At 65.3% G+C, this 186,042-nt stretch carries 174 protein-coding genes and 4 tRNA genes (1 of these 178 cut by a window edge); 110 read left to right on the forward strand and 68 right to left on the reverse strand.

Annotated elements, in window-relative coordinates:
• Positions 1-794 carry the 5' portion of a form I ribulose bisphosphate carboxylase large subunit gene (locus tag PSQ40_RS11115; protein ID WP_273951520.1) on the reverse strand. 676 nt of this gene lie to the left of the window's left edge, so 794 of the gene's 1,470 nt are visible here — the first part of the coding sequence; it begins with the start codon at positions 792-794; the stop codon falls past the left edge of the window.
• 105 nt (positions 795-899) lie between these two features.
• On the opposite strand from PSQ40_RS11115, the gene PSQ40_RS11120 reads away from it, so the two are divergent.
• Positions 900-1,847, forward strand: coding sequence for a LysR family transcriptional regulator (locus PSQ40_RS11120; RefSeq protein ID WP_273951521.1), 948 nt, complete (start codon positions 900-902; stop codon positions 1,845-1,847).
• Between the two features lie 472 nt (positions 1,848-2,319).
• Here PSQ40_RS11120 and PSQ40_RS11125 read toward each other — a convergent pair whose 3' ends face one another.
• Positions 2,320-3,402: a porin gene (locus tag PSQ40_RS11125; RefSeq protein WP_273951742.1), complete on the reverse strand. Its 1,083-nt coding sequence runs from the start codon at positions 3,400-3,402 to the stop codon at positions 2,320-2,322.
• Positions 3,403-4,019: 617 nt separating this feature from the next.
• Here PSQ40_RS11125 and PSQ40_RS11130 point away from each other — a divergent pair.
• The 5 genes from PSQ40_RS11130 (at position 4,020) to PSQ40_RS11150 (ending at position 8,936) form a co-directional block, all read left to right on the forward strand.
• The gene (locus PSQ40_RS11130) at positions 4,020-5,153 is read left to right on the forward strand and encodes a cupin domain-containing protein (RefSeq protein ID WP_273951522.1); all 1,134 of its coding nucleotides are present in this window, start codon (positions 4,020-4,022) and stop codon (positions 5,151-5,153) included.
• A gap of 37 nt (positions 5,154-5,190) precedes the next feature.
• The gene (locus PSQ40_RS11135) at positions 5,191-6,102 is read left to right on the forward strand and encodes a fumarylacetoacetate hydrolase family protein (protein ID WP_273951523.1); all 912 of its coding nucleotides are present in this window, start codon (positions 5,191-5,193) and stop codon (positions 6,100-6,102) included.
• A 16-nt stretch (positions 6,103-6,118) separates the two neighbouring features.
• Positions 6,119-7,153 carry a carbon-nitrogen hydrolase family protein gene (locus PSQ40_RS11140; RefSeq protein WP_273951524.1) on the forward strand — a complete coding sequence of 345 codons (1,035 nt, stop codon included), beginning with the start codon at positions 6,119-6,121 and terminating at the stop codon, positions 7,151-7,153.
• Positions 7,150-7,905, forward strand: a complete 756-nt coding sequence (locus tag PSQ40_RS11145; RefSeq protein ID WP_273951525.1) for a maleate cis-trans isomerase family protein — start codon at positions 7,150-7,152, stop codon at positions 7,903-7,905. Before PSQ40_RS11140 ends, PSQ40_RS11145 begins: the two co-directional genes overlap by 4 nt.
• Before the next feature lie 62 nt (positions 7,906-7,967).
• The gene (locus PSQ40_RS11150) at positions 7,968-8,936 is read left to right on the forward strand and encodes a Bug family tripartite tricarboxylate transporter substrate binding protein (RefSeq protein WP_273951526.1); all 969 of its coding nucleotides are present in this window, start codon (positions 7,968-7,970) and stop codon (positions 8,934-8,936) included.
• 83 nt (positions 8,937-9,019) lie between these two features.
• On the opposite strand, the gene PSQ40_RS11155 is transcribed toward PSQ40_RS11150, so the two are convergent.
• Genes PSQ40_RS11155 through PSQ40_RS11165 form a run of 3 tightly spaced genes read right to left on the reverse strand, consistent with a single transcriptional unit; the run spans position 9,020 to position 11,381 of the window.
• Positions 9,020-9,568 carry a V4R domain-containing protein gene (locus tag PSQ40_RS11155; RefSeq protein WP_273951527.1) on the reverse strand — a complete coding sequence of 183 codons (549 nt, stop codon included), beginning with the start codon at positions 9,566-9,568 and terminating at the stop codon, positions 9,020-9,022.
• 8 nt (positions 9,569-9,576) lie between these two features.
• Positions 9,577-10,059: an aromatic-ring-hydroxylating dioxygenase subunit beta gene (locus PSQ40_RS11160; RefSeq protein ID WP_273951528.1), complete on the reverse strand. Its 483-nt coding sequence runs from the start codon at positions 10,057-10,059 to the stop codon at positions 9,577-9,579.
• Positions 10,059-11,381: an aromatic ring-hydroxylating oxygenase subunit alpha gene (locus PSQ40_RS11165; protein ID WP_273951529.1), complete on the reverse strand. Its 1,323-nt coding sequence runs from the start codon at positions 11,379-11,381 to the stop codon at positions 10,059-10,061. The genes PSQ40_RS11160 and PSQ40_RS11165 overlap by 1 nt, the downstream gene beginning before the upstream one ends.
• Before the next feature lie 64 nt (positions 11,382-11,445).
• Here PSQ40_RS11165 and PSQ40_RS11170 point away from each other — a divergent pair, with 64 nt between their 5' ends.
• Positions 11,446-12,402: a PDR/VanB family oxidoreductase gene (locus PSQ40_RS11170; protein ID WP_273951530.1), complete on the forward strand. Its 957-nt coding sequence runs from the start codon at positions 11,446-11,448 to the stop codon at positions 12,400-12,402.
• Positions 12,403-12,468: 66 nt separating this feature from the next.
• On the opposite strand, the gene PSQ40_RS11175 is transcribed toward PSQ40_RS11170, so the two are convergent.
• Positions 12,469-13,173: a GntR family transcriptional regulator gene (locus tag PSQ40_RS11175; protein WP_273951531.1), complete on the reverse strand. Its 705-nt coding sequence runs from the start codon at positions 13,171-13,173 to the stop codon at positions 12,469-12,471.
• A 203-nt stretch (positions 13,174-13,376) separates the two neighbouring features.
• Between PSQ40_RS11175 and PSQ40_RS11180 the strand changes: the two genes are divergently transcribed.
• The gene (locus PSQ40_RS11180) at positions 13,377-14,102 is read left to right on the forward strand and encodes an SDR family NAD(P)-dependent oxidoreductase (RefSeq protein WP_273951532.1); all 726 of its coding nucleotides are present in this window, start codon (positions 13,377-13,379) and stop codon (positions 14,100-14,102) included.
• 96 nt (positions 14,103-14,198) lie between these two features.
• Here the strand turns inward: PSQ40_RS11180 and PSQ40_RS11185 are convergent, their stop codons facing one another.
• The 7 genes from PSQ40_RS11185 to PSQ40_RS11210 all read right to left on the reverse strand — a co-directional run bounded on the left by PSQ40_RS11185 (position 14,199) and on the right by PSQ40_RS11210 (position 24,115).
• The gene (locus PSQ40_RS11185; protein WP_337961827.1) at positions 14,199-14,819 is read right to left on the reverse strand and encodes a flavin reductase family protein; all 621 of its coding nucleotides are present in this window, start codon (positions 14,817-14,819) and stop codon (positions 14,199-14,201) included.
• Positions 14,816-16,015, reverse strand: a complete 1,200-nt coding sequence (locus PSQ40_RS11190) for a dienelactone hydrolase family protein (protein WP_273951534.1) — start codon at positions 16,013-16,015, stop codon at positions 14,816-14,818. Before PSQ40_RS11190 ends, PSQ40_RS11185 begins: the two co-directional genes overlap by 4 nt.
• A gap of 16 nt (positions 16,016-16,031) precedes the next feature.
• Positions 16,032-16,328: a zinc ribbon domain-containing protein gene (locus PSQ40_RS21370; protein WP_409338582.1), complete on the reverse strand. Its 297-nt coding sequence runs from the start codon at positions 16,326-16,328 to the stop codon at positions 16,032-16,034.
• Positions 16,325-17,464, reverse strand: a complete 1,140-nt coding sequence (locus PSQ40_RS11195) for a thiolase family protein (RefSeq protein WP_273951535.1) — start codon at positions 17,462-17,464, stop codon at positions 16,325-16,327. Before PSQ40_RS11195 ends, PSQ40_RS21370 begins: the two co-directional genes overlap by 4 nt.
• Positions 17,461-19,077 (reverse strand): ATP-dependent acyl-CoA ligase, encoded by a 1,617-nt coding sequence (locus PSQ40_RS11200; protein ID WP_273951536.1) that lies wholly within the window; start codon positions 19,075-19,077, stop codon positions 17,461-17,463. Before PSQ40_RS11200 ends, PSQ40_RS11195 begins: the two co-directional genes overlap by 4 nt.
• Before the next feature lie 931 nt (positions 19,078-20,008).
• Entirely contained in the window at positions 20,009-21,916 is a 1,908-nt protein-coding gene (locus PSQ40_RS11205) for a methyl-accepting chemotaxis protein (protein WP_273951537.1), read from the reverse strand.
• Between the two features lie 228 nt (positions 21,917-22,144).
• The gene (locus tag PSQ40_RS11210; protein WP_273951538.1) at positions 22,145-24,115 is read right to left on the reverse strand and encodes an acid phosphatase; all 1,971 of its coding nucleotides are present in this window, start codon (positions 24,113-24,115) and stop codon (positions 22,145-22,147) included.
• A gap of 438 nt (positions 24,116-24,553) precedes the next feature.
• On the opposite strand from PSQ40_RS11210, the gene PSQ40_RS11215 reads away from it, so the two are divergent.
• Complete coding sequence (locus PSQ40_RS11215) at positions 24,554-25,426, forward strand: DUF4394 domain-containing protein (protein WP_273951539.1); 873 nt, start codon at positions 24,554-24,556, stop codon at positions 25,424-25,426.
• 7 nt (positions 25,427-25,433) lie between these two features.
• Here the strand turns inward: PSQ40_RS11215 and PSQ40_RS11220 are convergent, their stop codons facing one another.
• Positions 25,434-27,722 carry a sensor domain-containing protein gene (locus PSQ40_RS11220; protein ID WP_273951540.1) on the reverse strand — a complete coding sequence of 763 codons (2,289 nt, stop codon included), beginning with the start codon at positions 27,720-27,722 and terminating at the stop codon, positions 25,434-25,436.
• Positions 27,723-27,930: 208 nt separating this feature from the next.
• Between PSQ40_RS11220 and PSQ40_RS11225 the strand changes: the two genes are divergently transcribed.
• The 3 genes from PSQ40_RS11225 to lplT all read left to right on the forward strand — a co-directional run bounded on the left by PSQ40_RS11225 (position 27,931) and on the right by lplT (position 31,779).
• Complete coding sequence (locus PSQ40_RS11225) at positions 27,931-28,977, forward strand: LacI family DNA-binding transcriptional regulator (RefSeq protein ID WP_273951542.1); 1,047 nt, start codon at positions 27,931-27,933, stop codon at positions 28,975-28,977.
• Between the two features lie 97 nt (positions 28,978-29,074).
• Entirely contained in the window at positions 29,075-30,406 is a 1,332-nt protein-coding gene (gene gudD / locus PSQ40_RS11230) for a glucarate dehydratase (RefSeq protein ID WP_273951543.1), read from the forward strand.
• A gap of 131 nt (positions 30,407-30,537) precedes the next feature.
• Positions 30,538-31,779 (forward strand): lysophospholipid transporter LplT, encoded by a 1,242-nt coding sequence (gene lplT, locus PSQ40_RS11235; protein ID WP_273951544.1) that lies wholly within the window; start codon positions 30,538-30,540, stop codon positions 31,777-31,779.
• Positions 31,780-31,825: 46 nt separating this feature from the next.
• Here the strand turns inward: lplT and PSQ40_RS11240 are convergent, their stop codons facing one another.
• The gene (locus tag PSQ40_RS11240; RefSeq protein ID WP_273951545.1) at positions 31,826-33,082 is read right to left on the reverse strand and encodes a glycosyltransferase family 4 protein; all 1,257 of its coding nucleotides are present in this window, start codon (positions 33,080-33,082) and stop codon (positions 31,826-31,828) included.
• Between the two features lie 156 nt (positions 33,083-33,238).
• Between PSQ40_RS11240 and PSQ40_RS11245 the strand changes: the two genes are divergently transcribed.
• Positions 33,239-33,847: a hypothetical protein gene (locus PSQ40_RS11245; protein WP_273951546.1), complete on the forward strand. Its 609-nt coding sequence runs from the start codon at positions 33,239-33,241 to the stop codon at positions 33,845-33,847.
• A 6-nt stretch (positions 33,848-33,853) separates the two neighbouring features.
• Here the strand turns inward: PSQ40_RS11245 and PSQ40_RS11250 are convergent, their stop codons facing one another.
• Positions 33,854-35,449 carry an aminotransferase class III-fold pyridoxal phosphate-dependent enzyme gene (locus tag PSQ40_RS11250; RefSeq protein ID WP_273951547.1) on the reverse strand — a complete coding sequence of 532 codons (1,596 nt, stop codon included), beginning with the start codon at positions 35,447-35,449 and terminating at the stop codon, positions 33,854-33,856.
• A 112-nt stretch (positions 35,450-35,561) separates the two neighbouring features.
• Between PSQ40_RS11250 and asd the strand changes: the two genes are divergently transcribed.
• Positions 35,562-36,488: an archaetidylserine decarboxylase gene (asd, locus tag PSQ40_RS11255; RefSeq protein WP_273951548.1), complete on the forward strand. Its 927-nt coding sequence runs from the start codon at positions 35,562-35,564 to the stop codon at positions 36,486-36,488.
• On the opposite strand, the gene PSQ40_RS11260 is transcribed toward asd, so the two are convergent.
• Together PSQ40_RS11260 and metK are read right to left on the reverse strand one after the other, a co-directional pair.
• The gene (locus tag PSQ40_RS11260; RefSeq protein WP_273951549.1) at positions 36,413-38,113 is read right to left on the reverse strand and encodes a glycosyltransferase family 39 protein; all 1,701 of its coding nucleotides are present in this window, start codon (positions 38,111-38,113) and stop codon (positions 36,413-36,415) included. The two genes, asd and PSQ40_RS11260, sit on opposite strands and share 76 nt — an antisense overlap.
• Positions 38,114-38,548: 435 nt before the next feature.
• Positions 38,549-39,730, reverse strand: a complete 1,182-nt coding sequence (metK, locus tag PSQ40_RS11265; protein ID WP_273951552.1) for a methionine adenosyltransferase — start codon at positions 39,728-39,730, stop codon at positions 38,549-38,551.
• A 138-nt stretch (positions 39,731-39,868) separates the two neighbouring features.
• Here metK and PSQ40_RS11270 point away from each other — a divergent pair, with 138 nt between their 5' ends.
• Both PSQ40_RS11270 and PSQ40_RS11275 read left to right on the forward strand, forming a co-directional pair.
• On the forward strand, positions 39,869-40,699 hold the full coding sequence (locus PSQ40_RS11270; protein WP_273951553.1) for a lysophospholipid acyltransferase family protein: 831 nt from the start codon (positions 39,869-39,871) through the stop codon (positions 40,697-40,699).
• Positions 40,700-40,701: 2 nt separating this feature from the next.
• On the forward strand, positions 40,702-41,568 hold the full coding sequence (locus tag PSQ40_RS11275; protein WP_273951554.1) for an LpxL/LpxP family acyltransferase: 867 nt from the start codon (positions 40,702-40,704) through the stop codon (positions 41,566-41,568).
• On the opposite strand, the gene PSQ40_RS11280 is transcribed toward PSQ40_RS11275, so the two are convergent.
• Both PSQ40_RS11280 and yihA read right to left on the reverse strand, forming a co-directional pair.
• Entirely contained in the window at positions 41,562-42,473 is a 912-nt protein-coding gene (locus tag PSQ40_RS11280) for an alpha/beta fold hydrolase (RefSeq protein WP_273951555.1), read from the reverse strand. The two genes, PSQ40_RS11275 and PSQ40_RS11280, sit on opposite strands and share 7 nt — an antisense overlap.
• A 96-nt stretch (positions 42,474-42,569) precedes the next feature.
• Positions 42,570-43,346, reverse strand: coding sequence for a ribosome biogenesis GTP-binding protein YihA/YsxC (gene yihA, locus PSQ40_RS11285; protein ID WP_273951556.1), 777 nt, complete (start codon positions 43,344-43,346; stop codon positions 42,570-42,572).
• A 78-nt stretch (positions 43,347-43,424) separates the two neighbouring features.
• Between yihA and PSQ40_RS11290 the strand changes: the two genes are divergently transcribed.
• The 5 genes from PSQ40_RS11290 to PSQ40_RS11310 all read left to right on the forward strand — a co-directional run bounded on the left by PSQ40_RS11290 (position 43,425) and on the right by PSQ40_RS11310 (position 49,512).
• Positions 43,425-44,063 carry a c-type cytochrome gene (locus tag PSQ40_RS11290; protein WP_273951557.1) on the forward strand — a complete coding sequence of 213 codons (639 nt, stop codon included), beginning with the start codon at positions 43,425-43,427 and terminating at the stop codon, positions 44,061-44,063.
• 102 nt (positions 44,064-44,165) lie between these two features.
• Entirely contained in the window at positions 44,166-46,346 is a 2,181-nt protein-coding gene (locus PSQ40_RS11295) for a cytochrome c biogenesis protein ResB (protein ID WP_273951558.1), read from the forward strand.
• 63 nt (positions 46,347-46,409) lie between these two features.
• Positions 46,410-47,756, forward strand: coding sequence for a c-type cytochrome biogenesis protein CcsB (gene ccsB / locus PSQ40_RS11300; protein WP_273951559.1), 1,347 nt, complete (start codon positions 46,410-46,412; stop codon positions 47,754-47,756).
• A 74-nt stretch (positions 47,757-47,830) separates the two neighbouring features.
• The gene (gene msrP / locus PSQ40_RS11305; protein ID WP_273951561.1) at positions 47,831-48,835 is read left to right on the forward strand and encodes a protein-methionine-sulfoxide reductase catalytic subunit MsrP; all 1,005 of its coding nucleotides are present in this window, start codon (positions 47,831-47,833) and stop codon (positions 48,833-48,835) included.
• Positions 48,835-49,512 carry a protein-methionine-sulfoxide reductase heme-binding subunit MsrQ gene (locus PSQ40_RS11310; RefSeq protein WP_273951562.1) on the forward strand — a complete coding sequence of 226 codons (678 nt, stop codon included), beginning with the start codon at positions 48,835-48,837 and terminating at the stop codon, positions 49,510-49,512. The genes msrP and PSQ40_RS11310 overlap by 1 nt, the downstream gene beginning before the upstream one ends.
• A gap of 76 nt (positions 49,513-49,588) precedes the next feature.
• Here the strand turns inward: PSQ40_RS11310 and PSQ40_RS11315 are convergent, their stop codons facing one another.
• The 3 genes from PSQ40_RS11315 to lptM form a co-directional block, all read right to left on the reverse strand.
• Positions 49,589-50,413, reverse strand: a complete 825-nt coding sequence (locus PSQ40_RS11315) for an oxygen-binding di-iron domain-containing protein (protein WP_273951564.1) — start codon at positions 50,411-50,413, stop codon at positions 49,589-49,591.
• 83 nt (positions 50,414-50,496) lie between these two features.
• Complete coding sequence (gene lysA, locus PSQ40_RS11320; protein WP_273951565.1) at positions 50,497-51,777, reverse strand: diaminopimelate decarboxylase; 1,281 nt, start codon at positions 51,775-51,777, stop codon at positions 50,497-50,499.
• Entirely contained in the window at positions 51,774-52,007 is a 234-nt protein-coding gene (lptM, locus tag PSQ40_RS11325) for an LPS translocon maturation chaperone LptM (RefSeq protein ID WP_273951566.1), read from the reverse strand. The genes lysA and lptM overlap by 4 nt, the downstream gene beginning before the upstream one ends.
• Before the next feature lie 60 nt (positions 52,008-52,067).
• Here lptM and cyaY point away from each other — a divergent pair, with 60 nt between their 5' ends.
• Entirely contained in the window at positions 52,068-52,400 is a 333-nt protein-coding gene (cyaY, locus tag PSQ40_RS11330) for an iron donor protein CyaY (protein ID WP_273951567.1), read from the forward strand.
• Between the two features lie 119 nt (positions 52,401-52,519).
• Here the strand turns inward: cyaY and PSQ40_RS11335 are convergent, their stop codons facing one another.
• Positions 52,520-54,919, reverse strand: coding sequence for a penicillin-binding protein 1A (locus tag PSQ40_RS11335; RefSeq protein WP_273951568.1), 2,400 nt, complete (start codon positions 54,917-54,919; stop codon positions 52,520-52,522).
• Between the two features lie 241 nt (positions 54,920-55,160).
• Between PSQ40_RS11335 and PSQ40_RS11340 the strand changes: the two genes are divergently transcribed.
• The 39 genes from PSQ40_RS11340 (at position 55,161) to tatC (ending at position 91,917) form a co-directional block, all read left to right on the forward strand.
• Positions 55,161-56,240 (forward strand): pilus assembly protein PilM, encoded by a 1,080-nt coding sequence (locus tag PSQ40_RS11340; RefSeq protein WP_273951744.1) that lies wholly within the window; start codon positions 55,161-55,163, stop codon positions 56,238-56,240.
• Positions 56,237-56,836 (forward strand): PilN domain-containing protein, encoded by a 600-nt coding sequence (locus PSQ40_RS11345; protein ID WP_273951745.1) that lies wholly within the window; start codon positions 56,237-56,239, stop codon positions 56,834-56,836. Before PSQ40_RS11340 ends, PSQ40_RS11345 begins: the two co-directional genes overlap by 4 nt.
• Positions 56,837-56,844: 8 nt before the next feature.
• Positions 56,845-57,507 carry a type IV pilus inner membrane component PilO gene (locus PSQ40_RS11350; protein ID WP_273951569.1) on the forward strand — a complete coding sequence of 221 codons (663 nt, stop codon included), beginning with the start codon at positions 56,845-56,847 and terminating at the stop codon, positions 57,505-57,507.
• Positions 57,504-58,040, forward strand: a complete 537-nt coding sequence (locus PSQ40_RS11355) for a pilus assembly protein PilP (protein ID WP_273951570.1) — start codon at positions 57,504-57,506, stop codon at positions 58,038-58,040. The genes PSQ40_RS11350 and PSQ40_RS11355 overlap by 4 nt, the downstream gene beginning before the upstream one ends.
• Before the next feature lie 17 nt (positions 58,041-58,057).
• Positions 58,058-60,199, forward strand: a complete 2,142-nt coding sequence (gene pilQ, locus PSQ40_RS11360; RefSeq protein WP_273951571.1) for a type IV pilus secretin PilQ — start codon at positions 58,058-58,060, stop codon at positions 60,197-60,199.
• A gap of 20 nt (positions 60,200-60,219) precedes the next feature.
• Complete coding sequence (locus PSQ40_RS11365) at positions 60,220-61,905, forward strand: Ig-like domain-containing protein (RefSeq protein WP_273951573.1); 1,686 nt, start codon at positions 60,220-60,222, stop codon at positions 61,903-61,905.
• 98 nt (positions 61,906-62,003) lie between these two features.
• Positions 62,004-62,555, forward strand: coding sequence for a shikimate kinase (locus tag PSQ40_RS11370; RefSeq protein WP_273951574.1), 552 nt, complete (start codon positions 62,004-62,006; stop codon positions 62,553-62,555).
• 64 nt (positions 62,556-62,619) lie between these two features.
• Positions 62,620-63,735 carry a 3-dehydroquinate synthase gene (gene aroB, locus PSQ40_RS11375; protein ID WP_273951575.1) on the forward strand — a complete coding sequence of 372 codons (1,116 nt, stop codon included), beginning with the start codon at positions 62,620-62,622 and terminating at the stop codon, positions 63,733-63,735.
• Positions 63,736-63,737: 2 nt separating this feature from the next.
• Complete coding sequence (locus PSQ40_RS11380) at positions 63,738-64,922, forward strand: deoxyguanosinetriphosphate triphosphohydrolase (RefSeq protein ID WP_273951576.1); 1,185 nt, start codon at positions 63,738-63,740, stop codon at positions 64,920-64,922.
• Between the two features lie 11 nt (positions 64,923-64,933).
• A complete protein-coding gene (locus PSQ40_RS11385; RefSeq protein ID WP_273951577.1) occupies positions 64,934-66,148 on the forward strand; it encodes an MFS transporter in 1,215 nt (404 codons plus the stop codon).
• Between the two features lie 127 nt (positions 66,149-66,275).
• Positions 66,276-66,857, forward strand: a complete 582-nt coding sequence (locus PSQ40_RS11390) for a DUF1415 domain-containing protein (protein ID WP_273951578.1) — start codon at positions 66,276-66,278, stop codon at positions 66,855-66,857.
• The gene (locus PSQ40_RS11395; protein ID WP_273951579.1) at positions 66,854-67,792 is read left to right on the forward strand and encodes a class I SAM-dependent methyltransferase; all 939 of its coding nucleotides are present in this window, start codon (positions 66,854-66,856) and stop codon (positions 67,790-67,792) included. Before PSQ40_RS11390 ends, PSQ40_RS11395 begins: the two co-directional genes overlap by 4 nt.
• A 50-nt stretch (positions 67,793-67,842) precedes the next feature.
• Entirely contained in the window at positions 67,843-68,556 is a 714-nt protein-coding gene (locus PSQ40_RS11400; RefSeq protein WP_273951580.1) for a transposase, read from the forward strand.
• A 191-nt stretch (positions 68,557-68,747) separates the two neighbouring features.
• On the forward strand, positions 68,748-73,475 hold the full coding sequence (locus PSQ40_RS11405; RefSeq protein ID WP_273951581.1) for a glutamate synthase-related protein: 4,728 nt from the start codon (positions 68,748-68,750) through the stop codon (positions 73,473-73,475).
• Between the two features lie 35 nt (positions 73,476-73,510).
• A complete protein-coding gene (locus PSQ40_RS11410; protein ID WP_273951582.1) occupies positions 73,511-74,977 on the forward strand; it encodes a glutamate synthase subunit beta in 1,467 nt (488 codons plus the stop codon).
• Between the two features lie 155 nt (positions 74,978-75,132).
• Positions 75,133-75,957, forward strand: coding sequence for an ABC transporter ATP-binding protein (locus tag PSQ40_RS11415; RefSeq protein WP_273951583.1), 825 nt, complete (start codon positions 75,133-75,135; stop codon positions 75,955-75,957).
• Positions 75,954-76,736, forward strand: a complete 783-nt coding sequence (gene mlaE / locus PSQ40_RS11420) for a lipid asymmetry maintenance ABC transporter permease subunit MlaE (protein ID WP_273951585.1) — start codon at positions 75,954-75,956, stop codon at positions 76,734-76,736. The genes PSQ40_RS11415 and mlaE overlap by 4 nt, the downstream gene beginning before the upstream one ends.
• Before the next feature lie 52 nt (positions 76,737-76,788).
• Entirely contained in the window at positions 76,789-77,277 is a 489-nt protein-coding gene (gene mlaD / locus PSQ40_RS11425) for an outer membrane lipid asymmetry maintenance protein MlaD (protein ID WP_273951586.1), read from the forward strand.
• A gap of 2 nt (positions 77,278-77,279) precedes the next feature.
• Positions 77,280-78,047, forward strand: a complete 768-nt coding sequence (locus PSQ40_RS11430; RefSeq protein ID WP_273951587.1) for an MlaA family lipoprotein — start codon at positions 77,280-77,282, stop codon at positions 78,045-78,047.
• 128 nt (positions 78,048-78,175) lie between these two features.
• The gene (locus tag PSQ40_RS11435; RefSeq protein WP_273951588.1) at positions 78,176-78,823 is read left to right on the forward strand and encodes an MlaC/ttg2D family ABC transporter substrate-binding protein; all 648 of its coding nucleotides are present in this window, start codon (positions 78,176-78,178) and stop codon (positions 78,821-78,823) included.
• A 3-nt stretch (positions 78,824-78,826) separates the two neighbouring features.
• The gene (locus PSQ40_RS11440; RefSeq protein ID WP_273951589.1) at positions 78,827-79,099 is read left to right on the forward strand and encodes an STAS domain-containing protein; all 273 of its coding nucleotides are present in this window, start codon (positions 78,827-78,829) and stop codon (positions 79,097-79,099) included.
• A 107-nt stretch (positions 79,100-79,206) separates the two neighbouring features.
• On the forward strand, positions 79,207-80,151 hold the full coding sequence (locus tag PSQ40_RS11445; RefSeq protein WP_273951590.1) for an ABC transporter ATP-binding protein: 945 nt from the start codon (positions 79,207-79,209) through the stop codon (positions 80,149-80,151).
• Positions 80,148-80,903 carry an ABC transporter permease gene (locus PSQ40_RS11450; RefSeq protein WP_273951591.1) on the forward strand — a complete coding sequence of 252 codons (756 nt, stop codon included), beginning with the start codon at positions 80,148-80,150 and terminating at the stop codon, positions 80,901-80,903. Before PSQ40_RS11445 ends, PSQ40_RS11450 begins: the two co-directional genes overlap by 4 nt.
• Before the next feature lie 61 nt (positions 80,904-80,964).
• The gene (locus PSQ40_RS11455) at positions 80,965-81,207 is read left to right on the forward strand and encodes a BolA family protein (protein ID WP_273951593.1); all 243 of its coding nucleotides are present in this window, start codon (positions 80,965-80,967) and stop codon (positions 81,205-81,207) included.
• Positions 81,208-81,256: 49 nt separating this feature from the next.
• Entirely contained in the window at positions 81,257-82,534 is a 1,278-nt protein-coding gene (gene murA, locus PSQ40_RS11460; protein ID WP_273951594.1) for a UDP-N-acetylglucosamine 1-carboxyvinyltransferase, read from the forward strand.
• Between the two features lie 28 nt (positions 82,535-82,562).
• Positions 82,563-83,204: an ATP phosphoribosyltransferase gene (hisG, locus tag PSQ40_RS11465; protein WP_273951595.1), complete on the forward strand. Its 642-nt coding sequence runs from the start codon at positions 82,563-82,565 to the stop codon at positions 83,202-83,204.
• 28 nt (positions 83,205-83,232) lie between these two features.
• Positions 83,233-84,552, forward strand: a complete 1,320-nt coding sequence (gene hisD, locus PSQ40_RS11470) for a histidinol dehydrogenase (protein WP_273951596.1) — start codon at positions 83,233-83,235, stop codon at positions 84,550-84,552.
• Positions 84,549-85,646 (forward strand): histidinol-phosphate transaminase, encoded by a 1,098-nt coding sequence (gene hisC / locus PSQ40_RS11475; protein ID WP_273951597.1) that lies wholly within the window; start codon positions 84,549-84,551, stop codon positions 85,644-85,646. The genes hisD and hisC overlap by 4 nt, the downstream gene beginning before the upstream one ends.
• The gene (gene hisB, locus PSQ40_RS11480; protein ID WP_273951598.1) at positions 85,643-86,272 is read left to right on the forward strand and encodes an imidazoleglycerol-phosphate dehydratase HisB; all 630 of its coding nucleotides are present in this window, start codon (positions 85,643-85,645) and stop codon (positions 86,270-86,272) included. The genes hisC and hisB overlap by 4 nt, the downstream gene beginning before the upstream one ends.
• Positions 86,273-86,328: 56 nt before the next feature.
• Positions 86,329-86,985, forward strand: coding sequence for an imidazole glycerol phosphate synthase subunit HisH (gene hisH, locus PSQ40_RS11485; RefSeq protein ID WP_273951600.1), 657 nt, complete (start codon positions 86,329-86,331; stop codon positions 86,983-86,985).
• 35 nt (positions 86,986-87,020) lie between these two features.
• Positions 87,021-87,767 carry a 1-(5-phosphoribosyl)-5-[(5-phosphoribosylamino)methylideneamino]imidazole-4-carboxamide isomerase gene (gene hisA, locus PSQ40_RS11490; protein ID WP_273951601.1) on the forward strand — a complete coding sequence of 249 codons (747 nt, stop codon included), beginning with the start codon at positions 87,021-87,023 and terminating at the stop codon, positions 87,765-87,767.
• The gene (gene hisF, locus PSQ40_RS11495) at positions 87,767-88,546 is read left to right on the forward strand and encodes an imidazole glycerol phosphate synthase subunit HisF (protein ID WP_273951603.1); all 780 of its coding nucleotides are present in this window, start codon (positions 87,767-87,769) and stop codon (positions 88,544-88,546) included. The genes hisA and hisF overlap by 1 nt, the downstream gene beginning before the upstream one ends.
• A gap of 73 nt (positions 88,547-88,619) precedes the next feature.
• Entirely contained in the window at positions 88,620-89,009 is a 390-nt protein-coding gene (gene hisI, locus PSQ40_RS11500) for a phosphoribosyl-AMP cyclohydrolase (protein WP_273951604.1), read from the forward strand.
• Positions 89,010-89,015: 6 nt separating this feature from the next.
• The gene (locus tag PSQ40_RS11505; protein ID WP_273951606.1) at positions 89,016-89,384 is read left to right on the forward strand and encodes a phosphoribosyl-ATP diphosphatase; all 369 of its coding nucleotides are present in this window, start codon (positions 89,016-89,018) and stop codon (positions 89,382-89,384) included.
• Positions 89,385-89,418: 34 nt separating this feature from the next.
• On the forward strand, positions 89,419-89,799 hold the full coding sequence (locus tag PSQ40_RS11510) for a DUF4870 family protein (RefSeq protein WP_273951608.1): 381 nt from the start codon (positions 89,419-89,421) through the stop codon (positions 89,797-89,799).
• Positions 89,789-90,148 carry a histidine triad nucleotide-binding protein gene (locus tag PSQ40_RS11515; RefSeq protein ID WP_273951610.1) on the forward strand — a complete coding sequence of 120 codons (360 nt, stop codon included), beginning with the start codon at positions 89,789-89,791 and terminating at the stop codon, positions 90,146-90,148. The genes PSQ40_RS11510 and PSQ40_RS11515 overlap by 11 nt, the downstream gene beginning before the upstream one ends.
• Before the next feature lie 69 nt (positions 90,149-90,217).
• Positions 90,218-90,478, forward strand: a complete 261-nt coding sequence (tatA, locus tag PSQ40_RS11520; protein WP_273951611.1) for a Sec-independent protein translocase subunit TatA — start codon at positions 90,218-90,220, stop codon at positions 90,476-90,478.
• Positions 90,479-90,571: 93 nt separating this feature from the next.
• A complete protein-coding gene (tatB, locus tag PSQ40_RS11525; RefSeq protein WP_273951612.1) occupies positions 90,572-91,027 on the forward strand; it encodes a Sec-independent protein translocase protein TatB in 456 nt (151 codons plus the stop codon).
• Positions 91,028-91,122: 95 nt separating this feature from the next.
• The gene (tatC, locus tag PSQ40_RS11530) at positions 91,123-91,917 is read left to right on the forward strand and encodes a twin-arginine translocase subunit TatC (protein WP_273951614.1); all 795 of its coding nucleotides are present in this window, start codon (positions 91,123-91,125) and stop codon (positions 91,915-91,917) included.
• Positions 91,918-92,257: 340 nt separating this feature from the next.
• Here tatC and PSQ40_RS11535 read toward each other — a convergent pair whose 3' ends face one another.
• Positions 92,258-93,409, reverse strand: a complete 1,152-nt coding sequence (locus PSQ40_RS11535; RefSeq protein WP_273951615.1) for a Do family serine endopeptidase — start codon at positions 93,407-93,409, stop codon at positions 92,258-92,260.
• A gap of 154 nt (positions 93,410-93,563) precedes the next feature.
• Here PSQ40_RS11535 and PSQ40_RS11540 point away from each other — a divergent pair, with 154 nt between their 5' ends.
• Together PSQ40_RS11540 and pdxA are read left to right on the forward strand one after the other, a co-directional pair.
• Positions 93,564-94,313 (forward strand): Nif3-like dinuclear metal center hexameric protein, encoded by a 750-nt coding sequence (locus PSQ40_RS11540; protein WP_273951616.1) that lies wholly within the window; start codon positions 93,564-93,566, stop codon positions 94,311-94,313.
• Between the two features lie 11 nt (positions 94,314-94,324).
• Complete coding sequence (gene pdxA / locus PSQ40_RS11545) at positions 94,325-95,404, forward strand: 4-hydroxythreonine-4-phosphate dehydrogenase PdxA (protein ID WP_273951618.1); 1,080 nt, start codon at positions 94,325-94,327, stop codon at positions 95,402-95,404.
• 45 nt (positions 95,405-95,449) lie between these two features.
• On the opposite strand, the gene mscL is transcribed toward pdxA, so the two are convergent.
• Positions 95,450-95,887, reverse strand: a complete 438-nt coding sequence (gene mscL / locus PSQ40_RS11550; RefSeq protein WP_273951619.1) for a large conductance mechanosensitive channel protein MscL — start codon at positions 95,885-95,887, stop codon at positions 95,450-95,452.
• Positions 95,888-96,110: 223 nt separating this feature from the next.
• Here mscL and petA point away from each other — a divergent pair, with 223 nt between their 5' ends.
• The 6 genes from petA (at position 96,111) to PSQ40_RS11580 (ending at position 100,310) form a co-directional block, all read left to right on the forward strand.
• On the forward strand, positions 96,111-96,722 hold the full coding sequence (gene petA, locus PSQ40_RS11555; protein WP_273951621.1) for a ubiquinol-cytochrome c reductase iron-sulfur subunit: 612 nt from the start codon (positions 96,111-96,113) through the stop codon (positions 96,720-96,722).
• An 11-nt stretch (positions 96,723-96,733) separates the two neighbouring features.
• Positions 96,734-98,143, forward strand: coding sequence for a cytochrome b (locus tag PSQ40_RS11560; protein ID WP_273951622.1), 1,410 nt, complete (start codon positions 96,734-96,736; stop codon positions 98,141-98,143).
• Positions 98,144-98,162: 19 nt separating this feature from the next.
• Complete coding sequence (locus tag PSQ40_RS11565; RefSeq protein ID WP_273951624.1) at positions 98,163-98,948, forward strand: cytochrome c1; 786 nt, start codon at positions 98,163-98,165, stop codon at positions 98,946-98,948.
• Positions 98,949-99,040: 92 nt separating this feature from the next.
• Entirely contained in the window at positions 99,041-99,652 is a 612-nt protein-coding gene (locus tag PSQ40_RS11570) for a glutathione S-transferase N-terminal domain-containing protein (RefSeq protein ID WP_273928022.1), read from the forward strand.
• Between the two features lie 22 nt (positions 99,653-99,674).
• Positions 99,675-100,172 (forward strand): ClpXP protease specificity-enhancing factor, encoded by a 498-nt coding sequence (locus PSQ40_RS11575; RefSeq protein WP_273951625.1) that lies wholly within the window; start codon positions 99,675-99,677, stop codon positions 100,170-100,172.
• A 62-nt stretch (positions 100,173-100,234) separates the two neighbouring features.
• A tRNA-Thr gene (locus PSQ40_RS11580) sits at positions 100,235-100,310 on the forward strand.
• A gap of 43 nt (positions 100,311-100,353) precedes the next feature.
• Here PSQ40_RS11580 and PSQ40_RS11585 read toward each other — a convergent pair.
• Entirely contained in the window at positions 100,354-100,665 is a 312-nt protein-coding gene (locus PSQ40_RS11585; RefSeq protein WP_273951746.1) for a DciA family protein, read from the reverse strand.
• Positions 100,666-100,695: 30 nt separating this feature from the next.
• On the opposite strand from PSQ40_RS11585, the gene PSQ40_RS11590 reads away from it, so the two are divergent.
• From PSQ40_RS11590 to PSQ40_RS11610, 5 genes are all read left to right on the forward strand, one after another.
• A complete protein-coding gene (locus PSQ40_RS11590) occupies positions 100,696-101,646 on the forward strand; it encodes a M23 family metallopeptidase (protein WP_273951627.1) in 951 nt (316 codons plus the stop codon).
• A 165-nt stretch (positions 101,647-101,811) separates the two neighbouring features.
• The gene (secA, locus tag PSQ40_RS11595) at positions 101,812-104,565 is read left to right on the forward strand and encodes a preprotein translocase subunit SecA (protein WP_273951628.1); all 2,754 of its coding nucleotides are present in this window, start codon (positions 101,812-101,814) and stop codon (positions 104,563-104,565) included.
• 134 nt (positions 104,566-104,699) lie between these two features.
• Positions 104,700-105,929, forward strand: coding sequence for a bifunctional glutamate N-acetyltransferase/amino-acid acetyltransferase ArgJ (gene argJ, locus PSQ40_RS11600; protein ID WP_273951630.1), 1,230 nt, complete (start codon positions 104,700-104,702; stop codon positions 105,927-105,929).
• 16 nt (positions 105,930-105,945) lie between these two features.
• Positions 105,946-106,821, forward strand: coding sequence for an ATP-binding protein (locus PSQ40_RS11605; RefSeq protein WP_273951631.1), 876 nt, complete (start codon positions 105,946-105,948; stop codon positions 106,819-106,821).
• A complete protein-coding gene (locus PSQ40_RS11610) occupies positions 106,814-107,251 on the forward strand; it encodes an NUDIX domain-containing protein (protein WP_273951633.1) in 438 nt (145 codons plus the stop codon). Before PSQ40_RS11605 ends, PSQ40_RS11610 begins: the two co-directional genes overlap by 8 nt.
• 88 nt (positions 107,252-107,339) lie before the next feature.
• Here the strand turns inward: PSQ40_RS11610 and PSQ40_RS11615 are convergent, their stop codons facing one another.
• The 9 genes from PSQ40_RS11615 to PSQ40_RS11655 all read right to left on the reverse strand — a co-directional run bounded on the left by PSQ40_RS11615 (position 107,340) and on the right by PSQ40_RS11655 (position 114,920).
• Positions 107,340-107,561: a DNA gyrase inhibitor YacG gene (locus tag PSQ40_RS11615; protein WP_273951634.1), complete on the reverse strand. Its 222-nt coding sequence runs from the start codon at positions 107,559-107,561 to the stop codon at positions 107,340-107,342.
• 65 nt (positions 107,562-107,626) lie between these two features.
• Positions 107,627-108,382, reverse strand: coding sequence for a cell division protein ZapD (gene zapD / locus PSQ40_RS11620; protein ID WP_273951636.1), 756 nt, complete (start codon positions 108,380-108,382; stop codon positions 107,627-107,629).
• Positions 108,383-108,405: 23 nt separating this feature from the next.
• Positions 108,406-109,023, reverse strand: coding sequence for a dephospho-CoA kinase (gene coaE, locus PSQ40_RS11625; protein ID WP_273951638.1), 618 nt, complete (start codon positions 109,021-109,023; stop codon positions 108,406-108,408).
• Between the two features lie 10 nt (positions 109,024-109,033).
• The gene (locus PSQ40_RS11630; RefSeq protein WP_273951640.1) at positions 109,034-109,912 is read right to left on the reverse strand and encodes a prepilin peptidase; all 879 of its coding nucleotides are present in this window, start codon (positions 109,910-109,912) and stop codon (positions 109,034-109,036) included.
• Positions 109,912-111,126 (reverse strand): type II secretion system F family protein, encoded by a 1,215-nt coding sequence (locus PSQ40_RS11635; protein ID WP_273951641.1) that lies wholly within the window; start codon positions 111,124-111,126, stop codon positions 109,912-109,914. The genes PSQ40_RS11630 and PSQ40_RS11635 overlap by 1 nt, the downstream gene beginning before the upstream one ends.
• Positions 111,127-111,143: 17 nt before the next feature.
• Positions 111,144-112,877 (reverse strand): type IV-A pilus assembly ATPase PilB, encoded by a 1,734-nt coding sequence (pilB, locus tag PSQ40_RS11640; RefSeq protein WP_273951642.1) that lies wholly within the window; start codon positions 112,875-112,877, stop codon positions 111,144-111,146.
• Positions 112,878-113,008: 131 nt separating this feature from the next.
• Positions 113,009-113,085 (reverse strand) — tRNA-Pro (locus tag PSQ40_RS11645).
• Between the two features lie 228 nt (positions 113,086-113,313).
• Entirely contained in the window at positions 113,314-113,790 is a 477-nt protein-coding gene (locus PSQ40_RS11650) for a DUF2799 domain-containing protein (RefSeq protein WP_273951643.1), read from the reverse strand.
• A 200-nt stretch (positions 113,791-113,990) separates the two neighbouring features.
• Positions 113,991-114,920 carry a polyprenyl synthetase family protein gene (locus PSQ40_RS11655; RefSeq protein ID WP_409338588.1) on the reverse strand — a complete coding sequence of 310 codons (930 nt, stop codon included), beginning with the start codon at positions 114,918-114,920 and terminating at the stop codon, positions 113,991-113,993.
• Positions 114,921-115,138: 218 nt separating this feature from the next.
• On the opposite strand from PSQ40_RS11655, the gene rplU reads away from it, so the two are divergent.
• From rplU to proB, 4 genes are all read left to right on the forward strand, one after another.
• Entirely contained in the window at positions 115,139-115,450 is a 312-nt protein-coding gene (gene rplU / locus PSQ40_RS11660) for a 50S ribosomal protein L21 (protein WP_273928037.1), read from the forward strand.
• A gap of 12 nt (positions 115,451-115,462) precedes the next feature.
• Positions 115,463-115,723, forward strand: coding sequence for a 50S ribosomal protein L27 (gene rpmA / locus PSQ40_RS11665; protein WP_273951645.1), 261 nt, complete (start codon positions 115,463-115,465; stop codon positions 115,721-115,723).
• A gap of 92 nt (positions 115,724-115,815) precedes the next feature.
• On the forward strand, positions 115,816-116,886 hold the full coding sequence (gene cgtA, locus PSQ40_RS11670) for an Obg family GTPase CgtA (RefSeq protein WP_273951646.1): 1,071 nt from the start codon (positions 115,816-115,818) through the stop codon (positions 116,884-116,886).
• A gap of 55 nt (positions 116,887-116,941) precedes the next feature.
• On the forward strand, positions 116,942-118,078 hold the full coding sequence (gene proB / locus PSQ40_RS11675; RefSeq protein ID WP_409338584.1) for a glutamate 5-kinase: 1,137 nt from the start codon (positions 116,942-116,944) through the stop codon (positions 118,076-118,078).
• Positions 118,079-118,143: 65 nt separating this feature from the next.
• Here the strand turns inward: proB and PSQ40_RS11680 are convergent, their stop codons facing one another.
• Positions 118,144-118,812, reverse strand: coding sequence for an RNA pyrophosphohydrolase (locus tag PSQ40_RS11680; RefSeq protein WP_273951649.1), 669 nt, complete (start codon positions 118,810-118,812; stop codon positions 118,144-118,146).
• A 92-nt stretch (positions 118,813-118,904) separates the two neighbouring features.
• Here PSQ40_RS11680 and PSQ40_RS11685 point away from each other — a divergent pair, with 92 nt between their 5' ends.
• Both PSQ40_RS11685 and PSQ40_RS11690 read left to right on the forward strand, forming a co-directional pair.
• Positions 118,905-120,650, forward strand: a complete 1,746-nt coding sequence (locus tag PSQ40_RS11685) for a proline--tRNA ligase (protein WP_273951650.1) — start codon at positions 118,905-118,907, stop codon at positions 120,648-120,650.
• Between the two features lie 25 nt (positions 120,651-120,675).
• A complete protein-coding gene (locus tag PSQ40_RS11690; protein ID WP_273951652.1) occupies positions 120,676-121,311 on the forward strand; it encodes a lytic transglycosylase domain-containing protein in 636 nt (211 codons plus the stop codon).
• A 49-nt stretch (positions 121,312-121,360) separates the two neighbouring features.
• On the opposite strand, the gene PSQ40_RS11695 is transcribed toward PSQ40_RS11690, so the two are convergent.
• The 6 genes from PSQ40_RS11695 to hemA form a co-directional block, all read right to left on the reverse strand.
• Positions 121,361-122,677, reverse strand: coding sequence for a hemolysin family protein (locus tag PSQ40_RS11695; RefSeq protein WP_273951653.1), 1,317 nt, complete (start codon positions 122,675-122,677; stop codon positions 121,361-121,363).
• Between the two features lie 141 nt (positions 122,678-122,818).
• Positions 122,819-123,814, reverse strand: a complete 996-nt coding sequence (locus tag PSQ40_RS11700; RefSeq protein ID WP_273951654.1) for an AAA family ATPase — start codon at positions 123,812-123,814, stop codon at positions 122,819-122,821.
• A 180-nt stretch (positions 123,815-123,994) separates the two neighbouring features.
• Positions 123,995-124,321: a Grx4 family monothiol glutaredoxin gene (gene grxD / locus PSQ40_RS11705; protein ID WP_273951655.1), complete on the reverse strand. Its 327-nt coding sequence runs from the start codon at positions 124,319-124,321 to the stop codon at positions 123,995-123,997.
• Positions 124,322-124,372: 51 nt separating this feature from the next.
• Positions 124,373-125,215 carry a peptide chain release factor N(5)-glutamine methyltransferase gene (prmC, locus tag PSQ40_RS11710; RefSeq protein ID WP_273951657.1) on the reverse strand — a complete coding sequence of 281 codons (843 nt, stop codon included), beginning with the start codon at positions 125,213-125,215 and terminating at the stop codon, positions 124,373-124,375.
• Entirely contained in the window at positions 125,212-126,297 is a 1,086-nt protein-coding gene (prfA, locus tag PSQ40_RS11715; protein ID WP_273951658.1) for a peptide chain release factor 1, read from the reverse strand. The genes prmC and prfA overlap by 4 nt, the downstream gene beginning before the upstream one ends.
• Before the next feature lie 102 nt (positions 126,298-126,399).
• A complete protein-coding gene (gene hemA / locus PSQ40_RS11720) occupies positions 126,400-127,671 on the reverse strand; it encodes a glutamyl-tRNA reductase (RefSeq protein ID WP_273951659.1) in 1,272 nt (423 codons plus the stop codon).
• Positions 127,672-127,760: 89 nt separating this feature from the next.
• On the opposite strand from hemA, the gene PSQ40_RS11725 reads away from it, so the two are divergent.
• On the forward strand, positions 127,761-128,039 hold the full coding sequence (locus tag PSQ40_RS11725) for a hypothetical protein (RefSeq protein ID WP_273951660.1): 279 nt from the start codon (positions 127,761-127,763) through the stop codon (positions 128,037-128,039).
• Positions 128,040-128,118: 79 nt separating this feature from the next.
• On the opposite strand, the gene ugpQ is transcribed toward PSQ40_RS11725, so the two are convergent.
• The 5 genes from ugpQ to ugpB form a co-directional block, all read right to left on the reverse strand.
• Entirely contained in the window at positions 128,119-128,865 is a 747-nt protein-coding gene (ugpQ, locus tag PSQ40_RS11730) for a glycerophosphodiester phosphodiesterase (protein WP_273951661.1), read from the reverse strand.
• Between the two features lie 11 nt (positions 128,866-128,876).
• Entirely contained in the window at positions 128,877-129,893 is a 1,017-nt protein-coding gene (ugpC, locus tag PSQ40_RS11735; protein ID WP_273951662.1) for a sn-glycerol-3-phosphate ABC transporter ATP-binding protein UgpC, read from the reverse strand.
• Positions 129,894-129,909: 16 nt separating this feature from the next.
• Positions 129,910-130,758, reverse strand: coding sequence for a sn-glycerol-3-phosphate ABC transporter permease UgpE (gene ugpE / locus PSQ40_RS11740; RefSeq protein WP_273951664.1), 849 nt, complete (start codon positions 130,756-130,758; stop codon positions 129,910-129,912).
• 42 nt (positions 130,759-130,800) lie between these two features.
• Positions 130,801-131,682, reverse strand: a complete 882-nt coding sequence (gene ugpA / locus PSQ40_RS11745) for a sn-glycerol-3-phosphate ABC transporter permease UgpA (RefSeq protein ID WP_273951665.1) — start codon at positions 131,680-131,682, stop codon at positions 130,801-130,803.
• A gap of 126 nt (positions 131,683-131,808) precedes the next feature.
• Positions 131,809-133,116 (reverse strand): sn-glycerol-3-phosphate ABC transporter substrate-binding protein UgpB, encoded by a 1,308-nt coding sequence (gene ugpB / locus PSQ40_RS11750; RefSeq protein ID WP_273951666.1) that lies wholly within the window; start codon positions 133,114-133,116, stop codon positions 131,809-131,811.
• A gap of 281 nt (positions 133,117-133,397) precedes the next feature.
• On the opposite strand from ugpB, the gene serA reads away from it, so the two are divergent.
• The 13 genes from serA (at position 133,398) to nudB (ending at position 149,396) form a co-directional block, all read left to right on the forward strand.
• Positions 133,398-134,627 (forward strand): phosphoglycerate dehydrogenase, encoded by a 1,230-nt coding sequence (gene serA, locus PSQ40_RS11755; RefSeq protein WP_273951668.1) that lies wholly within the window; start codon positions 133,398-133,400, stop codon positions 134,625-134,627.
• 116 nt (positions 134,628-134,743) lie between these two features.
• Positions 134,744-138,628: an FAD/FMN-binding oxidoreductase gene (locus tag PSQ40_RS11760; RefSeq protein WP_273951669.1), complete on the forward strand. Its 3,885-nt coding sequence runs from the start codon at positions 134,744-134,746 to the stop codon at positions 138,626-138,628.
• A 39-nt stretch (positions 138,629-138,667) separates the two neighbouring features.
• Positions 138,668-139,654: a Bug family tripartite tricarboxylate transporter substrate binding protein gene (locus PSQ40_RS11765; protein WP_273951671.1), complete on the forward strand. Its 987-nt coding sequence runs from the start codon at positions 138,668-138,670 to the stop codon at positions 139,652-139,654.
• A gap of 79 nt (positions 139,655-139,733) precedes the next feature.
• On the forward strand, positions 139,734-140,147 hold the full coding sequence (locus tag PSQ40_RS11770; RefSeq protein WP_273951672.1) for a DUF971 domain-containing protein: 414 nt from the start codon (positions 139,734-139,736) through the stop codon (positions 140,145-140,147).
• Between the two features lie 50 nt (positions 140,148-140,197).
• Positions 140,198-140,929: a bifunctional demethylmenaquinone methyltransferase/2-methoxy-6-polyprenyl-1,4-benzoquinol methylase UbiE gene (gene ubiE, locus PSQ40_RS11775; protein ID WP_273951674.1), complete on the forward strand. Its 732-nt coding sequence runs from the start codon at positions 140,198-140,200 to the stop codon at positions 140,927-140,929.
• A gap of 172 nt (positions 140,930-141,101) precedes the next feature.
• Positions 141,102-142,169 (forward strand): Tim44 domain-containing protein, encoded by a 1,068-nt coding sequence (locus PSQ40_RS11780; protein WP_273951675.1) that lies wholly within the window; start codon positions 141,102-141,104, stop codon positions 142,167-142,169.
• 93 nt (positions 142,170-142,262) lie between these two features.
• The gene (locus tag PSQ40_RS11785) at positions 142,263-142,817 is read left to right on the forward strand and encodes a ubiquinone biosynthesis accessory factor UbiJ (protein WP_273951676.1); all 555 of its coding nucleotides are present in this window, start codon (positions 142,263-142,265) and stop codon (positions 142,815-142,817) included.
• The gene (gene ubiB / locus PSQ40_RS11790; protein ID WP_273951678.1) at positions 142,814-144,385 is read left to right on the forward strand and encodes a ubiquinone biosynthesis regulatory protein kinase UbiB; all 1,572 of its coding nucleotides are present in this window, start codon (positions 142,814-142,816) and stop codon (positions 144,383-144,385) included. The genes PSQ40_RS11785 and ubiB overlap by 4 nt, the downstream gene beginning before the upstream one ends.
• Positions 144,386-144,454: 69 nt before the next feature.
• Positions 144,455-145,909 carry a sodium:solute symporter family protein gene (locus PSQ40_RS11795; protein ID WP_273951679.1) on the forward strand — a complete coding sequence of 485 codons (1,455 nt, stop codon included), beginning with the start codon at positions 144,455-144,457 and terminating at the stop codon, positions 145,907-145,909.
• Positions 145,910-146,017: 108 nt separating this feature from the next.
• Complete coding sequence (locus PSQ40_RS11800) at positions 146,018-146,365, forward strand: FmdB family zinc ribbon protein (RefSeq protein ID WP_273951680.1); 348 nt, start codon at positions 146,018-146,020, stop codon at positions 146,363-146,365.
• A 12-nt stretch (positions 146,366-146,377) separates the two neighbouring features.
• Positions 146,378-147,001: a DUF502 domain-containing protein gene (locus PSQ40_RS11805; protein ID WP_273951681.1), complete on the forward strand. Its 624-nt coding sequence runs from the start codon at positions 146,378-146,380 to the stop codon at positions 146,999-147,001.
• 29 nt (positions 147,002-147,030) lie between these two features.
• Entirely contained in the window at positions 147,031-148,839 is a 1,809-nt protein-coding gene (gene aspS / locus PSQ40_RS11810) for an aspartate--tRNA ligase (RefSeq protein ID WP_273951682.1), read from the forward strand.
• A gap of 95 nt (positions 148,840-148,934) precedes the next feature.
• Positions 148,935-149,396 carry a dihydroneopterin triphosphate diphosphatase gene (gene nudB / locus PSQ40_RS11815; RefSeq protein ID WP_273951684.1) on the forward strand — a complete coding sequence of 154 codons (462 nt, stop codon included), beginning with the start codon at positions 148,935-148,937 and terminating at the stop codon, positions 149,394-149,396.
• Between the two features lie 77 nt (positions 149,397-149,473).
• Here nudB and PSQ40_RS11820 read toward each other — a convergent pair whose 3' ends face one another.
• Positions 149,474-151,243, reverse strand: a complete 1,770-nt coding sequence (locus PSQ40_RS11820) for a response regulator (RefSeq protein WP_273951685.1) — start codon at positions 151,241-151,243, stop codon at positions 149,474-149,476.
• Positions 151,244-151,383: 140 nt separating this feature from the next.
• Here PSQ40_RS11820 and PSQ40_RS11825 point away from each other — a divergent pair, with 140 nt between their 5' ends.
• The 8 genes from PSQ40_RS11825 (at position 151,384) to PSQ40_RS11860 (ending at position 158,004) form a co-directional block, all read left to right on the forward strand.
• Positions 151,384-152,121 carry an endonuclease/exonuclease/phosphatase family protein gene (locus PSQ40_RS11825; RefSeq protein WP_273951686.1) on the forward strand — a complete coding sequence of 246 codons (738 nt, stop codon included), beginning with the start codon at positions 151,384-151,386 and terminating at the stop codon, positions 152,119-152,121.
• A gap of 1 nt (position 152,122) precedes the next feature.
• On the forward strand, positions 152,123-153,364 hold the full coding sequence (gene clsB / locus PSQ40_RS11830) for a cardiolipin synthase ClsB (protein ID WP_273951688.1): 1,242 nt from the start codon (positions 152,123-152,125) through the stop codon (positions 153,362-153,364).
• 203 nt (positions 153,365-153,567) lie between these two features.
• Positions 153,568-154,263: a GTP cyclohydrolase I gene (gene folE / locus PSQ40_RS11835; protein ID WP_273951689.1), complete on the forward strand. Its 696-nt coding sequence runs from the start codon at positions 153,568-153,570 to the stop codon at positions 154,261-154,263.
• A 65-nt stretch (positions 154,264-154,328) separates the two neighbouring features.
• The gene (locus tag PSQ40_RS11840; RefSeq protein WP_273951691.1) at positions 154,329-154,751 is read left to right on the forward strand and encodes a BLUF domain-containing protein; all 423 of its coding nucleotides are present in this window, start codon (positions 154,329-154,331) and stop codon (positions 154,749-154,751) included.
• Between the two features lie 116 nt (positions 154,752-154,867).
• Positions 154,868-155,749: an EamA family transporter gene (locus PSQ40_RS11845; RefSeq protein WP_273951692.1), complete on the forward strand. Its 882-nt coding sequence runs from the start codon at positions 154,868-154,870 to the stop codon at positions 155,747-155,749.
• Positions 155,749-156,615, forward strand: a complete 867-nt coding sequence (locus tag PSQ40_RS11850; RefSeq protein ID WP_273951693.1) for a DUF429 domain-containing protein — start codon at positions 155,749-155,751, stop codon at positions 156,613-156,615. Before PSQ40_RS11845 ends, PSQ40_RS11850 begins: the two co-directional genes overlap by 1 nt.
• Positions 156,616-156,757: 142 nt before the next feature.
• Positions 156,758-157,726, forward strand: coding sequence for a C1 domain-containing protein (locus tag PSQ40_RS11855; RefSeq protein ID WP_273951694.1), 969 nt, complete (start codon positions 156,758-156,760; stop codon positions 157,724-157,726).
• 98 nt (positions 157,727-157,824) lie between these two features.
• On the forward strand, positions 157,825-158,004 hold the full coding sequence (locus tag PSQ40_RS11860) for a hypothetical protein (RefSeq protein WP_273951695.1): 180 nt from the start codon (positions 157,825-157,827) through the stop codon (positions 158,002-158,004).
• A gap of 65 nt (positions 158,005-158,069) precedes the next feature.
• Here the strand turns inward: PSQ40_RS11860 and PSQ40_RS11865 are convergent, their stop codons facing one another.
• Together PSQ40_RS11865 and PSQ40_RS11870 are read right to left on the reverse strand one after the other, a co-directional pair.
• A complete protein-coding gene (locus tag PSQ40_RS11865) occupies positions 158,070-159,440 on the reverse strand; it encodes a tetratricopeptide repeat protein (RefSeq protein WP_273951696.1) in 1,371 nt (456 codons plus the stop codon).
• Positions 159,441-159,599: 159 nt separating this feature from the next.
• On the reverse strand, positions 159,600-159,998 hold the full coding sequence (locus PSQ40_RS11870; RefSeq protein WP_273951698.1) for a tautomerase family protein: 399 nt from the start codon (positions 159,996-159,998) through the stop codon (positions 159,600-159,602).
• Between the two features lie 110 nt (positions 159,999-160,108).
• Here PSQ40_RS11870 and PSQ40_RS11875 point away from each other — a divergent pair, with 110 nt between their 5' ends.
• Positions 160,109-160,972 carry a LysR family transcriptional regulator gene (locus PSQ40_RS11875; protein WP_273951700.1) on the forward strand — a complete coding sequence of 288 codons (864 nt, stop codon included), beginning with the start codon at positions 160,109-160,111 and terminating at the stop codon, positions 160,970-160,972.
• Between the two features lie 143 nt (positions 160,973-161,115).
• Here PSQ40_RS11875 and PSQ40_RS11880 read toward each other — a convergent pair whose 3' ends face one another.
• The 7 genes from PSQ40_RS11880 to PSQ40_RS11910 form a co-directional block, all read right to left on the reverse strand.
• Entirely contained in the window at positions 161,116-162,243 is a 1,128-nt protein-coding gene (locus tag PSQ40_RS11880) for a serine hydrolase domain-containing protein (RefSeq protein ID WP_273951702.1), read from the reverse strand.
• 5 nt (positions 162,244-162,248) lie between these two features.
• Positions 162,249-163,670, reverse strand: a complete 1,422-nt coding sequence (locus tag PSQ40_RS11885) for an amidase (RefSeq protein ID WP_273951704.1) — start codon at positions 163,668-163,670, stop codon at positions 162,249-162,251.
• Positions 163,671-165,158, reverse strand: a complete 1,488-nt coding sequence (locus PSQ40_RS11890) for an ABC transporter substrate-binding protein (RefSeq protein WP_273951705.1) — start codon at positions 165,156-165,158, stop codon at positions 163,671-163,673.
• A 168-nt stretch (positions 165,159-165,326) separates the two neighbouring features.
• Positions 165,327-166,163 (reverse strand): ATP-binding cassette domain-containing protein, encoded by an 837-nt coding sequence (locus PSQ40_RS11895; RefSeq protein ID WP_273951707.1) that lies wholly within the window; start codon positions 166,161-166,163, stop codon positions 165,327-165,329.
• On the reverse strand, positions 166,160-167,188 hold the full coding sequence (locus PSQ40_RS11900; protein ID WP_273951709.1) for an ABC transporter ATP-binding protein: 1,029 nt from the start codon (positions 167,186-167,188) through the stop codon (positions 166,160-166,162). Before PSQ40_RS11900 ends, PSQ40_RS11895 begins: the two co-directional genes overlap by 4 nt.
• 26 nt (positions 167,189-167,214) lie before the next feature.
• Positions 167,215-168,087, reverse strand: a complete 873-nt coding sequence (locus PSQ40_RS11905; protein WP_273951711.1) for an ABC transporter permease — start codon at positions 168,085-168,087, stop codon at positions 167,215-167,217.
• Entirely contained in the window at positions 168,084-169,034 is a 951-nt protein-coding gene (locus tag PSQ40_RS11910; protein WP_273951713.1) for an ABC transporter permease, read from the reverse strand. The genes PSQ40_RS11905 and PSQ40_RS11910 overlap by 4 nt, the downstream gene beginning before the upstream one ends.
• A gap of 361 nt (positions 169,035-169,395) precedes the next feature.
• On the opposite strand from PSQ40_RS11910, the gene PSQ40_RS11915 reads away from it, so the two are divergent.
• Positions 169,396-169,653, forward strand: coding sequence for a YfhL family 4Fe-4S dicluster ferredoxin (locus PSQ40_RS11915; RefSeq protein ID WP_273951714.1), 258 nt, complete (start codon positions 169,396-169,398; stop codon positions 169,651-169,653).
• 24 nt (positions 169,654-169,677) lie between these two features.
• On the opposite strand, the gene pth is transcribed toward PSQ40_RS11915, so the two are convergent.
• The 7 genes from pth to PSQ40_RS11950 all read right to left on the reverse strand — a co-directional run bounded on the left by pth (position 169,678) and on the right by PSQ40_RS11950 (position 175,946).
• Positions 169,678-170,394 (reverse strand): aminoacyl-tRNA hydrolase, encoded by a 717-nt coding sequence (pth, locus tag PSQ40_RS11920; protein WP_273951715.1) that lies wholly within the window; start codon positions 170,392-170,394, stop codon positions 169,678-169,680.
• A gap of 136 nt (positions 170,395-170,530) precedes the next feature.
• On the reverse strand, positions 170,531-171,148 hold the full coding sequence (locus PSQ40_RS11925) for a 50S ribosomal protein L25/general stress protein Ctc (RefSeq protein WP_273951716.1): 618 nt from the start codon (positions 171,146-171,148) through the stop codon (positions 170,531-170,533).
• Between the two features lie 125 nt (positions 171,149-171,273).
• The gene (locus tag PSQ40_RS11930; RefSeq protein ID WP_273951717.1) at positions 171,274-172,233 is read right to left on the reverse strand and encodes a ribose-phosphate pyrophosphokinase; all 960 of its coding nucleotides are present in this window, start codon (positions 172,231-172,233) and stop codon (positions 171,274-171,276) included.
• 47 nt (positions 172,234-172,280) lie between these two features.
• Positions 172,281-172,357, reverse strand: a tRNA-Gln gene (locus tag PSQ40_RS11935).
• Positions 172,358-172,377: 20 nt separating this feature from the next.
• On the reverse strand, positions 172,378-173,262 hold the full coding sequence (gene ispE / locus PSQ40_RS11940) for a 4-(cytidine 5'-diphospho)-2-C-methyl-D-erythritol kinase (RefSeq protein ID WP_273951718.1): 885 nt from the start codon (positions 173,260-173,262) through the stop codon (positions 172,378-172,380).
• A 321-nt stretch (positions 173,263-173,583) separates the two neighbouring features.
• The gene (locus PSQ40_RS11945) at positions 173,584-174,069 is read right to left on the reverse strand and encodes a lipoprotein insertase outer membrane protein LolB (protein ID WP_273951719.1); all 486 of its coding nucleotides are present in this window, start codon (positions 174,067-174,069) and stop codon (positions 173,584-173,586) included.
• Between the two features lie 113 nt (positions 174,070-174,182).
• Entirely contained in the window at positions 174,183-175,946 is a 1,764-nt protein-coding gene (locus PSQ40_RS11950; protein ID WP_457851492.1) for a tetratricopeptide repeat protein, read from the reverse strand.
• A 20-nt stretch (positions 175,947-175,966) separates the two neighbouring features.
• On the opposite strand from PSQ40_RS11950, the gene mutM reads away from it, so the two are divergent.
• From mutM to mutY, 3 genes are read left to right on the forward strand one after another with little or no spacing between them, the layout of a single operon-like run.
• Positions 175,967-176,782, forward strand: a complete 816-nt coding sequence (mutM, locus tag PSQ40_RS11955) for a bifunctional DNA-formamidopyrimidine glycosylase/DNA-(apurinic or apyrimidinic site) lyase (RefSeq protein WP_273951721.1) — start codon at positions 175,967-175,969, stop codon at positions 176,780-176,782.
• Positions 176,783-176,831: 49 nt separating this feature from the next.
• Complete coding sequence (locus PSQ40_RS11960; protein ID WP_273951722.1) at positions 176,832-178,793, forward strand: dynamin family protein; 1,962 nt, start codon at positions 176,832-176,834, stop codon at positions 178,791-178,793.
• Positions 178,790-179,893, forward strand: a complete 1,104-nt coding sequence (gene mutY, locus PSQ40_RS11965) for an A/G-specific adenine glycosylase (RefSeq protein ID WP_273951723.1) — start codon at positions 178,790-178,792, stop codon at positions 179,891-179,893. The genes PSQ40_RS11960 and mutY overlap by 4 nt, the downstream gene beginning before the upstream one ends.
• A gap of 179 nt (positions 179,894-180,072) precedes the next feature.
• On the opposite strand, the gene rapZ is transcribed toward mutY, so the two are convergent.
• From rapZ to PSQ40_RS11980, 3 genes are read right to left on the reverse strand one after another with little or no spacing between them, the layout of a single operon-like run.
• The gene (gene rapZ, locus PSQ40_RS11970; RefSeq protein WP_273951724.1) at positions 180,073-180,924 is read right to left on the reverse strand and encodes an RNase adapter RapZ; all 852 of its coding nucleotides are present in this window, start codon (positions 180,922-180,924) and stop codon (positions 180,073-180,075) included.
• A gap of 3 nt (positions 180,925-180,927) precedes the next feature.
• Complete coding sequence (gene recN / locus PSQ40_RS11975) at positions 180,928-182,604, reverse strand: DNA repair protein RecN (RefSeq protein WP_273951725.1); 1,677 nt, start codon at positions 182,602-182,604, stop codon at positions 180,928-180,930.
• 2 nt (positions 182,605-182,606) lie between these two features.
• Positions 182,607-183,503, reverse strand: a complete 897-nt coding sequence (locus PSQ40_RS11980; protein WP_273951726.1) for an NAD kinase — start codon at positions 183,501-183,503, stop codon at positions 182,607-182,609.
• Between the two features lie 28 nt (positions 183,504-183,531).
• Here PSQ40_RS11980 and hrcA point away from each other — a divergent pair, with 28 nt between their 5' ends.
• The 3 genes from hrcA (at position 183,532) to PSQ40_RS11995 (ending at position 185,576) form a co-directional block, all read left to right on the forward strand.
• Positions 183,532-184,536 (forward strand): heat-inducible transcriptional repressor HrcA, encoded by a 1,005-nt coding sequence (gene hrcA / locus PSQ40_RS11985; RefSeq protein WP_273951727.1) that lies wholly within the window; start codon positions 183,532-183,534, stop codon positions 184,534-184,536.
• A gap of 80 nt (positions 184,537-184,616) precedes the next feature.
• A tRNA-Ile gene (locus tag PSQ40_RS11990) sits at positions 184,617-184,693 on the forward strand.
• A 235-nt stretch (positions 184,694-184,928) separates the two neighbouring features.
• A complete protein-coding gene (locus tag PSQ40_RS11995; protein ID WP_273951728.1) occupies positions 184,929-185,576 on the forward strand; it encodes a DUF6988 family protein in 648 nt (215 codons plus the stop codon).
• The last annotated feature ends 466 nt before the right edge of the window (positions 185,577-186,042 follow it).

The raw sequence follows: 186,042 nt of genomic DNA on the forward strand, positions 1-186,042 counted from the left end.
TCCTTCGCGAACTCGGCGCGCTCGTACATGTCTTCCATGGTGGCGGCGGTGACGTTCAGGTAGCTGCCCTTGACCTCACCCGTTTCGGCGCTGGCCTTGTTGACCGCGTCCATCACAAAGAGGAAGCGGTCGCGCCAGTGCATGAAGGGTTGCGAGTTGATGTTCTCGTCGTCCTTCATGAAGTCCAGCCCGCCCTTGAGGCCTTCGTAAACCACGCGGCCATAGTTGCGGCCCGAGAGTCCGAGCTTGGGCTTGGTGGTGGCGCCCAGCAGCGGGCGGCCGAATTTGTCCAGGCGCTCGCGCTCCACCACCAGGCCGGTGGGGGGGCCCTTGAAGGTCTTCACGTAGGCCACGGGAATGCGGATGTCCTCCAGCCGCGCGGCCTTCAGCGGCTTGAAGCTGAAGACGTTGCCGATCAGGCTGGCCGTCATGTTGGCGATGGAGCCTTCCTCGAACAGGATCAGGTCGTAGGCCACCCAGGCAAAGTACTCGCCGGCGCGGTTGGGCACGGCTTCGACCTTGTAGGCCTTGGCGCGGTAGCTGTCGCAGGCGGTGAGGCGGTCGGTCCACACCACGGTCCAGGTGGCCGTGCTGGACTCGCCGGCCACGGCGGCGGCGGCTTCCTCGGGGTCCACCCCGTCCTGCGGGGTGATGCGGAACAGGCACAGCGTGTCCGTGTCCTTGGGCACGTAGTCGGGCATCCAGTAACCCATCTGGCGGTACTTGAGCACGCCCGCGCTGTAGCGCTTCTTGGCGTCGGTGATCTCGGTTGATCCAGGGGAGGTGTTGCTCATCGGGGGCTCCAGAAGTGGGGTTTGTCGGGGGTGGAATTGACTGTAGGTTTGGGCTTGGATAAAGTAAATTCACGATTTTTCGAAGTTCGATTAAGGAATTGCTGAATGAAGAACGCCACCTTTCGGCAATTGCGGGTGTTCAGCGAGGTGGCGCGTCACCTCAGCTTTGCCCGCGCGGCGCAGGTGCTGCACCTCACGCCGCCGGCCGTGACCATGCAGGTCAAGGAACTCGAAGGGCACGTGGGCATGCCGCTTTTCGAGCGCAACGGCCGCAAGGTGGCGCTGACCACCGTGGGCGAGTACATGCTGGTCTACGCGAGGAAGGTGCTGGCGACGCTGAAGGACGCGGAGGACGCCGCCGCGCGACTGCAGAAGCTGGAGACGGGCACGCTGGTGATTGGCATGGTGAGCACGGCCAAGTACTTCCTGCCGCACCTGCTGGCCGAGTTCCGACGCGAACACGGCAGCATCGACATTCGCCTGGCCGTGAGCAACCGCGAGCAGTTGGTGAAGATGCTGCACGCCAACGAGGTGGACATCGCCATCATGGGCCGCCCACCCAAGGAACTGGCCACGCGCGCCGAGCCCTTTGCGGCCCATCCCCATGTTTTTGTGGCCCAGGTGAATCACCCGTTGGCGCTCGCGAGCCAGGTGCCGGTGGCCTGGCTGCGAGAGTACGACTTCATCGTGCGGGAGCAGGGCTCAGGGACGCGCGCCGCACTGGAGAAGTTCCTCGACGGCGATCACGTTGAACTGCGCGTGATCATGGAGATGGCCAGCAACGAGACCATCAAGCAGGCCGTCATGGCGGGCATGGGACTGAGCTTTCTGTCCTTGCACACCATCGGGCTCGAACTGCGCAATCAACTGATCTCGGTGCTGGACGTTGAGGGGGGGCCTGTGGTGCGCGCCTGGAATGTGGTGCACACGCAATCGAAACTGCTGTCCCCGGCCGCGGAGGCGTTCCGGTATTTCATGCTGGAGCGCGGCGAGAGCTATCTGGCGGAGAACTTTCCAGCCCCCTTTTCGACCGCCAAATCGGTGTCGAACTAGGCGGGCCAGCTGGGCGTGCCCATCCACCGCCAGCGGCGTGTCCGGCTGCGCCCACCCAGCGACTTGCGCCGCCGCATGACGGCAGTGATGGGCCCATCGAAGCGCAGCGCTGCGAACAACCCGGCTGCGGCTGCGCAGGCGGGGCCTGGCGGGTTGGTGCGCGCTTGCGCGTGGGCAGAGCAGGGCACCGCGTTGACGGCCGTGTTCGGTTGGGTGAAAGGCCGGCCTGCGGTGCCGGCCCGGTTTGCGCTGCCCCACCGAACGACTGCACCTGGTGTCCGGGTGGGCTCTCTGCCGAAGGCCTTGTTGAGGTGAGGCTGGCCGGGTGCGCCGCATCTGAATGGGGCTGAGTGGCGGCGCTGGTCGGGCCTACAAGGCCGTTGCCCGACATCGCGCTTTACACCCGCGATGTCGTCGAGGTCTTCCCCCAAGGTCTCAACCGATCGCTGTGTTGACCCGGTGGATTGACACCTCAGAACGAGTGCCTCAGACCGAAGCGCACGACGCTTTGGTCTCGGCCTGAGGCGCCTCCCAGGATGAAGATGTTGGCTCGCGCATTGGCAGCACCGCCGGCCCGCTGCGTGACCACTTGCGCATAGACGTCGGTGCGCTTGGACAGGATGTAGTCCGCCGTCAAGGCCACTTGCTTGTAGCTGGAATTGAACAGCTTGGTGTTGTTCAGGTCCACCCCGACCTTCCAAGACGCCGTTGGCCGGTAGACAACGCCACCGAAGTAGTTCTTGAAAGTCCCGTTGGCGTTGCTGCTGTTGCCCTCGAATTCGGAGCGGGTGACCATGCCATGCAGCAAGAACTGTTCATTGAGGCGGTAGCTGCCCCCCAGGCCTGCCACACTGTTGCGCTTTCCGCCCAGTGTGTAGGCTTGGCTGGAGCCGACCAGGGACTGAACATTGAGGCTTGCGCCATCGACCTGGGTGTAAGCGGTGCCCAGGCTCCAGTTGCCTTGGGTGTAGTTGGCACCGACGCTGCGCGATGGGCTCGAGCCTTGCGACGTTCCGGGGGTTTGCGAGGGTGCAAACATCGCGCCAAAGGAGAAGCCACTCCACTTGGGACTGGTGTACTTGATCGAATTGTTCAAGCGTTGACCCGCAGTTCGGTCGTTGTCGAGCGGGTTGTTCACGTAACCGCCGCCGAGCTGGGTGGCGTTGGTGAACGGGACCAGAGAGTCCCACATGAAGTCGTATTGTCGTCCCAGGCTCAAGGTGCCAAGGTTGCGGTCCGACAAACCCACCCAGCTCTGGCGGCCAAAGGCCAGTCCTCCCTGGCCAAGTGCGCCAGAGTTCAAAACCAGGCCTTGCTCCAGGACAAACAAAGCGGACAAGCCACCACCCAGATCTTCAGTGCCCTTGAAGCCGAGTCGGCTGCCCTGCATCACGCCGCTGTCGACAAGGGTTTGGCGACCGCCGCCCACGTCACTCGCGTGGGACATGCCGAGGTCCAGGACGCCATACAGGGTGACATTGCTTTGAGCGCAGGCATTGCTGCACATCAATGACAGCGCCAGCGACGGAAGCGCCGCTGATCGGATGGATCGCACTTTCAATTTCGTACTCCTTGCGTGGTTGTGAAGGTAACCTGAAGAATTCGCATCAAAAGTATACTGTATGTAATTTGGTTTTTTAAGGATTTTTGACAGTGATCATCTGGTGGTCTTCTGCACCAATCTGAGGCTTGGAGAGTGAGTTCGGCCAAGGAAGAGTCACTCCTGATCTCGCCTACTACTCACATGTAATACTGTATCCAATTTCATAATGTGGGATGGTGGTGGTTAGGTGGCAGGTGCCCCAGTTTGGGGCGGGGGGGGGTGGTTGGTGTGGTGTGTCGGGGCGGTCGATCAAGTGAGTGCCTCGCTTGGTCGACCCGATTGAGTCCATCGACAGGGATTGCGGTGCTGAGGGGTGGCGTATTTCGGTGAGGGTGGGCTGACTGCGCGGGTGTTGGGGTAGAGGGGGTGGTGTCAGCAGATCTCAAGTGCTTTGATTTTTTGGCATGCATTTTGCTATCATTTGAATCTCATTTGGTATACCGTATTCTTTTTTGGTGAGGTTTCATTCCTTGGCGAGCATTGCCTGTTTGTGTCAGAAGGATTACATTTATAAAAACATACAGTATACTTTTTGTGGTTTGAGGCGGATAAATGAGTAAGGAGCACTGATGACTGAGAAATCGAGCTACGACACCTACCGAGAAGACGTCGCTGGACGTGCCAACGTCGAAGACACCCCGGAGTTGGTTCGCTATTACCGCGATCTGGAGCGTTTCGACGCTGGCGCCTTGTGGACGGTGGCGAACAAGATTGAACCCTGGGAGCCGAAGTCCGAGTCAGTCCCAACCCTCTGGCGTTACCAGGAGTTGCGTGATCATGTGCTTCGCTCTGTGGCGCTGGTCACCCCGGAGAAGGCGGGGCGCCGGGTTATTTACCTGAACAACCCTGGGCGCCACGATGTGTCTGCGGCGGTGGGGTGGTTGTACTCGGGGCTGCAAGTCATGCACCCCGGCGAATGCGCTTCGACTCACCGGCACTCTGCCTCTGCCCTGCGCTTCATCATGGAGGGACGTGGTGCCTACACCATCGTGGATGGGCACAAGATGACCTTGGGTGCCAATGATTTTGTGCTCACCCCGAACGGTACATGGCACGAGCATGGTGTGGACGAGGGGGGCACTCCTTGCATCTGGCAGGACGGGTTGGACATTCCCTTCGTCAATGCGATGGAAGCCAATTTCTACGAGGTGCACCCCGATCTGCACCAACAGGTGGCCTATCCCATCGATGACGCAACCCACACCTGGGGTGCCTCGGCCCTGCTGCCGCAAGGCCAGGCTTGGAGCAAGCCGTACTCGCCCCTTTTTAAGTACGAGTGGGAGCCCACTTACGACGCGCTCAGGCGTTTGGCCAAGGTCAGCAAGGGCTCTGAGTTCGACGGTATCTTGATGCACTACACCAACCCGGTCACAGGTGGCCCCGTGATGCCCACCATTGGCGCCAGCATGCAACTGCTGCGCCCCGGTGAACAAACCAAAGCCCACCGCCACACCGGCAGCTACCTCTACCAGGTGGCCAAAGGCGAGGGCTATTCCGTCATCAACGGGCGCCGCTTTGACTGGCGTGAACGGGACATCTTCTGTGTTCCGTCATGGGCCTGGCACGAGCACGTCAACACCCAAGCCAGTGAGGACGCCTGCCTGTTCTGTTTCAGCGACTTGCCGGTAATGAAAGCCCTGGGCTTGTACCGCGAGGAAGGGCTGAAGACCAATGGCGGCCGCCAGGCACCCGCACCAAATTGATTCCTGATCCACCTAGCCAACCCCACACGGAGAAAACATGCGCCTCGTAACCTACCGCCACACCATTGAAGACGCCGCACGACTGGGTGTCATTCAAGGCGATGACATTGTTGATGTGCAGCGCTTCGGCGCCAGCCAAGGGATCGAGTTGCCGGCGTCCATGCTGGCCTTCATTGACCTGGGCCCCAGCGCTGTCCGCCGACTTCAAGCCTTGCTTGATGCTGTCGCTGGTAACTGGCTGCCCGGTACCTCGGTACCTGGCACCAACGTCCAATTGCTCGCCCCGATCCCACGCCCACGCAAGAACATCTTCGGGATCGGCCTGAACTATGTGGAGCACGTCGCCGAATCTAGCCGCACGCTCGACACCTCGAAGGACCTGCCCAAGGAGCCCGTCATCTTCTCCAAGCCGCCAACCACGGTGATTGGCCCTGGAGAACCCATTCGCCACAACGCCAAGATCACCCAACAAATGGACTGGGAAGTGGAGTTGGCCGCAATCATTGGACGCCGTGCCGTGGCTGTGACTCCGGAACAAGCACTGAGCTATGTCTTTGGCTACAGCGTCATGATCGACATCAGCGCTCGCGATTGCCGCCGTGCGGGTCAATGGATTTACTCCAAGGGTCAAGACACCTACGGGCCCTTCGGTCCCTGCATCGTCACCGCGGATGAGATCCCGGACCCCCAGAACCTGGACCTTTGGCTCACCGTCAACGGGGAGGTCAAACAGAGCTCCAACACCCGTCACATGTTGTTCAAGGTGAATGAGTTGGTGGCTGACATCAGCGCCGGCATCACCCTGGAGCCAGGCGACATCATTGCCACCGGTACGCCCGAGGGCGTGGGTGCTGGGAGAAGTCCGCAGGAATGGTTGCATCCTGGCGACACCGTCGTAGCCCATGTGGCCCAGATTGGTGAGTTGACGCACCCGGTCATCGCTGTCTGAAGAAGGTGATCCCCACATGATCAAACTACCGCACTTCAAGGTGGCGGCGGTTCAGGCCAGCCCCGTTTTCCTGAACACGCCGGCCACCATCGACAAGGTGTGTCGCCTGATCGCCGAGGCCGCCAGCCAGGGCGCCCGCTTGGTGGTGTTTCCGGAGGTATTTGTCTCGGCCTACCCCTATTGGAGCTGGGTTGGTAACCCCATCGCAGGCAGCACCTGGTTCCAAAAACTCTGTGAATCCGCCGTGCAGGTGCCTGGCCCCGAGATGGCGCGTGTGGCGCAGGCGGCGCGCGACGCTGGTGCGTACGTGGCCCTGGGCATTAACGAACTGGCTGCCGGTTCGGTGGCCACCGTTTACAACACCATGGTATTCATCGGGCCACAGGGTCAATTGCTGGGGCGCCACCGCAAACTGGTACCGACCTGGGCTGAAAAACTGACCTGGGCACCTGGTGATGGCGCGGGTCTGCGCGTGCACGCCACTGAGCTTGGCCCAATTGGCATGTTGGCCTGTGGGGAAAACACCAACACGTTGGCGCGCTTCTCGCTGCTGGCGCAGGGAGAGTTGGTGCACCTGGCTAGCTACATCTCGCTGCCGGTTGCACCACCGGACTACGACATGGCCGAAGCCATCAAGACCCGTGCGATTGCACACTCGTTCGAAGGCAAGGTCTACACCGTGGTGTCGTGCTCGACGCTATCGACAGAGACCATTGCCCTGATGGAACAGGCCTTCCCAGGCGCTGCAGCGCTGTTGACCCGTCCAAACAGCGCCTTCTCAGGGGTGATCGGTCCGGATGGCCGCTTGGTGGGTGAGCCCCTGATCGATACCGAGGGCATCCTCTACGCCGACATCGATCTGTCGCGCTGCATTCAGCCGCGCCAGATGCACGACATCACCGGTCACTACAACCGCTTTGATGTATTTGACCTGCGCGTCAATCGCCGCAGTCTACGGCCCGCCACCTTTCAGGATGGCGACTGCGCAGCCCTGCCCGATCTGCTGGATGGCGCGCAAGACTTTGATTTGTCCACTGGAGAGAAAGCATGACGCAGACTTTGTATCGAATCGGGCAGATCGTTCCGTCGTCGAACACCACCATGGAAACCGAGATCCCTGCGATGCTGTGGTCTCGCCAGTCCATTCGCCCCGAGCGCTTCACCTTTCATTCAAGTCGCATGCGCATGAAGAAAGTCGTCAAGGAAGAGCTTGAAGCCATGGACCGCGACAGCGACCGCTGCGCCCTGGAACTCAGTGACGCGCGAGTCGATGTGCTGGGCTATGCTTGTCTGGTGGCGATCATGAGCATGGGACTTGGCTACCACCGCCAGTCCGAGGTGCGCTTGCACCAACGGACCATAGACAACGGCGCACCAGCCCCAGTCGTTACCAGTGCAGGGGCCTTGGTCGAAGGCCTCCACGCCCTGAGTGCCAAGCGCATTGTGGTGCTGTGTCCTTACCTCAGACCTCTGACCCAGTTGGTGGTGGACTACCTTGCCGCTGAGGGCTTTGAGGTGCTTGACTTCTTGGCACTCGAGATCCCTGACAACCTCGAAGTTGGGCGGCATGACCCGCAGAAATTACTTGAACTCTACAAGCGCCTCGATCTGCGAGGGGCGGACGCCTTGGTGTTGTCCGCCTGCGTGCAAATGCCCTCCCTGCCGGTCATTGCGCAGGTAGAGGCCGAAGTGGGCATTCCGGTGGTGTCCGCCGCCGTTTGCACCACCTACATGACCCTGAAACAACTGGGTCTTGAAACCATCGTCCCGAACGCTGGCTCATTGCTGAGCGGCCGGTACTGAGTCTGTTCCGTGCATTCCGTGAAGTTCAAATAATTCAACCCACCCACGCCCGAGCTAACACGATGTCTTTCCTCAAATCCCTCGCTTGTGTCGCCCTCAGTGCCGTCAGCTTGGCCGTTTTGGCCAAAGATCCTTACCCCAGCAAGCCGATCAAAGTCGTCATTCCCTTTCCACCGGGGGGGGCGGTCGATACCTTTGTGCGTACCATGGCGCCCGAGTTGGCTTCCGAGTTAGGTCAGCCCATCGTGGTCGACAACCGACCTGGCGGGGGCGGGCAAATTGGTGCGGCGGCGGTGCTTGGTGCGCCTTCAGACGGCTACACGCTGTTTGTGGCGGAGATTGGCGCCTATGTCATCAACCCGATGATTTACAAAAGCATCAGCTACCTGCCGATGCGGGATTTCGACAACATCACCATGTTGGCCCGGGCCCCGATGGTCATGTACAGCAGCAGCTCAGGTCATCTGAAATCGTTTGCGGTGCTTAAGGACACCATCAAGTTGGGCAAGGAGCTCAACTACGGGTCTTTCGGCCCGGGGACCGCCCCCCACATCCTGGGGCACGCGATGGGGAAGTCCATGGCCGGCAGCAAGCTGGTGCATGTGCCTTACAAAGGGGCGCCACCGGCCTTTCAAGCGATCATGTCGAACGAGATCGACCTGCTGTTTGATGCGGTGCCCGGCACCCTCAACATGGTCCGCAACAGCAAGGGCATCCCGTTGGCGGTGGCTGCGGCTCAGCGCACGGAGTTCCTGCCGAACGTGCCGACTTTTGCTGAGTTGGGCTTTGCCAACCTGAAGATGGACCTCTGGATAGGTGCATCGGTCAAGAAGGGGACTCCGCCAGCCATCGTCAATACGTTGAATACGGCGATCGAGAAGGTGCTCGGTCAGCCGGCCGTCTGGAAGCGCTATGCTGACTTTGGCTACAGCCGGTCTCCAATGAGCCCGGCTCAGTTTCAGGCCTACATTGAGGCAGAGACACTGCGCTACCGCCCCCTGGTGGTGGATACGGGCGTGACCGTCGACTAAGGCGCAGGCGCTGCGGCGATTCTGACCCCAAAGCAGATTTGCAGTTCCGCAAATCTGCTTTTTTTTGCCCACGCAAGGCGGGCTCAGAGGGTTTGGGGTCCGGTGGATGGGGACTTGGGCAGGCGAGTGCGGGCCTGAAAACGGCATATCCCTTCAACGCCAGCTTGACCTTGGCATGCGCAGACCCACTCGACCACGTCGGCAGGCTCAGACCACAGCGCTTGCGCGACGGCCCGCAGCATGCCGACGATCGGGGTGCAGACAGGGTCCGTACTGTTGGGGGTGCCAGCGGCAAACGGGCTATTGCGTACCTCAAGCCACAACTGATCAGGCAGGCGCCGGAACGACCAAACGCCCCAGCCCAGTGAAGCCGAGGCAGTGACCATGGTTTGGAGCAGTGCATCAGCACCGACCTCTGTCAGGTAAGCCCTCACGCTGTCGGAGCCGTGATCGGTCACCGATGCGCCCAGCGCTTGCAGTGCAAGGCGTCGGGGTTCGGGGTCGAGCTTGGCGAATGCACCCATCAGCACATCCGCCCGCATGATGAGATAGCGTCTCGGGCCATCCAGGACTTGGCCTTCGGACAGGTCAAAGGCAAGGCGCTTGTGCAGGGGCCGTGGGGCTTGGCTCATGCGGGCTTTCATGGGAAAAGCTGGATCATTTCGTGGGCTGCGGACGCATTCAGCAGATCGACCCGTTTGAGCACGATCTCGAAGCCTTGGGTTTTGGCGCGCAGTTGGTGGCGCCAAATCCCCGTCAAAGTAGTGGGCACCGTACCGCGGATCTCGGTGTACACAAAGGGGGTGTATACCTCCCAATCTACGCCACCGAGCGGCTGGGCCTGCGGTGTCTGCAGGATGTGCAGGCTGCGCGCGCCAGGCTCCAGTGAATGGGCACGCAAACCCTGCAATCGTTGTACGCGGGTGGCCAGCAGGATGCGGTCCTCGTAAGCCAGCGACACATGGTTCACCGGGTCGGGTTGCTGGGCACCGTGCATGGGTACCCAGTAGTGGCCATCGGCGGCAAAGAGCGCGATCCACTCCGGGTAACGCGCTTCGTTGAGCAGGCGAGCTTCGTCAACCACGAACTGCTGCGCGGCCATCATGGGGTTGCTGTGGGTCATCATGTGGCCTCCGGTGTTTCTTCGGCCATGAACTTGGCCCAGGCTTGAAATTGATTGCGCATCAGCAGCTCGCTGGTGCCCTTGCAGTGGGTGGTGTCGTTCACCATCTCGGCCTGCCTTGTGGCACCGCGGTGCAGGCTGACCCATTCGTTTCCGTCGGCCATCAGGCCTTGTTGGACGCTCTCAAACAGGTGGATGTCATCGTGGGCCACGATGGACATTGGCGAGAACACGAGTCGGTTGTAGGTCATGGCGCGCTCATGCAGCAGGTCAGGAGCCCCGACCGCGCGGAAGCACCAGGCTTCGATCAGCATGCGATCCACCGACAGCGGGCGAATCACTCGCATCACCAACGGGGCGCCCTTGACCGCGATGCTGGGAAACAGCACCGAGTTTTGGGGAGCTCGGCTCAGCACGTTCTGGGCGCGATCTTCACCATGTGCTTGGGTCAGGGCATCAAGGTAGTCCTGGGGGTAAGCGTAGCCGGTATGGGTGCTGAACTTGACGGCCAGCGCACTGTGGCCGTTGGGGTAGACCTCAGCATCGAGTTGGGTAAAGAAGTCATAGCCTGACGCGAATGGCAGCATTTGCTCGACGGAGATCGGCATGGGCATGGATTCGGCTTGCTGCCCCCAGATGGCCTTGGCCGCTTTGCCTGCCGATTCGTGGGTGGATACCGGGTGCACGGTGTCGTTGATGTTCTCGAAATACATCTTCCAGTTGCAGCGGATGACGTTGCGAATCCCACCGCCAAAGACCTCGAGCTTGCCCACAGGGGAGCGGTCGGCCATGTTGTCCAGCCACTGCAGCGAGGCGCCAAAGTAATCTTCAAAGCCAATGCCTTGTTCATCGAGGCGGACGAACACAAAGTCCCGGTAAACCGAGGTGGCACCAACTCGGGTCAGACCTTGGCCCGAGGGGCATTCGGACAGGCGCGACTCGGCGTACTCCTGGCGCAGTGGGATGCCCATCAGTTTGCCGTCAAGGCGGTAACTCCATGCGTGGTAGGCGCACTGCAGTACCCGCCCGGCGTTGCCGCGTTCATTGGTGTAGAGCTTGGAGCCTTTGTGGGCGCAGCGGTTGTAGAACACCTGGATCGACTGGTCCGATTGGCGCACGACCAGCAGTGGTCGGCCGGCCAGGTCAAGGGTGACGTAGTCGCCCGGATGGGGGATTTGGCTGGCGTGGGCAACGAAGTTCCAGGTGGCCGCAAAGAAGCGGCGTTGCTCTTGCTCAAACACGGCTTCGGACAGGTATGCGTCACGGTGGACGCGGTCAGCTTCGACCAGGGTCGATGGCGTATGCGGAGATCGATGGCTCATGGCATCCTCGGAGGAAATTGTATAAACAGTATACTGTATCCTTTTATTTGAAGGAGTTGGGGTTATGAACACCTGTCTGTCGCTTCAGGTTGCCGACAAGCAATCGATTGCTGAGGGCATCGTTCTACTTGAGCTGACTGCACCCGATGATCGTGAGCTGCCGCCATTCACGGCTGGTGCCCATTTGCTACTGCACCTGCCTGGGGGGCTGGTGCGAGCCTATTCCTTGTGCAACGACCCCGCAGAACGTCATCGGTATCAGCTCGCGATCAACCTGGATCCGCAGTCGCGGGGCGGTTCGCGTGCGGTGCACGAGCGGCTCGCCGTTGGTGACCTGGTCTCGGTCCAAGGGCCGAGCAACCTGTTTCCACTCGATCTCGAGGCCCCACATGCCTTGTTATTTGCTGGTGGCATTGGCATCACCCCCGTGTTGTCGATGGCGCGACAACTGCAAGCACAAGGGCGCAGTTGGTCGCTGCACTATGTGACCCGGTCGCCGGAGCGCTGTGCTTTCCGCGAAGCGCTGACCACGGGGCCCATGGCAAGTTCAAGCCGGCTGTACTTTGATAGCGAGACGGTGGATCAACGTCTCGACCTGGCTCGCGCCATTGGCGCAGCGCCGCAGGGGGCTCACCTGTATGTTTGTGGTCCTGCAGGCTTCATTGACGCCACGCTGGCAGCTGCACGCGAGCAGGGTTGGGTGGAGGCGCGGCTGCATTCAGAGCGATTTGCCGCCACGGCTCCTGTGGTTCAGGGGGAGCGGCGCTTCACCCTGAAGCTGGAGCGCAGTGGTTTGACCCTGGAGGTGCCCCCTGATCAGACTGCCATGGCAGTCATGCTGGAGGCGGGCGTGGATTTGCCGTTTTCTTGTGAGCAGGGCATCTGTGGCACTTGTATCACCGATGTCTTGGAGGGGCGCCCTGACCACCGCGACCAATGCCTGGATGAGGAGACTCGCGTCACGTCATTCACCCCCTGTTGTTCGCGTTCGCTGGATGACTGCTTGCGCATCGACCTTTGACAGGCCGCCTCCTTGACGGCCTGCCGTCAGTCGCGTACGTGTCGAACAGGCACGAGTGCTTATCGCTCAGGCGGCTTCAGCGCCCATCAGGGCTTCTTGTTTGGCGTAATACGACGCTGCCGACATGCGCAGGTTATGGGCGACGCGGTCCTTCACGGCTTCGGTATCGCGTTTGACGAAGGCGGCCAGTATTTCCTTCGTGTGGTGCAGGGAGAGTTCACGGAACTCGGTGTCTTGCAACGTGGCCAGTCGCACCACCTGGGCATGGTCGCGCAGGCGATAAATCACTTGAGCCAGGCGGCGGTTGGGCACCATGTCCATCCAAGCGACCCAAAACGCCCAGTTGGCGCTCATGTACCCCAGTACATCGGCCTTGAGGTGGGCTTTCTCGGCATTCTCCACCGCCACCGTCATCTTGCCCAAGCCGTCGACCTTGGAGTTCTGGCAGGCGATGGCCGCTGCGGCAGGTTCGAGCAGCAGGCGCACTTCAAACATATCGGCAATGTCCTCGGGGGTGAACTGCGGCAGGATGAAGCCCCTCGACGTGCCCTCCAGGTAGCCCTCGTTTTTGAGCTGCAGTAGCGCTTCGCGCACCGGCATGCGGGAGACATTGAGTTGGGCCGCCAGTTCGTGATCAACCAAGCGATCTTGGGTCGAGATGTCCCCCTTGTGCAGTCGATCACGCAGCAAGGCGTAGACCTGATCTCGGATGCTCTGCTTGGGTAGCTCTCCCGCAATCAGAAAGGGGGTCTTCAGGGGTGCAGTAGACATGAATCAGTGCCGTTGTCGAGGGCAGTCATTGTGCCAGAAACCATGATCTACCCTCATTTTTGAAATACAAAATACAGTATACTTTTCTGTGGTGGTGTACCTTTTCCTCCCTTCTAATCAGGAGTATTTAGCATGAATAGTCTGTCTGGCGTTGTTGACATCGAGGGTGGCCTGCGGGTCTGCCTGTACCGGTGGAGGGTGGCATGACCCATTCGCTGAAGGGTGCCAATGTGCTGCTGTTGGGCGGCTCCGGTGGAATCGGTGGCGCGTTGGCAAACCGATTGGCTCTGGCCGGTGTGGCCTCTCTCGTCACAGCCTCCCATGCACCATCCCCGTTGACATTGCCGGGCACGCCCTTGCTCAATCTGGTGGTGGACATGACCGATCTGAGCAGTGTGCAGGCGCTGGTGGCACAGGTGCGTGAGCGCGACATTTCGTTCGTGCTGAACTGCGCCGGCGTTAACAGCAACGCATCGGTGCTAGCCCCTGATGCCCGTCTCAATGCCCGCCGCGAGATGGAGGTCAACTATTTTGGCCTGCTCAACGTCGGTTTGGCCTTCGGTCCCCTGCTCGCGGCCCGGGGTGGGGGTGTGATGGCCAGTGTGTTGAGTTTTCTGGCGCATGTCTCGCTGCCCTCACTGGCGACCTATTGCGCTAGCAAGGCGGCGGCCCAAGCCGCGAATCTGGCGCTTCGAGCCGAGTTCAAGCCTCAGGGCGTCAAGGTTTGCGGCATCTACCCCATGGCGGTGGACACCCGCATGAGCACTGACCAGGCTGGTGAGAAGATGTCGCCAAGTGCGCTCGCTGATGAGATAGTCCAATTTTTGTCGGGCCCCTGTGAAGATCTCTACCCGGGCGATGCCCAGCAAGCTTATGAGGCTTGGTTGCGTGACCCCCGCGGTTTCCAGTCGGCCATGCTGGTTGGCTGAGTGTGCTGGATCATGCTGAAAAGCTAGGCGTCCTAGGGCGCCTGCAGGGGTGAATCTCGCTTCGATGTCGACCCCTGGCGGGGTCGTGTCATCCGATCAGTCTGGGCGCCGCATGCGCAGCAGGTTGTCAGCGCCGATCCAGTGGTAGTCGGCTGCACCACCTGCGCGCACCACGGTGCGGGTCTGCCCCCAGTTGAATACACCATCCACAATCAGCGTGCGCTCAATGCTCACCCCGATTACTTCGGCCAGCAAGAAGTGGCTGCCCACCGGATCGTGTTGGCGGTCGCGCAATGGAAAGTCTTCCAGCACCTGACATTCCAGCGAAACCGGCGAGGCTGCCACGCGCGGCGTAGCGATTCGAGTCGAGGGAGCGCTTTCGAGTTGGGTCAGTTCGAACTCGCTGCCGACGATGCTGCTGCTGCTCAGGTTCATGGCTTGCGCCAGGGGCTGCGTCACCACATTGACGACGAACTCCCCCTGCCGTATTGCGTTACGCAGGGTGTCCTTCATCCCTGCGCTGGCAAAGGCCACGATGGGTGGCGCGTAGTTGAAGATACCGAAGAAGCTGTAGGGCGCTAGGTTCAGTGAGCCGTCTTCGCACACCGTCGAGATCCAGCCGATAGGCCGTGGTCCAACGATGGATGCGATGGGGTTGTGCTTCAAGCCATGCCCCTCTCGCGGTGCATAAAAGTAGCGATCCTGCACGTGACTCACCAACTGGTAATCAGGTGGTTGCTGGGAATGCTGTTGTCGGTGATCTTGTCAGCTCCTTCGACGCCCACCACCGGCAGGCCTTGCGGGTTCAGCAGACCTACCTGCACCAGAACGCTGGCCTGGTCCCAGTAAATATGCTCGTGGCATAACTTGTCGCCCTTAAAGCGCACGATGCCAACCAGGCCAAAGCGAACCTTGCGACCTGTGGGGGCCACACCTGGCAGCAGCCAATCCATCTGGCGATCGTGTGTGAAGCTGAAGATGAGCTCATCCACAATCTGGCGCGAGCCTTGGGTTCGCGACACCGACACCTGCATCGTGTCATCTGGGTTGGCGCCAATGAAGTAGTCCTTGTAGAAGCGGCGCAGGTCGGTGTAGCCGACTCCGCCCGTCATCGTCGGAATGTGGTTAACGTAGGGCTGGGCCACCATGGTGCCCATCGTCAGGTCAGCGTCGCGGGTCGTGAACTCGTAGTCCACGTGTTTTTCCCAAAGCGCTTCCAGGTCGTAAGCCGGGCCCACGCGTGGTACCAGGAAGTTCATGGTGCGGTCGTAGGCGAGGCGGGCGTTGTCGGCATTGAAGTGCACCGAGCCTGCGCGTGCAAAGGCGTGATCGCAACCCGGGTAGACATGCACTTTCAGGTCCTTGTGGGCGGCCGCCAGCAGCGTGGCCTGAGCCGTAGGGGGGCAGTAACTGTCGAGTTGAGCCACGTGCACCAGCGCAGCTTTGTCTGCGGGCGGCGCTTGAGACACCAAGGTTTCCAGGCCAACGCCGTAGTACGACACCGATGAGTTCACCTCGGTGTCGTACAGTGCACGGAAAGCCAGACGACCGCCCAGGCAGTAGCCGATGGCGGCGACCGGACCACTGCACTGCCAGTGACTGCGTGCGTATGCGATGCAGTGCTGAAGGTCTTCCATCGCTTGTTGGTCATCAAACTTGTCCAGCATCGCCAGGGCTTGGCTCATGGCGTCAGCTTGCGAGGGGTCGATGTCGAAGCCCACTTGCTGGCGCCAGAACAGGTCGGGGGCTATGGCCAGGTAGCCTTCGGCTGCGAACTCATCGCACAGGTCGCGGATGTTTTGGTTGACCCCAAAGATTTCTTGCAGCACCAGCAGCAAAGGGCCAGTGCCCGTCGCGGGACGCGCCACGTAGGCGCCCAAACCTTGAGGGTGAATGGCAGTCAATTGATTCATAGCGAACGCTCTCTTTTCAACGGGGGGGAATGACAACGGCTCCATCGGCCTGTTGGATAAGTGGGACCAGCGAGTGCAATGTGGGCGGCTCTTGCGCTACTGCCATGACTGTCACACCGGCCTCGGTTTGAAGTTCGACCAAGCAGTGCCAAGGGCAGTCCTCGGGCGCGCGGTGCACGGGCACGACCCCACTCACGCGAGCGGAATCGACGGGCTGATCCAGGAAGCGGTAGCTACCGCAACGGTGGCAGCGCAGCCGTGCCGGAAAGTACGTTGCGCCGCAGTCCGCGCAGACAGACATCAACAGCGTCATGGTGTGGTCTCCAAGATGACGGCATTCGCGCACATGCCGTAGCGGTACTCCACCATGCCGTAGCCCGACACGATGGCGGTTCGGGCATTGGGCTGCGAGCGCGTTCCGCAGCGCCCAGTCAGTTGGCGCACTACTTCCACCAGTCCATGCATTCCCCCTGCGGTGCCGGCTTGACCAGCTGATAGCTGCCCACCCGAGGTGTTGATGGCCAGGCGGTCCTCTGCCACGGTCTCGCGCAGAAAGTGCTGCATGCTGCCGGTGACGAAGCCCAGGTCTTGCAATTGCACCAGTGACATGACTGGGTAGTCGTCGTAAACCGAAATCAGGTCGATGTCATGCGGACGCAGCCCCGCCTGATCGAACAGGCGGCCTTGGATTCGGGCCAGGCCCGTGCTCAGGCCATCGCCTTCTTGTTGGTCCACGTTGTGGCAGGTCTGCATCGCCTTGACTCTCACACCGGGTTGCCCTGGACGCAGCTCGTCTACATGGCGGATCAACAGGGCATTGGCGCCCGAAACGACTGGCACGCAGTCGAAGATGCCCAGTGGGTCGGCTACGAGCGGTGCGCTCAGGTAGTCGTCCAGCGTCATGTCACCGCGGTACAGGGCCTGGGGGTTGCGGCTCGCGTGCCGGCGTTGTGCCCGCACCAACTGGCCGTAGTCGCTGCGCTCCAATCCATGCTGTGCCATGTGGCGCTGGGTCAGTAGTGCAAACAGCGAGTTGGGATTGGCGATGCGCAGCGGCCGCAGCAAGGTTTGAGTCGTGCGGTTGTAGTTGGCGACGAGATCTTGGAAATCAGCCGGCTGGAATGAGTCCCCCGCCAACAAGACGATGTTTCGGGCGAGCCCGCACTCAATGGCTGCCACGGCGTGCTGCAGCAGGTTGATGCCGGATACGCCTCCATTTGCGTCATCCATGAACCATGACAGTTGCAGACCCAGTCGCCACGACAGGTCGACACAGCGGTCTGGTTTGAGTGTGAAAGAGGCCACACCCAAGCCGTCAATGCGGTCTGCGCTGAGCCCCTCTTGTGCCAGCAAGGCCTCAAAGGCTTGACCGAGCCAGGCCGTCGTTGAATCAGGTGAGCGCCGTACATATGGCACCTCGACGGCGCCTTGGAGGATGGCTTTGTTCATCGTTGGATCACATGGCCCGTGGTGGCGAGGTCCCAGGTGTCGGCCGTGCGTCCCTCTGCACGCAGCTTGTACTTTTGTACCTTGCCGTTTTCCGTTTTGGGCAGCTCTTTTTGAAACCGCAGGAACCGCGGGATCGCGAAGTACGGCAGTCGGGGTTCACACCACTGAATCAGTGACATTGGCTCGACGCTCTCGCCTTCGCGTAGTACCACGGCGCACATCACCTCGTCTTCTGCCAGTTCCGAAGGCACGGCAAAGGCGGCGACCTCGGCCACTGCTGGGTGGGCGCTGACCACTTGTTCAACCTCATAGGAGGAGATGTTTTCGCCCCGTCGGCGGATGCTGTCCTTCATTCGGTCTAAGAAGCGGAAATAGCCATCCTCATCGCGCAGCACGCGGTCACCGGTGTGGAACCACAGATTGCGCCAGGCTTCACCGGTCTTCTCAGGCATCTCGAAGTAGCCTGAGGCGAACGCGAAAGGTTCGTCGTTGCGCAGGATCAACTCGCCCGGTGTCCCGTGTGGCACTTCGTTATCGAACTCGTCGACCACTCGGGCTTGGAAGCCCCCAGCCACTTTGCCCATCCAACCTGGGCGCGGCTGGTCCAGCGGTGTGCATATCACGAAATTGGATTCGGTCGAGCCGAAGCCATCGAGCACTTGGATGCCAGTGCGTTCCACAAATTGTTCGTAGTGCAGTGCCAATGCCCCGGGGGCCAAGGCCACCCGAACCCGGTGGGCGCGCTCGGACACATCGGCGTTGCGCGACAGCAGCATGGGCACCATGGCGCCCAGCAAGAAGGTCACGGTGGCCTCCGCGGCGATCAAGTCATTGAAGAAACGGGACACCGAGAACTTGGCCCCGATCACCATCCGTCCGCCCGCGAGCAAGGCTTGGTAGAAGGTGTTCAGTGCATTGATGTGGAACAGCGGCAAGCAGGTGTACAGCACATCCTGTGCGTTCACGCCGATGTTCAGGATGGAGTGGTGTCCCCACCAGTAAAGCTGGGCGTGGGAGCAAATCACACCCTTGGAGGGGCCCGAGGTTCCGGAGGTGTAGATCACTATCGCTGCATCCGTGGCATGGCCCGGGTGGGCCTGCTGCACCGGTGCGCGAGGCGCATCGTGGAATGGCGTCAACTGCGGCAGCGGGCTGTTCGCTTCGCCACCGTCCAGAGACCAAATGGCTTCCAGGTTTTCCAGGCTGGCGGCCTCGGCCATTTGCGCACTGGCGATATGGTTCAACAGGGCCGACTCGGAGATGAACACGCGGGCGCGGGAATTCTTGAGGTAATAGGCGAGTTGTGAACCGCGAGATGCTGTGTTGATGGGTACCAGCACCAGGCCAGACAACGCGCAGCCCACCAAGACCGCGACGAACTCGGGGCGGTTGGCGCACTGCAGCGCCACGCGATCGCCAGTGCGCAAACCCTTGGCACGGAACGCCTGGCTGAACACTCTGCCCGCGGCTAGCAGATCTTCAGCAGTATATTTTTCTTCGCCATGTGCCAGCAGAACAGTGGCCGGCATCGTTTGGATGCGATGCTCCAAAAGGGCGATGAGATGTCGTTGGTCTGGGCTGGGGAGCCAGGAAGGGAGGTTTTTCACGTTCATCCTTCAAAAAGTATATTGTATATTATTCATGATTTTTTTAATCTTTGTGGAGATCGGTGTACCGGATAGTTCAGGCCGGCAGAGTCGCCCTTCTCGCGCGATCTGGTCGTTGCAGCCGCACCCGTTCAGAACGAGCTCGCTCGGCCTCATCGCGGCCTCTTCCATGCAAGGAGGGTGAGATCCAGTGGCTGACCTTCGCGTGATCGATGCAGAAAGCTGCAGATTCAGTGGAGGGGCAGATTGATCAAGTCCCCACCCGTCGAGCCCGTCCGAAATCAGCGAAATCCACCATTTGATGGGAACGCGACGGACCCGAGCACGTGCAGCTTGAGTTAGGAACAGTTCGCTGGAACCGGGAAGTCGCCCGAAGTGGGCTCGCCGATCAGTGGGGGGGGCCGCGCTGGCGACGTGAGTGATGCGACGTTGATGAGTTGCATGTCAAGTTCGGCGGTCTGCAGGCATTTGCAATCCGGCGTTGGCGTGGATTTGAACGCCTGAACGACCAACTCAAACGACGGCTGAGGCTACCTCGACACGCACGCCCTCCAGAGCGCTTTGGGTTATGGCATCACTGGTCAGTAGGTCACGCGCCTTCTGGGCAACGCTGTTTCGAGGATACCCGCAGCCCGTTCTCGTGGGCTAAGACCCAGAATGCCACTGCGGCTCGTTCATGGCGTTCGTCACCCTCTGATCTTGCCTGGTTCTGCCAGGCAGAACGGCTATACCGAGAGTTTCCACGGCGAGTTCTGAGGCAAGCGCCTGAACGAATGCTGATTCGAGACCTCGCATCAGGCGGTGGCGGTGGCCCCGTCCCGACGGCGCACTCAACAGCGGATCAGCCTGACAAGGTGCCACGGAGGGGGGCGAATGGCGCCAGGCTCAGCAGGAGGGGCGTGGAGGTGGGGCGCTTTGTCGTCATCACCGCAGCCGGTCAAAAGGCTTCCCATTGATCGTCGGGTCCACCCGCGGCCGTGTTCTTGCTGCGGGTCTCCGGCTTGGGCAAGGCGGCGGGTGCTGCTGCTTTTTGAGGCGGTCGCTGCAACTGTGCCCTGGCAGGCGCTGCGGCCACCGTGCGCACCGGCTGATGCGGCTGGGACGGCGGCGGCGGGGCGCGGTGGGGCCGCGGCCTTGTTGAATCATCGAGCTTGAAAGAGGCCACGGCCTGCACCAAGTCCTGCGCTTGTGACTTGAGTCCATCGGCGGCCGACGCCATCTCTTCGACCAGGGCCGCGTTTTGTTGGGTCACCTTGTCCATGTCCTCGACCGCAACCCCCACCTCGTTCACGCCGGCAGCTTGTTCGGCGCTGGCGGCATTGATCTCGCCAATGATGTCGCTGACCCGTCGGATGCTGGTGACCACATCGGCCATGGTGCCGCCCGCCTTGTCGACCAGGTCGGTGCCCCGTTCGACTCGTTCGACGTTGGCGGTGATCAGGGATTTGATTTCCTTGGCCGCCTCGGCACTGCGCCCGGCCAGCGATCGGACTTCGCTGGCGACCACGGCAAAGCCCCGCCCCTGCTCCCCCGCCCTGGCGGCTTCGACGGCCGCGTTCAGTGCCAGGATGTTGGTCTGGAACGCAATCGCGTCAATGACACCAATGATCTCGCTGATCTTTCGGCTGGCGTCGTTGATGCCGCGCATGGTCTCCACCACATCCGAGACCACTTGGCCACCCTGCGATGCGATGGCGGACGCGCTTTGGGCCAACTGATTGGCCTGACTGGCCGCGTCCGCATTCTGTTTGACCGCCGCACTGAGTTGTTCCATGCTGGAGGCCGTCTGCTCCAGTGAGCTGGCCTGCTGCTCGGTGCGCATGGACAAGTCGTTGTTGCCCTGGGCGATCTCCGCGGCGGCGGTGGAAACCCGCTCGGCATTGGCGCGGACGTTTGACACCACCTGGGCCAGGCCGGCCTGCATGCTTTGCAGGGCACGCAGCAGCACCGCCGTTTCGTCCTGACCTTGGGCCTGGATGTCGGCCGTCAGATCGCCAGAGGCCACGCTCTCGGAAATCTTCACGGCGCGGGTCAGTGGCAACACAATCGACTTGGCCACCACATAGGCCGCGCCCAATGCCACCAGGACCCCGGCCACCGAGATCGCCAGGGCCAACGTCATCGCCAGGTCCGCAGCGCCATCGGCGTGCTGGCCGTCCGCTTTCATCAGATCTTCCTGGAAGGCCGTGAACGCTGCCACTGCTGCGAAATAGTCGTCCTGTGGCTTCTGGAAGTCGTCGAAGATGTAGATGCCCGCCTCCTCCACCTTGCCGATGGTCAAGAAGGACATCAGGTCGGCTCTGGCCTTGGCGTAGGCCTCTCTTTTGACAATCAGGTCATTCAAGAGCTCGATGGCCTTGGGCTCTCGAACCTCCGCCTTCAGGCGATCAATGATGTCGCCACCGCGTTTCGACTTGTCGTCAATCTGGCGCAACCAGGCCTTCGATTTCTCGGCGTCTTGGGCCGAGATGATCAGGTTGCGCAGGATGCGGGCCTGCTCGTTGATGGTCACTTGCAGTTCCGTCGCTCGGACGATTTTGGGGTACCGGTCTTGGGTGATGGACCGGATGGCTTCCTTGGAGCCATTGATCGAGTGGATCCCGGTGTACGCGATCCCCAGCATGAGCAGGACCATGACGCCGAAGCCCAGCGCCAGGCGAGAACCAATCTTCAGACTTGAGAAAACCATGATGTCCCCGCAATCAAAAAAGCCGCGTTTCGCTGTCGTGACAGCGCCTGATGCTGGCCATGTTAAGGGGGAATGGCCAACTGGGTTGCCCGCTGTCGTGACCCGTCTGAGATCCAGCCTCGCCAGGTGGCGGATGAGCAACGCATGGGCCGGCACGACGGAACATTCAGGACCCGGTCCGGCGGGCCCGGCGGTGCGTCCATCCGCGGCTTGGTGCCTTGGCTGCAGACCGCGCGGCCAGGGGCGCTGCTGCCTTAACTGGGGTCTTCTGGTGGCCCCCGAGGGGGCGCCAGGCCGCGCGGAGGTCCCCGCGGGGCGCGGCCTGGTCAGAGGGCCCTCGAACGAGGCCGGGGCGCGCCCCGCGGCCTCGCAGGGCCAGGGGGCTCAAACGCCGTCCAGACGCACTTGAATGGTGTTGCCTTGGTACAGCGGCGTGACCTTGCTGAAGCCAGCCACAGTGATGCTGTTGAACTGCCCCGATCGTACCCCTGCCGTCAGCACGGTCAGTGTGGTGCCCACGGCAGGGGTGTAACCCGAGAAGCTGATCTTCAGGTCGCCACCCTTGATCACCGCATTGCCCTTCACGGTCAAACCCCCTTGGGAGGCTGACTGCATCTGCAATTGCAGCGTGCCTGCCGCTTGGCTGTAGGCGCCACCGATGGCCAGTGAGCCCGCCGCGGTGCATTCCAGCGTGCCGCCCTTCACAAACACGTCACCGGTGCCGAGGGCGGTCGTCGAGTCAGCGCCCAGCGTGCCTGCGCTCAACACCGTGCCGCCGCTGTAGCTGTTGGCGCCCGACAGGCGCAGGGTGCCGCTGCCCAGCTTGCTGAGCATGCCCTTGCCGGCGATGTCATTGCGCCAACTGTCCAAGGCGTTGAAGCCCCCGAGGCTGGCGTTCATGGTCACGGTCACGTCGCCATTGAATTGACCGTAGCCATCGGCGGCCGCAAACAGGTTGAGGCGGCCCCAACCTTCGGGGTCATTGCCCAGGGGGTAGCCCGAATCCAGCGCGGTGCTCTTCAGCACCACGCGGCGCTGGTCCGCCGTCAGGTAGGGCAGGCGGGTCTCCAGCAAGACCTCTGCCCCCTTGGGGACGGTGCTGGTCAGGCCGACAGGGTTGATCTGGCTGAAACCATAGGTCAGCCGTTGCCGGTAGCTGGCGCGGTTGCTGCTGTGGCTGGCAAACCGGTCGTAGTCCGCGTTGCTGCTGTCGTTTGTCTTGGGAGTGTGGGCGTAGGTGTTGAGCGCGTTGAAGTCGGCACTGCCTGTTTTGCGCTGCAGATAGGTCTGGGCCTGGTTGTAGGCGGCGCTCTTCACGGCGCTGCTGTAGTAGGGCACGCTGGACAGGTTGTAGGCCACGACAGCGGTGGCGTGCACACGGCCACCCATCACATCCAGGGGCGAATGCATGCCTGACAGGATACGGTTTTCACCCATCTCCATGGCCCGTGTGAGCAGTTCCTGGTACCGCTGTGGCACCAGGTAGGCCATCGCCAGGGTGTCGCGCCACGCCTCTGCGGTGTGCCCGCTGGGAAAGCCGCCATCGGTGGCGGGGGTGCTGCTCTTGGCGGATTCCAGGGCCGGCACCACTTTCACATCGCTGCTCCAACGCCAGGGCCGCGCGTATTTGAAGAAGCGTTTGGGCGGCTCGGTCGAACCATCCGCGAGGGCGCCGATGAAGTCCACCGCCAGCCCCAGGTCTGCATTGGTGCTCGAACCCACGCCCAAGTTGTTGCCGTTGTCGTTCACGGGCGCGCTCAAGGGCTGCATCGGATCCACGCTGACGATGGTCGTCGTTTGCTGAGCCCCTTGGCGCCAGAGGCTGGTCAGTGGCCCGAGGCCATCGCTGACGCTGTAACCCTTTTGGCGACGGTCATCCAGGTACGCGGCCAGGGCCTGTGCGGTGGTCCGGTTCTGGGTGACGGTTTTGACGTAGTTGATGTTGCCCGCGTGCACGGTGCTGTTCTTGACCGCACCGTCGGTGCTGTCGCCCGGGATGCCGGTCCACGGCGAGGCCGTGACCGCTGGACAGCCATTCGCTGCCGCCAAGGTCACCCCGGCATCCACGAGCAAGCTGGTGGGCGTCCAGAGGTCCAGAAAGCCTTGCAGCACGCGCACGCCGGCGTTGGTGGCCAAGGTCACATTGCAAGGGTTGCTGCGGCTGTTGGTGCTGCCCGTGTCGGCGTAGGCGGTGACCGAGGGCACTGGCGCCGAATCGGCGGCGCCGATCCCGGTCGGTTCTGCAGGCAGAGGCAGGTTCAGTTCGGAACCACCGCCCCCGCAGGCCAGCAGCAAGGTGGTGGTCGACAGGGCAAGGATCAGGGGGCGCAATGCCCAGGTTGGTTTCAGGCTCATGGCATGCCGTCAGGCTGGAGTTGTGAAAAGCCGGCGAGTTTTTCGAAGTCGCGTGACAACTTGAAGACGGCCTGGCTGACCCTGTCGTGCATGCGACAAGCGCTGCTTGCGTGCTGCGAGGCAGGGGCACTGGGCTGATGGTGGCGGTGGCGCGACCGACCTGACTTCACGGCTTGTGCGCTTTGGAGCTGCGGTGTCAAAGGCTCGGCGTCCGACCGGGGCCGCCCACGATCGCCCCCGTCCTGCAGGGGGCCAGGGTGCCTGTTCCGCTCCCTGCAAGGGTCGATCGGCACGGCCGGGCCAGGCCTCGGCCCCGCCGCCGCCGTGTGAGGCTGCGGCGCCACAACCCCTTCCGAGCGCCTGGACGCGGCTTGATGCCGCCCCAGCGCTGCCGCCAAAATGACACCTTGTGTTCATTGGCTGTTGTGAGGAGCATTCATGATTGATCTGGCAAAGAGGGGCTTGTCCCTGGCGGCGGTGGCCGCAGCGGTGTCGGCCCTGTGGGGGTGTGCCAGTCCTCCCGCAGAGCCCGAAGGCCCCAAGCGGGCTGAGACCTTGCATGTCCTGACCCAGGACCTCCAATTGCTGACCCTCAACGCCGGGCAGCCAAGCCGGGTGCTGGCGCGCCAAACCGTCAAGGGCCTGCCCGCGGGCGACAGCCTGGTGGGCCTCGATTACCGCGTGGCCCGCGGCGTGCTGTTCACGCTGTCGCGCTCCGGTCGCCTCTACACCCTGGACGTGGCGTCGGGGCAGTTGAAGCCCTTCGGCGCGGCGCCGATCAGCCCGGCCCTGGAGGGAAGCGCGTTTGGCGTCGATTTCAACCCGGCCGCAGACCGCTTGCGGGTGGTCAGCAACACGGGGCAGAACCTGCGCCTGGTGCCCGACACCGGGGCGGTGGGGGCGGTCGATCCGGCCTTGCGGTTTGCGCCCGGCGACGCCCAGGCGGGCCAGGCGCCTGAACTGGTGGGCGCTGCCTACACCTACAACAAGAAGGACGACAAGCTGACCACCAACTACGCGCTGGACCGCCGCCAGGGCACCCTGGTGACCCAGGGCTCGGTGGAGGGGCGCCAGCCGGTGGTGTCACCCAACACCGGGCTGTTGTACACGGTGGGGTCGCTGGGCCTGGGGCCGTTGCGCGACGCGGCGTTCGACATCGCGGACGTCAGTGGGGCGGCTTTTGCGGCGCTCAGCACCCCGGCCGACGCACGCACCCGCCTGTACGAGATCGATTTGTCGAGCGGCAAGGCGCGACGGATTGGCACCGTGGCCGACGGGGCACCCATCGTGGGCCTGGCGGTCGAGCCCTGAGCCGGCCTCAGCCGGGCGCGGCCGCTGTGGGCAGCAGGCGTGCCCGCAGCGCATCCAGCGGCAGCGGGCGGCTCAGCAGGTAGCCCTGGATCAGGCGGCCGCCGCAGGCCTGCACCACGTCGAGTTGGGTGGTGGTTTCGACCCCCTCGGTGATCACCTGCAGGCCCAGGTGGCGACCCAGGTCCATGATGGTGGCCAGGATGGCGCGCTCGCTGTCGCGCTGACCCAGTTCACGGACAAAGGCGCGGTCGATCTTCAGTGTGGAGATGGGCAGGTCCTTGAGCAGGGACAGCGCAGAGTGGCCCTTGCCGAAGTCGTCCAGGCTGATGTCAAACCCCCGCTGGCGCAGCCGCGCCATGACCGCCATCACCTGCTCGGGTTGCTTCATGAGCAGGCTTTCCGTCAACTCCAGTGAGAGCTGATCCGGGCGCAGGCCATGGGTCTGGACCAGGGCGGTCAGCTCGTCGGGCAGGGCCTCCCGGGTGAACTCCGGGGCCGCCATGTTGACGTGCACTTTGAGCTGCGGCAGGCCTGCTGCACACAGGCTGGCCAGGTCCCGGCAGGCCTGGGCCACCACCCACTGGCCAATCTGCACGATCAAGTGGGTCTCCTCGGCCAGCGCAATGAACACGTCGGGCGGCACCAACTGCCCGTCCGGACGGCGCCAGCGGATCAGCGCTTCGATCGCGTGCGCCTGACCCGAGCCCTGGTCGAAGATCGGTTGGTAGACCAGAAACAGCTCCTGCCGGCGCAGCGCCTGGTGCAGGTCCTGGGCCATTTGCAGGCGCTGCATGAGGTGGGTTTGCTGCTCGGCCAGCGCGTGGGGGTTGGCTTCAGAGAAGAAGTCGCAACCGTCACGCCCGTTTTGTTTGATGCGGTACATGGCCGCGTCGGCGCTGCGCAGCAACTCGGGTGGCGTGCTGCCGTTTTCCGGGAACAGGCTGATGCCCACGCTGGCGGTCAGGCTCAGCTCCACCCCCTCGTGCAGCATGGGCAGGCGTGCCGCCTGGCGCACCTGCTCGGCGACTTCGGCATAGCTTTGGCTCGGCGCGGCGGGCAGCAGCAGCGCGAACTCGTCACCGCCCAAGCGGCCGGCCACCGCACCCACCGGCGCCAGGCCTTGCAGGCGCTGGCCGAACTCGCGCAGCACGGTGTTGCCCGCATCGTGGCCAAAAGCGTCGTTGATGGGCTTGAAGCGGTCGAGGTCGATGAACATCAGCGCAAAACCCTGGCCCTGGGCCTCGGCGTGGCGGCAACTGGCCCCCAGCACCTCGTAAAAATGGCGCCGGTTGGCCAGCCCGGTCAGGCCATCGACCTGGGACAACAGCAGCACGGTGGCTTGCTGCTCCAGCTTCTGGGCGGTCTGGGCCAGCAACGCGCCGATGGTGGCGGACAGCTTGGGCAGCAGCGCGTCGGGTTGGCGCGACAGGCTGCTGTAGAACTCCAGCACGCCGGGCCGGTGCTCCGAGCCGTCGCCGGTCACATAGGTCACCGGGAACACATAGCCCGACCACAGGCGGTTCTGGCGCGCGCTGGCGCGGCGCAGGAACTGGTGGTCGTCGGCCATGTCGTCGATCCAGCGGCCTTGGCCGGTTTGCCACACCTGGCCCACCAGGCCCTGGCCGGGGCGCATCTTCAGGGCCTGGCTGGCGCTGCTGAAGGCTTTCATGTCGTGGTCGGGGTGGTGCCAGAACTGGTGGCAGGCCAGCTGGGGTTCGCCTTCCCGGCCCGGCTCGAGGGCCCAGTAGGCGCCCCATTCCCAGCCCAGGCTGCGGCACACCAGCTGGATCACGTTGAGGATGGCGCTGCCCAGCGAGTGCGAGCCGATCAGAAACTCGGTCAACTCGAAGCCCAGCCGCTCGCGCACCTGGGCGTGTTTGAGTTCGGTGATGTCCTGCACCACGCCGCGCAGGTGGCCCGGCTGGTCGGGCGCCATCGGCAGGCTGGCCCAACGCAGCCAGCGCATGCCCTGGGTTTCGCTGATGACGCGCAGCTCCAGCTGGAAGGGCAGGGGCTGGGGGTCGTTGAGGCGCGGCAACAGGCGCAGCAGGTCGTCCGCCACCACATGCACCAGGCGCTCGTCGAGCGCCTGGGGCGGGCCTGCGGGGGTGTCCAGGTACTGCGCGGCCATGGGGCTGAGGCTCAGTTGCCGCAGGCGCCGGTCGTAGGCCCACACACCAAAGCCCGCCGCCACCTCCAGCGAGCGGTCAAGCGCGCAGGCCATGGCCCCCTCGGTGGCGGCTTGCAGGGCGCGCGACTCGGGCGGCTGTGGGGGCAGGTGGGCGGACATCGTCATGGCAGCAAAGGGAAGCCAACGCAGCAGGTTTCGTGCCGGTGAGGCGCCATCGGGCCGGCGGCTGCCCCAGGGTAGTGCAATTTGGCTGGGCGATCGCGGATGTGATCTGTTTTGGTGCCTGATTTGGGGTCTGTTGGCTTGCTTGTGGTGCATTGAGCCTTGATTTGGTGCATTCGCCGGTCGGCTGTGGCCCTCCTAGAATCCCTCCATGGTCAAGCCCACCGATTCGACAGCCCTTCCCACGCCCAAACGCAGTCGCCGTGGCAGTGGGGCGGTCACGCTTCACGATGTGGCCCGGTTGGCCGCGGTGGCCCCCATCACGGCGTCGCGCGCCCTGAACACCCCCGACCAGGTGTCCCCCGAGGTGCGGCAGCGCGTGGCCGAGGCCGTTGCGGCCCTGGGCTATGTGCGCAACCACCAGGCGGGCGCGTTGGCGTCGGCGCGCAGCCGCTTGGTGGCGGCCGTGGTGCCCACGCTGTCCGGGCCGGTGTTTGGCCCCATGTTGCAAGCGCTGACCGAGGCCCTGGCGGGGCAGGGCTACCAGCTCATGCTGGGGCAGAGCGGCTATGTCGATTCGCGCGAGGACGCCTTGCTCGACGCCATCATCGGGCGCCGCCCGGACGGCATCGTGCTGACGGGGGTGATGCGTTCGCCCGAGGGGCGCCGTCGCTTGTTGGCCTGTGGCATCCCGGTGGTGGAAACCTGGGACCTGAGCCCCGATCCTCTGGACCTGCTGGTGGGTTTTTCACACGCCGAGGTGGGGCGCGCCGTGGCCCGCTTCCTGGCCGCACGGGGCCGTCGCCAGTTGGCCGTGGTGGCGGGCGATGACGAGCGCTCGCAACGCCGCGAGCAGGCCTTCTGCCGGGCCGCGGCCGAGCTCGGTTTGCCACAGGTCCGGGTGATCCGCGTGCCGGCCCCCACCACCTTGCAAAGCGGACGCCGGGCCCTGGCCCAATGGTGCGCGGAGGGCCCGCCCGTCGAGGCCGTGTTCTGCAGCTCGGACCTGCTGGCGCTGGGCGTGCTGACCGAGGCGCAGGCGCGCGGCCTGTCGGTGCCGCAGGCCTTGGCGGTGGTCGGCTTTGGTGACCAGGACTTTGCCGCCGACCTCAACCCCGCGCTGAGCTCGGTGCGCATCGACGGCCAGGCCATGGGCCGCCAGGCGGCGCAGTGGGTGGTCGACCGCGCCGAGGGGCGGGCCATTGCCGAGCGCGTGGTGGACCTGGGCTTTTCCTTGATCGAACGCAGCAGCACCTGAGGCGACCCCATGGGGACGGATCGCCTGGCTCTGCCTTGACGGGGTCATTTGGTAGCGCTACCATTTGCGCTTTCAAGACCCCATTGACGAGACTTTCATGGCGCACTCCACCCCTGTCATCACCGAACTTCGCGTGATTCCCGTTGCCGGCCGCGACAGCATGCTGCTCAACCTGAGCGGCGCACACGGCCCGTTTTTCACGCGCAACCTGCTGTTGCTGACCGACAGTTCGGGCCGCACCGGGGTGGGCGAGGTGCCGGGCGGCGAGAAAATCCGCCAAACCCTGGAGGACGCGCGTCCCCTGGTGGTGGGCCAGCCCCTGGGCTCGCAGCAGCGCATCCTGCAGCAGGTACAACAGCAGTTCGCCGACCGCGACAGCGGCGGTCGCGGCCTGCAGACCTTTGACCTGCGCACCACCATCCACGCGGTCACGGCCATCGAGTCGGCCTTGCTCGACTTGCTGGGGCAGTTCCTCGAGGTGCCGGTGGCGGCCTTGCTGGGCGAGGGCCAGCAGCGGACGTCGGTGGAGATGCTGGGCTACCTGTTCTACGTGGGTGACCGCCGCAAGACCGACTTGCCCTACGCCAGCGAGCCCGACGCAGACAACGCCTGGTCGCGCGTGCGCCACGAGGCTGCCATGACCCCCGAGGCCATCGTGCGCCTGGCCGAGGCCGCCCGTGAGCGCTATGGCTTCAACGACTTCAAGCTCAAGGGCGGCGTGTTGCGCGGTGAGGCCGAGATCGAGGCGGTGCGGGCCCTGCACGAACGCTTCCCGCAAGCGCGCGTCACGCTCGACCCGAATGGCGGTTGGCTGCTGAAGGATGCCGTGCGCCTGATGCGCGACCTACGCGGCGTGGTGGCCTATGCCGAAGACCCCTGCGGCGCCGAAGAAGGCTTCTCGGGCCGCGAGGTGATGGCCGAGTTCCGCCGGGCCACCGGCCTGCCCACCGCGACCAACATGATCGCCACCGACTGGCGCCAGATGAGCCACGCGCTGGCGCTGCAATCGGTCGACATCCCGCTGGCCGACCCGCATTTCTGGACCATGGCCGGCTCGGTGCGCGTGGCGCAAACCTGCCGCGACTGGGGCCTGACCTGGGGCTCGCATTCGAACAACCACTTTGACGTGTCGCTGGCCATGTTCACCCATGTGGGGGCCGCCGCCCCGGGTCAGGTCACGGCCATCGACACCCACTGGATCTGGCAGGACGGCCAGCGCCTCACGAAGGAACCGCTGCAAATCGTCAACGGCCATGTGCAAGTGCCCCAGAAGCCGGGCCTGGGTGTTGACCTGGACATGGTTGAAGTGGAAAAAGCCCATCAGCTCTACCTGCAGCACGGCCTGGGCTCGCGCGACGATGCCATGGCCATGCAGTACCTGATCCCGGGTTGGCAGTTCAACCCCAAGCGCCCGGCGCTGGACCGCTGAGCGCTGCGGGCGCCGCCCCCAGCGCCAAAACCGCCTGACCGAGGCCATGTCGGCGGGCGCTGGTCATGAGGCCGACACGGACGAGGCTCCCAATGGAGCCTCGTTCGCTTTTGGCCCCGCCCCGCTTGCCCATGCCCGCTGGTTTTTCGCTTTTGATGGCCGCCCAGTTCACATCGTCCTGGGCCGACAACGCCTTGCTGCTGGTCACCATGGCGCTGTTGCAGGAGCAGGGCTGGCCGGCCTGGTGGGCGCCGCTGCTGAAGTTCGCTTTCACGCTCTCCTATGTGCTGCTGGCACCGGTGGCGGGCCCCTTGGCCGACGCCATGCCCAAGGCCCGGCTCATGGCCTGGATGAACGCGCTCAAGTTGCTGGGCGTGATAGGCCTGCTCGCCGGGGTGCACCCCTTGCTCGCTTTTGCCGTCGTGGGGCTGGGTGCCGCGGGCTATGCGCCGGCCAAGTACGGCCTGGTGACCGAGTTGGTCCCGGGCCCCAAGCTGGTGGTGGCCAACAGTTGGATCGAGATCTCGATGGTGGGCGCCGCCTTGCTGGGGGCGGTGGGCGGCGGTGGCTTGCTCAGTGCCTGGTGGTGCGAGGCGACCGCGGTGCAGGCCCTGCGGCAGGGCCTGCGCGACGCCGGGCTGCCGCTGGACTCGGCGTTCACGCCGTCCTTGGTCTTGCTGTGGGGCGTGTACGGCTTGGCGGCGGCGCTGCAATCGGGCGTGCCCGACAGCGGGGCGCGCTACGCGCAGCGGTCCATCCACCCCGTCGCCTTGTGGCGCGACTTTGTGCACAGCAACCGCTTGCTGTGGCGCGACCCCGATGGCGGCTTGTCGCTGGCCGTGACCACCTTGTTCTGGGGGGTGGGCGCGACGCTGCAGTTCGCGGTGCTGCGCTGGGCCCAGGAGGCCCTGACCCTGCCCTTGAACCAGGCGGCCTACTTGCAGGCCGTGGTGGCCGTGGGCGTGGTGGTGGGCGCGGGGCTGGCGGGACACCGCATTGGCCTGCACCAGGCGCGGCGGGTGCTGCCGCTGGGGGTGCTGCTGGGTGGTTTGATTGCCTTGATCGCCTGCACCGACCACTTCCTGGTGGCGCTGGCCTTGCTGGCCGTGGTCGGGGCGGTGGGGGGGCTGTTGGTGGTGCCCATGAACGCCTTGCTGCAGCACCGTGGACACACCTTGCTGACGGCGGGGCGCTCGATTGCCGTGCAGGGCTACAACGAGAACCTGAGCATCTTGGTGATGCTGGCGGCCTATGCGGGGTTGCTGGCCTGGGAGCTGCCGGTGCTGCCTTTGATGGCAGGCTTTGGGCTGACCATTGCGCTGTGCATGGCGCTGCTGTGGCAGCGCTCGCGGCGCCTCAGCGCGACGCACTGAGCCTGTTCAGCGCGTTCAACGCGGGGGCGGTGAGCGAGCTGGCTCCTCAGGGGGCCAGCACGGCCGGGCGCTGCGGTGCGGCCCGGCCTGGGCTGGGGGCGAGGTGGGGGTCCAGACCCTGGTAGATGCCCTCGATGGCGTCGATCACCTGACCCCAGCTGGCGCGCAGTGCGGTGTCGCGCGCGGCCTGGCGCATCGCGTGCAAGGCGGCGGGGTCGTGGGTCAGGCGCACGGCCCCGGCCACCAGCAGGGGCAAGTCGCCCAGCGGGGCGAGCCCACCGTTGTAGCCGTCTTGCACCCATTGGGCGGCGGCCGCGTAGTTGTAGGCCAGCACCGGCAGGCCACTGGCCAGCGCTTCGAGCGTGACGTTGCCAAAGGTCTCGGTCTGGCTGGGGAAGATGAACAGGTCACCGCTCGCGTAGTGCTGGGCCAGTGCCTCGCCATGCTGCATGCCGGCCAGGATGGCCTCGGGGCAGCGGGCCTGGAGGTCCTTGCGTGAGGGCCCGTCGCCCACCATCACCAGGCGAGCCCGCGGCTGGCGCTGGCGCAGGGCCTCAAAAGCCGTGAGCAGGGCCCCCAGGTTCTTCTCGGGCGCGAGCCGGCCCACGTGCAGCACCGCCAGGTCGTTCGGCCCCAGGCCCCAGGACTGGCGCAGGGCCTCGCTGCGTTTGGCGGGATCGAACAGCTGGGTGTCGACCCCGCGTGACACCAGCACCACGTTGCGAAAACCGCAGGCACTGAGCTGATCGCGCAGGCCGGGGTCGGGGGTCATGGTGCACTGGGTCAGGTTATGGAATTTGCGCAGGTAGGCCATGATGGGCTTGTGCAGCCAGCCCATGCCGTAGTGCTTGCTGTAGGCGTGGAAATTGGTGCGGAAGTCCGAGCACACCGGCAGCTTGAGCTGCACCGCGGCTTGCAGGGCCGACCAGCCCATCGGCCCCTCGGTGGCGATGTGCACCACGTCGGGCCGGCGCCGCGCCCAGAGGCTGAGCAGGTTCTTCTTGGAGGTCAGGCCCATGCGCAGGTGCGGGTAGCGCGGGATCGGCAGGCCGCGCATCAGCACCTCATGGAAGCGCAGGTCGTCGCTGGCCTGTTCACCACGCGGCTCGGCCGCGGTTTGCTGGGGCCGGATCAGCTGCACCTCGTGCTGGCGTTCACGCAGCCCCTCCACCACGCAGGCGATGGTGCGGGCCACGCCGTTGACTTCGGGTGGGTAGGTTTCGGTGACCACCGCCACCCGCAGCGAGCGGCGCTGCACCGGGAAGTCATCGACCACGATGGGGGGAGCTTGAAGGCCTGTCATGCCGACCATGGTGGTCGCCGATTGCAACGGTGGCGTGACAGTGAGCGTCACTGGTTTTTCACATTGGCGGGTCACCATTTGGTCACGCACCCGCCGAGTCGGGGCGTTCCCCCTGTGTGCCGGCTTGCCCGGCTTGTCCTGTTGCAAGGAGTGAAGGTGAACGATTTCCTGAGTGCCCTGAGAACCCAGCGGTGGGACGACCACCGCTACTACCACCACAGCCGCATCAACCAGACCCTGCACCTCATCAGTGCGCTGAGTTTTCTGGTGGCGTATGGCCTGTTGTTCATCGATCCGCCCAGCGCCGCCTTGCTGGCCTGGGGCGTGTCGATGGTGGCGCGCCAATCAGGCCATTTCTTCTTCGAGCCCCGGGGCTACGACGAAGTCAACCAGGCCACGCACGAACACAAGGAAGCCATCAAGGTGGGCTACAACCTGCGCCGCAAGGTGGTGCTGATGGCGCTGTGGGTGGCCGCCCCGGTGCTGCTGTGGTTCAGCCCGGACCTGTTCGGTTGGGTGACCCCCGCGGACTCGATGTCCGCGTTCTGGCACCAGGTGGGCTGGGCCTGGCTGGTGGTGGGCGTCGGGGGCTTGCTGTTCCGCACCGTGCACCTGTTCTTCCTGCAAGGGGTGCAGACGGGCCTGGTCTGGATGTGCAAGATCCTGACCGACCCCTTCCATGATGTGTGGCTCTACCACAAGGCCCCGCTGCACCTGTTGCGCGGCGAGTGGGTGGACCCGATGGTCCACGCCCGCAAGCCCTGACGGGGATCAGCCCCGGTGGGCCAGCATCTCGCGCAGGATGCTGCGTTTGATCGAGCGGTTGCTCAATCGCTCGTCCTGCCACCACCAGCCGTCGGCGGCCATGGCCTGGGCCGCGGCGACAAAGCGCTGGCACACCTCCTCGAAATCCGCTTCGGTGTAGTTCAGGCTGAAGATCAGGCGCCCGGTCCCGACCCAGCTCAGGGCCAGGCCTTGTTCGCGCAGGTAGAACTGCAGCATCCAGTTGTAGCGCGACGGTTGGGTGTAGTTGACGGTCCAGATGCTGGACAGGTTGGCCACCCGCACCGGCAGCCCGGCGCTGGCCAGTTGCTGGTTGAGCCGGGCCGCCCGCAGGTTCTGGCGCTGGTCCAGGTCCAGGTACATGAGCTGGGCCTCGGGGGTTTCGAGGTAGTCGAGGAAGGCCTGCATGGCGCCCATCACATAGGGGTGGGAGTTGAAGGTGCCGCGCGCAAAGCACAGGTCAGCGGGGCGGTCTTCGCGGTAACGCTTCATCAACTCGCGGCGGCCGCACACCACACCCACCGGCAAGCCGCCCCCCAGGGTCTTGCCGTAGGTCACCAGGTCGGCCTTGACGCCAAAGTACGACTGCGCGCCCTCGGGGCCCAGGCGAAAGCCCACGAACACCTCGTCAAAGATCAACACGATGCCGCGCTCGGTGCAGACCTCGCGCACCTGTTGCAACCAGGCGGTGTAGGCCGCGCGGTCAAAGCCGGCCTGGCGCGAGCTGTCGACCAGGGTCGAGTCGCCGGGGGCGTTGCGGTTCGGGTGCAGCGCCTGCAGCGGGTTGATCAGCACGCAGGCGATGTCGCGGCGGGTGCGCAGCACCTGCAGGCTGTTCTCGTGCAGGTCGCGCAGGGTGTAGGTCTCGCGCGGGGGCAGGGGGTTGCCCGGCCCCGGCTGCACGTCCTCCCACCAGCCGTGGTAGGCGCCGCAAAAGCGCACCAGGTGGCGTTTGCCGGTGTGGTAGCGGGCCAGGCGCACGGCCTGCATGACGGCCTCGGTGCCCGACATGTGGAAGGACACCTGGTCCAAGCCCGACAGCCGCTGCAGGCGCTGCACGTTCGAGGCCACGCAGGGGTGCAGGCCGCCCAGCACCGGCCCCAGCGCTTGCACATGGGCGGCGCCCCGCGCGATGCACTCGCGGTACACATCGACCCCGAACACATTCACGCCGTAGGAGCCGGTCAGGTCGAAGTAGCGGTTGCCGTCGAGGTCGCTGACGCAGACGCCGTCGGCCGCCTCAAGGAAGGCCCCCACCTGCAGGTGCTGGCGCAACAGGGGGCTGAACTGAAATGGCACCCGGTAGGCGCCCGTGAACTGCAGGTCGGGCAGGCCCTCGCGCGCCTGGGCTGTCAGGGCCAGCGTCTTGGGGCAGCGCTGCACCAGTTGTTGGCCCAACCGCAACAGGGCCTGGCGGCGGCGCTCGGCCACCTCGGGGGGGGCGCCATCGGCGGCAAAGAAGCGCGCCTCGTCATAGGCGTAACCCGGCAGCCACGAGGCCACGCGCTTGGCCATGCGCGAGTGGCCGGCCAGCGACGGGTGCTTGGCACGCGACAGCGCCAGGCGGCGCATCAAGCGGGGCATGGCTGCTGCCAGCGCCGCGCCTCCCAAAGTCCAGAGAGCCAGTGTTTCGTCCATGTGATGAGGTGTCTGGTGAATGGAAAGCTCATCTGTAACTTGCTCGATTGACACCTTGATGAAACCCCGATTTTTCCGCCGCCTGCGCGATCGCCTGCTGCAACAGGAGGACCTCAATTTCCTGCTCACCAACCGGGTGCCACGCCTGGCCCTGACCCGCTTCATGGGCTGGTTCAGCCAGCTGCGCCACCCCTGGGTGAGCGCGGCCTCGATTGGGGTTTGGCGTTTGTTCACCGAGTTGGACCTCAGCGACGCCCGGAAAACGCGTTTCGACAGCCTGCACGACTGTTTCACGCGCGAGTTGCGCCCCGGGGCCCGGCCCTTTGACCCCGACCCCGCTGTGCTGGCCAGCCCCTGCGACGGCATCGTCGGGGCCTGTGGCAGCGCCCTTGGCCTGGAGGTGTTCCAGGCCAAGGGCTTCCCGTACCGGGTCGAAGACTTGTTTGGCAGTGCCGAGCGCGCTGCCCCGTTCCGTGACGGCTGCTATGTGACGCTGCGCCTCACCTCCGCCATGTACCACCGCTTTCATGCGCCGCACGACGGCCGCCTGCGGCATGTGACCCACTTGCAGGGCGACACCTGGAACGTCAACCCGATCGCCTTGAAGCGGGTGCAGGCCCTGTTTTGCCGCAACGAGCGGGCCGCACTGCATGCCCGTCTGAGCGTGGGCGGGCACCCGATTGCGCTGGTGCCGGTGGCCGCGATCCTGGTGGCCAGCCTGCGCCTGCACGCGCTGAACCTGCTCCTGCACGGGCGTTACCCGGGGCCGCATGAGCTGCCTTGCGACGTGCCGTTTGCCAAGGGGCAGGAGCTGGGCTGGTTCCAGCACGGCTCGACCATCATCGTGTTTGCGCCGCCGGGCTTTTCGCTCTGCGAGGGCGTGGTGCCCGGCCAGCGCTTGCGCGCGGGTCAGCCCTTGATGTGTTTGCCGCGTGGCGAGAAATCGCCGCCCTTGGCGGTGGCGGTGCCCGGCAGCACGTCGTAGACCACCCAGGCAAACTGCATCGGCTGCGGGAAACGCCAGCCTGTGCGCGCCGCCGTCACCCAGTGCGGCTGCACCGGCAGGCCCGATTGCTCCAGCCAGGCCTCGGCCTCCAGCTCACAGGCCGTGGTCTTGTGGCGCTTCAGTTCTGGCAGGGGGCCGCGTGGGCAGATCAGCAGGCCGCCTTCCCGCACCCAGTTGGGGTGCGGGGCCAGGGTGGTGGGCCATTCGTCCGGGCGGCCCGGCAAGGCGCGCACGCGGTCGGACACGTAGAAGGCGATCATGGCGTTCTCCGCCCACTCGCCCCCGGTCCAACCCAGGGGGATGTCGGGGTGGCGTTGCTGCCAGCCGGCCGCCATCAGTTCTGCGGCGGGTTCGGTGGCCTCGTAGTAACTGCGTCGGCCTTGCCGCGCCTGTTGGACGGTCAGCACCACACCGACCAGCACCACGCCGATCAGCACCGGCCAGGCGGCGCTGTTCAGGGCGTCCAAGCTGCGCAGGGTCACCGGCGATGGCGCCAGGCTGGGGGCCGGGGTGATCCGGGTCGGGGTGGTGACCCGGCCCAGGTTGCGCAGCCACAGCAGCGGCAGCGCAAAGATGGTCGGAATCGCCCACGGGCTGGACAGCTCGGCCATTTCCGCCACGCCGGCGAGCAGGGTCAGGCCGCCCGGCAGCATGGCGAGCCAGAACAAGGTGTCGTCCCAGCGTTGCGGCCGCCAACTGTGCAGCGCCAGTCGGGGCAACTGGCCCACGGCCCGGCCCAGGCGGCCCCACAGCGGTCGCTCGGCCGTGCTGTCGGTGGCCTGCCAGGCGAACACCCCCAGGGTGCTGAGCCAGGCCACGAGGCCAAAGGTCAGCGGCGTGATGGCAAAGTGCAGGATCGATCGCCAGTCCATGTGGCCGGCGCCTTGGTCCATCGCGTAACGCAGGGTTGGAAAGTCGTTTTGCCACAGCCACCAGGCGTGCGGCGCCAAGCCCACGAACAGGGTGAGCAGCGCCAGGTAGGGGCGGGGACTGCTGAACCAGCGCAGAGCGTCCCGGCGCAACAGAGCGGCCAGGAACAGGCTCAGCAGGAACACCCCGCTGTAGTACTTGCCCAGCATGCACAAGGCCCCCAGCCCACCCAGCGCGACCGAGGCCCACAGGCCCCGGCGGCCGGTGTGGTGCAGGCTGGCCACCCAGGCCACCGCAGTCCAGGGCCAGACCGACAGCAGGACGGCGTTGGCATTGAACTTGGCCGCGAGGGTGGTGTAAGGCAGCGTCCACAGCAGCAACAGCACGGCGCTGCTGGCGTGTCGGCCCAGGCCCATCTGGCGCGCCAGTGCCGCGACGCCCCACAGGCCGATGGCGACATTCACATACGACAGCAGCTTGTAGGCCAGCACGTTGTGGGGCATCAGCGCGAACCAGGCCTGCACCACCCAGACAAACAGCGGCGGGTGCTTGAACGTGCCCCATTCAAAGGTCTGGGCCCAGGCAAAGTTCTCCAGCATGTCGTTGTACGGGTCCAGGTTCGGGTAGGCGAACCAATGGACCAGGGCCCAGGTCAGGCAATAGGCCAGAATCAGCCGCCCCGCCGACAAGGGGGCACGGGAACTGACGCTGGCAGAAGGGGCGACAACAGACACAACAAGGCGCAGGTAAGGGGTCATTGGGGCCCGCGGCGGCGGAGGGCGATCCCGGCTGGCGGGCGGGAGGCATGGGAGGCCGGCGGACAAGGGGCCACAGCAAACGGCGCGTGGCGCCCACCCGGGCGGTGGGCGTTGACCGTGCTTGGGACGGCCGAGATTGTCGCATGGTCAACCGATTTCAGCTGACCGGTCCCTCATTTGGAGTGAGTGGTGTTGCGCTGGCCCGCGACGCCGCTGTTGGGAGGGCGGCGCCCAAGGGCATCAACGCGGGGTACGCAGGCCCCCGAGGGCTTGGGGCGGAAACCCTGCCGGCGCCAGCGAGCCGGCGGGGCAATGGGGCAATGGGGCAAGGTCGGGGGAATCGGTCGAGGGCGGGAGGCACTGCGCTGTGCCCCCGCCGAGAGACCGGGCCGCGGCGCAGCCCGGCAGGCCTTACAGCCCGGCAGCGGCGCGCAAGGCCGCGGCCTTGTCGGTCTTTTCCCAGCTGAACTCGGGCTCTTCGCGGCCAAAGTGGCCGTAGGCCGCGGTCTTTTCGTAGATCGGGCGCAGCAGGTCCAGCATCTGGATGATGCCCTTGGGGCGCAGGTCAAAGTGTTCGTTGACCAGCTTGGCGATCTGCTCGTCCGGGATCACGCCCGTGCCTTCGGTGTAGACCGTCACGTTCATGGGACGGGCCACACCGATCGCGTACGCAACCTGGATCTGGCACTGCTTGGCCAGGCCGGCCGCGACGATGTTCTTCGCCACATAGCGGGCCGCGTAGGCCGCCGAGCGGTCCACCTTCGTCGGATCTTTGCCCGAGAACGCGCCGCCGCCGTGGGGGCAAGCGCCGCCGTAGGTGTCCACAATGATCTTGCGACCAGTCAGGCCGCAATCGCCTTGCGGGCCGCCAATCACAAAGCGGCCGGTGGGGTTGATCAGGTACTTGGTGTCCTGCAGCCATTCCTTGGGCAGCACCGGCTTGATGATTTCTTCGATGATGGCTTCGGTGAAGCTGGCCTTCATCTTCTTGGCGGTTTCGCTTTGGTCGGGGCTGTGTTGGGTCGACAGCACGACGGTGTCGATGCTGTGCGGCTTGCCGTCGACGTAGCGCATGGTGACCTGGCTCTTGGCGTCCGGACGCAGGAAAGGCAGGCGGCCATCCTTGCGCAACTGGGCCTGGCGCTCGACCAGGCGGTGCGCGTAGTAGATCGGGGCCGGCATCAGCTCGGGCGTTTCGTCGCAGGCATAGCCAAACATCAGGCCCTGGTCGCCGGCGCCGGTGTTCAGGTGGTCGTCCGACGCGTGGTCGACGCCTTGCGCGATGTCGTTGCTCTGCTTGTCGTAAGCCACCAGCACGGCGCAACCCTTGTAGTCGATGCCGTATTCGGTGTTGTCGTAGCCGATGCGCTTGATGGTGTCGCGCGCGACCTGGATGTAGTCGACGTGCGCGTTGGTCGTGATCTCGCCCGCCAACACCACCAGACCGGTGTTGGTCAGGGTTTCGGCGGCCACACGGCTCAGCGGGTCTTGCTTGAAGATGGCATCCAGGATTGCGTCAGAGATCTGATCGGCAACTTTGTCGGGATGGCCTTCCGAAACAGATTCGGAGGTGAAAAGAAAATCGTTCGCCATTTGAATAAACTCCACGTTACAGCTACTGGGGCGTTGCCTCAGGCTCGGGAGCTTTGGCGAACGCTTTAGCAGTTTTTTTTAAAGTCGCCCTGCAAGTTGCTCAGTTAACTCGGCGACTTTTTCAATTTTAACCACTTCATGCTCCTCCTGCTCAGGGTTTTGTCCCTGTTTCCCCTTGGGTTGCTCCAGGTCATTGGTTGGCTGCTGGGCTGGCTGGCCTTCCTGGTCTCGCCCACTTACCGTCGCCGTTTTGTGGAGAACGCCACCTTGGCCGGCTGCAGCCGGGGCCAGATGGCGGCCGCAGTGGGCCACGCCGGCTGCATGGTGGGTGAGTTGCCGCGCCTGTGGCTGGGGCGGCCGCTGCCCTTTCGCTGGGACGATGGCGGCTGCATTCAGCGGGCCTTTGACGCGGGGCGGGGCATTGTGTTTTTGACCCCCCACATGGGCTGCTTCGAGTTGTCACCGCAGGCGCTGGCCGCGGACTACAGCGAACGCCAGGGGCCCATGACCATCCTGTACCGGCCGGCCCGCCAACCCTGGCTGGCCCGGGCCATGGCGTCGGTGCGTGAGCGCCCGGGCCTGCAGGCGGTGCCGACCACCCTGGCCGGGGTGCGGCAGCTGATCAAGGCGCTGCGCCAAGGGCGCGCGGTGGGCCTGTTGCCCGACCAGGTGCCGCCCGAAGGCATGGGCGCCTGGTCCCCGTTCTTCGGTCGTCCGGCCTACACCATGACCTTGGCGGCCCGCCTGGTGCAGCAGACCGGGGCCACCGTGCTGCTGGCCTGGAGCGAGCGCCTGTCATGGGGGCGCGGCGTGGCCGTGCATGTGCGCGAGATGCGCGAGCCGCTGTCGGCCGACATGGACACGGCCCTGGCGCAACTCAATGCCGAGATGGAGCAGTTGATCCGGGCTTGCCCGGCCCAGTACCTTTGGGGTTACGCGCGCTACAAGCCGCCGCGTGGAGAGTTGTGAGCATGTGGAGTCGTGTCGGAATTGTGTTCATGCGCCTGATGGCGGTCCTGCCCCTGAGTTGGGTGCGTGGCCTGGGCGTGGTGCTGGGTTGGGTCCTGTACGCCCTGGCGGTGCCCCGCCGTCGGGTGGTGGCGGTCAACCTGCGCCTGTGTTTTCCGCAGGCCACGGCGGCCCAGCGGCGCGCCTGGGGGCGGCAGGCCTTTGTGCACTTTGCCCAGTCCTGGCTGGACCGGGGCTGGCTTTGGCATGCGCCGCGCGAGGTGCTGGCGCGCCGCATCCAGTTGGTGGGCGCCTGGCAGGAATTTGAGGGCGACACGCCGACGATCATTTTTTCGCCCCATTTCTTTGGTCTAGAAGCCGGCGGGATGGCCTTGTCCATGAACGTGAACCGGGTTTTCACCTCGATCTTCACGCCCCAGCCCAGCCCGGAGGTCGATGCCTGGATGAAGGCCGGTCGTTCGCGCTTTGGCGAGGTCACGATGCTGAACCGGTCCCATGGGGTCAAGCCCATCATCAGCAACCTGCGTCAGGGCGGTGCCTTGTACCTGTTGCCGGACATGAACTTTGGCCCTGAGGAGTCGATTTTTGTGCCCTTCTACGGGCACCTGGCGGCGACGGTGCCCAGCCTGTCGCGGTTCGCGCGCCTGGGGCGCGCCAAAGTGGTGCCCGTGGTGTCGCGCCTCACGCCCACCGGCTACCAGGTGGAGGTGATGCCGGCCTGGACGGACTTTCCCAGCGACGATGTCGAGGCTGACACGGCCCTGATGAACCAGCGCCTACAGGGTTGGATCGACACCATGCCCGACCAGTATTACTGGGTGCACAAGCGCTTCAAGACCCGCCCCCCGGGCGAGCCTCCGGTTTATTGAGCGCGGGCCAGAAAGGGTTGGATCTGGGCCGCGACCCAGTCGGGGGCCTCGTGCACGATCCAGTGGCTGGCCTCGGGGTGGCGCTGCACGGTGAGATCGGGCACCCAGTGCTCAAGGCCGTCGAGCAGGCCCGGCAGCAGCGCATGGTCGCCCAGGCCCCACAGCACGAGGGTGGGGCGCTCAATGCGCAGCATGGCGTCGGGCAGTTCGAGGCCCTGCGCCCCCACCTGCGCTTCGTCGGCCGGGCGCAACGGTGACGCCCGGTAGTAGTTGCAGCCACCTCGCAGGCCCTGACGCCAAACGGCGCGGTACTGCGCCTGGCAGGCCGGGGTCAGCCATTCGGGCGCGCTGGCACCGCCAAAGTGCTTGAAGAAGCCCCAAAGCCGCGCAAAGTCGTCCTCGGCCAGCAGGGCTTCGGCGTCGGGACGCACCAGGAAGTTCATGTAGGCACTGGCCGCCTGTTGCGCCGGGCTGTGCTGGAGCTCGCGCAAGAAAGTACCCGGATGGGGCGAGTTGAGGATCACCAGGCGCTGCATCAGGGCCGGCTGCTGGTTGGCCAGGTTCCAGGCCACTGCGCCGCCCCAGTCGTGGGCAATCAGGGCGCCCAGCGGGGCATTGGGGGATTCGAGGGCGATCAGCGCGGCCAGGTCCTGCACCAGGTGCTTGGCGCGGTAGGCGGCCACCTCGCTGGGGCTGCTTGAGTTTTCAAAACCGCGCAGGTTGGGGGCCACACAACGCCAGCCGCCGTTTTCGGGTCGGGCGAAATGCGCCATCAGCCCGTCCCAGACGAAGGCGGCTTCGGGAAAGCCATGGACAAAAAGCAACACGGGCCGGCCGGGCTCGCCGCAGCTGCGGCAGCTCAGGGTGATGCCGTGGGGCAGGGTTTGTGGGTAGCTGTTGACCATGGCGTGGGGGTCTCCTGGGGGCCTCGATCGGCCTGGGGTTGGGGCTTGTCCTGCGTGCACCCACCCGAGACCCCGTCGCCGGGGCGGCTCCGGCGCTCAGTCGGCGGCCGGGGGCTCGGCCTGCGGGTCAACAGCGGCGGGGGCGTCGGTGTCTGGGCGGTCCGGGCTGGCGTCGGCTTGGGGCGGGTGGGTCCACTGCCACAGCAGTTGGGCCGTTTCCTCGAGACCGACGCGCTTGAGTGCGGAGAAGAGTTTGACCTCACCGCCGCCGGCGTTCAGTCGCGCAATCGACAGCGCCTTGGCGCCTTCGGAGCGGGTGAGCTTGTCGGCCTTGGTCAGCAGCACGAGGAATTTGAGGCCTTCTTCAACGCGGGGGCGGATCACCTCGAGCAGGGTTTCGTCGAGCTCGGTGAGGCCCAGTCGGGGGTCGCACATCATGACCACGCCCGCCAGGTTCTCCCGCGTGACCAGGTAGTTGGCCATCACGCGTTGCCAGCGGATCTTGTCTTCCTTGGGCACGGCGGCGTAGCCGTAGCCGGGCAGGTCGGCCAGCACCGCGTCGGTGACGTTCTGGCGCCCGAGCGAAAACAGGTTGATGTGCTGGGTGCGACCCGGCTTCTTGGACGCGAAGGCCAGCTGCTTTTGCTGGGTCAGCGTGTTGATGCAGGTCGATTTGCCGGCATTGGATCGACCCACAAAGGCGATTTCTGGCAGGTCCAGCGCGGGCAGGTGGTGCAGCTGCGCGGCGGTGGTCAGAAAGCGGGCAGTGTGCATCCAGCCGAGCGCTGTTTTGGCGTCCGCTTGGGCGCTGGCAGCAGACGGCGCAGCAGGGGGAATGGCGCGGCCTGAGGCTGGAGTGTTTTGGTTTGTCATCAAAGTAGCAGTATTTCTGAAGCGTCATTGTAGAATCGAGTGGTTTTGCGCCCCCTAAACATCATTGACCCCCTCGATATGAAGTTGCTTGCCACCCTGCTGACCGCTGCCCTGCTGGCGGCCCCCGCTTTCCCGGCTTTCTCTGCTTCAGACAAGCCTGCCGAGGCCCCCAAGGTGGCCAAGCCTGACTTGGTCAAGGGCGAGGCCAGCTATGCCAGCTGCGCCGCCTGCCACGGCGCCGACGGCAACGCGGGCTCGCCTGCCTACCCGAAGCTGGCCCAGCAGCACCCCGAATACCTGGTCAAGCAGCTGCAGGAATTCAAGTCCGGCAAGCGCGCCAACGCCGTGATGTCGGGCATGGCCGCCGGGCTCAGCGACGAGGACATGAAGAACATCTCGTACTGGCTGGCGTCCAAGAAGCAAAAAGCGGGTTTTGCCAAGGACAAAGAGCTGGTGGCCCTGGGTGAGCGCATTTACCGCGGTGGCATTGCCGACCGCCAGATTGCCGCCTGCGCGGGCTGCCACAGCCCCAACGGTTCGGGTATTCCCTCGCAGTACCCGCGCCTGGGTGGCCAACATGCCGACTACACGGCAGCCCAGCTGACCGCGTTCCGCGACGGCGTGCGCAAGAACAGCCTGCAAATGACCGGTGTGGCCGCCAAGCTCAACGACCGCGAAATCAAGGCCGTGGCCGACTACATCGCCGGCCTGCACTGAAAGAGGGTCATGGTTCGTTGAACCAATCCCCTTTGTCACCCCCTAAGCAGGGCGGGCCTCGTGCGGGGCCCGCCCTTTTTCATTTGTCAGAGTCCCTGCGACATGTCCCTTACCGCCCCTGATCCCGCCTCCCGCGTGGCCCCACCCCCGGGGTCGGCCCGCCTGCAGGCCTTGCTTGATCTGCTGGCCTCGATGCGCTTTGCCATCTCGCTGCTGACGGTGATCTGCATTGCCTCGGTCATCGGGACGGTGTTGCAGCAAAACCAGCCTGCGGTCAATTACGTGAACCAGTTCGGGCCCTTCTGGGCCCAGCTTTTTGGGACCTTGAGCCTTTATTCGGTCTACAGCGCGTGGTGGTTTTTGCTGATCCTGGGCTTTTTGGTGGTCAGCACCTCCCTGTGTGTGGCGCGAAACACACCCAAAATACTGATCGACCTCAAAACATTCAAAGAAAACATCCGCGAATCCAGCCTCAAATCCTTCGGCCAACACGCCGAAGCGGGCTTCAGCGAGGGGGCTGAAACGGTGGCCAGACGCCTCGGCGCGGGCCTGGTGCAGGGCGGCTGGAAGGTGCGCTTGCAGCCGCGCGACACCGCGGCGGGCCCGGGCTGGATGGTGGCCGCCAAGGCCGGCGCGGCCAACAAGCTGGGCTACATCGCGGCCCACTCGGCCATTGTGCTGGTCTGCCTGGGCGGGCTGCTGGACGGCGACCTGATCGTGCGCGCCCAGACCTGGTTCAACGGCAAAACCCCCTACACCGGGGCCGGCTTGATCGCCGATGTGCCCGAACAGCACCGCCTGAGCGTGAGCAACCCCACCTTCCGCGGCAACCTGATGGTGGCCGAAGGCACCCAGTCGAGCACCGCCATCCTGAACCAGTCGGCCGGTGTGCTGCTGCAGGAGCTGCCCTTTGCGGTGGAGCTGAAGAAGTTCATCGTCGAGCACTATTCGACCGGCATGCCCAAGTTGTTTGCCAGCGAGATCGTGATCCACGACAAGGTCACGGGGGCCCAGACGCCGGCCCGGGTCGAGGTGAACCACCCGGTCAATTACCGGGGCATCGAGATCTACCAGTCCAGCTTTGACGACGGCGGCTCCCGGGTCAAGCTGCAGGCGATTCCCCTGAGCGGCATGGCCGGTCGGTTCGATGTCGAGGGGGTGATTGGCGGCGCCGCGTCGCTGGAACGCGAACAAGGTGGCGGCCCGGTCAGCCTGGAGTTCACGGCCCTGCGCGTGATCAACGTCGAGAACTTCGCTGGCGCCCAGGGCGGCTCGGGTTCGGGCGCCGATGTGCGCAAAGTCGATCTGCGTGATTCGCTGGAATCCCGCCTGGGGGCGGCCAACAAGACGCAGACCAAAAAAGAGCTGCGCAACATCGGCCCCAGCGTCACCTACAAGCTGCGCGACGCGGCCGGTCAGGCGCGCGAGTTCCACAACTACATGTTGCCCGTGGACATGGGCGACGGCGGTGTGCCGGTCCTGCTGTTGGGCCTGCGCGACAACCCGGGCGACCCCTTCCGCTACCTGCGCCTGCCGGTGGACGACCAGGGCGGGCTCGACGGCTTTGTGCGCCTGCGGGCCGCACTGGACCAGCCCGCGCTGCGCGACCAGGCGGTGCGCCGCTACGTGAAGCTGGCCATCGATGCCTCGCGCCCCGAGTTGGCCGAGCAACTGCGCGCCTCGGCGGCCCGGGCCATGGACCTGTTCGCCGGGGCCGCCCGCGGGCCCGACGGGCAGCGTGCGCCCGCGGGTTTGCAGGCGGTGGCCGATTTCATCGAGGCCCAGGTGCCCGAGGCCGAACGCCCGCGCGCGGGCGAGGTGTTGATCCGCATCCTCAACGGGGTGCTGTTCCAGCTCAACCAGGTGGCGCGCGAACAGGCGGGGCTGGCGCCCCTGTCGAGCGACGAGAAAACCCAGGCCTACATGACCCAGGCGGTGCTGTCGCTGAGCGACGCGCAGGCCTACCCGGTGCCGATGGTGTTTGTGTTGAAGGATTTCACCCAGGTGCAGGCCAGCGTGTTCCAGGTGGCGCGAGCCCCTGGCAAGAGCATTGTTTATTTGGGCTGTGCCTTGTTGATTCTGGGCGTCTTTGCGATGCTCTACGTCCGCGAGCGTCGGGTCTGGGTCTGGGTGCGTCCGCAGGGCGAGGGCAGCCTCGCCACGATGGCCTTGTCCAGCAACCGCAAGACCCTCGACGGCGACCGTGAGTTTGTGCGTTTGAAAGAAAAGCTGTTGGGTCTGTCGCCCACCGAGCCACCGGCGCCGCCTTCGACGCCGGCCTGATCCTGACGATTTTTGCGCTGCCAGAGCCTGAACCCTGATAAGCCCCAGCCACGAGTGGACCCCATGAACACAGTTTCCAGCCCCGCGACCCCCATCACCCTCAGCGAAGGTTTTTTCTCCCGCCGCTCCTGGTGGGACTGGCTGTTTGCGGCCCTGGTCTTGCTGGGGGGGATCACGGTGATGGTGCGCTACGGCAGCAACCTGGACGGCTACGAAACCGGCATCTTGCTGGCCACCGTGCCCACCGCGATCTGGCTGGGCTGGTTGTGGCGGCCCCTGGCGGGCCTGATGGTGGGGGTGGCCGCGCTGTCTTTGCTGGCCATCGCGTCGTATCAAAACGGTGCGGAGGCCCCCACGCTGGCGCGCGCTGAGAGCGTGTTCTGGCTCAAGTACTTTCTGTCCAGTCAGTCGGCCATCCTGTGGATGTGCATGCTGGTGTTCATGAGCACCCTGTTTTACTGGCTGGGGCTGATTGGCGGCGAACACGGCGCCACCATGGAGCTCACAGGCTCCCGCCTGGCCTGGGCTTCGGTGGTCATGGCGCTGACCGGCACCCTGGTGCGCTGGTACGAAAGCTACCTGCTGGGGGCGGACATCGGTCACATCCCGGTCAGCAACCTCTACGAGGTGTTCGTGCTGTTCTGCTGGATCACCACCGTGTTCTACCTGTACTTTGAGGCCCAGTACAAAACCCGCTCCCTGGGGGCGTTTGTCATGTTGGTGGTCAGTGCGGCGGTGGGCTTTTTGCTTTGGTACACCGTGGTGCGCGAAGCCCATGAGATCCAGCCGCTGGTGCCGGCCCTCAAGAGCTGGTGGATGAAGCTGCACGTGCCGGCCAACTTCATTGGCTATGGCACTTTTGCCCTGTCGGCCATGGTGGCTTTTGCCTACCTGATCAAGCAACAGGCGGGCGAAACCCGCTGGTACAAGCTGGCGCCGCTGGGCCTGCTGGGCCTGGTGCTGTGCTTTGAGCCCATTGTCTTCCGCCGTGGCAGCACCGAGGCGGGCAGCAGCTACTGGCTGGTGTACTTTGGGGTGTCGGCCTTGATTGTGGGCGGCATCCTGGCCGCACGCCGGCGCATTGCCAGCCGCCTGCCCAGCCTCGAGGTGTTGGACGACGTGATGTACAAGTCGATCGCGGTGGGTTTTGCCTTCTTCACCATCGCCACCGTGCTGGGCGCCCTCTGGGCGGCTGAGGCCTGGGGGGGCTACTGGAGCTGGGACCCCAAGGAGACCTGGGCCCTGATCGTCTGGCTCAACTACGCCGCCTGGCTGCACATGCGCCTCATGAAGGGTCTGCGTGGCACCCTGTCGGCCTGGTGGGCGTTGGTGGGGCTGGCGGTGACGACCTTCGCGTTCATCGGCGTCAACATGTTCCTGAGTGGCCTGCACAGCTACGGGACATTGTGAAACCTCTGCGAAATTTTCGAATCCTTGAAAGAATCGGGCGCTGAGTGCGACCCATGTCCACCTAAGGAGCTTTCATGCTGATTCACACCCGAGACCACACGCAGGCCACCCCCCTGCCCAGCGAGATCACCCCCCCCGAGATGTATGCGGGGCGGCGGCGCTGGTTGCAACAGTTGGCGCTGACCGGCGCTGGCACCACCTTGGGGGCCTGGGCCGCGCGTGACGCGCTGGCGCAGCAGGCGCCTTACCCCAAGCCGGGCAAGCTGGCCACCTTGGCGGGGGGGCGCTCGGCCGTGCTGGGGGCCGTCTTGATGGAGAAGATCACCGAGTACAAAGACGCGGCCGGCTACAACAACTTCTACGAGTTCGGCACCGACAAGGCCGACCCCGCCCGCAACGCCCACACGCTCAAGACCAGTCCCTGGTCGGTTGAGGTGGATGGCCTGGTCAAGAAGCCTGGCAAGCTGGCGCTTGAAGACCTGCTCAAGCTGAGCCCGATGGAGGAGCGCATCTACCGCCTGCGCTGCGTCGAAGGCTGGTCGATGGTGATCCCCTGGGTGGGGTATTCACTGGCCGAGCTGATCCGCCGCGTGGAGCCCCTGGGCAGTGCCAAATACGTCGAGTTCCACACCCTGGCCGACCCCAAGACCATGCCGTTTGTGGGTTCGCGTGTGCTGGATTGGCCCTATGTCGAGGGCTTGCGCCTCGATGAGGCCATGCACCCCCTGACCTTGCTGGCCTTTGGCATGTATGGCGAGGTCTTGCCCAACCAGAACGGGGCCCCGGTGCGCCTGGTGGTGCCCTGGAAGTATGGCTTCAAGAGCGCCAAGAGCCTGGTGCGCATCCGTTTCACCGAGAAAGAACCGGGCACGGCCTGGAACAAGGCGGCGGCCAACGAGTACGGTTTCTACTCCAACGTGAACCCCGAGGTGGATCACCCACGCTGGAGCCAGGCCACCGAGCGCCGCATTGGCGAAGACGGTTTGTTCGCCAAGAAGCGCAAGACCCTGAAGTTCAACGGCTACGAGGCGCAGGTGGCATCGCTCTACGCCGGCATGGACTTGAAGAAGTTCTACTGATGGCCCGCGCTGCTGTGCCGCCGTCGGCGGGGGGCACGCCGGCCTCGGCGCCCTGGGTTCAGGCCTTGCGGCAAAGCGCGCAGCGCCTGCTGCTGTCACCTTGGCGCCCCTGGCTGCAGACCCTGTTGTGCCTGTTGCCGCTGGCCTGGCTGGTGGTGGGGGTGGTGCTGGACACCCTGGGCGCGAACCCGGCCGAAGCGCTGATCCGCAGCACAGGCGACTGGACGCTGCGCGCCCTGTGCCTGACCCTCGCGGTCACGCCCTTGCGCGTCAGCTTGGGGGTGCCCGCGCTGGCCCGGGTGCGGCGCCTGTTCGGCCTGGCCGCCTGGTTTTATGCCAGCCTGCACTTGCTCTGCTATGCGGCCTTTGACATGGGCCTGGACCTGGGTGACATCTTGCGTGACACGGTCAAGCGGCCCTTCATCTTGGTGGGGGTCACCGCCTGGTTGCTGATGTGGCCGCTCACCCTGACCTCGTTCAACCGCGCCATCAAGGCCCTGGGGGGCAAGCAGTGGCAGCGCCTGCACCGGGTGGTGTATGGCGTCGTGTTGTTGGGCTTGCTGCACTTCTTCTGGATGCGCGCTGGCAAGAACAACTTCACCGAAGTGGCGGTGTACGGCCTGCTGATCGTGGCCTTGTTGGGTTGGCGCCTGCACCGCGCCGTGCGCCGCGGCTGAGGCGCACCCGGCCTGGGGCCGAGGGGCCTGTGTGTCGCACAGGGGGGGGGGCGCGGCCTCCGGGCCGCGCAGGGGCTCAGCGTCCTACCGCGCGCAGTGTCGGCTGGGCGCCGCGCTGCGGGTCAATCTGCAGCGTGGGCAGTTGGTAGGCGCGGTCATCGAACAGGTCGATGCCGCACATCAGGGCTTCAAGCCAGTCAAAGAACTGCTGGATCGCTTTGGCCCCGACGATGGGCGCGCCATGCTGTGGCACCAGCATCGCGATGTCCAGCTGGCGGGCCATGCGCACCCACAGGCGCAGCACCTTGTTGGACACCATGTAGCGCCGGTGAAAGCCCTCCATCAGCGGGATGTGCTCAGTGAGGTCCGTGACCGGCTTTTGGGCCTGGGCGCCGGTGGTCATGGACACCCCGAGGTCGCCGGTGAACAGGATGCGGCTGACCGGGTCGTAGAACTGGAAGTTGCCCTCCGAGTGCATGAAGTGCGCGGGTAGCAGCCACAGGTCATGCCGACCGACGCGCAGTTTGCCGCCGGCATCGGGCACGCCAATCACGCGGTCCTCGGTCTTGCCGACTTTGGCGAAATGGGGCGCGAAACGCTCCCAGATGCGCGAGATCACGAGCTTGGCCCGGGTCGACGTCATCCAGCGGTCCAGCGAGGCAATGATGTCGGGGTCGGCGTGCGAGGCCAGCAGGTAGCTCAGTTTGCTGGGCGGGAAGTGCTTGGACATGCCCAGGAACAACTCGTTGAAGGCCAGGTTGCCTCCGGGGTCGAGGATGGCGCCCGTGCCATCGTCGACGATCAGGAACTGATTGGCCTGCACCGCTTGCCCCCCTTCCTCGATGAGGTCGGTGAACATGAGGCAGGCGTGATCCGCATCACGGTAGAGTTCAATCGGCATGCAGACTCCCAGCTTGACTAAGCCATTTTGGCAGCCTGCACTCTAGTGGCCCTGGCGAAGCGGGCCTTGATTCAGGTCAACCCTCAGGCGGGCAGCAGGTTTTCCAGCGCGAAGGTGTCCTGTGCGGTCTCGCGGCGGCGGATCAGGTGGGGGCCCTGGTCGTCGACCAGCACCTCGGCCAGGCGGCCGCGGGTGTTGTAGTTGCTCGACATGCTCATGCAGTAAGCCCCTGCCGACAGCACGGCCAGCGTGTCGCCCGGTTGCGCTGCCAGGGCGCGTTCGCGGCCGATCCAGTCACCACTTTCGCAGACCGGGCCGACGACGTCGTACAGCGTGGGCGCGGCGGCGCTCTGCTGCACCGGCACGATGTGGTGGAAGGCCTCGTACATGGCCGGGCGCGGCAGATCGTTCATGGCCGCGTCGACGATGCAGAAGTTCTTTTGTTCGCCCGGCTTGAGGTAGAGCACCTCGGTCAGGCACAGGCCGGCGTTACCGACCAGCGAGCGACCCGGCTCAATCATCAGTTGGCGGTCGCCAAAGCCGCGCGCATCGAGCTTGGCCAGCAGGCGGGCCCACAGCGCGTCGGCTTCCGGCGGTGTGTCGCCGTTGTAGTTGATGCCCAAGCCGCCACCAAAGTCGATGTGGTGGATGGGAACGCCGGCCGCCTCAATCGCCTCGACCAGGTCGAGGATGCGGTCCATGGCGTCCAGGTAGGGGTCGACCTGGGTGATCTGCGAGCCGATGTGGCAGTCGATGCCCACCACGCGCAGGCCCGGCAGGGCCGCGGCGTGCTGGTAGGTCTGCACGGCGCGGTCGTGGGCCACGCCAAACTTGTTGCCCTTGAGGCCGGTCGAGATGTAGGGGTGGGTCTTGGGGTCCACGTTCGGGTTGACGCGGATGCTGACCGGGGCCTGGCGTTGCACGCTCAAGGCGACATCGTTGAGCACCTCGAGTTCGGCTTCGCTCTCCACGTTGAAGCAGCCAATGCCCAGCTCCAGGGCCTCGCGCATTTCGGCGCGGGTCTTGCCGACGCCCGAGAAAATCACCTTGCTGAGGTCACCCCCCGCCGCCTGCACGCGGGCCAGTTCGCCGCCCGAGACGATGTCGAATCCGCAACCCGCCTGCGCGAACACCTGCAGGACCGCGAGCGAGGAGTTGGCCTTCATGGCGTAGCAGATCTGGGCCTTGCGACCTGCAAAACCGCGTTGGTACGCGGCCAGTGCCGACAGCATGGCGGCCTTGGAGTACACAAACAGCGGGGTCCCGAATTGCGAGGCCAGATCGGCCGCCGACACGTGGTCAACGAAGAGGGTCTGGTCGCGGTAGTGGACGTGGGGGTGGCCGGGCAGCAGGGCTTGGGTCATGGGGTGGCAGCAGCGGGGGAGGTCGGCGCCGACATCGCGTCGGCGGGCAGTTGGGTGCGGGGCACCGTCGAGGGGGCCGTGTTGGACGGCCGGCGTTCGGGCAGCAGCGAGTCGGGGATCAGTGTCTGCGGTAGCGTGGCACGGCCCTGGGCCGCGGCTTCCTGCGGGAACACCAGCGGACCGCGTTGCCCGCAGCCGCTCAGGGCCAGGCCCGAAGCAGCCGTCAGCACGGTAAGGGCAATCGGTCTGACTAGAATTTGGATTCGACTCAACATCAACGAATTGTAGTAATGACCGACCTCGAATTCATGGACCACGCAGAAGCCTTGCTCAAAGCAGTTGAATTGACCTGCGATGCCCTCAATGACACGACCGAGGCCGACATCGATGCCCAGCGCAGCGGCGGCATGATCACCCTGAGCTTTCCGGGGCGCAGTCAAATCGTCATCAACCTGCAAAAGCCGCTGCATGAAGTGTGGCTGGCCACGCGCTCCGGCGGCTACCACTACCGTTGGGTGGACGGCGCCTGGCGCGATACCAAGAGCCCCACGCTGTTCTTTGATCAACTGACCCAGGACGCCAGCGCCCAGGCGGGACAGCCCTTGCACTTCGCGCCGGCCTGACGGGGACGCGGGCCGACGGGCCGCCGTGGGGCGCGGCGCTGTGCGGCCGGAGCGGCCCATTTGGCCACCGGCGCGTTGGCGGTCGGGGCCGCCGCTGGCCCAGCGCGCTCCACCCGGTTTCAGTTGCGGAACAGGTCCAGGATCTTGGAGCGTTCGTCGCCCCCGGGGGCAGGCGAGGGGGCCGCGGTTGGCGGCGCCGTGCCTGCGCTGCCGCCCCGGTCATCCATGCCCAGGTGGCCCACACCGTTGTTGTGCGAGTACTCGCTGTAGTACCACTCACCGCCCACATTGACGACGCCTTCGGGGGCGGTGGCTTCCATCACGGGCACGCCCTTGAGGGCGCGCTCCATGAATGTGATCCAGACGGGCAGGCTCAGGCCGCCGCCCGTTTCGCGGTCGCCCAGCTTGCGCGGGGTGTCGTAGCCAATCCAGGTCACAGCCGCCAGCGTCGGCTGGAAGCCGGCAAACCAGGCGTCCATCGAGTCGTTGGTGGTGCCGGTCTTGCCATAGATGTCCGGGCGTTTCAGGGTGGCCTGGGCCTTGGCCGCGGTGCCCGAGCGCGCCACCTCTTGCAACAGACTTTGCATCAAGAAGGCATTGCGCGGCGAGATGGCGCGGGTGCTTTCATCCAGGGGGGTGGGTTTGCTCTCCACCAGCAACTTGCCCTTCTGGTCGGTGATGCGCTCGATCACCCAGGGGTTGACGCGGTAGCCCCCATTGGCAAACACCGCGTAACCGGTGGCCATCTGCATGGGGGTGACCGAGCCGGCCCCCAGCGCCATGGTCAAGTAGGCCGGGTGCTTTTCGGCCTCAAAGCCGAAGTGCGTGACCCACTCCTGGGCGTAGCGGGCGCCAATCGATTGCAGCACCCGGATCGAGATCATGTTCTTCGACTTGGCCAGACCCCGGCGCAGCGACATGGGGCCGTCAAAGGTGCCGTCGTAGTTCTTGGGTTCCCAGGGTTGCCCGCCAGTGGTGCCCGCGTCGAAGAACAGGGGGGCATCGTTGACCACGGTGGCTGGGCCAAAGCCTTTTTCCAGTGCCGCCGAATAAATGAACGGCTTGAAGCTGGAGCCCGGCTGGCGCCAAGCCTGGGTCACGTGGTTGAACTTGTTCTTGTCAAAATCGAAGCCTCCAACCAGCGCCTTGATGGCGCCCGTGCGTGGGTCCAGCGCCACAAAAGCGCCTTCCACCTCGGGCAGTTGGGTGATTTCCCAGGTGTCCTTGGGCGTCTTGACCACACGGATCAGCGCACCGCGACGCAGTTTGATGTTGGGCGGTGCCTTGTCCGACAGGCCCGACTGCGCGGGCTTGAGGCCATCGCCTGTGATCTCCAGGGTGTCACCGTTGGGCCGGATCGCGTGGATCTTCTTCGGGGTTGCCTCCAGCACCACCGCGGCCATCACATCGCCGTTGTCAGGGTGGTCGCCAAAGACGTCGTCCAGCGCCTCGTCCTGTTCCTTCGGGGTGTTGGGCAGGGTGATGAACTTCTCGGGGCCGCGGTAGACCTGCCGACGCTCAAAGTCCATGATGCCCTTGCGCAGCGCCTTGTAGGCCACATCCTGGTCCACGGCCGCGATGGTGGTGTACACGTTCAGGCCGCGCGTGTAAGCCGCCGTGCCGTACTGCGCCACCACCAACTGGCGCACGGTTTCAGCCACGTACTCGGCGTGCACGCGCGAGCTGTCGGGCCCAAATTTGACCTTCAGGGGCTCTTTGCGCGCCTGCTCGGCCTGGGCTTCGGTGATGAAGCCGTTGTCTTCCATGCGGTCGATGATGTAGAGCTGGCGAATCCGGGCCCGCTTCGGGTTGCTGATCGGGTTGTAAGCCGACGGCGCTTTGGGCAAGCCCGCCAGCATCGCGGCCTCGGCCACGGTGACGTCTTTCAGGGGTTTGCCGAAATAGGTATCCGCGGCTGCTGAAAATCCATAGGCACGGTTGCCGAGGAAAATCTGATTCATGTAAATCTCGAGAATCTGATCCTTGCTCAGTAAATGCTCGAGTTTGAATGTCAGTAATATTTCGTATATTTTCCGGGTAAATGTTTTTTCGGACGATAAATACACGTTGCGCGCCACCTGCATGGTGATGGTCGACGCGCCCTGGCTTTTGGCTCGACCTAAATTGGCCAGGCCGGCTCGAAAGACCCCGATGTAATCCACCCCGCCGTGTTGGTAGAAGCGCGCGTCTTCGACCGCCAGCACGGCGTCCTTCATGACTTGGGGAATGTCCTTGATCGGGGTCAGGTTGCGACGCTCTTCGCCGAACTCCCCCAGCAGCGCGCCCTCGGCCGAGTACACCCGCAGCGGCAGCTTGGGCTGGTAGTCCGACAACTCAGAAATGTCCGGCAGGTTGGGGTAGGCCATCGACATGGCCACTGCGACCACCATCACCACGCTCAGTGCCCCGGCCACGGCCAAGCCCACCAGCCAGACCAGGGCCCGAAGCAGCCATCGGCTCAGGCCGCTGCGGGGGGCGGCGGTCTTGTCCGCGGGTGCTGAAGAGGGGGGGCTTGCCATGGTGCGATACGAAGTGAATGGCGAATTATAGAAATCGGATCAGCGGGCACTGATTTGGTGTTCGACGGCTGCCCAGCGAGGTATGTAACTTGTTGCAAAATACCGTGAAATCGTATGCTTTTGACAACGAGGTGTGTCCGTGCACGGGCTGAAATTCTTTGCCCGTCAACACCCTTGCTGCTAGCATTCAAGCAAAGTATGAAGTTGAAACGTCCGTCCGGGCGTGTTACGGGGGACCATCTTGATCTCTTTAGGATCATTGTTCAGCCGGCAGGTGGCGCCCCTGCTTGGCATTGACATCAGTTCATCCAGCGTCAAGCTGGTCGAGCTGGGTCGCGATAAGTCCGGAGGGTACGTGCTCGAACGCTGCGCCATGGAGCAGCTCGAGAAGGGATGGATCGTCGACGGCAACATTGAAAAGTTCGACGAGGTCGCCGAGGCCGTGAAGCGGGTGGTCAAAAAGAGCGGTTCGCGCACCAAGAATGTGGCCATGGCGCTGCCGGCATCGGCGGTCATCACCAAGCGCATTGTGCTGCCCGGTGGGCTGTCGGACCAGGAACTCGAAGTGCAGGTGGAGTCCGAAGCCAACCAATACATCCCTTTCTCGCTGGATGAGGTGAGCCTCGATTTCTGCGTGGTGGGTCCGAGTCTCAGTTCCACTGGCGATGTGGATGTGTTGATCGCGGCATCGCGCAAAGAAAAGGTCCAGGACCGACAAGGCCTCGCCGAAGCGGCGGGGCTGAAACCTGTGGTGCTGGACGTCGAAACCTTCGCATCCCGCCTGGCCGCAGGGCGCCTGATCGATAACTTGCCGGGCCAAGGGGCGGGCTTGATGGTCGCTTTGTTTGAAATTGGCTCCATGACCACCAGCCTGCAGGTGATCAAAGACCACGAAGTGCTCTATGAGCGGGATCAGGCTTTTGGGGGCGCCCAGTTGAGCCAGCTGATCGTGCGCCAATATGGGTTCTCGCCCGAAGAGGCTGAAACCAAGAAGCGCTCTGGCGAGTTGCCTGACGATTACGCCATGGCGGTTTTGCGCCCCTTTGTCGAGAGCGTGGCGCAGGAGATTGGTCGCGCGCTGCAGTTTTTCTTCACCAGTACCCCATTCAACCGGGTGGATCACATTTTCTTGGCGGGCGGTTCCTCGGCGCTGCCCGGTTTGGCCGAGGCCGTCATGCAGCAGACTTCTTTTGCCTGCAGCGTGGTGAATCCTTTTGAAGGCATGGCCGTGAACGATTCGGTGCGGCTCAAGAAAATGGCACGGGAGGCCCCGGCTTACCTGACCTCGTGTGGCTTGGCCATGCGGAGGTTCCTGTCATGATTTTGATCAACCTATTGCCGCACCGCGAGGCGGCCCGACTCAAACGCAAGGAAGCGTTTCAGGTCACCCTGGTCGCCTCGGCATTGGTGGGGGGGGCCGTGGTGGCGCTGGTGTATTTGACGTACCAATCGCTGATCGCTGAGCAGCAGGGGCGCAACGAGGTCCTGCGCTCGGAAATCAAGAATCTGGAGACCCAGATCAAGGAGATTTCCAACATCGAAATGGAAATCGCCGCCCTGAAGGCCCGTCAGAAAGCGGTCGAGGATTTGCAGTCCGACCGCAATGCCCAGACCTTCTTGATGAATGAACTGGTGCGCCAATTGCCGGATGGGGTTTACATCACCAGCATGCGGCAGGAAGGTGGAACCATCCTGATTCAAGGGGTGGCCCAGTCCAATCAGCGGGTGTCTGAAGTTCTGAAGAACTTTGCCTCGGGCTCGACATGGTTTGCACGACCCGAGTTGCTTGAGATTCAAGCGGGGTCGGTCAGCTTGAGTTCCCGCGACCAACGCCGTGTCGCCAACTTCGGCATGCGCTTTCAGTTGTTGCGGGCCTCCGAGGTTGAGAAGGCGGCCGAAGCTGCGGCCAAGAAGTGAGTCTCAACATGGCGATCAATAAAAACCTGTCCATCGATGTCGAAGAGCTGTTTGAACAGCTGACTCGGCAGTTCTCTGAACTGGACCCCCGGGATCCTTCGCTGTGGCCGGCGTTTCCGCGTTATCTGTTGTGTGTCGTGATCATGGTCGGTGTGGTCGCGGTGGCTTGGTTTGCGTGGCTGACCGATTTCCAGACCGAGCTCGACACCGAGGTGGCGACAGAGCAGACGCTGAAAGAGGATTTCGGCAAGAAACTCACCAAAGCCGTCAACCTCGATGCTTTGAAAAAGCAGCGCGAGCAGATCCAGCAGTATGTGACCCAGCTTGAAAAGCAATTGCCAGGCAAGGCTGAAATGTCGGCCTTGTTGTCGGACATCAACCAGGCTGGGTTGGGGCGCAGTTTGCAGTTTGAGCTTTTCCGTCCCGGCCAGATGGTGGTCAAGGAGTATTACGCTGAGCTGCCCATTTCCATCCGGGTCACAGGCAAGTACCACGACATTGGGTATTTCGCCTCCGATGTGGCCCATTTGTCGCGCATCGTGACCTTGAGCAACCTGACCCTCACCCCCGCGCGTGACGGGGTGCTCAGCATGGACGCCACCGCCCGCACATACCGGTATCTGGACACCGACGAGATCGCCAGCCAGCGCAAGGCCGGGGGGGTGAAATGACCCACAAAGCTTGGTGGTTGCCTTGTTTGTCGGTGCTCCTGTTGAGCGCTTGTTTCTCGGAGGGTGACGAAATCCACGCCTGGATTGCCGATCAGAAGTCGCAGAGTCGGCCGAAGGTGACGCCGCTCGTCGAACCCAAGAAATTTTTGCCACAAGAGTACGAGGGGGCCACTTCGGTTGACCCTTTCAATATGCAGAAGCTGACCCAGGCACTGAAGCGGGATTCCGCGACGCCGGGCAACATGGCCATCATCGCGCCTGAGATGGCGCGGCGCAAAGAGGCACTTGAAATGATGCCGCTGGACTCGATGGCGATGGTCGGCAGCATGCACAAGAACAACGAGCCTGTGGCCTTGCTGCGGGTGGACAACCTTCTGTACCAGGTGAAGGTCGGTAACCACCTGGGGCAGAACTACGGGCGAGTTCTCAAAATCACAGAAACGGAGATCCAGTTGCGCGAAGTGGTGCAGGACTCTTCAGGTGACTGGATCGAGCGACCAGCCTCATTGCAGTTGCAGGAGCGGGGGAAATGAATATGTTGAAGTCATGGATGAGAACTGCATTGAGCAAGTGGGTGTCTCTGGGCGGTTTATTGGCCTTGTCTGCTTCGTTGACCTGGGCCCAGAATCCGCAAACCCTGCAGTCGGTGTCGATTGCCTCCCAATCGGGCGCGGAGATCGTTCGGTTTGATTTTGCCAACCCGGTGGATTTCAAGCCCAATGGTTTCGGGATCCAGTCACCGGCCCGCGTCGCGATTGACTTGCCGGCGGTGGGCAGTGCGCTCAACAAGAACACCGTGGAGTTTGCCCAAGGCAATGTCCGCTCGGTGAACGTGATTCAGGCCTCGGACCGTACCCGTCTGGTGCTGAACCTCAAGAAATACTCGGCCTACACCACCCAAGTGGATGGCAAGTCCGTTTTGATCACCTTCGAACCTTCGGCCACTGGGGCGCCGGTTGCTGCCGCGTTGCAGAACTCGTTTGCCGAGTCGCGCAATGCCGATGTGATGCCGCTCAAAGACGTCGATTTCCGGCGTGGCACCGACAACGCCGGCCGCGTGGTGGTGAGCCTGCCCAACAACCAGACCGGGGTGGACCTCAAGGTTCAGGGCCAGGGCCTCGTGGTGGAGTTCCTCAAGACCTCGCTGCCCGAGGGGCTGCGCCGCCGTCTGGATGTGACCGATTTCGGCACCCCGGTGAAGACCATCACCTCCAACCAGACTGGCGATCGCGTGCGGGTGCTGATCGAGCCGACCGGCGATTGGGAGCATTCTGCTTACCAAAGTGACGATCAGTTCGTGGTCGAAGTGCGCCCCAAGAAGGTCGATACCAGCAAGCTGTTGCAGGCGCCCAGCTATGTGGGCGAGAAACTCTCGCTCAATTTCCAGAGCATCGACGTGCGCTCCCTGTTGCAGGTGATTGCGGATTTCACCAACTTCAACATCGTGACCTCGGACACCGTGTCAGGCAACCTGACGCTGCGCCTGAAAGACGTGCCGTGGGACCAGGCCCTGCAGATCATCATGGACTCCAAAGGCCTGGGCATGCGCAAGTCGGGCAATGTGCTCTGGATTGCCCCGCGTGACGAACTGGACGCCCGCACCAAGAAGGACCTGGAGGCGCTGCAGGCCATCGAGCGGCTCGAGACCCTGCGCACCCAATCCTTCCAGCTCAACTACGCCAAGGCGTCTGAGATGGTGATCCAGCTGCGCGGTGTCGCGGGGGGGGCGATCGCTGGCAGTGCTGCTGGCGTGACCCGTTTCTTGTCCGAACGTGGCAGCGTGATCGCCGAGCCCCGCACCAACCAACTTTTTGTCACCGACACCGCCAAGAAGCTCGTCGAAGTGCAGGAATTGTTGGCCAAGCTGGACATCCCGGTGCGCCAGGTGCTGATCGAGGCGCGGATTGTCGAAGCCTCGGATACTTTCGGCCGTTCGCTGGGCGTGCGCCTGGGCGGCAGTGATTTGCGCGGGGTGAACGGCGGCAACGCGGGTTACGCACTGGGGGGCGGCAACCGTGTCGCGTTTGGCGGCTCGTACGATGCCGTGTCGTCCACCACCGGTGAGACCGCCAACGTGATGACCACCACCAACACCAGCTTTGTCAACCTGCCTGCCGCGGGGCAGGGGGGGTATTCAGCGTCATCGTTTGCCTTGTCGATTTTCAATTCGGCCGCCAACCGTTTCCTGAACCTTGAAATCTCGGCCCTGGAAGCCGACGGCAAGGGCAAGGTGGTGTCCAGCCCGCGGGTGATCACGGCCGACCAGACCAAGGCCTTGATCGAGCAGGGCACCGAGTTCCCTTACCAGCAGGCGACCTCGAGCGGTGCCACGTCGGTGGCTTTCCGCAAAGCCAACCTGAAACTGGAGGTGACGCCGCAGATCACCCCCGAAGGCAACATCATCCTTGACTTGGACATCAACAAGGACAGCAAGGGTGAGACCACGGCCCAGGGCATTGCGATCAACACGAAGCACATCAAGACCCAAGTCCTGGTTGAGAATGGCGGCACGGTCGTGATCGGCGGTATTTTTGAGTTGACGGAGTCCGATAGCGAGGCCAAGGTGCCGTTGCTGGGTGACATCCCGGTCATGGGCAACCTGTTCAAGTCCAAGACCAAGTCGACCAACAAACAGGAAATGCTGGTGTTCATCACGCCAAAGATGGTGTCTGATCGCGCCACCAATCGTTAATGGGGCTGGAGGGTTTGTTTGTGAATTATTTGAAATACGGTTTCGTTGTGCTCGTTGCGGGCTTGTTGACGGCTTGCGGCGGTGGCGGCGGCAGCGCAGGCACTACCTCGGGTGGGTCTTCCTCGACCTCCAGCGCCACACCCACGGTGGTGGTGACCCTGACGGACACCACGGGCAATGCCCTGGGCGTCCCCGTCACTTTGCAGTCTGGCTCCACTTACCTGGCCCAGGCCCAGGTGTTGGACGCCCGGAGCACCCCGATCGTCAACCAGTTGGTGTCCTTCGCCGGGGACACGTCCCTGGTCACTTTGTCGCCTGCCACGGCCCTGACGGACACCAGCGGCGTGGCCAGGGTTCAGGTTTCTCCGTTGTCGTTGGCTGGTGCGGGCACCATCGTGGCCACCTCGTCCATTGGCGGTTCGTCGGTGACCTCCAACGCGGCGGCTTATCAGGTCGCGGCCAAGAACGTGGCGGCGTCTCTGACCTACGTCTCTGGCACACCCACCGTGGCCGTCATCAGCTCGGCGACCACCGGCGTCAAACAACTGAACGCCAAGTTCCAGTTGCTCAACGAACAAGGGCTGGGCCTGTCGGGCCAGTCGGTGACCCTGAGTCTCAATGCCCAGGCCATCTCGTCGGGCGTGACCTTCCTGGCCAACGGCCTCAACACAACCGCCAGCCAGGTGCTGACGACCGATGCCTCGGGCAATGTGCAAGCCATCCTCAGCTCGGGCACCCTGCCAACCCCGATCCTGGTCACGGCCAAGCTGACCAACAACAGCAACATCCAGGCGAACTCGGTGGGACTGGCCGTGACCAACGGTCGTCCGACCCAACTGCGCTCGTCGATCGCCGCCACGGTGCTCAATCTGGAAGCCTCGGGCGGGGGCACCAGCATCATTCAAGGTGTGCAAACCACCATTTCGGTGCTGCTGTCGGACCGCCTGGGCAACCCGATCCCCGCGGGCACGGTGGTCAATCTGGTGGCTTCCCACGGCCAGGTGACGGGCTCTTGCCTGGTCGATGCCACCTCGGGTTGCACGGCCACTTGGACCTCGGCAGGTGAGCGCCCCAGCAGCGGTTTGTTGACCGTGCTGGCCTACCTGGATGGTGAAGAAGATTTCGTCGATGCCAACGGCAACAACCAATACGACGCGGGCGAGTCCTTTACCGATGTGGGTCAGGTGTACCTGCCCAAAGACCCCAAGGCAGCGGCCTTCAACTCGCTGGTGGACCAACCCATCGCGGGCGGCATGACGGGCAATGTGGCCTGCAACAGTGTGGGCAGCGTGGCCTACCAAATGCCGAACACCTGCGATGGTCTCTGGAGCAGCTCGATCCGCGTTCGCAAGGGCGTCACCCTCAGCTGGTCCAGCGGCGTGGCCTCTTGGGGCGGCGTGAGCAGCAACACGGGTGCTGTTTTCACGGTCACGGTGTCGGATGACTTGGGCAACGCCTTGCCCAACAAGACCGCGCTGTCGGCCACGGGCAACTGCACCACGGGCACGGGCACGGCCACGACCGCGGTGGTGCCGGCACTGGTGGTGTCGCCCACGACGGTGCCCAACACCATCAGCCCGACCGTGGTGTCGGTCGCATTGACGCCGACCAGCACGCTCACTTCCTTCTCTGGTGGTGCTTGCACCATCAACCTGACGGCCACGTCGCCAGCGGGTCTGGTCACCACCCGCCGCTACTCGTTCTAAACTCAGGGTTTTGACGACGACCGCCTGGCAACTCGGTTGCCAGGCGTTTGTCTTTCTGAGACTGGCTTGCCCGCGGTCGTGACGAACCTGAAATTCACATGCTTTGTGTCCTGATCGGAATGCCTGGCTCCGGCAAATCGACTGTCGGGCGGCAGCTTGCGCGCCGCTTGGGGCTGCCCTTTCTCGACACGGACCAGGTGCTGGAGACCCGGCTGGGGTGTTCGATCCGTGAGTTCTTTGAGGCCCAGGGGGAGTCGGCTTTTCGTGACCGCGAGGAGCAGACCCTGGCTGAATGCCTGGCGCAGGAGCGGGGCGTGGTGTCCACCGGCGGCGGCATCGTGCTGCGCCCAGGCAACCGGCAGCGCCTGCAGCAGGCGCCGTGTGTCATTTACCTGCGAGCCAGTCCCGAGGACATCTACCGCCGACTGCGGCACGACACCAGCCGCCCGCTCTTGCAGGTGGCCGATCCGCTGCGCAAGCTCAAGGAGCTCTACGCCGACCGCGACCCGCTCTACCGGGAGTCGTCTCGCTTTGTGGTGGAGACCGGCCGGCCCACCGTGGCGGCGCTGGTGAACATGATTTCCATGCAGCTGGACCTGGCCTTGCCAGACCGTCTGGGTGCGCGCACGGGCGAAACGCCTAAACTCTGAGGTTGGCTGCCGCAAGCGGGAGCTGTCGATCCTTGTTCCACGTTTTCTTGCGAGCTTTGCCACCATGTCTTCGCCATCCACCGCCGCCCGAGTGGGCATCCACCTGGGCGAGCGCAGTTACGACATCCTGATCGGTCCTGATCTGCTGGATCAGGCGGCTGCCTTCGACGGCGTGCCCGCCAGCCGATCGGCCCTTATCGTCACCAACACCACGGTGGCGCCGCTGTACCTGGCGCGCCTGAAAGCGGCGCTGGCTTCACGCCATGCGGTGTTGCACGAAGTCATCCTGCCCGATGGCGAGGCCTACAAGACCTGGGACACCCTGAACCTTGTGTTTGACGCCTTGCTGGGCCAAGGCTGCGACCGCAAGACCGTGTTGTATGCCCTGGGGGGCGGCGTGATTGGTGACATGACGGGGTTTGCCGCCGCGGCCTACATGCGTGGCGTGCCCTTTGTGCAGGTGCCCACCACCTTGCTGTCCCAGGTGGATTCGTCGGTCGGGGGCAAAACCGCCATCAACCACCCGTTGGGCAAGAACATGATCGGGGCCTTCTATCAGCCGCAGAAAGTCCTGTGCGACCTGGCCGTGTTGCGCACCTTGCCGGCCCGCGAGCTCAGCGCCGGGCTGGCCGAGGTCATCAAATACGGCCCGATTGCCGACACCGCCTTCCTCGACTGGATTGAAGCCCACATCGATGGCCTGCGCGCCTGCGACCAGTCGCTGATGGCCCATGCGGTGCAGCGCAGTTGCGAGATCAAGGCCGAGGTGGTGGGGGTGGATGAGCGCGAATCGGGCCTGCGCGCCATCCTCAACTTTGGCCACACTTTTGGCCATGCCATCGAAGCCGGCCTGGGTTACGGTCAATGGCTGCACGGCGAAGCCGTGGGTTGCGGCATGGTGATGGCGGCCCAGTTGTCGCTGCGCCTGGGCTTGGTCGAGGCCGACTGGGTGGCCCGGCTGACGCGCCTGATCGCCGCGGCGGGTCTGCCGGTCCAAGCCCCGGTGCTGGACGCGAACGACAATGCGGGCCGCTACCTGAGCCTGATGCGCGTCGACAAAAAGGCCGAGGCGGGCGAGATCAAGTTCGTGCTCATCGACTCACCGGGGCGCGCTGTGGTGCGCGGTGCACCTGACGCCTTGGTGCGCGAGGTCATCGACGCCTGCACCGTGGCGGCCTGAACATGGTGGCGCTGCCCGAGCTGGCCGGGGGCCGAGCCCTGGCACCCTATGCCTGCGACCCCGACCAGAGCCGCGGACGGCGCTACCCCGAGGTGGCTGCGCCCACCCGCAGCGAGTTCCAGCGCGACCGCGATCGCATCGTGCACAGCACGGCATTCCGGCGTCTGGTCTACAAGACCCAGGTGTTTCTGAACCACGAGGGTGACCTGTTTCGCACCCGCATGACGCATTCCCTGGAGGTGGCCCAGCTCGGGCGCTCCATCGCACGTTCGCTGGGGCTCAACGAGGACCTGGTCGAAGCCATTGCCCTGGCCCATGACCTGGGGCACACCCCGTTCGGGCACGCGGGGCAGGATGCCCTGCACGAGTGCCTGCGTGCACACGGCGCAGCGGACGCCGACGGCTTCGAGCACAACCTGCAAAGCCTGCGCGTGGTGGACGAACTCGAAGAGCGTTACCCCCGCTACAACGGCTTGAACCTCAGCTTTGAGACCCGCGAGGGCATCCTCAAGCACTGCTCGCTGGCCCACGCGCGTCAGATCGAGGCGGTCGAGCCTGGCGGGGTGGGGCGCCGCTTCATCGACCGCACCCAACCCAGCCTTGAAGCGCAGCTTTGCAACCTGGCCGATGAGATCGCCTACAACGCGCACGACATCGACGACGGGGTGCGCTCCGGCCTCATCACCCTGGAGCAGTTGCAGGCCGTGCCGCTGTTCGAGCGTTACCGCCAGCAGACCCTCGACGAGTTCCCGCAACTGGCCGACCAAGCCGGTCGGCGCCTGTTGTACGAGGCCATCCGCCGCATGCTGAGCCAGCAGGTCTACGACGTGATCGAGGCCACCGCCGCGGCACTGGCGCAGCAACCCCTGCACCATGTCGACGACGTGCGACGGGCCGGACCGCTGCTGTGCTTCACGCCCGCCATGCGGGCGGAGTCGACGCAACTCAAGCAGTTCTTGTTCAAAAACCTCTACCGTCACCCCAGCGTGATGGAGACCACCCACCGGGCGCGCCAGGTGGTGGCCGAGTTGTTTGAGCGCTTCTTGCGCGATCCCCACGAGATGCGGCCGCGCTTTGCGGCCCGCGCCGACACCGCTCGCGCGGTGGCCGACTACATCGCGGGCATGACCGACCGCTATGCCTTGCGTGAGCACGAACGCCTCACGGGGCAGCGATTGCTGTCGTGACGACTGGGGCGGTGACGCCGCCGCGACGCCGGGTCTGGGCCTGGGTGGTGGTGGCTGCCGGGGTGGCCGCGGCCCTGCATGTGGCCAAGCTCGCGCCGGCCTTGCCGGTGTGGCGCCAGGACTGGGGCCTGACGCTGGCGCAGGCCGGCTGGTTGCTGTCCACCGTGCAGGCTGCGGGCATGGTGTTGGGCGCCCTGATGGGCGGCCTCGCCGATGCCTGGGGTCTGCGCCGCTGTGCGCTGCTGGGCCTGGGTGTGCTCAGCGTGGCCAGTGCCCTGGCGCCGGCGGCCCAGGCCGTGTCCACCTTGCTGGCCTTGCGAGCGCTGGAGGGCTTGGGTTTTCTGCTGGCCACCATGCCCGCCGCAGGCCTGCTGCGCCGCCATGTGCCGCCGCAGCGCCTGGCGCTCATGCTCGGGGTGTGGGGCTGCTACATGCCGTTGGCCACCGCGCTGGCCCTGCTGCTGGGCCCCTGGGTCCTGACCCATTGGCACTGGGCTGTCTGGTGGTGGGGGGCGGCGGCCGCCACCGCCCTGATGGGGGCCCTGCTGGCCTGGCGCTTGCCCCCTGATCCTGCTGGTGGCGCGGTCCCGGCCGAGCGTCGGCATGGGGCCGGGCGGGGCTTGTGGTTGCGGCTGCGCCAGACCTGGTCGTCGACCGGGCCCTGGGTGGTCGCGGGGGCTTTTGCGCTGTATTCGGGCCAATGGTTGGCGGTGATCGGTTTCCTGCCGTCCATGCTGGCGCCCGAGGCTTGGTCGCCCGTGCAGGCCGCATGGCTGATGGCGGGCTTGGCGGGCGTCAACATGTTGGGCAACTTGTCGGGCGGGGCCTTGCAGCACCGGGGCGTCCTGCCCGCCCAGCTGCTGGTGTTGGGCTTTGGGGGCATGGCGGTGGGCAGTGTCTGGGCCTTTCAGTCCGCCTGGCCGCTGTCGTTTGAAGTCCGCATGGTCGGGGTGCTGTTGTTCTCGCTGATCGGTGGTGTCATTCCGGCGACCTTGTTTGGGCAGGCTGTGAAAGTCGCGCCAGACGAGGGTTGCATCAGCACCACGGTGGGCTGGATGCAGCAGTGCTCCTCGTTGGGGCAGTTCCTGGGCCCGCCAGCGGTGGGGGCCTTGGCGGTCTGGTGCGGCGGCTGGCAGTGGACCTGGGTGGCGACCGGTACCTGCTCTGTCCTGGGCATGGGCCTGGCCTGGGTGCTGTCGCGCACGGTGCCAGCTCGGGCGCGCTGAGCCCTTGCCGGGTTTGCGTGGTCTGGCCGGTAAAATCGAGGCTTCTCCTCTTGGACGGGCGCTGGCTTGTGACTTTTCTGTTTTCTTCCCTGTCGCTCGCGGCGCCTGACGCCGAGGGGCGTTCCACATGACGCTGCTGACCCCTGACGCGGCCCGCGAGGCTCAGGTGGTGGCGGACACCCGGCGCTGGCTCGAGCGGGCCGTGATCGGCCTCAACCTGTGCCCGTTCGCCAAGTCGGTGTACGTCAAGAACCAGGTGCACTTCGTGGTGGATTTCGGCACCGAGCCCGAGGCCTTGCTGAGCACGCTCGAGGCCGAGTTGCGGGCCCTGGCCCAGGCCGATCCCGCCGAACGGGACACCACCCTGTTGGTGCTGCCCGACGCCTTGAGCGATTTCCTGGACTTCAACGATTTCCTCGGCTGGGCCGACGAGGTGCTGGAGCGCCTCGCGTTGGACGGCGAACTGCAGATCGCCAGCTTCCACCCGCAGTTCCAGTTTGCGGGCACCCGGCCGGACGACATCAGCAACTGCACCAACCGCGGCCCTTACCCGACCCTGCACCTGCTGCGCGAGGCCAGCATCGACCGGGCGGTCGAGGTGTTCCCCGAAGCGGAATTGATTTACGAGCGCAACATCGAGACGCTGGAGCGCCTGGGCCATGAAGGCTGGGCGGCACTGGACGTCGAGGCCCACCGGACCACCCCATGAAGAAGAACAAGACCCAGGCAGCCGCCACGCCCCAACGCGGAGCGGCGGCTGTGGACGCCGCACTGGCGGCCGAGCTCAAGCCTGGCCAGTCGATCGAACTGCTCAAGGAACTGCACATCCTGACCCGCGAGGGCCGGCTCAACCAGGACTCCCGGCGCAAGCTCAAGCAGGTCTACCACCTGTTTCAGTTCATCGAGAAACTGTTGCATGAACTGCCCGCCCGCGACGGTGGGCCCACCCTGGCCGACCACGGCGCGGGCAAGTCGTACCTGGGTTTCATCATTTATGACCTGTTCTTCAAAGCCCTGGGGCAGGGCCACATCTATGGCGTCGAAACCCGTGCTGAACTGGTCGAACGCTCGCAGGCGCTGGCCCAGCGACTGGGTTTTTCGCGCATGGCCTTCGTCAACACCACGGTGGCCGAGTCGCTGAGCGACCAGCGCCTGCCCGAGCAAATTGACGTGGTCACGGCCTTGCATGCCTGTGACACCGCGACCGACGACGCGATCGCGTTTGGCTTGCAGAAGCGCGCGCGCTTCATGGTGCTGGTGCCCTGCTGTCAGGCCGAGGTGGCCAGTTGTCTGCGCGAGAGCAAGGCCTTGTCGCTGTCGCGCACGCCGCTGGCCGAGCTGTGGCGCCACCCGCTGCACACCCGTGAGATGGGCAGCCAGATCACCAACGTGCTGCGCTGCCTGTACCTGGAAGCCTGTGGCTACCAGGTCACCGTCACCGAGTTGGTGGGTTGGGAGCACAGCATGAAGAACGAGCTGATCCTGGCCCGCTACACCGGCCAGAAGAAGCGCAGCGCGGCCGAGCGCCTGCAGGCCCTGTTGGCCGAGTTCGGGCTGCAATCGTTGCAGGCCACCCGTTACCCCCTGCCGGCCCAGGGGGCGGCCCTGGCTACGGCCCCGGACGCAGCGCCCTCAGCGGCCTGATCTGCTCACCCGCCCGCCGCGCGCCCGCTGTCCTTGCCCGCTCCGTTGCCATGGCCCGCCTCGCCCGCCTGACCCTGCCTGGCCTGCCGCACCAGGTGATCCTGCGTGGCAACAACGGCCAGGCGGTTTTTGTTGACGACGCGGATCGCCAGGCCTTTTTGGCGGTGCTGGCCCAGTACCTGCCCGAGCACGGCATGGAGTTGCACGCCTGGCTGTTGCTGCCTCAGGCGGTTCACCTGTTGTTGACACCGCGCAGCGCGGATGCGCTGTCGGCCTTCATGCAGGCCATCGGCCGCAAGTACACGCGCCAGTTCAACCAGCGCCATGGCCGCAGCGGCACGCTGTGGGAGGGGCGCTTCCGCTCCACCGTGTTGCAGGCCGAGCGCTACCTGGTCCCCTGCATGGTGAACATGGACACCATGCCGGTGCGCCTGGGCCTGGTGGCCGAGCCCCAGGACCATGCCTGGTCCTCCCATGCGCACCACATCGGCCGCCAGGTGGATCGCCTCATCACCCCGCACCCGGTCTATTGGCAATTGGGCAACACCCCGTTCGCGCGCGAGGTGGCCTACGCCCGCCAGGTCGCGGAGGGGCTGTCGGAGCGCGAGGTGCAGGCCTTGAGCCAGGCCACCCAGCAAGGCTGGTTGCTGGGCGATGCCGCCTTTGTGGACGCCTGGCAGCCCAAGGTCGACCGCCGCCTGACCCGGCGTGCGGCAGGGCGACCGCCCAAGGTCCCGGGCCGCGTCAAAACGCCAGCCAATTAATCTGTCCCCAATTTAATTTTCAAAGATGCACACAGGAATTTAATTGGTATCTGACCCCAATTAAATTTTCTTGGCATTTTTATTGCACTGCACTATCCTTCGCTTCCCCGCGAAATATCGTGAACCCCGGGCCGCCACGGTCGCACCTGCCAGGTGCCGATCCAGCCGGTCCCCAATGATCAGGACATGCCATGACGAAGGCTGCAGAGATTCAGCATCTCCAACAAAACGGTCTCTATTCGGCGACCAATGAGCACGACGCTTGCGGCGTCGGTTTTGTGGCCCACATCAAGGGCGTCAAGAGCCATGCCATCGTGCAGCAAGGCCTCAAGATTCTTGAAAACCTGGATCACCGTGGCGCCGTGGGCGCTGACGCCCTGATGGGCGACGGGGCCGGTATCCTGATCCAGTTGCCCGATGCGCTGTACCGCGAAGAAATGGCCAAGCAGGGCGTCGCCCTGCCGCCGCCCGGCGAGTACGGCGTGGGCATGATCTTCCTGCCCAAGGAACACGCTTCGCGCCTGGCCTGCGAACAGGAAATGGAACGCGCCATCAAGGCTGAAGGCCAGGTCCTGCTGGGCTGGCGCGATGTGCCGGTGAACCGCGACATGCCCATGTCGCCCGCCGTGCGCGAAAAAGAACCCGTGCTGCGCCAGGTCTTCATTGGCCGTGGCAACGACGTGATCGTGCAAGACGCGCTGGAGCGCAAGCTGTACGTCATCCGCAAGACCGCCAGCGCCAACATCCAGGCGCTGAAGCTCAAGCACAGCAAAGAGTATTACGTGCCCAGCATGAGCAGCCGCACCGTGGTCTACAAGGGCCTGCTGCTGGCCGACCAAGTCGGTACCTATTACCTGGACCTGCAAGACCCGCGTTGCGTCTCGGCCCTGGGCCTGGTGCACCAGCGCTTCTCGACCAACACCTTCCCCGAGTGGCCGTTGGCTCACCCCTACCGCTATGTGGCGCACAACGGTGAAATCAACACCGTCAAGGGCAACTACAACTGGATGAAGGCCCGCGAAGGCGTGATGTCCTCGCCGGTGCTGGGCGCCGACCTGCAAAAGCTGTACCCGATCAGCTTCGCCGGCCAGTCCGACACCGCCACCTTCGACAACTGCCTCGAGCTGCTGACCATGTCGGGCTACCCGATCAGCCAGGCCGTGATGATGATGATCCCGGAACCCTGGGAGCAGCACACCACCATGGATGAGCGCCGCAAGGCCTTCTATGAATACCACGCCGCCATGCTTGAGCCCTGGGACGGCCCGGCCTCGATCGTGTTCACCGACGGTCGCCAGATCGGCGCCACGCTGGACCGCAACGGCCTGCGTCCTTCGCGTTACTGCATCACCGACGACGACTTCGTGATCATGGGTTCCGAGTCGGGCGTGTTGCCCGTGCCCGAGAACAAGATCGTGCGCAAGTGGCGTCTGCAGCCCGGCAAGATGTTCCTGATCGACCTGGAACAAGGCCGCATGATCGACGACGAAGAGCTCAAGGCCAGCCTGGCCAACAGCAAGCCGTACAAGCAGTGGATTGAAAACCTGCGCATCAAGCTGGACGACGTGCAAGCCGGCGCGGCCGCGGCACCGGCCACCAGCGAGCTGTCGCTGCTGGACCGCCAGCAGGCCTTTGGCACCACCCAGGAAGACATCAAGTTCCTGATGAGCCCGATGGCCGTCAACGGCGAAGAGGGCATTGGCTCGATGGGCAACGACAGCCCGCTGGCCGTGCTGTCCGACAAAAACAAGCCGCTGTACAACTACTTCAAGCAGTTGTTCGCGCAGGTGACCAACCCGCCAATCGACCCGATCCGCGAAGCCATCGTGATGTCGCTGGTGTCCTTCATTGGTCCCAAGCCCAACCTGCTGGACATCAACCAGGTCAACCCGCCGATGCGCCTCGAAGTGAGCCAGCCGGTGCTCAACTTCGCCGACATGGCCAAGCTGCGCAACATCGCGGCCACCACGCAAGGCAAGTTCAAGAGCCACACGCTCGACATCACCTACCCGCTGGTGTGGGGCCATGAAGGCGTGGAAGCCAAGCTGGCCTCGCTGTGCGCCGAAGCGGTGGACGCGATCAAGGGTGGCCACAACATCCTGATCATCAGCGACCGTGGCATCAGCGCCACGCAAGTGGCCATTCCCGCGCTGCTGGCGCTGTCGGCCATTCACCAGCACCTGGTGCGTGAAGGCCTGCGCACCACCGCGGGTCTGGTGGTCGAAACCGGCACCGCGCGTGAAGTGCACCACTTCGCCGTGCTGGCCGGTTACGGCGCCGAAGCCGTCCACCCCTACCTGGCGATGGAAACCCTGACCGCGATCCACAAGGACCTGCCAGGCGACCTGTCGGCCGACAAGGCCATCTACAACTACGTCAAGGCGATTGGCAAGGGCCTGTCCAAGATCATGTCCAAGATGGGCGTGAGCACCTACATGAGCTATTGCGGCGCTCAGTTGTTCGAGGCCATCGGCATCAACAACGAAACCGTCGAGAAGTACTTCACCGGCACCGCCAGCCGTGTCGAGGGCATTGGCGTGTTCGAGATCGCTGAAGAAGCCATCCGCATGCACAAGGCCGCCTTCGGTGACGACCCGGTGCTGGCCAACATGCTGGACGCAGGTGGCGAGTACGCCTGGCGTGCGCGTGGCGAAGAGCACATGTGGACCCCGGATGCGATTGCCAAGCTGCAGCACTCGACCCGCGCCAACAACTGGAACACGTACAAGGAGTACGCCCAGATCATCAACGACCAGTCGCGTCGCCACATGACCCTGCGCGGCCTGTTCGAGTTCAAGATCGACCCCGCCAAGGCCATCCCGGTCGACGAAGTTGAACCCGCGAAGGAAATCGTCAAGCGCTTCGCCACCGGCGCCATGTCCATGGGCTCGATCTCCACCGAAGCCCACGCCACCCTGGCGGTGGCCATGAACCGCATTGGCGGCAAGAGTAACACCGGTGAAGGCGGTGAGGACCCAGCGCGTTACCGCCAGGAACTCAAGGGCATCCCGATCGCCCAAGGCGCCACGCTGAAGAGCGTGATCGGCGACAGCGCGGTCGAAGTCGACCTGCCGCTGCAAGCCGGTGACTCGCTGCGCTCGAAGATCAAGCAGGTGGCATCGGGTCGCTTCGGTGTGACCGCTGAATACCTGTCCAGCGCCGACCAGATCCAGATCAAGATGGCCCAGGGCGCCAAGCCCGGCGAAGGCGGCCAGCTGCCGGGTGGCAAGGTGTCCGAGTACATCGGCAAGCTGCGTTACTCGGTGCCCGGTGTGGGCCTGATTTCGCCCCCGCCGCACCACGACATTTACTCAATCGAGGACTTGGCTCAGCTGATCCACGACCTGAAGAACGTGGCGCCGCACTCCAGCATCAGCGTCAAGCTGGTGTCCGAAGTCGGTGTGGGCACCATCGCGGCCGGCGTGGCCAAGTGCAAGAGCGACCACGTGGTGATCGCCGGCCACGACGGTGGTACCGGTGCCTCGCCCTGGTCGTCGATCAAGCACGCGGGCGGTCCGTGGGAAATCGGCCTGGCCGAAACCCAGCAGACCCTGGTGCTGAACCGCCTGCGCAGCCGCATCCGCGTGCAAGCCGACGGTCAGATGAAGACCGGCCGTGACGTCGCCATCGGCGCGCTGCTGGGGGCTGACGAATTCGGCTTCGCCACCGCACCGCTGGTGGTCGAGGGCTGCATCATGATGCGCAAGTGCCACCTGAACACCTGCCCGGTGGGCGTGGCCACGCAAGACCCGGTGCTGCGCGCCAAGTTCTCGGGCAAGCCCGAGCACGTGGTGAACTACTTCTTCTTCATTGCCGAAGAAGTGCGTCAGATCATGGCCCAGCTGGGCATCCGCAAGTTCGACGACATGGTCGGTCGCGTTGACCTGCTCGACACCAAGAAGGGCATCGAGCACTGGAAGGCCCAGGGCCTGGACTTCAGCCGCCTGCTGGCCCAGCCGCAAGTGTCGGCCGACGTGCCCCGCTACCATGTCGAGAACCAAGACCACGGCCTGGAAAAGGCCCTGGACGTGGTGCTGATCGAGAAGTCGCGCGCCGCCATCGAGAAGGGCGAGAAGGTCCAGTTCATCGAACGGGCCCGCAACGTCAACCGCTCGGTGGGGGCGATGCTCTCCGGTGCCCTGACCAAGGTGCACCCGGAAGGCCTGCCAGACGACACCATCCGCATCCAGCTCGAAGGCACGGGTGGTCAGTCCTTCGGTGCCTTCCTGGCCCGAGGCATCACCATGTACCTGATTGGTGACGCCAACGACTACACCGGCAAGGGCCTCTCCGGCGGCCGCGTGGTGGTGCGCCCGAGCATCGACTTCCGTGGCGAAGCCGCTCGCAACATCATCGTCGGCAACACCGTCATGTACGGTGCCACCAGCGGTGAGGCCTTCTTCAGCGGCGTGGCCGGCGAGCGCTTTGCGGTGCGCCTGTCGGGTGCCACGGCGGTGGTCGAAGGCACCGGTGACCACGGTTGTGAGTACATGACCGGCGGTACCGTGGCCGTGCTCGGCAAGACCGGCCGCAACTTCGCGGCCGGCATGAGCGGCGGCGTGGCCTATGTGTACGACGACGACGGCAGCTTCGCCAGCCGTTGCAACACCGCCATGGTCAGCCTGGACAAGGTGCTGCCGGCGGCTGAGCAAGAAGCCACCATCGACTCGGCCATCTGGCACCGCGACCAGACCGACGAAGCCCAGCTCAAGAAGCTGCTGGAAGACCACCACCGCTGGACCGGCAGCAAGCGTGCGCGCGAACTGCTGGACAACTGGAACGAGGCCCGTGCCAAGTTCGTCAAGGTGTTCCCGACCGAGTACAAGCGCGCACTGGGCGAAATCAACGCCAAGAAGCAAGCGGTCACGGCGACCACCAAGGCCAAGGCCTCGGCCAAAGAAGCGGCTGCGGCCAAGTAATTCGATCCGACCTCACGATTCAAGGACAAAGCATCATGGGAAAAGTCACCGGCTTCATGGAATTTGAGCGCATCGAAGAAGGCTACAAGCCCGTTTCCGAGCGCCTGAAGCACTACAAGGAATTCGTGGTCGGTCTCGACCCGAGCCAGGCCAAGGTGCAGGGTGCGCGCTGCATGGATTGCGGCACGCCCTTCTGCAACAACGGCTGCCCGGTCAACAACATCATTCCGGACTTCAACGACCTGGTTTACAAGGGCGACTGGCAAAACGCCATCGAGGTGCTGCACAGCACCAACAACTTCCCCGAGTTCACTGGCCGCATCTGCCCCGCCCCTTGCGAGGCGGCCTGCACGCTGAACGTGAATGACGACGCCGTGGGCATCAAGTCGATCGAGCACGCGATCATCGACCGTGCCTGGGCCGAAGGCTGGGTCCAGCCCCGTCCCGCCAAGCACAAGACCGGCAAGAAGGTCGCCGTGGTGGGCTCCGGCCCGGCCGGCATGGCCGCGGCCCAGCAGCTGGCCCGTGCGGGTCACGATGTGACGCTGTTCGAGAAGAACGACCGCATCGGCGGCCTGCTGCGCTACGGCATCCCTGACTTCAAGATGGAGAAGTCGCACATCGACCGCCGCGCCAAGCAGCTCGAGGCCGAAGGCGTGACCATCCGCACCAGCGTGATGGTGGGCAAGTTGCCCGAGGGCTCCAAGGTCACCAACTGGGCCAAGGAAACCATCAGCCCCGAGCAGCTCAAGAAGGACTTTGACGCCGTGCTGCTGACCGGTGGTTCCGAGCAGTCGCGCGACCTGCCGGTGCCGGGCCGTGACCTGGACGGCATCCATTTCGCGATGGAATTCCTGCCGCAACAAAACAAGGTCAACGCGGGCGACAAGCTCAAGGGCCAGTTGCGCGCCGACGGCAAGCACGTCATCGTCATTGGTGGCGGCGACACCGGCAGCGACTGCGTGGGCACCAGCAACCGCCACGGCGCGGTCAGCGTGACCCAGTTCGAGGTCATGCCTCAGCCGCCTGAGCAAGAAAACAAGCCTTTGGTCTGGCCCTACTGGCCGCTGAAGCTGCGCACCAGCTCCAGCCACGAAGAGGGCTGCACGCGTGAATTCGCCATTTCCACCAAGGAATTCATCGGTGAAAAAGGCAAGGTCACCGGCCTCAAGACCGTGCATGTCGAATTCAAGGACGGCAAGCTGGTCGAGATCCCGGGCACTGAAAAAGAGTACAAGGCCGACCTGGTGCTGCTGGCCATGGGTTTTGTGAACCCGGTCGCCACCGTGCTGGACGGCTTTGGTGTGGACAAGGATGCCCGTGGCAATGCCAAGGCCAGCACCGAATTCACCGGTGGTTACGCAACCAATGTGCCTAAAGTGTTCGCTGCTGGTGACATTCGCCGGGGTCAATCGCTGGTGGTTTGGGCCATCCGTGAAGGTCGTCAGGCGGCCCGCGCCGTGGACGAGTTCCTGATGGGCTTCAGCGACCTGCCGCGCTGATCGGGCCGCCGGCTCAGTCCGGTGCCCTCGGTTTTTCGCCATGACAACGCCCCCTGCTGGGGGCGTTGTCATTGGTGTTGGCCTCGCTTGACTCCGGGTTAACCTGAATCCCTTATGATTCCAAAACGCTGGGCACCGTCCGGCGTTTTCGCTTCATGGCATCCCTACCCAATTCCTCACTTGTTGAACTGCGCGACCTCACCTTCGGGTACGGGGAGCGCCTGATCCTGGATGGCGTCACCCTGACCATTCCCCGGGGCAAGGTCACGGCCTTGATGGGCGCATCAGGGGGCGGCAAGACCACGGTCCTGCGCCTGATCGGGGGGCAGATCCGGCCCCAGTCCGGTGAGCTTCGCTTTGACGGTGAAGACCTGCGCACCATGGACATGGCGGGCCTGTACCGCATCCGCCGCCGCATGGGCATGTTGTTCCAGTTTGGGGCCTTGTTCACCGACTCCAGCGTGTTCGACAACGTGGCGTTTCCGCTGCGCGAGCACACCGACCTGCCCGAGTCGCTGATCCGTGACATCGTGCTCATGAAGCTCAATGCCGTGGGCTTGCGGGGGGCGCGCGATCTGATGCCCAGCGAAGTCTCGGGGGGCATGGCCCGCCGGGTGGCGCTGGCGCGGGCCATTGCGCTGGACCCGGAGCTGGTCATGTACGACGAGCCCTTTGCCGGGCTGGACCCGATTTCCCTGGGCACGGCGGCGCGCCTGATCCGCCAGCTCAACGACGCCATGGGGCTGACCAGCATCATCGTGTCGCACGACCTCGACGAGACCTTCCACATCGCCGACCAGGTGATCGTGCTGGCCAATGGGCGCATCGCTGCCCAAGGCACGCCCGACGAGGTGCGCCACAGCGAAGACCCGTTGGTGCATCAGTTTGTCAACGCGCTGCCCGAGGGGCCGGTGCGATTTCATTACCCGGGCCCGACCGTGGCGGACGACTTTGGCCCCCACAGTGGAGCTGCCCGATGAGCTGGTACCGTCCCTCGGATGTGGGCCTGGCCACCCGCCGTCAGTTGGCCAACCTGGGCCACGGCGCGCGCCTGTTCGTGCGGCTGGTGCTCGACTTGGGCGTGTGCTTGCGGCGCTTCGGCCTGGTGCGCGACCAGATTCACTTTTTGGGCAACTACTCGCTCGCCATCATTGGCGTGTCGGGCTTGTTCATTGGCTTTGTGCTGGGCCTGCAGGGCTTCAACATCCTTCAACGCTATGGCTCCTCCGAGGCGTTGGGGCAGTTGGTGGCGCTGTCGCTGGTGCGCGAGCTGGGGCCGGTGGTCACGGCTCTGCTGTTTGCCGGACGGGCGGGCACCTCGCTGACGGCCGAGATCGGCCTGATGAAGGCCGGCGAACAACTCAGCGCCATGGAAATGATGGCGGTGGACCCGGTTCAACGCATCCTGGCGCCCCGCTTCTGGGCCGGCGTGATCACCTTGCCGCTGTTGACGGCGGTGTTCAGCGCGGTCGGGGTGTTGGGGGGCTGGGTCATTGCGGTGCCCCTGATCGGGGTCGATTCGGGCTCCTTCTGGAGCCAGATGCAAGGCGGCGTGAACGTCTGGAGCGATGTGGGCAATGGCGTGATCAAGAGCGTCGTGTTTGGCTTCACCGTCACCTTCACCGCTTTGCTGCAGGGGTTTGAGGCGACGCCCACGCCCGAGGGCGTGTCGCGTGCGACCACCCGCACGGTGGTGGTGGCTTCGCTGGCGGTGCTGGGTCTGGACTTCATCCTGACTGCGCTGATGTTCAGTATCTGAGATTCAACCGGGTGGGCCCAGGGCCTGCCCTCGATGTGAAAGGGAGGGTGTTGTGCAACGCTCCAAAAATGATGTCTGGGTGGGTTTGTTCGTGCTGCTGGGTCTGGCGGCGGTGCTGTTCCTGGCGCTGCAATCGGCCAACCTGCTGAGCCTGAGCTTCCAGTCCACCTACCGGGTGTCGGCCAAGTTCGACAACATCGGGGGCCTCAAGCCCAAGGCCGCGGTCAAGAGCGCGGGTGTGGTGGTGGGCCGGGTCGAATCGATCGTGTTCGATGACAAGTCGTTTCAGGCCCAGGTCACCCTGGCGCTCGAAAACCGCTACGCTTTCCCGAAGGACAGCTCCGTGAAGATCCTGACCTCGGGTTTGCTGGGTGAGCAGTACATCGGCATCGAGGCGGGCGCCGACGACAAGAACCTGGCCCAGGGCGACAAGATCGGCACCACCCAATCGGCCGTGGTGCTGGAGAACCTGATCAGCCAGTTCTTGTACAGCAAGGCAGCGGACGGTCCGTCCACGCCCAACGCAGGGGGGAAGAAATAAAAATGCACATTCAAATCAACACGCCGTCCCAGCGGCGGCCCGGCGCTTGGTGGCGCTGGGCCTTGCTGACCTTGGCGCTGGCGCTGCTGTCGGGCTGCGCCTCGGGGCCAGGCAAGAATCCGCGTGATCCGCTGGAGCCTTTCAACCGGGACATGTCGCGCTTCAACGAGGCCGTGGACAGCGCGGTGCTCAAACCAGTGGCCACGGCCTACCGCGAGGTCACCCCTTCGCTGGTGCGCACCGGGGTGAACAACTTCTTCTCCAACCTCGGTGAAGTCTGGTCCTTCGTCAACAACGTGCTGCAACTCAACGTCAAGGCGTCGGCTGACACCGCGCTGCGTTTTGGTTTCAACACCATCTTCGGTCTTGGCGGGGTGCTCGATTTGGCCAGCGAGATGCAGATTGAGCAGCACAAGCAGGACTTTGGACAGACGTTGGCGCGCTATGGTGTGCCCACTGGCCCTTACATCGTGCTGCCGATCCTCGGGCCCTCCACCTTGCGTGACACCGTCGCCTTTCCGCTCATCATGAAGGGCGATGTGGTGACCCGGATCGACCACGTTCCGACCCGCAATTCGCTGTTCGCCGCCCGTTTGGTGTCGGTGCGCTCCAACTTGCTGGGTGCCAGCCGGGTGCTGGACGAGGCGGCCTTGGACAAATACTCCTTCACCCGCGATGTCTACCTGCAACTGCGCGACAACGAGCAGCGCAACGGCAAGGCCTCGGTGGAAGACGACGATGGGGCCTTGCCGCCTGAGCCGCTGCCCTGATTGATGGGGGCGCCTTGTCGGCCCTTTGACCAGGCGTTCCGTTATGAACCGGTGAGCACCCGATCCTCGCAAGGCAAGGGCCTTGGGGCGGTGACACCAGATTGGCGGGCCTGTTCCGCCTTGGAAGGATGCACATGAAACGACGTACCCTCGCGGCCTGGCTGATGGCCACCGCAAGCGCATTGACCCTGGCTTTGCCGCTGACCGTGCAGGCCGCGGACGAAGCCCCCGACGCCCTGATCAAGCAGCTCTCTTCGGACGTGCTGGAAACCATCAAGACCGACAAGGCGATCCAGGGTGGCGACACCAACAAGATCATTGCCTTGGTGGACACCAAGATCATGCCCAACGTGAACTTCCCGCGCATGACCGCCGCGGCCGTGGGCCCGGCCTGGCGTCAGGCCACGCCGGAGCAGAAGGCCCGCCTGCAGGAAGAATTCAAGACCCTGCTGGTGCGCACCTATTCGGGGGCTTTGGCCCAGGTCTCGGACCAGACCATCTCCATCAAGCCGCTGCGCGCTTCGGCAGACGATGCCGATGTGGTGGTGCGCACCGAAGTGCGTGGCAAGGGGGACCCGATCCAGCTCGACTACCGCCTCGAGAAAACCCCCGGCGTGGGCGCGGGCTGGAAGATCTACAACCTCAATGTGATGGGGGTCTGGCTGGTGGAAACCTACCGCAGCCAGTTCGCCACCGAAATCAATGCCAAGGGCATCGACGGCCTGATTGCCACGTTGACCGAGCGCAACAAGGCCAACAGCGGCAAGAAGGGCTGATCCGTGCTGGTCTTGCCCGCTGAATTGACCCACGCCCAAGCCGGGGCCTGCCTCAGCATGTTGGTGCAGGCCCTGCGCCGGGACGCCGAGTCCCTGGTGGTGGCCGACGCCTCGGCCACCGTGGTGTTTGATTCATCCGCGCTCGCCGTCCTGCTGGCCTGTCGGCGCGAAGCGCTGGCCCTGGGCAAGGGTTTTGTGGTGCGTGGGCTGCACGCCCGGCTGGCTTCGCTGGCCCAGCTTTACGGGGTCAGCGAACTGCTGCCGGTCCAGGGTTGATGCCCTGAACCCGTGCTCGCCGTCGGCGCCATGGCCGCTGCCGGCGCAAGGCCACCCCGGGCGGCTCAGCACCCCAGTGGGGGGAGGGCTTAAAATCCCCAGTCTCCATGCCAGCAGTCTCCTTCCAATCGGTCTCCAAGACCTTCTCGACCCCCCGTGGCCCGTTTCAGGCCTTGAACAATGTCAGCTTTGACATTGAAGAGGGGGAATTCTTCGGCCTGCTCGGTCCCAATGGGGCGGGCAAAACCACCCTGATCAGCATCCTGGCGGGCCTGGCGCGTGCCAGTGCCGGACGCGTGCTTGTGCAAGGCGCGGACGTGCAGGGGGACTACGCCGAGGCGCGGCGCCGCCTGGGCATCGTGCCCCAGGAGCTGGTGTTCGACCCGTTTTTCAATGTGCGCGAGGCGCTCAAGATCCAGTCGGGCTACTTCGGCGTCAAGAACAACGACGCCTGGATCGACGAGCTGCTCGAAAGCTTGGGCCTTGCCGACAAGGCCAAGTCCAACATGCGTCAGCTGTCGGGCGGCATGAAGCGCCGCGTGCTGGTGGCGCAGGCCCTGGTGCACCGCCCGCCGATCATCGTGCTCGACGAGCCCACTGCGGGCGTCGACGTGGAGTTGCGCCAGACCCTGTGGCAGTTCATCGCCAAACTCAACAAGCAGGGCCACACCGTGCTGCTGACCACCCATTACCTGGACGAAGCTGAAGCCCTCTGCGGGCGCATTGCGATGCTCAAGCAAGGCCAGGTGGTGGCGCTCGAGCGCACCACCGACCTGCTGAGCCAGGCTTCGGGCAATGTGCTGCGCTTCAAGGTCGACGGCGAACTGCCGGTGGCCCTGCGCGCCCAGGCCCGGGTCACGGGCCGCATTGCCCAGCTGCCGGTGCACGACGCCGCCGACATCGAGCGCTGTCTGGCGCTGGTGCGCGAATCCGGCCTGGTGGCCGAGGACATCGAGGTGCGCAAGGCCGACCTCGAAGACGTGTTCATCAGTGTGATGAGCAAGGCCAGCGGCAGCCGCCCCGCCGCCCCCGCGACGGAGGTGAGCGCATGACCGGCTGGCAAACCCTGCTCTACAAAGAGATCCTGCGCTTCTGGAAGGTCAGCTTCCAGACCGTCGCAGCCCCGGTGCTGACCGCCGTGCTCTACCTGATGGTGTTTGGCCATGTGCTGGACCAGCGCGCCGAGGGCACGCAAGGCGTCACCTACACCGCCTTCCTGATCCCCGGGCTGGTGATGATGAGCGTGCTGCAAAACGCGTTCGCCAACAGCTCCTCCTCGCTGATCCAGAGCAAGATCATGGGCAACCTGGTGTTCTTGCTGCTGACCCCCTTGTCGCACCGGGCCTGGTTTGTGGCCTATGTCGGCTCCTCGCTGGTGCGCGGTCTGGCGGTCGGTCTGGGTGTTTTTGTGGTCACCTCTTTCTTTGCCATGCCGTCCTTTGTGGCGCCGGTCTGGATCGTGGTGTTCGCCGTGCTGGGTGCGTCGATGCTGGGGGCGCTGGGCCTGATCGCCGGCCTGTGGGCCGAGAAGTTCGACCAGATGGCCGCGTTCCAGAACTTCGTGATCATGCCCATGACCTTTTTGTCGGGCGTGTTCTATTCGATCCACTCCCTGCCGCCGTTCTGGCAGCAGGTCAGCCACCTGAACCCGTTTTTCTACATGATCGACGGCTTCCGCTACGGCTTCTTCGGGGTCAGCGACGTCTCGCCCTGGGTGAGCCTGGCCCTGGTGGGCACCGCCTGGTTGGTGGTCAGCGGCATTGCCCTGCACCTGCTGCGCACGGGCTACAAGATCCGCAGCTGAGCGATCGGCCCCGCGCCGTGGCCTCGTTTGTTTGAACGACCCCTTACCTTGCTGTTTTCCCATGACCGCTGACGATCTGAAGAACCTCATTGCCGCAGGCCTGAACTGCGACCACATCACCCTCGAAGGGGACGGCCGCCACTGGTACGCCACCATCGTGTCGACCGAGTTTGAAGGCAAACGCGCAATCCAGCGCCACCAGCGGGTTTACGCCACGCTTGGTGAGAAAATGCACACCGATGAGGTCCACGCCCTGTCGATGAAGACCTTCACGCCCGCAGAATGGGCCGCCCAGCCGCGCTGATGGCGATCCGGCTGTCTGCGAGCCCCTTTCAAACCCTGATTTTTCCCCGATGGACAAACTCCTCATCCGTGGCGGCCGCCCCCTCAACGGCGAAGCCCTTATTTCTGGCGCCAAAAACGCAGCCCTGCCTGAGCTGTGTGCCGCCTTGCTGAGCGATGAGCCCATCACGCTGCGCAATGTGCCGGGTCTGCAAGACGTGGTCACCATGCTCAAACTGTTGCACCACATGGGCGTCACCGCCGAGCGCGGTGCCGACGGTGAGGTGCGCCTTGACGCCAGCACCTTGACCCTGCCCGAAGCGCCTTATGAGCTGGTCAAGACCATGCGCGCCTCGGTGCTCGCCTTGGGGCCGCTGGTGGCCCGGTTTGGCCGCGCCCGGGTGTCGTTGCCCGGCGGCTGTGGCATTGGGTCGCGTCCGGTCGATCAGCACATCAAAGGCCTGCAAGCCATGGGGGCCGAGATCACGGTCGAGCACGGCTACATGCTGGCCAGCCTGCCCGCCGGCCGCACCCGCCTGAAGGGCGCGCGCATCACCACCGACATGGTCACTGTCACCGGCACCGAGAACTTCCTGATGGCCGCCGCCCTGGCCGAAGGCGAGACCGTGCTGGAGAACGCTGCCCAGGAACCCGAGATCCCTGACCTGGCCGAGATGCTGATCGCCATGGGCGCCCGCATCGAGGGCCACGGCACCAGCCGCATCCGCATCCAGGGCGTGGAGCGCCTGCATGGCTGCGACCACACCGTGGTGGCGGACCGCATCGAGACCGGTACCTTCCTGTGCGCGGTCGCTGCCACCGGTGGCGACGTGTTCCTGCGCCACGGCCGTGCCGACCACCTGGACGCGGTGATCGACAAGCTGCGCGAGGCTGGGGCCAGCATCACGGCCAACGACCAAGGCATCCGCGTGCAAGCCAAGGGCCCGGCCTATGAGCACTTCAAGGCCCAGAGCTTCCGCACCACCGAATACCCGGGCTTCCCGACCGACATGCAGGCCCAGTTCATGGCGCTCAACTGCGTTTCGCGCGGGACGTCGACGGTGACCGAAACCATCTTTGAGAACCGCTTCATGCACGTCGATGAGCTGGCCCGTCTGGGCGCGCGCATCCAGACCGATGGCAAGGTGGCGGTCATCGAGGGCGTGCCGCGCCTGTCGGGCGCCACCGTCATGGCCACCGATTTGCGCGCGTCCGCCAGCCTGGTGATCGCCGGCCTGGTGGCCGAGGGCGAGACCGTGGTCGACCGCATCTACCACCTCGACCGCGGCTACGACCGCATGGAAGACAAACTGCGCGGCCTGGGCGCCGACATCGAGCGCACCCGCTGAGCCGGTGCGCCACTGCAAGGACCCCTTCATGATCACTCTCGCCCTTTCCAAAGGCCGCATCTTTGACGAAACCCTGCCGCTGCTGGCTGCCGCCGGCATCGAGGTCACTGAGGACCCCGACAAGTCGCGCAAGCTCATCTTGCCGACCAACCAGCCCGATGTGCGCGTGGTGCTGGTGCGCGCCACCGACGTGCCCACCTATGTGCAGTACGGCGGGGCCGACCTGGGCGTGACCGGCAAAGACACGCTGATCGAGCACGGCGGCCAAGGCCTGTACCAGCCGCTGGACCTCAACATCGCGCGCTGCCGCATGAGCGTGGCGGTGCGTTCCGACTTCGACTACGCCGGCGTGGTCAAGCAGGGTTCGCGCCTGCGCGTGGCGACCAAATACACCACCATTGCACGCGACTTTTTTGCCACCAAGGGCGTGCACGTCGACCTGATCAAGCTGTACGGCAGCATGGAACTGGCCCCGCTGACCGGCCTGGCCGACGCCATCGTGGACCTGGTGTCGACGGGCAGCACCCTGAAGGCCAACCACCTTGTGGAGGTGGAACGCATCATGGACATCAGCTCGCGCCTGGTGGTCAACCAAGCGGCCCTCAAGCTCAAGCAAGCGCCCATCCGCCGCATCATCGACGCCTTTGCGGGCGCCGTGAAAGCCGATTGAATTCCCCCGACCGGAGACCCTCCCCACCATGACCCTGGTTGCTGCACCTGCCCGACTGTCCACCCAATCCGCCACCTTCGAGGCCGACTTTCAGGCCCGACTGCATTGGTCGGCCGACACCGATGCTGCCATCGAGCAGCGCGTGGCCGACATCCTGGCCGATGTGCAGCACCGGGGCGACGCCGCTGTGCTGGCGTACACGCAGCGTTTTGACGGCCTCGAGGCCGCCGACATGTCGGCCCTGGAGCTGAGCCAGGCCGAACTCAAGGCGGCCTTTGACAGCCTGCCCGAAGCCCAGCGTCAGGCCCTCGAACAGGCGGCCCGCCGTGTGCGCAGCTACCACGAAGCGCAGAAAAAAGCCTCGGGCGAGAGCTGGAGCTACCGCGATGAAGACGGTACCTTGCTGGGCCAGAAGGTCACCCCGCTGGACCGCGTCGGCATCTATGTGCCCGGCGGCAAGGCGGCTTACCCGTCCAGCGTGCTGATGAACGCCATCCCGGCCCACGTCGCTGGTGTGGGCGAGATCATCATGGTGGTGCCCACCCCCAAGGGCGAAAAGAACGCACTCGTGCTGGCCGCCGCCTACGTGGCCGGTGTCAGCCGGGCCTTCACCATTGGGGGCGCGCAGGCCGTGGCCGCGCTGGCCTATGGCACCGCCACCGTGCCCAAGGTGGACAAGATCACCGGCCCGGGCAACGCCTACGTGGCCAGCGCCAAGAAGCGGGTGTTCGGCACCGTAGGCATCGACATGATTGCGGGCCCGAGTGAAATCCTGGTGCTGGCCGACGGCAGCACCCCGGCCGACTGGGTGGCCATGGACCTGTTCAGCCAGGCCGAGCACGATGAGTTGGCGCAGAGCATCCTGTTGTGCCCGGACGCCGCTTACCTCGACGCGGTGCAGCGCGAGATCGACCGCCTGCTCCCCACCATGCCGCGTGCCGCCATCATTGCCAAGTCGCTCAGCGACCGCGGTGCTCTGATCCTGACCCGCGACATGGAAGAGGCCTGCGCCATCAGCAACCGCATCGCTCCCGAGCACCTGGAGGTCTCCAGCCGCGATCCGCACCGCTGGGAGCCGCTGCTCAAGCACGCCGGTGCCATTTTCCTGGGCGCCTTCACCAGCGAAAGCCTGGGCGACTACTGCGCCGGCCCCAACCACGTGCTGCCCACCAGTGGCACGGCGCGCTTCAGCTCGCCGCTGGGGGTGTATGACTTCCAAAAACGCAGCAGCCTGATCGAGGTCAGCGAAGCCGGTGCCCAGACCCTGGGTCGCATCGCCGCCGAACTCGCCTACGGCGAAGGCCTGCAGGCCCACGCCCAAGCGGCAGAAATGAGACTCAAGCGATGAGCCCGACCCCCCCTTCCGCCCTGCGGGTGATCCGCCAGGACGTGCAGTCCATGCACGCCTACGCGGTGCAAGACGCCACCGGCCTGCTCAAGCTCGACGCGATGGAAAACCCCTTTGGTCTGCCCCCTGCGCTGCAAGCCCAGCTGGGGGAGCGCCTGGGGCGGGTGGCAGTCAACCGCTACCCCGGTGAGCGCATCAACGACCTCAAGCGGGCGTTGGCCGTCCATGCCGGCCTGCCGGTGGGCCAGGCCCTGATGTTGGGCAACGGTTCGGACGAGCTGATTTCTCTGCTGGCCCTGGCCTGCGACCTGCCGGGGGCCAAGGTACTGGCGCCGGTGCCGGGCTTTGTCATGTACGCCATGAGCGCGCAGCTGCAAGGCCTGCAGTTCGTGGGGGTGCCGCTGACCGCCGACTTCGAGCTCGACGAGGCCGCCATGCTGGCCGCGATTGCCGAGCACCGCCCCGCCATCACCTACCTGGCCTACCCGAACAACCCCACCGCCAACCTCTGGAACGCCGACGTCATCCGCCGCGTGATCGCCGCGGTGGGCGAGCAGGGCGGCCTGGTGGTCATGGACGAGGCTTACCAGCCCTTTGCCAGCCACAGCTGGCTCAGCGAAATCAGCGCCCACCCTGAGCGCCACGCCCATGTGCTGCTGATGCGCACGCTCAGCAAGTTCGGTCTGGCCGGCATCCGCCTGGGCTACATGATGGGCCCCGAAGCCCTGATTGCCGAGCTCGACAAGGTGCGCCCGCCCTACAACATCAGCGTGCTCAACGCCGAGTGCGCGCTGTTTGCGCTCGAGCATGCCGAGGTGTTCGACCAGCAAGCCGCCACGCTGCGCAGCGAGCGTGCCCGCCTGCTGACGGCCCTGGCCGCTGTGCCCGGTGTGAAGGCCTGGAACAGCGACGCCAACATGGTGCTGGTGCGGGTACCCGAGGCCCAGAAGACCTTCGACGGCATGCGTGCTCGCGGGGTCCTGATCAAGAACGTTTCTAAAATGCACCCATTGCTGGCCCAGTGCCTGCGGCTGACCGTGGGCTCGCCCGACGACAACGACCGCATGTTGGCCGCGCTTCAGGCTTCCTTATGACCTCCTCCGCCCTTGTTCCCACCAGCGCCGCCCCGGCTGAGCGCACCGCAGAAGTCTCCCGCAACACGGCCGAGACGCGCATCACCGCCCGCATCAATCTGGACGGCACCGGCCTGTCGAAGCTGCACACCGGCATCGGTTTCTTTGACCACATGCTCGACCAGATTGCGCGCCATGGCCTGATCGACCTCGACATCCACTGCGAAGGCGACCTGCACATCGACGGTCACCACACGGTCGAAGACGTCGGCATCACCTTGGGCCAGGCCTTTGCGCGCGCGGTTGGCGACAAAAAAGGCATCCGCCGCTACGGCCATGCCTATGTGCCGCTCGACGAGGCGTTGTCGCGCGTGGTGGTCGACTTCTCGGGCCGCCCGGGGCTGCACATGCAGGTGCCTTTCACCAGCGGCATGATCGGCGGCTTCGACACCCAGCTCACCTTTGAGTTCTTCCAGGGCTTTGTCAACCACGCCGGCGTGACCCTGCACATCGACAACCTGAAGGGGCACAACGCCCACCACCAATGCGAGACTGTGTTCAAGGCCTTCGCCCGCGCCCTGCGCGCCGCGCTGGAACTGGACCCGCGTTCGGTGGGGGTGATCCCGTCGACCAAGGGCTCGCTCTGATTGTTTGACCGGGTCCGGGCTTTGCTCCGTGGCCGCTTTTGTTGAGATTGTTCGCGATGACTACATCATCCAATACCGTGGCGGTGGTCGATTACGGCATGGGCAACCTGCGTTCGGTGTCGCAGGCAGTGCAAGCCGTGGCCCAGGACAGCGGGGTGCAGGTGCTCATCACCTCGCGCCCCGAGGACGTGCGCGCCGCCACCCGCGTGGTGCTGCCGGGGCAGGGCGCCATGCCCGACTGCATGCGCGAACTGCGCGAGTCCGGCTTGCTGGAATCGGTGCTGGAGGCCGCTGCCAACAAGCCCTTGTTCGGCGTGTGCGTCGGCATGCAGATGCTGCTCGACCACAGCGCCGAGGGCGACACCCCGGGCCTGGGCTTGATCCCTGGCGAGGTGGTCAAGTTTGACCTGGCAGGCCGGGTTCAGGCCGATGGCAGCCGTTTCAAGGTGCCGCAGATGGGCTGGAACCAGGTGCGCCAGGCCCAGCCCCACGCGCTGTGGGCGGGCGTGCCCGATGACAGTTACTTCTATTTCGTGCATAGTTTCTACGCGCGTCCGTCCGATGCGCGCCACAGCGTGGGTGAAGCCGACTATGGCGGTCGCTTTACCGCGGCAGTCGCGCGCGATAATATTTTTGCCACCCAGTTCCACCCCGAAAAGAGCGCCGGCCACGGCCTGGCCCTGTTCCGCAACTTCCTTCACTGGAAGCCCTGATTTTTTCCCGCTGCAATTTCGCTGCTCACGGCACCATGCAACTCATTCCTGCGATCGATCTCAAAGACGGCCACTGCGTTCGCCTCAAACAAGGCGACATGGACCAGGCCACCACCTTCGGTGAAGACCCCGCCGCCATGGCGCTCAACTGGGTCAACAAAGGCGCTCGCCGCCTGCACCTGGTGGACCTGAATGGCGCCTTTGCGGGCAAGCCGCAAAACTACGGGGCCATCAAGTCCATCCTCAAGGCCGTGGGAGACGACATTCCGGTGCAGCTGGGCGGGGGCATCCGGGACCTGGACACGATTGAAAAGTACATCGACGGCGGGCTGCGCTACGTCATCATCGGCACCGCCGCGGTCAAGAACCCGGGCTTCCTGAAGGACGCCTGCACCGCGTTTGGTGGTCACATCATCGTCGGCCTGGACGCCAAGGACGGCAAGGTCGCCACCGATGGCTGGAGCAAGCTGACCGGCCACGAAGTGGTCGACCTGGCGCGCAAGTTCGAAGACTGGGGCGTTGAGTCCATCATCTACACCGACATCGGCCGCGACGGCATGCTGTCGGGCATCAACATCGACGCCACCGTCAAGCTGGCGCAGGCCCTGACGATCCCGGTGATCGCCTCGGGCGGCCTGGGCAGCATGGCCGACATCGAGCAGCTGTGCGCCGTCGAGGACGAGGGCGTTGAGGGTGTGATCTGTGGTCGCGCCATCTACTCGGGCGACCTCGATTTCGCGGCCGCACAAGCGCGCGCCGACGAACTCAACGGATCGCTCTGATGCTGGCCAAACGCATCATCCCCTGCCTCGACGTGACGGGCGGGCGGGTCGTCAAAGGCGTCAATTTCGTCGAGTTGCGCGACGCGGGCGACCCGGTCGAGATCGCGGCCCGCTACAACGAGCAGGGCGCGGACGAACTGACCTTCCTGGACATCACGGCGACCAGCGATGGGCGCGATGTGATCCTGCACATCATCGAGGCGGTGGCGTCGCAGGTCTTCATCCCGCTGACCGTGGGCGGGGGCGTGCGCACCGTGGACGACGTGCGTCGCCTGCTCAATGCGGGCGCCGACAAGACCAGCTTCAATTCAGCCGCCATTGCCAACCCGCAGGTCATCAGCGACGCCTCGGCCCGCTATGGTGCGCAGTGCATCGTGGTGGCCATCGACGCCAAGCGCCGCCACGGCGACGACGTGCTGGCGCGGGGCGAGGGCTGGGACGTCTACAGCCACGGGGGCCGCAAGAACACCGGTCTCGACGCAGTGGCCTGGGCCACCGAGATGGCGCGCCGCGGCGCAGGCGAGATCCTGCTCACCAGCATGGACCGCGACGGCACCAAGTCGGGCTTTGACTTGGCGCTGACCCGGGCGGTCAGCGACGCTGTCAGCGTGCCGGTGATCGCCTCGGGCGGTGTCGGCGACCTCGACCACCTGGCCGACGGCGTGCAGCAAGGCGGTGCCGACGCCGTGCTGGCTGCCAGCATCTTCCACTACGGTGAGTACACCGTGGCCCAGGCCAAGGCCCGCATGGCCGAGCGGGGCATCCCGGTTCGCCGCTGACAAACCACTCGCGGGGCCGGCCCTCGGCGGGCCGTCTGCCGGTTTGGTCACACAAATCACCGACAATCGCCCCATGAACTGGTTAGATGAAGTCAAGTGGGACGCACAGGGCCTGGTGCCCGTGATCGCCCAAGAGCAAGGCAGCAACGATGTGCTGATGTTTGCGTGGATGAACCGCGAGGCCCTGCAAAAGACGGCCGAGCTGGGGCGGGCGGTGTATTTCAGCCGCTCGCGCAACAAGCTGTGGTTCAAGGGCGAGGAGTCCGGCCACGTCCAGACGGTGCACGACATCCGCCTCGATTGCGACAACGACGTGGTTCTGCTCAAGGTCACGCAGCAAGGCCATGAGCCGGGCATCGCCTGCCACACCGGGCGCCACAGCTGTTTCTTCCAGCAGTACGACCAGGGCCAGTGGCGTCCGGTCGACCCGGTCTTGAAAGACCCGGAATCCATCTACAAGTAAGTGCCCATGAGCTCCAACGATTCCCTGGCCCGACTGGCCGCCGTCATCGAAAGCCGCAAGCCGGCCAATGGGGGCGACCCCGACAAAAGCTATGTCTCGCGCCTGCTGCACAAGGGGCCCGATGCGTTTCTCAAGAAAATCGGTGAAGAAGCCACCGAAACCGTGATGGCCGCCAAGGACGCGGACCACGGCGGTGACCCGCAAAAGATCGTCTACGAAGTGGCCGACCTGTGGTTTCATTCGATGATCGCGCTGGCCCATTACGGCCTGAGCCCGGCCGATGTGGTGGCCGAACTGGAGCGCCGCGAAGGCACCAGCGGCATCGAAGAAAAAGCCCTGCGCAAGCTGCAGGGCCGCGAAGCCGGTCAGGTCTGACCCGGTTCCCCCATCCCTTCTGAGGAGTTGCCCCATGCACGTTGAGAACCCTGACGCTGAAGGCAGCACCGCCTGGGGCTGGGTCAGCTACGTGCTGCACCTGGTGGTGGCCCTGGGGGCCGTCCTGCCAGGGGCACAAGCCTCGGTTGGCCTGCTCTTGGTGGCCTTGGTGATCGATTTGATCTCGCGCCGCCAGGCCCTGGGGCAGTGGCAGGCCACCCATTGCCAGTGGCGCATCCGCACGGTGCTGTGGGCGGGCTTGTTTTACCTGCTGACGGCGCCGCTGTGGCTGTTTTTTCTGCTTCCCGGCATGATCGCCTGGGGGCTTGTTTCTTTGTGGTTTCTCTACCGCATCGTGCTGGGCATGGTGCGCATGAACCGTCAACAACCCATGGAGTGGCCTGATGTCGGCTGATGCCAACTGCATTTTCTGCAAGATCGTGGCGGGACAGATTCCCTCGCGCAAGGTCTTTGAGGACGAAGACCTGTTTGCTTTTCACGACATTGCGCCCTGGGCGCCGGTGCATTTTCTGATCATCCCCAAGCTGCACATCCCGTCGATGGCGCAGGTGGGGCCCGAACATGCCGCCCTGATGGGCAAGATCATGACGCTGGCCCCCCAGCTGGCGATCGAGCAAGGCTGCCGCCCCTACCCCGAAGGCGGCTTCCGCATCGTGACCAATACGGGCGCGGAAGGTGGACAGGAGGTGCACCATCTCCATGTTCATGTCATGGGTGGTCCTCGGCCCTGGCTCAAGGGCTGATACTTCGCAATGTGGCCGGACCTCACGGTGATCGGCGTCTAAAATCTAGCAATTCTTCAGGAGAAATCCATGGGTTCGTTTTCTATCTGGCACTGGCTGATCGTGCTGCTGATCGTGGTGATGGTGTTTGGCACCAAGAAGCTCAAGAACATCGGTTCTGATTTGGGCGGCGCCGTCAAAGGCTTCAAGGATGGCATGAAGGACGGCGGGACCGCTGAAGCCGCCGCTGCCGCCGATGCTGCGGCTGCCAACGCCCCCGCGGCCCAGGTGGCTGCGAACAAGGTGGCTGAGAAAGCCACCATTGATGTTGAAGCCAAGACCAAGTCCTGAGCTTCACAGCACCCACTTGCGGGTGGGTGGGCCCCTGCCGGGCCCCGTCTGTGTGGACGGTGGGTGGCTTTTTTCTAGCGGACGGATTCCTTCATGATTGACCTTGGCATTTCCAAAATGGCGCTGATCGGCGCGGTGGCGTTGATCGTCATCGGGCCCGAGAAGCTGCCACGGGTGGCCCGCACGGTCGGCACCTTGCTGGGCAAGGCGCAGCGCTATGTGGCCGACGTCAAGGCCGAGGTGAACCGTTCGATGGACCTGGACGAGCTGCGCAAGATGAAGGACACCGTCGAAAGCGCCGCTCGGGATGTGGAGAACTCCATCCACACCAGCACCCGGGAGTTTGAGCAGTCCTGGAGCGAGACCACCGAGGCGGCGCTGACCAGCCAAGTCGAGGCCTCGCTGCCCAGTTACCGCCACCCCGGCAAGAACTGGCGCTTGAAGCGGGGCGCGACGCCACAGTGGTACAAAGCCCGCAATGGTGTGCGGACCAAGGCCTTGTCTGGCGCTGCGCGTGTCGCCCGCTACCGGCCGCGGAAGTTCAATTGAAAGGGCCGCTGCCGGCCCTTTCGTCGTTTTGACGCCTCCCCCTCCCGGCCTCGGTGCCCACGCCGGAGCGCCTCCCCTCATTCTTCTTCTCCAACATGTCCGACTCCCCTAAACAAGACGACGAACTGGCCGGTACCGAGCAGCCTTTTGTGCAGCACCTGATGGAGTTGCGCGACCGCCTGGTCAAGGCCTTGCTCTCGGTCGGGGTGGTTGCACTGCTGCTGTCTTTCTACCCGGGCCCTGGCGAGCTGTACGACCTGCTGGCGGCGCCGCTGGTGGCTTACTTGCCCAAGGGGGCCACGTTGATCGCCACCAATGTGGTGTCGCCGTTCGTGGTGCCGATCAAGATCCTGTTCATGACGGCGCTCCTGATCGCCTTGCCCTATGTGCTCTACCAGATCTGGGCTTTCGTGGCGCCGGGCCTGTACTCGCACGAGAAGAAGCTGGTGCTGCCGCTGGTGGTGTCGAGCACGGTGCTGTTCATCGTGGGCGTGGCGTTCTGCTACTTCTTTGTCTTTGGCAAGGTGTTCTCGTTCATTCAGAGCTTCGCGCCCAAGTCGATCACGGCCGCCCCTGACATCGAGGCCTACCTGGACTTCGTGCTGGGCATGTTCCTGGCCTTTGGGCTCGCGTTTGAGGTGCCGGTGGCGGTGATCCTGCTCGTGCGCATGGGCATCGTCACCACGGCGCAGCTGCGCCAGTACCGTGGCTACTTCTGGGTCGCTGCCTCGGTGGGCACGGCCTTGGTCACGCCGCCGGACGCGGGGTCGATGCTGATCCTGCTTGGTGTGGTGGGCGGCCTGTACGAGGTCGGCATCCTGGCGGCTCAGGCTTTTGTGCGCAGCACCACCAAGCCTTCAGACGACGCCAACGAAGGCCCTGCAGCCTGATCTCAGGTGGGCTCGGGCAGGGCGGCACGGCGCACCCTGCCGGTGGTTGAGCGCTGGGTGGTTGAGCGCTGGGACCTGGGCCCCCTGATCTGAACATTCGGGACTGGCGCCCTGGCTCTGAATCTGAAGCGCGCCACCCGGCCGAACGATCGAAGGGCTGGCGCTGCGCCGCCGTCGGCCCCTGTCTACTTCACTCATCACCTTCCAGCACCGCGCCATGGCCGTTGCGGGGCCTGCCTCGGTCCTCCTGGAGCCTCATCAGGCGTTCGCCCTGGGCCTGCACGAAGCCTGTTGCCGAGCGGTGGGCTGGGTGATCGGTGCCAGTGTTGGTGCCGCTGCCTCAACGGCGTTGTGGGTGGGCGCGCGGGCGGATGCCGGGCGTCACTTCGACGGCCACCTTGTCGCCGCGGCGCAGCAGCTGGAAGCGACTGGCCTGGCCCGGTGTGAGCAGGGACACATGGTTCAACAACTCGGGCACGCTCGTCACCGGCTTGTCGCCGACCTGAACAATCACATCGCCCGGGCGGATGCCGGCCTGGGCCGCCGGGCCGTTTTGCAGCACCCCGGTGATGATCACCCCGGGCACTGGCTTGATGCCGAAGGTTTCGGCCAGTTCCGGCGACAGCTCATTGGGTTCGACGCCAATCCAGCCCCGGGTCACTCGGCCGTCCTTGACGATGCTGTCCAGCACCTGGCGGGCGGTCGAGACTGGGATGGCAAAGCCAATCCCCATGCTGCCGCCGGAGCGCGAGTAAATGGCGGTGTTGATGCCCAGCAGGTTGCCATTCACATCCACCAGGGCGCCCCCCGAGTTGCCGGGGTTGATCGCGGCGTCGGTCTGGATGAAGTTCTCGAAGGTGTTGATGCCCAATTGGTTGCGCCCCATGGCGCTGACGATGCCACTGGTGACCGTCTGCCCCACACCGAAGGGGTTGCCGATGGCCAGCACCTGGTCGCCGACCTGCAAGGTGTCCGAGTTGCCGAGGGCGATCACGGGCAGCTTGTCGAGTTCGATCTTCAGGATGGCCAGGTCGGTGTCCGGGTCGGTGCCGATCACCTTGGCGTTGGCGCTGCGACCGTCATTGAGCGTGACCTCGATCTCATCGGCGTTCTCGACCACGTGGTTGTTGGTCAGGATGTAGCCGGTCGGGCTGACGATCACGCCGCTGCCCAGGCCACCTTGCTGCGGTTGGGCCTGCGGGCCCGGGGTGCCGAAGAAGAACTGGTACCAGGGGTCGCTGCTGCGCGGTTGCTGGGCGGCCTTGCTGGTGTTGATGCTGACGACGGCCGGCGAGGCCTTGCGCGCCGCGCCACTGAGGCTGCCCGGGGCGGGCACGCCGGCGGGGGCGGCCGGGGCTTCGATCAGGGCAATGCCCCCTTGCGAGTGCACCAGGCCTTGGCGCACCCAACCGGGCTGCAGGGTGGCCACCACAAAGTAGGCGGCCAGCAACACGGTCACAGATTGAGAAAACAGCAGCCAGATGCGCTTCATGGGGGTCCGTCTGTCATTCGTCAGGAAAGCTGAGGGGGCCGCGGGCGGGCGCGGCAGGTCTGCGGCCTATTGTCCACCAAGCCCGGGCCGTTTGCCGCCTTCGCGACCCGACGGCGCCTGCCCTCTGCGCTTGGCTGCTGAGACAATCGAGGCCATGAGCACTGATCGACACACCCTGCTGCAGACCTGCGACGTCTGGCTGCAACCTGAACGTTTCAAAGATTACGGCCCCAATGGCTTGCAGGTGGAGGGCCGGGCCACGGTGCGCCACCTGGTGTCGGGCGTCACCGCCAGCCTGGCGCTGATCGACGCCGCCATCGAGGCCCGGGCCGACGCGATCCTGGTTCACCATGGCCTGTTCTGGCGTGGCCAGGATGGCCGCGTGACGGGCTGGATGAAACAACGCCTGCAGCGCTTGCTGGCCCATGACATCAACTTGCTGGCCTACCACCTGCCCCTGGATGCGCACCCGCAATGGGGCAACAACGCCCAGTTGGGGCGCGTGCTGGGCTGGCAGGCCGACGCCTGGTTCGGCGAGCAGAACCTGGGCTGCCTGGCCTCGACAGACTGGGCCTCGGCCGACGCGCTGGGCAAGCATGTGGCGCAGTGCCTGGGCCGTGCCGTGACGGTGGTGCCAGGCGATGGCCGGCCGGTGCGCCGGGTGGCCTGGTGCACGGGCGGTGCGCAGGGCTATTTCGAGGCCGCGATCGCGGCGGGCGCCGATGCCTTCATCACCGGTGAGATCTCCGAGCCGCAAGCCCACTACGCGCGCGAGTTGGGGGTGGCTTTCGTGGCTGCGGGGCACCACGCGACCGAGCGCTACGGGGCGCCGGCGCTGGCGGCCCAGGTGGCCGCCCAGTTGGGCCTGACGCACCAGTTCATTGACATCGACAACCCCGCTTGAAAGGCCTCGCCATGACTTCATCGACTGTGCGGCCGTCTTGGGCCGCAGGCGCTGCCTTGGCCCTGACCCAGGGCGACCCGGCGGGCATTGGCCCTGAAATCATCGTCAAGGCCTACCGCGGAGCGCCCGAGCTGATGCGGGGGGTGTTGGTGGTGGGGCAGGTGGCGGTGCTGCGCCGCGCGGCGGCCGTGGTGGCGGCCGACGGGCCGGCGCTGCCCGTGGTGTGGGTGGCCAGTCCGGCCGATCTGGCCTCGGTGCCTCCGCGCTGCATCCCGGTGCTGGACCCCACGCCGGTCGATGAGCCGCTGGGCGAGGTGCCGGCCTGGGGGCAGGTCAGCGCCGAGGCGGGGCGACGTGCCGCGGACGCCGTGGTGTGGGCGGCGCGCGCGGCCCTGCAGGGCGCGGTCGGTGGGGTGGTCACGGCGCCCTTGCACAAGGAGGCCTTGCACGCGGCGGGGGGCGACTACCCCGGTCACACCGAGTTGCTGCAGGCCGAGGCGGCCCGTCATGCCGGGGTGCCCCTGGCGGAGATGCCCGTGCGCATGATGCTGGCCAACCCCGAGCTGCGCACCGTGCTGGTCAGCATCCATGTGTCACTGCGCGACGCCATCGAGGCGGTCACCTACGACAACGTGCTCACCACCTTGCGGATCACCCATGCAGCGCTGTCGCGCACCCTGGGGCGCGCGCCGCGCATCGGGGTGGCGGGCCTGAACCCGCATGCGGGCGAGGGCGGTTTGTTCGGTCGTGAGGAGGTCGACATCATCGAGCCGGCGGTGCGCGCCGCGCGGGCCCAGGGCCTGCTGGTGGAGGGCCCCATCGCCCCGGACACCGTGTTCATGCGGGCCCGCGACCAGGCACAGCGCCCGGGGGAGTTTGATGTGGTGGTGGCGATGTACCACGACCAAGGCTTGATCCCGGTCAAGTACCTGGGCGTGGAGCAGGGCGTCAACGTCACGCTGGGCTTGCCGCTGATCCGCACCAGCCCCGACCACGGCACGGCGTTTGACCTCGCCGGCACCGGCCGGGCCGATGCTTCGAGTTTGATCGAGGCGCTGCGCATGGCGCGCCAATTGATCGGGGCGCCCTGACCGTGGCACCAAATGCCACCGTGAAGACGGTGGCGTCTGTTTGGATTATTTCTTCAGGCTGTCACGAATTTCGCGCAGCAGCAAAATGTCTTCAGCCGTCGGTGCCGGGGCGGGTGCCGGAGGCGCTTCGACCGGGGTTTCACGCTTGAGTCGGTTGATTTGTTTGACCATCATGAAAATGATGAAGGCCAGAATCAGGAAATTCACCGCCACGGTGATGAAGTGACCATAGGCAAAAACCGGCACACCGGCTTTGCGGAGGCCTTCCAGGGTATCGACTGTCCCGGCCGGGACTTGGCCCAGCACCAGGTACAGATTTGAAAAATCCAGCTTGCCAAATACCAGGCCCACCACCGGCATGATCAGGTCAGCCACCACCGAGTCAACGATCTTGCCGAAAGCACCCCCGATGATCACACCGACGGCCAAGTCAATGACGTTGCCTTTGATGGCGAATTCGCGAAATTCCTTGATGACGCTCATGTTGTCTACATCCTTTATGAGGTACTGCAGTGTGCAGCAAATTGACAATTTTGCACCTTCTTGGCCTAGCGCAAACCCCGATTGAATTTTTTCGATCTCATTACCGGTAATTCTGCACATACCACAAACTGAGTTCTATGATTCTGTTGCATTGAATTTACAAGAGAGCCTCCGGTACAATCCCCGGTTGACCCCAAATCAGCGATGTTCATCGAGGAACCCCATGAGTGACACCCCAGTCGACACCCAGCGGATCGACTCCAGCAAGAGGACGTGGTTAATTGCTTCGACCTGTGCTGGTGCAGTGGGCGGCGTGGCTACCGCCGTTCCCTTCGTGAGTACTTTGACGCCTTCCGAGCGGGCTAAAGCAGCAGGTGCCGCGGTGGAGGTGGACATCTCCACGCTCAAGCCGGGCGAAAAAATCACGGCTGAATGGCGTGGTAAACCTGTTTGGATCGTCAAGCGCACGCCGGAGACCGTGGCCGAACTGGCCAAGCTCGACAGCCAGCTGGCCGACCCGAATTCGCTGCGCCACCCGGAAGACACCCCCGAGTACGCCCGCAACACCGCACGCTCCATCAAGCCCGAAGTGCTGGTGGTGGTCGGCATCTGCACCCACCTGGGTTGCTCGCCGTCCGACAAGTTCACGCCGGGTCCGCAGCCTTCGCTGCCGGACGACTGGGAAGGCGGCTTCCTCTGCCCTTGCCACGGTTCGACCTTTGACTTGGCCGGCCGCGTTTTCAAGAACAAGCCAGCGCCCGACAACCTGCCGGTACCGCCCCACATGTACCTGTCCGACACCCGCCTGCTCATCGGCGAAGACAAGAAGGCTTGAGGGAACACATCATGGCTGAATACAAGGAAATCTCCCCCAACGCCTCGGCAGGTGAAAAGCTGCTGAACTGGGTGGACAACCGCTTCCCCGCGTCCAAGCTGTACAAGGAGCACCTGTCCGAGTACTACGCGCCGAAGAACTTCAATTTCTGGTACTTCTTTGGCTCTTTGGCCATGCTGGTGCTGGTGATTCAGATCGTGACCGGCATCTTCCTGGTCATGCACTACAAGCCGGACGCCAACCTGGCCTTCGCCTCGGTCGAGTACATCATGCGCGATGTGCCCTGGGGTTGGCTGGTGCGCTACATGCACTCCACCGGGGCCTCGGCCTTCTTCGTGGTGGTGTACCTGCACATGTTCCGGGGTCTGCTGTACGGTTCGTACCGCAAGCCACGTGAGCTGGTCTGGATCTTCGGTTGCGGCATTTTCCTGTGCCTGATGGCCGAAGCCTTCATGGGTTACCTGCTGCCCTGGGGCCAGATGTCCTATTGGGGCGCTCAGGTGATCGTGAACTTGTTCTCCGCCATTCCCTTTGTCGGTCCGGACCTGGCCCTGCTGATCCGCGGCGACTATGTGGTGTCGGACGCCACCCTGAACCGCTTCTTCAGCTTCCACGTGATCGCGGTGCCGCTGGTGCTGCTGGGCCTGGTGGCTGCGCACATCATTGCGCTGCACGAAGTGGGCTCGAACAACCCCGATGGCGTCGAGATCAAGGGCCCCAACGCCCCTCGCGATGCCCAAGGCCACCCGCTCGACGGCATTCCTTTCCACCCCTACTACACCGTGCACGACATCCTGGGGGTGAGCGTGTTCCTGATGGTGTTCTCGGCCGTGATCTTCTTCGCGCCTGAGGCTGGCGGCTACTTCCTGGAGTACAACAACTTCATCCCGGCCGACCCGTTCAAGACGCCCAACCACATCGCTCCGGTCTGGTACTTCACGCCGTTCTACTCGATGCTGCGGGCCATCACCAGCGAGATGATGTATGCGCTGATCGCCTGCGTCGTGGCCGGTGCCTTCTTCGGTGCGGTCAAGTCCAAGCTGCCGTCGTTCCTGAAGGTCGGCGTGGTGGTCGGTGCCCTGGTGGCTGTGGCCCTGATGCTGTCGATCGACGCCAAGTTCTGGGGCGTGGTCGTGATGGGCGGCGCCGTGGTGATCCTGTTCTTCCTGCCTTGGCTGGACCACAGCCCGGTGAAGTCGATCCGCTACCGTCCGAGCTGGCACAAATACCTCTACGCCATCTTTGTGGTGGTCTTTGTGGTCCTGGCCTACCTGGGTGTTCAGCCGCCGTCGCCGATTGGCGAACGTGTCTCCCAAGTGGGCACGCTGTTCTACTTCGGCTTCTTCCTGCTGATGCCCTGGTGGAGCCGCTTGGGTGAACCCAAGCCGGTGCCTGACCGCGTGACCTTTGCCCCCCACTGATTGGCAGGAGAGAAAAACAATGAAAAAGCTCGCAAGTCTGGGTTTCGCCCGCCAGCTGGTGCTGGGCCTGATGATGGCTTTGGGGGTCGCTGCCGGCGCCCACGCCAGCAGTGAAGGCGGCATCGCCTGGGACAAGGCCCCGAACAAGACCAACGACCTGGCCGCGCTGCAAAACGGCGCCAAGCTGTTCGTCAACTACTGCCTGAACTGCCACTCGGCCGCCTTCATGCGCTACAACCGCCTGCAGGACATCGGCCTGACCGAGCAGCAGATCAAGGACAACCTGCTGTTCACCACCGAAAAGGTCGGTGAAACCATGAAGGCCGCGATCGATCCGCGTCAGGCCAAGGAGTGGTTCGGTGCCAACCCGCCCGACCTGACCGTGATCGCGCGTTCGCGCGCCGGCCATGGCGGCACCGGTGCCGACTACCTCTACACCTACATGCGCACCTTCTACCGTGACGAGACCAAAGCCACGGGCTGGAACAACCTCGCCTTCCCGAGCGTGGGCATGCCGCACGTGCTGTGGGAGCTGCAAGGCGACCGCCGTCCGGTCTACGAAACCATCACGGAACACGGTCACAAGACCGAGGTCTTCAAGGGGTGGGAACAGCTCACGCCGGGCAGCATGACGCCGTTGCAATATGATCAGGCGGTCGGCGACTTGGTGGCCTATCTGCAATGGATGGGTGAACCGGCCCAAAACACCCGCGTTCGCGTGGGGGTGGGCGTCTTGATTTTCCTGGCCTTCTTCACCTTGATCGCCTGGCGCCTCAACGCCGCGTACTGGAAAGACGTCAAGTAATTCCGCTATCTGTCTGGTCAGCTTGCTGACCGGACCCACAGAGTGGGCGCCTTTGGGCGGTCCACTCTTTTTGATTTTCAGGAGCCGTAACCATGATGGTGTTGTACTCGGGGACCACGTGTCCCTTTTCCCACCGCTGCCGCTTTGTCCTGTTTGAAAAGGGCATGGACTTTGAGATCCGCGATGTTGACCTCTACAACAAGCCGGAAGACATCAATGTCATGAACCCCTATGGCCAGGTGCCGATCCTGGTCGAGCGCGACCTGATCCTGTACGAGTCGAACATCATCAACGAGTACATCGACGAGCGCTTCCCGCACCCGCAGCTGATGCCGGGTGACCCGGTGGACCGCGCCCGCGTGCGCCTGTTCCTGCTCAACTTCGAGAAGGAACTCTTCGTCCACGTCAGCACGCTCGAATCGCGTCTGGCCAAGGGCAACGAGAAAACGCTGGAAAAGGCCCGTGCCCACATCCGCGACCGTTTGACCCAACTGGCCCCGGTGTTCCTCAAGAACAAGTACATGCTGGGTGAGAACTTCTCCATGCTGGACGTCGCCATTGCACCGCTGCTGTGGCGCCTGGACTACTACGGCATCGAACTCAGCAAGAACGCGGCCCCGCTGCTCAAGTACGCCGAGCGCATCTTCTCGCGCCCCGCCTACATCGAAGCGCTGACGCCGTCTGAAAAGGTCATGCGCAAGTAAGCGCGGTTCCGGAACCCATGCCATGAACGCCCAGGAAGCCTCTTCGACCCGTCCGTATTTGATCCGTGCCCTCTATGAGTGGTGCACCGACAACGGTTTCACCCCGTACGTGGCGGTGTCTGTCGACGACACGGTGCAGGTGCCGCGCGAGTTCGTCAAGGACGGCGAGATCGTGCTCAACGTCAGTTTTGACGCCACCAGTGGCCTCAACATCGGCAATGAGTTCCTGGAGTTCAAGGCCCGTTTTGGCGGTGTACCGAGAGAGATCTCGGTGCCCATCGAGCGTGTGATCGCCATCTACGCGCGTGAAAACGGCCAGGGCATGGCCTTCCCGGCGCCGCCGCCCGCGGCACCCCAGGCTCCTGCTGAGCCGCCGCCAGCGGCGGTGGCGGTCGAGTCCGCCAGCGAGGACCGCGTGGTCCAGCTGGTGCCCACCGACGCGGGGGGCGCAGACCTGCCCGAGCCGCCCAAGCCCGCGCCCAGCGGGGGCGGTCGCCCGGCGCTCAAGCGCGTGAAATAAGGATGCAATGCCCAGGGTCTGGATTTTTGGCGGTTAGAATCCCGCCTGAATTTTCAGATTCAGCCGGTTTAGCTCAGTTGGTAGAGCACCCGCCTTGTAAGCGGTAGGTCGTCAGTTCGAATCCGACAACCGGCACCATCTCTTCGTTCGCGTCCACAGGACGCCGATCCACTTCTCTGCCTCAGCGCCGGTTCGAGCTTTGAACCTTCAGGCGGATTGAGGTAACCTCCCACCCCCGGCTGCGCAAATGGGCTTCAAACGCGGGCAATTGCTGCCTGAGTTTGGCGGCGGCGGCGTTGGACTCCAGCAACAGGCACCAAGTGCCGCCTTCAATGGGGCCCGCCTGGATGGCGCCGCGAAGCATGGGCGGAATCAAAGGTTCGATGGCCTTGAGTCGTGCTGCTGAATCCCGGACCAGTTCCGACAACTTTGCGAACGTGGGTGACGCCATCGAGGCTTGAGCCCAGGTGATGGATTGATGTCGACGTTGCATGCGCTGAACTAAAGCTTGAGAGGTGATGAGTTGCAAGTGATTATCACGGATGCCTGGCTGGCCAAGAGCCGGGCCCTTCATCTGAGTGGTTGGCAGTTGTTGGCCGCCGCACTGAGCGCTTCGTTGGTGTTGATGCTGGTGGCCGCGGGGATGTACCACTGGGTGTTCTTGAAGGGCGCCCGCGAGGGCTGGCCGGTCATTGGTTCGGTGGTGCGCCTGATGATCAAGGACGAAACCGAGCAGCGCGACCGCTACCTGCGCGAGAACCTCAATGTCATGGCCCGCAAGGTGGGCGACATGGAGGCGCGCATGATGCAGCTCGAATCGCTGGGCGCGCGGGTTTCCGGTCTGGCCGGCGTCAGCATGGATTTGAAGACCCCACCAGGGCGCGGTGGCGCGCTGGTCTCGGCCCGGCCCCTGAGCCTGGAAGAGCTGCAGGCCACCCTGGACGACCTGGAGCGCCTGACCAACCAGCGCGTTGACCTGATGACGGTGATCGAGTCGCGCCTGTTTGACCAGCGCATACGCAAGATGATGGTGCCCACCCAGGCCCCGGTGCCGGGCAAGCCCCTGGGGTCGGCCTTTGGCTGGCGCATCGACCCCATTTCGGGCACGTCGGCGCTGCACACCGGCCAGGACTACCAGGCGGACACCGGCACGCCGATCCTGGCCGCGGCCGGCGGTGTGGTGGTGACCCAGTCCTACCACCCTGAATATGGCCAGATGATCGAGGTCGACCACGGCAACGAGCTGATCACCCGCTACGCCCACGCGTCCCGGGTCCATGTACGCAAGGGCGATCTGGTCAAGCGCGGGCAGCGCATCGCGGAGGTCGGGACCTCGGGGCGGTCCACCGGGCCGCACCTGCATTTCGAGGTGCTGGTGCAGGGCATTCCGCAGGATCCGAAGAAATTCTTGAACCTGAATCCCAACCCGGTGACCGTGGCGGGCGCGCGTGCAGGCGCTGTCGCAGCGCCCTAGGGTGCAAAAGGTAGAATCTGTGGCTTATGCCGGTTTTTCGGGCCGCCCGCATTTTTGCGAATGGGGCGTTGCAATCCGGGGCACCGGCTCCACCTGAATTCAGCTTTGTTTTAGGGATTTTGGTCGTCCTGTGGCCGCCAGTGCGGGCGGGGCGGTCTTGTTTTCATGGCCACTAACTTCCTCACCAAAATTTTCGGCAGCCGCAACGACCGGCTCCTGCGTCAGTACCGCAAGACGGTGGATCGCATCAATGCGATGGAGCCCGAGTACGAAAAGTTGTCGGACGAGGCACTGCGGGCCAAGACCGATGAGTTCCGCCAACGCGTCGCTCAAGGCACGTCCCTGGATGCCCTGCTGCCCGAGGCGTTCGCAGTGGTGCGCGAGGCCTCCAAGCGCGTGATGCGCATGCGCCATTTCGACGTGCAGCTGCTCGGGGGCATGGCCCTGCACTTCGGCAAGATCGCCGAAATGCGCACCGGTGAAGGCAAGACCCTGACGGCCACCCTGGCGGTGTACCTGAATGCCCTGTCGGGCAAGGGCGTGCACGTGGTGACGGTCAACGACTACCTGGCCAGCCGGGACGCCGCCTCCATGGGGCGCCTGTACAACTTCCTGGGCCTGGAAGTGGGGGTCAACCTGCCGCAGATGCCGCGCGAGGCCAAGCAAGCCGCCTACCGTGCCGACATCACTTACGGCACCAACAACGAATACGGCTTTGACTACCTGCGCGACAACATGGTCTACGAGACCGGTGACCGGGTGCAGCGCGGCCTGAACTACGCCATCGTCGACGAAGTGGACTCGATCCTGATCGACGAGGCCCGCACGCCGCTGATCATCAGCGGCCAAGCCGACGACCACACCGCGCAGTACATCGCCATCAACGCCGTGGTGCCGCTGCTGGTGCGCCAGGAGGGTGAAGCCGACCCGCGCACGGGCGAGGGCGTGACCAAGCCGGGTGACTTCACGGTGGACGAAAAGACCCACCAAGTGGTGCTGACCGAGCAAGGCCATGAGAACGCCGAGCGCATCCTGGCCCACGCGGGCCTGCTGCCCGAAGGCGCCTCGCTGTACGACCCGGCCAACATCTCGCTGATGCACCACCTGTACGCAGCGCTGCGGGCCAACCACCTCTACCACCGCGACCAGCACTACGTGGTGCAGGACGGCGAGATCGTGATCGTGGACGAGTTCACCGGTCGCCTGATGTCGGGTCGCCGCTGGAGCGATGGCTTGCATCAGGCCGTCGAAGCCAAGGAAGGCGTGTCCATCCAGGCCGAGAACCAGACCCTGGCCTCGATCACCTTCCAGAACTATTTCCGCCTGTACGGCAAGCTGGCCGGCATGACCGGTACGGCCGACACCGAGGCCTACGAGTTCCAGGAGATCTACGGCCTGGAAACCATGGTGATCCCGCCCAACCGCCCCAGCCGTCGCGATGACCAGCTGGACCGCGTCTACAAGACCACCAAGGAAAAGTACGACGCCGCGGTGAAGGACATCCGCGACTGCTACGAGCGCGGGCAGCCCGTGCTGGTGGGCACCACCTCGATCGAGAACTCCGAGCTGATCTCGCAACTGCTGGACCGTGAAAAGCTGCCGCACCAGGTGCTCAACGCCAAGCAGCACGCCCGTGAGGCCGACATCGTGGCCCAGGCCGGTCGCCCGAAGATGATCACCATCGCCACCAACATGGCGGGCCGCGGCACCGACATCGTGCTGGGCGGCAACATTGAAAAGGCCCTGGCCGAGGTCGAAAACGACCCGGCGCTGGACGCGGCCCAGCGCGAGGAAAAACTCAAGGCCCTGCGCGAAGCCTGGCTGCGCGACCACGAGCTGGTCAAGCAACAGGGCGGCCTGCGCATCATCGCCACCGAGCGCCATGAATCGCGCCGCATCGACAACCAGCTGCGTGGCCGTTCGGGCCGCCAGGGTGACCCGGGCTCGTCACGCTTCTTCTTGAGTCTGGACGACCAGCTCATGCGCATTTTCGCGGGAGACCGCGTCAAGTCCATCATGGACCGCCTCAAGATGCCGGAGGGCGAGGCCATCGAAGCGGGCATCGTCACCCGCAGCATCGAGTCCGCCCAGCGCAAGGTCGAGGCCCGCAACTTCGACATCCGCAAGCAGTTGCTGGAGTACGACGATGTGTCCAACGACCAGCGCAAGGTGATCTACCAGCAGCGCAACGACATCCTCGACGCCAGCAACCTCGACGCCCAGATCGCCAGCCTGCGCGAGGGCTGCTTCGAAGACCTGGTGCGCGCCTATGTGCCGGCCGAGTCGGTCGAAGAACAATGGAACCTGCCGGCCCTGCAGCGCGTGCTGCAAGACGAATGGCAAATTGCGCTCGACCTGACCGCGCAAGTCGAAAAGTCCAGCGCCATCACCGACCACGACATCCTGGAGATGGTGCAAAAGGCGGTCAATGAGGCTTTCGAAGCCAAGGTGGCCCAGGTCGGTGGCGACAGCTTCACCCAGTTCGAACGCGTGGTGCTGCTGCAGACCATCGACAGCCACTGGCGTGAACACCTGAGCTCGCTGGACCACCTGCGCCAGGGCATCCACCTGCGCGGCTACGCCCAGAAGCAGCCCAAGCAAGAGTACAAGCGCGAGGCCTTTGAGTTGTTCGGCCAGATGCTGGACTCGGTCAAGAACGAAGTCACCCGCCTGTTGATGACGGTGCGCCTGCAGTCGCCGGACCAGATCGACCAGGCGGCCCAGGACATGGAGCAGCGGGCCGAGCAGATCGCCAACGTGACCTACACCGCACCGACCGAAACCGGCGAGGCCGAGACCATCGTCGACGCGGCCAACCTGAACCTGTCGGACGCGGCCATGCTGCGCGTCGGCCGCAACGACCCTTGCCCTTGCGGCAGCGGTAAAAAATTCAAGCAATGTCACGGCAAACTCGCCTGAACTGCTGATACTTCGCAAGGTCTGCGGCGTTGACTTCGGTTGGCGCCCGGGCCTGGACACGGGCCTCGGCCCGTGTTGTTTTTTGTGGGGTGGCTGGCCATGGTGGGCCGGTCCCCGTTTTTGGAAAGTCGACCATGCCTGTTCATCTTTCGGCCCCGCTGCCTCATGAATTGTTCCCCGTTGCCGGCGTGCGCATTGGCGTCGCTGAAGCGGGTGTGCGCAAAGCCAATCGCAAGGACCTGACGGTCTTTCTGCTCGACGAGGGCAGCAGCGTGGCCGGCGTGTTCACGCAGAACCGTTTCTGTGCCGCGCCGGTGCAGATCAGCCGCGAACACCTGGGCCGCACCACGGGCATCCGGGCGCTGGTCATCAACACCGGCAATGCCAACGCGGGCACCGGTGAGGACGGTCTCGTGCGGGCCCGTTCGACCTGCATCGCGCTGGCCCGCCAGCTGAGCCTGTCGCCCGACCAGATCCTGCCGTTCTCCACCGGCGTGATCATGGAGCCGCTGCCCGTGGACCGCATCGAAGCCGGTCTGCCCGCCGCCCTGGCCGACGCCCAGCCCGACCACTGGGCGCGCGCTGCCGAAGGCATCATGACCACCGACACCGTGCCCAAGGCCTTCAGCCGCCGCATCACGCTGTCGGGCGTGCCAGTCACCATCACGGGCATCAGCAAGGGCGCAGGCATGATCCGCCCCAACATGGCCACCATGCTGGGTTTCCTGGCCACCGACGCGGCCATCGATCCGGCCCTGATGCAGGGCCTGGTGCGCGATCTGGCCGAGGGCTCGTTCAACCGCGTGACCATCGACGGTGACACCTCGACCAATGACTCCTTCTTGCTCATGGCCACCCACCAGGCGGGCAACCCCACCATCACCCAACTCGACAGCGGTGACGGTGCGGCGCTGAAGGCGGCACTGCTCGAGGTCTCGCGCCTGTTGGCCCAGGCCATCGTGCGTGACGGCGAAGGCGCCACCAAGTTCATCACGGTGCGCGTGGAAGGCGGCAAGACCGCCGAAGAATGCCGCCTGGTCGCCTATGCGATCGCCCACTCGCCGCTGGTCAAGACGGCCTTCTATGCCAGCGACCCGAACCTGGGCCGCATCCTGGCGGCGGTGGGTTATGCGGGCATCACCGATCTGGACCAGACCGGCATCGACCTCTACCTCGACGAGGTGGCGGTGGCCCTGAAGGGGGGGCGCAACCCGGCCTACCAGGAAGAAGACGGTCAGCGCGTGATGAAGCAAAGCGAGATCACGGTGCGCGTGGTGCTGGGCCGCGGCTCGGCCAGCGACACCGTCTGGACCTGCGACTTCAGCCACGACTACGTGAGCATCAACGCCGACTACCGCTCCTGAACCCGCGCCGCGCCCCATGAACGAGAAATTCGAACACCTGATGCTGCGCGCCGAGCAATTGATCGCGCGCATCGAATCCGTGCTGCCCCAGCCGCTGGCAGCGCCGTCTGACTGGAACGCTTCGATCGCCTGGCGCTACCGCCGCCGGGGCTCGGGTCATGGGGTACTGGAACCGGTGCGCCATGTGGCGGACATGCGGCTGGACAGCCTCAAGGAGATCGACCCGCAGAAGGAGAAGATCCAGCGCAACACCGAGCAGTTCGTGCGTGGCCTGCCGGCCAACAACGTGCTGCTGACCGGTGCCCGGGGCACCGGCAAGTCGTCCTTGATCAAGGCCTGTCTGAACCAGTACGCGGCCGAGGGGCTGCGCCTGATCGAGGTCGACAAGGCCGACTTGGTGGATCTGCCCGACATCGTCGATGTGGTGTCGGACCGGCCTGAGAAGTTCATCGTCTTCTGCGACGACCTGAGCTTTGAGGACGGTGAGCCGGGCTACAAGGCGCTCAAGTCCATCCTGGACGGGTCGGTGGCAGCCGCCACCCCCAATGTGTTGATTTACGCCACCAGCAACCGCCGCCACCTGCTGCCTGAGTACATGTCGGAGAACCTCACCTACACGCACAGCGAAGACGGTGAAGTGCACCCCGGCGAAGTGGTGGAAGAGAAAATCTCCCTGTCCGAGCGCTTTGGCCTCTGGGTGAGCTTCTACCCCTTCAGTCAGGACGAGTACCTGGCCATCGTGGCGCAGTGGTTGTCGGCCCTGGGGGTGGCCCCCGGCGCGATCGAGTCGGCGCGTGCCGAGGCCCTGGTCTGGGCGCTGGAGCGCGGCTCGCGCAGCGGCCGCGTGGCCTACCAGTTTGCGCGGGACTACGCAGGTCGGGCCCATGGCTGAGCGCCGCCACACCGAGGTCGCGGTCGGCATCCTGATCCGCGAAGACGGCGCCTTGCTGCTGAGCTCGCGCCCCGAGGGCAAGCCTTACGCGGGCTATTGGGAGTTTCCGGGCGGCAAGCTCGAAGCCGGTGAGTCCGTGGAGCAGGCCTTGCGCCGCGAGCTCGACGAGGAACTCGGTGTCACCATCGGCGCCGCTGAGGTCTGGCGGGTCACCGAGCACGACTACCCCCATGCCCTGGTGCGCCTGCACTGGTGCAAGGTCCGGCAGTGGTCGGGCGAGTTCGAGATGCGCGAGGGCCAACGCATGGCGTGGCAGCAGTTCCCGCTGACCGTGTCCCCGGTGTTGCCGGGGGCTTTTCCGGTGCTGGACTGGCTGGCCGCCGAACGTGGCTTTGCCGGTGCGGTGCTGCAGCCGGCCGAGCCGGCCTGAAGCCTGCCAGCCTTGACGCGGTTTCAGGGCTGAGGCCGCGGGGCCAGGCTGGCCGCCAGCGCGATCTGCGTTGCACCCGCGGGGGGGGTCACTGCTGCAGGCGGGGGTCGCCGTACGGGGCGTCGTCGGGTGGCGCCTCGGTCGGCATGCGAAAACTTTCACTGGCCCAGGCGCCAAAATCGATGTTCTTGCAGCGTTCGCCGCAAAAGGGGCGGTACGGGTTGCTGGCGTGGTAGAGGCTGTCGCCTTGGCAAGCAGGGCAGCGCACCACGCGGGCGCCATCGGGCAGGGGCTGGGGCAGGGTGGCCATGGGGCAGGTTCAATGAATCGGGCTCAGGCGGCGCGCGGGCAGGGCGGGGGGGGGCAGTCCGTCGTTCAGGCGCACAGCGCCAGTTCAAAGCTGGCGTCTTCACCCGAGGCCTGCAGGCGTCCCTCGGTGTCCTGGCGCATCAGGCGCACCGACACCAGCAGGCGGTTGCCGCTGATCTCGGGCACCAGGCCCAGGGCGGGGTTGATGCGCAGGCGCAGCAGCTGGAAGGTGCGGCCCTGCGGCAGGGTTTGCTGGAACTGGCCGCGTTCGGCCACCACCTTCTGGGGCGTGCCCGAGTCGCGCAACAGGCGCAGCAGCAAGACGATCGAATCGGCCAGCGGGCTCAGGTGTCCGACCCATTGGTCCAGATCGAGGCGCCGTTGTTCGGGGGCGACGTGCTGCCAGGCGTAGTAGGCCGGCAGGTCAAACCCGCAGGTGCCGCCAGGGATGCCGATGCGGCTGCGGATGCTCATCAGCCATTCGTTCTCGGTCAGGGTCTGGCCAGCCTTGCCGGGCAGTTGGTTCAGGGCCGCGAAGCCCGCCTCGATCTGGGCGATCACGCCGTCCAGGATTTGCTCCGAAATCGACGGGTTGCCGCGGTAGCTGTTGAGCACCGCTTTTTGCTTTTCGAGGTCTTTGAGCACGTCCGACTTGAGGTCGGCCCGCGCGGCCACGTCCATCACCTCAAACAGGGTGGCGAGGGCGAAGTGGTGGTCCAGCGGCGCATCACGCGAAATCAAAACCCCCAGTCGCTTGAACAGTTGCTCAAGGCGCAGGTAGGTCCGGATGCGTTCGTTGAAAGGGTATTCGTAGAGGATCACACTGCTTGTTCCGTTGCCGCGCATCATAGCCCGAACTCGGCTGCCAAAAAGGCCACCTGCTGGTGCAGCGCCGCCAGGCTGCAGCCCTCGTTGTAGATCACCGCGTCGGCCGCGGCCAGGCGCTGGGCCCGACTGGCCTGGCTGGCCATGATGGCGCGCACGGCCTCCGCGCTGAGCCCGCTGCGTTGCATGACGCGGGCCAGCTGCGTGTCGGGCAGGCAGTCCACCACCACCACCGCATCCAGCGCCGCAGGCCAGCGCCGGGATTCGACCAGTAGCGGGATGTCCAGCACCGCGAGGGCGGCCCCTTGGTCTTGCGCGGCTTGTACCGCGGCTTGCATGGATTGGCCCACCAGCGGGTGCATGATGGCTTCGAGCTGGGCCCGGGCCGTCGGGTCGCTGAAGACCTGGGCCCGCATGGCGTCGCGGTCCAGCGCCCCATCGGCTTGCAGCATGTGGTCGCCAAAGCGCGCCGCAATCGCGGGCAGCGCAGCGCCGCCCACGGCGGTCAGGCTGCGGGACAGTGCATCGGCGTCAATCAGCGCCGCTCCGCACTGGGCGAAGCTGGCCGCGACCGTGCTCTTGCCGGAGCCGATGCCCCCGGTGAGTCCAATCTGTCTGAAGGCAGGGCGGCGTTGCATGGGGAGCGACTCAGAGTCCGAACAGGCCCAGCAGGCCCGCTTGCAAGGGGCCTGCGCCCCAGATCAGCGCGCTGAAGCCCGCGCCCGCGAGGAAGGGGCCAAAGGGGATGTAGCCCCCTGGCCGGAGCTGGCTGAACACCTTCATCGCGATGCCGACCAGCGCACCAATCACCGACGACATCAGGATGATGGGCACCAGGGCTTGCCAGCCGAACCAGGCCCCCAGCGCCGCGTACAGCTTGAAGTCGCCGTAGCCCATGCCCTCTTTGCCCGTCAGCAGCTTGAAGGCCCAGTAAATGCTCCACAGCGACAGGTAGCCGCCCACGGCGCCCCACAGCGAAGCCTCCAGGCCCACGCCCGTCCAGCCTTGCAAGGCGCCGATCAGACCCGCCCACAGCAGGGGCAGGGTCAGGTTGTCGGGCAGCAGGGTGGTGTCCCAGTCGATCAGGGCCAGGGCCAGCAAGGTGGCCGAGAAACCGCACCACAGCGCGGCCTGCGGGGTCAGGCCCCAGCGGTGCACGCAGAACGCAAACAGACCGGCCGTGATCAACTCGACCAGGGGGTAGCGCGGGCTGATGCGGGTTTGGCAGGCGCTGCAGCGGCCACGCAGCACCAGGTAGCTGACCACGGGCACGTTCTCATACCAATGCAGCGTGTGGCCGCAGGCCTGGCAGCGCGAGCGCGGCGTCATCAGGTTGAACGCTGGCGCCGGCTTGGTGCTGGCTGGCGTCGCTTGACCGGTTTGCTCGGCCAGGTACTGAGCACATTCCTGCTGCCAGCCTGCCTCCAGCATTTTGGGCAGGCGGTAGATCACCACATTGAGGAAACTGCCGAACAGCAATCCCACCAGACCGGCCAGGGCCGGGTCCATCCATACCAAAGGACTCATCAAACCACCTGGCCCAACTTGAAGATGGGCAGGTACATCGACACCACGATGCCCCCAATGATGGAGCCCAACACCACGATGATGATCGGCTCCATGAGGCTGGACAGACCCGCCACCATGTCATCGACCTCGGCTTCATAAAAGTCGGCAGCCTTGCCCAGCATGTGGTCGATGGAGCCGGACTCTTCGCCAATGGCGCACATCTGCAGCACCATGGACGGGAACACATTGGCATTGGTCATGGCCGCGGTCAGGCTGGTCCCGGTGGAGACCTCTTGCTGAATGCGCTCGGTGGCCATGGCATAGACCGAGTTGCCCGACGCGCCGCCCACCGAATCGAGTGCTTCGACCAGGGGCACCCCGGCGGCAAACATGGTGGACAGGGTGCGCGTCCAGCGCGCGATGCAGGACTTGTTGATCAAGTCACCGAAGACCGGGATGCGCAGCAGCAGGCGGTCCATGAACATCTGTACCTTCTCGTTGCGCCGCCAAGCCTGCATGAAAAAGTAGAAGCCACCGCCCATGGCGCCGAAGATCAGCCACCACCACTGCACAAAGAACTCGCTCATCGCGATCACGAACAGGGTCGGTGCAGGCAGGTCGGCACCAAACGAAGAGAACACCTGCTTGAAGGCCGGGATCACAAAAATCATGATCACCACCACCACGACAAAGGCCACGATGATCACCGAGATCGGGTACATCAGGGCCGACTTGATCTTGGACTTGATGGCTTCCGTTTTCTCCATGTAGATCGCCAGGCGATCCAGCAGCGATTCCAGGATACCAGCGGCTTCACCTGCCTCGATCAGGTTGCAGTACAGGTCATCGAAGTACATCGGGTACTTGCGAAAGGCCCCGCTCAATGAGGTGCCGGTTTCCACGTCGGAGCGCACGTCATTGAGCAACTTGGTCACGCTCGGGTTGGCATTGCCGCGGCCCACGATGTCAAAGGTCTGCAGCAGCGGCACACCCGCCTTCATCATGGTGGCGAGCTGGCGCGTGAACAGCGCGATGTCCTTGGGCTTGATCTTCTTGCCCGCGCGCATCTTGCGCTTCTTGATCTTGGTCGGGAACACGCCCTGGCGACGCAGCGACGCCTGGACCTGGTTCTCGCCCGCGGCCCGCAATTCGCCGCGGACGGGCTTGCCATTGCGGTCCTTGCCCTCCCACTCGAAGACGAATTCTTTGATGTCTCTTTTTGCGGTCGCCATTCAGTTGCCAGTCCGGTTCATTCGTTGGTCACTGCCAGGACCTCTTCGAGCGAGGTCATGCCCATCTTGACCTTGTGCAGCCCGGATTCGCGCAGGCTCCGCACGCCTTCGGCGCGCGCCTGAGCGGCGATGTCGAGGGCGCTGCCGTCGCGCAGGATGATGCGCTGGATCTCCTCCGAAATGGGCATCACCTGGTAGATACCGACCCGGCCCTTGTAGCCGTTGTTGCAACTCGAGCAGCCCACGGGGCGGTAAGGGGCCCAGCTGCCATCAAGCTCTTCTTCGCGGAAGCCGGACTCGATCAGCGTTTCGCGCGGGATGTCCACGGTGACCTTGCAATTGGGGCACAGGCGCCGCGCCAGGCGCTGCGCGGTGATCAGGATCACGCTCGACGCGATGTTGAACGGCGCGATGCCCATGTTGCGCATCCGCGTCAGGGTGGTCGGGGCGTCGTTGGTGTGCAGGGTGGACAGCACCAAGTGACCGGTCTGCGCGGCCTTGATCGAGATGTCTGCGGTTTCGAGGTCGCGGATTTCCCCCACCATGATGATGTCGGGATCTTGGCGCAGGAAGGACTTGAGCGCGGCGGCAAAGGTCAGACCGGCCTTCTCGTTGACGTTCACCTGGTTGACGCCGGGGAGGTTGATTTCCGACGGGTCTTCGGCCGTGGCGATGTTCACGCCCGGCTTGTTCAGCAGGTTCAGGCAGGTGTAGAGCGACACGGTCTTGCCCGAGCCCGTGGGACCGGTGACCAGGATCATGCCGTAGGGGCGCCCGATGGCCTGCATCAGGCGTTCGCGCTCTTCGGGCTCGTAGCCCAGGGCCTCGATGCCCAGCTTGGCGCTGCTCGGGTCCAGGATACGGATCACGATCTTTTCGCCAAACAGGGTCGGCAGGGTGCTGACGCGGAAGTCGATCACCCGGTCGGCGCCAATCTTCAGCTTCATGCGGCCGTCTTGTGGCACGCGTTTTTCGGAGATGTCCAAGCGCGAGATCACCTTGATGCGCGACGCCAGCTTGTCCTTGATGGCGATCGGGGGCGACGCGATCTCCCGCAGCTCGCCGTCAATGCGGAAGCGCACGCGGTAGTGGTGTTCGTACGGCTCAAAGTGCAAGTCCGAGGCGCGCATGTTGAACGCGTCCAGCAGCATCTTGTGCAGGAACTTGACGATGGGCGCGTCTTCGACTTCCGCGGTGTTGTTGTCATTGACCTCTTCGGCAATGATGGGTTCGTCGTCAAATTGGAACTCGCCGCCGGTGCCGATGATGCTGTCCATGGCTTCGGCCGCAGACAAGGTCGTGGCCTCGACCATTTTGGACAGCTTGTCGTACTCGGCGATGATCCAGTCCACCCCCATCTGGGTGGCGAACTTGATCTTCTCGACTACTTCCTGGTCGGAGGGGTCGGCTGTCGCGATGATCAGGCGGTTGCTGCGCTTGCTCAGCACCAGGATGCGGTAGGCCTGGCAGATCTTGGGGTCCAGCAGGTCCTTGGGCAGGCGCTGCGGATCGATGGCGTCCAGGTCCAGCAAAGGGGCCGTGAAGGCCACCGACATGGTGTGCGCCAAGTCCGCAGCCGACACCGCACCCGAGGCCATCAGTTCGGCAATGAAACTGGTGCGGTGCGTCAGCGCCTTTTGGTAAATCTCTTCGGCCGCCCGCTGGGCGAGTTTGCCGGCGGTGATCAATGCCCGGCCCAGGCCGGGCAGGGCCACAGTGGACGTTCTATTGGCTGGTTCGACAGCGGCCATGAAGCGGTAGAGGGATGCTCAAGATGGAAAAAATGCATCCTATCATCGCTCAGACCAAACCGGCTGTAAATGCAGTCTTGGGAGGGGAAAGGTGCGGGCGGAATGCCGCAATGTGTGAGAAATGTGGATCTTGGTCGGGGTGAGAGGATTCGAACCTCCGGCCTCTACGTCCCGAACGTAGCGCTCTACCAGGCTAAGCTACACCCCGACTGTCCAACATGTCCGGGCTGTGCAGCCCATGATGCGTCTCGCTGAACTGAAGAACCCGGGCCCGAGGGGCTTGGGTCACTGTCGCAAGGTCTGAAATCGGTTTGGATCCCAGTGCTGTTCAGCGAAGCCGCTTATTGTAGCAACTTTTTTCTTCAAAAGAAAAGAGCTTGGCATTGATTTGTTTGGCTGAGCCCTTTTGTCAGGGGCTGATGGCGTCTGGCGGGCTTCAGCGCAGGCGGTCAAGTTGCCATTCGGCGTCGCGCAGGCGGTCGCGGGCGCGGCGTGTCTTGCGGTCCTCGTCTTCGAGTTCGTCGCGGATCTTGCGGCGCTCGTCATCTTTGCTGGCGGCCTTGAGTCGCCGTTCAAGTTCGTCGCGCCGCCGTTCGCGTTGGTTGATCTGCTGCCGTGCGTCATAGACCTCGCGGCCCAGGCTGAAGCGGCGTCTGAACTCGTAATCGAGTGGGGCGGGGCAGACGCCCTGGTAGGTCTTGCCGTTCAGGCCCAGTTGCACGGCATTGTCCAGGCGGCAGTAGCTTTGCAGGCCTTGGTCGCGGCCTTGCAGGTAGGCGCGCGTGTCGGGGGTGACGCGGGCTTCGGCGCAGTCTTGGGTGCGGGCGTTCAGGGTGGACAGGGGCTCGCCGGCGAGGCCGTCGCGCAAACCCACTTCATTCCAGCGAGCCAGCTTGCATTCGTCGGCGCTCATCGTGGCGCAGCCGGGTAAACACAAAACCAACAGCAGGGTCAGCCATCCGTAAAGCGCGCGCATATCGACCTCGTCTCCATCTTTGTAACAAGTTGAAGCATTCTAGGGTCAATGTGTCCCCGCCAGAGGTCTGGGCGGATCGGCCGCTTGGCGGTTGCGTTAGAGCGAACGGAGCGCCTGGCTTGACAGGCGCTCGGGGTTCAGGTGCGGCGTTCCAGCAGTTGGGCGGCCAGTTGGTGCATGCCTTGGGTGTAGGCGTTGACCGGCAGGCGTTGCAGTGCATCCATGGCGCGCTGCGCTTCGGCGGCCGCGGCTTGTTGGGTGGCCTCCAGGGCGCCGGTGCTGCGCACGATGTCGATGATCTGGGGCAGCTTTTCGGTTTCGCCGTGCTCGATGGCGTGGCGGATCGTGGCGGCCTGTTCCGGGGTGCCGCGCTGCATGCCAATGATCAGTGGCAAGGTGGCTTTGCCTTCGCGCAGGTCGTCGCCAATGTTCTTGCCCATTTCCGCGCTGTTGCCCGCATAGTCGAGCACATCGTCAATCACCTGAAAGGCGGTGCCCAGGGCTTGGCCGTAGGTGGCGCAGGCGTCTTCCACCTCGGCTGAGGATTGGGTCAGGATGGCGGCCAGGCGGGCGCTGGCTTCAAACAGCTTGGCGGTTTTGGAGCGGATCACGCGCAGGTAGGCCGCTTCGTCCAGCGAGGCGTCGTGCATGTTCATCAGTTGCAGCACTTCACCTTCGGCGATCACGTTGGTGGCGTCGGCCAGGGTCTGCATGATGCGCATGTCGTTGGCATCGACCATCATCTGGAAAGCGCGCGAATACAAAAAGTCGCCCACCAGCACGCTGGCAGGGTTGCCGAAGGCTTCGTTGGCGGTGGCGCGGCCGCGGCGCAGGGTGGACTCATCGACCACGTCGTCGTGCAGCAGCGTGGCGGTGTGGATGAACTCGACCACGGCCGCCAGGTTGTGGTGCTGGGTGCCCTGGTAGTTGAGGGCGCCTGCGGTCAGCAGCAACAGGGCGGGGCGCAGGCGTTTGCCGCCGGCGGCGATGATGTACTGGGAAATCTGTCCCACCAACGGGACGCTGGAGTCCAGCCGTTGGGCGATGACTTGGTCGACCTCGCCCATGTCCCGGGCAATCAATTCAAGGGCGGAAGCGGCGGTGTTGGCGGTGGCGGTCAAGGTGGCGGACTCTTTCAGGTTGCGAAATTATAGGAAGGCCCCGCCGGGGACTCTGTTGAACGCTTGAGCAGTCCTTGTGCAGCACTTGGCAATTCGTTGCTTTCATGCTAAAGTCTAAGGCTCTACGGAATTCTCCGGTAGAGCTTCAATTCAAAGAGGTTTACATGTACGCGGTCATAAAAACCGGCGGCAAGCAATATCGTGTTGCTGCTGGCGAAAAAATTAAAGTAGAACAGATTGCTGCGGACGTAGGCCAGGAAATCGTGATTGACCAAGTTCTGGCTGTCGGCAACGGCGCTGAACTCAAGGTTGGCACGCCCCTGGTGTCCGGCGCTACCGTCACGGCAACCGTCGTGTCGCACGGCAAGCACGACAAGGTTCGCATCTTCAAGATGCGTCGTCGTAAGCACTATCAAAAGCGTCAAGGTCACCGTCAGCAGTTCACCGAACTGCAAATCGGCGCGATTGCAGGCTAAGGAGTACGGGTCATGGCACAGAAAAAAGGCGGCGGCTCTACGCGAAACGGGCGCGATTCCAAGCCCAAGATGCTCGGTGTGAAGGCTTTCGGCGGTGAACTGATCAGCGCTGGCTCCATCATCGTTCGCCAACGTGGCACCCGCTTCCATGCAGGTTCCAACGTCGGCATCGGCAAGGACCACACCTTGTTCGCCCTGGTGGAAGGCCATGTGTCCTTCTCGACCAAAGGCGCTCTGAACAAGCACACGGTCAACGTGACGCCGGCAGCCTGAGTCTGACGACTCGGTCGCAGCGAGACCTGTCGAAGCCCCGCTTGGTCGGGGCTTTTTTCGTTGGGACCTCTTTTTTGTAAACTGGACATGACATGAAATTCGTTGATGAAGCCTACATAGACATTGCCGCCGGCGATGGCGGGAACGGTTGCGTCTCGTTTCGGCATGAAAAGTACAAAGAGTTCGGGGGCCCCAACGGTGGGGATGGCGGTCGCGGTGGGCATGTGTTTGCTGTCGCCGATCCCAACTTGAATACCCTGGTGGATTTCCGCTACTCGCGTCGCCATGAAGCGCGCCGCGGTGAGCACGGCATGGGTTCAGACATGTTTGGCGCCGCCGGCGACGACATCACCCTCAAGATGCCGGTGGGGACCATCATCTCCGACGCCGAAACCGGCGAAGTTTTGTACGAATTGCTGGTCCCGGGTGAGGTGATCACCATCGCCAAGGGCGGTGACGGTGGCTTTGGCAACCTGCGTTTCAAAAGCGCCATCAACCGTGCCCCGCGTCAGAAGACGCCGGGTTGGCCGGGTGAGCGCAAGAGCCTCAAGCTCGAACTCAAGGTGCTGGCCGATGTGGGCCTGCTGGGCATGCCCAATGCCGGCAAGTCGACCTTGATCGCCGCGATTTCCAACGCGCGCCCCAAGATCGCGGATTACCCCTTCACCACCTTGCATCCCAACCTGGGCGTGGTGCGTGTGGGCCCCGAGCAGAGCTTTGTGGTCGCGGACATCCCGGGTCTGATCGAAGGCGCCTCCGAAGGCGCCGGCCTCGGTCACCTGTTCCTGCGCCACCTGCAGCGCACCCGCCTGTTGCTGCACATCGTGGACATTGCGCCGTTCGACGAGAGCGTGGACCCGGTGGCGCAAGCCAAGGCCATCGTGGGCGAGCTCAAGAAGTACGATCAGGCGCTGTACGACAAGCCGCGCTGGTTGGTGCTCAACAAGCTCGACATGATTCCGCAGGACCAGCGTGCCGCGCTGATCAAGGACTTCGTGAAGCGCTACAAATTCAAGGGGCCGGTGTTCGAGATTTCGGCCCTGACCCGCGAGGGTTGCGAGTCGCTCATCAAGGCCATCTACCTGCATGTGAAAACCCAGCAGGTGGCCGAGCAAGCGCCGGCCGAGGTCGATCCGCGCTTTGCTGAGCCGTCGGATTCCTGATCCGCTTTATCTTCCACTGCCAACAAGTGCCAGCCGGTGCTGGCCGCTGGTTTCAATGACTCAAAAAATTGCTTCGGGTGTATTGGCGGATGCGCGTCGCATTGTCGTCAAGGTGGGCTCCAGCCTGGTGACCAACGAAGGTCGCGGTCTCGATGAGGCGGCCATTGGTGAATGGTGTCGTCAACTGGCGGCCCTGGTGCGCGATGGTCGCGAGGTGGTGATGGTCTCGAGCGGCGCCATCGCCGAAGGCATGAAGCGCCTGGGTTGGTCGACCCGGCCCAAGGAAGTGCATGAGTTGCAGGCCGCTGCGGCGGTGGGGCAAATGGGCCTGGCCCAGATGTACGAAACCAAGCTGCGCGAGCAGGGCCTGGGCAGCGCCCAGGTGCTGCTGACGCACGCCGATCTGGCCGACCGCGAGCGTTACCTCAACGCGCGTTCCACCCTGTTGACGCTGCTGCGCCTGCAGGTGGTGCCCGTGATCAACGAGAACGACACCGTGGTCAACGACGAGATCAAGTTCGGTGACAACGACACCTTGGGCGCCCTGGTGGCCAACCTGGTGGAAGCCGATGCACTGGTCATCCTGACCGACCAAAAGGGCCTCTACACCGCCGACCCGCGGCGTGACCCGGCGGCGCAGTTCGTGCATGAAGCCAAGGCCGGTGATCCGGCGCTGGAGGCCATGGCGGGCGGTGCGGGCTCCAGCATCGGCAAGGGCGGCATGATCACCAAGATCCTGGCAGCCAAGCGGGCGGCGGGCTCGGGGGCCTCAACCGTCATCGCCTGGGGGCGTGAGCCCGATGCCCTGGTCCGCCTGACCCAGGGCGAGCCGATTGGCACCTTGTTGGTGGCCCAAACGGCCAAAAACCAGGCGCGCAAACAGTGGATGGCGGACCACCTGCAAATGCGTGGCGCGGTCTGCGTCGACGCCGGCGCCGCGGCCAAGCTGCGGGACGAGGGCAAGAGCCTGTTGCCGATCGGCATGGTGGCGGTGGAGGGCGAGTTTTCGCGTGGCGATGTGATCGCCATCAAGGACCCCGCAGGCCAGGAAATCGCCCGTGGCCTGGCCAACTACGCCAGTGCCGAAGCCCGCCTGATGTGCCGCAAGGCCTCGTCCGAGTTTGAGAAGTTGCTGGGTTACGCGGCCGAGCCCGAGATGGTGCACCGCGACAACCTGGTGGTGCAACGCTGAATGGGGGCTTGGGCCGGGCCCCAACAACAACAGCCCAGAAGGGCTGTTGCATGGATCGGCACGGTTCAGTGCTGGTTGGGGCCGTTGGGCGGGAGGTTTTCCAGTTGCTGAGACGTCACCCGCGGGTCAGGCTCGAAGGTGGCTCCCGGCGGCAACTCGTAGCAGGCCGATGGGGGCAGCCGCGAAGGGTGCATGTCCATCATGCCGCCGTCGCTGTCGCGGGTGCGCATGCCGCCACGCAGGAAGCGGTTGCGCGGTTCTGGGCGCGGCAGGAAACGGGCCAGCTCGGTGAGCGCCATTTCATAGACCCCGCGTTTGAACTCGACCACCACGTCGAGCGGCACCCAGTAGTCGTTCCAGCGCCAGGCGTCGAACTCAGGGTGGTTGGTGGCACGCAGGTTCAGGTCCCAGTCGTGACCCATCAACTGCAGCAAATACCAGATCTGCTTCTGGCCCTTGTAGTGGCCTCGAGCGTCTCGGCGGATGTACCGGTCGGGCACCTCATAGCGCAACCAATCCCGGGTGCGGGCAACGATGCGAACATGCTCCGGATGGAGCCCCACCTCTTCATGCAGTTCCCGGAACATGGCTTGTTCAGGGCTCTCACCCCGGTCAATGCCGCCTTGCGGAAACTGCCAGCTGTGGGTCCGGATGCGCTTGCCCCAGAACACCTGGTTCTTGTGGTTGAGCAGGATGATGCCGACGTTCGGCCTAAAGCCGTCCCGGTCAAGCATAATCAAACCCCAAATTTTTAAACTGAGTCCATTATGCACGGCGCTGCACGTGTCACAAGAGGACTGTCCCCCGAACTCCCCGTATTGCCCCCATGAAAGCCTCCCAATTCTTCATTTCCACCCTCAAGGAAGCACCGGCCGATGCGGAGGTGGTCAGCCACAAACTCATGATGCGTGCGGGCATGATCAAGAAGCTCGGGGCCGGGGTGTACAACTACATGCCGATCGGTCTGCGCGTGATCCGCAAGGTCGAAGCCATCGTGCGCGAAGAGATGAACCGCGCCGGGGCCATTGAGGTCACCATGCCGGTGGTGCAGCCGGCCGAGCTGTGGCAGGAGACCGGCCGCTTCGAGAAGATGGGCCCCGAGCTGCTGCGCATCAAGGACCGCCATGACCGCGACTTTGTGATCCAGCCGACCTCCGAAGAGGTGGTGACCGACATCGCGCGCCAAGAGCTGCGCAGCTACAAGCAGCTGCCCAAGAACTTCTACCAAATCCAGACCAAGTTCCGCGACGAGCGCCGGCCGCGTTTTGGCCTGATGCGCGGGCGCGAGTTCATCATGAAGGACGCCTACAGCTTTGACCGCGACCAAGCGGCTGCCAAGGCCAGCTACCAGGTCATGGCCCAGGCCTACCGCCGTATTTTTGACCGCTTCGGCCTGACCTACCGCGCGGTGGCGGCCGACAGCGGCGCCATTGGCGGCGACCTGAGCGAAGAGTTCCAGGTGATCGCCGCCACCGGCGAGGACGCCATCGTCTACTGCCCCAGCAGCGACTACGCTGCCAACATTGAAAAGGCCGAGGCCCTGGCCCCGGCCGGACCGCGCCCGGCGCCGGCCCAAGCCCTGACCAAGACCCCCACCCCGGGCAAGAGCACCTGCGCCGACGTGGCCGAGCTGTTGGGCCTGCCGCTGGCCCAAACCGTCAAGTCGCTGGTGCTGGCCACCGACACCCTCAATGAACATGGCGAAGTGGCCAAGAGCCAGGTCTGGTTGCTGCTGCTGCGTGGCGACCACGACATGAACGAAGTCAAGGTCGGCAAGCTGCCTGGCATGGAAGGCGGTTTCCGTTTTGCCACCGTGGCCGAGATCGAAGACCACTTTGGCTGCAAGCCCGGCTACCTGGGCCCGCTGAACCTGCAAAAGCCCGTCAAGGTGGTGGCTGACCGTGAAGTCGCCGTGCTGGCCGACTGGGTGTGCGGTGCCAACGAGGTCGACTTCCACCTGACCGGTGTGAACTGGGGCCGCGACCTGCCCGAGCCCGAACTGGTGGCCGACCTGCGCAATGTGGTGGCGGGTGACGCCTCGCCCGACGGCCAGGGCGTGCTGGCGATCGAGCGCGGCATTGAAGTCGGCCACGTGTTCTACCTGGGCACCAAGTACTCCAAGGCCATGAACGCCACCTTCCTCGGTGAAGACGGCAAGCCGGCCCATTTCGAGATGGGCTGCTACGGCATTGGCGTGACCCGCCTGCCGGCCGCCGCCATTGAGCAAAACCACGACGAGCGCGGCATCATCTGGCCCGACGCGATCGCCCCGTTCACCGTGGTGATCTGCCCCATCGGCATGGACCGCAGCGCCGAGGTCAAGGCCGCGGCCGAAAAGTTGCATGACGAACTCGCCGCCCTGGGCGTGGATGTGCTGCTGGACGACCGTGGCGAGCGCCCGGGCGCCATGTTCGCCGACTGGGAACTGATCGGCGTGCCGCACCGCGTGGTGCTGTCCGACCGCGGCCTGAAAGAAGGCCAGGTCGAATACCAGCACCGCCGCGACACGGCCGCCAGCAAGCTGGCGCTGGCCGATGTGCTGTCCTTCCTGAAGGAGCGCGTGGCCGTTTGAAGGCCCGTGTCGTGAGGGTTTGCGCATGCTGATGTCGAGGCGACAGAGCCTGCTGCCTTTGCTGGCGGCCCCCTGGTGGGGGGGCTGGGCCCCGGCGGCCCACGCCGGCTCCCAACTCGAAGAGCCCCTGGCAGATTCAGTGCGCACGGCGCTCAGTTCGGCCGTGCAGCAGCAGGGTGCCCCGGTGCCCGAGTTCAGCGACACCGCCGCCCGGCTGAGCTACCTGCGCTGGCTGGCCGCCATGAGCGACCGCCTCTGGCACAAGAAGCCCGAATGGCTGGTGCGCAAGGAGTTCCTGCAGACGGTGTGGTACGAGAGCCGCCGCGCCGGCCTGGACACCTCGCTGGTGCTGGGGCTGATCCAGGTTGAAAGCAATTTCCGAAAATTCGCCGTGTCCTCGGTGGGCGCTCGTGGCTACATGCAGGTCATGCCGTTTTGGACCCGCGTGATTGGCGATGGCGACGCCGGCAAGCTGTTCCACCTGCAAACCAATCTGCGCTTTGGTTGCGTCATCCTGCGCCACTACCTGGACCGCGAGCAAGGCGATGTCTACATGGCCCTGGGCCGTTACAACGGCAGCCGTGGCAAGCCTCAGTACCCCAACGCGGTGTTCGGAGCGCAGCGCAACTGGGTCTACAACGACGCCCCCAACAAGGCCTGACGTGGCCAGCGCCGCGCAGGCGCCGTGCCAGCGCTCGCGTGCCAGTCGGTCAGACAGGGCCTGCCGATGCCTCGGTGCCGCTGGGCAAGCGGGTCACCATGACCTGGTCGATGCGGTAACGGTCCACGTCCATCACCTCGAACCGGAAGCCCGCCCATTGCACCGAATCGGTGCGCTTGGGCACGCGGCGCAGCATCTCCATGAGGAAGCCGGCCAGCGTTTCGTACTCGCCCTCGTGGGGCAATTCCGCCAGCTCGAGCGCGCGCTGCACGTCGGCCATCGGCGTCATGCCGTCGATCAGCCATGAATGCGGGTCGCGCTGCACGATCCAGTCCTCGTCCTGCGGGTCGACCAGGCCGCCCATCACGGTGCTCATCACGTCGTTCAGGGTGATCACGCCCACCACAAAGCTGTACTCGTTGACGATGACTGCAAAGTCCTCGTGGGCCTGGCGGAACTGCTCCAGCACCTCGGCCAGGCTCAGGCGGTCCGGCACCACCAGCACCTTGCGCAGCAAGCCCTCGTCCAGCGGGCTCAACGCTTGCTGGTTGAGCACCCGTTGGAACAGGTCTTTGGCATCCACATAGCCCAGCAACTGGTCCAGGTCGCCGTCGCACACCGGGTAGTTCGAAAACGGCTCGGCCAGGATGCGGGCGCGCAGCGTGGCCTCGGGCTCGTCCTTCTGGAACCAGGCGATGCGCTCGCGTGGCGTCATGGCGCTGGTCACCACCCGGGTCTCGAGTTCAAACACGTTGGTGATCACCTCGTGCTCGCGCTCCGCGAGTTGGCCCGAGCGGGCGCCCGCTTCGGTCATGGCCAGGATGTCGGCCGAGGTGATGCGCTCGTCGCGCTGGGCGGGCAGGCCCAGCACCTTGAACAGCCCGTCGGTGAGGCGGCCAAACAGCCACACCAGGGGCCCCATCAGGCGCAGCAGCGTTTCCATGGGCCCCACCAGGCGCACGGCCGCGCGCTCGGGGTCGTTCATGCCCAGGCGTTTGGGCAGCAGGTCGGCCAGCACGATGAACAGCGAAATCACGCACAGGAAGGACGCCGCGAACCCCAGTCGACCAGCCAGGGGTTCGTCCACCAGCAAGGCCATCAAGCGCGTGAAGTAGGGGCTCAGCGCGCCTTCCCCCACCACGCCACCGAGGATGGCGACCGCATTCAGCCCAATTTGCACCACCGTGAAGTACGGGCCGGGCTGGTCCTGCATGCGCAGCACGCGTTCGGCGCGCAGGTCGCCCGCATCGGCCATCTGGCGCAGGCGCAGGCGGCGCGACGCGGCCAGGGAGATTTCGGCGACCGAGAAGAAAGCACTCACCGCGATCAGCGCGGCGATGGTGAGAAGGCTTTGACCAAGGCTCATGGGCGGCCCTGTGCAGGGCGGGGGGACGGGCTGTCAGTGTAGCGCGGGCACCCGCGGGCGCAGCCGCTGCGCGCGGTGCTGCGCCCGGCAGGGCCACTGCGCAGGCTGACAGGCCCCGGGAGGCCCTCAGGCGGTGTCAGCTCATTGCACAAAGCCCATGCGCAGGCGCTGGCCGGCAGCGCGCGGCAGGTCGTCGGGCTGGATTTGACTGCGCCGGTCGAGCCGGGCGTTGCCAAAGCCGGTCATCAAGGCGCGCCGCATCTCGCGCGGCGCCACCTCGGCCAGCGCGTCCAGCAGGCTGTCGCCAGGCTCCTCGTCAAAATGCTGGCCCCAGTCGTGCTGGCGCCGGATGCCCTGGTAGAGGCGGCGCGCAATCTCGCGCGCCTGAGCCAGGTTGGGGGCCTCGATCTCAAACACGTTCATGCGGTTGAGGATCGGGTCCGGGATGCCGCGCGCGTCGTTGGCGGTGGTGATCCACAGCACCTGGCTGGCGTCGATGGAGACCTCGGCGAACTCGTCGACAAAGGCCCCTGCGGTGTCGTGTTCGAGCAGGCTGTACAGCGCCCCAAGGGGGTCGTACTGCGCGTCGGCGCTGGCCTTGTCGATCTCGTCGACCACGATCACCGGGTTGGCGTACTGGCCTTCGACCAAGGCCTCGAAGACCTTGCCCGGGCGCGCGCCTTTCCACTGCGAGGACGCGCCCGACAGCAACCAGCCCGCGGTCATCGAGCTCATCGGCACCAGGGACATGCCGGTGCCCAGCAGTTCGGCCAGTTGCTTGGCGAAGTGGGTTTTGCCAATGCCGGGCGGGCCCAGCAGCAGCATGGGGGTGACTTCCAGGCCATCGCGGCTGTCCTGCGACAGCGCCACATGGCGCTTCACATCGTCCAGCACCTCGGTGAAATTGGGCAGGGCCTCGTACAGCTCGGCCATGTTGGGCACCCCGTGGGGCTTGACCTGGAAGCGCTGCGGCCCGCGCTCCAGCATGCGCTGGTAGGTGGTGCGCAGCGACTCGTGTTCGTGCTCCGGCAGTTGGGCCAGCTTGCGTTCGACCTCGGCCGGCTGGAACACGCTGCGCATCTGGGCGATGGGCAACTGGAAGTTCGAAGATTGGGGCACAAGGCTTCGGGATTCCATCGTTCACTCCTTGAAATGAAGGTCACGAGTTCATTCAAGCACAAGACGTGCCGACCCTCAAGGCGTGAAAGTGCGGTGCACCGGGGCCTGTTGTAAAAAACAAAAAAGCCACCGTGCAGGTGGCTTTTTGGGGGGGCGCTACCGCCAGGGCGGGGCCGGGGCGGTGCTGCCTGGCTGGCCTCAGGCGGCCGGGCCGGAGATGACCTGTTGCAGCTCACCCGACTCGTACATCTCCATCATGATGTCCGAGCCGCCGATGAACTCGCCCTTCACGTAGAGCTGCGGGATGGTGGGCCACTGGCTGTATTCCTTGATGCCCTGACGGATCTCGGGGTCTTCGAGCACGTTGACGGTCTTCAGGCCCTTGGGGTCGACGCCGCAGGCCTTCAGGATCTGCACGGCCCGGCCGGAGAAGCCGCATTGCGGGAAGCTGGCCGTTCCCTTCATGAACAGCAGCACTTCATTGTTCTTGACCAGGTCATCGATGCGTTGTTGAACGTCACTCATGGTGGGTTTCCTCAGTTCGTGGGCGCCCGTGACACGGGCAAACTGTTCTGATTATCTCAGCCCTGGCCACTGTCCGCCGGAGCAGCGCTCAATGCCAGCCAGGTCCATGCGGCTTTGCACCGCCTCGAAGCCGCGCGCGCTCAACAGCGCACGCACGGCGGCCGCCTGGTCCCAGCCGTGCTCCAGCAGCAGCCAGCCACCGGGTGGCAGGTGCGCGGGGGCGTCTTGCACCAGGCGCTTCAGGTCGTCCAGCCCGTCGGCCCCGCTGGTCAGGGCCTGGCGTGGCTCGTGCCGCAAGGCCGCCATGTGCGGGTCGCCCTCGGCGATGTAGGGGGGGTTGGACACCAGCAGGTCAAAGCGCTGGCCCGCCAGGGGGCTGAACCAGTCGCCGAGCAGCCAGTGCACGGGCAGTTGCAGGCGCTGGCCATTGGCCCGGGCCACGGCCAGGGCATCGGCACTGGCATCGACCGCGCTGACCTGCACGTCGGGGCGTTGGTGCGCCAGGGCCAGCGCAATCGCACCGCTGCCGGTGCCCAGGTCGGCCACGCGCAGCCCCGCTTGCGCCGGCAGCAGGGACAGGGCCCAGTCCACCAGGGTTTCGGTGTCCGGGCGCGGGTCCAGCACGCGCGCGTCCACGCGCAGGCTCAGGCCATAGAACTCGTGCTCGCCGCACAGGTAGGCCATGGGTTCGCCGTCGAGCCGGCGCCGCAGCAAATCGGCCAGTCGGGCCTGGGCTGCGTCGGGCCAGGGGTCGTTGTCGTGGGCCAGCAGCCAGGCCCGGTCGTGCGGCGCGCGTTGCAGGGCCAGCAGCACCAGCATCTGCGCCTCCAGCCGTGGCAGGCCCTTGGCCTGGCTTTGGCTCAGCACCTGCTGCACGGTCAGGGCGGCGCTCACGCGGCCCCCACTTCGAGTTCGGCCAGTTGCTCGGCTTCGTGGGCGGCCTGGAGGGCGCCCAGCACGTCCGTGAGTTCGCCTTCCATGATGAAGCTCAGCTTGTACAGCGTCAGGTTGATGCGGTGGTCGGTCAGCCGGCCCTGCGGGAAGTTGTAGGTACGGATGCGGTCACTGCGGTCGCCACTGCCGATCAGGCCCTTGCGCAGGGCGGCGTCCTTGGCTGCGCGTTCGCTGCGGTCTTTTTCTTGGATGCGGGCCGACAGCACCTGCAAGGCCTTGGCTTTGTTGCGGTGCTGGCTGCGGTCGTCCTGGCATTCGGCCACGATGCCGGTGGGCAAGTGGGTGATGCGCACCGCCGAGTCGGTCTTGTTGATGTGCTGGCCGCCGGCGCCGCTGGCACGGTAGGTGTCGATGCGCAGGTCGGCCGGGTTGATCTGCACCGCTTGGGCTTCGTCGGGTTCGGGCAGCACCGCCACGGTGCAGGCGCTGGTGTGGATGCGGCCCTGGGTTTCGGTCGCGGGAACGCGTTGCACGCGGTGGCCGCCGGATTCGAACTTCAAGGCGCCATAAACGCTGTCGCCTTCCAGGCGCAGCACCACTTCCTTGTAGCCACCGAGTTCGCTCTCGCTGGCGCTGACGATCTCGCAGCGCCAGCCGGCCCGTTCGGCGTAGCGGGTGTACATGCGCGCCAGGTCGGCGGCGAACAGGGCCGATTCGTCGCCGCCCGTGCCGGCCCGCACTTCGAGGAAAGCGTTGCGTGCGTCGTCCGGGTCTCTGGGCAGCAGCAGGCGTTGCAGTTCGCCTTCGAGCTGGCTCAGTTCGTCGGTGGCGCTGGCGATTTCTTCTTGCGCCATGTCGGCCATGTCCGGGTCGCTGAGCATCTCGCGCGCGTCGGCCAGCTCGGCCTCGCGCTGTCGAAAGCGCTTGTAGCGGCCGGCCACCTGGGTGACGTCGGCATGCTCGCGCGAAAGCGTGCGGTACTGGCCCATGTCGCTCATGATGTCCTCGCGCGAGAGCAGGAAGTCGAGCTCGTCCAGTCGCTGGGCATAGCGGTCGAGTTGCTGACGGAGAAAGTCTTTCATGGGGCGCTTCGGACAGGGGGGCCAGCAGCGACACGGCGCGGGCCTGGAACACAGGGACCTGCCCACGGCGGGGCAGGGGCATCGGGCCGGGAGGGGCCGACGCTAACGTTCCTTGCGCAGGAAGAAGTGCTGGATCGCGTGGCTGGCGCGTTCGCGGGCCTGGGCGTCGCCCGCGTGCAACTCGGCCATGGCGCCGTGCAGCATCTTCTGGGTCAGGCCCTTGGCCAGGGCCTGCAGCACGGCATCGGGGTCGTCACCGCGCGCCAGCAGCTTGCGGGCGCGCACCAGTTCGGCCTCGCGCCAGGCCTCGGCCTGCTGGTTGAGCTGCTGAATCAGGGGCACGGCGCTGCGCTGGTCCATCCAGTGCAGAAAACTTTGCACCCCGGCGTCGATGATGGCTTCGGCCTGGGCCACCGCCGCCTGCCGGTTGGCCTGGCCGGTCTGCACCACGCTGGCCAGGTCGTCGACGGTGTAGAGGTAGACGTCTTCGAGGGCTTTGACCTCGGGCTCGATGTCACGCGGCACGGCCAGGTCGACCATGAACATGGGGCGGTGGCGGCGCTGCTTGAGCGCGCGTTCCACGGCCCCCAGGCCAATCAAGGGCAGGGTGCTGGCGGTGCAGCTGATCACCGCGTCAAATTCGTGCAAGCGGCTGGGCAGGTCGGCCAGGCGCATGACCTCGCCGCCAAAGCGGCTGGAGAGCTTTTCACCGCGCTCCAGGGTGCGGTTGGCAATCGCGATGGCCTTGGGGTTCTTGGCAGCAAAGTGGGTGGCGGCCAGTTCGATCATCTCGCCGGCCCCGACAAACAGAATGCGGATCTGGCTCAGGTCTTCAAACAACTGGCCGGCCAGGCGCACGGCCGCGGCCGCCATGCTGATGGAGTGAGCGCCGATCTCGGTCGAGCTGCGCACCTCTTTGGCCACCGCGAAGCTGCGCTGGAACAGTTGGTTCAGCGTGGTGCCCAGCGCGCCGGCGCTTTCAGCGGCCCGCACCGCGTCTTTCATCTGGCCCAGGATCTGGGCTTCGCCGAGCACCATCGAGTCCAGGCCGCTGGCGACGCGGAAGGCATGGCGTGCGACTTGGTCGTTTTCGAGGGTGTAGGCGTGCGAGCGTAGCACGGAGGGCGTCACGCCGCCGGTTTCGGCCAGCCAGCCCACGGTGTGGTCGAGCGCGGCGCGCGAACCGGCGCAGTAAATCTCGGTGCGGTTGCAGGTGGAGATCAGGGCGGCTTCAACCTCGGGGTGGCGTTGCCCGCCAAAAGACTGGCGCAGGCCTTGCAGCGTGTGCGGGATTTGATCGACGGCAAAGGCAAAGCGACCGCGCAAATCGAGCGGTGCGGTCGTGTGATTGATGCCCAAAGCCCAGACTGCCATGGCCGGATTATAAAATTGATCGGCGGCAAAGCGCGACCGGTGAAATTTTCATTCACTATCGCGTTGATTGCCCTTTTTTGACCAGATCCATGGGCCCTGTCGACCTTTTTTACCACCTGTTGGGTTTTGTGGCCCCCGCTGCTGCCGTCGCCGCCTGGTTGGTGCTGATGGGCTTGATGTTGGGGCGTCAGAATGCGCTGGCCATTCCCTGGTATGGAAAGTTTGCTATCAATTTTCTAGTGGGTGTGGTCGCGCTGGGGTTCTCGGCGCTGCTCTTGGGGCGCGATGGCAAGATGCTGGGCTATGGTGTTTTGCTGCTGGCCTGCGCCACCAGCCAGTGGTACCTGGGCCGCGGCTGGCGCGCCTGAGGGCGCACACTTTCTTGATCTTTGTCAAAAGTTCAAGGGGCCTGCCTGGGCCCCCGTCGGTGTGGCGCGGCCGTGGGGCTCAGCTCGCGGGGCTGAACAGGTCCACGCGGTCGGTGATGATGCCGTCCGTGCCCAGCTCGATCAGGCGCTGCGCGGCCCAGTCGTCGTTCACCGTGTAACTCAGGGTGCGCAGGCCGGCGGCCTGGGCCTTGGCCACGGTCTCGGTGTCCCACAGCGCGTGGTTCAGCACCACGGCCACACAACCCAGTTGCACCGCCTTGTCCAGCCAGCCCCGGAACAGGGTGTCGGCCAGCAGGCCGCGCGGCAGGTGGGGCGCGGCAGCGGCTGCGCCCTCCAGGGCTTCGATCTTGAACGAGGTCAGCAACGGCGGCACCGAGGCCGAGGCCCACAGGTGGGCCGCGTAGGCGGCCACGATCTCGCCGGTGGCGCGCTCGGTGTCGGGCGTGGGCTTGATCTCGATGTTCAGGAAAAAGCCGTTGTGCAGGCAGTAGCGCGCCACGTTCTCAAAGCTCGGAATCCCCTCGCCCGCGAAGGTGCGCGAGTGCCAGCTGCCCGCGTCCAGCTGGGCCAGCTCGCCATAGCTCAGCTCGCCCGCGATGCCACGGCCGTTGCTGGTGCGTTGCAGCGAGGCGTCGTGCAGCAAGAACGGCACGCCGTCGGCGCTCAGCTTCACGTCGCATTCAAACATGGTGTAGCCAAAGCTGGCGCCATGGCGGAACGCGGCCAGGGTGTTTTCAGGGGCCAGCTTGCCGGCGCCACGGTGGGCGATCCAGCGGGGGTAAGGCCAAGGGGTGGTCAGGCTCATGGGGGCGCGGTTCAGGTCGAGGGCAGGCGTTTGCTGGACTGGGCGTCAAAGCGGTGCAGGCGGTCGGCGCGCGGACGCACCTGAATTTGCGCCCCCGTGGCGGGCACGGGCGCGCCTTCTTCAACGCGCACAATGACTTGCTCCTGGCCCAGGCGGCCGTAGATCAGGCGCTCGGCGCCGAGCAGTTCGACGGTTTCAACCGTGACCGGCCAGCCGTCGTGGCTGACCACGTCCAGGTGCTCCGGGCGGATGCCCGTGATGACGCCGGCCTCGGCCCCGGGGAAGGCCTGCAGCAGGTTCATCGACGGCGAGCCGATGAAGCTGGCCACGAAGGTCGAAGCCGGGCGGTGGTACATCTCCTCGGGCGTGCCGAACTGCTCCATCACGCCACCGTTCATGACGATCATGCGCTGGGCCAGGGTCATGGCCTCGACTTGGTCGTGGGTCACAAACAGCGAGGTGATGCCGAGTTCGCGGTGCAGCTTCTGGATCTCCAGCCGGGTCTGGCTGCGCAGCTTGGCGTCGAGGTTGGACAGGGGTTCGTCAAACAGAAAGACCTGCGGTTGGCGCACGATGGCGCGGCCCATGGCGACGCGCTGGCGCTGGCCACCGGACAGCTCGCGTGGCTTGCGGGCCAGCAGGTGGCCCAGTTCGAGGATGGCCGCGGCCTTGTCCACGCGCTGCTTGATCTCGGCCACCGGGACCTTAGCGATCTTCAGGCCGTAGGCCATGTTGTCGAACACGCTCATGTGCGGGTACAGCGCGTAGTTCTGGAACACCATGGCGATGTCGCGCTCGGCGGGCTCGAGGTCGTTCACGACCCGGGCGCCGATGGCGATCTCACCACCGCTGATTTCTTCCAGCCCGGCCACCATGCGCAGCAGGGTGGACTTGCCACAGCCCGAGGGACCCACGATGACGATGAACTCGCCGTCCTGGATCTCGGCGTTCACGCCGTGGATGACTTGATTGGCCTTGGGGCCTTTGCCGTAACGCTTGACGACATTGCGCAGGGAAATGGATGCCATTGGGGTGTCTCTTGTCTTATTTCTCGGTATCAACCAGGCCCTTGACGAACCACTTTTGCATCAGCACGACGACCAGGGCGGGCGGCAGCATGGCCAGCATGGCGGTGGCCATGACCACGTTCCAGTCCACCGGCGATTCGCCGGCGCCGATCATCTGTTTGATACCGATCACGATGGGGTACATGTCTTCGCTGGTGGCAGCAATCAGCGGCCACAGGTACTGGTTCCAGCCGTAGATGAACTGGATCACGAACAGCGCGGCGATGCTGGTGGCCGACAGCGGCACCAGGATGTCCTTGAAGAAACGCAACGGACCGGCGCCGTCCATGCGGGCGGCTTCGACCAGCTCGTCGGGCACGGTCAGGAAGAACTGCCGGAACAAGAAGGTGGCCGTGGCCGAGGCGATCAGCGGCACGGACAGGCCGGCAAAGCTGTTGATCATGCCCAGGTCGGCGACCACCTGGTAGGTCGGGCCGATGCGCACTTCCACCGGCAGCATCAGGGTGATGAAGATCAGCCAGAAGCACAGGCTGCGCAGCGGGAAGCGGAAGTACACCACCGCAAAAGCCGACAGCAGCGAGATGCTGATCTTGCCCACGGTGATGATCATGGTCACCACGAAGCTGACCCAGATCATGCGGGCCACCGGGGCCGAGCCGCTGGCGCGGCTGGTGCCGGTGAGCGCGGCCTCGTAGCTGGCCCAGAAGTTGGAGCCAGGCCACAGGGGCATGGGCGCCTGCATGATGTCCTGGGCCGTGTGGGTCGATGCCACGAAGGCCAGGTAGATCGGGAACGCCACGACCAGGGCGCCCAGGATCATGATGGCGTGGGCCAGCAGGTTCAGCAGCGGGTTGCGTTCAACCATGGCGGCCTCCGCGAACAATGAGGGGGGTGGAGCAAGCGCGCATCAGTACTGCACCTTCTTTTCGACGTAGCGGAACTGCACGATGGTGAGGGCGATCACGATCACCATCAGCACCACCGACTGGGCGGCCGAGGAGCCAAAGTCCATGCCACGGAAGCCGTCAAAGTAGACCCGGTACACCAGGGTCGAGGTGGCCTTGCCCGGGCCGCCTTGGGTGGTGGCATCGATGATGGCGAAGGTGTCAAAGAAGGCGTAGACCATGTTGATCACGCCCAGGAAGAACGTGGTGGGCGACAGCAGCGGCAGCTGGATGGTCCAGAAGCGCCGCCAGGGGCCGGCACCGTCCATGGCCGCGGCCTCGATCAGCGACTTGGGGATCGAGCTCAGGCCCGCCAGGAAGAACAGGAAGTTGTAGGAGATCTGTTTCCACACCGCGGCCATCACGACCAGGCCCATGGCGTGGCCGGAGTTCAGCAGGTGGTTCCAGTCAAAGCCCAGTTTGCGCAGCGTCCACGCCACCACCCCGATGGAGGAGGAGAACATGAACGACCACAGCAGGCCCGACACCACCGGCGCCACCGCGTACGGCAGGATCAGCACGGTTTTGTAAAAGGTGGCCCCGCGCACGATGCGGTCGGCAAACACCGCCAGCAGCAAGGCGATGCTGAGGCCCAACACCGTCACCAGCACCGAGAACACCACGGTGGTCTTGAACGATTCCAGGTAGGTGGCGTCGTTCCAGAGCGTGCGGAAGTTGTCCAGGCCGACCCAGGTGACGGTGGTGCCGAATGCGTCTTGCTGCTGCAGCGACTGCAGCAAGGCTTGGCCGGCAGGCCAGAAGAAGAAGACGCCGACGATCAGCAGCTGGGGGGCGAGCAGTGCCCACGGCAGCCAGGTCGAGCGAAACAGAACACGTTTTTCCATATTTGAGGGGCCCCTTGGCGTCAAACAGCCCGCCAGCGGGGGCGGGCGGGCTGTTTCAGGAGGGCAGGCAGCATAACGCAGCCTGGGGTGGGGACAGCGCGCAGGCGTGCCGCCCCGGTCTCTTTTTTACTTGTTGGCTGCCTGGAACTTCACCAGCAGCTCGTTGCCACGGGCCACCGCGGTGTCCAGGGCTTCCTTGGCGGTCTTCTTGCCGGTCCAGATTTGTTCGGTTTCTTCGTCCAGGATGGCGCGAATCTGCACGAAGTTGCCCAGGCGCACGCCACGCGACTTGTCGGTGGTCTTGCGGATCATCTGGTTGACCGGCACGTCGGTGCCGGGGTTCTTCTTGTAGAAGCCCGACTTCTCGGTCAGCTCAAACGCCGCCATGGTGATCGGCAGGTAGCCGGTGCGCTGGTGGCTGGCAGCCTGCACGTCAGGCTTGGACAGGAAGCTGAAGAACGCGGCCACGCCCTTGTAGTTGACCGCCGGCTTGCCCGCCAGCACCCACAGGCTGGCGCCCCCGACGATGGTGTTCTGCGGTGCGCCGGCCACGTCCGGGTAGTAGGGCAGGGTGGATTCGGCGAACTTGAACTTGGCGTCACGCTGGATGCTGGCGTAGCTGCCCGACGAGCCCACGAACATCGCGCATTCGCCCGAGGTGAACGAGGTGATCGGCTTGCTGGCGCGGCCCTTGTAGACGAACAGACCCTGCTTGGCCATGTTGCCCAGGTTCTCGAAGTGGCGCACGTGCAGCGGCGAGTTGAACTCGAGGCGGGCGTCCAGGCCGCCAAAGCCGTTGCCCTTGCTGGCGTAGCTGGTGTTGTGCCAGGTGGAGAAGCTCTCCAGCTGGGCCCAGGTCATCCACGAGGTGGTGAAGGGGCAGGTGCTGCCGCTGGCCTTGAGCTTGGCGGCGATCGAGACCACATCAGGCCAGGTCACCGGGGCCTTTTCAGGGTCCAGACCGGCGGCCTTGAACGCGTCCTTGTTGTAATAGAAGACCGTGGTCGAGCTGTTGAAGGGCAGCGACATCATCTGGCCGTTGGGGGCTGTGTAGTAACCGGCCACCGCGGGGATGTAGGCCTTGGGGTCGAACTTGACGCCGCCTTCCTTCATCACGTCGGCCACCGGTTTGACGGCGCCCTTGGCGTACATCATGGTCGCGGTGCCGACTTCAAAAACCTGCAAGATGTCCGGCGCGTTGCCGGCGCGGAAGGCGGCGATGCCGGCCGCCATCGATTGGTCGTACTCGCCCTTGTAGGTCGGCACGACCTTGTAGTCGCTTTGGCTGGCATTGAACTGCTTGGCCAAATCGTTGACCCAGTCGTTCAAGGCGCCGTCCATCGAATGCCACCACTGAATTTCAGTCTGGGCCAGGGCTGGAGCGCCGAGGGTGGCGGTCAGCGCGGCCACGAGGGCCAGGTTGCGGATCTTCATGCGGACTCCTGAGAAACGAAAAGGAAGGAATGCTAAACGCGCTATATGACAAAGAAACGAAACTTTGTCACACAGGTTCCTCCACCACAACCGGGGAAACCCGCCGCCCCGGCGAAGGGGCATTGTCCCTGCCTCGGGTGCTGACAAGCCGCCTCGCGTGGGAGGCGGGTGGCTGGCACTGCTAGCATGGTGTGCCCAGGTGCCTGCCTGCGGCCGGGTTGTCGGGCTGCGTCGGGTGCCTTTTCGGGCCTTGGCCCCTCGACTTTCAACCTGTTGGACCCATGAGCAAAACGTCGCTGGACAAAAGCAAGATCAAGTTCCTGTTGCTGGAGGGCATCCATGCCTCCGCGGTCGAGGTGCTGCGATCCGCGGGTTACAGCCAGATCGAGACGCTCAGCGGAGCCCTGCCCGAAGACGAACTCAAGGCCCGCCTGGCCGAGGTGCATTTCCTGGGCATCCGCTCGCGCACCCAGCTCACCCGCGAGGTGTTGGCCGCCGCGCCCAAGCTCGTGGCGGTGGGCTGTTTCTGCATCGGTACCAACCAGGTCGACCTCGAAGCCGCCGCCGAACAAGGCGTGGCGGTGTTCAATGCGCCGTATTCCAACACCCGTTCTGTGGCCGAGCTGGTGCTGGCCGAGGCCATCCTGCTGCTGCGGGGTGTGCCTGAAAAGAACGCGGTGGCGCACCGCGGTGGCTGGCTCAAGTCGGCCGACAAGTCGTATGAAATCCGCGGCAAGACGCTGGGCATCGTCGGTTATGGCTCGATCGGCACCCAGTTGTCGGTGCTGGCCGAAGGCCTGGGCATGCAGGTGATTTTTCATGATGTGGTGGCCAAGTTGCCGCTGGGCAACGCGCGCCAGGCCCCGAGCCTGAAGGCCTTGCTGGAACAAAGCGATGTGCTGAGCCTGCATGTGCCCGAGCTGCCGTCCACCGAGTGGCTGATCGGCGTGGCCGAGATCGCCGCCATGAAGCCGGGCGCGGTGCTGATCAATGCCTCGCGGGGCTCGGTGGTGGTGATCGAGGCGCTGGCCGAGGCGGTTCGATCCGGTCATTTGCTGGGCGCCGCAGTGGACGTGTTCCCTGAGGAGCCCCGCAGCAACCAGGATGTGTTCGAGTCACCCCTGCGCGGGCTGGACCGCGTCATCCTCACGCCCCACATTGGCGGCTCCACGCTGGAGGCGCAGGCCAACATCGGCCTGGAAGTGGCCGAAAAGCTCGTCAAGTACAGCGACAACGGCACCAGCACCTCGGCGGTCAACTTCCCCGAGGTGGCGCTGCCGGGGCAGCGCGGCCAACACCGCATCCTGCATGTGCACCGCAACGTGCCCGGCGTGCTGTCGCAAATCAACCGGGTGTTCTCCGAGCAGCACATCAACATCGCCGCCCAATACCTGCAAACCCGCGGTGACATTGGCTATGTGGTGATCGATGTGGACGCCGCGTCGTCCGAGCTGGCGCTGGAGCAACTGGCCCAGGTGCCCGGCACGCTGCGATCCCGGGTGTTGTTCTGACGCCCCCCGCTGCGGCGGGTTTGTTGGCCGCCCACGGGCGGCCTCTGTCCCGGTGACTTAAAATCCGGGCCCCAAGGTCCATGGGCCGTCAAACGCCCACCCCCCAGGTTTTACCCATGAATGCTCCCACCGCGTTGGCCGCTCTCCTGTCGCAGGCCTCTGAACCGGCCCGTTTGCGCGAAATTCCGTACAACTACACCTCGTTTTCCGATCGGGAAATCGTCATCCGCCTGCTGGGTTCCCGTGCTTGGGAGCTGCTGAGCCAGTTGCGCGGCGAGCGCCAGACCGGCCGCTCGGCCCGCATGCTCTACGAGGTGTTGGGCGACATCTGGGTGGTGCAGCGCAACCCCTACCTGCAGGACGACCTGCTCGACAACCCCAAGCGCCGCGGCCAGTTGGTGGATGCGCTGCGGCACCGCTTGGGCGAGGTGCAAAAGCGCCGCACCCCCGGCTCGGACGCTGCCCGGGACGCTCTGGTGGGCGAGTTGCTGCAGATGGCCGACCAGGCCGTCAAGACCTTCAATGCCGCGTTCGAAGAAGCCGCTGAACTGCGTCGCAAGACCCAGAAGCTGCTGCGCAAGTACACCGCCAAGGACAACATCAAGTTCGACGGCCTGTCGCGTGTGGCCCACGTCACCGACGCCACCGACTGGCGTGTCGAGTACCCGTTCGTGGTGCTGACCCCCGATTCCGAGGCCGAAATGGCCGCCTTGGTGCGCGCCTGCATCGAGCTGGGCCTGACCATCATCCCGCGCGGCGGCGGCACCGGTTACACCGGCGGCGCGATCCCCTTGACCTGGAAGAGCGTGGTCATCAACACCGAGAAGCTCGAAGCCATGACCGAGGTCGAGAAGGTGCAACTGCCCGGCCTGGCCGAGCCGGTGGCCACCATCTGGACCGAAGCCGGCGTGGTCACGCAGCGCGTGGCCGACGCGGCCGAGCGCGGCGGCTTTGTCTTTGCGGTTGACCCGACCTCGGCCGAGGCCTCGTGCATCGGCGGCAACATCGCCATGAACGCGGGCGGCAAGAAGGCCGTGCTGTGGGGCACCGCACTGGACAACCTGGCCAGCTGGCGCATGGTCACCCCGCAGGCCGAGTGGCTGGAGGTGACGCGCCTGAACCACAACCTGGGCAAGATCCACGACGCCGAACTGGCCAGCTTCGAACTCAAGTACTACGCGGCCGACGGCAAGACCTGGCTGCGCACCGAGCGCCTGGACATCCCGGGCAAGACCTTCCGCAAGGAAGGCCTGGGCAAGGACGTGACCGACAAGTTCCTGTCGGGCCTGCCGGGCATCCAGAAAGAGGGCTGCGACGGCCTGATCACCAGCGCGCGCTGGGTCGTGCACCGCATGCCCGAGCACACCCGCACGGTGTGCCTGGAGTTCTTCGGCAATGCCAAGGACGCGGTGCCCAGCATCGTCGAGATCAAGGACTTCATGTTCGCTGAGCAAAAGCGCAGCGGCACCCTGCTGGCCGGCCTCGAACACCTGGACGACCGCTACCTGAAGGCCGTGGGCTACGCCACCAAGAGCAAGAAGGGCAATGGCGGTCTGCCCAAGATGGTGCTGATCGGCGACATCGCGGGCGACAACGCCGACGACGTGGCCAAGGCCACCTCGGAAGTGGTGCGCATCGCCAACTCGCGCCATGGTGAGGGCTTCATCGCCATCAGCGCCGATGCGCGCAAGAAGTTCTGGACCGACCGCAAAAAGACCGCGGCCATCAGCCGCCACACCAACGCCTTCAAGATCAACGAAGACGTGGTGATCCCGCTGCCGCGCATGGCCGAGTACACCGACGGCATCGAGCGCATCAACATCGAACTGTCGCTGCGCAACAAGCTGGCCTTGTGCGACGCGCTGGAGACCTTCTTCAGCCGCGGCAAGCTGCCGCTGGGCAAGGCCGAGGACGCGAGCGAAATGCCGTCGCCCGAGCTGCTCGAAGAGCGCGTGGCCCAGGCCCTGACGGTGGTGCGCGACGCGCGGGCCCTGTGGCAAGGCTGGTTGCAGGACGTCGAGACGCTGTTCCCGCAGTTGCAGGACCACAGCCTGCGCGCGAGCTGGAAGACCCAGATCCGCACCCCGCTGCAAGCCATCTTCACCGGGGCGGCGTTCAAGCCCATCCTGGACGAGGTCACGGCCACCCACCAGAGCGTGCTCAAGGGCCGCGTCTGGGTGGCGTTGCACATGCACGCCGGCGACGGCAATGTGCACACCAACATCCCGGTCAACAGCGACAACTACGAGATGCTGCAGACCGCGCACGAGGCGGTGGCCCGCATCATGGTGCTGGCCCGCAGCCTGGATGGCGTGATCTCGGGCGAACACGGCATTGGCATCACCAAGCTCGAATTCCTGACCGATGCCGAGCTGCGCCCGTTCACCGACTACAAGCAAAAGGTCGACCCCGAAGGCCGCTTCAACAAGGGCAAGTTGCTGCGCCCCTCGGCCGGCAGCACCGAGACCCTGCACGCGGACCTGACCAACGCTTACACGCCGAGCTTCGGCCTGATGGGCCACGAGTCGCTGATCATGCAGCAGTCCGACATCGGTGCCATCGCCGACTCGGTCAAGGACTGCCTGCGCTGCGGCAAGTGCAAGCCGGTCTGCGCCACCCATGTGCCGCGCGCCAACCTGCTGTACAGCCCGCGCAACAAGATCCTGGCCACCTCGCTGCTGGTCGAGGCCTTCCTGTACGAGGAGCAGACCCGCCGTGGTGTGTCGATCAAGCACTGGGAGGAGTTCGAGGACGTTGCCGACCACTGCACGGTCTGCCACAAGTGCGCCAGCCCCTGCCCGGTGAAGATCGACTTTGGCGACGTCTCCATGAACATGCGCAACCTGCTGCGCAAGATGGGGCAAAAGAGCTTCCGCCCGGGCAATGCCGCGGCCATGTTCATGCTCAATGCCACCAACCCCGAGACCATCAAGCTGGCGCGTTCGGCCATGGTCGGCGTGGGCATGAAGGCCCAGCGCCTGGCCAACGATGTGCTCAAGTCGGTGGCCCGCAAGCAGACCAGCGCACCGCCCGCCAGCGTCGGCACCGCGCCGATCAAAGAGCAGGTGATCCACTTCATCAACAAGAAGATGCCGGGCAACCTGCCCAAGAAGACGGCGCGCGCGCTGTTGGACATCGAGGACAAGGACTACGTCCCGATCATCCGCAACCCGCAGGCCACCACGCCCGAAACCGAGGCCGTGTTCTATTTCCCGGGTTGCGGCTCGGAGCGCCTGTTCAGCCAGGTGGGCCTGGCCACCCAGGCCATGCTGTGGCACGCCGGCGTGCAGACCGTGCTGCCGCCGGGCTACCTGTGCTGCGGTTACCCGCAGCGCGGCTCGGGCCAGTTCGACAAGGCCGAGAAGATCATCACCGACAACCGCGTGCTGTTCCACCGCGTGGCCAACACGCTCAACTACCTGGACATCAAGACCGTGGTGGTGAGTTGCGGCACCTGCTACGACCAGTTGCAGGGCTATGAGTTCGAGAAGATCTTCCCGGGCTGCCGCATCGTCGACATCCACGAGTACCTGCTCGAAAAGGGCATCACCCTTGGCGCGGCCGGTGGCAGCGGGGCCTACCTGTACCACGACCCCTGCCACAGCCCCATGAAGCTGCAGGACCCGATGAAGACCGTCAAGGCCCTGGTCGGTGACCAGGTGCTCAAGAGCGACCGCTGCTGTGGCGAATCGGGCACCCTGGGCGTGAGCCGGCCTGACATCTCGACCCAGATCCGATTCCGCAAGGAAGAAGAGATCCGCAAGGGCGAGGCCGCCCTGCGCGCCAGCGGCGCGGTCGCGGCGCAGGACAACGTCAAGATCCTGACCAGCTGCCCGAGCTGCCTGCAAGGCCTGTCGCGTTACGGCAACGACCTGCAGAACGGCCTGCTGGAAGCTGATTACATCGTGGTTGAAATGGCCCAGCAGATCCTCGGCCCCGATTGGATGCCCAGCTATGTGCAGGCCGCCAATGCCGGTGGCATCGAGCGCGTGCTGGTCTGAGTCCGACACCTGATCCCCCCGCAACCTTCGGAGTCCTTCATGCAATTCCTTCGACGCGGCCTGTTGGCCAAGACCTTGCGCACCGCCGTCGCGGTGGGCGCCCTGACGGCCATGGGCCTGGCTTCGGCCCAGTCGGCCAAGACGGTGCGCCTGCTGGTGGGCTTCCCGGCCGGTGGCGGCACCGACGTGATCGCCCGCACGCTGGCCGACAAGCTGAAGGACGAACTGGGCGTGCCGGTGATCGTCGAGAACCGCCCCGGCGCCGGCGGCCAGGTGGCCGCGCAGGCCCTGAAGGCCGCCCCGGCCGATGGCAGCACCTTCTTCCTGACCCACGACCACACGGTGTCCATCTTGCCCCTGGTGGTGAAGAACCCGGGTTTCGACCCGGCGCGTGACTTTGTCGCGGTGGCCGGCTTTGCCACCTTCGTGAACGCGTTTGCGGTCTCCAGCGGCACGCCGGCCAAGTCGTTCAAAGACTATGTGGCGGCGGTGCAGGCGGCCGGGGGCAAGGGCAATGTGGGCGTGCCAGCCCCCGCCTCGGTGCCCGAGTTCCTGGTCAAGGTGATCGGCGAGAAAAACAAGCTCGACCTGGTGTCGGTGCCTTACCGGGGCAGTGCCCCGATGCTGGCCGACATGCTGGGCAACCAGATTGGTGCCGGTGTCGCGTCGGTGCCTGACTTCATTGAAAACCACCGCGCAGGCAAGCTGCGCGTGGTGGCCGTGCTGGGCGACAAGCGCCAAGCCGCGCTGCCCGATGTGCCCACCTTGGCCGAGCTGGGCCTGGCAGGCTTCGAGGACGTGCCGTTCTACGGCATCTTCGCGCCGGCGGGCACCACCAAGGCCACCATCGACCAGTTCTCTGCGGCGCTGGCCAAGGTGCTGGCCGTGCCCGAAGTGCATGACCGCCTGACCAACATGGGCCTGACCGTGGGCTTCAGCAGCGCGCAGCAACTGGCCGCGCGCGAACACAGCTACGCCCAGACCTGGGCCCGCATCATCAAGTCCAGCGGCTTCCAGCCGCAGTGAGTGGACCCCCGGGGGCGCTTGGCGCCCCTCATCATGGATTCCGGGCTGATTCAGACAGCCCAGCAAGGCAGGTAGACACATGGCAGGACTCAAACCCGGCGCCCCCACCCCCACCGCCCTCACGGTGCATGGTCAGTCGCGGGTGCTCGAGGTCGCGTTTTCAGACGGGGCGGTGTTTCGCCTGCCCTTTGAATTGATGCGCGTGCTGTCGCCGTCGGCCGAAGTGCAAGGCCATGGCCCGGGCCAGGAAACCCTGCAGACTGGCAAGCGCGACGTGACCCTGCTGGGCCTGGAACCGGTGGGCCACTACGCCGTCAAGCCCACCTTCAGCGACGGGCACGACAGCGGCATCTTCACCTGGGACTACCTCTACACCCTGGGCGCCGAACAAGACCGCCTGTGGGCTGACTACGAGGCGCGCCTGCAGGCTGCTGGCCGCCAGCGCGACGATCCCATGCCGGTCAAGGGCGGCCACGGCTGCGCCAGCCACTGAGCCTGGCCGTACCAGGCCCGGTCATTTTTCAATTCAGACACAGCACCCCCATGAGCACCACACATTTTGGTTTCCAGTCGGTGGACGAGAAGGACAAGGCGCGCCGGGTGCGCGGCGTGTTCGATTCGGTCGCATCGCGTTACGACGTCATGAACGACCTGATGTCCCTCGGCCTGCACCGGGCCTGGAAGGCCTACACCGTGATGGTCGCCAACCTCAAAGAGGGCGACCAGGTGCTGGACATCGCGGGCGGCACGGGCGACCTGTCGCTGGCGTTCGCCAAGAAGGTCGGGCGCACCGGCCGTGTGGTGCACACCGACATCAACGAGGCCATGCTCAGCACCGGCCGCGACCGCCTGCTCAACGCGGGCGTGGTGCTGCCCACCCTGGTGTGTGACGCCGAAAAGCTGCCCTTCCCGGACCAGCACTTTGACTTGGTCAGCGTGGCGTTTGGTTTGCGCAACATGACCCACAAGGATGTGGCCCTGCGCGAGATGAACCGCGTCCTCAAGCCCGGCGGCAAGCTGCTGGTGCTGGAGTTCTCCAAGGTCGCAGCGCCCTTGAGCAAACCCTACGACTGGTACTCCTTCAAGGTCCTGCCCCAGTTGGGCCAACTGGTGGCGGGGGACGCCGACAGCTACCGCTACCTGGCCGAATCGATCCGCATGCACCCCAGCCAGGAGGAGCTCAAGGCCCTCATGAAGCAGTGCGGATTCGGCCATGTGGACTACCACAACCTCACAGGCGGTGTGGTGGCCCTGCATGTGGGCATCAAATGCTGAGAAACTCTGGACGTCGGTCTTGAAAGAGGGCGCTTCGGCGTCAGCTGTCAAGCCGTAGGCAAACACCCCGCTGGGGTGTCGTTCACCGAACAAGATCAACGAACAACAAGTTCAATGAACAACCGTGGGGCGCCAGTTGGTGGCGCCCGAAGATCGATCCAATGGAGATGACATGATCAAGCAATGGTCCCTGGTGCTGATGTTGGCACTGGCTTTGGTGGGCCACGAGGCCGAGGCAGCACGCCGCCTGGGCGGCGGCAAGTCGGTGGGCACCCAGTCCTCGAACGTGACCCAGCGCCAAGCCGCGCCGGCCACCCCTGCGACCCCGGGCGCACCCGCTGCGGCCCCCAACGCCACCCCGGCCACGCCGGCGGCCAACCCGGCCGCTGCCGCTGCCCCCGCCCGCCCGGCCACGCCTGCGGCGGCGGCGCCGGCCAAGCGCCCCTGGGGCGCCATGCTCGGTGGCCTGGCCGCTGGCCTGGGTCTGGCCTGGCTGGCCCACTCGCTGGGCTTTGGCGAGGCCTTCGGCCAGATGCTGATGTTCGGTCTGCTCGCCATGGTCATCATGGGCGTGGTGGGGTTTGTGTTGAGCAAGCGCCGCAGCGCCAGCCAGGCGGCCGCCGCTGGCAACAACAGCCCCTTCGCCTTCCAGGGCGCCGGCAACGCGCCCGCCTCCGCGCCGGTGCTGCGCCAGTACAGCCCCGACCATGTGGGCAACGACGCCTCGGCCCGCCCCTGGGAGCGCCAGAGCCAGTTCGACACGCCGGCTTCGGCGCCAGACGCCTCGGCCCGCCCGCACGCGGGTGGGGTGCAGATTGGCTCGGCCCTGGCGGGGGCTTCGAGCAGCTGGGCCATCCCGTCGGACTTCGACACCGTGGGCTTCCTGGACGCGGCCAAGCGCAACTTCGTCACCCTGCAAGCCGCCTGGGACCGTTCGGACCTGGGCACCCTGCGCTCGATGATGACCGATGGCATGCTCGACGAGATCCGCGTCCAGCTGACCGAGCGTGAAGCGCACCGCCCTGGCGGTCAGAACACCACCGACGTGGTCATGCTCGAAGCCCAGCTGCTGGGCATCGAGGACCTGGGCGAGGGCTACATGGCCAGCGTCGAGTTCTCCGGCATGATCCGCGAAGAGCCTTCGGCCGGCCCGAACCCGTTCCGCGAAGTCTGGAACATGACCAAGCCCAAGGACGGCCGCACCGGCTGGCTGGTGGCTGGCGTTCAAGCCCTGCAGTGAGGGCGCCGGGGTTCAGGGCCGCTCAGGCCTTGAACCCTTTTCTCCGACCTTGGGCCGAGGTCGGTGATTCACTTTCGGGGAATAATCGCCCCTATGGCCCTACCGTCCCCCCTCTCCCTTCTCGACCGCCTGTTTGACCAGGTGACCAGCACTGTTCAGCCGCCCGCCTGGGTGGTGGACGAGGCGCAGCGCCGACTGGTGTTGCTGATCAACCATGTGCTGATGCAAGAACCCGAGGCCATGGCCCGCCTGGCCCGCCAGAAGCAGCGCGTGGCGAGCGTGCGCTGGCGCCAGTTTTCCTTCAAATTCCTCATCACCCCGGCCGGTCTGCTGGACCTGGCCGAGGCCGCCACCCCGGCCGACCTGAGCCTGTCGGTGACCGAAACCTCGCCCGTGGCGCTGGCCCAAGGCGCGCTGGCCGGTCAGAAGCCGCCGGTGCACATCGAGGGTGATGTGCAACTGGCCGCCGAGATCAACTGGATTGCCGACCACGTGCGTTGGGACCTCGAAGAAGACCTGGCCCGCTGGCTGGGCGACGGCCCGGCCCACACCCTGGTGCAGGGCGTGCAGACGCTGGTGCGCGGGCTGCGCGACTTCGTGCAGCGCTTCCCGGCCACCTCCATCGTGCGTGACAAGGGCGGCGCATGAGCCGGCTGTTGCGCGGGGCCTACATCGTTTGGGTGGTTTTCCGCTTCGGGCTCGATGAGCTGGTGCTCAGCAGCCTGGGCTCACCGCGTTGGCTGCGGCTGGCGCGCATCCTGTCGATCGGCCGTGACCTTCAGGCCCCCCGCGGCCAGCGCCTGCGCGAGGCGCTCGAGCACCTGGGCCCCATTTTTGTGAAGTTCGGTCAGGTGCTGTCCACCCGGCGCGACCTGCTGCCCCCCGACATCGCCGACGAACTGGCCCACCTGCAGGACCGGGTGCCGCCGTTTGGCACCGACATCGCCATCGCGACCATCGAGCGCGCCTTCCGCCGCCCGGTGGACGAGGTGTTTGTGCAGTTCGACCGGCTGCCGGTGGCCAGTGCCTCGATCGCGCAGGTGCACTTTGGGGTGGTCCGCACCGCCAGTGGCGAGGAGCGCGAGGTCGCCATCAAGGTGCTGCGCCCGGGCATGTTGCCGGTGATCGACAAGGACCTCGCGCTGATGCGCATGATGGCGGGCTGGGTCGAAGGCCTGAGCGCCGACGGCAAGCGCCTCAAGCCGCGCGAGGTGGTGGCCGAGTTCGACAAGTACCTGCACGACGAGCTGGACCTGGTGCGCGAGGCGTCCAACGCCGCCCAACTGCGCCGCAACATGGCGGGCCTGGACCTGGTGTTGATCCCCGAGATCTTCTGGGACTTCTGCCACGCCGAAGTCATGGTGATGGAACGCATGAAGGGCGTGCCCATCAACCAGGTCGAGCGCCTGCGCGAAGCCGGTGTCGACATCGCCAAATTGGCGCGCGACGGCGTGACGCTGTTTTTCACCCAGGTGTTCCGGGACGGCTTCTTCCACGCCGACATGCACCCGGGCAACATCCAGGTCAGCCTCGAGCCCGACACCTTCGGGCGCTACATCTCGCTGGACTTCGGCATCGTCGGCACCCTGACCGAGTACGACAAGGAGTACCTGGCGCAGAACTTCACCGCCTTCTTCCGGCGCGACTACAAACGCGTGGCCGAGCTGCACATCGAAAGCGGCTGGGTGCCGCCCGAGACCCGCGTCGATGAGCTGGAGTCGGCCATCCGCGCCGTCTGCGAGCCGTATTTCGATCGCCCGCTGAAAGAGATTTCGCTGGGCATGGTGTTGATGCGCCTGTTCCAGACCTCGCGCCGCTTCCACGTCGAGATCCAGCCGCAGCTGGTGCTGTTGCAGAAAACCCTGCTCAACATCGAAGGCCTGGGCCGCCAGCTCGACCCCGAGCTGGACCTGTGGAGCACGGCCAAACCCTTCCTCGAGAAGTGGATGCTGGACCAGATCGGGCCGCAGCGCCTGTTCAAGCAGCTGCGCGACGAGTTCCCGCGCTATGCCCAGCTGCTGCCCGAGTTGCCGCGTCTGTTGGCTGAGTACCTGCAAAAGGGCGGTCAGTCGGGCGTGTCGCGGCGGGAGCTGTCGGTGTTGCTGGCCGAGCAGCGCAAAACCAACCGTTTGCTGCAGTCGCTGGTCTACGGTGGCATGGGATTTGTATTGGGTCTGCTGGCCCTGCAACTGCTGATCCGGATCCGCCTGTTCTGAGTTGGCCGACCCGCCGCGGCGGGCCGCCGGGATTTCGGGATAATCCGCCCGTCTTTTCAGGAGTTTTTCGTGCTGCTGACCCTGGTCATTGTTTATTTGCTGATCACCATCGTCATTGGCCTGTGGGCGGCCAGGCGGGTCAAGAACACGGCCGACTTTGCCATCGCCGGTCGGCACCTGCCGATGTTCATGATCGTCACCACCACCTTTGCGACCTGGTTCGGGTCGGAAACGGTGATGGGCATCCCGGCCACCTTCATCAAGGACGGCCTGGGCGGCGTGGTCGAAGACCCGTTTGGCGCCGGCTTCTGCCTGATCCTGGTGGGCCTGTTTTTCTCGGCCCGCCTCTACAAGATGTCCCTGCTGACCATCAGCGACTACTACCGCGAGCGCTACGGCCGCCTGGTGGAAATCATCTGCTCGCTGATCATCCTGCTCAGCTACCTGGGCTGGGTGGCGGCCCAGGTCACCGCTTTGGGGCTGGTGTTCAACGTGCTGTCGGAGGGCGCCATCTCGGCCCCCATGGGCATGCTGATCGGCACCGCGTCCATCCTGGCCTACACCCTGTTTGGCGGCATGTGGTCGGTGGCGGTGACCGACTTCATCCAGATGATCATCCTGGTCTGTGGCCTCTTGATCCTGGCGGTGTTCGCCGGGCAGCAGGCGGGCGGAGCGGCCCAGGTGATCGCTTACGCGCAGCAAAAAGACCTGTTCTCGTTCTGGCCGCCGATGCAGACCAAGGAGATCTTGTTCTTCATTGGTGCGGCCATCACCATGATGTTGGGCTCGATCCCGCAGCAGGACGTGTTCCAGCGCGTGATGTCGGCCAAGGATGAGAAGGCCGCCACCCGCGGCCCGGTGATCGGGGGCATTTGCTACATCCTGTTCGCTTTCGTGCCGATGTTCCTGGTCACCAGCGCGCTGATCATCATGCCCGAGACCACCGAGCAGCTGCTCTCCACGGGCCGCAAGGTGGACAGCCAGATGATCTTGCCCACGCTGGTGCGCACCCAGATGCCGTTTGTGATGCAGGTGCTGTTCTTTGGTGCCCTGCTGTCGGCCATCAAGAGCACGGCGTCGGCCACCTTGCTGGCGCCGTCGGTCACCTTTGTCGAGAACATCTGGCGCCAGTTCTTCCCGCGCCAAAGCGACCAGGAGGAGCTGCGCACCATGCGCATCACCGTGTTGGTCTTCAGCGTGTTGGTCTGCACCTACGCCATCCTGTCCAAGGACAAGCCGATCTACGAGATGGTGTCCGGCGCCTACCAGGTGACCCTGGTGGGGGCCATCGTGCCGCTGACCGCCGGGTTGTACTGGCGCCGTGCCACCACCCAAGGCGCGGTGCTGTCGATCGTGCTGGGGCTCGCGACCTGGCTGCTGTTCAACCTGACCTCGCTGGGCGAGGACTGGCCGGCCCAGTTGATGGGCTTCCTCGGGGGCATTGCGGGCATGTTGCTGGGCACCCTGGGGCCGCAGGTGTTGGCCGATCGACGCGCCCCGCACCACGCCTTGCCGGGGCTGTGACCACTTTTCCGCAGGCCCGTGGGGCAGGGCGCACCGTGCGTGGGCCTTGTGAACGGGCCGCCCGCCTATAATTGAGGGTTTTGCAACCCCATCCAAGCTCAATCAGCCATGCCAATCTACGCCTACAAATGCGAGTCCTGCGGGCACAGCAAAGACGTCTTGCAAAAAATCTCGGACGCCCCTTTGACTGACTGCCCCGCTTGCGGTGCTGCCAGCTTTCGCAAGCAAATCACCGCTGCCGGTTTCCAGCTCAAAGGATCGGGCTGGTATGTGACCGATTTCCGCGGTGGCAGCGGGGGTGCCACGGCACCCGCCGTGGGCACCGGCGCCGCGGCCGGCGCCGAGGCCAGCGCGCCGGCTTCGGCCCCCGCGTCTGACAGCGCCAGCAGCGCCTCTGCCGATGCATCGCCCACGGCATCGGCCGGTGGCTGTGGCGGCGGCTGCGCCTGCCACTGAAAGAAAGCACCCATGGCTGCCCTGCGTAAATGGCTTTTTGCCGGTCTGCTGGTCATCGTGCCCGTGGCCATCACCATCTGGGTGTTGGACTGGATCATCGGGACCCTCGACCAAACCTTGCTGATCCTGCCCGCACAATGGCGGCCGGACCAACTGCTGGGCTTCCACATCCCGGGCTTCGGCGTCTTGCTGACGCTGTTGATCCTGCTGGTGGTGGGGGCCGTGGCCAGCAACTTCCTGGGCCGCAAGCTGGTCAAGCTGGGCGACGCGATCGTCCACCGCATCCCGGTGGTGCGGTCGATCTACTCGAGCGTCAAGCAGGTCTCGGACACCCTGTTCTCCGAAAGCGGCAACGCCTTCCGCAAGGCCGTGCTGATCCAGTGGCCGCGCGATGGCGTGTGGACCGTGGCGTTCGTCACCGGTGCCCCGGGCGGTGACGTGGCGACCTACCTCAAGGACGACTACCTCAGCGTCTATGTGCCCACCACGCCCAACCCCACCGGGGGCTATTTCGTCATGTTGCGCCGCAGTGATTGCGTCGAACTCGACATGAGTGTGGACGAGGCACTCAAATACATTGTTTCTATGGGCGTGGTGGCTCCCCCGAGCCCGGTCGCTCTTTCCGATTCTCATTAACGCGCCGTTGCGGCGCTGGATGTTCTCTTATGGCTATGCGTTCACACTATTGCGGTCTCGTGACCGAAGCCCTGCTGGGCCAAACCGTCACCCTGTCGGGCTGGGTCAATCGTCGTCGTGACCACGGTGGTGTGATCTTCATCGACCTGCGCGACCGCGAAGGCTATGTGCAGGTGGTGTGCGATCCCGATCGCGCCGAGATGTTCAAGACCGCTGAAGACGTGCGCAACGAGTTCTGCGTGCAGGTCATCGGTGTGGTGCGTGCGCGCCCGAACGGCACCACCAACGACAAGCTCAAGAGCGGTCAGATCGAAGTGCTGTGCCACGAACTGAAGGTGCTCAACCCCTCTGTCACGCCGCCCTTCCAGATCGACGAAGAAAACCTCAGCGAAACCACCCGCCTGACGCACCGCGTGCTGGACCTGCGCCGCCCGTACATGCAGAACAACCTGATGCTGCGCTACCGCGTGGCCATGGAAGTGCGCAAGTTCCTGGACGCCAACGGCTTCATCGACATCGAAACCCCGATGCTGACCAAGTCGACGCCCGAAGGCGCGCGCGACTACCTGGTGCCCAGCCGCGTGCACGATGGCCAGTTCTTCGCGCTGCCGCAATCGCCCCAGCTGTTCAAGCAGTTGCTGATGGTGGCGGGCTTCGACCGCTACTACCAGATCACCAAGTGCTTCCGCGACGAAGACCTGCGCGCCGATCGCCAGCCCGAATTCACGCAGATCGATATCGAAACTTCCTTCATGGAAGAACAAGACATCCGCGACATGTTCCAGGGCATGATCAAGACCGTGTTCCAGAACACCCTGGGCGTGGACCTGGGCGAGTTCCCGGTCATGACCTACCAGGACGCGGCCTTCCGCTTCGGTTCGGACAAGCCCGACCTGCGCGTGAAGCTCGAGTTCACCGAGCTGACCGACGTGATGGCCGACGTGGACTTCAAGGTCTTCTCGACCCCCGCCACCACCAAGGGTGGCCGCGTGGTGGCCCTGCGCGTGCCGGGCGGTGCCAAGGAAGGTTCGGGCCTGTCGCGCGGTGAGATCGACAGCTACACCGAATTCGTCAAGATCTACGGCGCCAAAGGCCTGGCCTGGATCAAGGTCAACGACCTGGCCAAGGGCCGCGACGGTCTGCAAAGCCCGATCGTGAAGAACCTGCACGACAAGGCGATTGCCGAGATCCTGGCCCGCACCGGTGCCCAGGACGGTGACCTGCTGTTCTTCGGTGCCGACAAGGAAAAGATCGTCAACGACGCCATCGGTGCGCTGCGCATCAAGATCGGCCACAGCGAGTTCGGCAAGAAGACGGGCCTGTTCGAAGACCGTTGGGCACCGCTGTGGGTGGTGGACTTCCCGATGTTCGAATACGACGAAGACGGCCAGCGCTGGAACGCCGTGCACCACCCCTTCACCGCCCCCAAGGACGGTCACGAGGACTGGATGGTCACCGCGCCCGAGAAGTGCATCTCCAAGGGCTACGACATGGTGCTCAACGGCTGGGAAATGGGGGGCGGTTCGGTCCGTATCCACCGCGCCGACGTGCAACAAAAGGTCTTCGACGCGCTCAAGATCAGCCCGGAAGAAGCCCAGCAAAAGTTCGGCTTCCTGCTTGACGCACTGCAATATGGCGCGCCGCCGCACGGTGGCCTGGCCTTCGGTCTGGACCGCATCGTGACGCTGATGACCGGCGCCGAGTCGATCCGCGACGTGATCGCCTTCCCCAAGACGCAACGGGCCCAGTGCTTGTTGACCCAAGCCCCGAGCCCGGTCGACGAGAAGCAACTGCGCGAACTGCACATCCGCCTGCGCAACCCGGCTGCGGCCGCCTGAGCCAGGGCTTGAACGCCAGCGCGGGGTGCGTTGGCGGTTCACAATCAGCGGTCGTGGGCCCTCAGCCCCGGCCGCTTTTTTCATGGGGGTGGTGTGTGTCCAGTGGGCGTCCGTTCAAGATCCCGGAGTCGGTGCTGGTGGTGATCCACACACCCGACCTGCAGGTGCTGCTGATCCAGCGTGCCGATGCCGATCTGCATTGGCAGTCGGTCACGGGCAGCAAAGACACCTTGGACGAGCCGTTTGAGCTCACCGCTGCGCGCGAGGTCTGGGAGGAAACCGGCCTGGCGGTGCAGGCGCCAGGCTGCCAGTTGCGCGACTGGGGCCTCGAAAACGTCTACGACATCTGGCCCCAATGGCGCCACCGCTACGCCCCGGGCGTGGTGCGCAACCGCGAGCGCCTGTTCGGCCTGACCGTGCCCACCGCCCAGACCGTGCGCTTGAACCCGCGCGAGCATGTGGCGCAGCGCTGGTTGCCTTGGCGGGAGGCGGCCGACCAGTGCTTTTCACCTTCCAATGCCGAAGCCTGCTTGATGCTGCCGCGCTTTCTGCCCTGACACCACGGCCCGGGCGTTGTCAGCCTGGGCGGTGCCGACCTGGGTCTGTGGGGGCGGTCTGAATGCAGGCCGTGCCGCTAGCCCTTGCCCGTCTGTTGGGGGCGCAGGCGCAGCGCTGCGGCGGGGTCTTTGTCGACCGGGGGCGGCGGTGCAGCACGCTCCTTGAGTGCGTTCTGTGCCATCTCCTGGGCCCGCGCCTGGGCCGCAGCCCGGTTGCGCAGGCGCAACGTCATGCCGCCGGGCTGGCGCTCGCTGTCCTGACCCAGCACGGCCCGCGCCGGCGCGCTGCCGCAGCGCTCCCGCAGCTGGTCGATGCTGCTTTGCAGGGCGGCGGGTTCGTGGATGCGTGCCTGGTGACGCAGCAGCACCTGCTGCGACATGTCGAGCAGCTTCACATTGAGGGTGTCCGCGCTGTGCTGCAGCAGGCTGCGCACCGCCGAGGTCGGGTCGCCGGACAGGCTCAGCGCCATGGCGCGCTCGGCCATGCCGTTGATCTGTTGCAGGCATTCGCGCACGCTCTCGGCGTAGGGCGGGTGCCAGTGGCAGGCGTTGGCCATCAGCTCACTGAGCCCCCGGGTGTTGGCATAGCGCATGCCCAGCTGGCGCACCCAGGTGGCGCCTTCGGCCAGGTCGATGGAGGTGTGGGCCAACACCGCCAGCAGACCGGCCAGGTTGCTGGCGGCTTCAAAGTCAAAGTCGCTTTGCTGGGTTTCTGGGGCCATCGCCCGCACCAGCTCGACCACCTTGGCAAATTGCCGCAGCTGGATCTGCTGCAGCGTCAGCACCACGCGGGCAAAGCGCTGCAGGCGCGCGCTGTCGCCCTGGCGCTCCAGCACGCGGGCCAGGTCGGCCAGGCAGCGGTCCACGCCTTTGCGGTCGGTGTCGGCAAAGTAGGCAAAGGCCAGCAGCACGATCGATTGGTGGTCGAACAGCTTGGAGTCCAGGCCAATGATGGTGGCGCGCGACAGGGCCTTGGTCGCGGCCTCGCGCTCGCCCATGTAGAAGGCCATCATGCCGAACTTCTGCAACCGGCCCACCGAGTCGGGTGTCAGGCCACTGGCGTGGCGGTAGGTCTCCATGGCCTCGGCAAAGTTGCCGACTTCGACTTGCGCGCGGCCCAGCACATCGTAGGCATCGGCGTAGCTGGCATCGGCCCCAATCAGGCCTTGCAGTGTGGTGATGGCCCGTGTGGCCTGGCCCGACTCGACCTGCGCCCGCGCCACGCCCAGCTTGGCCCAGGGCAGGGCCCGGGCCGCGATCACCGCCTCGAACAAGGTGCGGGCTTCGTCGTGCCGCCCCAGGCGCAACAGCAGCTCGGCGCCCATGCGCGCCGCATAGAGCCAATAGGGTTGCTGGGTTTCAAAGCGTTGCAGGCACAGGCTGGCCGCCTGCTCGAAGTTCTGGGCCTCGATGGCGTCGAAGATGGGCGCCAGGTGCACCTTGCGCAAACGCGCCAGGCTGAGGCGGTCAAACAGGGCCACCGGCGTGAAGGGCTTGAGCAGGTAGCCGTCGAGCGCGGATTCGGCCGCCTCGGCCACCGAGGCGTACGAGGCCTCGGCCGTCACCATGAAAAAGATGGTCGAGAACGGCAGCAGGTGGGCGCGCCGCAGGTCGTCGAGCAGGGTCTGGCCGGACTCGTTGGTCTCGTCAAAAAATTGCTCGCACAACACGAAATCGTATGCAGTGTGTTCGAGGCGGTTGCGTGCGTCACGCACGCGGCTGCATTGCACCACTTTGCCCACGCCATAGTCGCGCAACTGGCCTGCCAGGATGCTGCGCGAGGTGGCGTTGCCGTCGATCACCAGGGCCAGGCAGTCGGCGACATCTCGGGGTGGGGCTGTGGCCATCAGAATGTCAGCACAGGCTGATCGGCAAGGGTTTCGGAGACCTCCAGTTTAGAGCCTGCTGCAGCCTTTTGATACCGATTCTTGACCTGGGCGCAGCAGGGTTCACCCACCCTGCCAGGTGCATGGGACACAATGGTCGGATGGATAAAAACGGTGTTTTTCGCGTCGCCACCTGGAACATTCACAAAGGGGTGCGGGGGGTGGGGCCGACCCGGCGTCTGGAGATCCTGGACATCGGCCATGGGGTCGAACAGCTCGATGCCGACGTGATTTGCCTGCAGGAGGTGCGCAAGCTGCACCGCCGCGAGGAGCTGCATTTCACGCGCTGGCCCGCCATGCCCCAGGCCGACTTTCTGGCCCCAGAGGGCTACGAGGCGGTGTACCGCACCAACGCCTACACCAAGCACGGCGAGCACGGCAACGCCTTGCTGTCGCGCTGGCCGGTGCTGACGCACCAACACGAGGACATGTCCGATCACCGCTTCGAGCAGCGTGGCCTGCTGCATGTCGAGATCGCGGTCAACGGCCACCCGGTGCATGTCATCGTGGTGCACCTGGGCCTGATCCCCGGCAGCCGGGTGCGCCAGACCGAGCAGTTGCGGCGCTACATCGCGCGCGAGGTCAACCCGGGCCTGCCGCTCGTGGTGGCGGGCGATTTCAACGACTGGGGCGACACGCTGCGCCGCGCCTTGCGCCATGACGGCTTGCTTGAGCTGGAGTCGGCCCGGCACCCCACCTTCCCGTCACGCCTGCCGCTGGTGCAACTGGACCACATTTACGCGCGCGGTCTGACGGCGGTGAGCGCGCAGGTGCCGCGCGGCCGGGCCTGGGCGCGCATGTCCGACCACCTGCCGCTGTTGACCGAGTTCAGGCTCTGAGATGCGCCACGGGGGGCTGGTCTACCGCGGGGGCCACGCGCTGACCTTGTTGCAGGGCGGGGCCGAGCTGTTTCCGGCGCTGGTGCAGGCGATGGACCAGGCCCGCAGCAGCATCTGGTTGGAGACCTATATTTTTGACTTCCACGGCAGCGCGCAGAGCGTCGCCCAGGCCCTGGCCCGGGCCGCCCAACGCGGCGTGCAGGTGCGCCTGGTGGTCGACGGCGTGGGCACCGGCGAGCTGCCCGAGCCCTGGCCCGCGCACCTGCGGGCGGCCGGCGTGCAGTGGCGGGTGTTCTCGCCGCTGGGACCGCTGGGCCTGCTGATCCCCAGCCGCTGGCGGCGCCTGCACCGCAAGCTCTGTGTGGTCGATGGCGAGCGCCTGTTCTGTGGCGGCATCAACATCCTCGACGATTGGCACGACCCCCTGCATGGGGCCTTGAGCGAGCCGCGGTTCGATCTCGCCGTCACGGCCACGGGCCCGGTGGTGAGCGAGGCCGCACACACCATGGCGCTGCTGTGGCGGCGCATCGAAGCGGTGCGTGCGGTGCGGGCACACCAGTGGCCGCAGGCGGTGATGGGCTGGTGGGCCAATCGCCCGGGGCCGTCGGCACTGGGCTACGAAGCCGCGTCACCGGCGCGCGCTGGCGCGCGGCCCGAGCCCGTGCGCGGCCTGCGCGCGGCGCTGGCCTTGCGCGACAACCTGCGCCACCGCAGCCACATCGAGCGCGCTTACCTGCGCGCCATCCGCACCGCGCGGCAGGAGGTGCTGATCGCCAACGCGTACTTCTTACCGGGGCGCCGGTTGCGCCGTGCCCTGGTGCTGGCGGCCCGGCGCGGGGTGCGCGTGCAGTTGCTGCTGCAGGGGCGTTACGAGAGCTTCATGCAGTTCCATGCCACGCGGCCGGTGTACCGCCAGCTGCTGGCCGCAGGGGTCGAGATCCACGAGTACGCGCCCAGTTTTCTGCATGCCAAAGTGGCGGTGGTGGACGGGCAGTGGAGCACCGTGGGCTCGTCCAACCTCGACCCCTTGAGCCTGCTGCTGGCGCGTGAAGCCAACGTGATGGTGCGCGACCACGGCTTTGCGCGGCAGTTGCGCGGGGCCTTGCTGCAGGCCATGCACCATGCGGGGCGCCAGGTCGCCCTGGACGACTTGGCCCAGCGCCCGTGGCGCCACCGTTTGCGCGACCGCGTGGCGTTTGGGTTGATGCGGCTGGCGCTGTGGTTGACGGGTTACCGGTACTGACACGCGGTCTGCGCGGCCCTCGGCAGGGTCAGCAGGATCGGCTGGGGTGGGCTGTGGTGTGGGCTTGTTGGCTGCGGCCGGTGGGGGCCTCACGGGGGCGGTTGGGCCTTTAAACCCTGCACTTTTTGGGGGCAAGGAGGGCAATACCCGGATTGGCATTCACTGTTACCATCTCCCGCTGTTTGCACCGAGTACAAGCTGAAATGAACCCAATCAACCCGGACGAGGGCACCCCCGTCTCGCTGAAAATCCGTGAGCGTCTGGCTGCTTCGCGCAAGCGGTTCAATGCCAACGACAACATCTCTGAGTTCATCCAGCCCGGTGAACTGGAGAAGCTGCTCGATGAGGTCGAGGTCAAGATGCAAGGCGTGCTGGACAGCCTCGTGATCGACACCACCAACGACCACAACACCAACAACACCGCGCGCCGCGTGGCCAAGATGTACCTCAACGAGGTCTTCCGGGGTCGCTATGTGCCGCAGCCGCCGATCACCGAGTTCCCCAACGCGGAACACCTCAACGAGCTGATGATCGTCGGCCCGATCACGGTGCGCAGCGCCTGCAGCCACCATTTCTGCCCGGTGATGGGCCGCATCTGGATTGGCGTCATGCCCAACGAACACACCAACGTGATTGGCCTGTCCAAGTACGCACGCTTGGTGGACTGGGTCATGGGCCGTCCCCAGATCCAGGAAGAAGCCGTGGTGCAACTGGCCGACCTGATCCAGGAAAAGACCCAACCCGATGGCCTGGCCATCGTCATGGAAGCCAGCCACTTCTGCATGTCCTGGCGCGGTGTGCGCGAGATGGACAGCAAGATGATCAACTCGGTGATGCGCGGTGTGTTCCTCAAGGACCCGGCGCTGCGCCGCGAGTTCCTGTCGCTGATTCCCCGCTGAAGCGGTGGCGGGCTGCGGCCTGCCAGCCCTGTTTTATTGTTTAGTTCCTGCCTTGAAGGTCTGCCATGCTTGTTCGTCTGCTCTATGCCAGCCGCGCCACCGACACCAGCCCGGAGGCCATTGACGCGATCCTTTCGCAGTCCCGCCAGCACAACCCGGGTTCGGGCATCACGGGCATCCTCTGCTACGGGGGCGGTATCTTTTTGCAGGCCATCGAGGGCGGCCGCTCGGCCGTCAACGAGCTGTACGGTCACATCCAGCGCGACAAGCGCCACCAGCAGATCGAACTGCTCGACTACGAAGAAATCTCCGAGCGCCGCTTCGGTGGCTGGACCATGGGCCAGGTCAACCTGTCCAAGCTCAACACCTCGATCCTGCTGAAGTACTCCGAGCGCCCCGAACTCGACCCCTACGCGGTGTCGGGCAAGGTGTCCCTGGCCCTGCTCGAAGAGCTGATGGCCACGGCCTCCATCATCGGCCGGGCCTGAGCGGCTCCCCCGGGGCGCCTGGGCATGCCTGGGCCCCACGGCACTGCGCCCTGATTTTCGGGGGCGAGGCAGGGTGAACACCCGCCTCGCCCTTTTGCATTGGAACGCTGTTTTTCATGTCTTTGCTTGCGTTTTCACTGGTCCTGCTGGCCGGCCTGATCCACGCTTTGTGGAACATCGCTGCCAAGAAGGCGGGCGGTGATTCGCGTTTTGCCTTCTTCACTTCGACCCTGATGATGCTGGTCTGGGCCCCGCTGGGCCTGTGGCTGGGCTGGGATGCGGTGCCGCGCTGGGGGGCCCTTGAATGGGGGCTGGTCACCCTGAGCGGCGTGTTGCATGTGGTCTATTACGTCATCTTGCTGCGCGGCTACCAGCGCGCCGATCTGACCGTGGTCTACCCCTTGGCGCGCGGCTCGGGGCCGCTGCTGTCCTCGCTGGTGGCCTTGACGCTGATGGGCGAACAGGGCTCCTGGGCGGGTGTGGGCGGCATGGTGGCGGTGGTGTCGGGGGTGTTTCTGGTGGCTGGCGGGCCCGGCCTGTGGCGGGCCTCGCACGACCCGGCCCGGCGCCAGCGCGTGCAACTGGGGGTGCTGTATGGCCTGTGCACGGGGGTCTTCATTGCCAGCTACACCGTGGTCGACGGTTACGCCGTCAAGGTGCTGCTGATGTCGCCCGTGCTGGTCGACTACATGGGCAACTTCGTGCGCATCGCCCTGCTGGCGCCCGGTGTCTGGCGCGACCGCCCGGAGGCGCTGCGCCTGTGGCGCCTGCAGTGGCGGCCGGCCTTGCTGGTGGCGACCATCAGCCCGGTGTCCTATGTGCTGGTGCTGTACGCCATGCAGACAGCACCGCTGTCGCACGTGGCGCCGGCGCGCGAGGTGTCGATGCTGTTCGCGGCCCTGATTGGCGGGCATTTGTTGGGCGAGGGCGACCGCGTGCCGCGCCTCTTGGGGGCCTTGCTGATCGCCGCAGGGGTCACTTTACTGGGCTTGGGCTGATGAGCACACACACCGATTCAAGCGACAACCTGTTGGGCTGCGATTTCAGCAGCAGCCCGACGCGACAAAAACCCATCGTGCTGGCGCTGGGCCAGCAACGCAGTGGGCGGGTGCAACTGAGCCGCCTGGTGCGCCTGGACAGCCTGGCGGACTGGGCTGACTGGTTGCGCCAGCCGCGCGACTGGGTGGGGGGCTTTGACCTGCCTTTTGGCTTGCCGCGCGAACTGGTGCAAAGCCTGGGTTGGCCCACCGATTGGGCCGCCTGCATCCACCATTACGCGGGGCTGAGCCGGGCCGAGATCCGCGAGCAGTTTGCGGCCTTCTGCAACGCGCGTCCCGTCGGGGGCAAGTTCGCCCACCGCGCCACCGATGGCCCGGCGGGCTCCAGCCCGTCGATGAAATGGGTCAATCCGCCCGTGGCCTACATGCTGCACGCCGGGGTGCCCTTGCTGTTGCAGGCGGGGGTGCAGTTGCCCGGCCTGTGGCAGCCGCCGCAGGACGCCGGGTCGACCCGCGTCGCGCTGGAGGCCTACCCCGGCTTGCTGGCGCGCGAGCTGATTGGCCACCGATCCTACAAAAGCGACGACCGCGCCAAGCAGACCCCGGAACGCCTGATTGCCCGCAAGGACTTGATCACCGCCCTGGAGAACGGCCAGACCCGCCTGGGCCTGCGGCTCAAGCTCACCCACGCGCAGCGTGACGCGCTGGTGGACGATGCGCGCGGCGACAGCCTCGATGCGGTGCTGTGCCTGGTGCAGGCCGCCTGGGCACAGCGCGCCCATGAGGCGGGGCAACCACGGTATGGTTTGCCGGCCCAGATGGACCCGCTGGAGGGGTGGATCGTGACCGCTCCGGCCAGCCCCTGAAGCCAACCCCAAGCGCCGCCGCGCCTGCCCGCGAACAGGCCCGCACGCAGGCGTTAGAGCCGGCTCCGGGCCCGTGCCCGCCGCCCCCTCGCCACACCTGCCGGCTGTCGATACACTTGTTGCCTGATCGGAAATCTGGCCCATGAAACAGACCCGCCACGCGTCCTACCAACCACTGCTGAAGTCGCTGGCCCATGCCGCGATCGCCCACCGTCCGCAGGACTGGACCGAGGGCGAGGTGTTGCTGCGCCCTGGCAGTCCCAGTGTGGGCTGCGCGCAGCGCCGCAGCGAGGACGCGCCGCAGGTCCCGGTGGCGCCGCCCGTCCTGACCCAGGCCCAGACCCTGGCCCAGGCCCTGACGCAAGACGGCCTGCCCTGGGTGGCCTGCCGGATCGGGTTCTTTCGCAAGCCGGTGGGTTGGGGCGTGCGGGTCCGCATCACCCCCGCTGTCGGGGCCCCCGAGGTGGACCTGACGCCGGAGCGTGGCCCTGCCGCGGCACCACCGGTGGCGGCCGCCGTTGAACCGCCCCTGCCCACCTTGTCACCCCTGCCAGGGGCTGTGCCGGGAGGCAACGTGCCACCCGCTTGGGCACCCACCCAGCCGGCGCTGGCCGGCGGCGGCGGGGTCCCCACCTCGTCACGCCCGGCACTGGTTTGCGACCACTGCCAGGAGACCACGCTGCTGTTCAAGCTCAGCCGCGAGGGGCTCGACCATTACCGCTGCCATTGCTGTGGTTACGAGGTCGCCATGCATGCGCGGCCGGACTTTGATGACTCGGCTTACAACCTGCCCCGCGGCGGCGAGGCCGAACCCGCCCCCGAGGCCCCGGCCGAGTTGCGTCGCAGCCTCGACGGCCAGATCACCGGTCCCGAGTTTTCGCTGCGCTTCAGCACCCCGGAAACGCTGCTCTACGAAGTGCCTTCCGGTCAGGTGCCGATGCGCGTGGTGGCCGACCCCGAGCGCGGCGCCCGCGTGGTCGAGGCCAACCGCGTCACCACCATGGATACCCCGTTCGGGTCCCGCATGCTGACCCCGCGCGAACACGCCACCATCCTGCGCCACCTCGCGCAGGCCGTGCCCTTGATGCCGGGCCGCTTTTTCATCGAATGAGCCCGAGCCGCCGCGGTCCCCTCGCCAGGCCCCTGCGGGACTGGGGCGGAGCGCGCTGGTGGGGCGGGTGGGCTGGGTGGACCGGGGGCGGACTGCTCATGGCGGCTTGTCTGAGCGCGGCCTGGGCCGGCCCGGCGCCCTGGTACCAGTGGCGCAGCGACCTCCAGGGTCAGACCCTGTGTGCCCAGGCGTCGCCCGGTGCGGCCTGGGTGCGCGTGGACGGCCCCTACCTTGACTCGGACTGCCGTCGACCGCCGCCGCGCCGCCAGCCCATGTGAGGCGGCCGACCGAGCGGGGCCGTGGTCCTGGCGGGGGCTGTCTTGCGCGCGCTCAGCGGCCGGGCTCAGTCGGTCGGCAGGCCCAGGGCGGTGCGCACGGCATGCGCCTGGCGTTGCAGGCGCTGTGATTCGGGGTGTTGGTTGGCCTGCACTTGCAGCAGGTTTTGCGCGCCGACCCACTGGCCTGAACGCATCAACGCGTCCAGGTGGATCTGGCTGAACAGGTCGCGCTGGGCATGGCTGCCCCCGGTTTCCAGCAGGCGGGGCAGCGCCGTCCCCAGCGCCTGCACCGCCTCGGCGGCCCGCCCGGTGGCGTGGGCCAGCAGGCCTTGTGCGGCCGGGCAGGCCACTTCGAGCCAGGCGGCACGCAGCGGGCCGTGCACCTGCTGGGCATGGGCCTGCAGGCTGTCCAGCCAGGCGTGGGCCTGCTCGGTGCGGCCTGCGCGGGCCAGGCCGTACAGGTACTGCAAGTCCAGGAAGGGCAGCACATGGTCGTGCTCGCGCTGGGCCAGGTGCTCACCCAGGTCCCGCCAGCGCTCACCCACCGGGACCCCGGCCAGCTCCAGCCGGGCCAGCAGCGACACCGCATTGATCTGGTCCTGGCTGTAGCCCTTTTCGACCCCCCAGACCTGCTGGTCGTAAAGGGCCAGCACGGCGTCGTGCTCGCCCAGCTCCAGCTCGAACAAGGCCAGGTGCCACCAGTTGTGGGTGCGCATGAAGGAGTTGAGCGGCTGCCAGCCCCCACTGGACTGGCGCATGAATTGACGCCCCTCGCGGTGCCGGCCTTCGGTCAGCATCACATGGGCCAGGGCGTGCTGGGCCCAGGGCTCGGTGGGGCAGTGTTGCAAGGCGTGGCGGGCCCGCTGCTCGGCCTCGCGCAGCAGGTGGCATTGCTCATAGCCGAAGGCGGCCATGCCATGCCATTGGGGCACATCGCTCGCGGCCTTGGCACAGGCCAGGGCCAGGCGCAGCATGCCGGGCGAGTTGCCTTGGTTGAACAGGTGGTACTGGCCCAGCTTGAGCGACACCAGGTCGCGCGGGTGCAGGCGCGCCTGTTCCTCGTGCAGGGCCACGGCGCGGGCCAGGTCGCCGTCCACCCAGGCCGCCACCGCCGCAATGAAGCGTTGTTCGCGCTCGGTGGCGTGGCGGGCGCCCGCCAGGGCCCGGTCGATGAAGGGGCGTGCCTGGCGCGGCGCCTGGGCGTTCTCGGCAAACAGGTGCAGCGCTGCCACGCTGGCCTGCACCCAGGGGCTGCTGTCGGCCGCGGCGTCGAGCAGGCGCACGCAGCGGGCCTCGCAGCGGATGAAGCCTTCGACAAAGTCGTTCACGGGCCCCAGGCTGCTGGGGTCGTGCAAGGTGACGGGGTTGCCAAGGCTGTCGCAAGGCAGGTCGGCATGGTGGGCGAGGGCGGTGTGAACCGAGGGCGGCGTGCTCATGCTGGCATTGTGCCGCGGCGGGCCCGCGGCCGCTCCGCCGTGCGGCCTTCGGTGCGGGGGCCGCCGTGTGTGGCCATCTGCCGCTTTGTACCGCCTTGTGCCGCTGTGTGCCAGGGCGGGGCAGGGCGTGGCAGGGCGGGGCAGGCGTCGGGGCAGGCGTCACACGCCGGCTTGCTGATGGCGCCATTCCTGGCTGCGGCCCCCGTAGCCGTAGGCCGCGGCCCGGGCGTCGATGACGTGGCTGTAGCACACCGGGTGGAGCTGGGGCAGCAGGGCATCCATGGCGCGGTGAACCTCGGCCAGAAAGCGGGCTTTCTCGGCCTTGGTGTTGGTTTCATCGGTGACGCTGATGTCCAGGTGGTAGGCGCTCTGACCCAGTTCGGCCAGGCTTTGGCGACCGATGAACCAAGTCTCTGCGGGGCAAAACTGGATGCTGGTGGCCATCACGGCCTCGACCTTGCCCAGCACGCGGTGGGTGATCTCACAGACGGTGTGGCAGACCTGGCGGGCCAGTGCGGTATCGGCCGGGACGGACAGTTGGATGACGATGTGGGGCATGACGGGCTCCTGGGGCGTGGTGGCTGAATGGGGTCATTCTGAGTGGGTGTCATCCATCGGAAAAGCGGGAATTTATGATGTCATCCCATTGAAAAACCGTTGAATCAAACATGGCCAATCCCCTGTTTCAGTTGGACCAGCTGCGCACCCTGGTGGCGGTGGTCGAGGCCGGCAGCCTGAGCGCGGGGGCGCCCCGGGTGTTCCTGTCGGCGTCGGCGGTCAGTGAGCAGTTGCGCAAGCTGGAGCAGCAGGCGGGCCACCCGCTGCTGCTGCGCTCCAAAGGCGGCGTGCAGCCCACCCCGGCGGGGCAGCGCCTGCTGGTCTGGGCGCGTCAGATGCTGGCGCTCAACGACGAGGCCTACCGTGACCTGCGGGGCGTGCCGCTGACGGGGGCTTTGCGCCTGGGCGTGACCGACTACTTTCGCCCCGCCGAGCTCAGCCACCTGCTGGCGCGGGTGCAGGCCCGCTACCCCGGCGTGAACCTGCAGGTGTCGGTGCTCAAGAGCGGGCTGATCGAGGCCGCTTACGCGGCGGGGGAGCTGGATGTGGGCGTCACCTTGCGCGTGGCAGGGCCGGGCAGCGCCCGCACCGGGCAGTTGCTGCGGCGTGAACCCTTGCAGTGGCTGGCCGCGCCCGGTTGGCGGCCCGAGCCCGGCCAGGCGCTGCGGCTGCTGGCCCTGCCGGACAGCTGCTCGCTGCACCAGTTCACGGTGGGCTTGTTGCAGCGCCGACGCGTGCCCTACGTGGTGGCGCTGCAGGCCTCGGGGGTGGCGGGTCTGCAATCTGCGCTGGCGGCTGGCCTGGGCCTGGCCTGCCTGAACGCTTCGTCCCAGGCGCCCGGGGTGCAAGCCGTGGCGGCGCCGCACGGGCTGCCGGCCTTGCCGCAGGCGGGCTTCTGGGTGTTGCCCGCGCGCCAGGGCGAGAGCGACTTCGTGCGCCAGGCCCGGGCGCTGTTGCTGGCCGATCTGGCGTGACCGGAGGCCGGGCCTTGGGGGGACCTGGCCGGGGGGCGCTGATGCGCCGCCCTAGGGCCTCGGCGCAAGGCACGCCAGTGGCCCGGCTGTGAGGGCCCCGCATCAGGACGGCGGGGCGTCAGGGGGGGGCAGGGGGCAGGGGGTCAGGGCGAGGCTGTGCGGGCCACACCTTCCAGCAAGGTCTGGAACAGCAGTTGCGAAGGGCGCCCGTTCTGGGGTGCTGCCTGGTTGTAGCGCCCCGCGGTGATCACCACCACCAGCTTCAGCGCCGGCACCAGGTACAGGCGTTGCCCCCCATTGCCCATGGCCGCGATCCAGGCCCAGTCGCGGCCATCCACCGTGTGGCTGCCCAGGCGCCACAGGTAGCCATAGCGCCAACCCGGCAGTTCGGCGGGCAGGCGGCCTTCAAAGCTGTCGCGCACATGGGCTTCGGGCACGATCTGCCGGCCCTGCCAGCGCCCGCCATCGAGCAGCATCTGCCCCAGTCGGGCCAGGTCGCGGGGCCGCAGGCGCAGGCCCGCATGGGGCATGGGCTGTTGCCCGCGACCGGTCTGCCAGACCACGGCCTCGATGCCCAAGGGGTCGAACAGCGCCTGTTGCGCGTACTTCGCCAGGGTTTGGCCGCTGACCCGCTCCAGCACCGCCCCCAGCAAGACCACGCCCCCACTGTTGTAGCGGTACTGGCTGCCCGGGGGGGCCATCAGGGAGCGACCCAACACGTAGCCCACCATGTCGCTGGAGAACTCCATGCGGCTTTCGTCGCTGAACAGGGACACGGCGCCGTCCTCGTTCCAGTCCATGCCGGAGGACATGGTCAGCAGGTGCCGAACCGTGATGGCGCGCCAATCGGGGGACGCCTCGGGGCGCCCCAGCAGGTCCAGCACGGGGGTGTCCAGGGAGGGGATCAAGCCCTGTTGCAGCGCCACGCCCACCAGCAGCCCCACCACGCTTTTGCTGATCGAGCGCAGGTCGTGCAGGGTGTTGGCGTCAAAGTTTTGCTCGTGCGAACCCCACTCGCCAAGGTGCCGGTCTTTGCCGCTGAAATAGTGCTCGGCCAGCGGCTCGCCTTGTCGCAGCACCAGCACACCGTGCAGATTCTGGGCGGCGGCGTCGCTGGGGCGGGCATCGTGGCAGAGCTTGCTTTGCAGGGCACTGGGTGGGCGCTCCAGCGCCTGTTCGCAGGCCGTGGGGGGCGCGCTGGCCGCCCCCGCGGGGCCGCTCAAGGCGGCGGCCAGCCACAGTGCCAGGAGGACATGGGCGGGCTGGCGCATGGGCTTCAGGCCGTGGGGGGCTGCGGCCAGGGCCGCTGGGCGTCGCGGATCAGCTCAAAGGCCCGCGACACCTGCAGCACGCCCAGGTCGTCAAAGCGCGGCCCGGCGATCTGCAGGCCGATCGGCAGGCCACTGGCGGTGTAGCCACAGTTGATCGACGCGGCAGGCTGCTCCGACATGTTGAAGGGCACCGTGAAGCCAATGTGCTCCAGCCCGTGCAAGGGGTCGTTGGTGGGCGAGGGCAGCTCGGCCGCAAAGGCCGGCATGGGCGAGGTGGGCGAGATCACGTAGTCAAAGGCGCTGCAGGCCTTCACCGCGGCCAGGCGCGTCAGGTGGAACTGCTGGCTGGCGTTGAACACCTGGGGCCCGTCGAACGCGGCCGCACTGTCGGCCCATTGGCGGATGTAGGGCAGCACCCGGTCGGCCTGCGCGGGTGGCAGGGCGGACAGGTCCAGGTGCGAGCGCATGCGCCAGAAGTGGTCCATGCCATCGAGCATGGCCTGCGTCATGAACGGCGCCATCGGCACCACCTGGGCGCCGGCCTGCTCGAACAGGGCCGCAGCGCGTTCGATGGCGGCGCGGATCTCGGGCTCGACCGGCAGGCCGCAACCCGCGTCCAGCAGCAGACCGATGCGCAGGCCGCGTAACTTGTCGACCCCCTGGTCAAACTGCGCCCAGGCGATGTCCTGGTAAGGCAGGCTCATGGTGTCGCGTGGGTCGGGCAGCGACAGCGCCGCCATCATCAGCGCCGAATCGGCCACGGTGCGGGTCATGGGGCCCGCGGCGCGCCCGGTGTAGGGCGGGTCGATGGGGATGCGGCCCAGGCTGGGCTTGAGGCTGTAGATGCCGCACCAGCCGGCCGGCAGGCGCAGCGAGCCCCCGATGTCGGTGCCCACATGCAGCGGCCCATACCCGGCCGCCGCGGCGGCCCCGCCACCGGCGCTGGAGCCCCCTGGGCCCTTGCTCAGGTCCCAGGGGTTGCGCGAGAGCTTGTGGAAGGTCGACAGGCCCGACGACAGCATGCCGTAGTCGGGCATGGTGGTCTTGCTGACGATGACCGCACCGGCCTCCTTGAGGCGCGCCGCCGGGGGCGCATCGGCGGCCGCGGGCACCAGGCTGACCGCAGCGCTGCCCAGGGGCGTGGGGTCGCCCGCGGTGGCGATGTTGTCTTTCAGGGTGGCGGGCACGCCGTCCAGCAGGCCTTGCGGCTGGCCTTTGAGCCAGCGCGCCTCGCTGACGCGGGCCTGCGCCAGGGCCTGCTCGGGACGGAACAGCCAGGTGGCGCACAGGGCGGGCTCCCAGCGTTCGATCTGGCGGATCACCGCCTCGGTGACTTCAACGGGCGACAGCGACCGCTCGCGGTAGGCCTGCAACAGGGCGTGAGCGCCCAGTTCATGCAGGCCGGGGGTGGGGGTGCTTGGGTTCATTTACCAGGACAGGGCCGACAGGTCGTTGACGAACACAGGCATGTCTTTCCACAGGCCCTTGAGGTTCTTGCGCGCAATGGTGATCCACTGCGGCTGGTACAGGAAGGCGTGCACCGAGTCCTCGGCCAGCAGCTTCTGGGCCTCGCCCAGCAGCTTGGCGCGGTCGGCTTCGCGCGGCGTGTTGTTGATCTTCTTGAACAAGTCGCTGAACTTGGCGGACTCGTAGTTCCAGTAGTAACCCGGCTTGGCGAAGTTGCCCAGGTCAAAGGGCTCGACGTGGGAGATGATGGTCAGGTCGTAGTTCTTGTTGGTGTAGACGCCGCTGAGCCACTGCGCCCATTCCACGTTCTGGGTCTTGGCCACGATGCCGATCTTGGCCAGCTGCGCGGTGATGACCTCGCCGCCCTGGCGGGCGTACGGCGTGGGCGGCAGCACCAGGCTGACTTCGAGCGGCGTGGTGACGCCGGCTTCTTTGAGCAGGGCCTTGGCTTTCTCGACGTTGAAGGGGTTGATGCCGGTGGTGTCCACATAGCCCAGCGCACCGGGCACGTAGTGGCTGCCGATGGGCGTGCCATAGCCTTCGGCGGCCCCTTCGATGACGGCCTTGCGGTCAATGGCGGCGGCGATGGCGCGGCGCACGCGCACGTCGTCAAACGGCTTCTTCTTGTTGTTGATGGCCAGGATGGTCTTGGCCCGCGAGCCCGCCACGAGGACCTGGTACTGCGGGTTGGCCTTGAACTGGGGCACGCCACGGCTGGTCACGCGCTGGAAGGCATCGACGTCACCGGCCAGCAGGGCCGCGACCTGGGCCGCCGGGTCGCCAATGAAGCGGAAGGTGGCTTTCTTGATCTTGATGGCGTTGGCCAGGCGGTGGCTGTCCCACTTGGTCAGCACCACCGAGGCCCCCTTGTTCCAGGCTTCGAGCTTGAAGGGGCCCGTGCCCACAGGCTTGGTGGCGTTGCTGTCGGCGGTCTTGGGCTCGACGATGATGGCCGTGGCCTGACCCAGCACAAACAGGAAGTCGGGGTCGATCTCCTTGCGCAGCACCACCACGGTGTGGTCGTCGACCACCTGGGTGCTCATTTCCGCAAAGACGCGCTTGTCCTTGTTGGTGCTCTTTTCGCCGCCGGCGCGGTCGAAGGAGAACTTCACCGCCGCCGCGTTGAACGGCTCGCCATTCTGGAACGTGACGCCGCGGCGCAGCTTGAAGGTGTAGGTCTTGAGGTCGGGCGAGACTTCCCAGCTTTCGGCCAGCAGCGGCGTCACGCTGCCGTCGGCGTTGATTTTGGTGAGGGTCTCGAAGATGTTGTAGAGCACCACTTCGGCGATCGCCGAGGCTGCCCCAGCGGTCGGGTCCAGGCCTGGCGGCTCGAGGGTCATGCCCAGCACCACCGCGTCCTTGCGGCTTTGGGCCAGGGCCTCCAGCGAGGTGGTGGCGGCAAGGGCGGCAAAGGCCCCCGAACTCAGGACATGGCGGCGGTTGATCATGCTTTCAGACTCCAGAAAAAACATCAGGGAGGGATATGGGACGGCACCGGTTCAGGGTGCCCTCGCGGCAGGCTGGCCACCACGGCCAATCTGCCAAGGCTCGAAAATCATTGTAGAAGCCTGCGGTGGTGGGCAAGACGGCATGCGCTGGGGGCTCGCAAAATGGGCTCAGGCCGTCTGGCGCGGGCGGCGCCGGCGGCGCCCCGGTTCGGCTTGCGGCACGGCGGCCACCAGGGTGCGGGTGTAGTCGTGCTGGGCGTTGGCAAACAGTTGCTCGGGCGGGCCCTGCTCCACGATCTGGCCGCGGTAGAGCACCGCCACGTCATCGCACAGGTGGTTGACCACCGCGAGGTCGTGGCTGATCAGCAGGTAGGTGATGCCGTGCTGCGTTTGCAGTTCTTGCAGCAAGTTGAGCACCTGGGCCTGCACCGACACGTCGAGCGCGCTGACCGGCTCGTCGGCCACGATCAGGCGGGGCCGGGTGATCAGCGCGCGCGCGATCGCGATGCGCTGGCGCTGGCCGCCGGAGAACTCATGCGGGTACTTGTCGAGGTCGGTGGGGCGCAGGCCCACCTCGCGCAGCACCTCGCCGGCCTGTTGGCGCGCGCGCTCGCGGCTGACCTGGCGCGGGTCGCCCAGGCCGTGCAATGGCTCGGTGACGATGCGCTCCACGGTCTGCCGCGGGTCCAGTGAGCCATAGGGGTCCTGGAACACCATCTGAAAATGCTGCCGTGCCTGGCGCAGCGCGGCGGGGCTCAGCGCGTGCAGGTCCTGGCCCGCCAGCTCGACCCGGCCCGAGGTGGGGTGGTCGAGCGCCATCACGAGGCGCGCCAGGGTGGACTTGCCCGACCCCGATTCGCCCACGATGCCAAGGCTGCGACCGGCCTGGATCTCGAAGCTCACGCCTTGCAAGGCCTTGACTTGACCGGGCGGGCGGAACAGGCTTTCACGCGGCAGGGTGTATTCGCGCACCAACTGGTGCACGCGCAGCAGGGGGGCGCTCATGTGGGGGTCTCCGGCTGCCGTGTGGCGTGGTGCCAGCACCGCACCAGGTGGTCGCCCAGGGCCAGGCCATGGGCATCGGTGGCGTGTGAGGGCAGGGTCTCGGCCACAGGGCGCTGCTGCACGCATTGGTCAGTGCTCAGTGCGCAGCGGCCGGCAAAGGCACAGCCGGGCGGCAGGTCGACCAACTCGGGCACCGTGCCCGCGATGGTGCTCAGCAGGGGGCGCGGTCCAGGCCCCCGCCGCGCACCCAGTTTGGGGCGGGCTGCGAACAGGCCACGTGTGTAGGGGTGGGCCATGTGCGCAAAGACGGCTTCGGTGGGGCCGCTTTCGACCACGCTGCCGCCATACATGACCAGCATGCGGTCGACGTTGTTGGCGATCACGCCGAGGTCGTGCGAGATCAGCATCAAGGCCATGCCGCGCTCGTCGACCAGCTCATTGATCAGGTCCAGGATCTGGCGCTGCACGGTGACGTCGAGGGCGGTGGTCGGTTCGTCGGCGATCAGCAGGTCGGGCTGGCAGGCCAGCGCCATGGCGATGGTGATGCGTTGCCGCTGGCCGCCCGAGAACTGGTGCGGGTAGGCGTCGACCCGGCTGGCGGCCTGCGGGATGCCCACGCGGTCGAGCAGGCGGATCGCTTCGGTGCGCGCCGCACTGGCCGACAGGCCCCGGTGCAGGCGCAGCGGCTCGGCCACTTGGCGCCCAATCGGGTGCACCGGGTTGAGGGCGGTCATGGGCTCCTGGAAGATCATGGCCATGCGGTTGCCACGCAGGCGGCACAGCGCCGCCTCGTCGCGGCCCACCAGTTCCTGGCCGTCGAGCACGATGCTGCCGCGCACCTGGGCCGACTCGGGCAGCAGGCCCATCAGGGCCATCACAGTGAGCGACTTGCCGCAGCCCGACTCGCCGATCAGGCCCAGGGCATCGCCCTTGTCGAGCGAAAAACTCAGGCCCCGCACCGCATCGGCAGGGCCACGCGGCGTTTGCAGCCGGATGTGGAGGTCGTGGACTTCGAGCAGGGCCATGGCGTGCGAACCCAATCTTCAGGACATCAGCGCTTGCGCGCCAGGCGGGGGTCGAGCAGGTCGCGCAAGCCATCGCCCAACAGGTTCAGTCCCAGCACGGCGCTGGCAATCGCCAGGCCGGGGAACACCGCCAGCAGCGGCGCCTGGAACAACATGGTCTGGGCTTCGCTGAGCATGCGGCCCCACGACGGCTGCGGCGGCTGCGTGCCCAGGCCCAGGTAGGACAGGGCGGCCTCGGCCAGGATGGCCAGGGCGAACTGGATGGTGGCCTGCACCACCAGCACCGACAGGATGTTGGGCAGCACATGGTCGCGCGTGATCTGCCAGGGGCTGCGGCCGCAGGAGCGCGCCGCCAGCACGAATTCGCGCGACCACACCGCATTGGCCGAGGCCCGGGTGATGCGGGCGAAGGTCGGGATGTTGAAGATGCCGATGGCGATGATCGAGTTGACCATGCCGGCCCCGAACACCGCGGTCAGCATGATGGCCGACAGGATGGCGGGGAAGGCGAAGGTGAAGTCGGCCAGGCGCATCACGGCCTCTTCGGTCCAGCCCCGCCGCGCCGAGGCCAGCAGGCCGAGCGCGGTGCCCACGGTGACCCCGATGCCCACGGCGATCAGGCCCACCGCGATCGAGCTGCGCGCACCCACCAGCAACAGGGACACCACATCGCGGCCAAAGGTGTCGGTGCCCAGCCAGTGCGCCCAGGACGGCCCCTGCAGCTTCAAGCTCAGGTCCACTTCGTAGGGCGAGTAGGGCGTCCAGACCCAGGACAGGGCGGCCGCCAGCACCAGGGCCGCGGTCAGCAGGGCACCCAGCACGAAGCTGGGGTGGCGCCGTGCGCGTTGCCAAAAGCCGGGCGCGGCCAGGGCGGGTGTGGCGGGCAGAACGGCGCTCATATGTCGCTGGCTTTCACACGCGGGTCGATCACCGCATACAGCAGGTCGACCACGAAATTCACCACCACCACCAGGCTGGCCAGCAGCATCACGCAGTTGCGCACCACGATCAGATCGCGGTTGGCGATAGACTGAAAAATCAGCCGGCCCAGACCGGGCAGGAAGAACACATTCTCGACCACGATGGTGCCGGCCAGCAGGTTGGCAAACTGCAGACCCATCACGGTGATGACTGGGATCAGCGCGTTGCGCAGCACATGGCCCCACAGCGTGGCGCGGCGGCTCAGGCCCTTGGCGCGGGCCGTGCGCACGAAGTCTTCGCGCATCACCTCCAGCACCGCCGAGCGCGTGATGCGCGCCAGGATGGCGGCCTGCACCACGGCCAGCGACACGGCCGGCAGCAGCAGCGATTTGAGGGCCTCCAGCGGGTCGTCCTCCCAGCCCGGAAAGCCTCCCGCGGAGAACCACTGCAGGTGCACCGAGAACAGCAGGATCAACAGGATGGCGAACCAGAAATTGGGGATGGCGATGCCCACCTGGGCCAGGCTCATCATGCCGACGTCGCCCGCGCGGTTGTGGTGCGAGGCGGCGTACAGGCCCGCGCTCAGCGCCAGGGCGGTGGTGAGCACCATGGCCATCAGGGCCAGGGGCACCGTCAAGGCCAGGCGCTCCAGCACCAGTTCAAGCACCGGGGTGCTGTAGACATAGCTGTTGCCGAGGTCACCTTGCAGCAGGCCCCAGACCCACTGACCGTAGCGCGTGAGGGCGGGCTGGTCCAGACCCAGCTTGCTGCTCAGTGCGGCCACGGCGTCGGGCGACGCATCGGGGCCCATCAGCATCTGGGCGGCGTTGCCTGGCAGGATCTCCAGCACCACGAAGATCAGCACCGAGGCCCCGGCGAGAGTGGCGATGAAGGTGAGAAAACGTTTGAACAGGAACAGGCTCATGGGGCCGCGGGTCACAGGCCCGAGTGGGTCGGGCGAGGTGTTTTCCTTGCAAAAAAACCAGCATATATGAAACCGCTGGCGCTGGCTGTCCTGCGGGCGTGCTGCCGTCTAAAAGCCACAGTTTCATGTAGCGTTGACTGAATGGAAGTTGACGCCCGGGCCGTCCTCGGGTTAGAGCCGCGTCTGCGCCGGGGGCCTTGCGTGGGGGCGGTCCGGCGGTCGGGCTGGAGCCGACTGGGGGCGGACTCGGGCGGACTGGGGTCTTTGGGCTTGGCGGGATAATACGGGCCATGCCCTGTTTTTCCCGTTCTTTCTGTTGTCTGTTCGCCGACCGGCTCGCGGTCTCGGCCAAGGAGTGCGTATGGCGCTGATGATCACTGATGAATGCATCAACTGTGATGTCTGCGAGCCCGAGTGCCCCAACGAGGCCATCTACCTGGGGCCGCAGATTTACGAGATCAACCCCGACAAATGCACCGAGTGCGTGGGGCATTTTGATGAGCCCCAATGCGTGCAGGTCTGCCCGGTGGCCTGCATCCCGGTCAACCCGCAGCGGGTCGAGAACCGCGAAACCCTGATGCAAAAGTACCTTCGTCTGCAGGCCGACGCGGCCCACTGAGCCGCATCGCCCCGCGCTGCCCGCTCACGCCGCGGGCGGGGTGGGGGGCGTCGGCGTCTCGGTGCCCTGGGGGGCGGTGCTGCCGGGGTTGGTGCTGGCGCCTGCCGCCGCCGCCGTGTCGGTGCCGCCGGCCTCCGGGGCCGGTTTGCGCGGCGGCTTGGGACGCGGTGGCTTGCTGGTGTGGATGTGCAGCGTGGCTTTGTCCATCTGGCCTGCCATCAGGGCGGGCGCTGCCTTGAGGGTGCGCGCGATGCAGTCCTCGATGGCCTGGCGTTGTTCTTGGGGTGGTTTCTTCAGCACCCAGCCCACCACTTCAGCGCGGTCACCGGGGTGACCAATGCCCAGGCGCAGGCGCCAGTAGCGGTCGGTGCCGAGCTGGGCGTGGATGTCGCGCAAGCCATTGTGGCCCGCATGGCTGCCGCCGAGCTTGAGCTTGGCTTCGCCGGGCACCACGTCGAGTTCATCGTGCACCACCAGGATCTCTTCGGGCTGGATCTTGAAGAACCGCGCCAGCGCCGAAACCGACTTGCCCGACAGGTTCATGAAGGTCTGCGGCTCCAGCAGCCACACAGTCTGGCCGTCGACCTGGGCCCGCGCGACCCTGGCGAAATAGGCTTTGTCGGGGACCAGGCTCACTTTGAGCGAGCGGGCCAACTCATCAATCCACCAGAACCCGGCATTGTGGCGGGTGGCCTCGTATTCGGTGCCCGGGTTGCCCAGGCCTACAAACAGCTTGATCATGGAACAGATTATCCGCAGCCACCGGCGGTGGGGGTGAGAAAGCAAAACGGCCCACCGAGGTGGGCCGTTGAGCAGGGGAGGGGTTGAACTGCCCCGCCGTGCGGGACAGATCGAAGCCACTCAGGCCAAGCCTGAATTACTTCTTGCCCTTCTTGGCGGGAGCGGGGGCAGCCACGGGAGCAGCCACTTCTTCCACCGGAGCCACCACGGACACCAGAACCGGGTTCTTCTTGCCGTGGGTCAGGGCGACCACGCCCTTCGGCAGGGTGATGTCGTTCAGGTGCAGGGACACGCCCTTCTTCAGATCCTTCAGGTCCACAGCGATGAACTCGGGCAGGTCGGCCGGCAGGCAGGTGACTTGCAGTTCGTTGACGATGTGGTTGATCATGCACTTGTCCAGCTTGACAGCCGAAGACTCTTCTTCACCGCTGTAGTGCACCGGCACCTTGGTGGTCATCTTGGTCTTGGCATCAACGCGTTGGAAGTCGATGTGCAGTACCAGTTGCTTGAACGGGTGGTATTGCACGTCGCGCAGCAGAACCTTGGTTTCTTGGCCGTTCAGTTCCATGTCCAGCACGCTGGAGTGGAAAGCTTCCTTCTTCAGGGCGTGCCACAGAGCGTTGTGATCGATTTCGATCAGTTGCGGCTCTTTGCCTTCACCACCGTAAACGATACCGGGCGTTTTGCCGGTGATGCGCAGACGGCGGCTCGCACCCGTACCTTGCTTGGCGCGCTCAAAAGCGACGAATTTCATAACGGACTCCTAGTGGGGTCGACCGCGACCAGTGCGACCCATTTTTGAAAATGGGCTGAGAAGCCTTCCTGGCTCTCAGCCCGCAGTGTGTTCAGCAACGTGAAAACCCCCTGACGGGGGTCATCTCAGTCGGAGAACAGGCTCATGACCGACTCGCCGCGGGCAATGCGCTGGATCGTTTCGGCGATCAGCGGTGCCACGGAGAGTTGGCGAATCTTGGTGCAAGCCTGAGCTGCATCGCTGAGGGGAATGGTGTTGGTCACCACAACCTCGTCGAGGGCCGAGCCCTTGGAGATGCGCTCGATGGCCGGGCCCGAGAAGATGGCATGCGTGCAATACGCGTAGACCTTCTTGGCGCCACGTTCTTTCAGCACTTCGGCGGCTTTGACCAGGGTGCCGGCGGTGTCGATCATGTCGTCCATGATCACGCAGTTGCGGCCTTCGATCTCACCGATGACGTGCATCACTTCGCTGACGTTGGCCTTCGGACGGCGCTTGTCGATGATGGCCAGGTCGCAACCCAGTTGCTTGGCCAAGGCGCGTGCACGCACCACACCACCCACGTCCGGCGAGACCACGATCAGGTCTTCGTATTGCTTTTGGCGCAGGTCGCCCAGCAGCACCGGCGAAGCGTAGATGTTGTCGACCGGGATGTCGAAGAAACCCTGGATCTGGTCGGCGTGCAGATCCATGGTCAGCACGCGGGCCACGCCCACGGTTTGCAGCAGGTTGGCCACCACCTTGGCCGAAATCGGCACGCGGGTCGAACGCGGACGGCGGTCTTGACGGGCGTAGCCAAAGTAGGGGATCACAGCACTGATGCGCTCGGCCGATGCACGCTTCAACGCGTCCACCATGATGAGCAGTTCCATCAGGTTTTCGTTGGTCGGAGCGCAGGTGGACTGAACCACGAACACATCGCGAGCACGAACGTTTTGGTTGATCTCGACAGTGACTTCGCCATCGGAAAAACGGCCCACATGGGCTGCACCGAGGGTTGTGCCGAGGTTTTTGGCAATTTCAGCGGCCAGACCAGGATTGGCGTTGCCCGTGAAAACCATGAAATCAGGTGGGGTGGCTTGCATGAGCGTCCAGCGATCTGAAAGAAAAATGCCTGTACGTGCAACGTATTTGGCAGGGGAGGAAGGACTCGAACCCTCGAATGCCGGAATCAAAATCCGGTGCCTTAACCAACTTGGCGACTCCCCTACACGGGTTGATGTCTACAGTTAGACACCCACCGATGACTTGTCGCTGGTTGCCCATCCCAGTAAAGGATGAACTTCCATATTGCTGCATTGCTTGATTCGCCAAGTGCCTGGTGCACTTGCTAAATCGAGCTTTGACTCATCTTGCTTCAGCATGTGTGAAAACACAGCACTTCCAGAACCGGTCATTCTAGGGCATAAACCTGAGCTTGCGAGCCAGTTTAAGGCTTGCGTCACTTCAGGGCAGAGCCTTTGAGCAACTGGCTGCAGGTCGTTTTCACCGAAGCGGTAATGATCAGCAGCGAAGCCTGCGATTGTAGCAGGTTTTTTATCCCGCTTCAACTCAGGCGCTGAAAAAATTTTTGCAGTCTCCAATCCGGCTTCGGGCTTCACGATGATGAAGCGGCCTGGCGGGCACTGCTCTGTTGTTTCCAGCGGGCGTATTATGTCACCAATTCCCTCCACCCAAGCGTTCCGGCCGCGAATAAAAAACGGCACGTCGGCGCCGAGGCGAATCGCCAGCGCGCACAACTGCTCGGTGCTCAGTTGCAGTCCCCACAAGCGGTTGAGTGCCAGCAAGGTGCTGGCCGCGTCCGACGACCCCCCACCCAGGCCGGCCTGCGCCGGGATGTTTTTCTGCACGCTGATCTGCGCCCCCAGTGGGGTCTGGCCGGTCTGCTGCAGCAGGCGGGCGGCCCGCACGATGAGGTCGTCCGCCGGCAGGGCTTCGCTGAGGTCCTCGCGTTGGATCTGGCCGTCCGAGCGCAGCTCGAAATGCAGGGTGTCGCACCAATCCACCAACATGAACACCGATTGCAGCAGGTGGTAGCCATCGGGCCGCCGACCGGTGAGGTGCAAAAACAGGTTGAGTTTGGCTGGTGCCGGGACGTCGTATATCGCCTTCATGGCGCGCATTATCCCGTGCCCGGTGCGCCGCGCCGGGGCGCTGCGCCTGGGGCCTTGGCGTGTCGCCAGGTGGGGGCCGCGCAGGGCCGGGGCGTGGGCGATTCAAAGCGCAGGCATGGCGGCCACGAGGGCGTCTGCGGGGCCTTGTTCGGGCCCCAGGCGGGCCTCACCCAGGGGCACTTTCAGGGTCTCTTGCGGCCTCCTGGTGTCCCAGGCCCGAGGCTTGGCGGCGGGGCATGAAGGGTCAGGAAGCAACCCACAATCGACGCAGCCCATAGCCCGCAGCCCGCAGCCCATGGCGGTGTTGCAAGGTGGTGGGTTTCAGCGGTCCAGCAACACGCGCAAGTCCACCACGGGGGCAGGGTCCAGCCGTTGTGCCAGCAGGCGCCCATCGGGCAATTGCGACAGGTCGGCTTGCCAGCCGGGCACGGTGACCTGTTCACCGCGCAGCCAGTGGAACAGCGCGGGCAGCGGCAAGGCCGCACCCGTCAGCGCCAAGGTCAGTTCGTCCATGCTGGGGTAGCGGCGGGTGTCCTGGCCCGTCTGCAACTCAGCGCGGCCGGCCTGCCAGCGCACTTCGCCGGCGGTGCCGCCCAGGGGGGTGAACAAGCGCAGGCTGCCCGCTTCGGCGTGCCCCAGCAACTCGAACGAGGCATTGAAGGACTGGGGCGGCAGGCTGTCCACCTTCAGGGCCAGGCGACCGTACCAGGCGGCCTCGGGCGGTGTGTCGGCAGGCGGGGCGCGACGTGGCGCCGCGCACGCACCCAGGCCCATCACCAGGCCCAGGCTCAGGGCACTGCGCAACACCACACGACGCTCGTTGGGGAGGAGGGCGTTGGCCTCTTGGCCCGGGGGCTCAGGCCGGTCGGTAAGGGACCGATTGAACAAGGCCCCCCGCGGCCAACGTGACGCCAGCGTGGTCACGGTTTGACGTTGAATCGGCGCAAGGTCTCCAGCAAGGTCTCGTTGTCCTTGCTCAACGCGAGGCCTTCCTTCCAGACGCTTTGGGCGCGGCTCTTCTGGCCGGCCACCCACAGCACCTCACCGAGGTGGGCCGCGATCTCGGGGTCGGGCTTGGTGCGGAAGGCCTTGTCCAGGATGCGGATGGCTTCGGTGAGGTTGCCGGCCTTGAACTCGACCCAGCCCAGGCTGTCACTGATGAAGGGGTCGTTCGGCGCAAGGCTCAGTGCCTTGGTGATCAGCTCACGGGCTTCCGGCAGGCGCAGACCGCGCTCCGCCAGCGAGTAGCCCAGCGCGTTGTAGGCGTTCTGGTTGTCGGGCTGCTGTTCGATGATGGCGCGCAGCAGTTGCTCCATCACGTCGTAACGCTGCAGTTTGTCTGCCAGCATGGCCTGGTCGTAGAGCAGGTCGGTGTCGTCGGGGAAGTCGGCCAGCGCTTTCTCCAGCAACTGAAACGCGGCTTCGAATTGCTTTTGCGCGCGCAGCATCTGCACCTCGGCGATCAGGCGCGATCGGGCCTCGGCCGGCGTGCCGCTGGGCAGGCTTTTCAGCAGCGCGCGGGCTTCGTCGACACGGCCTTGCTGGGCCAGCAGCGAGGCTTGGCGGGTCTTGGTGGTCGTTTGCAGGTTGGGGCTGCTGACCTTGTTGAGCCAGCCTTGGGCCGCGTCGATGTCCTGGCGCTTTTCGGCCAGCAGGGCCAGCGACAGGTAGGCCTGCGACTCGCCGCGCTGGCGGGCCTCGTCCTGGGGCTGCTGGGACACCAGCTTGAGGTAGCGCTCCAGCGACCGCTGACCGGCAGCCTGCTGGTTCTGCTCGGCTTGCAGGGCGCCCAGGATCAACCAGGCTTCGGCCAGGTCGGCGCTGTCGTGGGTGGCCTTCTCAAGCTGTTGCTGGGCCTCGGCGTAGCGCTGGTCGGTGATCAGGGCGCGCGCGTACGCGGTGCGCAGGTCAGGGCGGGCGTAGGTGGTCAGGTACTGTTTGACCAGCGCTTCAGCGGCGGGCAACTGGGGCTCCATCAGCTCCAGTGCCAGGCGCACCGGGGCCTCGGCGCCCGGCTTCAGGGCCAGTGCCCGGCGTGCGGCGTCCAGTGCCAGGGGTTTGCGGCCGGCGGCCATGCGCATCTGGCCCACGACCATCCAGGCGTCCACGCCCAGGGCGGGGTCGGTCAGGTCTTTGGCCAGGGCTTCTTCCACCACCCGGGCGGCCAGGGCCCGGTCGCCCACCCGGCTGTACAGCTGGGGAATGGCGGCCAGCACCTGGGGCTTTTGGGCCAACGGGGTCAGGGCCAGCTCGCGTTGCAGGGGTTCGGCGGTGTCGCTGACGCGGTTCAGCGCGATCAGGATCTGCAGCATGTAGCGGTTGGCCTCGCGCGAGTCCGGCTGGGCCAGGCGCCAGTTCTGCGCCGCCTGCAGGGCCGAATCCCCCGAGCGGGCCTGCAGGGCGATTTCCATGGCGCGCTGGTACAGGCGGCTGTCGTTGGTGCGCCGGGCACTGTCGAGCAGCAAGGCAAAACCAGAGGCCGGGTCTTTGCCCTTGGCGCTCATTTCACCGATGAGGATTTCGTAGAACAGCTGGGCGTCCAGCGCCGAGTTGACCACCTTGCTGTCAGGCGTTGCGTCGGGCGGCGGGCTCTGGGCCCAGGCAGGCCCTGTGAGGGTCATCAAAACGGCGACGGCGACAGGGCCCAAGCGGAGGAATGGCAACATCGACTCATAATAATCCATGCCTGTCAACGAAGTGTGCGATGCCTGAATTACCCGAAGTCGAAGTCACCCGGCGCAGCTTTGCCGACCGCATTGCCGGCGCCCGCATCGTCTCGGCGACCCTGGGCAAGCCCTTGCGCTGGCCCCTGGGCTGCGCCCCAGCCGAGCTGGTGGGGCGCACGGTGCTGGGGGTTCGCCGGCGAGGCAAGTACCTGCTGCTGGACCTCGATGAAGGGCTTTTGTTGCTGCACCTGGGCATGTCGGGCAGCCTGACCTTTGCGGCGCCCGGCACCCTGGCGGGCGTGCACGACCACTTTGACCTGCTGACCAACCAGGGCCTGTTGCGCCTGCACGACCCACGCCGCTTTGGCGCGGTGGTGCACGCCGCGGGCGAGACCGACCCGGTGGCGCGCAAGCTGCTCGACCACCTGGGGCTGGAGCCGCTGGGGGACACCTTTCAGGTGGATGCCTTCCATGCGGGCTTGAAGCAACGCCGGGCCGCCATCAAGCAGGTGCTGTTGGCCGGCGATGTGGTGGTCGGCGTGGGCAACATCTATGCGTCCGAGGCCCTGTTCTTGGCCGGCATCCGCCCCACCACGCGGGCCGACCGCATCAGCCTGCCGCGGGCGCGTGGCCTGCACGCGGCCATCCGCGACGTGCTGGGGCGCGCCGTCGAGAAAGGCGGCAGCACCTTGCGCGACTTCTTCAACGCCCAGGGCGAGAGCGGTTACTTCCAGCTTGAAGCCGCGGTCTATGGGCGCGCAGGCCTGCCTTGCCGCCGCTGCGAAACGCCGGTTCGCCTGCTCAAGCAGGGCCAGCGTTCGACCTTTTTTTGCCCGGTTTGCCAGCGCCCCTGAGGGGCTTGGGGCGGTGCTATATTGACCGGCACAGTCGATCAGGACCACCGTGGGCATTTCTTTCAACGAACAATTCGACCAGCACGGCGCCTGGCGCCGCGACTTTGCCCTGCGCCTGAAACAGCTGGGTGAATGGACGCGCACCCACCGCCTGGCCGACAGCGCGGTGCAGGCCCAGCTGCAGCGGCTGGAGGCGCAGGTGCGGGCCGACAAGGTCACGGTGGCCTTTGTGGCCGAGTTCTCGCGCGGCAAGTCGGAACTGATCAACGCCTTGTTCTTTGCCGGTTACGGGCGCCGCATCATGCCGGCCGCCGCGGGCCGCACCACCATGTGCCCGACCGAGCTGGGCTACGAGCCTGAGCTGCCGCCCTGCCTGCGCCTGCTGCCGGTGCAGACCCGGCTGCAGCCGCTGGCGCTGGCCGAATGGCGCGAGCAAGCCGAGCAATGGACCCGCCTGCCGCTGGACCTGCGCGACCCCGACGGCCTGGCCGCCACCTTGGCGATGGTGTCCGAGGTGATCCGAGTCAGCCAGGACGAGGCGCGCGCACTGGGCTTCTGGCACGACGAAAGCCCCGAGGACAACCCCTTGCCCGACGCCGAAGGCCGGGTGGAGATTCCGCGTTGGCGCCATGCCCTGATCAACCTGACCCACCCGCTGCTGGAGCAGGGCCTGGTGATCCTGGACACCCCGGGCCTGAACGCCGTGGGCGCCGAACCCGAATTGACCGTGAGCCTGATCCCGCAGGCCCATGCGGTGGTGTTCATCCTGGCGGCCGATGCCGGCGTGACCCGCTCCGACCTGGCCATGTGGCGCGAACACCTGAGCCCGCCCGAGGGCACCACCGCCTCGCGCCTGGTGGTGCTCAACAAGATCGACACCCTGTGGGACGCGCTCAGCAGCCCGGAGCAGATCGAGTCGCAGATCCAGCGCCAGCGCGCCCTGTCGGCCGAGATGCTGGGGGTGCCCGAAGCCCAGGTGCTGGCGGTGTCGGCCCAGAAGGGCCTGGTGGCCAAGGTGTCGCAGGACGCGAGCTTGCTGGCGGCCAGCCGCCTGCCCACCCTCGAAGATGCGCTGGGCCAGGGCCTGCTGGGCCAGCGGCGCGCCATTTTGCAGCAAGCGGTGTCACAGGGCGTGGGCGGCCTGCGCCAGGAGTTGGGCCGGGTGTTCAACATCCGCCGCCGCGACCTGGCCGAGCAGATGCTGGAGCTCAATGGCCTGCGTGGCAAGAACGCCGCCGTGATCCACAGCATGCGCCTGCGCATCGAGCAGGAGCAGGGCGAATTCGACGAAAGCAACGCCCGTGTTCAGGCCGTCAAGTCGGTGCACCTGAAGCTGCAGCGCGAGGCCCTGCACCCGCTGTCGACCGGCAACCTCAAGCTGGTGCTGACCCAGCTCACGCTGGCGCTGCGCCAGCCGGGCCTCAAGCTGGGCGTGCGCCGCTCGTACGCCGAGGCCTTTGCCGAGTTGCGCCGTGTGCTGGCCAGCACCGTGCAGGCCAGCGGCGAACTGCAGTCGATGCTGTCGAGCTCGTTCAAGCAATTCAATGCCGAGTACGGCTTCTCGTTGCAGGTGCCCAACCCGCCCGACATGAGCCGTTACGAAGCGGACCTGGCGCGCATCGAAAGCGGCCACCTGCAGTACCTGACCTTCAGCCACGCCCTCAAGCTGGCCCAGCCCGCGTTTGCCGAACGCCTGGTGCGGGCGCTGGGCACGCGCCTGCGGGTGGTGCTGGAGTCGGCCGCCAGCGACCTGGAGGCCTGGAGCCACGCGGCCGTGGCGCAGATGGATTCGCAGGTGCGCGAGCGCCGGCGCAGCTTCATCCGCCGCCTGGAGGCGATTGACCGCATCCAGCAAGCGGCGTCCAGCCTGGCCGAGCGCATTGCCGAAATCGAGGCCAGCGAGGCCAAGCTGCAGCAGCTGGAAAAGCAGCTGCGCAACCTCACCGATGACCTGCTGGAGGCCGTGGACCAGGTGCCCGCCCGCCAGCCCAACGAGACACTCTCTGCATGACGATGGAATCCCTGGCCCAGCGGGTCGTCCGCTGGCAGCGCGCGCACGGGCGCCATGACCTGCCTTGGCAAAACACCCGCGATCCCTACCGCGTCTGGCTGTCGGAGATCATGTTGCAGCAGACCCAGGTGTCGACCGTGCTGGACTACTTTCCGCGCTTTCTGGCGCGCTTTCCGGACGTGGCGGCGCTGGCCCAGGCCGAGCAGGACGAGGTGCTGGGCCTGTGGAGCGGGCTGGGTTATTACAGCCGTGCGCGCAACCTGCACGCTTGCGCGCGCCAGGTGATGAGCGCGCATGGTGGCGCGTTTCCGCGCTCGGCCGAGGCGCTGGCCACGCTGCCGGGCATTGGCCGGTCGACCGCTGCGGCCATTGCCTCGTTCTGCTTTGAAGAGCAGGTCGCCATCCTCGACGGCAACGTCAAGCGCGTGCTGACGCGCGCGCTGGCTTTTGACGGCGACTTGGCCGTGGCCGCCGAGGAGCGCCGCCTGTGGGCCCTGGCCACCGGGCTGCTGCCCGAAGCGGCCCCGCCCGAGCCCGGCCAGGCCTGGCCCCGTTCACCCGACATGCCGGCCTACACCCAGGGCCTGATGGACCTTGGCGCCACGGTGTGCAGCACGCGCAAGCCCAGTTGCCTGCTGTGCCCCTTGCAGCCCATCTGCCGCGCCCAGACCGCCGGTGAGCCCGAGCGTTACCCGGTGCGCACCCGCAAGCTCAAGCGACGTGCCGAGCGCTGGTGGCTGCTGTTGCTGCAGGGCCCGCAGGGCGAGGTGTGGTTGCAGCAGCGGCCCCAAAAAGGCATCTGGGCCGGCATGGACAGCCTGCCCGTGTTCGAGGACGAAGCCGCTCTGAAACAGGGCCTGCACGCGGCCCTGGGGACCACCGTTGCCGCGAGTGCGGCGCAGGTGCTGGAGCCCTTTTTGCATGTGCTGACGCACCGCGACCTGTACCTGCACCCGGTGTGCGTGCGCGTGCCCGCGGGGGCCCAGCCGCAAGTCGATGCGTTGCCAGGGCGCTGGCTGGGCGCTGACGCCTGGCCCACGGCAGGCCTGCCCACGCCGATCCGCAAATTGCTGGTGCAGCAGGCGAGCGCGCCCGCCTGAGCCACTGGCTCCGGCCGGTGTGGCCGTGGCTGGATCGGGGCGGGGTGGTGCAGGGCGGTGCCGGTCGGGGCGCGGCACACCTTGGCGCGCGGTGTCAGGCCGGGCGTTGCGGCGCACTGCGCCGTTGTGGTGGTGGCTGCGCTGGTCCCACGGCGCCTGGCGCCGCACCAGCCCCGGGCTCAGTGGCTGTCCAGCTCGCGGTGGCGCGACAGCGTGACCCACTGGTCGGCAAACTGCCGTGCCAGTTGCTCGACCAAGAACACCGACCGGTGCTGGCCCCCGGTGCAGCCCACCGCCACCGTCACGTAGCTGCGGTGGTCGCGGGCCATGGGCTCGAGCCAGCGCGACACAAATTCGCCGATTTGCTGCTGCATCTCCTGCACCTGCGTGTGGGCCGCCAGGTAGTCGGCCACCGGCGCGTCTTTGCCGGTGAGGGCGCGCAGTTCGGCTTCGTAGTGCGGGTTGGGCAGCATGCGCACGTCAAACACAAAGTCGGCATCAACCGGGATGCCGCGCTTGAAGGCAAAGGACTGGAACACCAGCGTCAGCTGGCTGGCCGGTGCCGACACCAGGTCTTTGACATGGCGCTGCAGTTGGGCTGCGCGGATGAAGCTGGTGTCGATCACATGGGCCTGGTCGCGCAGGTCGGCCAGCAGCTCGCGCTCCAGCTCAATGGCCTGCACCAGCGCGCGCTCCTGGGTGGCGCCTTGCGACAGCGGGTGGCGGCGCCGGGTTTCGGAATAGCGGCGCACCAGGGTGTCGGTGGTGGCGTCCAGGAACAGCGACCGCACCGTGATGCCGGATTCGCGCAGTGCGGCCAGGTGCTGTGGCACCTGGGGCAGCGAGGTGGCGCTGCGCACGTCCATGGCGATGGCCAGCTTGTGGGCGTGGTGCTCTTGCTCCAGCGCGACCAGGGGTTGCAGCAGCTCGGGGGGCAGGTTGTCCACGCAGTAAAAACCGGCGTCTTCCAGCGCGTGCAGGGCAACCGATTTGCCCGACCCCGACATGCCGGTGATGAGGATGATGTCCATGGTTCAGGCTCTTTTCTTGCGCGGTGCGGGGGGCTCGGTGCCCAGCATCTCGCGGGCATGGGCCAGCGAGGCTTCGGACTGGGTTTCACCGCCCAGCATGCGGGCGATTTCTTGCACCCGAGATTCTCCGCTGACCGGGGCCACCCCGCTGCGCGTGTGGCCTTGGGCGTCGGTCACTTTGGCCACGCGCAAGTGCTGGTGGGCGCTGGCCGCCACCTGGGCCAGGTGGGTCACGGCCAGCACCTGGCGGTCCTGCCCCAGCTGACGCATCAGCCGTCCCACGGTTTGCGCCACGGCGCCGCCCACGCCGGAATCCACTTCGTCAAAGATCAGGGTCTGCGCCTGCCCCAGCTGGCTGGTGGTGACGGCAATGGCCAGCGCGATGCGCGACAGCTCGCCGCCCGAGGCCACTTTGCCCACGGGCTTGGTGCTGGTGCCCGCGTGACCGGCCACCAAAAAGACCACATCCTCCAGGCCGCTGGCCGTGGGCTGGGCCGCGGCGGGCAGGGCCACTTCAAAACGCCCGCCCTTCATGCCCAGGGACTGCATGGCCTGGGTGATGGCGCGCGACAGTTGGGGGGCCGCCACGGCGCGGCTGCGCGACACCTGGCGCGCGGTGGCCAGGTAGTGCTGCTCGGCGTGGCTGGCCTGGCGCTCGAGCTGGTCCAGGTCGGCGGCCGCGTCGAGCGCGCGCAGCTCGGTCTTCCAGTCGGCCAGCAGCTGCGCCAGGTCGGTGGGCGGGCGCTTGTAGCGCCGCGCCAGGCCCATCCACTGCGTCAGGCGCTGGTCCAGTTGGGCCAGCTTGTCGGGGTCCAGATCGGTGCGGCGCAGCCAGGCGTGCAGCGAGTGCGCCGCGTCTTCGGCCTGGGCCAGGCTGCTGGCCAGCACATCGGCAATGGCCTGGAACTCGGGCTCCAGGTGTTCGTGCTCTTGCAGGCGCGACTGGGTGCGCGAGAGCAGGGCCAGGGCGCCCGATTCTTCGCCTTCCAGAATGTCCAGTGCGGCCTGCGCGCCCTCCAGCAGGGTGTGCATGTGAGACAGGCGGGTGTGCTGACCGCTGAGTTCTTCCCACTCGTCCGGGGCGGGGGCGAGTTTGTCCAGTTCGCCAATCTGCCAGGTCAGGCGTTCACGCTCACGCAGCAGCGTGGCCTGGGCCGCGCGGGCGGTGTCCAGCGCGCTTTGGGCCTGGCGCCATTGCTGCCAGGCACTGTCGAGCGGGCGGGTGTCGATCTGGGCGTAGGCGTCCAGCAGGCCGCGCACCGACTCAGGCCGGGTCAGGCTTTGCCAGGCATGCTGGCCGTGGATGTCCAGCAGCAGGTCGCCCAATTGGCGCAGCTGGGTGGCGGTGGCGGGGGTGCCGTTGATCCAGGCGCGGCTTTTGCCCTGGTTGTCCACGGTGCGGCGCAGCAGCAGGGTGTCTTCGCCGTCCAGCCCGGCCTCTTGCAGCCAGGCCAGCACGTTGGGCGTGTGCTCAAACTCAGCGCACAGGTCGGCTCGCTGGGCGCCGTCGCGCACCACCGAGGCCTCGGCGCGGGCCCCCAGCGTCAGTTGCACGGCATCGATCAGGATCGACTTGCCGGCCCCGGTTTCGCCGGTCAGCACGGTGAAGCCCTGTGACAGGTCCAGCTCCAGCGCTTCCACGATCACGAAGTCGCGCAGGGTGATGCGTTTGAGCGCCACGGTCAGGAACCTCCTTCGTTCCAGTGCATTTTCTTGCGGAGCGTGTCGAAGTAGCTCCAGCCCTTGGGGTGCAGAAAGCGGGCCCGGTGCTCGGAGCGCCGCACGGTGATGCGGTCGCCCAGCAGCAGGGAGGCCAGCGATTGCATGTCGAAATTGGCACTGACGTCGCGCCCGCTGACGATCTCGATCGCCACCTCGGCCGCGTCCGCCAGCACGATGGGGCGGTTGGACAGCGTGTGCGGTGCAATCGGCACCAGGATCCAGCCCGGGATCGACGGGTGCAGCAGCGGCCCGCCGGCCGACAGCGCGTACGCGGTCGACCCCGTGGGTGATGCAATGATCAGCCCGTCGGCGCGCTGGTTGGCCACAAAGTGGCCGTTCACCTCGACGCGCAGTTCCACCATGCCTGCCGTGCCGCCGCGGTTGACCACCACATCGTTGAGCGCCAGAGCGTCGAACACGCAGTGCCCGTCGCGCATCACGCGGGCGTGCATCAGGCTGCGGTGGTCTTCTTCGTACTCGCCGCGCAGCATGGGGTGCAGCGTGGTTTGGTAGTTTTCGAGCGGGATGTCGGTGATGAACCCGAGGCGGCCCTGGTTGATGCCGATCATGGGCACGCCATAGGGTGCCAGCCGCCGCCCAATGCCCAGCATCGTACCGTCACCCCCCACGACCAGACACAGGTCACAATGGGTGCCAATGGCCTCCACGCTCATGCCGGGGTACTGGGTCAGGCCGGTGTTGGCCAGAGTCTCGCTTTCCAGCACCACCTCGCAGCCCTGACGGGCTAAAAAGTGCGCAATATCGTCCAGCACCATGCGTGAGCTGACGGCATTCGGGCCAGTCCCTTGGGTCTGGTATTTGCCAATCAGGGCGACGTGCTGGAATTTAGACTTCATCAATAAATTACATCATTAAAATCGTGACATGCTCGATGACCGTGCCAAGTTGTTGTTGAAAGCGCTGGTTGAGCGCTACATCGCAGACGGCCAGCCTGTCGGGTCGCGCACGCTCTCGCGGGCCTCGGGGCTGGAGCTGTCGGCCGCCACCATCCGCAACGTGATGTCCGACCTGGAGGAGCTGGGGCTCATCGCCAGCCCGCACACCTCGGCCGGGCGCATCCCCACGGCACGTGGCTACCGGCTGTTTGTCGACACCATGTTGACCGTGCAGCGTGAACAGTTGTTGACACCCCAGCTGGCGCCCGAACAACCCCAAAAGGTCATCGCCAACGCCGCCAACCTGCTGTCCAACCTGTCGCAGTTTGTGGGTGTGGTGATGGCGCCACGGCGCACGTCCGTGTTTCGCCACATCGAGTTCTTGCGCCTGTCGGACCGGCGCTTGCTGGTCATCATCGTGTCGCCCGACGGCGACGTGCAGAACCGCGTCATCTTCACCGAGTCCGACTACACCCAGGCCCAGTTGCTGGAGGTGGCCAACCAGCTCAATGCCAACTACGCGGGCCTGGCCATCGAGCAGGTGCGCGAGCGGCTCAAAGGCGAGGTTGAAAGCCTGCGCGGTGAGATCGCCGCCCTCATGCAGGCCGCCGTCAACGCCAGCTCGGACGCCCACCACCAGTCGCAAGACGAGGTGGTCATCTCGGGCGAACGCAACCTGCTGTCGGTCAGCGACTTTTCAGGCGACCTGAGCCACCTGCGCCGCGCCTTTGACCTGTTCGAGCAGAAAACCCAGTTGATGCGCCTGCTGGACATCTCCAGTCAGGCCGAAGGCGTGCGCATCTTCATCGGCGGCGAAAGCCAAGTGGTGCCGTTTGAAGAGCTGTCCGTCGTCAGTTCGCCCTACGAGGTGGACGGCCAGGTGGTCGGCACCCTGGGCGTGATCGGCCCCACGCGCATGCCCTACGACCGCATGATTCAGATCGTCGACATCACCGCTAAATTGGTGAGCAACGCGCTGAGCCACCACAAGTAGGCTCTTACAATACCGGTGCTGGTTTTGCTGGGCGGGCGGTGTTGTCGTGGAGACAAGGCGGCTGGCGCAGCGGAACATGGGGGGCGTTAGCTCAGTTGGTTAGAGCAGAGGACTCATAATCCTTTGGTCGCGGGTTCAAGTCCCTCACGCCCTACCAAGCTGCATAAGGAAATCCTGCTATTTAAACGGTAGCAGGATTTTTGTTTTTTGGGGTCATGTAGCCACTGTGTAGCCAAAAAATCAGGGTTCGGGCGGGCAAAGTTTCGGGGGTGATGCTCTCGAGATTCCGGTGGGATGTTCCGGTCAGACTCTTGCTTCTGCTGTGGTGTCGACATCTGTAGGCTCTTGTAGGCCGCTACGCTATTTAGTCTTGGCAGAAGAGGGGGGGCTCAATGGAAAACCAAGAACTTGCTGACTATCAACGACTTGGGGGTTTCCTTGATAGATGCTCTGCGTTTGACAGTGAGGTCGAGGGGTTGCTCCAAGATGGTTGGACCACTTCATCGACTCGGCATGTTGTGGCGATGGGATTTTGCAAGGCAGCGTTTGAGCACGGTGTTAGCCAGAGGCTGCTTGTCAGTGAGGGCCTCTACGGGACAGCCTTGTCACTGATACGTTTGCACTTTGAGACAACAGTCCGCGCCGCATGGGTGCTTTACGCCGCTTCAGAGAGTTGGTTAAAAGACTTTACGGCGCTCGTTCCTACTGGCAGCTTGAAGGAGCCAAGCCTAGGCCCCCCTATCCCTGCAATGCTGGATGCAATCGAACCGCACGATGCCAAGTTCACCGAAGAGGGGCGCAGGCTCTTTCAGACAGTGAAGGTCATGCACTCCTTCGTTCACGGAGGCGTGCATTTGGTTGTCCATGCCCTGCGCGGCTACCCACCTGCAAAGCTCATCGACGTGTTGCGGAACCGCAACCTGATGTCTCTCACCCTCTGCAACGTCATTGTCGTTGCATCAGGAAAGCAAGCGCTGTATGGCTCTGTCGGGCGCTTGTCACGTAGCTATATGGACATCATGCCGCCAATGCTTCATTGAAGCTCCGGCGGTGTCTCTGGGTTCTACATAGCTTTGGTTTAGTTCGTATTCACTGGTATCTGTAGGGTCTGGTTTGTGATGTGCTTGCGTTCGCGAGGTCTCGCTTTCCGTTTCCATTGAGCCCTCATCCATAGGGCTCCCCGTACAGTTAGTGACACAAGTCCAAGGCGCCGCAGGCTTTGCCTGCTCTGCAATGGAAACGTCCCCATGGGCACCTTTCCATGAGGACCGCACGATCTCCCAGGTGTGGCGGGTGGATTCGACCAGCCAATGCACGGTGCGTTGCGCACCTACCCATAGGTATGTTTCCAATGGGGTGTTTTCCATTGAGTGGGTTTCGACCCCCCCGATGGCCACCCCAAACTGCTCCACAGTTGGCCAGTCAAACTGCTCCAGGCAGGACATGGTGATTATGCCGGGTCGGGCGTGATGGCCAGCCGCGCGGCGGCCTCCTTGAGTCGGTAGC

Origin of the sequence: Curvibacter cyanobacteriorum, assembly GCF_028649475.1 — a bacterium.
GTDB classification, from domain to species: Bacteria; Pseudomonadota; Gammaproteobacteria; order Burkholderiales; family Burkholderiaceae_C; genus Curvibacter; species Curvibacter cyanobacteriorum.

Excerpts from the sequence above, each read along its gene's own strand:
- aspS (WP_273951682.1), top strand. The coding sequence starts at position 147,031 with ATGGCTATGCGTTCACACTATTGCGGTCTCGTGACCGAAGCCCTGCTG.
- PSQ40_RS11190 (WP_273951534.1), bottom strand. The coding sequence starts at position 16,015 with ATGAATCAATTGACTGCCATTCACCCTCAAGGTTTGGGCGCCTACGTG.
- argJ (WP_273951630.1), top strand. The coding sequence starts at position 104,700 with ATGCCTGTTCATCTTTCGGCCCCGCTGCCTCATGAATTGTTCCCCGTT.
- PSQ40_RS11155 (WP_273951527.1), bottom strand. The coding sequence starts at position 9,568 with ATGAGCCAAGCCCCACGGCCCCTGCACAAGCGCCTTGCCTTTGACCTG.
- ispE (WP_273951718.1), bottom strand. The coding sequence starts at position 173,262 with ATGAAGGCGATATACGACGTCCCGGCACCAGCCAAACTCAACCTGTTT.
- ugpB (WP_273951666.1), bottom strand. The coding sequence starts at position 133,116 with ATGAAGATCCGCAACCTGGCCCTCGTGGCCGCGCTGACCGCCACCCTC.
- PSQ40_RS11895 (WP_273951707.1), bottom strand. The coding sequence starts at position 166,163 with ATGAGCGCCCCCCTGCTGCGCGTGCACCAGTTGGTGCGCGAATACACC.
- lplT (WP_273951544.1), top strand. The coding sequence starts at position 30,538 with ATGCCCGCTGGTTTTTCGCTTTTGATGGCCGCCCAGTTCACATCGTCC.
- rpmA (WP_273951645.1), top strand. The coding sequence starts at position 115,463 with ATGGCACAGAAAAAAGGCGGCGGCTCTACGCGAAACGGGCGCGATTCC.
- PSQ40_RS11290 (WP_273951557.1), top strand. The coding sequence starts at position 43,425 with ATGAAGTTGCTTGCCACCCTGCTGACCGCTGCCCTGCTGGCGGCCCCC.
- PSQ40_RS11395 (WP_273951579.1), top strand. The coding sequence starts at position 66,854 with ATGAAGAAGAACAAGACCCAGGCAGCCGCCACGCCCCAACGCGGAGCG.
- PSQ40_RS11195 (WP_273951535.1), bottom strand. The coding sequence starts at position 17,464 with ATGAACAAAGCCATCCTCCAAGGCGCCGTCGAGGTGCCATATGTACGG.
- PSQ40_RS11510 (WP_273951608.1), top strand. The coding sequence starts at position 89,419 with ATGCACGTTGAGAACCCTGACGCTGAAGGCAGCACCGCCTGGGGCTGG.
- PSQ40_RS11120 (WP_273951521.1), top strand. The coding sequence starts at position 900 with ATGAAGAACGCCACCTTTCGGCAATTGCGGGTGTTCAGCGAGGTGGCG.
- PSQ40_RS11820 (WP_273951685.1), bottom strand. The coding sequence starts at position 151,243 with ATGGCCACAGCCCCACCCCGAGATGTCGCCGACTGCCTGGCCCTGGTG.
- grxD (WP_273951655.1), bottom strand. The coding sequence starts at position 124,321 with ATGAGTGACGTTCAACAACGCATCGATGACCTGGTCAAGAACAATGAA.
- PSQ40_RS11765 (WP_273951671.1), top strand. The coding sequence starts at position 138,668 with ATGCAATTCCTTCGACGCGGCCTGTTGGCCAAGACCTTGCGCACCGCC.
- hisC (WP_273951597.1), top strand. The coding sequence starts at position 84,549 with ATGAGCCCGACCCCCCCTTCCGCCCTGCGGGTGATCCGCCAGGACGTG.
- PSQ40_RS11430 (WP_273951587.1), top strand. The coding sequence starts at position 77,280 with ATGCACATTCAAATCAACACGCCGTCCCAGCGGCGGCCCGGCGCTTGG.
- PSQ40_RS11845 (WP_273951692.1), top strand. The coding sequence starts at position 154,868 with ATGTCTTTGCTTGCGTTTTCACTGGTCCTGCTGGCCGGCCTGATCCAC.
- PSQ40_RS11220 (WP_273951540.1), bottom strand. The coding sequence starts at position 27,722 with ATGACGATGTCCGCCCACCTGCCCCCACAGCCGCCCGAGTCGCGCGCC.
- PSQ40_RS11610 (WP_273951633.1), top strand. The coding sequence starts at position 106,814 with ATGGCTGAGCGCCGCCACACCGAGGTCGCGGTCGGCATCCTGATCCGC.
- PSQ40_RS11345 (WP_273951745.1), top strand. The coding sequence starts at position 56,237 with ATGATTTTGATCAACCTATTGCCGCACCGCGAGGCGGCCCGACTCAAA.
- PSQ40_RS11695 (WP_273951653.1), bottom strand. The coding sequence starts at position 122,677 with ATGAGCCTTGGTCAAAGCCTTCTCACCATCGCCGCGCTGATCGCGGTG.
- rapZ (WP_273951724.1), bottom strand. The coding sequence starts at position 180,924 with ATGGACATCATCCTCATCACCGGCATGTCGGGGTCGGGCAAATCGGTT.
- PSQ40_RS11405 (WP_273951581.1), top strand. The coding sequence starts at position 68,748 with ATGACGAAGGCTGCAGAGATTCAGCATCTCCAACAAAACGGTCTCTAT.
- PSQ40_RS11225 (WP_273951542.1), top strand. The coding sequence starts at position 27,931 with ATGGTCAAGCCCACCGATTCGACAGCCCTTCCCACGCCCAAACGCAGT.
- tatC (WP_273951614.1), top strand. The coding sequence starts at position 91,123 with ATGTCCGACTCCCCTAAACAAGACGACGAACTGGCCGGTACCGAGCAG.
- petA (WP_273951621.1), top strand. The coding sequence starts at position 96,111 with ATGAGTGACACCCCAGTCGACACCCAGCGGATCGACTCCAGCAAGAGG.
- PSQ40_RS11785 (WP_273951676.1), top strand. The coding sequence starts at position 142,263 with ATGGCCCTACCGTCCCCCCTCTCCCTTCTCGACCGCCTGTTTGACCAG.
- PSQ40_RS11315 (WP_273951564.1), bottom strand. The coding sequence starts at position 50,413 with ATGCCGATTGAACTCTACCGTGATGCGGATCACGCCTGCCTCATGTTC.
- PSQ40_RS11535 (WP_273951615.1), bottom strand. The coding sequence starts at position 93,409 with ATGAAGCGCATCTGGCTGCTGTTTTCTCAATCTGTGACCGTGTTGCTG.
- PSQ40_RS11200 (WP_273951536.1), bottom strand. The coding sequence starts at position 19,077 with ATGAACGTGAAAAACCTCCCTTCCTGGCTCCCCAGCCCAGACCAACGA.
- PSQ40_RS11270 (WP_273951553.1), top strand. The coding sequence starts at position 39,869 with ATGCTCCTCCTGCTCAGGGTTTTGTCCCTGTTTCCCCTTGGGTTGCTC.
- PSQ40_RS11885 (WP_273951704.1), bottom strand. The coding sequence starts at position 163,670 with ATGAACCCAAGCACCCCCACCCCCGGCCTGCATGAACTGGGCGCTCAC.
- PSQ40_RS11585 (WP_273951746.1), bottom strand. The coding sequence starts at position 100,665 with ATGCAACGTCGACATCAATCCATCACCTGGGCTCAAGCCTCGATGGCG.
- PSQ40_RS11310 (WP_273951562.1), top strand. The coding sequence starts at position 48,835 with ATGGCCCGCGCTGCTGTGCCGCCGTCGGCGGGGGGCACGCCGGCCTCG.
- PSQ40_RS11130 (WP_273951522.1), top strand. The coding sequence starts at position 4,020 with ATGACTGAGAAATCGAGCTACGACACCTACCGAGAAGACGTCGCTGGA.
- PSQ40_RS11995 (WP_273951728.1), top strand. The coding sequence starts at position 184,929 with ATGGAAAACCAAGAACTTGCTGACTATCAACGACTTGGGGGTTTCCTT.
- PSQ40_RS11890 (WP_273951705.1), bottom strand. The coding sequence starts at position 165,158 with ATGATCAACCGCCGCCATGTCCTGAGTTCGGGGGCCTTTGCCGCCCTT.
- hisH (WP_273951600.1), top strand. The coding sequence starts at position 86,329 with ATGACTACATCATCCAATACCGTGGCGGTGGTCGATTACGGCATGGGC.
- metK (WP_273951552.1), bottom strand. The coding sequence starts at position 39,730 with ATGGCGAACGATTTTCTTTTCACCTCCGAATCTGTTTCGGAAGGCCAT.
- hrcA (WP_273951727.1), top strand. The coding sequence starts at position 183,532 with ATGCTCGATGACCGTGCCAAGTTGTTGTTGAAAGCGCTGGTTGAGCGC.
- PSQ40_RS11355 (WP_273951570.1), top strand. The coding sequence starts at position 57,504 with ATGACCCACAAAGCTTGGTGGTTGCCTTGTTTGTCGGTGCTCCTGTTG.
- PSQ40_RS11615 (WP_273951634.1), bottom strand. The coding sequence starts at position 107,561 with ATGGCCACCCTGCCCCAGCCCCTGCCCGATGGCGCCCGCGTGGTGCGC.
- clsB (WP_273951688.1), top strand. The coding sequence starts at position 152,123 with ATGCGCCACGGGGGGCTGGTCTACCGCGGGGGCCACGCGCTGACCTTG.
- PSQ40_RS11455 (WP_273951593.1), top strand. The coding sequence starts at position 80,965 with ATGACCGCTGACGATCTGAAGAACCTCATTGCCGCAGGCCTGAACTGC.
- PSQ40_RS11160 (WP_273951528.1), bottom strand. The coding sequence starts at position 10,059 with ATGACCCACAGCAACCCCATGATGGCCGCGCAGCAGTTCGTGGTTGAC.
- PSQ40_RS11950 (WP_457851492.1), bottom strand. The coding sequence starts at position 175,946 with ATGGATTATTATGAGTCGATGTTGCCATTCCTCCGCTTGGGCCCTGTC.
- ccsB (WP_273951559.1), top strand. The coding sequence starts at position 46,410 with ATGAACACAGTTTCCAGCCCCGCGACCCCCATCACCCTCAGCGAAGGT.
- gudD (WP_273951543.1), top strand. The coding sequence starts at position 29,075 with ATGGCGCACTCCACCCCTGTCATCACCGAACTTCGCGTGATTCCCGTT.
- PSQ40_RS11870 (WP_273951698.1), bottom strand. The coding sequence starts at position 159,998 with ATGCCCCACATCGTCATCCAACTGTCCGTCCCGGCCGATACCGCACTG.
- secA (WP_273951628.1), top strand. The coding sequence starts at position 101,812 with ATGGCCACTAACTTCCTCACCAAAATTTTCGGCAGCCGCAACGACCGG.
- hemA (WP_273951659.1), bottom strand. The coding sequence starts at position 127,671 with ATGGCAGTCTGGGCTTTGGGCATCAATCACACGACCGCACCGCTCGAT.
- PSQ40_RS11930 (WP_273951717.1), bottom strand. The coding sequence starts at position 172,233 with ATGCAAGCCACCCCACCTGATTTCATGGTTTTCACGGGCAACGCCAAT.
- PSQ40_RS11170 (WP_273951530.1), top strand. The coding sequence starts at position 11,446 with ATGAACACCTGTCTGTCGCTTCAGGTTGCCGACAAGCAATCGATTGCT.
- PSQ40_RS11980 (WP_273951726.1), bottom strand. The coding sequence starts at position 183,503 with ATGAAGTCTAAATTCCAGCACGTCGCCCTGATTGGCAAATACCAGACC.
- rplU (WP_273928037.1), top strand. The coding sequence starts at position 115,139 with ATGTACGCGGTCATAAAAACCGGCGGCAAGCAATATCGTGTTGCTGCT.
- PSQ40_RS11770 (WP_273951672.1), top strand. The coding sequence starts at position 139,734 with ATGGCAGGACTCAAACCCGGCGCCCCCACCCCCACCGCCCTCACGGTG.
- PSQ40_RS11180 (WP_273951532.1), top strand. The coding sequence starts at position 13,377 with ATGACCCATTCGCTGAAGGGTGCCAATGTGCTGCTGTTGGGCGGCTCC.
- PSQ40_RS11240 (WP_273951545.1), bottom strand. The coding sequence starts at position 33,082 with ATGACAGGCCTTCAAGCTCCCCCCATCGTGGTCGATGACTTCCCGGTG.
- ubiB (WP_273951678.1), top strand. The coding sequence starts at position 142,814 with ATGAGCCGGCTGTTGCGCGGGGCCTACATCGTTTGGGTGGTTTTCCGC.
- coaE (WP_273951638.1), bottom strand. The coding sequence starts at position 109,023 with ATGCAACGCCGCCCTGCCTTCAGACAGATTGGACTCACCGGGGGCATC.
- proB (WP_409338584.1), top strand. The coding sequence starts at position 116,942 with ATGACTCAAAAAATTGCTTCGGGTGTATTGGCGGATGCGCGTCGCATT.
- cyaY (WP_273951567.1), top strand. The coding sequence starts at position 52,068 with ATGACCGACCTCGAATTCATGGACCACGCAGAAGCCTTGCTCAAAGCA.
- PSQ40_RS11565 (WP_273951624.1), top strand. The coding sequence starts at position 98,163 with ATGAAAAAGCTCGCAAGTCTGGGTTTCGCCCGCCAGCTGGTGCTGGGC.
- PSQ40_RS11850 (WP_273951693.1), top strand. The coding sequence starts at position 155,749 with ATGAGCACACACACCGATTCAAGCGACAACCTGTTGGGCTGCGATTTC.
- PSQ40_RS11145 (WP_273951525.1), top strand. The coding sequence starts at position 7,150 with ATGACGCAGACTTTGTATCGAATCGGGCAGATCGTTCCGTCGTCGAAC.
- PSQ40_RS11250 (WP_273951547.1), bottom strand. The coding sequence starts at position 35,449 with ATGCCCCGCTTGATGCGCCGCCTGGCGCTGTCGCGTGCCAAGCACCCG.
- hisD (WP_273951596.1), top strand. The coding sequence starts at position 83,233 with ATGACCCTGGTTGCTGCACCTGCCCGACTGTCCACCCAATCCGCCACC.
- PSQ40_RS11915 (WP_273951714.1), top strand. The coding sequence starts at position 169,396 with ATGGCGCTGATGATCACTGATGAATGCATCAACTGTGATGTCTGCGAG.
- ubiE (WP_273951674.1), top strand. The coding sequence starts at position 140,198 with ATGAGCACCACACATTTTGGTTTCCAGTCGGTGGACGAGAAGGACAAG.
- PSQ40_RS11505 (WP_273951606.1), top strand. The coding sequence starts at position 89,016 with ATGAGCTCCAACGATTCCCTGGCCCGACTGGCCGCCGTCATCGAAAGC.
- murA (WP_273951594.1), top strand. The coding sequence starts at position 81,257 with ATGGACAAACTCCTCATCCGTGGCGGCCGCCCCCTCAACGGCGAAGCC.
- PSQ40_RS11680 (WP_273951649.1), bottom strand. The coding sequence starts at position 118,812 with ATGCTTGACCGGGACGGCTTTAGGCCGAACGTCGGCATCATCCTGCTC.
- PSQ40_RS11515 (WP_273951610.1), top strand. The coding sequence starts at position 89,789 with ATGTCGGCTGATGCCAACTGCATTTTCTGCAAGATCGTGGCGGGACAG.
- PSQ40_RS11690 (WP_273951652.1), top strand. The coding sequence starts at position 120,676 with ATGCTGATGTCGAGGCGACAGAGCCTGCTGCCTTTGCTGGCGGCCCCC.
- PSQ40_RS11140 (WP_273951524.1), top strand. The coding sequence starts at position 6,119 with ATGATCAAACTACCGCACTTCAAGGTGGCGGCGGTTCAGGCCAGCCCC.
- PSQ40_RS11685 (WP_273951650.1), top strand. The coding sequence starts at position 118,905 with ATGAAAGCCTCCCAATTCTTCATTTCCACCCTCAAGGAAGCACCGGCC.
- PSQ40_RS11840 (WP_273951691.1), top strand. The coding sequence starts at position 154,329 with ATGCTTGTTCGTCTGCTCTATGCCAGCCGCGCCACCGACACCAGCCCG.
- lysA (WP_273951565.1), bottom strand. The coding sequence starts at position 51,777 with ATGACCCAAGCCCTGCTGCCCGGCCACCCCCACGTCCACTACCGCGAC.
- PSQ40_RS11800 (WP_273951680.1), top strand. The coding sequence starts at position 146,018 with ATGCCAATCTACGCCTACAAATGCGAGTCCTGCGGGCACAGCAAAGAC.
- hisG (WP_273951595.1), top strand. The coding sequence starts at position 82,563 with ATGATCACTCTCGCCCTTTCCAAAGGCCGCATCTTTGACGAAACCCTG.
- PSQ40_RS11780 (WP_273951675.1), top strand. The coding sequence starts at position 141,102 with ATGATCAAGCAATGGTCCCTGGTGCTGATGTTGGCACTGGCTTTGGTG.
- PSQ40_RS11865 (WP_273951696.1), bottom strand. The coding sequence starts at position 159,440 with ATGAGCACGCCGCCCTCGGTTCACACCGCCCTCGCCCACCATGCCGAC.
- PSQ40_RS11630 (WP_273951640.1), bottom strand. The coding sequence starts at position 109,912 with ATGAGTCCTTTGGTATGGATGGACCCGGCCCTGGCCGGTCTGGTGGGA.
- PSQ40_RS11760 (WP_273951669.1), top strand. The coding sequence starts at position 134,744 with ATGAATGCTCCCACCGCGTTGGCCGCTCTCCTGTCGCAGGCCTCTGAA.
- tatB (WP_273951612.1), top strand. The coding sequence starts at position 90,572 with ATGATTGACCTTGGCATTTCCAAAATGGCGCTGATCGGCGCGGTGGCG.
- pilB (WP_273951642.1), bottom strand. The coding sequence starts at position 112,877 with ATGGCCGCTGTCGAACCAGCCAATAGAACGTCCACTGTGGCCCTGCCC.
- PSQ40_RS21370 (WP_409338582.1), bottom strand. The coding sequence starts at position 16,328 with ATGACGCTGTTGATGTCTGTCTGCGCGGACTGCGGCGCAACGTACTTT.
- PSQ40_RS11280 (WP_273951555.1), bottom strand. The coding sequence starts at position 42,473 with ATGGTCAACAGCTACCCACAAACCCTGCCCCACGGCATCACCCTGAGC.
- PSQ40_RS11400 (WP_273951580.1), top strand. The coding sequence starts at position 67,843 with ATGGCCCGCCTCGCCCGCCTGACCCTGCCTGGCCTGCCGCACCAGGTG.
- PSQ40_RS11390 (WP_273951578.1), top strand. The coding sequence starts at position 66,276 with ATGACGCTGCTGACCCCTGACGCGGCCCGCGAGGCTCAGGTGGTGGCG.
- PSQ40_RS11295 (WP_273951558.1), top strand. The coding sequence starts at position 44,166 with ATGTCCCTTACCGCCCCTGATCCCGCCTCCCGCGTGGCCCCACCCCCG.
- PSQ40_RS11655 (WP_409338588.1), bottom strand. The coding sequence starts at position 114,920 with ATGGGCGAGGTCGACCAAGTCATCGCCCAACGGCTGGACTCCAGCGTC.
- PSQ40_RS11605 (WP_273951631.1), top strand. The coding sequence starts at position 105,946 with ATGAACGAGAAATTCGAACACCTGATGCTGCGCGCCGAGCAATTGATC.
- ugpE (WP_273951664.1), bottom strand. The coding sequence starts at position 130,758 with ATGGTTGAACGCAACCCGCTGCTGAACCTGCTGGCCCACGCCATCATG.
- PSQ40_RS11135 (WP_273951523.1), top strand. The coding sequence starts at position 5,191 with ATGCGCCTCGTAACCTACCGCCACACCATTGAAGACGCCGCACGACTG.
- PSQ40_RS11450 (WP_273951591.1), top strand. The coding sequence starts at position 80,148 with ATGACCGGCTGGCAAACCCTGCTCTACAAAGAGATCCTGCGCTTCTGG.
- PSQ40_RS11925 (WP_273951716.1), bottom strand. The coding sequence starts at position 171,148 with ATGAAATTCGTCGCTTTTGAGCGCGCCAAGCAAGGTACGGGTGCGAGC.
- asd (WP_273951548.1), top strand. The coding sequence starts at position 35,562 with ATGAAACCCCGATTTTTCCGCCGCCTGCGCGATCGCCTGCTGCAACAG.
- PSQ40_RS11855 (WP_273951694.1), top strand. The coding sequence starts at position 156,758 with ATGAAACAGACCCGCCACGCGTCCTACCAACCACTGCTGAAGTCGCTG.
- PSQ40_RS11415 (WP_273951583.1), top strand. The coding sequence starts at position 75,133 with ATGGCATCCCTACCCAATTCCTCACTTGTTGAACTGCGCGACCTCACC.
- PSQ40_RS11880 (WP_273951702.1), bottom strand. The coding sequence starts at position 162,243 with ATGCGCCAGCCCGCCCATGTCCTCCTGGCACTGTGGCTGGCCGCCGCC.
- PSQ40_RS11805 (WP_273951681.1), top strand. The coding sequence starts at position 146,378 with ATGGCTGCCCTGCGTAAATGGCTTTTTGCCGGTCTGCTGGTCATCGTG.
- PSQ40_RS11650 (WP_273951643.1), bottom strand. The coding sequence starts at position 113,790 with ATGAGCGCCGACGAATGCAAGCTGGCTCGCTGGAATGAAGTGGGTTTG.
- hisB (WP_273951598.1), top strand. The coding sequence starts at position 85,643 with ATGACCTCCTCCGCCCTTGTTCCCACCAGCGCCGCCCCGGCTGAGCGC.
- mutY (WP_273951723.1), top strand. The coding sequence starts at position 178,790 with ATGACGATGGAATCCCTGGCCCAGCGGGTCGTCCGCTGGCAGCGCGCG.
- PSQ40_RS11635 (WP_273951641.1), bottom strand. The coding sequence starts at position 111,126 with ATGGCGACCGCAAAAAGAGACATCAAAGAATTCGTCTTCGAGTGGGAG.
- hisF (WP_273951603.1), top strand. The coding sequence starts at position 87,767 with ATGCTGGCCAAACGCATCATCCCCTGCCTCGACGTGACGGGCGGGCGG.
- ugpQ (WP_273951661.1), bottom strand. The coding sequence starts at position 128,865 with ATGAGCCTGACCACCCCTTGGCCTTACCCCCGCTGGATCGCCCACCGT.
- PSQ40_RS11860 (WP_273951695.1), top strand. The coding sequence starts at position 157,825 with ATGGCGGCTTGTCTGAGCGCGGCCTGGGCCGGCCCGGCGCCCTGGTAC.
- pilQ (WP_273951571.1), top strand. The coding sequence starts at position 58,058 with ATGAGAACTGCATTGAGCAAGTGGGTGTCTCTGGGCGGTTTATTGGCC.
- hisA (WP_273951601.1), top strand. The coding sequence starts at position 87,021 with ATGCAACTCATTCCTGCGATCGATCTCAAAGACGGCCACTGCGTTCGC.
- PSQ40_RS11370 (WP_273951574.1), top strand. The coding sequence starts at position 62,004 with ATGCTTTGTGTCCTGATCGGAATGCCTGGCTCCGGCAAATCGACTGTC.
- aroB (WP_273951575.1), top strand. The coding sequence starts at position 62,620 with ATGTCTTCGCCATCCACCGCCGCCCGAGTGGGCATCCACCTGGGCGAG.
- PSQ40_RS11410 (WP_273951582.1), top strand. The coding sequence starts at position 73,511 with ATGGGAAAAGTCACCGGCTTCATGGAATTTGAGCGCATCGAAGAAGGC.
- PSQ40_RS11335 (WP_273951568.1), bottom strand. The coding sequence starts at position 54,919 with ATGGCAAGCCCCCCCTCTTCAGCACCCGCGGACAAGACCGCCGCCCCC.
- PSQ40_RS11875 (WP_273951700.1), top strand. The coding sequence starts at position 160,109 with ATGGCCAATCCCCTGTTTCAGTTGGACCAGCTGCGCACCCTGGTGGCG.
- PSQ40_RS11700 (WP_273951654.1), bottom strand. The coding sequence starts at position 123,814 with ATGGAATCCCGAAGCCTTGTGCCCCAATCTTCGAACTTCCAGTTGCCC.
- PSQ40_RS11825 (WP_273951686.1), top strand. The coding sequence starts at position 151,384 with ATGGATAAAAACGGTGTTTTTCGCGTCGCCACCTGGAACATTCACAAA.
- folE (WP_273951689.1), top strand. The coding sequence starts at position 153,568 with ATGAACCCAATCAACCCGGACGAGGGCACCCCCGTCTCGCTGAAAATC.
- PSQ40_RS11910 (WP_273951713.1), bottom strand. The coding sequence starts at position 169,034 with ATGAGCCTGTTCCTGTTCAAACGTTTTCTCACCTTCATCGCCACTCTC.
- PSQ40_RS11905 (WP_273951711.1), bottom strand. The coding sequence starts at position 168,087 with ATGAGCGCCGTTCTGCCCGCCACACCCGCCCTGGCCGCGCCCGGCTTT.
- PSQ40_RS11150 (WP_273951526.1), top strand. The coding sequence starts at position 7,968 with ATGTCTTTCCTCAAATCCCTCGCTTGTGTCGCCCTCAGTGCCGTCAGC.
- PSQ40_RS11725 (WP_273951660.1), top strand. The coding sequence starts at position 127,761 with ATGGGCCCTGTCGACCTTTTTTACCACCTGTTGGGTTTTGTGGCCCCC.
- PSQ40_RS11435 (WP_273951588.1), top strand. The coding sequence starts at position 78,176 with ATGCACATGAAACGACGTACCCTCGCGGCCTGGCTGATGGCCACCGCA.
- PSQ40_RS11165 (WP_273951529.1), bottom strand. The coding sequence starts at position 11,381 with ATGAGCCATCGATCTCCGCATACGCCATCGACCCTGGTCGAAGCTGAC.
- serA (WP_273951668.1), top strand. The coding sequence starts at position 133,398 with ATGAGCAAAACGTCGCTGGACAAAAGCAAGATCAAGTTCCTGTTGCTG.
- PSQ40_RS11445 (WP_273951590.1), top strand. The coding sequence starts at position 79,207 with ATGCCAGCAGTCTCCTTCCAATCGGTCTCCAAGACCTTCTCGACCCCC.
- PSQ40_RS11175 (WP_273951531.1), bottom strand. The coding sequence starts at position 13,173 with ATGTCTACTGCACCCCTGAAGACCCCCTTTCTGATTGCGGGAGAGCTA.
- mutM (WP_273951721.1), top strand. The coding sequence starts at position 175,967 with ATGCCTGAATTACCCGAAGTCGAAGTCACCCGGCGCAGCTTTGCCGAC.
- pdxA (WP_273951618.1), top strand. The coding sequence starts at position 94,325 with ATGACTTCATCGACTGTGCGGCCGTCTTGGGCCGCAGGCGCTGCCTTG.
- mlaE (WP_273951585.1), top strand. The coding sequence starts at position 75,954 with ATGAGCTGGTACCGTCCCTCGGATGTGGGCCTGGCCACCCGCCGTCAG.
- msrP (WP_273951561.1), top strand. The coding sequence starts at position 47,831 with ATGCTGATTCACACCCGAGACCACACGCAGGCCACCCCCCTGCCCAGC.
- PSQ40_RS11575 (WP_273951625.1), top strand. The coding sequence starts at position 99,675 with ATGAACGCCCAGGAAGCCTCTTCGACCCGTCCGTATTTGATCCGTGCC.
- PSQ40_RS11570 (WP_273928022.1), top strand. The coding sequence starts at position 99,041 with ATGATGGTGTTGTACTCGGGGACCACGTGTCCCTTTTCCCACCGCTGC.
- ugpC (WP_273951662.1), bottom strand. The coding sequence starts at position 129,893 with ATGGCATCCATTTCCCTGCGCAATGTCGTCAAGCGTTACGGCAAAGGC.
- PSQ40_RS11540 (WP_273951616.1), top strand. The coding sequence starts at position 93,564 with ATGAGCACTGATCGACACACCCTGCTGCAGACCTGCGACGTCTGGCTG.
- prfA (WP_273951658.1), bottom strand. The coding sequence starts at position 126,297 with ATGAAAGACTTTCTCCGTCAGCAACTCGACCGCTATGCCCAGCGACTG.
- ugpA (WP_273951665.1), bottom strand. The coding sequence starts at position 131,682 with ATGGAAAAACGTGTTCTGTTTCGCTCGACCTGGCTGCCGTGGGCACTG.
- PSQ40_RS11275 (WP_273951554.1), top strand. The coding sequence starts at position 40,702 with ATGTGGAGTCGTGTCGGAATTGTGTTCATGCGCCTGATGGCGGTCCTG.
- cgtA (WP_273951646.1), top strand. The coding sequence starts at position 115,816 with ATGAAATTCGTTGATGAAGCCTACATAGACATTGCCGCCGGCGATGGC.
- tatA (WP_273951611.1), top strand. The coding sequence starts at position 90,218 with ATGGGTTCGTTTTCTATCTGGCACTGGCTGATCGTGCTGCTGATCGTG.
- hisI (WP_273951604.1), top strand. The coding sequence starts at position 88,620 with ATGAACTGGTTAGATGAAGTCAAGTGGGACGCACAGGGCCTGGTGCCC.
- PSQ40_RS11900 (WP_273951709.1), bottom strand. The coding sequence starts at position 167,188 with ATGGCCCTGCTCGAAGTCCACGACCTCCACATCCGGCTGCAAACGCCG.
- yihA (WP_273951556.1), bottom strand. The coding sequence starts at position 43,346 with ATGACAAACCAAAACACTCCAGCCTCAGGCCGCGCCATTCCCCCTGCT.
- PSQ40_RS11215 (WP_273951539.1), top strand. The coding sequence starts at position 24,554 with ATGATTGATCTGGCAAAGAGGGGCTTGTCCCTGGCGGCGGTGGCCGCA.
- PSQ40_RS11560 (WP_273951622.1), top strand. The coding sequence starts at position 96,734 with ATGGCTGAATACAAGGAAATCTCCCCCAACGCCTCGGCAGGTGAAAAG.
- PSQ40_RS11380 (WP_273951576.1), top strand. The coding sequence starts at position 63,738 with ATGGTGGCGCTGCCCGAGCTGGCCGGGGGCCGAGCCCTGGCACCCTAT.
- mscL (WP_273951619.1), bottom strand. The coding sequence starts at position 95,887 with ATGAGCGTCATCAAGGAATTTCGCGAATTCGCCATCAAAGGCAACGTC.
- PSQ40_RS11350 (WP_273951569.1), top strand. The coding sequence starts at position 56,845 with ATGGCGATCAATAAAAACCTGTCCATCGATGTCGAAGAGCTGTTTGAA.
- PSQ40_RS11210 (WP_273951538.1), bottom strand. The coding sequence starts at position 24,115 with ATGAGCCTGAAACCAACCTGGGCATTGCGCCCCCTGATCCTTGCCCTG.
- pth (WP_273951715.1), bottom strand. The coding sequence starts at position 170,394 with ATGATCAAGCTGTTTGTAGGCCTGGGCAACCCGGGCACCGAATACGAG.